The organism is Streptomyces sp. NPDC007907, from assembly GCF_042959365.1.
GTDB lineage: Bacteria > Actinomycetota > Actinomycetes > Streptomycetales > Streptomycetaceae > Streptomyces > Streptomyces indiaensis.
Window position 1 is genome coordinate 166749 of the sequence record NZ_JBIBKR010000007.1, and the last position, 228417, is coordinate 395165.

At 71.6% G+C, this 228417-nt stretch carries 201 protein-coding genes, 1 tRNA gene, 3 pseudogenes and 1 riboswitch (1 of these 206 cut by a window edge); of the genes and pseudogenes, 80 read left to right on the forward strand and 125 right to left on the reverse strand.

The window, feature by feature from the left end; all coding sequences use genetic code 11:
- Positions 1-50: 50 nt before the first annotated feature.
- From secG to uvrC, 9 genes are all read right to left on the reverse strand, one after another.
- Positions 51-287, reverse strand: coding sequence for a preprotein translocase subunit SecG (secG, locus tag ACFZDI_RS28045; RefSeq protein WP_094052663.1), 237 nt, complete (start codon positions 285-287; stop codon positions 51-53).
- A gap of 95 nt (positions 288-382) precedes the next feature.
- Positions 383-1159: a triose-phosphate isomerase gene (gene tpiA, locus ACFZDI_RS28050; RefSeq protein WP_234847351.1), complete on the reverse strand. Its 777-nt coding sequence runs from the start codon at positions 1157-1159 to the stop codon at positions 383-385.
- Between the two features lie 6 nt (positions 1160-1165).
- Positions 1166-2377 carry a phosphoglycerate kinase gene (locus ACFZDI_RS28055; protein WP_391254090.1) on the reverse strand — a complete coding sequence of 404 codons (1212 nt, stop codon included), beginning with the start codon at positions 2375-2377 and terminating at the stop codon, positions 1166-1168.
- Positions 2378-2522: 145 nt separating this feature from the next.
- Positions 2523-3530 (reverse strand): type I glyceraldehyde-3-phosphate dehydrogenase, encoded by a 1008-nt coding sequence (gap, locus tag ACFZDI_RS28060; RefSeq protein WP_184845038.1) that lies wholly within the window; start codon positions 3528-3530, stop codon positions 2523-2525.
- A 229-nt stretch (positions 3531-3759) separates the two neighbouring features.
- Positions 3760-6714, reverse strand: a complete 2955-nt coding sequence (locus tag ACFZDI_RS28065; RefSeq protein WP_391254092.1) for a M14 family zinc carboxypeptidase — start codon at positions 6712-6714, stop codon at positions 3760-3762.
- Between the two features lie 150 nt (positions 6715-6864).
- Positions 6865-7854, reverse strand: coding sequence for a DNA-binding protein WhiA (gene whiA / locus ACFZDI_RS28070; RefSeq protein ID WP_234847348.1), 990 nt, complete (start codon positions 7852-7854; stop codon positions 6865-6867).
- The gene (gene yvcK / locus ACFZDI_RS28075; protein ID WP_234847347.1) at positions 7845-8939 is read right to left on the reverse strand and encodes a uridine diphosphate-N-acetylglucosamine-binding protein YvcK; all 1095 of its coding nucleotides are present in this window, start codon (positions 8937-8939) and stop codon (positions 7845-7847) included. The genes whiA and yvcK overlap by 10 nt, the downstream gene beginning before the upstream one ends.
- Positions 8936-9895 (reverse strand): RNase adapter RapZ, encoded by a 960-nt coding sequence (rapZ, locus tag ACFZDI_RS28080; protein ID WP_391254095.1) that lies wholly within the window; start codon positions 9893-9895, stop codon positions 8936-8938. Before rapZ ends, yvcK begins: the two co-directional genes overlap by 4 nt.
- Complete coding sequence (gene uvrC / locus ACFZDI_RS28085) at positions 9892-12057, reverse strand: excinuclease ABC subunit UvrC (RefSeq protein ID WP_391254097.1); 2166 nt, start codon at positions 12055-12057, stop codon at positions 9892-9894. The genes rapZ and uvrC overlap by 4 nt, the downstream gene beginning before the upstream one ends.
- A gap of 265 nt (positions 12058-12322) precedes the next feature.
- Between uvrC and ACFZDI_RS28090 the strand changes: the two genes are divergently transcribed.
- The 4 genes from ACFZDI_RS28090 (at position 12323) to ACFZDI_RS28105 (ending at position 15881) form a co-directional block, all read left to right on the forward strand.
- On the forward strand, positions 12323-12475 hold the full coding sequence (locus ACFZDI_RS28090; protein ID WP_234847344.1) for a hypothetical protein: 153 nt from the start codon (positions 12323-12325) through the stop codon (positions 12473-12475).
- 263 nt (positions 12476-12738) lie between these two features.
- Positions 12739-13686 (forward strand): hypothetical protein, encoded by a 948-nt coding sequence (locus ACFZDI_RS28095; RefSeq protein WP_234847343.1) that lies wholly within the window; start codon positions 12739-12741, stop codon positions 13684-13686.
- Between the two features lie 249 nt (positions 13687-13935).
- Positions 13936-14979 carry a substrate-binding domain-containing protein gene (locus ACFZDI_RS28100; RefSeq protein WP_391254099.1) on the forward strand — a complete coding sequence of 348 codons (1044 nt, stop codon included), beginning with the start codon at positions 13936-13938 and terminating at the stop codon, positions 14977-14979.
- Positions 14976-15881: a PfkB family carbohydrate kinase gene (locus ACFZDI_RS28105; protein ID WP_391254100.1), complete on the forward strand. Its 906-nt coding sequence runs from the start codon at positions 14976-14978 to the stop codon at positions 15879-15881. Before ACFZDI_RS28100 ends, ACFZDI_RS28105 begins: the two co-directional genes overlap by 4 nt.
- A gap of 79 nt (positions 15882-15960) precedes the next feature.
- Here ACFZDI_RS28105 and ACFZDI_RS28110 read toward each other — a convergent pair whose 3' ends face one another.
- Positions 15961-16830: a helix-turn-helix domain-containing protein gene (locus tag ACFZDI_RS28110; protein ID WP_391254101.1), complete on the reverse strand. Its 870-nt coding sequence runs from the start codon at positions 16828-16830 to the stop codon at positions 15961-15963.
- A 101-nt stretch (positions 16831-16931) separates the two neighbouring features.
- On the opposite strand from ACFZDI_RS28110, the gene ACFZDI_RS28115 reads away from it, so the two are divergent.
- Positions 16932-17483 (forward strand): YceI family protein, encoded by a 552-nt coding sequence (locus tag ACFZDI_RS28115; RefSeq protein WP_234847339.1) that lies wholly within the window; start codon positions 16932-16934, stop codon positions 17481-17483.
- Between the two features lie 63 nt (positions 17484-17546).
- On the opposite strand, the gene uvrA is transcribed toward ACFZDI_RS28115, so the two are convergent.
- A complete protein-coding gene (gene uvrA, locus ACFZDI_RS28120; protein WP_391254104.1) occupies positions 17547-20588 on the reverse strand; it encodes an excinuclease ABC subunit UvrA in 3042 nt (1013 codons plus the stop codon).
- A gap of 222 nt (positions 20589-20810) precedes the next feature.
- On the opposite strand from uvrA, the gene ACFZDI_RS28125 reads away from it, so the two are divergent.
- On the forward strand, positions 20811-21503 hold the full coding sequence (locus ACFZDI_RS28125) for a maleylpyruvate isomerase family mycothiol-dependent enzyme (protein ID WP_391254106.1): 693 nt from the start codon (positions 20811-20813) through the stop codon (positions 21501-21503).
- Positions 21504-21513: 10 nt separating this feature from the next.
- Positions 21514-22170 (forward strand): MBL fold metallo-hydrolase, encoded by a 657-nt coding sequence (locus tag ACFZDI_RS28130; protein ID WP_361116063.1) that lies wholly within the window; start codon positions 21514-21516, stop codon positions 22168-22170.
- A 294-nt stretch (positions 22171-22464) separates the two neighbouring features.
- Here the strand turns inward: ACFZDI_RS28130 and aroQ are convergent, their stop codons facing one another.
- Positions 22465-22938, reverse strand: a complete 474-nt coding sequence (gene aroQ, locus ACFZDI_RS28135) for a type II 3-dehydroquinate dehydratase (RefSeq protein ID WP_234847335.1) — start codon at positions 22936-22938, stop codon at positions 22465-22467.
- 338 nt (positions 22939-23276) lie between these two features.
- Between aroQ and ACFZDI_RS28140 the strand changes: the two genes are divergently transcribed.
- Both ACFZDI_RS28140 and ACFZDI_RS28145 read left to right on the forward strand, forming a co-directional pair.
- Positions 23277-24323 (forward strand): LD-carboxypeptidase, encoded by a 1047-nt coding sequence (locus tag ACFZDI_RS28140; RefSeq protein WP_391254518.1) that lies wholly within the window; start codon positions 23277-23279, stop codon positions 24321-24323.
- 95 nt (positions 24324-24418) lie between these two features.
- A complete protein-coding gene (locus tag ACFZDI_RS28145; protein ID WP_391254109.1) occupies positions 24419-25693 on the forward strand; it encodes an MFS transporter in 1275 nt (424 codons plus the stop codon).
- 68 nt (positions 25694-25761) lie between these two features.
- Here ACFZDI_RS28145 and ACFZDI_RS28150 read toward each other — a convergent pair whose 3' ends face one another.
- The 7 genes from ACFZDI_RS28150 to ACFZDI_RS28180 form a co-directional block, all read right to left on the reverse strand.
- The gene (locus ACFZDI_RS28150; RefSeq protein ID WP_391254111.1) at positions 25762-26862 is read right to left on the reverse strand and encodes a calcium:proton antiporter; all 1101 of its coding nucleotides are present in this window, start codon (positions 26860-26862) and stop codon (positions 25762-25764) included.
- Between the two features lie 82 nt (positions 26863-26944).
- Positions 26945-27247 (reverse strand): hypothetical protein, encoded by a 303-nt coding sequence (locus ACFZDI_RS28155; protein WP_391254113.1) that lies wholly within the window; start codon positions 27245-27247, stop codon positions 26945-26947.
- 130 nt (positions 27248-27377) lie between these two features.
- Entirely contained in the window at positions 27378-28379 is a 1002-nt protein-coding gene (locus tag ACFZDI_RS28160) for a TerC/Alx family metal homeostasis membrane protein (protein ID WP_391254115.1), read from the reverse strand.
- Positions 28380-28601: 222 nt separating this feature from the next.
- Positions 28602-30638 (reverse strand): TerD family protein, encoded by a 2037-nt coding sequence (locus ACFZDI_RS28165; RefSeq protein WP_391254117.1) that lies wholly within the window; start codon positions 30636-30638, stop codon positions 28602-28604.
- A gap of 77 nt (positions 30639-30715) precedes the next feature.
- Positions 30716-31294, reverse strand: coding sequence for a TerD family protein (locus ACFZDI_RS28170; RefSeq protein ID WP_234849816.1), 579 nt, complete (start codon positions 31292-31294; stop codon positions 30716-30718).
- Between the two features lie 138 nt (positions 31295-31432).
- A complete protein-coding gene (uvrB, locus tag ACFZDI_RS28175; protein ID WP_391254119.1) occupies positions 31433-33577 on the reverse strand; it encodes an excinuclease ABC subunit UvrB in 2145 nt (714 codons plus the stop codon).
- 40 nt (positions 33578-33617) lie between these two features.
- A complete protein-coding gene (locus ACFZDI_RS28180) occupies positions 33618-34484 on the reverse strand; it encodes an MHYT domain-containing protein (RefSeq protein WP_391254121.1) in 867 nt (288 codons plus the stop codon).
- A 289-nt stretch (positions 34485-34773) separates the two neighbouring features.
- Between ACFZDI_RS28180 and ACFZDI_RS28185 the strand changes: the two genes are divergently transcribed.
- On the forward strand, positions 34774-35646 hold the full coding sequence (locus tag ACFZDI_RS28185; RefSeq protein WP_234849813.1) for a glycerophosphodiester phosphodiesterase family protein: 873 nt from the start codon (positions 34774-34776) through the stop codon (positions 35644-35646).
- 52 nt (positions 35647-35698) lie between these two features.
- The gene (locus tag ACFZDI_RS28190) at positions 35699-36253 is read left to right on the forward strand and encodes a methylated-DNA--[protein]-cysteine S-methyltransferase (RefSeq protein ID WP_234849812.1); all 555 of its coding nucleotides are present in this window, start codon (positions 35699-35701) and stop codon (positions 36251-36253) included.
- Positions 36254-36325: 72 nt separating this feature from the next.
- On the opposite strand, the gene ACFZDI_RS28195 is transcribed toward ACFZDI_RS28190, so the two are convergent.
- The gene (locus tag ACFZDI_RS28195; protein WP_234849811.1) at positions 36326-36754 is read right to left on the reverse strand and encodes a VOC family protein; all 429 of its coding nucleotides are present in this window, start codon (positions 36752-36754) and stop codon (positions 36326-36328) included.
- 106 nt (positions 36755-36860) lie between these two features.
- Here ACFZDI_RS28195 and ACFZDI_RS28200 point away from each other — a divergent pair, with 106 nt between their 5' ends.
- Together ACFZDI_RS28200 and ACFZDI_RS28205 are read left to right on the forward strand one after the other, a co-directional pair.
- Positions 36861-37769 carry a pseudouridine-5'-phosphate glycosidase gene (locus ACFZDI_RS28200; protein ID WP_344368356.1) on the forward strand — a complete coding sequence of 303 codons (909 nt, stop codon included), beginning with the start codon at positions 36861-36863 and terminating at the stop codon, positions 37767-37769.
- Positions 37766-38776: a PfkB family carbohydrate kinase gene (locus tag ACFZDI_RS28205; RefSeq protein ID WP_391254124.1), complete on the forward strand. Its 1011-nt coding sequence runs from the start codon at positions 37766-37768 to the stop codon at positions 38774-38776. Before ACFZDI_RS28200 ends, ACFZDI_RS28205 begins: the two co-directional genes overlap by 4 nt.
- A 43-nt stretch (positions 38777-38819) precedes the next feature.
- Here ACFZDI_RS28205 and ACFZDI_RS28210 read toward each other — a convergent pair whose 3' ends face one another.
- Entirely contained in the window at positions 38820-39611 is a 792-nt protein-coding gene (locus ACFZDI_RS28210) for a methyltransferase (RefSeq protein WP_391254126.1), read from the reverse strand.
- 317 nt (positions 39612-39928) lie between these two features.
- Here ACFZDI_RS28210 and ACFZDI_RS28215 point away from each other — a divergent pair, with 317 nt between their 5' ends.
- Entirely contained in the window at positions 39929-41056 is a 1128-nt protein-coding gene (locus ACFZDI_RS28215; RefSeq protein WP_391254128.1) for a CorA family divalent cation transporter, read from the forward strand.
- Positions 41057-41128: 72 nt separating this feature from the next.
- Here ACFZDI_RS28215 and ACFZDI_RS28220 read toward each other — a convergent pair whose 3' ends face one another.
- Together ACFZDI_RS28220 and ACFZDI_RS28225 are read right to left on the reverse strand one after the other, a co-directional pair.
- Positions 41129-41557, reverse strand: a complete 429-nt coding sequence (locus ACFZDI_RS28220; protein ID WP_234849807.1) for a CBS domain-containing protein — start codon at positions 41555-41557, stop codon at positions 41129-41131.
- Positions 41558-41697: 140 nt separating this feature from the next.
- Positions 41698-42339, reverse strand: a complete 642-nt coding sequence (locus ACFZDI_RS28225) for a uridine kinase (protein ID WP_391254130.1) — start codon at positions 42337-42339, stop codon at positions 41698-41700.
- 140 nt (positions 42340-42479) lie between these two features.
- Between ACFZDI_RS28225 and ACFZDI_RS28230 the strand changes: the two genes are divergently transcribed.
- The 3 genes from ACFZDI_RS28230 (at position 42480) to ACFZDI_RS28240 (ending at position 45496) form a co-directional block, all read left to right on the forward strand.
- Positions 42480-43178 carry a DUF2293 domain-containing protein gene (locus ACFZDI_RS28230; RefSeq protein WP_234849805.1) on the forward strand — a complete coding sequence of 233 codons (699 nt, stop codon included), beginning with the start codon at positions 42480-42482 and terminating at the stop codon, positions 43176-43178.
- A gap of 246 nt (positions 43179-43424) precedes the next feature.
- Positions 43425-43904, forward strand: coding sequence for an anthrone oxygenase family protein (locus ACFZDI_RS28235; protein ID WP_391254133.1), 480 nt, complete (start codon positions 43425-43427; stop codon positions 43902-43904).
- A 101-nt stretch (positions 43905-44005) separates the two neighbouring features.
- Positions 44006-45496, forward strand: a complete 1491-nt coding sequence (locus ACFZDI_RS28240) for a glutamate synthase subunit beta (RefSeq protein ID WP_234849803.1) — start codon at positions 44006-44008, stop codon at positions 45494-45496.
- A gap of 44 nt (positions 45497-45540) precedes the next feature.
- Here ACFZDI_RS28240 and ACFZDI_RS28245 read toward each other — a convergent pair whose 3' ends face one another.
- Complete coding sequence (locus ACFZDI_RS28245; RefSeq protein WP_391254136.1) at positions 45541-46026, reverse strand: carboxymuconolactone decarboxylase family protein; 486 nt, start codon at positions 46024-46026, stop codon at positions 45541-45543.
- A 47-nt stretch (positions 46027-46073) separates the two neighbouring features.
- Between ACFZDI_RS28245 and ACFZDI_RS28250 the strand changes: the two genes are divergently transcribed.
- The gene (locus ACFZDI_RS28250; RefSeq protein ID WP_391254138.1) at positions 46074-47486 is read left to right on the forward strand and encodes an aminotransferase class I/II-fold pyridoxal phosphate-dependent enzyme; all 1413 of its coding nucleotides are present in this window, start codon (positions 46074-46076) and stop codon (positions 47484-47486) included.
- Positions 47487-47523: 37 nt separating this feature from the next.
- On the opposite strand, the gene ACFZDI_RS28255 is transcribed toward ACFZDI_RS28250, so the two are convergent.
- The 3 genes from ACFZDI_RS28255 to ACFZDI_RS28265 all read right to left on the reverse strand — a co-directional run bounded on the left by ACFZDI_RS28255 (position 47524) and on the right by ACFZDI_RS28265 (position 49563).
- The gene (locus ACFZDI_RS28255) at positions 47524-48336 is read right to left on the reverse strand and encodes an SAM-dependent methyltransferase (RefSeq protein WP_391254140.1); all 813 of its coding nucleotides are present in this window, start codon (positions 48334-48336) and stop codon (positions 47524-47526) included.
- A 111-nt stretch (positions 48337-48447) separates the two neighbouring features.
- Positions 48448-48702 carry a DUF397 domain-containing protein gene (locus tag ACFZDI_RS28260; protein WP_234849799.1) on the reverse strand — a complete coding sequence of 85 codons (255 nt, stop codon included), beginning with the start codon at positions 48700-48702 and terminating at the stop codon, positions 48448-48450.
- Positions 48703-49563, reverse strand: a complete 861-nt coding sequence (locus ACFZDI_RS28265; RefSeq protein WP_391254142.1) for a Scr1 family TA system antitoxin-like transcriptional regulator — start codon at positions 49561-49563, stop codon at positions 48703-48705.
- Between the two features lie 217 nt (positions 49564-49780).
- On the opposite strand from ACFZDI_RS28265, the gene ACFZDI_RS28270 reads away from it, so the two are divergent.
- The 3 genes from ACFZDI_RS28270 to ACFZDI_RS28280 all read left to right on the forward strand — a co-directional run bounded on the left by ACFZDI_RS28270 (position 49781) and on the right by ACFZDI_RS28280 (position 53173).
- Positions 49781-50461, forward strand: coding sequence for an ATP-binding protein (locus ACFZDI_RS28270; protein WP_391254144.1), 681 nt, complete (start codon positions 49781-49783; stop codon positions 50459-50461).
- The gene (locus ACFZDI_RS28275; RefSeq protein ID WP_234849796.1) at positions 50458-50892 is read left to right on the forward strand and encodes a hypothetical protein; all 435 of its coding nucleotides are present in this window, start codon (positions 50458-50460) and stop codon (positions 50890-50892) included. The genes ACFZDI_RS28270 and ACFZDI_RS28275 overlap by 4 nt, the downstream gene beginning before the upstream one ends.
- 325 nt (positions 50893-51217) lie before the next feature.
- Positions 51218-53173: an ATP-binding cassette domain-containing protein gene (locus ACFZDI_RS28280; RefSeq protein WP_391254147.1), complete on the forward strand. Its 1956-nt coding sequence runs from the start codon at positions 51218-51220 to the stop codon at positions 53171-53173.
- A gap of 9 nt (positions 53174-53182) precedes the next feature.
- On the opposite strand, the gene ACFZDI_RS28285 is transcribed toward ACFZDI_RS28280, so the two are convergent.
- Positions 53183-53365: a hypothetical protein gene (locus ACFZDI_RS28285; protein ID WP_234850778.1), complete on the reverse strand. Its 183-nt coding sequence runs from the start codon at positions 53363-53365 to the stop codon at positions 53183-53185.
- A gap of 449 nt (positions 53366-53814) precedes the next feature.
- Between ACFZDI_RS28285 and ACFZDI_RS28290 the strand changes: the two genes are divergently transcribed.
- Positions 53815-54768, forward strand: a complete 954-nt coding sequence (locus ACFZDI_RS28290; RefSeq protein ID WP_391254149.1) for an endonuclease/exonuclease/phosphatase family protein — start codon at positions 53815-53817, stop codon at positions 54766-54768.
- A gap of 106 nt (positions 54769-54874) precedes the next feature.
- Here ACFZDI_RS28290 and ACFZDI_RS28295 read toward each other — a convergent pair whose 3' ends face one another.
- On the reverse strand, positions 54875-56767 hold the full coding sequence (locus ACFZDI_RS28295) for an FUSC family protein (protein ID WP_391254151.1): 1893 nt from the start codon (positions 56765-56767) through the stop codon (positions 54875-54877).
- A 361-nt stretch (positions 56768-57128) separates the two neighbouring features.
- Between ACFZDI_RS28295 and ACFZDI_RS28300 the strand changes: the two are divergent.
- A pseudogene (locus ACFZDI_RS28300) lies at positions 57129-57503 on the forward strand (expansin EXLX1 family cellulose-binding protein); the annotation flags it as partial.
- On the opposite strand, the gene ACFZDI_RS28305 reads toward ACFZDI_RS28300, so the two are convergent.
- Positions 57490-58284, reverse strand: a complete 795-nt coding sequence (locus tag ACFZDI_RS28305; RefSeq protein ID WP_391254152.1) for a nucleotidyltransferase domain-containing protein — start codon at positions 58282-58284, stop codon at positions 57490-57492. The pseudogene ACFZDI_RS28300 and the gene ACFZDI_RS28305 sit on opposite strands and share 14 nt — an antisense overlap.
- 221 nt (positions 58285-58505) lie before the next feature.
- Here ACFZDI_RS28305 and ACFZDI_RS28310 point away from each other — a divergent pair, with 221 nt between their 5' ends.
- Positions 58506-58907: a Rid family hydrolase gene (locus ACFZDI_RS28310; RefSeq protein WP_391254154.1), complete on the forward strand. Its 402-nt coding sequence runs from the start codon at positions 58506-58508 to the stop codon at positions 58905-58907.
- A 4-nt stretch (positions 58908-58911) separates the two neighbouring features.
- On the opposite strand, the pseudogene ACFZDI_RS28315 reads toward ACFZDI_RS28310, so the two are convergent.
- The 3 genes and pseudogenes from ACFZDI_RS28315 to ACFZDI_RS28325 all read right to left on the reverse strand — a co-directional run.
- Positions 58912-58995, reverse strand: a pseudogene (locus tag ACFZDI_RS28315) (Asp/Glu/hydantoin racemase); the annotation flags it as partial.
- A 36-nt stretch (positions 58996-59031) separates the two neighbouring features.
- Positions 59032-59736 carry a uracil-DNA glycosylase gene (locus ACFZDI_RS28320; RefSeq protein WP_234850573.1) on the reverse strand — a complete coding sequence of 235 codons (705 nt, stop codon included), beginning with the start codon at positions 59734-59736 and terminating at the stop codon, positions 59032-59034.
- Positions 59737-59789: 53 nt separating this feature from the next.
- Positions 59790-60632, reverse strand: a complete 843-nt coding sequence (locus tag ACFZDI_RS28325; protein WP_391254157.1) for a hypothetical protein — start codon at positions 60630-60632, stop codon at positions 59790-59792.
- 129 nt (positions 60633-60761) lie between these two features.
- On the opposite strand from ACFZDI_RS28325, the gene ACFZDI_RS28330 reads away from it, so the two are divergent.
- Positions 60762-61379, forward strand: a complete 618-nt coding sequence (locus ACFZDI_RS28330) for an RNA-binding S4 domain-containing protein (protein WP_234850575.1) — start codon at positions 60762-60764, stop codon at positions 61377-61379.
- Positions 61380-61524: 145 nt separating this feature from the next.
- Here the strand turns inward: ACFZDI_RS28330 and ACFZDI_RS28335 are convergent, their stop codons facing one another.
- Together ACFZDI_RS28335 and ACFZDI_RS28340 are read right to left on the reverse strand one after the other, a co-directional pair.
- On the reverse strand, positions 61525-61992 hold the full coding sequence (locus tag ACFZDI_RS28335) for a DoxX family protein (protein ID WP_234850576.1): 468 nt from the start codon (positions 61990-61992) through the stop codon (positions 61525-61527).
- A gap of 145 nt (positions 61993-62137) precedes the next feature.
- Positions 62138-62851 (reverse strand): methyltransferase domain-containing protein, encoded by a 714-nt coding sequence (locus ACFZDI_RS28340; RefSeq protein WP_391254160.1) that lies wholly within the window; start codon positions 62849-62851, stop codon positions 62138-62140.
- 325 nt (positions 62852-63176) lie between these two features.
- Here ACFZDI_RS28340 and ACFZDI_RS28345 point away from each other — a divergent pair.
- Positions 63177-63440, forward strand: a pseudogene (locus ACFZDI_RS28345) (DUF6343 family protein); the annotation flags it as partial.
- 161 nt (positions 63441-63601) lie between these two features.
- Here ACFZDI_RS28345 and ACFZDI_RS28350 read toward each other — a convergent pair.
- The 4 genes from ACFZDI_RS28350 to rpsA form a co-directional block, all read right to left on the reverse strand.
- Positions 63602-63982 (reverse strand): M48 family metallopeptidase, encoded by a 381-nt coding sequence (locus ACFZDI_RS28350; RefSeq protein WP_104779441.1) that lies wholly within the window; start codon positions 63980-63982, stop codon positions 63602-63604.
- Between the two features lie 50 nt (positions 63983-64032).
- Positions 64033-64653, reverse strand: a complete 621-nt coding sequence (gene coaE / locus ACFZDI_RS28355) for a dephospho-CoA kinase (protein ID WP_234850579.1) — start codon at positions 64651-64653, stop codon at positions 64033-64035.
- 263 nt (positions 64654-64916) lie between these two features.
- Positions 64917-65855, reverse strand: a complete 939-nt coding sequence (locus ACFZDI_RS28360; RefSeq protein WP_234850580.1) for a PAC2 family protein — start codon at positions 65853-65855, stop codon at positions 64917-64919.
- A 225-nt stretch (positions 65856-66080) separates the two neighbouring features.
- Positions 66081-67574, reverse strand: coding sequence for a 30S ribosomal protein S1 (rpsA, locus tag ACFZDI_RS28365; RefSeq protein ID WP_033310631.1), 1494 nt, complete (start codon positions 67572-67574; stop codon positions 66081-66083).
- 364 nt (positions 67575-67938) lie between these two features.
- Here rpsA and ACFZDI_RS28370 point away from each other — a divergent pair, with 364 nt between their 5' ends.
- Together ACFZDI_RS28370 and hrpB are read left to right on the forward strand one after the other, a co-directional pair.
- Positions 67939-68751: a methyltransferase domain-containing protein gene (locus ACFZDI_RS28370; RefSeq protein ID WP_391254521.1), complete on the forward strand. Its 813-nt coding sequence runs from the start codon at positions 67939-67941 to the stop codon at positions 68749-68751.
- A 46-nt stretch (positions 68752-68797) separates the two neighbouring features.
- The gene (hrpB, locus tag ACFZDI_RS28375; RefSeq protein WP_391254163.1) at positions 68798-71338 is read left to right on the forward strand and encodes an ATP-dependent helicase HrpB; all 2541 of its coding nucleotides are present in this window, start codon (positions 68798-68800) and stop codon (positions 71336-71338) included.
- Between the two features lie 58 nt (positions 71339-71396).
- Here hrpB and ACFZDI_RS28380 read toward each other — a convergent pair whose 3' ends face one another.
- From ACFZDI_RS28380 to ACFZDI_RS28390, 3 genes are all read right to left on the reverse strand, one after another.
- Positions 71397-72389, reverse strand: a complete 993-nt coding sequence (locus ACFZDI_RS28380; protein ID WP_391254164.1) for a porin PorA family protein — start codon at positions 72387-72389, stop codon at positions 71397-71399.
- Positions 72390-72414: 25 nt separating this feature from the next.
- The gene (locus ACFZDI_RS28385) at positions 72415-72549 is read right to left on the reverse strand and encodes an SPW_0924 family protein (protein WP_107426737.1); all 135 of its coding nucleotides are present in this window, start codon (positions 72547-72549) and stop codon (positions 72415-72417) included.
- Positions 72550-72698: 149 nt separating this feature from the next.
- Complete coding sequence (locus ACFZDI_RS28390; RefSeq protein ID WP_391254166.1) at positions 72699-74453, reverse strand: lytic murein transglycosylase; 1755 nt, start codon at positions 74451-74453, stop codon at positions 72699-72701.
- Between the two features lie 342 nt (positions 74454-74795).
- On the opposite strand from ACFZDI_RS28390, the gene ACFZDI_RS28395 reads away from it, so the two are divergent.
- Entirely contained in the window at positions 74796-75653 is an 858-nt protein-coding gene (locus tag ACFZDI_RS28395; RefSeq protein ID WP_391254168.1) for a DUF4184 family protein, read from the forward strand.
- Here the strand turns inward: ACFZDI_RS28395 and ACFZDI_RS28400 are convergent.
- Positions 75571-76281, reverse strand: a complete 711-nt coding sequence (locus ACFZDI_RS28400; protein WP_391254170.1) for a hypothetical protein — start codon at positions 76279-76281, stop codon at positions 75571-75573. The genes ACFZDI_RS28395 and ACFZDI_RS28400 overlap by 83 nt on opposite strands.
- A 365-nt stretch (positions 76282-76646) precedes the next feature.
- Entirely contained in the window at positions 76647-79373 is a 2727-nt protein-coding gene (polA, locus tag ACFZDI_RS28405; RefSeq protein WP_391254172.1) for a DNA polymerase I, read from the reverse strand.
- Positions 79374-79908: 535 nt separating this feature from the next.
- Between polA and ACFZDI_RS28410 the strand changes: the two genes are divergently transcribed.
- From ACFZDI_RS28410 to ACFZDI_RS28445, 8 genes are all read left to right on the forward strand, one after another.
- Complete coding sequence (locus ACFZDI_RS28410; RefSeq protein ID WP_391254174.1) at positions 79909-82188, forward strand: FdhF/YdeP family oxidoreductase; 2280 nt, start codon at positions 79909-79911, stop codon at positions 82186-82188.
- A 55-nt stretch (positions 82189-82243) separates the two neighbouring features.
- Positions 82244-82732, forward strand: a complete 489-nt coding sequence (locus ACFZDI_RS28415) for a hotdog fold thioesterase (RefSeq protein ID WP_361116190.1) — start codon at positions 82244-82246, stop codon at positions 82730-82732.
- Between the two features lie 121 nt (positions 82733-82853).
- Positions 82854-83726 carry a trypsin-like serine protease gene (locus tag ACFZDI_RS28420; protein ID WP_234850179.1) on the forward strand — a complete coding sequence of 291 codons (873 nt, stop codon included), beginning with the start codon at positions 82854-82856 and terminating at the stop codon, positions 83724-83726.
- A gap of 758 nt (positions 83727-84484) precedes the next feature.
- Positions 84485-85714 (forward strand): branched-chain amino acid ABC transporter substrate-binding protein, encoded by a 1230-nt coding sequence (locus ACFZDI_RS28425; RefSeq protein WP_234850189.1) that lies wholly within the window; start codon positions 84485-84487, stop codon positions 85712-85714.
- Between the two features lie 137 nt (positions 85715-85851).
- On the forward strand, positions 85852-86781 hold the full coding sequence (locus tag ACFZDI_RS28430) for a branched-chain amino acid ABC transporter permease (protein WP_234850180.1): 930 nt from the start codon (positions 85852-85854) through the stop codon (positions 86779-86781).
- A gap of 4 nt (positions 86782-86785) precedes the next feature.
- Positions 86786-88600: a branched-chain amino acid ABC transporter permease gene (locus ACFZDI_RS28435; RefSeq protein WP_391254177.1), complete on the forward strand. Its 1815-nt coding sequence runs from the start codon at positions 86786-86788 to the stop codon at positions 88598-88600.
- A 4-nt stretch (positions 88601-88604) separates the two neighbouring features.
- Positions 88605-89468, forward strand: a complete 864-nt coding sequence (locus ACFZDI_RS28440; RefSeq protein ID WP_234850182.1) for an ABC transporter ATP-binding protein — start codon at positions 88605-88607, stop codon at positions 89466-89468.
- Positions 89465-90181: an ABC transporter ATP-binding protein gene (locus tag ACFZDI_RS28445; protein ID WP_361116199.1), complete on the forward strand. Its 717-nt coding sequence runs from the start codon at positions 89465-89467 to the stop codon at positions 90179-90181. The genes ACFZDI_RS28440 and ACFZDI_RS28445 overlap by 4 nt, the downstream gene beginning before the upstream one ends.
- A gap of 73 nt (positions 90182-90254) precedes the next feature.
- Here ACFZDI_RS28445 and ACFZDI_RS28450 read toward each other — a convergent pair whose 3' ends face one another.
- Positions 90255-90911 (reverse strand): ANTAR domain-containing response regulator, encoded by a 657-nt coding sequence (locus ACFZDI_RS28450; protein WP_234850184.1) that lies wholly within the window; start codon positions 90909-90911, stop codon positions 90255-90257.
- Positions 90912-91013: 102 nt separating this feature from the next.
- Between ACFZDI_RS28450 and ACFZDI_RS28455 the strand changes: the two genes are divergently transcribed.
- Positions 91014-91088 (forward strand) — tRNA-Leu (locus ACFZDI_RS28455).
- A 107-nt stretch (positions 91089-91195) separates the two neighbouring features.
- Positions 91196-91939, forward strand: coding sequence for a helix-turn-helix domain-containing protein (locus ACFZDI_RS28460; RefSeq protein ID WP_391254180.1), 744 nt, complete (start codon positions 91196-91198; stop codon positions 91937-91939).
- A gap of 7 nt (positions 91940-91946) precedes the next feature.
- Here ACFZDI_RS28460 and pyk read toward each other — a convergent pair whose 3' ends face one another.
- Positions 91947-93383: a pyruvate kinase gene (gene pyk, locus ACFZDI_RS28465; protein WP_391254182.1), complete on the reverse strand. Its 1437-nt coding sequence runs from the start codon at positions 93381-93383 to the stop codon at positions 91947-91949.
- A gap of 164 nt (positions 93384-93547) precedes the next feature.
- On the reverse strand, positions 93548-94264 hold the full coding sequence (locus ACFZDI_RS28470) for an SIMPL domain-containing protein (protein ID WP_234850186.1): 717 nt from the start codon (positions 94262-94264) through the stop codon (positions 93548-93550).
- Between the two features lie 162 nt (positions 94265-94426).
- On the opposite strand from ACFZDI_RS28470, the gene ACFZDI_RS28475 reads away from it, so the two are divergent.
- Positions 94427-96223: a 5'-nucleotidase C-terminal domain-containing protein gene (locus ACFZDI_RS28475; protein ID WP_391254185.1), complete on the forward strand. Its 1797-nt coding sequence runs from the start codon at positions 94427-94429 to the stop codon at positions 96221-96223.
- 13 nt (positions 96224-96236) lie between these two features.
- On the opposite strand, the gene ACFZDI_RS28480 is transcribed toward ACFZDI_RS28475, so the two are convergent.
- The 6 genes from ACFZDI_RS28480 to ACFZDI_RS28505 form a co-directional block, all read right to left on the reverse strand.
- Positions 96237-97649 carry a SidA/IucD/PvdA family monooxygenase gene (locus ACFZDI_RS28480; RefSeq protein ID WP_391254187.1) on the reverse strand — a complete coding sequence of 471 codons (1413 nt, stop codon included), beginning with the start codon at positions 97647-97649 and terminating at the stop codon, positions 96237-96239.
- Positions 97646-99028, reverse strand: coding sequence for an aminotransferase class V-fold PLP-dependent enzyme (locus ACFZDI_RS28485; protein WP_391254189.1), 1383 nt, complete (start codon positions 99026-99028; stop codon positions 97646-97648). The genes ACFZDI_RS28480 and ACFZDI_RS28485 overlap by 4 nt, the downstream gene beginning before the upstream one ends.
- Before the next feature lie 572 nt (positions 99029-99600).
- Positions 99601-102093, reverse strand: coding sequence for an aminopeptidase N (gene pepN, locus ACFZDI_RS28490; RefSeq protein ID WP_391254191.1), 2493 nt, complete (start codon positions 102091-102093; stop codon positions 99601-99603).
- A 68-nt stretch (positions 102094-102161) separates the two neighbouring features.
- Positions 102162-102713 (reverse strand): two-component system response regulator, encoded by a 552-nt coding sequence (locus ACFZDI_RS28495; RefSeq protein WP_234850074.1) that lies wholly within the window; start codon positions 102711-102713, stop codon positions 102162-102164.
- 137 nt (positions 102714-102850) lie between these two features.
- Entirely contained in the window at positions 102851-103201 is a 351-nt protein-coding gene (locus ACFZDI_RS28500) for a chorismate mutase (RefSeq protein WP_234850073.1), read from the reverse strand.
- Between the two features lie 20 nt (positions 103202-103221).
- Complete coding sequence (locus ACFZDI_RS28505) at positions 103222-103698, reverse strand: GNAT family N-acetyltransferase (protein ID WP_391254193.1); 477 nt, start codon at positions 103696-103698, stop codon at positions 103222-103224.
- 141 nt (positions 103699-103839) lie between these two features.
- On the opposite strand from ACFZDI_RS28505, the gene ACFZDI_RS28510 reads away from it, so the two are divergent.
- Positions 103840-104727, forward strand: a complete 888-nt coding sequence (locus ACFZDI_RS28510; protein ID WP_234850071.1) for a hypothetical protein — start codon at positions 103840-103842, stop codon at positions 104725-104727.
- 59 nt (positions 104728-104786) lie between these two features.
- On the opposite strand, the gene ACFZDI_RS28515 is transcribed toward ACFZDI_RS28510, so the two are convergent.
- Complete coding sequence (locus ACFZDI_RS28515) at positions 104787-106442, reverse strand: cytochrome bc complex cytochrome b subunit (protein ID WP_234850070.1); 1656 nt, start codon at positions 106440-106442, stop codon at positions 104787-104789.
- A 110-nt stretch (positions 106443-106552) separates the two neighbouring features.
- Entirely contained in the window at positions 106553-107287 is a 735-nt protein-coding gene (locus ACFZDI_RS28520) for a VWA domain-containing protein (RefSeq protein WP_391254195.1), read from the reverse strand.
- Between the two features lie 121 nt (positions 107288-107408).
- Here ACFZDI_RS28520 and ACFZDI_RS28525 point away from each other — a divergent pair, with 121 nt between their 5' ends.
- The 3 genes from ACFZDI_RS28525 to ACFZDI_RS28535 are packed head-to-tail and all read left to right on the forward strand — an operon-like array spanning position 107409 to position 113364.
- On the forward strand, positions 107409-112571 hold the full coding sequence (locus tag ACFZDI_RS28525) for a caspase family protein (RefSeq protein ID WP_391254197.1): 5163 nt from the start codon (positions 107409-107411) through the stop codon (positions 112569-112571).
- Positions 112568-112912 (forward strand): hypothetical protein, encoded by a 345-nt coding sequence (locus ACFZDI_RS28530; protein WP_391254199.1) that lies wholly within the window; start codon positions 112568-112570, stop codon positions 112910-112912. The genes ACFZDI_RS28525 and ACFZDI_RS28530 overlap by 4 nt, the downstream gene beginning before the upstream one ends.
- A complete protein-coding gene (locus ACFZDI_RS28535) occupies positions 112909-113364 on the forward strand; it encodes a hypothetical protein (protein WP_391254201.1) in 456 nt (151 codons plus the stop codon). Before ACFZDI_RS28530 ends, ACFZDI_RS28535 begins: the two co-directional genes overlap by 4 nt.
- A 113-nt stretch (positions 113365-113477) precedes the next feature.
- Here ACFZDI_RS28535 and ACFZDI_RS28540 read toward each other — a convergent pair whose 3' ends face one another.
- From ACFZDI_RS28540 to ACFZDI_RS28550, 3 genes are all read right to left on the reverse strand, one after another.
- Entirely contained in the window at positions 113478-114941 is a 1464-nt protein-coding gene (locus ACFZDI_RS28540) for a glutamate synthase subunit beta (RefSeq protein WP_234850067.1), read from the reverse strand.
- Positions 114934-119532 carry a glutamate synthase large subunit gene (gene gltB, locus ACFZDI_RS28545; protein WP_234850077.1) on the reverse strand — a complete coding sequence of 1533 codons (4599 nt, stop codon included), beginning with the start codon at positions 119530-119532 and terminating at the stop codon, positions 114934-114936. Before gltB ends, ACFZDI_RS28540 begins: the two co-directional genes overlap by 8 nt.
- A 383-nt stretch (positions 119533-119915) precedes the next feature.
- On the reverse strand, positions 119916-120647 hold the full coding sequence (locus ACFZDI_RS28550) for a VIT1/CCC1 transporter family protein (RefSeq protein WP_391254203.1): 732 nt from the start codon (positions 120645-120647) through the stop codon (positions 119916-119918).
- Between the two features lie 227 nt (positions 120648-120874).
- On the opposite strand from ACFZDI_RS28550, the gene ACFZDI_RS28555 reads away from it, so the two are divergent.
- The 6 genes from ACFZDI_RS28555 to ACFZDI_RS28580 all read left to right on the forward strand — a co-directional run bounded on the left by ACFZDI_RS28555 (position 120875) and on the right by ACFZDI_RS28580 (position 127852).
- Positions 120875-121897, forward strand: coding sequence for an ADP-ribosylglycohydrolase family protein (locus ACFZDI_RS28555; RefSeq protein WP_234850065.1), 1023 nt, complete (start codon positions 120875-120877; stop codon positions 121895-121897).
- Between the two features lie 242 nt (positions 121898-122139).
- Positions 122140-123258: an ADP-ribosylglycohydrolase family protein gene (locus tag ACFZDI_RS28560; protein WP_234849221.1), complete on the forward strand. Its 1119-nt coding sequence runs from the start codon at positions 122140-122142 to the stop codon at positions 123256-123258.
- Between the two features lie 43 nt (positions 123259-123301).
- On the forward strand, positions 123302-124471 hold the full coding sequence (locus ACFZDI_RS28565; protein ID WP_391254204.1) for an ADP-ribosylglycohydrolase family protein: 1170 nt from the start codon (positions 123302-123304) through the stop codon (positions 124469-124471).
- On the forward strand, positions 124459-125820 hold the full coding sequence (locus ACFZDI_RS28570) for an ADP-ribosylglycohydrolase family protein (RefSeq protein WP_391254206.1): 1362 nt from the start codon (positions 124459-124461) through the stop codon (positions 125818-125820). Before ACFZDI_RS28565 ends, ACFZDI_RS28570 begins: the two co-directional genes overlap by 13 nt.
- Positions 125817-127028 carry a CoA transferase gene (locus tag ACFZDI_RS28575; protein ID WP_391254207.1) on the forward strand — a complete coding sequence of 404 codons (1212 nt, stop codon included), beginning with the start codon at positions 125817-125819 and terminating at the stop codon, positions 127026-127028. The genes ACFZDI_RS28570 and ACFZDI_RS28575 overlap by 4 nt, the downstream gene beginning before the upstream one ends.
- The gene (locus tag ACFZDI_RS28580; RefSeq protein ID WP_391254209.1) at positions 127025-127852 is read left to right on the forward strand and encodes an aldolase/citrate lyase family protein; all 828 of its coding nucleotides are present in this window, start codon (positions 127025-127027) and stop codon (positions 127850-127852) included. The genes ACFZDI_RS28575 and ACFZDI_RS28580 overlap by 4 nt, the downstream gene beginning before the upstream one ends.
- Before the next feature lie 241 nt (positions 127853-128093).
- Here ACFZDI_RS28580 and lgt read toward each other — a convergent pair whose 3' ends face one another.
- The 11 genes from lgt to hisI all read right to left on the reverse strand — a co-directional run bounded on the left by lgt (position 128094) and on the right by hisI (position 136818).
- Positions 128094-129086 carry a prolipoprotein diacylglyceryl transferase gene (gene lgt / locus ACFZDI_RS28585; protein ID WP_391254211.1) on the reverse strand — a complete coding sequence of 331 codons (993 nt, stop codon included), beginning with the start codon at positions 129084-129086 and terminating at the stop codon, positions 128094-128096.
- 85 nt (positions 129087-129171) lie between these two features.
- Positions 129172-129948: a thioredoxin domain-containing protein gene (locus ACFZDI_RS28590; protein ID WP_391254212.1), complete on the reverse strand. Its 777-nt coding sequence runs from the start codon at positions 129946-129948 to the stop codon at positions 129172-129174.
- Between the two features lie 85 nt (positions 129949-130033).
- Entirely contained in the window at positions 130034-130852 is an 819-nt protein-coding gene (gene trpA, locus ACFZDI_RS28595; protein ID WP_234849228.1) for a tryptophan synthase subunit alpha, read from the reverse strand.
- Positions 130849-132132, reverse strand: a complete 1284-nt coding sequence (trpB, locus tag ACFZDI_RS28600; protein WP_391254214.1) for a tryptophan synthase subunit beta — start codon at positions 132130-132132, stop codon at positions 130849-130851. The genes trpA and trpB overlap by 4 nt, the downstream gene beginning before the upstream one ends.
- Before the next feature lie 77 nt (positions 132133-132209).
- Positions 132210-132407, reverse strand: a complete 198-nt coding sequence (trpM, locus tag ACFZDI_RS28605; protein ID WP_190898040.1) for a tryptophan biosynthesis modulator TrpM — start codon at positions 132405-132407, stop codon at positions 132210-132212.
- A gap of 21 nt (positions 132408-132428) precedes the next feature.
- Positions 132429-133238 carry an indole-3-glycerol phosphate synthase TrpC gene (gene trpC, locus ACFZDI_RS28610; RefSeq protein WP_234849230.1) on the reverse strand — a complete coding sequence of 270 codons (810 nt, stop codon included), beginning with the start codon at positions 133236-133238 and terminating at the stop codon, positions 132429-132431.
- A gap of 139 nt (positions 133239-133377) precedes the next feature.
- Positions 133378-133812, reverse strand: a complete 435-nt coding sequence (locus ACFZDI_RS28615) for a DUF2752 domain-containing protein (protein WP_391254216.1) — start codon at positions 133810-133812, stop codon at positions 133378-133380.
- An 83-nt stretch (positions 133813-133895) separates the two neighbouring features.
- Positions 133896-134147 (reverse strand): HGxxPAAW family protein, encoded by a 252-nt coding sequence (locus tag ACFZDI_RS28620; RefSeq protein ID WP_234849232.1) that lies wholly within the window; start codon positions 134145-134147, stop codon positions 133896-133898.
- Between the two features lie 109 nt (positions 134148-134256).
- Positions 134257-134898 carry a TIGR02234 family membrane protein gene (locus ACFZDI_RS28625; RefSeq protein WP_391254218.1) on the reverse strand — a complete coding sequence of 214 codons (642 nt, stop codon included), beginning with the start codon at positions 134896-134898 and terminating at the stop codon, positions 134257-134259.
- 41 nt (positions 134899-134939) lie between these two features.
- Positions 134940-136421, reverse strand: a complete 1482-nt coding sequence (locus ACFZDI_RS28630) for an anthranilate synthase component I (RefSeq protein ID WP_234849236.1) — start codon at positions 136419-136421, stop codon at positions 134940-134942.
- Between the two features lie 10 nt (positions 136422-136431).
- The gene (hisI, locus tag ACFZDI_RS28635; protein WP_234849237.1) at positions 136432-136818 is read right to left on the reverse strand and encodes a phosphoribosyl-AMP cyclohydrolase; all 387 of its coding nucleotides are present in this window, start codon (positions 136816-136818) and stop codon (positions 136432-136434) included.
- A gap of 84 nt (positions 136819-136902) precedes the next feature.
- Between hisI and ACFZDI_RS28640 the strand changes: the two genes are divergently transcribed.
- Entirely contained in the window at positions 136903-137538 is a 636-nt protein-coding gene (locus tag ACFZDI_RS28640; protein ID WP_234849239.1) for a TIGR03085 family metal-binding protein, read from the forward strand.
- A 233-nt stretch (positions 137539-137771) separates the two neighbouring features.
- On the opposite strand, the gene hisF is transcribed toward ACFZDI_RS28640, so the two are convergent.
- The 8 genes from hisF to hisD are packed head-to-tail and all read right to left on the reverse strand — an operon-like array spanning position 137772 to position 143490.
- A complete protein-coding gene (hisF, locus tag ACFZDI_RS28645; RefSeq protein WP_234849241.1) occupies positions 137772-138527 on the reverse strand; it encodes an imidazole glycerol phosphate synthase subunit HisF in 756 nt (251 codons plus the stop codon).
- Between the two features lie 13 nt (positions 138528-138540).
- On the reverse strand, positions 138541-138942 hold the full coding sequence (locus ACFZDI_RS28650; protein WP_234849243.1) for a RidA family protein: 402 nt from the start codon (positions 138940-138942) through the stop codon (positions 138541-138543).
- Positions 138939-139664 (reverse strand): bifunctional 1-(5-phosphoribosyl)-5-((5-phosphoribosylamino)methylideneamino)imidazole-4-carboxamide isomerase/phosphoribosylanthranilate isomerase PriA, encoded by a 726-nt coding sequence (gene priA, locus ACFZDI_RS28655; RefSeq protein ID WP_391254222.1) that lies wholly within the window; start codon positions 139662-139664, stop codon positions 138939-138941. Before priA ends, ACFZDI_RS28650 begins: the two co-directional genes overlap by 4 nt.
- Positions 139661-140314, reverse strand: coding sequence for an imidazole glycerol phosphate synthase subunit HisH (gene hisH / locus ACFZDI_RS28660; protein ID WP_268839589.1), 654 nt, complete (start codon positions 140312-140314; stop codon positions 139661-139663). The genes priA and hisH overlap by 4 nt, the downstream gene beginning before the upstream one ends.
- Positions 140311-140475, reverse strand: a complete 165-nt coding sequence (locus tag ACFZDI_RS28665) for a hypothetical protein (protein ID WP_234849249.1) — start codon at positions 140473-140475, stop codon at positions 140311-140313. Before ACFZDI_RS28665 ends, hisH begins: the two co-directional genes overlap by 4 nt.
- Complete coding sequence (gene hisB, locus ACFZDI_RS28670) at positions 140472-141065, reverse strand: imidazoleglycerol-phosphate dehydratase HisB (RefSeq protein ID WP_053671868.1); 594 nt, start codon at positions 141063-141065, stop codon at positions 140472-140474. The genes ACFZDI_RS28665 and hisB overlap by 4 nt, the downstream gene beginning before the upstream one ends.
- On the reverse strand, positions 141062-142168 hold the full coding sequence (locus ACFZDI_RS28675) for a histidinol-phosphate transaminase (RefSeq protein WP_391254226.1): 1107 nt from the start codon (positions 142166-142168) through the stop codon (positions 141062-141064). Before ACFZDI_RS28675 ends, hisB begins: the two co-directional genes overlap by 4 nt.
- Positions 142165-143490: a histidinol dehydrogenase gene (gene hisD, locus ACFZDI_RS28680; RefSeq protein WP_391254229.1), complete on the reverse strand. Its 1326-nt coding sequence runs from the start codon at positions 143488-143490 to the stop codon at positions 142165-142167. The genes ACFZDI_RS28675 and hisD overlap by 4 nt, the downstream gene beginning before the upstream one ends.
- A gap of 178 nt (positions 143491-143668) precedes the next feature.
- On the opposite strand from hisD, the gene ACFZDI_RS28685 reads away from it, so the two are divergent.
- The 4 genes from ACFZDI_RS28685 to ybaK all read left to right on the forward strand — a co-directional run bounded on the left by ACFZDI_RS28685 (position 143669) and on the right by ybaK (position 147671).
- Complete coding sequence (locus ACFZDI_RS28685; protein ID WP_391254232.1) at positions 143669-145246, forward strand: oxidoreductase; 1578 nt, start codon at positions 143669-143671, stop codon at positions 145244-145246.
- Between the two features lie 121 nt (positions 145247-145367).
- A complete protein-coding gene (locus ACFZDI_RS28690) occupies positions 145368-146408 on the forward strand; it encodes a hypothetical protein (RefSeq protein ID WP_234849261.1) in 1041 nt (346 codons plus the stop codon).
- 11 nt (positions 146409-146419) lie between these two features.
- Positions 146420-147160, forward strand: a complete 741-nt coding sequence (locus ACFZDI_RS28695) for an LON peptidase substrate-binding domain-containing protein (RefSeq protein WP_361116290.1) — start codon at positions 146420-146422, stop codon at positions 147158-147160.
- 10 nt (positions 147161-147170) lie between these two features.
- Complete coding sequence (gene ybaK / locus ACFZDI_RS28700; RefSeq protein WP_391254235.1) at positions 147171-147671, forward strand: Cys-tRNA(Pro) deacylase; 501 nt, start codon at positions 147171-147173, stop codon at positions 147669-147671.
- Between the two features lie 137 nt (positions 147672-147808).
- Here ybaK and ACFZDI_RS28705 read toward each other — a convergent pair whose 3' ends face one another.
- From ACFZDI_RS28705 to ACFZDI_RS28720, 4 genes are all read right to left on the reverse strand, one after another.
- Complete coding sequence (locus tag ACFZDI_RS28705; protein ID WP_391254237.1) at positions 147809-148507, reverse strand: AAA family ATPase; 699 nt, start codon at positions 148505-148507, stop codon at positions 147809-147811.
- Positions 148508-148563: 56 nt separating this feature from the next.
- Positions 148564-149385, reverse strand: coding sequence for an ABC transporter permease (locus ACFZDI_RS28710; RefSeq protein WP_234849258.1), 822 nt, complete (start codon positions 149383-149385; stop codon positions 148564-148566).
- Positions 149386-149488: 103 nt separating this feature from the next.
- Positions 149489-150463 carry an ABC transporter ATP-binding protein gene (locus tag ACFZDI_RS28715; protein WP_234849259.1) on the reverse strand — a complete coding sequence of 325 codons (975 nt, stop codon included), beginning with the start codon at positions 150461-150463 and terminating at the stop codon, positions 149489-149491.
- 123 nt (positions 150464-150586) lie between these two features.
- A complete protein-coding gene (locus ACFZDI_RS28720; protein WP_361123592.1) occupies positions 150587-151798 on the reverse strand; it encodes an NYN domain-containing protein in 1212 nt (403 codons plus the stop codon).
- Between the two features lie 221 nt (positions 151799-152019).
- Here ACFZDI_RS28720 and ACFZDI_RS28725 point away from each other — a divergent pair, with 221 nt between their 5' ends.
- Positions 152020-152184: a hypothetical protein gene (locus ACFZDI_RS28725; protein ID WP_234845049.1), complete on the forward strand. Its 165-nt coding sequence runs from the start codon at positions 152020-152022 to the stop codon at positions 152182-152184.
- Positions 152185-152275: 91 nt separating this feature from the next.
- Here ACFZDI_RS28725 and dnaE read toward each other — a convergent pair whose 3' ends face one another.
- Positions 152276-155815, reverse strand: a complete 3540-nt coding sequence (gene dnaE, locus ACFZDI_RS28730) for a DNA polymerase III subunit alpha (RefSeq protein WP_234845048.1) — start codon at positions 155813-155815, stop codon at positions 152276-152278.
- Positions 155816-156031: 216 nt separating this feature from the next.
- On the opposite strand from dnaE, the gene ACFZDI_RS28735 reads away from it, so the two are divergent.
- From ACFZDI_RS28735 to ACFZDI_RS28750, 4 genes are all read left to right on the forward strand, one after another.
- Positions 156032-157360 carry a DUF2252 family protein gene (locus ACFZDI_RS28735; protein WP_391254244.1) on the forward strand — a complete coding sequence of 443 codons (1329 nt, stop codon included), beginning with the start codon at positions 156032-156034 and terminating at the stop codon, positions 157358-157360.
- 69 nt (positions 157361-157429) lie between these two features.
- Positions 157430-158122 carry a hypothetical protein gene (locus ACFZDI_RS28740; protein ID WP_391254247.1) on the forward strand — a complete coding sequence of 231 codons (693 nt, stop codon included), beginning with the start codon at positions 157430-157432 and terminating at the stop codon, positions 158120-158122.
- Positions 158123-158230: 108 nt separating this feature from the next.
- Complete coding sequence (locus tag ACFZDI_RS28745) at positions 158231-159040, forward strand: thioredoxin domain-containing protein (RefSeq protein ID WP_391254250.1); 810 nt, start codon at positions 158231-158233, stop codon at positions 159038-159040.
- A gap of 92 nt (positions 159041-159132) precedes the next feature.
- Positions 159133-160803, forward strand: coding sequence for an alkaline phosphatase (locus tag ACFZDI_RS28750; RefSeq protein WP_234845044.1), 1671 nt, complete (start codon positions 159133-159135; stop codon positions 160801-160803).
- Positions 160804-160807: 4 nt separating this feature from the next.
- On the opposite strand, the gene ACFZDI_RS28755 is transcribed toward ACFZDI_RS28750, so the two are convergent.
- The gene (locus ACFZDI_RS28755) at positions 160808-161446 is read right to left on the reverse strand and encodes a dienelactone hydrolase family protein (protein ID WP_391254253.1); all 639 of its coding nucleotides are present in this window, start codon (positions 161444-161446) and stop codon (positions 160808-160810) included.
- Between the two features lie 38 nt (positions 161447-161484).
- Between ACFZDI_RS28755 and ACFZDI_RS28760 the strand changes: the two genes are divergently transcribed.
- The gene (locus ACFZDI_RS28760; RefSeq protein ID WP_234845042.1) at positions 161485-162618 is read left to right on the forward strand and encodes a mechanosensitive ion channel family protein; all 1134 of its coding nucleotides are present in this window, start codon (positions 161485-161487) and stop codon (positions 162616-162618) included.
- Between the two features lie 64 nt (positions 162619-162682).
- Here ACFZDI_RS28760 and ACFZDI_RS28765 read toward each other — a convergent pair whose 3' ends face one another.
- The 6 genes from ACFZDI_RS28765 to ACFZDI_RS28790 form a co-directional block, all read right to left on the reverse strand.
- Positions 162683-163423 (reverse strand): SDR family oxidoreductase, encoded by a 741-nt coding sequence (locus ACFZDI_RS28765; protein ID WP_391254256.1) that lies wholly within the window; start codon positions 163421-163423, stop codon positions 162683-162685.
- Between the two features lie 175 nt (positions 163424-163598).
- Positions 163599-165185, reverse strand: coding sequence for a Na+/H+ antiporter (locus ACFZDI_RS28770; RefSeq protein ID WP_234845040.1), 1587 nt, complete (start codon positions 165183-165185; stop codon positions 163599-163601).
- A 95-nt stretch (positions 165186-165280) separates the two neighbouring features.
- Positions 165281-165748 (reverse strand): GNAT family N-acetyltransferase, encoded by a 468-nt coding sequence (locus ACFZDI_RS28775; RefSeq protein ID WP_391254260.1) that lies wholly within the window; start codon positions 165746-165748, stop codon positions 165281-165283.
- Entirely contained in the window at positions 165745-166689 is a 945-nt protein-coding gene (locus ACFZDI_RS28780) for an RluA family pseudouridine synthase (protein ID WP_391254263.1), read from the reverse strand. The genes ACFZDI_RS28775 and ACFZDI_RS28780 overlap by 4 nt, the downstream gene beginning before the upstream one ends.
- Positions 166690-166732: 43 nt before the next feature.
- Entirely contained in the window at positions 166733-167392 is a 660-nt protein-coding gene (lspA, locus tag ACFZDI_RS28785; protein ID WP_234845037.1) for a signal peptidase II, read from the reverse strand.
- Between the two features lie 89 nt (positions 167393-167481).
- Entirely contained in the window at positions 167482-168468 is a 987-nt protein-coding gene (locus ACFZDI_RS28790) for a TraR/DksA C4-type zinc finger protein (protein WP_391254266.1), read from the reverse strand.
- 611 nt (positions 168469-169079) lie between these two features.
- On the opposite strand from ACFZDI_RS28790, the gene ileS reads away from it, so the two are divergent.
- The gene (gene ileS / locus ACFZDI_RS28795; protein WP_391254269.1) at positions 169080-172223 is read left to right on the forward strand and encodes an isoleucine--tRNA ligase; all 3144 of its coding nucleotides are present in this window, start codon (positions 169080-169082) and stop codon (positions 172221-172223) included.
- 188 nt (positions 172224-172411) lie between these two features.
- Here ileS and ACFZDI_RS28800 read toward each other — a convergent pair whose 3' ends face one another.
- The 16 genes from ACFZDI_RS28800 to rsmH form a co-directional block, all read right to left on the reverse strand.
- A complete protein-coding gene (locus ACFZDI_RS28800) occupies positions 172412-173533 on the reverse strand; it encodes a DivIVA domain-containing protein (protein ID WP_234845033.1) in 1122 nt (373 codons plus the stop codon).
- A 56-nt stretch (positions 173534-173589) separates the two neighbouring features.
- The gene (locus ACFZDI_RS28805) at positions 173590-173874 is read right to left on the reverse strand and encodes a YggT family protein (RefSeq protein WP_030248691.1); all 285 of its coding nucleotides are present in this window, start codon (positions 173872-173874) and stop codon (positions 173590-173592) included.
- A gap of 59 nt (positions 173875-173933) precedes the next feature.
- Positions 173934-174575, reverse strand: a complete 642-nt coding sequence (locus ACFZDI_RS28810; protein ID WP_234845032.1) for a cell division protein SepF — start codon at positions 174573-174575, stop codon at positions 173934-173936.
- Positions 174576-174704: 129 nt separating this feature from the next.
- On the reverse strand, positions 174705-175424 hold the full coding sequence (locus tag ACFZDI_RS28815; RefSeq protein ID WP_234845029.1) for a YggS family pyridoxal phosphate-dependent enzyme: 720 nt from the start codon (positions 175422-175424) through the stop codon (positions 174705-174707).
- 6 nt (positions 175425-175430) lie between these two features.
- Positions 175431-176162: a peptidoglycan editing factor PgeF gene (gene pgeF, locus ACFZDI_RS28820; protein ID WP_391254272.1), complete on the reverse strand. Its 732-nt coding sequence runs from the start codon at positions 176160-176162 to the stop codon at positions 175431-175433.
- Between the two features lie 10 nt (positions 176163-176172).
- On the reverse strand, positions 176173-177366 hold the full coding sequence (gene ftsZ / locus ACFZDI_RS28825; RefSeq protein WP_031131993.1) for a cell division protein FtsZ: 1194 nt from the start codon (positions 177364-177366) through the stop codon (positions 176173-176175).
- A gap of 288 nt (positions 177367-177654) precedes the next feature.
- Positions 177655-178449 carry an FtsQ-type POTRA domain-containing protein gene (locus ACFZDI_RS28830; RefSeq protein ID WP_391254274.1) on the reverse strand — a complete coding sequence of 265 codons (795 nt, stop codon included), beginning with the start codon at positions 178447-178449 and terminating at the stop codon, positions 177655-177657.
- A gap of 25 nt (positions 178450-178474) precedes the next feature.
- A complete protein-coding gene (murG, locus tag ACFZDI_RS28835; protein ID WP_385662160.1) occupies positions 178475-179572 on the reverse strand; it encodes an undecaprenyldiphospho-muramoylpentapeptide beta-N-acetylglucosaminyltransferase in 1098 nt (365 codons plus the stop codon).
- A 6-nt stretch (positions 179573-179578) separates the two neighbouring features.
- A complete protein-coding gene (ftsW, locus tag ACFZDI_RS28840; protein WP_234845024.1) occupies positions 179579-180943 on the reverse strand; it encodes a putative lipid II flippase FtsW in 1365 nt (454 codons plus the stop codon).
- A gap of 135 nt (positions 180944-181078) precedes the next feature.
- On the reverse strand, positions 181079-182521 hold the full coding sequence (gene murD, locus ACFZDI_RS28845) for a UDP-N-acetylmuramoyl-L-alanine--D-glutamate ligase (protein WP_391254278.1): 1443 nt from the start codon (positions 182519-182521) through the stop codon (positions 181079-181081).
- Positions 182503-183594, reverse strand: a complete 1092-nt coding sequence (gene mraY, locus ACFZDI_RS28850) for a phospho-N-acetylmuramoyl-pentapeptide-transferase (protein ID WP_234845052.1) — start codon at positions 183592-183594, stop codon at positions 182503-182505. The genes murD and mraY overlap by 19 nt, the downstream gene beginning before the upstream one ends.
- Complete coding sequence (gene murF / locus ACFZDI_RS28855) at positions 183594-185009, reverse strand: UDP-N-acetylmuramoyl-tripeptide--D-alanyl-D-alanine ligase (protein ID WP_234845019.1); 1416 nt, start codon at positions 185007-185009, stop codon at positions 183594-183596. Before murF ends, mraY begins: the two co-directional genes overlap by 1 nt.
- Positions 185010-185037: 28 nt before the next feature.
- A complete protein-coding gene (locus ACFZDI_RS28860) occupies positions 185038-186558 on the reverse strand; it encodes a UDP-N-acetylmuramoyl-L-alanyl-D-glutamate--2,6-diaminopimelate ligase (protein ID WP_234845018.1) in 1521 nt (506 codons plus the stop codon).
- 192 nt (positions 186559-186750) lie between these two features.
- Positions 186751-188709, reverse strand: coding sequence for a penicillin-binding transpeptidase domain-containing protein (locus ACFZDI_RS28865; RefSeq protein ID WP_391254282.1), 1959 nt, complete (start codon positions 188707-188709; stop codon positions 186751-186753).
- A 5-nt stretch (positions 188710-188714) separates the two neighbouring features.
- Positions 188715-189191, reverse strand: a complete 477-nt coding sequence (locus ACFZDI_RS28870; RefSeq protein WP_234845016.1) for a hypothetical protein — start codon at positions 189189-189191, stop codon at positions 188715-188717.
- A gap of 31 nt (positions 189192-189222) precedes the next feature.
- A complete protein-coding gene (rsmH, locus tag ACFZDI_RS28875) occupies positions 189223-190179 on the reverse strand; it encodes a 16S rRNA (cytosine(1402)-N(4))-methyltransferase RsmH (RefSeq protein WP_361120100.1) in 957 nt (318 codons plus the stop codon).
- A gap of 386 nt (positions 190180-190565) precedes the next feature.
- Between rsmH and ACFZDI_RS28880 the strand changes: the two genes are divergently transcribed.
- The 4 genes from ACFZDI_RS28880 (at position 190566) to ACFZDI_RS28895 (ending at position 196234) form a co-directional block, all read left to right on the forward strand.
- Positions 190566-191117, forward strand: coding sequence for a carbonic anhydrase (locus tag ACFZDI_RS28880; protein ID WP_234845014.1), 552 nt, complete (start codon positions 190566-190568; stop codon positions 191115-191117).
- A 286-nt stretch (positions 191118-191403) separates the two neighbouring features.
- Complete coding sequence (locus ACFZDI_RS28885; protein ID WP_372486521.1) at positions 191404-192480, forward strand: AAA family ATPase; 1077 nt, start codon at positions 191404-191406, stop codon at positions 192478-192480.
- Complete coding sequence (locus ACFZDI_RS28890) at positions 192480-193841, forward strand: DUF58 domain-containing protein (RefSeq protein WP_391254286.1); 1362 nt, start codon at positions 192480-192482, stop codon at positions 193839-193841. The genes ACFZDI_RS28885 and ACFZDI_RS28890 overlap by 1 nt, the downstream gene beginning before the upstream one ends.
- Positions 193841-196234 (forward strand): transglutaminaseTgpA domain-containing protein, encoded by a 2394-nt coding sequence (locus tag ACFZDI_RS28895; RefSeq protein WP_391254289.1) that lies wholly within the window; start codon positions 193841-193843, stop codon positions 196232-196234. Before ACFZDI_RS28890 ends, ACFZDI_RS28895 begins: the two co-directional genes overlap by 1 nt.
- A gap of 167 nt (positions 196235-196401) precedes the next feature.
- Here the strand turns inward: ACFZDI_RS28895 and ACFZDI_RS28900 are convergent, their stop codons facing one another.
- The 3 genes from ACFZDI_RS28900 to ACFZDI_RS28910 all read right to left on the reverse strand — a co-directional run bounded on the left by ACFZDI_RS28900 (position 196402) and on the right by ACFZDI_RS28910 (position 198637).
- Positions 196402-196800 (reverse strand): DUF3040 domain-containing protein, encoded by a 399-nt coding sequence (locus ACFZDI_RS28900; RefSeq protein WP_234845010.1) that lies wholly within the window; start codon positions 196798-196800, stop codon positions 196402-196404.
- 278 nt (positions 196801-197078) lie between these two features.
- Complete coding sequence (locus ACFZDI_RS28905; protein ID WP_391254291.1) at positions 197079-197894, reverse strand: methyltransferase; 816 nt, start codon at positions 197892-197894, stop codon at positions 197079-197081.
- A 179-nt stretch (positions 197895-198073) separates the two neighbouring features.
- Positions 198074-198637 carry an SAV_6107 family HEPN domain-containing protein gene (locus ACFZDI_RS28910; protein ID WP_391254292.1) on the reverse strand — a complete coding sequence of 188 codons (564 nt, stop codon included), beginning with the start codon at positions 198635-198637 and terminating at the stop codon, positions 198074-198076.
- A 167-nt stretch (positions 198638-198804) separates the two neighbouring features.
- Between ACFZDI_RS28910 and ACFZDI_RS28915 the strand changes: the two genes are divergently transcribed.
- The 4 genes from ACFZDI_RS28915 to ACFZDI_RS28930 all read left to right on the forward strand — a co-directional run bounded on the left by ACFZDI_RS28915 (position 198805) and on the right by ACFZDI_RS28930 (position 204424).
- Positions 198805-199728 carry an ATP-binding cassette domain-containing protein gene (locus tag ACFZDI_RS28915; protein ID WP_391254293.1) on the forward strand — a complete coding sequence of 308 codons (924 nt, stop codon included), beginning with the start codon at positions 198805-198807 and terminating at the stop codon, positions 199726-199728.
- Positions 199700-201784 (forward strand): YhgE/Pip family protein, encoded by a 2085-nt coding sequence (locus ACFZDI_RS28920; RefSeq protein ID WP_391254295.1) that lies wholly within the window; start codon positions 199700-199702, stop codon positions 201782-201784. Before ACFZDI_RS28915 ends, ACFZDI_RS28920 begins: the two co-directional genes overlap by 29 nt.
- A gap of 47 nt (positions 201785-201831) precedes the next feature.
- Positions 201832-202461, forward strand: a complete 630-nt coding sequence (locus ACFZDI_RS28925; RefSeq protein ID WP_234845005.1) for a TetR/AcrR family transcriptional regulator — start codon at positions 201832-201834, stop codon at positions 202459-202461.
- A gap of 472 nt (positions 202462-202933) precedes the next feature.
- A complete protein-coding gene (locus ACFZDI_RS28930) occupies positions 202934-204424 on the forward strand; it encodes an FAD-dependent oxidoreductase (RefSeq protein WP_391254296.1) in 1491 nt (496 codons plus the stop codon).
- Positions 204425-204451: 27 nt separating this feature from the next.
- Here ACFZDI_RS28930 and ACFZDI_RS28935 read toward each other — a convergent pair whose 3' ends face one another.
- The 6 genes from ACFZDI_RS28935 to ACFZDI_RS28960 all read right to left on the reverse strand — a co-directional run bounded on the left by ACFZDI_RS28935 (position 204452) and on the right by ACFZDI_RS28960 (position 209501).
- Positions 204452-205381: a hypothetical protein gene (locus ACFZDI_RS28935; protein ID WP_391254299.1), complete on the reverse strand. Its 930-nt coding sequence runs from the start codon at positions 205379-205381 to the stop codon at positions 204452-204454.
- Between the two features lie 56 nt (positions 205382-205437).
- Complete coding sequence (gene metF, locus ACFZDI_RS28940) at positions 205438-206361, reverse strand: methylenetetrahydrofolate reductase [NAD(P)H] (protein WP_391254301.1); 924 nt, start codon at positions 206359-206361, stop codon at positions 205438-205440.
- Positions 206362-206459: 98 nt separating this feature from the next.
- Complete coding sequence (gene thiE / locus ACFZDI_RS28945) at positions 206460-207116, reverse strand: thiamine phosphate synthase (RefSeq protein WP_391254304.1); 657 nt, start codon at positions 207114-207116, stop codon at positions 206460-206462.
- Positions 207117-207446: 330 nt separating this feature from the next.
- Positions 207447-207812 carry an Rv2175c family DNA-binding protein gene (locus ACFZDI_RS28950; RefSeq protein ID WP_031131943.1) on the reverse strand — a complete coding sequence of 122 codons (366 nt, stop codon included), beginning with the start codon at positions 207810-207812 and terminating at the stop codon, positions 207447-207449.
- A 64-nt stretch (positions 207813-207876) separates the two neighbouring features.
- Positions 207877-209118, reverse strand: coding sequence for an FAD-dependent oxidoreductase (locus tag ACFZDI_RS28955; protein ID WP_391254307.1), 1242 nt, complete (start codon positions 209116-209118; stop codon positions 207877-207879).
- A gap of 32 nt (positions 209119-209150) precedes the next feature.
- On the reverse strand, positions 209151-209501 hold the full coding sequence (locus ACFZDI_RS28960) for a hypothetical protein (protein WP_391254310.1): 351 nt from the start codon (positions 209499-209501) through the stop codon (positions 209151-209153).
- 52 nt (positions 209502-209553) lie between these two features.
- Positions 209554-209665, forward strand: a riboswitch (TPP riboswitch).
- Between ACFZDI_RS28960 and thiO the strand changes: the two genes are divergently transcribed.
- The 5 genes from thiO (at position 209663) to ACFZDI_RS28985 (ending at position 214828) form a co-directional block, all read left to right on the forward strand.
- Positions 209663-210847, forward strand: coding sequence for a glycine oxidase ThiO (thiO, locus tag ACFZDI_RS28965; RefSeq protein WP_234750480.1), 1185 nt, complete (start codon positions 209663-209665; stop codon positions 210845-210847). (Overlaps the previous riboswitch by 3 nt.)
- Positions 210844-211044, forward strand: coding sequence for a sulfur carrier protein ThiS (thiS, locus tag ACFZDI_RS28970; RefSeq protein WP_234750478.1), 201 nt, complete (start codon positions 210844-210846; stop codon positions 211042-211044). The genes thiO and thiS overlap by 4 nt, the downstream gene beginning before the upstream one ends.
- A gap of 2 nt (positions 211045-211046) precedes the next feature.
- Positions 211047-211844: a thiazole synthase gene (locus tag ACFZDI_RS28975; protein ID WP_234750476.1), complete on the forward strand. Its 798-nt coding sequence runs from the start codon at positions 211047-211049 to the stop codon at positions 211842-211844.
- A 112-nt stretch (positions 211845-211956) separates the two neighbouring features.
- Positions 211957-213891 (forward strand): Stk1 family PASTA domain-containing Ser/Thr kinase, encoded by a 1935-nt coding sequence (gene pknB / locus ACFZDI_RS28980; protein WP_391254313.1) that lies wholly within the window; start codon positions 211957-211959, stop codon positions 213889-213891.
- A 58-nt stretch (positions 213892-213949) separates the two neighbouring features.
- Complete coding sequence (locus tag ACFZDI_RS28985) at positions 213950-214828, forward strand: deoxyribonuclease IV (protein WP_391254316.1); 879 nt, start codon at positions 213950-213952, stop codon at positions 214826-214828.
- 4 nt (positions 214829-214832) lie between these two features.
- Here ACFZDI_RS28985 and ACFZDI_RS28990 read toward each other — a convergent pair whose 3' ends face one another.
- Entirely contained in the window at positions 214833-215483 is a 651-nt protein-coding gene (locus ACFZDI_RS28990) for a sulfite oxidase-like oxidoreductase (RefSeq protein ID WP_234750471.1), read from the reverse strand.
- A 176-nt stretch (positions 215484-215659) separates the two neighbouring features.
- Here ACFZDI_RS28990 and bfr point away from each other — a divergent pair, with 176 nt between their 5' ends.
- Positions 215660-216136, forward strand: coding sequence for a bacterioferritin (gene bfr, locus ACFZDI_RS28995; protein ID WP_104779326.1), 477 nt, complete (start codon positions 215660-215662; stop codon positions 216134-216136).
- Positions 216137-216149: 13 nt separating this feature from the next.
- Here the strand turns inward: bfr and ACFZDI_RS29000 are convergent, their stop codons facing one another.
- Positions 216150-216383, reverse strand: a complete 234-nt coding sequence (locus tag ACFZDI_RS29000; protein WP_234750469.1) for a bacterioferritin-associated ferredoxin — start codon at positions 216381-216383, stop codon at positions 216150-216152.
- A gap of 148 nt (positions 216384-216531) precedes the next feature.
- Complete coding sequence (locus ACFZDI_RS29005; protein ID WP_234750467.1) at positions 216532-217884, reverse strand: class II 3-deoxy-7-phosphoheptulonate synthase; 1353 nt, start codon at positions 217882-217884, stop codon at positions 216532-216534.
- Positions 217885-217980: 96 nt separating this feature from the next.
- Here ACFZDI_RS29005 and ACFZDI_RS29010 point away from each other — a divergent pair, with 96 nt between their 5' ends.
- Both ACFZDI_RS29010 and ACFZDI_RS29015 read left to right on the forward strand, forming a co-directional pair.
- A complete protein-coding gene (locus ACFZDI_RS29010) occupies positions 217981-218037 on the forward strand; it encodes a trp operon leader peptide (protein WP_078625594.1) in 57 nt (18 codons plus the stop codon).
- A gap of 107 nt (positions 218038-218144) precedes the next feature.
- Positions 218145-220010, forward strand: a complete 1866-nt coding sequence (locus ACFZDI_RS29015) for a chorismate-binding protein (RefSeq protein WP_391254321.1) — start codon at positions 218145-218147, stop codon at positions 220008-220010.
- 65 nt (positions 220011-220075) lie between these two features.
- Here the strand turns inward: ACFZDI_RS29015 and ACFZDI_RS29020 are convergent, their stop codons facing one another.
- The 4 genes from ACFZDI_RS29020 to ACFZDI_RS29035 are packed head-to-tail and all read right to left on the reverse strand — an operon-like array spanning position 220076 to position 224028.
- Complete coding sequence (locus ACFZDI_RS29020) at positions 220076-221104, reverse strand: 6-phosphofructokinase (protein ID WP_234750463.1); 1029 nt, start codon at positions 221102-221104, stop codon at positions 220076-220078.
- A gap of 53 nt (positions 221105-221157) precedes the next feature.
- Positions 221158-221847 carry a response regulator gene (locus ACFZDI_RS29025; protein WP_391254324.1) on the reverse strand — a complete coding sequence of 230 codons (690 nt, stop codon included), beginning with the start codon at positions 221845-221847 and terminating at the stop codon, positions 221158-221160.
- Positions 221844-223073, reverse strand: a complete 1230-nt coding sequence (macS, locus tag ACFZDI_RS29030) for a MacS family sensor histidine kinase (RefSeq protein WP_391254328.1) — start codon at positions 223071-223073, stop codon at positions 221844-221846. The genes ACFZDI_RS29025 and macS overlap by 4 nt, the downstream gene beginning before the upstream one ends.
- Positions 223074-223101: 28 nt before the next feature.
- Entirely contained in the window at positions 223102-224028 is a 927-nt protein-coding gene (locus ACFZDI_RS29035; RefSeq protein WP_308287303.1) for a lysophospholipid acyltransferase family protein, read from the reverse strand.
- A 203-nt stretch (positions 224029-224231) separates the two neighbouring features.
- Between ACFZDI_RS29035 and ACFZDI_RS29040 the strand changes: the two genes are divergently transcribed.
- Positions 224232-225029 carry a carboxylesterase gene (locus ACFZDI_RS29040; RefSeq protein ID WP_234750457.1) on the forward strand — a complete coding sequence of 266 codons (798 nt, stop codon included), beginning with the start codon at positions 224232-224234 and terminating at the stop codon, positions 225027-225029.
- Positions 225022-225657 (forward strand): hypothetical protein, encoded by a 636-nt coding sequence (locus ACFZDI_RS29045; protein ID WP_234750456.1) that lies wholly within the window; start codon positions 225022-225024, stop codon positions 225655-225657. The genes ACFZDI_RS29040 and ACFZDI_RS29045 overlap by 8 nt, the downstream gene beginning before the upstream one ends.
- Here the strand turns inward: ACFZDI_RS29045 and ACFZDI_RS29050 are convergent.
- The 4 genes from ACFZDI_RS29050 to ACFZDI_RS29065 all read right to left on the reverse strand — a co-directional run.
- Complete coding sequence (locus ACFZDI_RS29050) at positions 225654-226400, reverse strand: endonuclease/exonuclease/phosphatase family protein (protein WP_391254333.1); 747 nt, start codon at positions 226398-226400, stop codon at positions 225654-225656. The genes ACFZDI_RS29045 and ACFZDI_RS29050 overlap by 4 nt on opposite strands.
- 126 nt (positions 226401-226526) lie before the next feature.
- Positions 226527-227480 carry an ROK family glucokinase gene (locus ACFZDI_RS29055; protein WP_234750454.1) on the reverse strand — a complete coding sequence of 318 codons (954 nt, stop codon included), beginning with the start codon at positions 227478-227480 and terminating at the stop codon, positions 226527-226529.
- Between the two features lie 130 nt (positions 227481-227610).
- The gene (locus ACFZDI_RS29060; protein WP_234750452.1) at positions 227611-228108 is read right to left on the reverse strand and encodes a DUF5304 domain-containing protein; all 498 of its coding nucleotides are present in this window, start codon (positions 228106-228108) and stop codon (positions 227611-227613) included.
- Positions 228109-228211: 103 nt separating this feature from the next.
- A protein-coding gene (locus tag ACFZDI_RS29065) for an ArsA family ATPase (protein ID WP_234750449.1) crosses the window boundary here: on the reverse strand, positions 228212-228417 show its final stretch. Its footprint extends 964 nt past the window's final position; 206 of the gene's 1170 nt are visible here — the last part of the coding sequence; the start codon falls outside the window, past its right edge; it ends in the stop codon at positions 228212-228214.

Consider the following 228417-nt stretch of genomic DNA (forward strand, 5'->3'; position numbering starts at 1 on the left):
GTACCGAACATGGGGCCCCACGTACGAGTTCCGTGCGGATCGCGGCTCGGTCAGTTGTTCACCTTCATCAGGATGCCGAGCACGACGATGCACGCGAACCACAGCAGACCGATCACGACGGTGATCCGGTCGAGGTTGCGCTCGGCGACCGAGGAGCCGCCGACGGAGGACTGCATGCCGCCACCGAACATGTCGGAGAGGCCGCCGCCCTTCCCCTTGTGCATCAGCACCAGCAGCATCAGCAGCAGGCTGAAGACGATCAGGGCGATCGAGAACCCCAAAACCACGGCTGGACCAACTTCCTCGGATTCGGATGGACGACGCGGGGCCCAGCACAGCGCTGGACCCCGCAAGGGTACGACGGATCGCCGCTACCGCATACTCACTGGTCGCGGAAGCGCACGATCTTGACGAACTCGTCGGCGTCCAGCGAGGCACCGCCGACCAGGGCGCCGTCGATGTCGGCCTGGGCCATGATCTCCGCGACGTTGCCCGACTTCACGGAGCCGCCGTACTGGATGCGGACCTTGTCGGCCAGCTCCTGGGAGTACAGCTCGGCGATCTTGCCGCGGATCGCCGCGCAGACCTCCTGGGCGTCCTCGGCGCCGCAGACCTTGCCGGTGCCGATGGCCCACACGGGCTCGTAGGCGATCACGACGGTTTCGGCCTGCTCGGCGGGGAGGTCCTTCAGACCGCCCTCGACCTGGGCGAGGGTGTGGGAGACGTGGTTGCCCGCCTCGCGGACCTCCAGCTCCTCGCCGACGCACAGGATCGGGGTCAGGCCGTGCTTGTACGCGGCCTTGACCTTGGCGTTCACCAGCTCGTCGGTCTCGGCGTGGTACTGGCGGCGCTCGCTGTGGCCGATGGCGACATACGTGCACTTCAGCTTGGCCAGCATGGGGCCGGAGATCTCGCCGGTGAAGGCACCGCCGTCGTGCGCCGAGATGTCCTGGGCGCCGTACTTGATCTTGAGCTTGTCGCCGTCGACCAGGGTCTGCACGGAGCGCAGGTCGGTGAAGGGGGGCAGGACGGCGACCTCGACGGCCTCGTAGTCCTTGTCGGCCAGGGCGAAGGCGAGCTTCTGGACGTGCGCGATGGCCTCGAGGTGGTTGAGGTTCATCTTCCAGTTGCCCGCCATCAGCGGCGTGCGCGTGCTCATAAAGGGTCAGTCCTCCAGTGCGGCGAGGCCGGGGAGCGTCTTGCCCTCGAGGTATTCGAGGGAGGCGCCGCCACCGGTCGAGATGTGGCCGAATGCGTTCTCGTCGAAGCCCAGGATGCGGACGGCGGCGGCGGAGTCGCCACCACCGACCACGGTGAAGGCCTTCGAGTCGAGGAGTGCCTGGGCGACGGCCTTGGTGCCCTCGGCGAAATCGGGGTGCTCGAAGACGCCCATGGGGCCGTTCCAGAAGACGGTGGCGGCGTCGGCGATCTTCGAGGCGTACAGCGTGCGGGACTCGGGGCCGATGTCCAGGCCCATCTGGCCGGACGGCATGGCGTCCGCGGCCACGGTGCTGGGGCGGCCGGGGGCCTTGGTCTTGAGGTCCGGGAACTCCGGCGCGACCACGACGTCCACCGGCAGGACCAGCTCGACGCCGTTCTTCTCGGCGCGCTCGATGTACTCCCGGACGGCCGGGAGCTGGTCTTCCTGGACCAGGGAGGTGCCGATCTCGTGGCCCTTGGCCTTCAGGAAGGTGAAGACCATGCCGCCGCCGATGAGCAGGCGGTCGGCCTTGCCGAGCAGCTGGTCGATGACGGCGAGCTTGTCGGACACCTTGGCCCCGCCCAGGACGACGGCGTAGGGCCGCTTGACGTCCTCGGTGAGCTTCTTCAGGACGCCGACCTCGGTGGCGATGAGGTATCCGGCGTAGTGCGGCAGCCGGGCCGGGAGGTCGAAGACGGAGGCGTGCTTGCGGTGCACCGCGCCGAAACCGTCACCGACGTAGACGTCCGCGAGGGCGGCGAGCTGGTCGGCGAAGGCGCCGCGCTCGGCGTCGTCCTTGCTGGTCTCACCGGCGTTGAAGCGCAGGTTCTCGACGACGGCGACCTGGCCGTCGGCCAGGCCGGCGACGGTGGCCCGGGCGGACTCGCCGACCGTGTCGGTCGCGAAGGCCACGTCCGTGCCGAGGAGTTCACCGAGGCGCGCGGCGGCCGGGGCGAGGGAGAAGGCCGGGTCCGGGGCACCCTTGGGGCGGCCCAGATGGGAGGCGACGACGACCCGGGCGCCCGCCTCGGCGAGGGCCTTGACCGTGGGCAGCACGGCGCGGATGCGGCCGTCGTCGGTGATGCGGGTGCCGTCCAGCGGCACGTTCAGGTCGGCGCGGACGAAGACCCGCTTGCCCGCCACTCCCTCGGAGAGGAGTTCGTCGATCGTCTTCATGAAAGGGGACTCCTGAAAGAGCTCGTGATCGCTCGGAAGCGCTCGTGATCTAACAGATCTGATCTGTACGTGAGTCAGGGCTCGGACAGCGCGACCGCGCGCTGCCCGAGCCCTGCTCTCACACCGTGGTGCCTGGTCTATTCGATCAGAGCTGGTTGCCGACGAAGACCGTGAGGTCCACGAGGCGGTTGGAGTAGCCCCACTCGTTGTCGTACCAGCCGATGACCTTCACGTTCTTGCCCTCCTGGACCATGGTCAGGGAGGAGTCGAAGGTGCAGGACGCCGGGGCGTTCACGATGTCGGAGGAGACGATCGGGTCCTCGGTGTACTCGAGGATGCCCTTCAGCTCGCCCTCCGCGGCCTTCTGGAAGGCGGCGTTGACCTCTTCCTTCGTGACCTCACGGGACAGCTCGAGGACCAGGTCGGTGACCGAGCCGGTCGGGACCGGGACGCGCATGGCGATGCCGTCCAGCTTGCCCTTGAGCTGCGGGAGGACCAGCGCGGTGGCCTTGGCGGCACCCGTGGTCGTCGGAATGATGTTCTCGGCGGCGGCACGCGCGCGACGCAGGTCCTTGTGCGGGAAGTCAAGGATGCGCTGGTCGTTGGTGTACGCGTGCACCGTGGTCATCAGACCCTTGACGATGCCGAAGTTCTCGTCGAGGACCTTCGCCATCGGCGCCACACAGTTGGTGGTGCAGGAGGCGTTGGAGATGACGTGGTGGTTCGCCGGGTCGTACTTGTCCTGGTTGACGCCCATCACGATGGTGACGTCCTCGTCCTTGGCCGGAGCCGAGATGAGGACCTTCTTCGCGCCGCCGGCGATGTGCTTCTCGGCGTCGGCCTTCTTCGTGAAGATGCCGGTCGACTCGATGACGATGTCGACGCCCAGCTCGCCCCACGGGATGTCGGCGGGGTTGCGCTCGGCCAGGACCTTGATGGTCTTGCCGTCGACCGTGATCGTGTCGGCGGTGTGCGTGACCTCCTGCTTGAGGCGGCCCAGGATGGTGTCGTACTTCAGCAGGTGAGCGGTGGTCGCGGTGTCACCCAGGTCGTTGACAGCCACGATCTCGATGTCTGCACCCTGCTCCAGCAGCGCGCGGAAGTAGTTACGACCGATGCGGCCGAAGCCGTTGATGCCTACGCGGATCGTCACGAACCGATCTCCTCGTTGGTACGCCGGCCATGAAGTGCCGGCGAGCTCTGTTTGGGATGTCCCCGACCGCCTACGACCCTACCTCCCGGAAGGGCTGGTGGTGACATCCAGATGCCTCATACACGGCAGGGCGGTCCGTACCCGCCAGTAGGGGTACGGACCGCCCACCGCCGCGAGCAAGATCACTCAATGTCGCTGTCTCACGGGGGTTCCCTGTCGACCAGGGAACTCACCCGTCGAGGGAAGCGAGTGCCTTCCTCATCAGCGCCGCCCGGTCGGCCGCGGCGGTGACGTGCTCCAGGCCGAAGCCCAGCAGCACGGTGTCGTCCGTGGTGACCGCGCCGTACGTCTGGAACAGGGCGCCGGTGCGGGCCCAGTCCTTGAGGACGGCCGGGCTGCCCGCGGGCGGTCCGGCCGGCTTCCAGGCGCCGAGCGAGGTCTCGAAGCCCTCGGTCTCCCGCGCCGTGCCGCCGACGACGAGCGAGGCGTCGTCGGCGAGGACGCCGCGCCCGCCGCTGCCGGGGTCGGTGACGTAGCTGATCGAGACCTCGACCGTCTTCCCGGCGTAGGCGCTCAGGTCGAAGTTCACCTGCCGCCAGCCGCCGGAGCTGCCGGTGAGGCTGTTCCACGCGCCGGTGGTGCCGGTCGCGGAGCAGCCGTCGGCCGCCACGGTCAGATAGTGCTTCAGCCAGGGGTGCTCGTTGACGTAGAAGCCGCCCTCGCACTCCGTCGGCGCGGTGGTCCTGGTGGCGCCGCCGGCCTCGGGAAGGGTCGTCCAGTCGTCGGAGCCCGCGGTGTGGACCTCGACGACGGCGTGGTCGTAGCCGGGCTCGGTGTCCCACAGGAGCTGGGTGCGCAGGGCCGGCTGCTGGGCCGCGGTGGTACCGGTGAGGTCCACGGTGCGGGTGAGGCGCTTGTAGGCGTCGTCGGTGTGGACGGCGGCGGCCATCGAGGTGCCCGCGTACGGGCCGTACGGGTTGACCGTGCCGGCGAACTGCCCGGCGCCCTTGCTGGCGAACTGCGGGAACTCGTCGGTCCGCAGTTCGTCGGAGGTGACGCTGTAGGTGCCGGCCTTGTCCAGCGGATTGCCGGGGGCGGCGCCCAGCGGTCCGGTGACGCCGCCCAGCTCGCCGGAGCCGGTGAAGCCGGTGGCCCCGGGGGTGGCGGTGCGGGTGTAGGCGCCCAGGTAGTACTGGCTGAAGTCGTCCGACAGCGCGCCGCCGCCGAGGTCGACGTCGCCGCCGGCCTGTTCACCGGCCTCGATCAGCCGGCCGCCCTCGTTGAGGAAGGCACGCAGCTGGAGCTGGGTGGCGACGCCCGGGACGCCAGCGCCCGTGTAGTGGACGACGGTGTCGAAGTGGCTCAGCACGCCGAGCGCGTCCGGCGCGCCCTGCCGGGCGACGTCCCAGACGATCGCCTTGCGGCCGCTCGCCTTGAGCGCGTCCACGTACGTCTGCGCCTGTGTGGCGGTCGCGCCCTCCTCGGCGACGACGAGGGTGTTCGCCCGGGGCCGCTCGGCGACGGTGTAGGTGAAGTGCTCGCCGGCGACCTTCCTGCCGTTCTTCGCCTCGCCGGTGAACCACACCTCGACCTTGTCGCCCGGCTCGCCGTCCTTGACCTTCGCCCGGTACTCGTCGAAGTAGAGGTTGTCCTCACCGCCGTAGGTCTCGCCGCCCTTCCACGGCTTGAGCGCCATGTCCCGGATGCGGCCGCCGTTGACGCGGTACTTGAGTTCCTTGTCGCGCACGGCCTTCCGGACGACGACGGAGACCTCCTGGTCGGCGCCGCGGGAGTAGGAGGTGGTGAACGCTGCCGGGGTGAAGTCGGCGGCGTTCAGGCCGACCGACGAGGACGGCCGGTCGGGGTGGGCGGCGGTCTCGGCGACGGAGAGCGCGAACGGGATGTTCTTGGCGAACTCCTGCTGGATCAGCTTCTCGTCGTCCGGGAAGGTGAAGACCGACTGGCAGTCGGAGGCCTTCCACTCGTCGTTCGGGTCCAGGTCCGAGGCGGTCTGGCAGGTCGACATCTCGGGGGTGAACATCGCCAGGCCGTTGACGTTCGCCGCATGGCCGTCGGCTTCACCGTTGGTGGTGTACAGCTCGGAGGACAGCTGCGGGTGGTAGCCGGGGATCGCGGAGTTGTCGGGCGTGCCGGCGAGCGCCTCGTAGACGACGTCGTCCGGGGTGTGCGTGGCCACCTGCCAGCCGACTCCGTAGAGGAGGAGTTCGGCGGCGGAGTGGTAGTTGATGCCGTACGTGAAGCCGATCCGCTTCTGGAAGGCGTCCAGGGCCTGGGTCTCCGGCTCGGAGTTCGGGCCCGCGCCGCGGTAGGTCTGGCTGGTGGGGTTGGGGGACGAACCCTCGTTGTCGTAGCCCCACTTGTAGGCGAAGTTGCGGTTGAGGTCGACGCCGTCGCCGGTGGTGATGACGCCGTCGCCGTTGACGTCCCGCAGGTTCTTGCGCCACTGGCGGTGGGCGGGGTCCGCGAAGGTGTAGTCGTAGCCGTCGGGGTTGGCCGACAGCAGGAACCACAGTTCGGTGGAGTCGACGATCTTCTTGAGGCGCCGGTCCTTCTTGTAGTTGTCCAGATAGTGGTGCATCAGACGCCGGGTCATCTCCGGCGTGATCCACTCGCGTGCGTGCTGGTTGGACATGTAGAGGACCGCGGGCTTGGAGCCGTCCTTCGTCTTCTTCGCGCCCTTGGTGAGCTTGAGCGCGAGGATGTCCTGGCCCTTGACGGTCTTGCCGATGGAGACGACCTTGGTGAGGTCCGGGTGCTCCTGGGCGGTGCGCAGGAGTTCCTCCCGCAGGCCGCCTTTGCCGCTGTACGGGCGGAACACGCCCTCGGCGGCGGCCTCGACGCGGGCCTCGGCCCGGGTGGAGAGCTCGTGCTCGGTGAGGTCGACGCCCTGCTTCTCCAGCTTCTTCGCCTGCCGGTCCGTCAGGTAGACCTCGACGGTCGCGGTGCCCTTCGCGGGGACGCGCTCACTCAGTTCGTGGCCGTCCTGGCCGGCCGCCAGCAGCAGGGGTACCTGCTTGCTGGTGACGTCGGCCCGGAAGACCTTGACTTCGTCCGGGTCGGACGGGGCCGGACTCCCCGGTTGTGCCTGGGCGATGGGTGCGAAGCTCGCTCCGCCGATCAGGAGCGCGCCGACAGCGAGGATCGATCTCGCTCTTCGTCTCATGAACCCCCCTTGCGTGGGTCCGCCACAGCAGCGAACAGATGCCAGGCTCATGACAGACCATGATCGAGTCAAGGGTACCCGGCGACACGCAAAAGCCGGTTCCGGTCACCCAAGTGGGCGCCTGAACCGGCTTTTTGACGTCGTGTGGGATCAGCCGACCAGGTTGTCGGCCAGCTCCTCGCTGAGGTTGGCCTCCGTGCCCGGGATGCCGAGGTCGGAGGCGCGCTTGTCGGCCATGGCCAGCAGGCGGCGGATCCGGCCGGCGACGGCGTCCTTGGTGAGCGGTGGGTCGGCGAGCGCGCCCAGTTCCTCCAGGGAGGCCTGCTTGTGCTCCATGCGCAGCCGGCCGGCGGCGGCGAGGTGCTCGGGCACGTCGTCGGCGAGGATCTCCAGGGCGCGCTGCACCCGGGCGCCGGCGGCGACGGCCGCACGGGCCGACCTGCGCAGGTTGGCGTCGTCGAAGTTGGCGAGCCGGTTCGCCGTGGCGCGCACCTCACGGCGCATCCGGCGTTCCTCCCAGGCCAGCACCGATTCGTGCGCGCCGAGGCGGGTCAGCAGGGCGCCGATCGCGTCGCCGTCACGGACGACGACCCGGTCCACGCCGCGCACCTCGCGGGCCTTGGCGGGAATCGACAACCGTCGGGCGGCGCCGACCAGGGCGAGCGCGGCCTCGGGACCCGGGCAGGTCACCTCCAGGGAGGAGGAGCGGCCGGGCTCGGTGAGCGAGCCGTGCGCCAGGAACGCGCCACGCCAGGCGGCCTCGGCGTCGCAGGTGGCCCCCGAGACCACCTGCGGGGGCAGGCCGCGGATCGGGCGGCCCCGCCCGTCGACCAGGCCGGTCTGGCGGGCGAGCTGGTCACCGCCCGCGACGACCCGCACCACGTACCGCGAGCCGCGTCGCAGTCCGCCCGGAGCCATCACGATCAGCTCGGAGCCGTGGCCGAAGATCTCCAGGATGTCCCGCTTGAGACGGCGGGCCGCCATCGCGGTGTCCAGCTCCGCCTCGATCACGATCCGACCGCTCACGAGGTGAAGGCCGCCGGCGAACCGCAGGATGGCGGAGACCTCCGCCTTTCTGCAGCAGGTCCGGGTGACGGGGAGCCGGGAGATCTCATCCTTCACCGCTGCCGTCATCGCCATGGGCCGATCCTTCCATGCATCCGAAAAATACGGTCGTACGCGGCGGCCAACAGCTCCGGGTCGTGCCTCGGGGTTCCGTCGGGCCTGGCCACCGGCGCCAGCTCGACCGCGGCCCCGAACCGCTTGGCGGCGTCGGTCAGGGAGTCACGGTCGGGCACGGCGGCCTCGTCGGCCAGCACCACGTCCAGGGCGAGTTTAGGGGCGTGTCGTCCCAAAACCTCCAAATGACGCTGCGGGGAGAAGCCCTCGGTTTCTCCGGGCTGCGGCGCGAGGTTCAGGGAGAGTACCCGGCGGGCCTTCGTCTGCGTGAGCGCGTCCAGCAGTTCGGGCACGAGCAGGTGCGGAATGACCGAGGAGAACCAGGAGCCGGGGCCGAGCACCACCCAGTCGGCGTCCAGGACGGCTTCGACCGCCTCGGGCACGGCCGGCGGGTCGCAGGGCACCAGGTGCACGGACTGCACCTCGCCCGGGGTGAGGGCGACGGTCGCCTGGCCGCGGACCGTGTCGACGTCCTCCGGGCGCTCCGGGTCGTGGCCCTTGACCAGGGCCTGGAGCTCCAGCGGCACGGCGGACATCGGCAGCACCCGCCCCTGGGCGCCCAGCAGCCGTCCCACCAGGTCGAGGGCCTGGACATGGTCGCCGAGCTGCTCCCACAGGGCGACGATCAGCAGGTTGCCGACCGCGTGCTCGTGCAGGTCGCCCTGGGACTGGAAGCGGTGCTGGATGACCCGGGCCCAGGTCTGACCCCAGTCGTCGTCGCCGCACAGCGCCGCCAGGGCCTTGCGCAGGTCCCCGGGCGGCAGCACGCCCAGCTCGTCGCGCAGCCGGCCGCTGGAGCCGCCGTCGTCGGCCACGGTGACGACGGCGGTGAGGTCGCCGGTGATCCGGCGCAGCGCCGCGAGCGAGGCGGACAGGCCCATGCCGCCGCCGAGGGCGACGACCTTGGGCTGGGTGCCGCGCCGGCGCGGCCTGCCGCCCCGGGCCTCGGCGGGCCGGCCGCCCTTCTGGCCGGAGGCGCCCTTGTCACCGTTGCTCTCGGGCACCACCCGGCGCAGCCGGCTCAGCCGGGGTGTACGTCGTGTCATTCGCGTCCCATGTCCCGGTGTACGACCACCGTCTCCACGCCCTCGGCGGCGAGCCGGGCGGCGAGCTTCTCCGACATGGCGACCGAGCGGTGCTTGCCGCCCGTACAGCCCACGGCGATGGTCACGTAGCGCTTGCCCTCCCGGCGGTAGCCGGTGGCGACCAGCTGCAGGAGCTCCGTGTAGCGGTCGAGGAACTCCTTGGCGCCGGGCTGGTTGAAGACGTAGCCGGAGACCTCCTCGTTGAGGCCCGTGTACGGGCGCAGCTCCGGGACCCAGTGCGGGTTCGGCAGGAAGCGGCAGTCGACGACGAGGTCGGCGTCGACCGGGAGGCCGTACTTGTAGCCGAACGACATCACCGTGGCCCGCAGCTCCGGCTCCTCCTCGCCGGCGAACTGGGCGTCCATCTTGGCGCGCAGCTCGTGGACGTTCAGGCTGGAGGTGTCGATCACCAGGTCGGCGTCGCCGCGCAGCTCGCGCAGCAGCTCGCGTTCGGCGGCGATGCCGTCGACGATGCGGCCGTCGCCCTGCAGCGGGTGCGGGCGGCGCACCGACTCGAAACGGCGGACCAGGGCCTCGTCGGAGGACTCGAGGAAGACGATCCGCCGTGTGACGTTCTTCGCCTCCAGGTCGGCGAGGGACTCGCGGAGGTTGTCGAAGAAGCGGCGCCCGCGGACGTCGACGACGACGGCGATCCTCGCCACGTTGCCCTGGGAGCGGGCACCGAGCTCCACCATGGTGGGGATCAGGGCGGGCGGCAGGTTGTCCACGACGAACCAGCCGAGGTCCTCCAGGCACTTCGCCGCCGTGGAGCGCCCGGCTCCGGACATGCCGGAGATGATCACCAGCTCGGGGATGGCCGCGTCCGGGACCGAGGCCTTGTCGTTGGGCGTGCCCGTACTCACCTGTGCTCCGTCTCCGGCTTGCTCTTGTCGCGCGTCGTGCTCGTTCACATTCATGTCTCCTGCCCCCGTCGTTCGTCCGGGGTGCCCGTTGCCACGGGTTCCCCACTGGAACCCATGGTGCCCGGTTCCTCTTCCATGATCTCTCCGGTCGCCGTGTTGACGGCGGGTGCGGCCGGGGCCGACCGGGCGAGGGCCACGGCGATCGTCTCGGCCGTCTTGCGGCCTATGCCGGGGACCTCGCAGATCTGGTCGATCGTGGCGGATCGCAGTTTCTTCAACGAACCGAAGTGCTTCAGAAGTGCCTGCTTGCGCGTGTCCCCGAGGCCGGGGACGTCGTCCAGGGGGCTGGAGCGGAAGCGCTTGGACCGCTTGGTGCGCTGGTAGGTGATCGCGAACCTGTGGGCCTCGTCACGGACGCGCTGGAGCAGGTACAGGCCCTCGCTGGTGCGGGGCAAGACCACCGGGTCGTCGTCGCCGGGCAGCCAGACCTCCTCCAACCGCTTGGCGAGGCCGCACACGGCGATGTCGTCGATGCCGAGCTCGTCCATGGCGCGCCGGGCGGCAGCGACCTGCGGGGCGCCGCCGTCGACGACGACGAGCTGGGGCGGGTAGGCGAACTTCTTGGGGCGGCCGTCGTCCTCGGTGGGACCGGTCCCGACGAGGTCGCCGTTGCCGTCGGTCATGGGAGCCACGGCGTTGTCGTCGTGGGGCACGGGAGCCGCGGCGTTCCCGCCGCCGGTCACGGGCGCCGCGGCGCCCTCGCCGTCGGTCACGGAAGGCTGGGCGCTCTCGCCGTCGGTCCACTCCCCCGTCTTCTCCTTCTCGGCGAGGTAACGCCGGAAGCGCCGGGTGATCACCTCGTGCATGGAGCGGACGTCGTCCTGCCCGGCGAAGCCCTTGATCTGGAAGCGGCGGTACTCGCTCTTGCGGGCCAGGCCGTCCTCGAAGACGACCATGGAGGCCACGACGTCGTCACCCTGGAGGTGGGAGATGTCGTAGCACTCGATCCGGAGCGGGGCGCTGTCCAGGTCGAGGGCGTCGGCGATCTCCTCCAGAGCGCGTGAGCGCGTGGTCAGGTCGGAGGCGCGCTTGGTCTTGTGCAGCACGAGCGCCTGCTGGGCGTTGCGCTGCACGGTCTCCATGAGGGCCTTCTTGTCGCCGCGCTGCGGGATGCGCAGGGAGACCCCGGAGCCGCGCCGCCCGGCGAGCCACTCCTGGACGGGCTCGACGGGGTCGGGCAGGGCGGGGACGAGGACCTCCTTGGGGACGGCGTCCCCGGTCTCCTCCCCGTACAGCTGCTGCAGGGCGTGCTCGACGAGGGCACCGGTGGTGATCTCCTCCACCTTGTCGGTGACCCAGCCGCGCTGGCCGCGCACGCGCCCGCCGCGCACGTGGAAGATCTGGACCGCCGCCTCCAGCTCGTCCTCGGCGACCGCGATCAGGTCGGCGTCGGTCGCGTCGGCGAGCACGACCGCGTTCTTCTCCATGGCCTTCTTCAGGGCGCCGATGTCGTCGCGCAGCCGGGCGGCCCGCTCGTACTCCATCTCGTCGGCCGCTTCCACCATCTGCTTCTCCAGCCGGCGGATGTACGTGCTGGTCCGGCCGGTCATGAAGTCGCAGAACTCCTCGGCCAGTTCGCGGTGTTCCTCGGCGGAGACGCGGCCGACGCAGGGGGCGGAGCACTTGCCGATGTAACCCAGGAGGCAGGGGCGGCCGGTACGGGCGGCGTTCTTGAACACGCCCGCCGAGCACGTACGCACGGGGAAGACGCGCAGCAGCAGGTCGACGGTGTCACGGATCGCCCACGCGTGCGCGTACGGCCCGAAGTAGCGCACGCCCTTCTTCTTGTGACCGCGCATCACCTGCACGCGCGGGTACTCCTCGTTCATCGTCACCGCGAGGTACGGGTAGCTCTTGTCGTCGCGGTACTTGACGTTGAACCGGGGGTCGTACTCCTTGATCCAGGAGTACTCCAGCTGGAGCGCCTCGACCTCCGTCGACACCACCGTCCACTCCACGGACGCGGCCGTGGTGACCATGGAGCGGGTGCGCGGGTGCAGGCCCGCCAGGTCCTGGAAGTAGTTCGCCAGGCGCTGGCGCAGGCTTTTCGCCTTTCCGACGTAGATCACCCGGCGGTGCTCGTCACGGAACCTGTAGACCCCCGGCGAGTCGGGGATCTCACCCGGTTTGGGGCGGTAGCTGGAGGGGTCGGCCATGTCTCACACCCTACTGGCGAGCACCGACAGTCAGGCGCCGCGGAGGGACCTGATCAGGGTCCCGGCGGCAGGCAGTTTCCAACGGCATGGGCCGCCCGGGGGTTACGGCCCACCGGGAGTGGGAATGTGGCTCACCCACGGCACACGGCGACGTCCGGTGGGCGGCGTCCGTGCCGGTGCAGGCACAGGTTGTCGGTGCGGACCGGCCGTTTCCCGGTGGGGGAGCGGGCGGGCCACGGGTCGGAGGGCTGCGCAGATGAAGCGGATGCGGATCGAGAAAACCCGGCGGACGACCCGTGCCCGCCGGTACGCGGACGACGCGTTCGCGCTGCCCGACGCCCTGGACCCGCGCGATCCCGACATCGTGCGGGCCAAGCGCCTGGCCCTGCGGGAACAGGACGGCGGCGACCGCTCCTAGGCGGCCGCTCCCAGAAGCACAGGCCGACGCGAACGCCCGGGGCGCACGCCCTGGGCGTTCGCATGTCCGGGCGGCGCCGGCCGGGAGCACGTGGGTCACTGTCCGGCATCAGGTGTTGTCGGGGCCGGGTCAACACGCTTCAATGCGGGGGAACTCGGGCCCTGAACGACGGCGTACGGATGTGAAGACCTGCCCGCGCCGGTGGGAGGGCCCCGCGCAAGCGGTCTGACCAGCCGTTGCCGACTCAGAGAAGAGGCCCCTGCATGCCGCACGCCCCACAGCACGCGGACGTCGCCACCGCGGAACTGGACTCGGTCCTGCAAGGCGGCCCCTTCCACGTCGCCCTGCGGGCCGCCATCGCCGCCCGCGGCCTGCCCCTGCAGCGCGTGCAGCACCACCTGTCCCGACACGGGGTGAAGGTCGGTGTCACCAGCCTGAGTTACTGGCAACAGGGCGCCCGGCGCCCGCAGCGCCCCGAGTCGCTGCGGGCCGTGCGCGCGCTGGAGGAGATCCTGGAGCTTCCCGAGGAGTCGCTGATCCGGCTGCTCGCCGAGAGCGGGGACAGCACGTCCGGGCTGCGGTCCGCCGCCCGCTCCTACCGCTCCCTCGTCGAGGCCTCCGGCGTCCTGGACCAGTTGCTCGCCGAGCTGGACTGCCCGCCGGACGGGGGCCTGCACTCCCTCGGCCACCACGAACGGCTCCGGATCGGGGCGCGGCGCGAACTCGCCGAGCGTGAGTCGCACCACATCGTGCGCGCCCACCGGGACGGCATCGACCGCTTCGTGGCCGTCCACCACGGGGACCGCGGTGCGGCGCCGGAGCGCATGCGGGTGCACGCCCTGGAGAACTGCCGTACCGGGCGTGTCCGTTGGCACCGCGACACCGGGGTGCTCGCGGCCGAGCTGCTCTTCGACACCCGGCTGCGGGCCGGGGACACCTTCCTGTTCCGCTACGGCGTCGAGGACGGCACGGCGGGTGTGGCCCGCGAGTACGTGCGCGGCTTCGACTGCCCCGGGGGTCAGTACGTCCTTCAGGTGTGCTTCGACCCGGCGGCCCTTCCGGTGCGGTGCCACCGCTTCGCCCAGCACTCCGCGGCGGCGCCGAGGGGCGCGTGCCAGGGCTTGGCGCTGAGCGGTCGGCACCACTCGGTGCACCTGGTCGAGCCCCGGGTACGGGCGGGGTTCCTGGGCATCGGCTGGGACTGGGAGTAGCCGCCCGGGACCGCTGCGCGGGACGTCGTACGGGGACCGCCTCTCCAGGAGCCCGGATCCGCCCTTCGGGCCCGGATCCCGGCCTTCGGGCCCGAATCTGTCCTTCGAGCCCGGATCCTGTCCTTCGGCTCCGGCTCCGGATCTGTCCTTCGGCTACCGGGAGCGGTCGGACGTAAACGATTGCGCAAGCGTTTACGTCTGCCGCTCGATGCGATACGTTCCCCGCCGGAAGCGGAGGAGGGAACGCCCATGGCGACCATGGCCGATGTCGCGCGCAGCGCCGGTGTTTCCGTGGCGACGGTCTCTCACGTGCTGAACGGGACCCGGCCGGTGCTGCCGCACACCCGCCAGGCGGTGCTGGACGCCGTGGAGGAGCTCGGCTACACCCCGAACACGCTGGCCCGTTCCCTGGTGACTTCCCGCACCCGGTCCATCGGCCTGGCGGTGTCGGCGATCAGCAATCCCTACTTCACGGAGATCCTCCAGGGCGTCGAAGCCGCCGCGCTGGAGGCCGGATACAGCCTGCTGCTCGCCGATCCGCACGACGACCCGGAGCACGAGCGCAAGGTCGTCCAGCTGCTGCACGAGCGCCGGGTCGACGGCCTGATCGTCGCGCCCTCCGCCGATCCGCGCGGGCTGCTCGCCTACCTGGGGCGGCACGACGTACCGGCCGTGTTCCTGGACCGGGTGGTGGACGCGCCCGGCAAGAACGGCGGTCCGCACGTCGACCAGGTGTGCGCCGACAACGCCGAACCGATGTCCCGGCTGGTCACCCACCTCGCCGGGCTCGGTCACCGGCGGATCGGACTCGTGGCGGGGCGGCCCGGGCTCAGCACGACGAGCGAGCGGATCACCGGGTACCGCAGTGGTCTGGCCTTCGGCGGCCTGGCGTATGACGAGCGGCTGCTGGTGCACGGCGACTCGGAGTCGGCGGGTGCCGAGCAGGCGACCGGGGCCCTGTTGTCGCTGGGGGTGCCGCCCACCGCGCTGGTCACCGGCAATAACGCCATGACCATCGGCGTGCTGCGTGCGCTGCGTGCGCACGGCCTGTCCGTGCCGGGTGACATCGCCCTGTGCTGTTTCGACGACTTCGCGTGGGCGGATCTCTTCTCGCCCCGGCTCACCGCCATCGCCCAGCCCGGCAGGGACATCGGCGCCCGCGCCGTCCACGTGCTTCTGGAGCGGCTCGCCGAACCGGGCCGGCCGGTCCGGACCGTGCGGCTGCCCTGCACCTTCGTCCACCGCACGTCGTGCGGCTGCCCGAGCCCGTCCGAGGAAGGAACCCCGTCGTGATCGTCGTCGCCGGTGAGGCACTGATCGACCTGGTACCGCAGGGCACGGGTGCCCTGGCGGCGCTGCGGCCCGCGCTCGGGGGCGGCCCGTACAACACGGCCGTGGCGCTGGGCCGTCTCGGCTCCCCCACCGCTTTCTGCTCCCGGGTGTCGTCCGACGCCTTCGGACAGGCCCTGCTGGACGGACTGAGCGCGTCCGGGGTCGACGTGTCCCCGGTGCAGCGGGGCACCGAGCCGACGACGCTGGCCGTCGCCACGGTCGGCGCGGACGGCTCGGCGGCCTACTCCTTCTACGTCGACGGGACGGCCGACCGGCTGTTCGAGGCGCCCTCCGCGCTGCCGTCCGGGACCCGGGCGGTGTCCTTCGGCACCTGTTCCCTGGTGCTGGAGCCGGGCGCGAGCGCCTACGAGGAGATGATGCGCCGGGCGTCGGCACAGGGCCTGTTCACCGCGCTGGACCCGAACATCCGGCCCGGGCTGATTCCGGACGCGGACGCCTACCGGGCGCGGTTCAAGAGCTGGCTGCCGTCGGTGTCGCTGCTGAAGTTGTCCGCGGAGGACGCGGACTGGCTCGGGGGCACGCCCGGGGAATGGCTGGCGGCGGGACCGGACGCGGTCGTGATCACGCGGGGCGGTGACGGCCTGACCGCCTTCACCGCCGACGGGGAGTACACGGTGCCGGGCGAACGCGTCGAGGTCCTGGACACCATCGGCGCGGGCGACACGGTCAACGCGGCCCTGCTGCACGGGCTTGCCGTGCGCGACGCCCTGAGCACACGGGGCCTGGCCGAACTGGGCCACGCCGGCTGGACGGAACTGCTGGCGTTCGCGGCCCGCGCGGCGGCGATCACCTGCTCACGCGCCGGGGCTGAGCCGCCGTACGCGCGCGAGCTGGAGGGCTGACAGGCCGGACGCCCCGCGACCACCGCCCGTGGAGGACCGGGCCGCCGGGGCCCTGTGCGCCTCGTACCCGGTCGGGGCTTCAGCCGGTCTCCCCCACCGCCACCGCCCGCAGCGCGCCGGGGCGGCGTCCGTTGAGGCGGTCCAGGGCGATGGCCGTCGCGTCGTCCGCGGGCAGGTGGACGACGAGGTGCTGCCCCTCGTCGGGAAGCGTGAGCGTCTCGTTCAGCAGCCGCAGGGGCCCGGCCTCCGGGTGCTCGATGTGCTGGGAGGCCGTCCGTCGGGGCGCTGCGGCCAGGTCGGCGAACCGGTCGGTGAACTCCGCACCCGCCGTCACCGTCAGCTCGTCGGCCAGCTCGGCGAGATACGGGTCCCGGAGGGGGACGCCGTGCCGGAGCCGGGCGACGAGGTCGTCGGCCACCCGGTCCCAGTCCCTGTAGGCGTCGCGGGCCCGGGCGTCGGTGAACAGGTACCGCAGCAGGTTGGGCCGCTCGTCGTCGAGGAGGCCGAGGGGGCCGACCAGCCGTTCGTAGCCGGCCGTGTGGGCGAGGACGTCGCCGATCCAGTTGACCACCAGCGCGGGAGCCGGCTCCAGCCGGTCCAGCACCGCCCGCACGGTGGGGCGCGCCGCACGGCTGAGCGGCGGGGCCGCCGCACAGATCAGCGGGTCGCCACCGCCCGCCTCCTTGGTCAGGCGACGCAGCAGCGTCCGGTCGGTGAGGGAGAGGTTCAGGGCGTCGGCCAGGGCGCCCAGCACCTGGGCGGACGGGTTGCGGTCGCGACCCTGTTCCAGCCGGGTGATGTACTCGACGCTGACGCCCGCGAGGGTGGCCAGTTCGGCACGCCGCAGGCCCGGGGTACGGCGTCGGGGGCCCGCGGGCAGACCCGCCTCGGCCGGGGTGACGGCTTCACGCCAGGTGCGCAGGAACGTGCCCAACTCGTTGTCGCTCACCCGCCGAACGTACCGGCTGTGCAGACGTGGAGGGTGGCCCCGTCACTACCAGGCTCCGGCCGGTCTCCCTCGGGGACCGGCCGGCCCTCAGGGTGGAGGGCATGACGAATGACACCGCCCTGACGCCCCTGCCGCTCGCCCCCGGTCAGTGGGCCCTCGACCCGTTCCACTCCTCCGTGAACTTCACCATTCGGCACCTGGGCATCGCCAAGGTGCGGGGGCGCTTCGAGCGGCTGGAGGCCGGACTGTTCGTCGGGGAGCGGGTCGAGGACGTGCGGATCTCCGCGACCGTCGACCTGGCCTCGATCAACACCGGCAACACCGACCGGGACGCGCACGTCCGCGCCTCAGACCTCCTGGACGTGGAGAAGCGCCCGACGATGACGTACCGCTCGACGCGGGTGTCGGGCGAGGGTGAGGACTGGACCATGGAGGGGGAGCTGACGATCGGCGAGGTGACCCGCCCGGTGATGCTCGCCGTGGAGTTCGGCGGCCTGGTCGACGTGCCCATGGACGGCAGCCGGCACGCCGGGTTCGAGGCGACGGGCGAGATCCGGCGCAGCGACTTCGGGCTGCACTTCGCTCCCGGTGTGCTCGGCGACGTGGTCAAGATCCAGCTCGACATGCAGTTCGTGGAGCCGAAGGCCGCCTGACCGCACACGGAACGCGCCGTGCCCCACAGGTCGAAGCCTGGGGCACGGCGCGTTCGGCAGGGCTCAGCCCTTGCTGGTCCGGGTCGTCTTCTTCGCGGCGGCCTTGGTGGTCTTGGTCGCCGTCTTCTTGGCGGCCGTACTGTCGACCTTCTTGGTGGCGGTCTTACGGGCCGACGCCGTCTTGGCGGCGACCGTCTTGCGAGCCGCCGTCTTGCGGGCCGTGGCCTTGCGCGGTGCCTTCACCGAGGACGCGTCGCTGACGCGGTCGGCTCCGAGGACCTCCCGCAGGAACTTGCCGGTGTGGCTGGCCGGGACCCCGGCCACCTGCTCGGGCGTGCCCTCGGCGACGACCAGGCCGCCGCCTGCGCCGCCTTCGGGGCCCATGTCCACGATCCAGTCGGCGGTCTTGATCACGTCGAGGTTGTGCTCGATGACGATCACCGTGTTGCCCTTGTCGACCAGGCCGGACAGGACCGTCAGCAGCTTGCTGATGTCCTCGAAGTGCAGACCGGTGGTCGGCTCGTCCAGGACGTAGACCGTGCGGCCGGTGGAGCGCTTCTGCAGTTCGCTGGCGAGCTTCACGCGCTGCGCCTCGCCGCCGGACAGGGTGGTCGCGGCCTGGCCGAGGCGGACGTAGCCGAGGCCGACGTCCTTGAGCGTGTTGAGGTGCCGGGCGATCGCGGGGACCGCCTCGAAGAAGGCGGTGGCCTCCTCGATCGGCATGTTCAGCACCTCGGCGATGGACTTGCCCTTGTAGTGGACCTCCAGGGTCTCCCGGTTGTACCGGGCGCCGTGGCAGACCTCGCACGGGACGTAGACGTCCGGCAGGAAGTTCATCTCGATCTTGATGGTGCCGTCGCCCGCGCAGTTCTCGCAGCGGCCGCCCTTGACGTTGAAGGAGAAGCGGCCGGGCAGGTAGCCGCGGACCTTCGCCTCGGTGGTCTCGGCGAACAGCTTGCGGATGTGGTCGAAGACGCCGGTGTACGTGGCCGGGTTGGAGCGGGGGGTGCGGCCGATGGGCGACTGGTCCACGTGGACGACCTTGTCGACGAGGTCGTCGCCGTCCACGCGCGTGTGCCGCCCGGGTACGCTCCGCGCGCCGTTCAGCTCACGGGCGAGGTGCGTGTACAGGATGTCGTTGACCAGCGTCGACTTGCCGGAGCCGGAGACGCCGGTGACGGCGGTGAACACGCCCAGGGGGAACGAGACGTCGATGTCCTGGAGGTTGTTCTCCCGGGCGCCGTGCACGGTGAGCTGCCGGGAGGGGTCCAGCGGGCGGCGGATCTCGGGCAGCGGGATGGCCTTCTTGCCGGACAGGTACTGGCCGGTCTGCGATTCGGCGTTGGCGAGGAGCTCCTTCAGGGAGCCGCTGTGCACGACCTTGCCGCCGTGCTCGCCGGCGCCGGGGCCGATGTCGACGATCCAGTCGGCGGTCTTGATGGTGTCCTCGTCGTGCTCGACGACGATGAGGGTGTTGCCCATGTCGCGCAGCCGGACGAGGGTCTCGATCAGCCGGTGGTTGTCGCGCTGGTGCAGACCGATGGACGGCTCGTCGAGGACGTAGAGGACGCCGACGAGGCCGGAGCCGATCTGGGTGGCCAGGCGGATGCGCTGGGCCTCGCCGCCGGACAGGGTGCCGGCCGCGCGGTTCAGCGAGAGGTAGTCCAGGCCGACGTCGACCAGGAACCGCAGCCGCTCGTTGACCTCCTTCAGCACGCGCTCGGCGATCTTCTTGTCGCGGGCGGTGAGCTTCAGTTCGCCCAGGAAGTCCGCGCAGTCGCTGATCGACATCGCGGCGACCTCGGCGATGGACTTGTCCATGATCGTGACCGCGAGGACGATCGGCTTCAGACGCGTGCCCTCACAGGTGGGGCAGGGCACCTCGCGCATGTAGCCCTCGAAGCGCTCGCGGCTGGAGTCGCTCTCGGCCTCGCTGTGCCGGCGCTTGACGAAGGGGACGGCGCCCTCGAAGGCCGTGGTGTACCGGCGTTCGCGGCCGTAGCGGTTGCGGTAACGGACCTCGACCTGCGTCTTGTGGCCGTGGAGCAGGGCCTTCTTGGCGCGCTGCGGCAGGCCCGCGAAGGGGATGTCCGTGCGGAAGCCCAGCGCGTCGGCGAGCGCGCCGATCAGGCGGCCGAAGTAGTCCTTGGTGTGGCCGTGCGACCACGGGTGGATGGCGCCTTCGTCGAGGCTCTTGTCCGGGTCGGGGACGATGAGCTCCGGGTCGACCTCCATGCGCGTGCCGATGCCGGTGCAGTCGGGGCAGGCGCCGAAGGGCGAGTTGAAGGAGAAGGAGCGGGGCTCGAGCTCCTCGAAGGACAGGTCGTCGTACGGGCAGTACAGGTGCTCCGAGAACATGCGCTCGCGCTCGGGGTCGTCCTCGGGGAGGTCGACGAAGTCGAGCACGACCATGCCGCCGGACAGGCCGAGGGCGGTCTCCACGGAGTCGGTGAGGCGGCGCTTGGCACCGTCCTTGACGGTGAGACGGTCGACGACCACCTCGATGGTGTGCTTCTCCTGCTTCTTCAGCGTGGGCGGGTTCGACAGCTGGATGGTCTCGCCGTCCACCCGCGCGCGGGAGTAGCCCTTGGTCTGGAGGTCGGAGAAGAGGTCGACGAACTCGCCCTTGCGCTCGCGCACCAGCGGCGACAGCACCTGGAAGCGGCTGCCCTCGGGCAGCTCCAGGACCCGGTCGACGATGGCCTGCGGCGACTGGCGCGAGATCGGGCGGCGGCACTCGGGGCAGTGCGGCTTGCCGATGCGCGCGAAGAGCAGGCGCAGGTAGTCGTAGACCTCGGTGATGGTGCCCACGGTGGAGCGCGGGTTGCGCGAGGTCGACTTCTGGTCGATGGAGACGGCCGGGGAGAGACCCTCGATGAAGTCGACGTCCGGCTTGTCCATCTGGCCCAGGAACTGCCGGGCGTAGGAGGAGAGAGACTCCACGTAGCGCCGCTGTCCCTCGGCGAAGATGGTGTCGAAGGCCAGCGAGGACTTGCCCGACCCCGACAGGCCCGTGAAGACGATGAGCGAGTCGCGCGGGAGGTCGAGCGAGACGTTCTTCAGGTTGTGCTCGCGCGCTCCACGAACGATGAGACGGTCGGCCACGCCGGTCCGCACCTTTCTTGAGAGAAGTGACAGGGGCGGGGCCCCCGTCTTTCTCAGACTAGGGGGAGCCACTGACAACGCCGGTCGGATTCACGGGTTGCCAACAAACCCCGGCTCTCCAGCATGCCCGACGCCACGTCCGACCATATAGCACGTGCTTTCGATTTACGGCACTCGTTCACCACCTTCACCCGAAGGAGTGGCGCGGCTAGGGTCAGCACCATGATTGATCACGCTCATGACCTGGCATCTGTACGTGACGCGACGGAACGGCTGCTGACCGCAGTCGGTGCACTGGACAACGCGGCTGTGACGGAGCCGTCACGGCTGCCCGGCTGGAGCCGGGGCCACGTACTGGCCCACCTCGCCCGCAACGCGGACGCCCTTGTGAACGTCCTGCGGGGCCGCCCCATGTACGCCTCCGGCGAGGCGCGGGACGCCGACATCGAGCGGGACGCCCCGCGGGCCCTCGACGTGCAGCTCGCCGACCTGCGCGAGAGCGCCGCCCGCTTCCAGCAGGCGGGGGACGCTCCGGCGGACTGGACGCGCACGGTGGAGCTGCGCAACGGGGTCACGGACTCCGCGTCCCGGGTGCCGTTCCGGCGGTGGGTCGAGGTGGAGCTGCACCACGTGGACCTGGGGATCGGCTACGAGCTGGAGGACCTGCCGGCGGACTTCACCGAACGGGAGATCGACTTCCTGGCCGACCGGTTCACCGGGCACCCCGACGTGCCGGCCACCCGCGTCACGGACGGCACGCGCGCGTGGAGCACCGGACGGAAGCCCGGGGAGCACGGGCCCGAGGTGACGGTCACGGGCACTCCGGCCGACCTGCTGGGCTGGCTCGCGGGCCGCCGCGACGGGTCCGCGCTGTCGTCGGACGGCGGACCGCTTCCGGCACTGCCGCCGCTATAGGCTGACGGACATGACGTACAGCGGAGAGGTGACGGTCGGCGGACCGGCCGATGTGCACGAGCTCAAGGACCTGATGATCACCAAGATCGCGGTGGGTCCGATGAACAACAACGCCTATCTGCTGCGCTGCCGGGCCACGGACGAGCAGTTGCTGATCGACGCCGCCAACGAGGCGGACACACTGCTCGGCATGATCGGTGGCGACGGCATCGCGTCCGTCGTCACCACCCACCGGCACGGCGATCACTGGCAGGCGCTCGCCGAGGTCGTGGCGGCCACCGGGGCCCGCACCTACGCGGGCCGGGAGGACGTCGAGGGCATCCCCGTACGGACCGACGTGCCGGTCGACGACGGGGACACCATCCTGGTCGGGCGCGTGGAGCTCACCGCGCGCCACCTGGTCGGGCACACGCCCGGCTCGATCGCCCTGGTCTACGACGACCCGCACGGGCATCCCCATGTGTTCACCGGGGACTGCCTGTTCCCCGGTGGTGTGGGCAACACTCATCAGGATCCGAAGGCGTTCGCCAGTCTCATCCACGACGTCGAGACCAAGATTTTCGACGCGCTCCCGGACGAGACCTGGGTCTACCCGGGGCACGGCAACGACACGTCCCTCGGCGCGGAGCGCCCGCATCTGCCGGAGTGGCACGCGCGCGGGTGGTGAACGGCGTGCAGGGGGCGCGGTCGGGTCCGAGTGTTCGCGGGGCGTGCTCGGCGTGACTGGTGCGCCGCGCACGCGCCCCGTGTGAATCGTTCGCGCACGCCGGTGTCGCACATGCGCTCCCCCCACGCGTCGTCGCGCAGTCAACTGGGCTCAGCCCCGCGCAGGATGACGGCTCCTGAGCGGATGGGCCGCCGGCCTGTCGTTCCCCGCCCTCGGCCGGCGGCCCCGGCGCACGCCGACGCGACGCCCGTGTAAAGGGCGTCCGCCATGACCGACGGGGCTTACCGTGACGGCTCAGGTGTCCGCCGTGCCCGTCCCTGCCAGTGCCGCCACCCGCTCCACGCCGAACACGTACCCCTGCACGCCGCAGCCCGCGATGACCCCGTCGGCGCGCAGCGAGACGTAGGAGTGGTGCCGGAACGACTCGCGCTGGTGGATGTTGGAGATGTGGACCTCCAGCACCGGCAGGCCGTCGCAGGTGTTGAGGGCGTCCAGGATGGCGACGGAGGTGTGCGAGTAGGCACCGGGGTTGATCACGATGCCGCAGTGGTTCAGTCGCGCCTCGTGGATCCAGTCGACCAGCTCGCCCTCGTGGTTGGACTGGCGGAAGTCGACCGTACCGCCGTGTGCGGCCGCCGCCTTGGCGCACAGGGCCTCGACGTCGGCGAGGGTGTCGGAACCGTAGATCTCCGGCTGGCGCTGGCCGAGCAGGTTCAGATTGGGGCCGTTGAGGATCATGATCGGGGCGTGGGCCAGGGTGCGGGGCACGGTTCCTCCGGTCCGTTCGGGGTCGTGCGGCCCGTGGCGGACCGCGCTGCTCACAGCCGGTCTATCACGGCGCGCGTACGGGTCTCGCCCCGCTGAGCACGCCGATCACGGCCCGGGGTGCACGCCGGGTCCCGCCCCCTCGGGATGCCGCTCGTGACCCCGTGCACACGCCGGCCCCGCCCGCTCGGCATGCCGCTCGCGTCCCCGTGCGCACGCCGGCCCCGCCCGCTCGGCATGCCGCTCGCGTCCCCGTGCACATGGCCGGTTTTATCTCGGTGCGCCGGGCGCACGCCGGGTCGTAGCCTCCCCGCATGACGAGCCCGACGAGCCCGACGAGCCTGACCAGCCCGGCCTATCCGCCGAAGCCGTCCCCCGGTGACCGCATCGCCGTGATCTCGCCCTCCTCCGGCCTGCCAGGACTCTTCCCGCTCCCCTACGAGCTCGGTCTGCAGCGGCTGCGCAAGGAGTTCGGGCTGGAACCGGTGGAGTACCCGGCGACCCGCACCATGGGCTCCACGCCACGGCAACGGGCCGACGACATCCACGCCGCCTTCGCCGACCCGGAAATCAAGGCGGTCATCGCGTCGATCGGAGGCGACGACCAGATCACCGTGCTGCCGTACCTGGACCGGGAGGTGATCCGGGCCAACCCGAAGCCGTTCTTCGGGATGAGCGACAACACGAACCTGCTCGCGTTCCTGCGCTCCTGCGGCGTCGTCGCGTTCCACGGCGCCAGCGTCATGTGCGAACTGGGCCGTCCCGGCGCCATGCACCCGCAGACCGCCGAGTCCCTGCACGCGGCCCTGTTCACCCCGGGACCGTACGAGCTGCGGCCCGCCGAGCGGTGGCGCGACATCGACAGGGACTGGGCGGATCCGGCGACCTTCGACGCGGAGCCGGAGACCCGGCCCGGTACCGGCTGGACCTGGGTGAACCCCGACCGGGTGGTCGAGGGCCGCAGTTGGGGCGGCTGTCTGGAGATCCTCGCCTGGCTGCTGATGGCCGACCGGGAGATCGCCCGGGACCTGTCCGCTTACGACGACGGCGTGCTGCTCCTGGAGACCTCGGAGGACATGCCGAGCGCCACGGAGGTCTTCCGCACCCTGCGCGGCATGGGCGAACGCGGGCTGCTGCAACGCTTCGCCGCCCTGCTGATGGGCCGGCCCAAGACCTGGTCCTTCGATCACCCCACCACGCCGGAGGAGGCGGCGCGTTACGCGGGCGACCAGCGCGAGGCAGTCCTGCGCGCCATGCGGACCTACGCCCCCGGCACCACGATCGTCTTCGACGTGGACTTCGGGCACACCGATCCGCAACTGGTGATCCCGTACGGCGGCACGGTGCGCGTGGACGGACCCGCCCGGCGCATCACGGTCACGTACTGAGGGCCCCCGAGACCCTCCACGCGCCCCCGTAACCGGCAGTCACGGTGGGTAGTTGACGCGGCATGCACGACGTACGCACCGTAAGGGCACCCTCCATGCCGCGCCTCGCGGCCGCCTCGCTCGCCGGTACCGCCATCGAGTTCTACGACTTCTTCGTCTACGGAACCGCGGCGGCCCTGATCCTGGGGCCGTTGTTCTTCCCGACCTTCTCTCCGATGGCCGGGACGCTGGCCGCCTTCGCCACCTTCGGCGTGGGCTTCGTGGCACGGCCGCTCGGCTCGGTCCTGTTCGGGCACATCGGGGACCGGCGCGGACGGCGCCCGGTCCTCGTCGCGTCCCTGCTGCTGACCGGGGCCTCCACGGTCGCCGTCGGCTTCGTCCCGACATACGACTCGATCGGCGTGGCCGCTCCCCTGCTCCTGCTCGTCCTGCGCTTCCTCCAGGGGCTGGGGCTCGGCGGCGAGTGGGGCGGGGCGGTGCTGCTGGCCGTGGAACACGCACCGGCCCGGCGGCGTGTGCTGTGGTCGAGCTTCCCGCAGGTCGGGCCCGCGCTGGGGTTCCTGATCGCCAACGGGGTGGTGCTGGGGCTGTCCTCGGCGCTGACCGAGGCGCAGTTCGCCGCGTGGGGGTGGCGGGTGCCGTTCTGGGCGGCGGGGGTGCTGGCCGCCGCGGGGCTGTGGCTGCGGTCGTCCCTCGCGGAGAGCCCGAGCTTCCTCGGGATCGACGACCACGCGCGCGTGCCGCTCGCCGAAGTCGTCCGCCACCACTGGCGGCTCCTGCTGCTGACCGGCGGCGGACTCGCGATCGGCTACGCGATCTTCTACGCCGTGACGACCTGGTCCCTCGCCTACGGCACGGAGCGGCTCGGGGTGAGCCGTGGCGTCATGCTGACCTGCATCATGGGCGCGGTGCTGGTGAAGGGGGCCCTCACCCCGGTGGTGGCGCTGCTCGGTGACCACTACGGCCGGCGGCCCCTGTGCCTGACCGGGTGTGCGGCCGCCGCCCTGTGGATGTTCCCGATGGTCGCGCTCCTCGCCACCGGGGCACCGCTGCCGATGTTCCTCGGGTTCCTCGGGGCGATGCTCGCCTTCACCACGATGTTCGCCGTGATCGCCGCGTATCTGCCGGAGCTGTACGAGCCGCGGGTGCGCTGCACCGGCGCCGCCGTCGGCTACAACCTGGGCGGGGTCCTCGGAGGAGCGCTCACGCCGATCGTGGCGACCGCGCTCGCCGAGCAGGGCGGGCGGGTGCCGTGGGGTGTGGCCGCGTATCTGACGGCGATCGCACTCTTCAGCCTGGGGTGCTTCGCGTTGCTGCCGGAGACGCGCCCGGTGCGGGTGGGCAGTGCTGCCGAGGCAGCGGCGGGATGAGCCGGGCGGGCAGCGCTGCCGGGTGAGCCGCATGGTGTTTTCGCTCTGGCGTGAGCGTTTGGGCGGGCCTACGGGTTGATCGCCAGCTCCAGGTATGCCGCGAACAGCACCAGGTGGACACCGCCCTGGAGCGGCGTGGCCCGGCCCGGCACCACCGTCAGCGAGGCCACCACGACGGTCAGAGCGAGCAGCACCATGTGTGTGGCGCCGAGACCGAGGACGAGCGGACCGGAGAGCCACAGGGAGGCGAGCGCCACGGCGGGGATGGTCAGGCCGATGCTGGCCATGGCCGAGCCCAGCGCGAGGTTCAGGCTGGTCTGCACACGGTCGCGGCGGGCCGAGCGCAGCGCGGCGATGGTCTCCGGGAGCAGCACGAGCAGCGCGATGATCACGCCGACGACGGCTTGGTGGAGCCCGGCCGCCTCCACCCCCGACTCGATGGTGGGCGAGACGCCCTTGGCCAGGCCGACCACGCCGACCAGGGCCAGGCCGAGCAGGGCCAGGCTGATCCTGGCGGTGGAGGCGGTCGGCGCCTCGGCGTGCTCCTCGACGGTGATGACCTCGCCGTGCCGGGTGATCGGCAGGAAGTAGTCCCGGTGCCGCACGGTCTGTGTGGTGACGAACAAGCCGTACAGGACGAGCGAGGACAGCGCCGCGAAGGTCAACTGGACGGTGGAGAACTCGGGCCCCGGCTTGCTCGTGGTGAACGTGGGCAGGACGAGGCTGAGCGTGGACAGGGTCGCGACCGTGGCGAGTGCGGCGCCGGTCCCCTCCGGGTTGAAGACGGCCGTGCCGTGCCGCAGTGAGGCGACGAGCAGGCACAGTCCGACGATGCCGTTGCAGGTGATCATCACGGCCGCGAAGACGGTGTCCCGGGCCAGGGTCGAGCTCTTGTCCCCGCCGTCGGCCATCAGGGTGACGATCAGGGCGACCTCGATGATCGTGACGGCGACGGCGAGCACGAGGGACCCGAACGGCTCACCGACGCGGTGGGCCACCACTTCGGCGTGGTGCACGGCGGCCAGGACGGCTCCCGCGAGGACCAGGGTCACCAGGGCGACGACCGCCACCGGCAGATCCCGTCCCCAGGTCAGGACCAGCAGCACGACCGCGAGCAGGGGCACCAGGGTCGTCCACCGTGCCGCGAGTCGCCTGCTCCGAGCGATCATGCAGCGATCGTCGCAGAGGTGCTCGGGCCTTGCACTCCGGTGTGCCGGGCTCTTGAGGACGCCCCGAGGCGCCGCTGAGGCGTTACTTGAGGTCCCGCTCGTCCAGGACGTCGCAGTTGGTGTAGACCCGCTCGCCCGTGCTGAGAGCGTCCAGCCGCTGTGCCATCGCGCTGGTCTCGGGGTCGTTGCTGTTACGCATGGCCTCCTCGTACGAATCGAACTCGATCAGCGCCAGGTAGCGGCCGGGCTTGTCCCGGTCCTTCAGCAGCATGCTGTGGGTGGGGCCGTTCGCACGGCCGGCGTTGCGCTGCCCCGCCTCTTCGAGCACCTGCCGCATCTCGTCCAGGCGCTCGGTCTCGAACTCGATGATCTGCACGAACTTCATGACGACTCCAGCCGCCCGCGGCGCCCCCGGGCCGGGGAACGCTTCCAGGAAACAAGCAAGCACCGGGACCGGCGGTCGGCAATTCGCCGAGCACCGATCCCGGTGATGGTTGTCCCTGCGCCCGACGTGGTCAGGCGTCGACACTGTCCTTCGGAGCGCCTCCGCTCTTGTCCTGCGCCCCCTCGGCCGCCGCCTGCTTCTTGGAGGCTCGCAGGCTGGTGATCGTGGTGACGATCAGGACGGCACAGATCACGCCCAGCGAGACCGGGATGCTGATCTCGGGGACATGCACCCCGGACTCGTGCAGCGCGTGCAGCACCAGCTTCACGCCGATGAAGCCCAGGATGATCGACAGGCCGTAGCTGAGGTGGACCAGCTTCTTCAGCAGACCGCCGATGAGGAAGTACAGCTGGCGCAGGCCCATCAGGGCGAAGGCGTTGGCCGTGAAGACGATGTACGGGTCCTGCGTCAGGCCGAAGATCGCCGGGATGGAGTCGAGGGCGAACAGGACGTCGGTGGTGCCGATGGCCAGCATCACGACCAGCATCGGGGTCATGACCCGCTTGCCGTTCTCCTCGATCCACAGCTTGGTGCCGTGGTACCGGTCCGCCACGCCGAAGCGGCGCTCGGCGGCCTTGAGGAGCTTGTTCTCCTCGAACTCCTCGTCCTTCTCCTCGGCCCGGGCCTCCTGGATGAGCTTCCAGGCGGTGTAGATGAGGAAGGCGCCGAAGATGTAGAAGACCCAGGCGAAGCTGGCGAGGATCGCCGCACCGGCGGCGATGAAGATCGCTCGCAGGACCAGGGCGATGAGGACACCGATCAGCAGGACTCGCTGCTGGTACTGCGACGGGACCGCGAACTTCGCCATGATCAGGACGAAGACGAAGAGGTTGTCGACGCTGAGCGACTTCTCGGTGATGAAGCCGGCGAAGAACTCACCGGCGGGCTGGCCACCGCCGAAGATGAGCAGACCGACGCCGAAGAGTGCGGCCAGCACGATCCAGACGATCGTCCAGATCCCGGCTTCCTTGATCGACACGTCGTGCGGCTTGCGGCCGATGAAGAAGTCGACCGCGATGAGGGCGGCGAGGCCCACGATCGTTAGGACCCATAGGGTCAAGGAAACATCCACTGCGCCTCCGGCAGTCGTAACGGCAAATGTCAGCGTCGTCGCTGCCGGAGGTCTCTTCCACCCAAGGATGGGCCGACGCCCCGGGATCTGGCCTGATCCGTATTGACGGGTACGCCGCAGCAGACAGGGAGTACTCCCCTCCGTGCCGTCAACACTACCCAATCACCAAGAACAGGTAAAGTGCTTGGCAAAAGAAAGCCCAAAACCCCAGGTCAGATAGCTTTACGTGAGCTTGGTGCGGGCGATGGCCACCTGCTGGAGCACCTGCTGGAGGATCTGGCTGCCGGGCGGCACCAGTGCCGGCTCGTACGTCCACGCATGACCGACCCACGGGTCGGCGAGGTGATCGTCGGCCACCGGCGTCAGTCGCAACAGCGAACGCCACAGCGGGTCGAGCAAAGGTCCGTACCCGGAGGACTGCTCCCGGTCGGCCACCATCATCAGGTGGACACCGAAGGCGGGGCCCTCGTCGGCGAGGTAGCGCAGCTGGTTCACGGCACGGTCGTCGAAGCCGTGCGGGAAGTCGTTGACGATCAGGAGCTGCTGGGAGGTGTCGAAGCCGGGCGGGAGGGAGTCGGCGGCGCCGCCACGGACCGCCATCTGCACCAGATCGACCCGCTGGGTGAGCCGGCCCAGCACATCCGCCACCCCCGCGGCGCCGAGCGCGGGCGGGGCCGCGAGCACACCCGTCTGCACGAGGGGCACCAACGCCTGCGCCCCCGAACCGGCCGGGTCGATGACGTGGACGGTGAACTCGCCCGCCGGATAGACGGCCAGCAGCCGGGCCGCGTGCGCGACCGCCGTCTCCATGGCGAGACGGGTCATGGTGGCGGAGTCGGTGAACGAATCGTCCAACGATCCGGCCGCCCCGCTGTCGATCCACAGGCCCCGCTCCAGCGGCAGCCGGACCAGCATCGGGATGCGGACCCGGTCGGCCTCCGGCAGGTGGAGGTCGCCCAGGCGCAGGGCCATGGGGATCTCCATCGGCACCCGGTAGCCGTGCCACACCGGGTTGTCCCAGCGGGCGTACGCCGGCGGCAGGGCCGGTTCGACGACGTCGGCCTCGGCGGCGAGCTGGGCGACGTCCCGGTCCAGGGCCTCCCGGGCCTGGGCGACGAGCTCGGCGTGCCGGGCGCGGGCCGCCTCGCGAGCGGCGTCGCCCTGCCCGCCGATCCGGCTGCGCGGGTCGGAGAGGACCTGCTCCAGCTCCTTGTCCATGCGGGACTCGGCGAAGTCGACGGCACTGCGGTAGGCGGCGGTGGAGCGGGCCAGGTCCTCGAACATGCCCCAGACCTGGTTGTAGAGCCGCTCCTCCATGGACCAGCCGGTCGCGTCGCCCGCGACGGGCCGGGCGGGCTGCCCGGGTGCGGCCGGGGGCGCGGTCGGCGGGGGCGGCGGCGGAGCGGCGTTCTGGCGGCGCGGGTGGCTGTAGTCGATCGGGCCGCCGGCCGTCGGCGCGGACGGCTGGGTCACGGCGTCGGAGTCCGGTACGGCGGCGGGATACGACGGCTGCTGGGGTGCGGGCTGCCCGGGAACACCGGACTGCCCGGGACCGCCCGGCGTCTGGCCCCCGTACGGGGACATCGGTGGGACGGGGCCGGTCTGGGGCGCGGTGCCGCCCTGGTCCGGGCCGAGGGCGGGGGCCGCCGCCTGCCGGGAGCGGTCGCCGTCCGCCGTGCGCGGTGGGGGCGCCTGCACTGAGCGGGCCACTCCCTGGGCGACCGCGTCGTTGATGCTGCCGGCGAGCTGGTGGGCCTGCGACAGTCCCTGGTCGGTGAGGAGTTCGGCGAGGCCGCCCGCGTAGCCCTGGCCGACGGCGCGCACCTTCCAGGCGCCCTGCCGGCGGTAGAGCTCGAGGGCGACGACGGCCGATTCGGCCTCCAGGCCGGTGATGGTGTAGTTGGCTATCTCCTCGCCGTCGAGGCCGGTGACCGCGACGAAGGGGGCCGCCACCGCGGCGAAACGGACCGGCCCCGTCCCGCCGACGGGCAGGGCGAGCAGCACGCTGACCCGGTGGACGGTCTCCGGCACGGCGTCGAGGTCCACCGCGAGGCGGTGGTCGGCGGCGGCCTGCCGGGAGACCTCGAGGCCCGGCTGGGTGGGAGCGCCCGGGTGGGCCACCCATTCCACGCCGTGGATCCGGCCGCTCTCGTCGCCGAGTGCCGCCGCGGCCACGAGCGGCGTGCCGGCCGAGATCCGGACCTCCAGACGGGCCTGGGAGAGCGGGTGGTTCTGCCCCCGCACCAGCTCGGCCGTCATCGCCTTCGTCCCCCTGTGTCGTTGTGTCGAGTCGGGTGCTGCTCGCCGGGCCCGCCGGTCCGGGGGCCCGGGTGCGCTCAGAGCACCGGCAGGATCGCCGGCATCAGGTCCTGGAAGGTGCGCCCGTTGGCCGGGTTGCCCAGGGCCGTCATCGTCCAGCCCTGGCCCGCGCGGTGCACCTTGGCCATGATCTGGGCCGTGTACTGGCCGCCGCCGGCGAGCGTGTAGCGGGCGAGCTCCTGGCCGTTGGTCTCGTCGACCAGGCGGCAGAACGCGTTCTGCACTTCCTGGAAGGTCTGGCCCGTGAAGGAGTTCACGGTGAAGACGATCTGGTCGATGTGGACCGGGACCCGGGCGAGGTCGACGAGGATCGCCTCGTCGTCGCCGCCCTGGCCGACACCGCCGACGAGGTTGTCCCCGGTGTGGCGCACCGAGCCGTCGTCGCTCACGAGGTGGCGGAAGAAGACGACGTCGACCGGCTGCTTGTCCGCGAACAGGACGGCGGAGGCGTCGAGGTCGATCTCTCGCGTGCGCGAGCCGAACAGGCCGCGCCGGGGAGCCGCCTGCCAGCCGAGACCCATGCGAACCGCAGTCAGGCTGCCGCCGTCGTTCTTCTGCAGACTGATGGCCTGACCCTTGGTCATGTTGACGGTCACGCGCTGATTCCCCTCTCGAAATCCCCTGTTGCCGCGTGGTCGCGGTTGACCAGAACCCTACGCAGAGGCACTGACGGTGACGTACCCCGGTCCGCACTTTGTGTCGGTCTTGCAACACTGCGCGTACGCGGCAGACCGTCAGGCCAGGCCCGCCTCCTTCATCTGGCGCAGCTCCTTCTTCATCTCGGAGACCTCGTCGCGCAGCCGGGCCGCGATCTCGAACTGGAGCTCGGCGGCGGCGGCCCGCATCCGCGCGGTCAGCTCCTCGATCTGCCCGGCCAGTTCCGCCGCGGGGCGGTCGGTCGGCACGGTCTCGGCGGGCTTGCCCTTGCCCTTGGTGGACTTGGCGCTGCCGGCCGCCTTGCCGAGGGAGGGCACCGGCGCCTTGGTGCCCCCGCCGTCCTTCTTCGCCTTGCGGTAACCCGAGCCGAGCAGCTGCTCGGTGTCGATGTCCTCGCGGGCGATCTGGGCGACGATGTCGTTGATCTTCTTGCGGAGCGGCTGGGGGTCGATGCCCCGTTCCGTGTTGTACGCGATCTGCTTCTCGCGGCGCCGGTTGGTCTCCTCGATGGCCTTCTCCATCGCCGGAGTGATCTTGTCGGCGTACATGTGGACCTGGCCGGAGACGTTGCGCGCGGCGCGGCCGATGGTCTGGATCAGGGAGGTGCCGGAGCGGAGGAAGCCCTCCTTGTCGGCGTCGAGGATCGCCACCAGGGAGACCTCGGGCAGGTCGAGGCCCTCGCGCAGGAGGTTGATGCCGACGAGCACGTCGTACTCACCGGCGCGCAGTTCCCGCAGCAGCTCCACGCGGCGCAGGGTGTCGACGTCGCTGTGCAGGTAGCGCACCTGGATGCCCAGCTCGAGGAAGTAGTCGGTGAGGTCCTCGGCCATCTTCTTGGTGAGCGTGGTGACCAGGACGCGCTCGTCCTTCTCGGTACGCTGCCGGATCTCGTGCACCAGGTCGTCGATCTGGCCCTCGGTGGGCTTGACGACGACCTCCGGGTCGACGAGGCCGGTCGGGCGGATGATCTGCTCGACGAAGCCGTCCGAGCGGGACATCTCGTAGGTGCCCGGGGTGGCCGAGAGGTAGACCGTCTGGCCGATGCGCTCCTGGAACTCCTCCCACTTCAGTGGGCGGTTGTCCAGGGCGGAGGGCAGCCGGAAGCCGTGCTCGACGAGGGTGCGCTTGCGGGAGGCGTCGCCCTCGTACATCGCGCCGATCTGCGGGACGGTGACGTGGGACTCGTCGATGACGAGGAGGAAGTCGTCCGGGAAGTAGTCCAGCAGGGTGTTGGGCGGGGAGCCGGGCGTGCGGCCGTCGAAGTGCATCGAGTAGTTCTCCACGCCGGAGCAGCTGCCGATCTGGCGCAGCATCTCGATGTCGTAGGTGGTCCGCATGCGCAGGCGCTGGGCCTCCAGCAGCTTGCCCTGTTTCTCCAGCTCGGTCAGGCGCTCGGCCAGTTCCTTCTCGATGTCGTTGACGGCCCGCTCCAGGCGCTCGGGGCCCGCGACGTAGTGGGAGGCCGGGAAGACGTAGAGCTGCTGGTCGTCGCTGATGATCTCGCCGGTGACCGGGTGCAGGGTGGACAGCGCCTCGATCTCGTCGCCGAACATCTCGATGCGGACGGCCAGCTCCTCGTAGACCGGGAAGATCTCGATGGTGTCGCCGCGGACGCGGAAGGTGCCGCGGGTGAAGGCCAGGTCGTTGCGCGTGTACTGGATGTCCACGAAGCGGCGCAGCAGCTCGTCGCGGTCGATCTCCTCGCCGACCTTGAGCGGGACCATGCGGTCCACGTACTCCTGCGGGGTGCCCAGGCCGTAGATGCAGGACACCGACGCGACCACCACGACGTCACGGCGGGTGAGCAGCGAGTTGGTCGCGGAGTGGCGCAGCCGCTCGACCTCCTCGTTGATCGAGGAGTCCTTCTCGATGTAGGTGTCCGACTGCGGGACGTACGCCTCGGGCTGGTAGTAGTCGTAGTACGAGACGAAGTACTCGACGGCGTTGTTCGGGAGCAGCTCGCGGAACTCGTTGGCCAGCTGGGCGGCCAGCGTCTTGTTCGGCGCCATGACGAGGGTGGGGCGCTGGAGCTTCTCGATCATCCACGCGGTGGTGGCGGACTTGCCGGTGCCGGTCGCGCCGAGCAGCACGACGTCCTTCTCGCCCGCCTCGATGCGCCGGGCGAGCTCGGCGATGGCCGTCGGCTGGTCGCCGTTCGGCTGGTAGGGGCTGACGACCTCGAAGGGCGCCACCGTGCGTTCGATCTTTGAAACGGGCCGCATGGGATCCACCGTACGACCCCGCACTGACAATGGGCTCTGATCAGCGGTTCTGCGGGGTGCGGGACCCCCGGTGCTCCACGGTGCGGCGGGGGCGGAACCGCAGGCGGCGGGCGGAGTGACGGACGTGGGTGTGGGCGGGGATGCCGGGCTTGGGCTCGACGGGGACGACGGTGGGCCTCCCCATGACCATCAGCGGGTCGAACAAGACCACCACCGCGGCGAGGAGCAGAAAGGCGAGCGGGCCGATCAGCATGGGCGCGAGGAGCGTCGCCGGCGAGTCCCCGGTGGCGGGTTCGCCCGTGCCGTGCAGGTGGACGCTGAGGGCGGCCATGCCGGTGTAGTGCATCCCGCTGACGGCGAGCCCCATGACGAGGCTGGCGCCCACGCTCCACAGGAAGCCCCTGACCTGGCCGGCGGCCCAGAGGGCGGCGGTGGCGGCGCCCATGGCGATGGCGACGGAGATGCCCACGGTGACGGTGTTGTACTCCAGCTTTCCGTCCAGGCTCATGCTGGCCATGCCGAGGTAGTGCATCGACGCGATGCCCAGACCGGTGATGGTGCCGCCGGTGAACAGGGCCGTACCGCGCGCACCCTTGTAGCCGACGATGAAGATCCCGATGCCCACCATGATGATCGCGACGGCGAGGCTCGCGAAGGTCGTCGCCTTGTCGTAGTGGATCGGGACGCCGCGGACCGTGAACCCCATCATGGCGACGAAGTGCATGGTCCATATGCCGGAGCCGATGGCGGCGGAGCCGAGGGCGAGCCAGCCGGGGCGCCAGGACTGGGCGACGACCATGGATCTCGTGGTGCAGCGCAGGCCCAGCGCACCGCCGAGGCAGGCCATGAAGTAGGCCACCAGGGGTGTGACCAGGCCGTAGCTGAATCCGTCGACCGTGCCTTGCATGCGCGGCTGCCCTTTCCGCCCTCGTACGTCCCGGAATTCCTGATGTGCGCCCCCTCCCAGGACCGCACGAGCGGTCAGGGTTGACGCAGAGAGTATGACTCCCACCGGAATGGTCGAACGACTTTCCGGCAAAGAAACACGGCCTTGCCGCAGTTGTGCGGTACCAGTGAGCGGAGTTGGGCGAATTCCGTTCAACGTGTGGCCATCCTGCACCCCTCTCGCGTTGACCCTCTGCTGTCACAGTTGTGCTGTCCGTGATGTCGCCGTTCGTTCGTCGCGAGGAGTACGCATGCACGCGCGCGCTGTCGCCGCCTCGACCACCGCACTCCTGGGGACCGCCGCCCTGTTGTTCCCGCTCTCCCCCGCGCGGGCCGCGGAGGGCGGCGCGTCGCCGCTGGTCATCGCGCACCGGGGTGCCTCCGCCTACGCACCCGAGAACACCCTGGCCGCCGTGGACAGAGCGGCGGAGCTGGGCATCCGCTGGGTGGAGAACGACGTACAGCGGACCAGGGACGGCAAGCTGGTCGTCATCCACGACGACAGCCTGCGGCGCACCACGAACGCCGAGGAGGTCTTCCCCGGCCGGGCCCCTTGGAAGGTGAAGGACTTCACCGCTGCGGAGATCGCCCGGCTGGACGCGGGCAGCTGGTTCGGACGGGCGTACGCGGGTGCGCGCGTGCCGACACTGGACCAGTTCGTGCACCGCCTGGACCGTCACCGTCAGAAGTTGCTCCTCGAGATCAAGAATCCGAAGCTGTACCCGGGCATCGAGCGGCAGACGCTGAAGGTCCTCAACGACGAGGGCTGGCTCGACCGGCCGCATCGGGCGGGACGGCTCATCGTGCAGAGCTTCAGCGCGGCCAGTGTGCGGACGGTGCACAGGCTGAAGCCCGGCGTGAAGACGGCCCTGCTGGGGACACCGCCGATGTCGGACCTGGTCCACTACGCCCGGTTCGCCGACCAGATCAACCCCTCCCACAGCTCGCTCTCCCCGGCGTACGTGTCCTCCGTCCAGAGCTTCGACGGGCCGCACGGCAAGCCGATGAAGGTCTTCGCGTGGACGGTCAACGACGCGAGGACGGCCCGGCGGGTCGCCGGGTACGGGGTGGACGGGATCATCACGAACAGGCCGGACCTGGTGCGGAAGGCCGTGGGAGGCTGATCCGGCGTTCCGCCCGGGCGGCGTTGTCAGTGGCGGGTCCTACTGTGGGCGCATGGACAGCCGAGAGCAGGTCGGGCCGCGGGTCGTGTGGGCGGTCGTCGAGAGCGGGATCGGGCCGTTGCTGCTGGCCGCGAGCCGGGACGGCCTGGTCAACGTCGTGTTCCACGCCACGGACGCGGTCCGGGAGCGAGCGGTCGAGCGGCTGGCGTCGCGGCTGGGCTCCGAGCCCGTCGAGGCGCCCGGCTCCCCCCTGCTGGCCGAGGCGATACGCCAGGTCGAGGCATACCTGGCGGGTGAGCGGCGCGACTTCGACCTGCCGCTGGACTGGTCGCTGATCTCCGGCTTCAACCGGGAGGTCCTGCGCGAACTGGCCTCGGGCGTGCCCTACGGCACGGTCGTCGGGTACGGCGACCTGGCCGGCCGGGTCGGCCAGCCGGGCGCCGCCCAGGCCGTGGGCATGGCGATGGGCTCCAATCCGCTGCCGGTGGTGGTGCCCTGTCACCGGGTCGTCGAGAGCGACGGCGGGATCGGCGGCTTCGGCGGCGGGCTGGAGACCAAGCGGAGGCTGCTCGCCCTGGAAGGCGTGCTTCCGGAGCCGCTCTTTTAGGCGGCGGGCCCGGTCGGTCCTAGTGCCGGGCGGCGGGCCTCGTCAGTCGCACGTGCCGGGCGGCGGGCCTGGTCAGTCGTAGTGCCGGGCCTCGAAGACGTTGCCGTCCGGGTCCCGGAAGTAGAAGCTGCGGGTGGCCTGGCCCTGGGCTCCGAACGAGCCGTGCGCGAGGTCCGACACGGGCACGGAGCGCTCCTGGAGACGGCTGAGCAGCGCGTCGAAGTCGCCGCGGGGCAGGGACAGGCAGACGTGGTTGACCGGGTGCCCGGCGCTGTCGGCGGAGCCGGGCAGCATCGTCATACGCTCGGCGTAGCTCAGCGGCATGAGGTCGAGGATGGTCTCGCCGTTGACGCGCACGGAGGGGAACGGCGCCTCACCCGCCGCGAACTCGGCGAGCCGGACCGCCTGCATGCCGACGGCCTTCTCGTAGAAGTCGGCGGCGGCGAGCGGGTCGCGCACCCAGAGGACGACGTGGTCGAGACGTGGGGTGTGATCGGTCATGTCCCCCAGGCTCGTGACGACTCCGGCGGCCCGCAAGGGTTTGGCCCGGTCCGCCGCTCGCCAGAGATGAGGGAGGACGACTGACCGACTGACAGGAGGCAGGCGCGTGGTGCTGGTGGTGTCCGAGGAAGTGCGGGAGGCGATCGACGCGGGCCGGCCCGTCGTGGCCCTGGAATCCACGATCATCGCGCACGGGCTCCCCCGGCCGCGCAACCTCCAGGTGGCCCTGGAGCTGGAGGCGGTCGTGCGGCAGGAGGGCGCGGTGCCCGCCACGATCGCCGTGCTGGACGGGCGTCCTTGCGTGGGCCTGGACAAGGAGCAGCTGGAGCGGGTCGCGAACGAGGACGGCATCCGCAAGCTCGGCCACCGTGACCTGCCGCTCGCGGTGGCGTCCGGGGCGAGCGGGGCGACCACGGTGTCGGCGACGGCCCTGCTGGCGGCGCTGGCGGGCGTGCGGGTCTTCGCGACGGGCGGGCTCGGCGGGGTGCACCGGGAGTGGACGGTGACGCAGGACGAGTCGGCCGACCTGGGACTGCTGGCGCGTACGCGCATCACGGTGGTGTGTGCCGGGGTGAAGTCGATCCTGGACGTGCCGGCGACCCTGCAGCGGCTGGAGACGCTGGGGGTCGCCGTGGCCGGGTACGGCACCGGCCGGTTCCCCGGCTTCTACCTCTCCGACTCCGGGCATCCGGTGGACTGGACGCTGGAGACGCCGGAGCAGGTGGCGGCCGTCATGCGGGGACAGGACGCCCTGGGCGGGCCGGAGTCGGCGCTGATCGTCGCCAACCCCGTCCCCGAGGAGGAGCAGCTCGATCCGGAGCTGCACGCGCGCGTGCTCGCGGACGCGCTGCACGCGTGCGAGGAGGAGGGCATCACCGGCCAGGCGGTCACGCCCTTCCTGCTCGACTACCTGGTGCGGCACACGGACGGCGCCTCCCTCAGCGCCAACCTGGCCGCGGTCCGGGGGAACGTACGCCTGGCCGCACGGATCGCGGCGGCCCGGGCCCGGGGATGACGACGGCCGGCGGCACGGGGCGGGGAGGGGGAACGGGCTCCGGGCCAACGGGCTTCGGGGCTACGGGCTCCGGGAGGACGCCCCCGGGAGGCCCGGGCGTGACAGCCGGTGCGGGATTGCTGGTCGTCGGGGACGTCATCACGGATGTCGTCGCACGGCACGCCGGGCCGCTCTCGGCCGGCACGGACACCGCTGCATCGATCCGGACGGTGGCCGGCGGTGCGGGCGCCAACGTGGCGTGCTGGGCGGCCCACCGGGGAGCGGCGGACGTGCGGCTGCTCGGACGGGTCGGGACGGATGCGGCCGCCTGGCACGAACGGGAGCTGGTAGCCCAGGGGGTGCGTCCGCAGCTCGTCGTGGACCCGTTGGTGCCGACCGGCACGGTGATCTGCATGGTCGACGGCGGCGCCTCGGCGGAGCGGACGTTCCTCACCGACGGCGGCGCGTCGGTGCGGCTCGGACCCGCCGACTGGTCGGACGCGCTGCTCGACGGCGTTTCCCGGCTGCACCTCTCGGGCTACCTGCTGTTCTCCGAGCCGAGCCGGGCCCTGGTGACGGTGGCCCTCGACGCCGCACACGCTCGTGGGGTGCCGGTGAGCATGGACCCCGCTTCGGCCGGCTTCCTCGCGGAGCTGGGCGCCGAGCGGTTCCTTGCGCTCGTCGAGGGCGTGGACGTACTGCTGCCGAGCCGGGACGAGGCGTGCCTGCTGACGGGGCGGGCGGACGCGGCCGAGGCGGCTGCCGAGCTGAGCCTGCGCGTGCCGCTGGTCGTCGCCAAGCAGGGCCACGAGGGGGCACTCGTGGCCCGCGAGGGGAAGGTGAGCGCCCGCGTTCCGGCCGTACCCGCGACCCCTCGGGACACCACGGGGGCCGGTGACGCCTTCACCGGCGCGTTCCTCGCCGCCCTGCTCGCGGGTGCCACGCCGGAGGACGCCGCGGCGGAGGGCTGCCGGGCGGGCGCGCGAGCGGTGGAGCGGGTGGGCGGCAGACCGCCCGCGCCGGACTGACCCGGTCACGTCACCTGACCCGGGTACCTCACCCCGCCGCCCGCTACTGCTTGCGCCCCCACGCCGAGATCATCGGTGCCGTCGTCAGATCGAGCACACCGGACGTGACGTTCTCCAGGTGCCGGTCGATGTCCTGGTCCGTGGCGTGGCCGGCGCTCACGAGCTGGTCGCGGATCTGGCGCATCGTGACGGACTCAAGCGCCGCGCAGGCCGGTGAGGCGAGGGGGAAATAGGCGTCGGCGTGCACTCCGGTCAGCCCGGCGTCCCGCAGCAGCCGCGGCAGGGTGCGGCCGCAGGGCAGATCGGTCCCGCGATCGGCGAGCAGTCGGCGAAAGCCCTGCCGCAGCCGGTTCGCGAGCTGCTGCTCGGGGCCGTACTCGTCGGGGCAGAGAAGGGGCTGCAAGGCGGGATCGGCGTCCTCGACGAGGAGGCGCCCGCCGGGACGCAGTGCCTTGACCATGGACCGCAGCGCCCGTTGCCGGTCGGTCACATGGACGAGGGCGAGGCGGGCGTGCACCAGGTCGAAGCCCTCACCGGGCGGTTCCTGCGCGTCGAGGTCGTGGGCCCGCACCTCGACGGGGGGCCGGGCGGCGGGGGCGAGCCGTGAGGGGTCGGTGTCGGTCGCGACGACGCGGCCGGTCGGGCCGACCTTCTTGGCCAGCCAGGACACCACGGTGGTGCCCGCGCCGACCTCCCAGCACCGCCAGCCGGATCCGATGCCGAGCGCTTCGAGGTGCCGGAACGTCGTGGGGTCGAAGAGAGCGGCGAAGGCACTGAAGTGCTCCGCCGCCTCGGTCTGCCGGTTGTCCAGGAGGTGCCCGTCGGTTCGCATCATGCACTGATCATCCCAGTTGTCCGACTTATCCGTACTCGTCGACGCTCCGGCACGTACAACCGCGTAGACGCTCCGGCACGGACAACCGCCTCGATGCTTTCGCGACGGAGAAGCGCCATACCCGGACCTGACTGAGAACCGCCCGGCCCGGGCATGCGTCGATACGGCAGAACGGAGGAGCCGAGACATCGGCGCGCGGTTCGTCCACAGCCGGGAACCAAGCGGAACGGGCCGTTTCCACAGGCTTACCCGCAGCTCACGCGGGCCTGGCAGACTGGCGCGCCAAGGCGCAGGAAGTTCCACGCAAGGAGAGCCGGATGTCCATGGCAGGGAATCTGCGGAAGGTCACGAGCCTCGGCGGGGTCGGCGGTCTTCGCAAGGTGGCCAGGCTGGCCCGGCGTCGCCCGCGTGTCGACCTGAGTCACCCGGCCCGGTCCCCGCTGGGCTCCTCCGTGGTGAACTGCGTGACGTACCGGGACGGCGTCCGCATTCCCGCGGGCGGCGATCTGGTGGACACCGTGGAGCGGGTACGCAAGCACCGGGAGGGCTTCGTCTGGCTCGGCCTTCACGAGCCCACCGACCAGGAGTTCGCGGGCATCGCCGAGCTCTTCGACCTGCACCCGCTGGCCGTCGAGGACGCGATCGAGGCCCACCAGCGCCCCAAGCTGGAGCGCTACGGCGAGACGCTCTTCGCCGTGTTCAAGACGGTCTGCTACGTCGAGCACGAGGAGCTGACGGCCACCAGCGAAGTGGTGAACACCGGCGAGATCATGGTGTTCGTCGGCGCGGACTTCGTGATCACGGTGCGACACGGCCGGCACGGCTCACTGGGCCCGCTGCGCGAGGAACTGGAGTCCGATCCCGGCCAGCTCGCCAAGGGCCCGTCGGCGGTGCTGCACGCACTCGCGGACCATGTGGTCGACGACTACCTGACGGTCACGGACTCGGTGCAGGCGGACATCGACCAGGTCGAGACGGACGTGTTCTCGCAGTCCGGCGCGCGGACCGACCCGGGGCGCATCTACCAGCTCAAGCGTGAACTGCTCGAACTTAAGCGGGCGGTGGTGCCGCTCAGCCGGCCGCTGGAGGATCTCGCCACGCGGCCGATCCGGGCGGTCGATCCGGAGATACAGGCGTACTTCCGCGACGTCTCGGACCATCTGCTGCGGGCGAAGGATCAGATCGCCGCCTTCGACGAACTGCTCAACTCGATCCTCCAGGCGCACCTCGCGCAGGTCACGGTCGCGCAGAACGAGGACATGCGGAAGATCACCGCATGGGCCGCGATCGTCGCCGTGCCGACGATGGTCTGCGGGGTCTACGGCATGAACTTCGACCACATGCCCGAGCTGCACTGGCGCTACGGCTACGGCATGGTCATCGGCGTCATATCCGCCGCGTGTCTCGCCCTGTACCGGGGGTTCCGGCGCAGCGGCTGGCTCTGAGGCGGCCGGGTCGGGTGCGGCGCCACGGGCCGCCTGCGGGGTGATCCGCGCGGCCGGCGCAAGGCGGGTCGCTCAGTGCATGGCGGTCGTGGAGTAGACGCTCTCCGCCCAGGAGGCGATCTGGTCCTTCGCCAGATGCCGGGCGAGGTCGGCTTCGCTGATCATGCCGACGAGGCGCTTGTCCCGGATCACGGGCAGCCGGCGAATCTGGTGCTCCCGCATCTCGCGGAGCACCTCGCCGACATCGGCGTCGGCGTCGATCCAGCGGGGCGTGCCCTTGGCCATCTCACCGGCGGTGACCCTGGCGGGGTCGTGCCCCATGGCGACGCAGCCGACCACGATGTCGCGGTCGGTGAGGATGCCGCAGAGCCGCTCGTTCTCGTCGCTGATGGGCAGGGCTCCGACGTTCAGCTCGCGCATGAGCTGGGCGGCGCGGTCGAGGGTCTCGTGGGCGGGGATCCATTGGGCGCCGCGGTGCATGATGTCTCCGGCGGTGGTCATGGAGTACCTCCCGGTGCCGGACGGCCGGCGCGGAGCGGGACGCACCGCGAGTCCCGGCGCCCCTCATTCTCGTCGCGCCACCGGACGCCCGCACACGCAAGCGGGGCTGCCCAAGGGCGGTACCCGGCACCGGCCATGCCTCAGCCGCCCCATGCCGGATGGCGCGGATCGTCGGCCCGCACCAGGACGTCCGCCGTCTCCGCCGGATCCGTCTCGTGCTCGTAGCGCTCGAAGGCGGCCAGGGTCCAGTGCTCGGCCTCGGGGGTGCGGCGGCGCAGGGCGCCCCGGGAGAGGAGGACGTGGACGCTCAGATCGAAGGGGAACCAGTGCCGAAGGAGGAACGGCCCGTGCATCAACAGCACGCCGCCGGGCGGGAGTTCGACGTACGGGCTGCGGGTCGCGCGGTCGGCGGCCGGGTCCCACAGGTCGGGCAGCACACGGCCGGTGCCGTCGGCTTCCAGCGGACCGAACACCTCACGCCACAGGGCGCCCGTGTCGTACCAGCCGCTGTAGTAGGCCTCGACGTCCTGGTGGCCGTACTCCAGTCGTACCGAGGCGGGGCGCAGAAAGCCCGCCGTGCCCACGACGAGCGAGGAGCGGCCGCGTATGCGCAGCGCCTCGGAGACACGGTGGGCGAGGTCCCCGGGGCGAGCGGCCGGGGCACCATCGAAGGCGATGCGCGGCCAGGGGCTGCCGTCGGCGGGCTTCAGATCGAGCAGGCGCTCGGCGAGCCGGTCGCCGAGCCGTTCCCAGGTGATCGCTTCGAGTCGCACACCGCCCATGATGCGTCAGGCCGTGGCCGGAGGTGTTCCGCTGCCTCGCTGGGAATTGTCCGGACCACCTGGCACTTGGACCACCTGGATCGTCCGGATTCATCACGTCCTGCGTACTTCGCGCCGCCGTCATGGGGAATGAACAGGTCATGGTCCCCCGCGCCTCGCTTCCGCCCCACACCGGGCTTCTCGTCTTCCAGCCCCTCAAGCGGCGGCACTGCGGCGAGTGCCGCCGCGGGCCACTGCCGCTGCTGGTCCTCGAGGACGGCGCCCCGCGCTGCCTCGACTGCGCCGACCTCGCCCATCTGGTGTTCCTGCCGAGCGGCGACACCGCGCTGACCCGCAGGTCGCGGGAGGAGAGCGCACTGTCGGCGGTGGTCGTGCGGTTCAACCGGCGCAAGAGCCGCTACGAGCGGCAGGGTGTCCTGGTCGAGGAGGCGGCGCTCGCCCGGGCCGAGCAGCGCTGCCTCGCGGACGCGGAGGCGAGACGGCGACGCCGGGTGCGGGACGCGCGGCGGCGGGCGGCGCAGGACGCCCTGTTCGCCCAGGAGTTCGCCGTGGAGATACTCCGGCTCTTCCCCGGGTGCCCGGCCGACCGGGCGCGGGCCATCGCCCTGCACGCTTCGGAGCGGGGCAGTGGACGGGTGGGCCGCAGCGCGGCGGGGCGTGCGCTGACCGAGGGCGCGGTGACCTCGGCGGTCGTGGCGTCCGTACGGCACCTGGACACGCCGTACGACCGACTGCTGATGAGCGGCGTGCCGCGGCACGAGGCGCGGCGGCGGATCGCGGCGGCGGTGGCGACGGTGCTGGGGGGATGGACGGGGGAGGGGCTCGGTTCCGCGGGGTGAGGTAACGCCCCCGAGGCGCAGTGCCGCCGCACGGCCGCCCCACCGTTCTCATGAACAGCGGGCAGCGAGGCGACGGGTGAGCGGTCGACCGGCGGAGCGTGCGGACGCGGGCTGCTTGCGCGTGGGCCCTGGACGTCCGCTTATGGCCCCGCGCCGCTCGGCCATGGTCACGGTGCCCGTACGGAATTTCACTTGTGGTGAGAAAGGGTGCCGGGCAGGATCCCGGCTCGACGGGCGGGAGAGGACATGATCGACGGACCGTACTTCGTGCTGACGGTGCTGGGGGTGCTCGGGACCGGCCTGGTGGCCGGGGTGTTCTGCGGGTTCTCGACCTTCGTCATGCGGGGCCTCGGCATGCTGCCGCCCGCACAGGGGGTCGCCGCGATGAAGGCGATCAACGTGGCCGCGGTGACTCCGCCGTTCATGGTCGTGTTCCTCGGGTCGGCCGTGCTGTGTGCGGTGATCGCCGTGGTGACGTTCGTGCTGTGGCCCGACGAGGGGACGGTGGAGCTGCTGGTGGGCAGCGCCCTGTACCTGTTCGGGTCGTTCGGGCTGACCATGGTCGCGAACGTGCCGCGCAACGACGAGCTGGCCGGGCACGATCCGAACACGCCGGAAGCGGCGGCGTACTGGCCGGTCTACCTGCGCGAATGGACGCTGTGGAACCACATCCGCACGGCCGCGTCGGCCGGGGCGGCGCTGGCGTACGTGCTGGCGCTCACCTGACCCCACGGCCTGCCCACCGACCGTGCCCCGCGCGACGGGCACCGGCCGGGAGGCGGACGTATCGTGGCGAGAAGCGACACGCGCACGCAAGGAAGACGGCCATGGCCGATCCCAAGGGTTTCATGACCACGCCGCGCCAGGACTGGCCGCGCAGGCCGGTCGAGGAACGGGCGCGGGACTGGGACGAGGTCTATGTCCCCGGGGCGCTGCTGCCGATCATCAGCAAGCAGGCCGGCCGTTGCATGGACTGCGGCATCCCCTTCTGCCACGACGCCTGCCCGCTGGGCAATCTGATCCCGGAGTGGAACGACCTGGTCTCCAGAGAGGACTGGCGGGCGGCCTCCGACCGGCTGCACGCCACGAACAACTTCCCGGAGTTCACCGGCCGCCTGTGCCCGGCCCCGTGCGAGGCGGGGTGTGTGCTGGCGATCAACCAGCCGGCCGTCACCATCAAGAACGTCGAGTGCGCGATCGCCGACCGGGCCGTGGAGGAGGGCTTCGCGCCGCCGAGGCCGCCGGAACGGCTGTCCGGCAAGACGGTCGCGGTGATCGGCTCGGGCCCGACCGGGCTGGCCGCGGCCCAGCAGCTGACGCGGGCCGGGCACACGGTCGCCGTGTATGAGAGGGACGACCGGCTCGGCGGGCTGATGCGGTACGGCATCCCCGCGTTCAAGATGGAGAAGCACCATCTGGAGCGGCGGCTGGAGCAGATGCGGGCCGAGGGGACGAAGTTCAGGACGTCGACCGCGGTGGGGCGGGACGTCGGGGCCGAGGAGCTGCGGACCCGTTACGACGCCGTGGTGCTCGCGACCGGGGCGACCGCGTGGCGTGAACTGCAGGTGCCGGGGCGGGAGCTGACGGGGATCCACCAGGCGATGGAGTATCTGCCCCTGGCCAACCGGGTGCGTGAGGGTGATCTGGAGACGTCTCCGCTGTCGGCCGCGGGGAAGCACGTGGTCATCGTCGGCGGGGGTGACACCGGTGCGGACTGTCTGGGTACGGCGGTCCGGGAGGGTGCGGCGTCCGTGACCCAGCTGGACATCTACGCGTTGCCGGATGCGGAGCGCGACGAGGACACCGAGCCCTGGCCGACGTATCCGATGCGGGTCTACCGGCTGTCCGCCGCCCATGAGGAGGCCCGGGACCTGCGGACCGCCCCGGTCGCGCACGCGGACGCGCGGCTGTTCGCGGCGTCCACGCTGCGCTTCGACGGTGACGCGCAGGGGCGGGTGCGGTCGCTGCACCTGGTCGAGGTGGACGCGCGGCGCCGCCCGGTGGAAGGCACCGGGCGGACGCTCCCCGCCGACCTCGTGCTGCTCGCCCTCGGCTTCTCCGGACCCGACCGCGAGGACGGGCTCGTGGACCAGCTGGGGCTGACCTTGGAGCCCCGCGGGACGATCGCGCGGGACTCCGGTTTCGCCACGAACGTGCCCGGGGTGTTCGCCGCGGGGGACGCGGCCCGGGGTCAGTCGCTCATCGTGTGGGCGATCGCCGAGGGCCGGGCGGTGGCGGCCGCCGTCGACCGTCATCTGACGGGCAGCTCAAGACTCCCGGCACCGATCGGCCCGTACGACCGGCCCATGGCGGTGTGACGCCCCAGCCGCCCGGCCCCCGGTGGGCCCGGCCCCCGCCGGTCTCACCGCTCGTCCGTCCCCGCCACCTTCGCCGTCGACAGTGCCACCCGGTTCCACGTGTTGATCGTGCAGATCAGAGCGATGACCTGGGCGAGTTCCCGCTCGTCGAACCGTGCGGCCGCCTGCGTGTACACGTCGTCCGGGACGCCGGCGTCGGCGACGAGGGTCAGCGCGTCCGTGAGTGCGAGGGCGGCCTGCTCCCGTTCGGTGAAGAAGTGGCGGGCCTCGCGCCACACGGCGACCATGTGCAGCCGGTCCTCGCTCTCGCCGGCCTTGCGGGCGTCTTTGGTGTGCATGTGAAGGCAGTACGCACAGTGGTTGAGGTGCGAGGAGCGGATCTGGACGAGTTCGACGAGGGCCGGGTCGAGGCCCTCGCGTGCGGCGGCGTCGAAGGCGATGAGGGCCCGGAAGGCCTTCGGGGCCGAGGTGCCGAAGTTCAGCCGGTGCGTGGCCACTTGGGTTCCGTTCGTGCTCGTGTTCGTCGTCATGTCCTACAACCTACGAGCCGGAAAGACCCGTTGTAGGGTGCATTTCCATGGTGGATTCGTGGGTCAATGCGGCGGAGCGGATCGGGTCCGACCTGCATCTGGAGCTGACCGGGCCGGGCGGTCGCCGGGCGGCGCTGATCCGGGCCCTGCGCGAGGCCGTCCGCAGCGGGCGGCTCGCTCCGGGCACCCGGCTGCCGCCGTACCGCTCGCTCGCGGCGGACCTCGGTGTCGCCCGCAACACGGTGGCGGACGCCTACGCGGAGCTCGTCGCGGAGGGCTGGCTCACCGCACGGCAGGGCTCGGGCACGCGGGTGGCGGAGCGGGCGGAGCCGTTGCGGTCGGCCGCGCGCGTGCCCGTGAAGGCACCTCCCCGCGCGCGCGGCCCCCGGCACGACCTGACGCAGGGCACCCCGGACGCCTCGGCCTTCCCGCGCACCGCCTGGCTGGCCTCCTACCGGCGGGCCCTGCAGCAGGCGCCCAACGAGGTGTTCGGGCCGGGCGACCCGGCGGGGCGGCTCGAACTGCGGGAGGCACTCACGGAGTACCTGGCACGCGCCCGGGGCGTGCGGACCGCGCCGGACCGGATCGTGATCTGCTCCGGTTTCGCGCACGCGCTGCGGCTGCTGTTCGGCGGCGGCGTCCTGCGCGGACCCCTGGCGGTGGAGGCGTACGGCCTCGGCTTCCACCGGGAGATCCTGGCCGCGGCCGGAGCACGGACCGTGCCGCTCCCCCTCGACGAACACGGCGCCCGGGTGGACCGGTTGGGGCGCGAGCGGGCGGTCCTGCTGACGCCGGCGCACCAGTTCCCGACCGGTGGTCCGCTGCACCCCGCGCGCCGGGCCGCCGTGATCGACTGGGCACGCACGCGGGGCGGGCTGGTCCTGGAGGACGACTACGACGGCGAGTTCCGCTACGACCGCAAGCCGGTCGGCGCCGTCCAGGGGCTCGACCCGGAGCACGTGATCCACATCGGCTCGGTGAGCAAGAGCCTGTCGCCGGCGGTGCGGCTGGGCTGGATGGTGCTCCCGGCGCGGTTCGTCGGCGCCGTACTGGACGCCAAGGGCGAGCGCGAGGCGTGGGCGAGCGTCCTCGACCAGCTGAGCCTGGCGGACTTCATCGGCTCGGGGGCGTACGACCGGCATGTGCGGCGGATGCGCCAGCGCTATCGCGGCCGCCGGGACCGGCTCGTCGCGGCGCTCGCCGAGCACGCGCCGCACGTCGTGGCCACCGGTGTCGCGGCCGGGCTGCACGCGGTGCTGCGGCTTCCGCCCGGCACCGAGGCGTCGGCGGTCAAGGCCGCCGCCTGGCAGGGCGTCGCCCTCGACGGTCTCGCGGCGTTCCGGCATCCGGAGACGGACATGCCGGTGGACGACGGACTGGTCGTGGGGTACGCGACCCCCTCCGAGCATGCCTACGGACCGGCCCTGGAGGCCCTGTGCGGAGCACTGCCGCCGCCGTGACCGGCCCGAAGCGGACCCCTGGAAGACCCCGGAGTGCCTAGGCCTTGCGCCCGACCGCCCCGTACCCCGGGATCACCCCGTCGTCCTGTCCGGGCACGGGCTCGCCCAGCTCGGGGTGCCAGCGGTGGGGCACCTCGACGCCGGGCTCGACGAGGTCGAGGCCGTCGAAGAAGCGGGTGAACTCCTCACGGGAGCGCAGGGCCAGCGTGACGCCCGCGGCGCGCAGCTTCGCGGTGGCCGCCTCGGACTCCTCCGGGGTGAAGTCGGCGGTCGCGTGGGTCATCACCAGGTAGCTGCCGGAGGGCAGTTCGGAGAGCAGCCGGCGGACCAGGTCGTGGGCGCCCTCCTCGTCGGAGACGAAGTGCAGCAGCGCGACGAGCGACAGGGCGACGGGGCGGCCGAAGTCCAGGATTTTCCTCGCGCCCTCCAGGATGGCGTCCGGGTCGCGCACGTCGGCCTGGAGGTACTCGGTCGCGCCCTCGTCCGCTCCGCGCAGCAGGGCCGCCGCGTGGGCCAGGACGATGGGGTCGTTGTCGCAGTAGACGACCCGGGCTCCGGGCGCGGTCTCCTGGGCGACCTGGTGGAGGTTGGGCTCGGTCGGGATGCCGGTGCCGATGTCCAGGAACTGCCGCACGCCGTTGCGGGCCAGCCAGCGCGTGGCCCGGTGCATGAACGCGCGGTTGACCCGTGCCATCACCGGCACCCGGGGATCGAGGGTGAGCATCTGCCGGCCCATCTCCTCGTCGACCGGGTAGTTGTCCTTGCCGCCGAGGTACCAGTCGTACATCCGCGCGGGATGGGGTCTGGTCGTGTCGATCTGGGCGGCCGGTGTGGGGTTCTGCCCGGTCATGAGGCACTCCGTAGGACACAGGGGGCGGTCAATTCAGCACCACTGTAGGAAAGTTGAACCAGAACAACGGCAGGTCGGGAAGTGTGCGACCGCGAGAACGGCGGCAGTTCATCAGGACAGCAGGAAGTCCGCCTGCCCCGACTTCGCCCCCTCTATGAAGGCCGTCATCTCGTCGGTCGTGTAGATCAGCGCCGGCCCGTCCGGGTCGGTGGACTGACGGAGGGCGATCCGGCCGTCGGCGAGTTTCATCGCCTCCAGGCAGTTGCCTCCGTTTCCGCCGCTCCACGGCTTGTGCCAGCCTTCGCTGCCCAAGTCACGCGCGGGCATGCCGTTGTAGACGTGTTTGCGCGGCTTGATGCGATCCATTCACAGCTCCTTGCGGAGATCCCGGAGGATCTCCTTCGTGCGATGTGCCGTAGCGGCCTGCGCCGCCATGCGGTCCATGACCTCGAGGTGGGTCGCCACTTCGGCGCGCGCGTCGAGATAGACCGCGCCGGTCAGGTACTCGCTGTAGACCATGTCCGGCAGTTCGGGCATGGCGAATCGGAACAGCACGAACGGCCCGTACGTACCCGGGTGGGGCCCGTTGGCGAACGGGGCGACCTGGAGTGTCACGTTGGGCAGCTGCGTGGCGTCGAGCAGCCTGCCGATCTGGGCGCGCATCACCTCCGGGCCACCGGCCGGGCACCGCAGCGCGGTCTCGTCCATCACGACCCACAGCCGGGGCGCGTCCTCGCGGGTGAGCAGGTCCTGGCGCTGCATACGCAGGGCGACATGGCGCTCGATGTCGTCGGGCCGGGTCTGGCCGATGGCGCCCGACCGCAGCACCGCGCGCGCGTAGTCCTCGGTCTGCAGCAGTCCGGGGACGAAATGGGGCTCGTAACTGCGGATGACACTGGCCGCGCCCTCGAGGCTCACGTACATCGAGAACCAGCCGGGCAGGACGTCATGGAAACGCTGCCACCAGCCGGGCCTGTTGGCCTCCTCGGCCAGCTGGACGAAGGCCTCGGCCTCCTCGTCGGAGATTCCGTACGCCTTGAGGAGCAGTTGCAAGTACGGGATTTTGAGTGCGACCTCGGCCATCTCCATGCGGCGGACCGTGGCGGGGGCGACGCGGAGAATGCGCGCGGCCTCCTCGCGCTTCAACCCGGCGTGCTCCCTCAGGTCCAACAGGCGGCGGCCGAGGACGACCTGACCGACCGTCGGTGCGGACCGCGGTTCACTCACGCTCCACCTCCAGGAAGAGTTCTGACGAGCCGGTCACAAAAGAACGCCGACAGCCCGGCGGCGCCATTCGAGGACCTTTTTCGAAGAGCTGATCCGAACACACGCTTCGAACGAATCTTCGACGATCTCAACTGGCGCCGCGCGAGGTGCTGTTGCGAGCAGTGTGCCATGGCCTTCCAGACCGTCACACAGCACTCTGCAATTTTCAGAGTGACACTTGCCAAGTGTTCACGGCGCGGCGATAGTGGCAAGCGTGATTCCGTCCGCGCCCTTAGGAACAGACGCCGCGCGAGCCCCTTTCAGGCTCGGCGCCGCCACGGGAGAGGTCCCCCTCGGGGCCGCTGCCGAGCGCCGGTTCCGTTTCGAGCTGGCCGCACACCCGGGTTCTCCCGCACAGGCCAGACGCCTGACGCGGGCCCGGCTGACGGGCTGGTCGGTGTGCGAGGACACGTGCGACAGCGCGGCCCTGGTGGTGTCCGAGCTGGTCACCAACGCCATCGTGCACACGGCGAGCACCCACATAGTGTGCGAGCTGCACGACGGCGCCGACCTGGTGCGGATAGCCGTGCGCGACGAAGGCTGCGCTCCCGGCCAGCCCCACGCCGCCAGCCGGACACAGCCCGAGGAGGAGCACGGGAGGGGACTGCTCCTCGTCGACGCTCTGTGCCGGTCCTGGGGTGCCCAGGAGGACGGCCCCGGACTGCTGGTCTGGGCCGAGCTGCCGCGCACGGAACTCCCGCACGATCAGGCCGATCCCAGGGACGACCTGGGCTGGGGCGCCCGCCCCAAGCGGGACCCGTCCGACGACTCCGACGACGCCGCCCACCAGGCACGCCACACGCGCGGAGCGCCGGAGGTGCCCCGTCAGGGGCGCCGCCGAGAGCGGGGACACGCGTGAGCCCCGCACCGGGAGGCCGTGTGCTGAGCCTGGACACGCTGCTGCGCGTCCGCCGCGGGCTGCGGACACCCGGCCCGGTCCTGCGGCTGCCCGTACCCGACGGCATGACGGCCCCGCTCGGGTGCGACGCCATCGCCGTCCCCGCCCGTCTCGGCCCGCCGGTCATGCCGCGGCTGCCCCGCGTGGGCTGCGTCTACGCCGACGAGACGCACTGGTGGTGGCTGGTGCCGTCCGACTCCGACCACGCCCTGGAGTGGCCCGCCCCGGCGCGCTACGTCACCGGTGCGCTCGTGCCGGACCTGCCGGAGCTTCCGGACCTGATCCACCGCCCGGACGGCAGCCTTCCGTACACCCCGCCGATCCCCCTGTACCTGGCTCTGTGCCGCGAGACGGGGACGGCACCGTCCTGGTCACGTCAGGTCAGCGCGTAGACGAAGCCGGCCTGCCCCGGCAGCCCGACCTCCGCCCGGACCGCGTGAGCACCACCGATCCCCGACACCGGCGCGCACCCGACAGCCCCGCCGGGACGCGCCCCCGCGACGCCTGATCCCGCACCCCCGCCGCATCGTGTCCCGCGGCGCACCCCGCCACCCCCGCACCACCCCGCACCCCCGCGCCACCCCGCACCTCTCCCGGCCCGGTCGTGCGCCCGCGCGCATCCGGCGCCCCGGGCTGCGCCCTGCCCGGGCCGGTGCCCGCCCCGCGATAGTGGCCGTTCGTTCAGCAGCGGGCCCGAGCGGGGGAGGTCGGTCGACCGTGGGGAAGAAGCGGACCGCGCCGGAGGTGTCCGAGTCGGAGCGGCTGCTCTTCGGCGGGCCGCTGCGCTACGACATGGGATGGAACAGCCACGCCGACGCGTTCCTGGAGCTGAACTTCCGCGCCATGCTCACCCGGCTGCCGTCCCTGCTCGCGGCCAGCCTCCGGCTCGCCCGGCAGGCGGACCGGAGCGCCGCGCGGATCGTGCTGGCCGCCGAGGCGGGCCGGGGTGTCGCGCAGGCGGTGAGCCTGCTCGCGGTGAACAGCGTGCTGGCCCGGCTGATGGGCGGCGGCCCGATCGGCGACCGTCTGCACGGAGCCGTACCCGCCCTGGTCACCGTGGCGGCCGTGATGTTCCTCGCCGCGCTGCTGCGGGCCGCGAGCACCTACGCCACCGGCCGGCTGGAGCCCAAGGTCGAACGGGTGGCCACCGAGCGGTACCTGGAGCGGGCCGCGGCCGTGGAGCTGGCCGCGATCGAGGACCACGCCTTCCACAAGCTGCTGGACACCGCGCAGTACGGCGCCGCCTCCGCACGCCGGATGATCTCCTACGGCACGCGCGTCATCAACGCGATGATCTCGCTGGTCGCAGCGGCGGGCGTGCTGACCGTGCTGCACCCCGCCCTGCTGCCGCTGCTGGTCACGATGACCCTGCCGAGCGCCTGGAGCGCGCTGACCGTCGCCCGGCGGCGTTACGAGTCCTTCCACGCCTGGGTGCAGCACGCCCGTGCGGGCCGGCTGCTCGGCAGTCTGCTGATCGAGCCCGAGGCGGCCCCCGAGATCCGGGTGCACGGGGTGGGGTCGTTCCTGCTGCGGCACTTCCGGGCGATGTCGGAGACGGCCGAGGCCGAGCAGGCCCGCCTGGCGAGGCTCGCCGCGCGCACCGGCCTGATCGCCGCGGCATGGACGGGCCTGGCCACGGTGGCGACGTACGCGACGCTGGGCGGACTGCTGCTGGCGGGCGCGATGGCCCTGTCGGTGGCGGGTACGGCCGTGATCGCGATCCGGACCGGGTCACAGAGCCTCGACACGCTCGTCGTGGAGGTCAACGCGCTGCACGAGGAGGCGCTGTTCGTCGGCGACCTGCACCGGCTGTACACCGAGGCGGACCAGTGGGCGATCCCGGCGGGCGGCGCCCCGCTGCCGGAGGAACCGCGCGAGATCCGCTTCGAGAACGTCACCTTCCGCTACCCGGGCGAGTCCACCCGACCCGCCCTCGACGACGTGACGCTCACCCTGCCGCTGGGGCGGATCGTGGCCCTGGTCGGTGAGAACGGCTCCGGCAAGACGACCCTGGTCAAGCTGCTCGCCGGGCTCTACACACCGGAGCGGGGGCGGATCCTGTGGGACGACGTGGACGCCGCGACCGCCGACCGCAACCGCCTGGCCGAACGGATCGCGATGGTGGCTCAGGACTTCAAACGGTGGCCGTTCACGGCCCGGGTGAACGTCGCCCTGGGGCGGCCCTCGGTGCCCGTGTGCGAGGACCGGCTGGCCGCGTCGGTCGCCGAGGCGGGAGCGGAGGCGGTGATCGCGGACCTGCCGCGCGGCCTGGACACCCTGCTCGCCCGCAACTTCAGCGGCGGGCACGAGCTGTCGGGCGGCCAGTGGCAGCGGCTGGGCATCGCCCGGGCGGCCTACCGCAGGGGCCGCATCCTGATCGTGGACGAGCCGACGGCGGCCCTGGACGCCCGGGCCGAGCTGGAGGTCTTCGAGCGGATCCGGGCCCTGGCCGACAGCGGACAGACGGTCGTACTGATCACGCACCGGCTGGCGTCCGTACGGCACGCGGATCTGGTGCACGTCCTGGACCAGGGCCGGCTCGTGGAGTCGGGAACGCCGGACGAGCTGCTGGCGACCGGCGGGCTCTACGCCGAGCTGTACGCGCTCCAGGCGGAGCAGTTCGCCTCGTCGCCCGCGCCGGCCGGGAAGCTGCCGGCGCCGAAGGCGGGCTGACGGCGCGCGTCAGGCCGTGGCGTCGGCCGCGTCCCCGCTGCGCACGATCACCAGGAACATGTCCGAGGCGAGATCCATGACGACCTCGGCGGGCAGGCCCTCGCTGCGCCGTGCCTGCGCGAACTCCTCCGCAGGCCAGGAGCCTCGCGGCCCACCTGCGGGAAAGCTCTCGAGCACCGTTCGCCCGTTCACCCTGCACCTCCATGTAGCGCTGTACTCGTAGAGTTAAACGCCAACCATGGGGTGAACGGCTCGCGAAGTGACGGTTCTGAGACGTACTCGACACGCGTTCACCGCTTAGTGTGACCAGCCTCTCAGCCTCTTGGCGCATGTGTTCACTTTCCGTATCAGTCATCGCACGTGTCGTGACACCGGAGGTGCTCAAGTTCCACACGCGCATCACAGCCGACGCGGGCCTACCGATCCGCTCTTGATCGTCGTGCAGGAGGACCAGACATGCGCTGATGATGAGCTCGGCGGGACAGAGTCCGCGGCAGAAGGCGTCACCACGCCGACGTACGACGGTGTCGTAGGGCTGCACGATCCGGACCGCAGATCCCGTCACGGCTCTGTCGCGGGGCGGCCCGGGCGCGCACCCTGGCCTCACCACCACGACTGTCGGCTTCTGAAGGGGGCCCGGCATGCTCCTCGGCACGTGGAACCTGGAGAACCTCTACCGGCCCGGCGGCCCGTACGGCCCGCGGGACGAGGCCGGCTACGAGGCGAAGCTCGCCGCCCTCGCCGCCGTGATCACGGAACTCGATCCGACCGTGCTCGGTGTGCAGGAGGTCGGGGACCCGGAGGCCCTGAAGGATCTGGCCGGGATGCTCGACGACGACTGGCACGTCGCCCTGTCCGAGCACCCGGACAGCCGGGGCATAAGGGTCGGGTTCCTCAGCCGTACGGCGATGACGGTGGTGGCCGACACCCGGGCGTTCCCGGCGGAGCTGCGTCCGGTCCAGGCGGACGACTCGGGGCTGACGGCGGGGCAGGCGGGGCGGGGCGTCCTGGCGGTCGAGACCGAGGGCGGTGACGGCCCGCTGTGGGTGGCCGTCTGTCATCTGAAGTCCAAGCTGCTGTCGTATCCGAACGGCCGTTTCCAGCCTCGCGACGAGGGCGAACGCGCCCGCTACGGCGCCTACGCCCTGTACCGGCGGGCCGCCGAGGCGACGGCTCTGCGCGCCCTGGCCGACGGGTTGCTGGCCCGGGACGGGCAGGGGCGGGACGTGGCGGTCCTGGGCGACCTGAACGACGAGGTGCAGGCGGCCACCACGCAGCTCCTGCTGGGCCCGCCGGGCTCGGAGATCGGCACATCGGGCTACGGCCGGCCCGACGGGGGCGACGCCACGCGGCTGTGGGACGTGGCCGCGCTCATCCCGCCCGGGCAGCGCTGGTCCCGGGTGAACTCCGGGCGGCACGAGCTGATCGACCACGTGCTGCTGAGCCATCGTCTGGTGCACCGGGCGACGGCGGCGGGCACGGGCGTGCCCGGCGAGGGGCCGCCCGGCCTGCCCTCGGTCGGCCCCGACCCGGTGGAACGGCGGGGCGAGCCCGGGTCGGACCACGCTCCCGTGTGGGTGCGGGTCGGCGGCTGAGCAGCGTGACCGTACCGGGCGAGGCGCCGCCGCGGAGGTCCGTCGATCGCGGCGCGGTCGGTGAGCGGGTGCGTGTCCGGGAGGGCGGCCACGGGCCGGAGACCCCCTAGCCGGCGAGGGCTGTCCGGTGCGGTCGCAGGCCCACCCGGGTTCCCCGTCCGGCGAGTTCGGCGAGGACGGCCGTGAGGCGCTCCTCGTGGCGGGGCCCGATCCGGCCGGTGTCGTCGAGGTGCACGGCGCAGGCGGTCGTGGTGTCGACGAGGCGTTCGAGGAGGTCGGCCACCTCGTCCGCGCCCTCGGTGTGCCGGGCGAGGGCGGGCAGTTCGTGGGCGGCGAGCGAGATGGCCGAACGGGCCTCGGCCAGGGTGCGGTAGGCCTCGCGGCGCAGGGTCCAGCGGGTGGCGCGATGGCCGGAGGGGGTACCGGAGGTCCCGATGCGCGGGGCGCCGGCCTCGTCGAGGACATGGGTGAGGTAGGCGTACGCGGCCCGGTCCGCCGCCGCGAGCCGGGCGCGCACTCCCCCGCCGCGCTGGCCCGGCATCGGCAGGTGCCCGACGACCAGCACGATCGCGCAGGCCAGCAGCGTCTCGCCGATCCGGCCCACGGAGGCCTGGGGCTCGCCGCCGACCATGACGAGCGCGAGGACGAGGACGGTGACGACGGCGGTCTGCGCGGCGAAGTGCCGCGTGGCCACGGGTATCAGCGCGCCGCTGAGGGCGACGAGCGCGATCAGTCCTTCCGGGTGGGGCAGGAGGGCGGCGAGCCCGGCGAAGAGCAGCGCCCCGAGGACGGTCCCGGCGGCGCGGTTCAGCACGCGCGAGGCGAGCGGCCCGAGGTCGGGCTTGACCAGGAAGACGGCCGTGGCGGGCAGCCAGTACCAGTGATCGTGCTGCCCGTACCACTGGCTCCGGTGCAGGGCCTGGGCGACCGCCGAGCCGGCGCCGAAGCAGAGGGCGACGCGCAGCCCGTACTCGCGTCCGGCACTGCCGAGGACGGCGCGCAGCCGGTCCCGGGCGCTGCGGGGCCGGGTGTGCAGGTCGCCGCCCCCGCCCTGGTCGAACACCTCGGCGGCGTGCAGGAGGGCGTCGTCGAGGGCACGCAGGGCGGGCGCCGAACGGGCGGGGGCGGGAAGCGGCCCGGTGTGGGTGTTGCCGCGCACGGCGGCGGCGAGCCGACGGGGGCCCTCGGAGGCCCGCTCGGCGACGGGTTGCTCGGCCCAGGCGAGGGCGGTGGCGGCCTCCGCCAGGGGCAGGGCCGCGGCGTACTGCGCGTGCAGCCGCCGCTCGGCGGAGGAGGAGGCGTACTTCCGCAGCCGGGGCCCGGCGAGGGCGTCCTGGGCGTGGTCGAGGGCGGCGGTGAGCGCGGCCCGGCGGCGGACGGCGTCCGGACCGCCGACCGCGTCGAGCAGTTCGGCGACGGCCTCGTACACCCCGGCGACGGCCGTGCGCTCCCCGTCGAACCGGAAGTCACCGGCGAGCGAGCCGGGCGTGGGCAGGACGAGGCGCAGCACGAGCAGCCACCCCGCGCCGGCGAGGAAGGCGAGTGCCCGCTCCCCTCCGGGCTCCGGCAGGGGCATCCCGGCGCCGATCGCCGCGCCGACCAGCACCTGTGTTCCGGCGGCGGAGGCGACGGGCCCGACGGCGCTCATCCCCCCGGCGACGAGCCCGACGACCGTGAGCACCACGGTGAGGACGACCGGCCCCGTCTCCTGCCCGGCGTACGTCCCGGTCACGAGCCCCGCCGCACCGCCCAGGGCGGGCACGCCGATCCTCTTGACCGAGTGGCGCCGGCTCCCGGGCCGGTCGTTGATCCCGGCGAGCATGGCGGCGATCGCGGCGACCACGCCGAGGGAGGTGAGACCTGCCTGCACGGCCACCAGCAGGAGGGGCCCGGCGGACAGGGCGCCCCGCGTCACCGCGCTCCAGGGCACCGGCCCCCGCTGGGCACGCAGGGCGTGCGCGAGCCAGGGCGGAAGCGTCGGGGTGATGCGGCGGGACACGGTGCTCCTGTCGTCTCGGCGAGGGCAGGGGTGGGCCTTCGGGCGACGGCGGCCGGGGCGAGGTGTGGCTGTCCACGGTAGGCGGGGTTCCTGGAGGACAGGTTTCCGGAACGTGTCGGGCGCCTCGGAACCGGTGTTCTTTATGTACGCAACCAGCGGTACGCCACCGGGACACGAGCCGCGGCAACCTTTTCGCACCCGGAGGCCACTGAGGGTCTTGAGCGCGCGTTCTCCCGAACCACGCACGGACCCGAAGGACTCATCCGTGGCATTCCGATCCCACCGCCGTCCCCTCAGCAGGCGGCGCACGGCCCTGGCCCTCACGGTCGCCGCGGCGGCCGTGGGTCTCCTCGTCTCCCTCGTCGACCTCAGCAAGGAGGCCTTCGCGAAGCTCGCCGGGCTCTCCGCGGGCCGGATACCGATCACCTGGAGCTTGCAGAGCCCCGGCACGTCGCAGACCCTCTCGATCCGCTACAAGACCGGCTCCAGCAGCCACTGGTGCGGCATCCAGGCACTGGGCCACCGCAATCCGCTCGCCCGGCTGGAGGTCAGGACCGGCAGCGGCTGGACCCGGCTGCCCCGTACCGAGTACAACTACTTCCTCTCCCCCGGCGGCACCGGCTGCGGCGGCTCCCTCAGGCTCACCGACATCTACGGCGAACAGCTCACCGTCGACGGCATCGCGATCCGCCCGGACAGCGTCCAGCCGACCCGCGTCCAGTTCACCCGGCGGTGACGGCGTCCACGGCCCGGGCGAGGAGTGACTCCGTGTGGGCGACGGCCCGGGCGAGCGCGTCCGGGCCGTCCGTGAGGCCGCGCAGCACCGCGTCCACCTCCCCCAGCCCCGCCCGCGCCAGCAGTCCCTTCTCGTTGGTGACCCACTCCCCGCGCGCCGCCAGCACCGCGTGCGCGGTCTGGGTCGCGGCGAGGGCGATCGCGCCCGCGACCTGGGTGACGGCGTTCTTCGGGGCGTGTCCGGCCCGGGCGTAGGCGAGGGTGGCCGCGGCCATGCCGTGCCAGTGCTCCGGGGCGCTCTCGCGCAGGGCCCGCGGATAGGCGTCCGGACGCGGCAGTTCGCCCCGCAGCACCTTGTTGATCGCGAGTTCGGCGACGAGCAGGTACGTCGGGATGCCCGCCAGGTGGAACATGAGGGGCTCGACGCGGACGCGGCCGGCGTACGCTTCCGCCACCTCGTGCTCGACGACGTCCAGATCGCGGTAGTGGACGTCCACGCGACGGCCCTCGATCGTCAGCCAGGCCCCTCCGTTGAAGACGCCGCCGCCCCACGCGCCGATCGCGCAGACCTCGCCCTCCCAGCCGACCGCGCGCAGGTCGGCCGGGTCGAAGGCGCCCCGGTAGTAGAGCGCCAGGTCCCAGTCGCTGTCGGGCCGTTCGATGCCCTGGGCCCGGGAGCCGCCGAGCGTGACGGCCTCGACGGCGGGCAGGGCGGCCAGTCGGTCGGCGGTGGCGGCGAGGAAGGTGCGGTCGGGCAGGGAGGGGTCCGGGAGGGTGGACACGGAGGGCTCCTGGTCGGGCGGTCCTCGAGCGGGCGGGCTCCGGGGCGGACGGGGCAGCGGACAGACGAGTCCTGCTGCGACGGGTGCCGGGGCGGACGCGTCCCGGGCAGCGTAGGAGGACGGCGCTGTCGCCGGGTACCGAAATACGCGTGCGGGCACGGCCGCGGGGCCCGCATGATCAGGGGGTCGCCCAGCCGCCGCCCGCAGATCGGAGACCTCACGTGATCCGCCGCGTCACCGTCCCGAGCCTCTTCCCGCCGCCCTCCTACTCCCACGCGTCCGTGGTGGAAGCCGGCACACGGCTGGCGTTCCTCGCCGGGTCCGTACCGCTGGGCCCCGACGGCGGGCTCGTCGGCCCCGGAGATCCCGTGCGGCAGGCCGAGCAGGTCATCGCCAACCTGCGGGAGCAACTGGACGCAGTCGGCAGCGATCTGGCGCATGTCGTGGCGACCGACGTGTACGTGGTGAGCGGCGAGCCGGCCGTGCTGTCCGCCGTCTGGAGCGTGGTCGAGGCGTCCGGGCTCAGTGCGGGCCCGCACTCGTCGACGCTGATCGGCGTGGCGTGCCTCGGCTACACGGGACAGTTGGTGGAGATCACGGCGACAGCGGTGATTCCCGAGTAGGCGCCGGCCCCCAGGCGGGGGTCAGTCCGGTCACGGTGGTGCCCGGGCCTGCGGCGGCCCGGGCACCTCGTACGATCTCCTCGGTCATCTCCCGCGTGGTGTTGCAGTCGGTGACGACCGTTCTTCAGCCGCCCCGGGTGGGCAGCTGTGCCGCGTGCCCGGCCGTGCGCAGTACGTCGCGCAGCATCGCGGGGGTCAGGCGACCGGTGAAGGTGTTGCGCTGGCTGACGTGGAAGCAGCCGAACAGCTCCAGTCCGTCCAGCGGGACGCGCGCCCCGTGCGCGAAGGCGGGCCGCGGCCGGGGCACGGACCAGCCGGCCTCGGCGAACGCGGGCAGCGCGGCCTGCCAGCCGAAACCGCCGAGCACGACCACGGCCCGCAGCGTCGGGCGCAGCAGCCGCAGTTCCTGCACGAGCCAGGGGCGGCAGGTGTCCCGCTCCACGGGGGTGGGCTTGTTGGCGGGCGGGGCGCAGTGCACGGGCGAGGTGACGCGCACGCCCTTCAGCTCCAGACCGTCGTGAGCGTGCACGGCGGTCGGCTGCGTGGCGAGGCCCACGTCGTACAGCGCCTCGTAGAGCACGTCGCCGGAACGGTCGCCGGTGAACATCCGTCCGGTGCGGTTGCCGCCGTGCGCCGCCGGGGCGAGTCCGACGATCAGCAGCCGGGCGTCCGCCGGCCCGAACCCGGGCACGGGCCGGCCCCAGTACGTCCAGTCCGCGAAGGCGGCCCGCTTGACCCGGGCCGTCTCCTCACGCCAGGAGACCAGCCGCGGGCAGGCCCGGCAGTCCGCGATGCGCCGGTCGAGGAGGGGGAGACCGCTGGCGTCCATCACTCCACCGTAGAGGCGACGGGCACCATTCCCCTCACCGGGGGACAGAAGACTCAGGACGTCCCGGCGTGCGAACGCGAGGCGACGGTCTGGTCCGGCGCGGACCGGGCGCCGACGCGGCGCAGCCAGAGCAGGGCCCCGGTCAGCAGCACCGCACCGCTCACCAGCCAGGGCAGCGGCCCCGGCCGCATCGCCCCGACGACGAGGCCGGTGAGCGCGCCGGCCAGTTGCAGGGCGAGGGACTGCACGGACAGGGCGGTGGCGCGGCCCGCAGCCGTGACGCGGCGGTGCAGCCGACGAAGACGACCCTGACGGCGGCTCCCAGCAGCAGGGGAACGGACAGGGGCAGCACCACACCGTGCGTCGCTTCGCTCAGCCGGGCACCGAGGTCGGGCCCCAGAGAGAAGCCAGGGCAGGGCACCGCCGAGCAGCATGCCGGCCGCGAGGGCGGCGGACGTGGCCGACCCGCCCCGGGCCAAGCCCGTGCGCAGCTCGGCGTCCGGGCCGGAGCACGCCTGGACGGTGTCGACGTACCAGGCCTCGGCGGTGCCGCTGGACAGGGCCCGGCCCACGCCCATGAACACCAGGCCCGCGGTGAGCAGCCACGCGGTGGTGCCGAGGCCGACCAGAACGGCGGCGCCCACGTTGAGCACACCGGCCACGGCCAGTACCGGACGGCGCCCCAGGACGTCGGAGAGCCCTCCCGTGGGCAGCTCCAGCGCGGCGACGGTGAGCGACTGGGCGGCGAAGAGCCCCGCGATCGTGGCCAGGGACATGCCGCGTTCGCTGAGCAGCAGGACCATCGAGGCCAGGCCGAGCCCCGACGGCAGCCACAGGAGCGCGCAGACGGTCGCGTAACGTCGGCGAGCCGTCCGCGCCCCCGGCAGCTCGGTCATGAGACGCCCTGCCGGTCCGCGTCCCCACGGTCGTGCGGGGCGAGGGGCAGACCGGGAATTTGTTTTGCAGAGTGCTTCGAGGACGCGGTTCTGCCCGGTAGGGCTCCTGGGGCGACTAAGGTCGAGGGCATGGCTTCTCGAGGAGCGGAGTACGACAGCGCGGACGGGACCGAAGGACCGGCGGAGACCGCCGAAGCCGTCGGCACCGGTGCGGGCGCGGGCGTCGACGGGAAGGGCGAGGCGGAGCCCCTGGACCCGAAGGTCGCCGCGGCCGTCGCCGCTGCCGAGGCCGCGGGTCCGCAGGCCGGTGCGACCGTCCGCGTGGACAGCTGGATCTGGTCCGTACGCCTCGTCAAGACCCGGTCCATGGGAGCCACCGCCTGCCGGGGCGGCCACGTCCGCGTGAACGGCGAGCGTGTGAAGCCCGCACATGGCGTCCGCGTCGGTGACGAGGTACGCCTGCGGCACGAAGGCCGTGAACGGGTCGTCGTCGTCACGCGGTTGATCCGCAAGCGGGTCGGCGCCCCCGTCGCCACCCAGTGCTACGTCGACAACTCCCCGCCGCCCCCGCCCCGTGAGGCCGTCGCCCCCGCCGGCATCCGCGACCGCGGAGCGGGCCGCCCCACCAAGCGCGACCGCCGCGACATGGAACGCCTGCGCGGAGTGACGGGCCCGGGCAGCGTGTCCGGCCCCGGCCCGGTCCCCGGCAGGCCCTTCGGCGGAGGCGCGGGCAAGCCGCGACCCTGAGGTGATCCAGGCGTGCACGGCGCACAGGCCATCGCGAGGGACAGGGCACCGCGCACAGCCCGCTCGCACGCGGGGTGTCGCGACAAGGGCGGAGAGGCGCCCCCACCCTGAGGCCGGCCCGGACCGTGCTCCGGCCGGAGCCGGCTCACCCCTGACGCCGCAGCAGGGTGAGCAGATCAGCGTTGCGCCCCCGCCGCGCCCACGCGATGAGGGCGAGCGGCACGATCAGAATCAACGGCGTGGCCGCGTACTGCCCGTCGAAGACGGCTATCTGCACGATGAACGCGCCCACCATCAACGCGCCCAGCGCCATCGCCGCCACCGACTGGAGCACCGGGACCAACAGGGCGATCGCCCCGGCCAGTTCGAGCGCGCCGATGGTGTACATGCCCGCGCTCCCCCAGCCGAGCCGTTCGAACGACTCGGCAGCCGACTCGTGCCCGATCAGCTTGGGCAGGGCACTCGCGATCGCGTAGAAGAGGGCGAGCAGGATCTGCAGAGCGCGCAGGGCGATCCGCGCGCGCCGCCCACGGGCAGGAGCGGACTCGGCGATGACGACGCCGGACGGAGTGGAGTCGGCGGTAGCGGCTGCGGCTGCGGTGATCTCGGACATGAAGGTCTCCTGGTGCAAGCGATCGGCCGTGGTGTCGGAGAGGTAGACCGGCCCTCGCACCGGAACTCATCGCTGCGGAGGATGTGATGCAGAAAAGTTGCCCCCGGCCCATCCCCCCGGCGTGCAGCGCAGTTGGTCTCACGCATCAACTCCCCACGGGCACCTCCCCGTCGGCGGTCTGGGTCGTCGGGATCGCGCGGACCCATATCCGATCCTCTGTCAGGTAGCGGTCGACCTTCAGGCCCGCCTCCACCAGTGCCTCCTCGAACTGTTCCTGGGTCAGGGGGCGTGAACGGAACGTCTGGGTCCAGACCGCGTCCGGGAACTCGTACTCCGCTCGCACGGAGTTCACCCCGTCGCCGACCGGCTCCGACGACGTGATCCGGACGGTGAAGCCGCTGGGATCCTTCCGCTCGCGCGGTACGTTCGCGTGGTAGTCCTCGCCCTCTCGCTGGATCAGCACACAACCGCCCTCGGCGACATGCCGCACACAGGTGCGCAACAGGCCGCGCCGCACATCGGCATCCCCCGCGTGCACCAGGAAGGACGCCAGCATCACCACGTCGAACGTCTCTCCCAGATCCAGCTCCTCGATCGGGCCGCATATGGTCCGAGCGCCGCGTACGCGCTCCAGCATCGGCGCGGATTCGTCCACCGCCGTGACCGTGAATCCGCGCTCCAGCAGGGGGTGGGTCATGCGTCCGACGCCGCTGCCGAGCTCCAGAACGCTGGCGCCGGCGGGGACCGCTGCCGCGATGATCTCCGGCTCGTCCCCGACGGGCAGTCGGGCGTAGAGCTCCACCGCGCAGCCGTCCGGGGTGATGGCCCCCGGTCCCGTCCCCTCGTACCCCTCACGCATTTTCATCTCCATGCCCGCCCAACGGACGGCGTCCGGACGCCCGTTCCCACAGCCGCAGCCTTCACCCGACCGAGTGAATGAGGCAGAAATGGCCTGGAATGGAGAGGCCTAGGGGGGCGAGGGGGCGCAGGCGCGCAGGCGCGGGTCCGGCGTCGAGGGCACGGCGACTACAGCAGGGGGCACGCCTCGGGGGCTCGTCGGGTCCCGGGCAGCGTGTCGGCGTCCGGCAAATGTGTCAGCGTCCGGCCAGCGTGCGCGGCATCCCGTCCGCCTTGGTGCTGCCTCGCTGCGAAGAGTACGTTGCAGACAGGAGTGGTGATCGACCATGCGTACAGGCAGTGAACCGCGGACCGCGCGCAGTGCCCTGCGGGCCCGCTTCTGGCTGAGCCTCTGGGGGCTGGTCTGGGCGCTCTTCGGAACGGTGGCGTTCGCCCTGGTCGGGCGGAGCGGGTGGGCGATCGCCTGCGGGGTGCTGCTGCTGATCGTCACCGTCGACCTGGTCGTGGTCCTGCGGCACATCCGGCAGGGCCCGCACTTCCAGCCGGGCCCCGACATCCCGCCCTACCGGCCACTGGACGAACATCCACGAGGCGCACCACTCCGGCGGCCGCCGGACCGGCACTCACGAGGCGCACCACCTCACCGACCACCGCCGGACGACGGCGTGTAAGGCGCACACACCAGCTCACCGGCCGGAAAGCAGACCCCCGCCGATGAGGCGCACGGGCCCGGCGTCTCCCCCATCGAATCTCAGGAATCGAAGCGCGCGGCCTTGAGGAACTCCGGGTTCGGGTCGAGCGCGGCCGCCAGACGGAAATGGCGCTTCGCCTGGTCGGGTCGGCCCTGGCGCTCATACGTACGGGCGAGCGCGAAGTGCGCGAACGCGTTGTCCGGCTCCCGCTCCAGGACGATCTGGAACTCCAGCTCCGCCGGCCTCAGCTGCGCCGCGGCGAAGAAGGCACGCGCCCGCAACAGCCGCGCGGCGGTGTTCTCCGGGTGCGTGGCGATGACGCCGTCGAGCAGCTTCACCGCGCCCCTGGGATCCCGCGCGGCGAGGAGTTGCTCGGCGGCACGGAAGTCGATGACATGCGTCTCCGGGGTACGTCCGGTCGGACCGCTGGTCTCGGGCACGGCTGAGTCCTTCCCTCACTGCACCGGTTCAACGCCCCCGCGGGCTGCCGCTATTCCGCGGAGGCCGGCCGGGACGCCTGCGACCTGCGCACCAGCTCGGCCCACACGTCCTTCACGCGCTGCTCCAGCGTCTCCAGCGGGACGTCGTTGTCGATCACGATGTCGGCGATCTCGCGGCGCTGCTCGCGCGTCGCCTGGGCAGCCATCCGCGCGCGGGCGTCCTCCTCCGTCATGCCGCGCAGGCGTACGAGCCGGTCGAGCTGGGTCTCGGGGGCCGCGTCGACGACGATCACCAGGTCGTACAGCGGCGCCAGGCCGTTCTCCGTGAGGAGCGGGACGTCGTGGATGACGACCGCGTCCTCGGCTGCGGCCTCCTCCAGCTCGCGCGAGCGTGCGCCCACCAGGGGGTGCACAATCGAGTTCAGGACGGCGAGTCTCTCCGCGTCGGCGAAGACGATGGCGCCGAGGCGGGGCCGGTCCAGGCTGCCGTCGGCGGCGAGGATCTCCTCCCCGAAGGCCTCGACGACCGAGGCGAGCCCCGGCGTCCCCGGTGCGACGACGTCCCGCGCGATGCGGTCCGCATCGATCAGCACGGCCCCGCACGCGACGAGCAGCCGTGACACCTCGCTCTTGCCGGCACCGATCCCGCCGGTCAGGCCCACCTTCAGCATGGTCCGCAGCTTAGGCCCTGCCGGTGACAGACCCCTCGCCCGGGCCGGACCACGTCACCCGACCCGCGTCAGAGCTGGAGCCCGGGCCACGTCACCCGACCAGCACCAGAGCTCGAGCCCATGCCGCCTCGCCCGTTCAGCGCCAGAGCCGGAGCCCGGGCCGCCTCACCCGGCCCGCGCCCGAGGTCGAGCCCAGGCCTCTCACCCCGCCCAGGCCACCTCGCCCGACCCGCGCTCTTCCCCGGGCCCCTGGCCGGCCCCCCTCAGCTGTCGCCTTCTCGCTCCGCCAGGAACTTCTCGAATTCCTGGCCGATCTCGTCCGCCGACGGGATGTCCACCGGCTCGGCAAGCATGTTGCCCCGCGTCTCGGCGCCCGCGACGGCGTCGTACTGGTGCTCAAGGCCGTCGATGAGCGCGGTGAGGTCCTCGTCGCCCTCGCGGATCTGCCGGTCGATCTCCGTCTGTGTGCGGTGCGCGTCCGAGCGCAGGGCGTGGGCGATGCCGGGCAGGACCAGTCCGGTGGCCGCCGTGATGGCCTCCAGGACCGTCAGGGCCGCGTCCGGGTAGGGAGAGCGGGCGATGTAGTGCGGGACGTGGGCGGCGACGCCCAGGACGTCGTGTCCGGCCTGGAGCAGGCGGTACTCGATGAGGGACTCGGCGCTGCCGGGGACCTGGGCCTCCTCGAACGGGCTGCGGTGGCCCGGGACGAGGTCGGTGCGGTTGCCGTGCGGGGTGAGGCCGACGGGCCGGGTGTGCGGGACGCCCATGGGGATGCCGTGGAAGTTCACGGAGAGCCGGACTCCGAGCCGCTCCACGATCTGCTTCACGGCGGCGGCGAAGCGCTCCCACTCCACGTCCGGCTCGGGGCCGGACAGCAGCAGGAAGGGCGCGCCGGTGGCGTCCTGCACGAGCCGCACCTCGAGAGCGGGGTCCTCGTAGTCGCTCCAGCGGTCGCGCTTGAACGTCAGCAGCGGGCGGCGGGCGCGGTAGTCGACGAGCCGGTCGTGGTCGAAGCGGGCAACGACCTGGTGGGGCAGGGAGTCGAGCACCCGGTCGACGATCTGGTCGCCGGTCTCGCCCGCGTCGATGTATCCGTCGAAGTGGTAGAGCATGACAAGTCCGGCCGACTCCTGGGCGAGCGCCATGTCGACGACCGCCAGACCCTTCGGCTCCCAGGCGTACAAATCCTGCGGATCAAGCACAGTGACCGCTCCTCCTCGTGTTCACAGTCCACAACGCCGTTGCGGGCGCGGGCATTCCCGCAGGAGGAGAACTTCGATCTTGGCAGCGGACAACGCCCTTCAGAGGGCCCGGGAACTGCGCGACGAGCCCCCGCGGCCCGCAGCCGAACGATGGCCCGAAAACACCAAGGGGCCGCACCTCGAAAGGTACGGCCCCTCGATCAGGAGCTACAGCTCAGTGGGCGTTCAGCTCTGCCCACCGGCCAGCTTCTCGCGCAGCGCGGCAAGCGCCTCGTCCGAAGCCAGCGCGCCGGAGTTGTCCGGGCCCTCGGAGGAGTACGAACCGCCACCGGACGCGGCCGGAGCGGCGGCCTCGCCACCCTCGGCAGCGGCCTTCTCGTCCGCCTCGCGGGACTTGATGACCTGCGCCTGGTGCTGCTCGAAGCGCTGCTGCGCCTCGGCGTACTGGGTCTCCCACGCCTCGCGCTGGGTCTCGTAGCCCTCGAGCCAGTCGTTGGTCTCGGGGTCGAAGCCCTCGGGGTAGATGTAGTTGCCCTGGTCGTCGTAGGACGCGGCCATGCCGTACAGCGTCGGGTCGAACTCGACCGAGGCCGGGTCGGCACCGAAGGACTCGTTGGCCTGCTTCAGCGAGAGGCTGATGCGACGGCGCTCGAGGTCGATGTCGATGACCTTGACGAAGATCTCGTCGTTGACCTGGACGACCTGCTCCGGGATCTCCACGTGGCGCTCGGCCAGCTCGGAGATGTGGACCAGACCCTCGATGCCCTCGTCCACGCGGACGAACGCACCGAACGGAACCAGCTTCGTGACCTTGCCGGGCACGACCTGGCCGATCTGGTGGGTGCGGGCGAACTGCTGCCACGGGTCTTCCTGGGTCGCCTTCAGCGACAGGGAGACACGCTCGCGGTCCATGTCGACGTCGAGGACCTCGACGGTGACTTCCTGGCCGACCTCGACAACCTCGGAGGGGTGGTCAATGTGCTTCCAGGAGAGCTCGGAGACGTGGACCAGACCGTCGACGCCACCCAGGTCCACGAAGGCACCGAAGTTGACGATCGAGGAGACGACGCCGGAACGGACCTGACCCTTCTGGAGGGTGGTGAGGAACGTCTGACGGACCTCGGACTGGGTCTGCTCCAGCCAGGCACGACGGGACAGGACCACGTTGTTGCGGTTCTTGTCCAGCTCGATGATCTTGGCCTCGAGCTCCTTGCCCACGTAGGGCTGGAGGTCGCGGACGCGGCGCATCTCGACCAGGGAGGCCGGGAGGAAGCCACGGAGGCCGATGTCGAGGATGAGACCACCCTTGACGACCTCGATGACGGTACCGGTGACGATCCCGTCCTCTTCCTTGATCTTCTCGATGGTGCCCCAGGCACGCTCGTACTGGGCGCGCTTCTTCGAGAGGATCAGGCGGCCTTCCTTGTCCTCCTTCTGGAGGACGAGGGCCTCGATCTCGTCACCGACGGCGACGACCTCGTTGGGGTCGACGTCGTGCTTGATCGAGAGCTCGCGGCTCGGGATCACACCTTCGGTCTTGTAACCGATGTCGAGCAGGACCTCGTCCCGGTCGACCTTCACGATGACGCCGTCGACGATGTCGCCGTCGTTGAAGTACTTGATCGTCTCGTCGATCGCGGCGAGGAAGGCTTCCTCGTTACCGATGTCGTTGACCGCTACCTGCGGGGTGGTGGCGGTGGTCTCGGTGCTGCTCGTCATGTGGGAAAGGGCTCCGGTACGGACATTGAAGTCGTAGGTACTGCTACGCCGGGAGCCCGTTTCGCTCTGCAGAAGCCGGACAGCCAAGGAAGCGCCACTCCACAAAACGGTGGCGCCTCGACAACCGAGGGGACATACATACAGATGCGAGCGCAGCCTGCTATGTCTGAGGTGCGCAGGCCCGCAGCGCAACTTGTAGCATACGGGGGCAGCCGGGCAGGGTCAATGCGCGAAGCCGCCCACGCGGGGCGGATCGCCGCATAACCGGCACAAGTCCTGTCGTTCGAGGCCACACAGGCCGAACGACGCCCCCTTTTGTGCCACCGCCGGGCCGGCTGGACGGAAGAGTACGACGAGGGAGCCGATCATCCAAGAGTCCGAAGCGTCCGAACCCGAGGCCACCCGGCGCGATGCCGGAGCCACGGAGAGTTCCCGCGCCAATCGTGGCTGGTGGGACCGCAACGCGGACGAGTACCAGATCGAGCACGGCACGTTCCTCGGCGACGACCGCTTCGTGTGGGGCCCCGAGGGTCTGGACGAGGTGGAGGCCGAGCTGCTCGGTCCGCCGGAGGAACTGAAGGGCCGGAACGTCCTGGAGATCGGCGCCGGCGCCGCCCAGTGCTCGCGCTGGCTGACCGCCCAGGGCGCGCGCCCGGTCGCCCTGGACATCTCGCACCGGCAGCTCCAGCACGCCCTGCGCATCGGCGGGTCCTTCCCCCTGGTGTGCGCCGACGCGGGCGCCCTCCCCTTCGCGGACGGCTCGTTCGACCTGGCCTGCTCGGCGTACGGGGCGCTGCCCTTCGTCGCCGACCCGCGTCAGGTCCTGCGCGAGGTGCGCCGGGTGCTGCGGCCGGGCGGACGGCTCGTCTTCTCCGTGACGCACCCGATCCGCTGGGCCTTCCCGGACGAGCCCGGGCCGGAGGGCCTGTCGGTGTCGGGCTCCTACTTCGACCGCACTCCCTATGTCGAGCAGGACGACGAGGGCCGGGCGGTCTACGTCGAGCACCACCGCACGCTCGGCGACCGCGTCCGGGACGTCGTCGCGTCGGGCTTCCGGCTGGTCGACCTGGTGGAGCCGGAGTGGCCCGCCTGGAACACCTCCGAGTGGGGCGGCTGGTCGCCGCTGCGCGGGAACCTGATCCCGGGTACGGCGATCTTCGTCTGCGAGCGGGACTGACGCACGCGCGCGTGGCTCCCCGTGTCTGTCGTACGACACTGAGGGCGTGATCCGTTACGACGCCCTGGAGTCCCTGCCCGTCCGCGGTGCCCTGCCCGCCCTGACCGAGGCGCTGGAGGGGCACGGCACCGCCGTCCTCGTGGCGCCGCCCGGCACCGGCAAGACGACCCTGGTGCCGCTCGCGCTGGCGGGACTTCTCGGGGAGGGGCCCGGGCGGCGCGTGCTGGTGGCCGAGCCGCGGCGGATCGCGGCCCGGGCGGCGGCCCGGCGCATGGCGTGGCTGCTGGGTGAGAAGCCCGGCGAGAGCGTCGGTCACACCGTGCGCGGGGAACGGGTCGTCGGGCGGCACACGCGCGTGGAGGTCGTCACGACCGGTGTGCTGGTGCAGCGCCTGCAACGGGACCAGGAGCTGGCCGGTGTCGACGTGGTGCTGCTCGACGAGTGTCACGAGCGGCACCTGGACGCGGACACGGCGGCGGCGTTCCTGTGGGACGTACGGCAGACGCTGCGGCCCGATCTGCGGCTGGTGGCCGCCTCGGCGACGACCGACGCGCAGGGGTGGGCGGGGCTGCTGGGCGGGGCGCCGGTGGTCGAGGCGCAGGGGACCTCGCACCCGGTGGAGACCGTATGGGCGCCTCCGGCGCGGCCCGTGCGCCCGCCGCACGGGATGCGGGTCGACCCGGCGCTGCTGACGCACGTGGCGTCCGTGGTGCGGCGTGCGCTGGCGGAGCGGGACGGGGACGTGCTGTGTTTCCTGCCGGGGGTGGGCGAGATCGCCCGGGTCGCCGGGCAGCTCGGGGGGCTCGGGGACGTCGAGGTGCTCCAGGTGCACGGGAGGGCGCCGGCGGCCGTGCAGGACGCGGTGCTGGCGCCCGGGGATCGGCGGCGGGTCGTGCTGGCCACGTCCGTCGCGGAGTCGTCGTTGACGGTGCCCGGGGTGCGGGTGGTCGTGGATGCGGGACTGGCGCGCGAGCCGCGGGTGGACCACGCGCGCGCTTTGAGCGCGCTGACGACGGTCCGGGCGTCGCAGGCCGCCGGGCGGCAGCGGGCGGGGCGGGCCGGGCGTGAGGCTCCGGGTGCGGTGTACCGCTGCTGGGCGGAGGCCGAGGACGCGCGTCTGCCGCGGTATCCGTCGCCGGAGATCAAGGTGGCCGATCTGACGGCGTTCGCACTGCAGGTGGCGTGCTGGGGGGATCCGGACGCGTCCGGGCTGGCGCTGCTGGACGGGCCGCCGGGCGGGGCCATGGCGGCGGCGCGTGAGGTCCTGGCGGCGGTGGGAGCGGTCGACTCCGCCGGGCGGGCCACGGAGCGGGGAGTCGTCCTGGGGCGGGTGGGTGTGCATCCGCGGCTGGGGCGGGCCCTGGTGGATTCCGTGCCGCTGATGGGGGCAGAGCGGGCCGCGGAGATCGTCGCCCTGTTGAGTGAGGAGGCTCCGCGGGAGTACGGCGACGATCTGGCGGGTGCGTTGCGTCGTGCTCGGCGTGGGGGTGACGCCTACGCATCGCGGTGGCGCGGTGAGGTCCGGCGGCTGCGGGCCGCCGTGGGGGAGATGTCCCATCCACCCGCCGGTACCCGGCATCCGGAGGCCGGGCCGGAGGTACTCGGGACACCCTCCGAGGATCGCCAAGCGGGCCTCGTCGCCGCTCTCGCCTTTCCCGAGCGGGTCGCCAGGGCCGATGGCGGTTCGCACCTGATGGTGTCCGGGACACGGGCGGAGGTCGGCGCGGGGAGTGCGCTGCGGGGCGCGGAGTGGGTGGCCGTCGCCGTGGCGGACCGGCCCGTCGGCAGGGGGCACGCGCGCGTGCAGGCGGGGGCGGTCGTGGACGAGGACGTGGCCCGGTTCGCCGCGGGAGCCCTGCTGGAGGAGCGGGACGAGGTGTGTTGGGACGGCGGGGACGTCGTGGCGCGGCGGGTGGAGCGGCTGGGGGCCGTGGAGCTCGCGGTGCGGGCGCTCAAGGACGCCGATCCGGGCCTGGTGCGCGCCGCGCTGCTCGACGGGCTGCGGCGGGAGGGGTTCGGGCTGCTGCGGTGGCCGGCCGAGGCCGCTGTCCTGCGGCAGCGGCTCGCGTTCCTGCGGCTGCATCTGGGTGAGCCCTGGCCGGACGTGTCCGACGAGGCGCTGCACGCGCGCGTGGAGGAGTGGCTGGAGCCGGAGCTCGGCCGGGCCAGGCGGCGGGCCGATCTGGCGCGGATCGACGCCGGGGAGGCGCTCGGCCGGCTGCTGCCCTGGGCGTCCGGTCAGGCGGGGCGGCTCGACGAACTCGCCCCGGAGCGGTTGACGGTGCCGAGCGGGTCGCGGGTCCGGATCGACTACTCCCGCCCCGAACAGCCCGTGCTGGCGGTGAAGTTGCAGGAGATGTTCGGGCTGCAGGAGTCGCCCCGGGTCGCCGGGGTGCCGCTGCTGGTGCATCTGCTGTCCCCGGCCGGGCGGCCGGCCGCCGTCACCGCCGACCTCGCCTCGTTCTGGCGGGACGGCTACAAAGGGGTGCGGGCGGAGCTGCGCGGGCGGTATCCGAAGCACCCCTGGCCCGAGGACCCCGCGGGTGCCGAGCCGACGCGGCACACCAACGCGCGGCTCAGGCGCTGACCTACGCGCGGTCCAGGCGCTGACCTACGCGCGGCTCAGGCGGTGACCGACGTCCGGCTCAGGCGCTGACCGACGACGGTTCCTCGGCCGCCGTGCGGGCCGGCCCCGAGGGGCGGCGGGCCCGGGCCTCCAGGTACAGCGCGAGGGCCAGCAGGAGGACGCCGAGGGCCAGGAAGCCCCAGGGCAAGTAGGACGTCATCAGCAGGACGAGCAGCCGCTGGGACTTCACCAGGTCGACCGTGTGCGTGAGGTAGTCCTCGCGCATCTTCACGTGGCCCGCGAAGGCGGTCACCTTGTCGCGGTCGCCGAGGAGGGTGCCGCCCCGCAGTTCCTCCTTGTGGATCTCCTCGCCGTACACGGGGGCACCGGTGAGGGGTTCGACCCAGAACTTGCGGACCGTGGTGTACCAGCGGGTCGTGCCGGTCTGCGCCACCGCCTCGGGGGTGAGGCCCTCGACGGGCAGGGTCTTGGGGATCTTCACCTTGGTCCACGGGATGGTCTGCTCGAAGTAGTAGACCTCCAGGCCGCGGAAGTCACGGGTGCCCTCGTAGGTGATGGGCGCGGTGACGCGGGCCTGGGCGTCGAAGTACTCGTAGTCCCGTTTCTCGGTCAGGAACGGCCACTTGAACTCGATGCCCCGGCGGCGCACCGGGTCGCCGTCGACCATCTCGCCGGTGGTGTGGACGGGCTCCTGGGTGTGGGCGTCGAAGATGTAGCGCTCGGGGATCTTGGAGACCATCTTGCCGTCGGGGCCGACGACGTAGGACAGGCCGTCCCAGACGACCACGTCCCGGCCCGCCGTCTCCTCGATCCGCTCGGAGGCCTCCACATCGCCCTTGAGGGTCTGGACGATGGTGACCTTGGAGACCTTCTCGGCCTTCATCGTGGCGTAGTCGAGGAGGGTGGCGTCGTTCGCCTCCAGGACCATGTCCTGGTACTGGTTCGCGGGGACCTTGGCGAGGCGCGGGAAGGCGTACCAGCGCAGCAGCGGGGACAGGGCCGCGAAGAACACGGCGAGGGCGAGCAGGACCAGGCCGGCCTTGCGGCGCATCTCGGCCTCCCTCCCGGGCGGGCGGTCAGGGGTGTGCGGGCACGGTCGTCAGCAGCGGCTTCGGCGATGTCCCGCCCGAGGGGGAGCCGAGGGCCGTCAGCGTCAGGACCACGGCGAACGCGAGGGCGAGACCGGTGGCGGCGGCGATGAGGGCGCGCATACGGAGCCTCCCCATGGGGCGCGACGGCCAGAACTGATACTCCGTCAGCTTTCTCGGCACCGTAGCAACGCGCGGCGGAGATGAGAACACGTTGCACACACAACGACGCCCCTCCTTATAAGAGGGGCGTCGTGTGTCGTACCTGAGAGCTACGCGCTCGGGCTGTCTGACGGGCTCGGCGAGGACGTCTCGGCCGCGGCCACGGTCAGTTCGACGGTGAGCGTCGCCCCACCCGCGGTGGTGATGCGGAGCAGGAACGTGCCGGTCGTGTCGTCGGCGTACAGCTTGGGCAGCTTCAGCAGGCCCTTGGCGTCCGTCTTGAGGCCCGTGAGGGTACGGACGGTCCTGCCGTCGGCGTCCTTGAAGTAGGGGCCCTTGTCGGTGGCGGTCGGGTCGTCCGCCGATTTGATCAGCGTGGCGGTGGCCGCGACGCCGTCGGCGACTGCGCCCTTGTACGTGGCCTTCACCTCGACCTGGTTCGCGAACGTGCCGCCCGGGGCGCAGGTCAGCGCGGCGTCACCGGTGCGGGCGAGGGCGTCGGCGGCGCGCTCGGTGACCGTGGCCTTGTAGTCGAGACCCGGGACGGCACGGCCCACCACGGTGGCGCGGACGGTGACGGTCCCGGTCTTCTCCCCTGCCTGCAGCGCGGGCGCCACGGCCACGCCGGAGCTGTTGGTGGCGACCGTGGCCACGTCCTCGCCACCGGTGAAGGTGGTGTCCGTGTCGCCGACGATGGTGAAGCGGACCCTGACCTTGGCGACGGCCTTGCCGGCCTCCGTCTCGGCGCGGGTGCTGATCCGCCGGTCGAACGCGTCGCCGGCCATGGCGGTGAGCTTCGCGGTGCCGGCGTCCTCCAGGTGGTCCACCGTGTCGGTGGGGGTGGGAGGTGTGCTGGGCGGCGTGGACGGCGTGGTGGGCGGCGTCGAGGGCGCCGTGCCGCCGCCGGGCCTCTGCGGTGTCCCGGGCTTCTCGGGCTTGGATCCGGGCTTCTCGGGCTTGGGCCCGGGCTTGGGCGTCGAGCCGGCCGGGGTCGTCGCGCCCGGGACGGTGGGCGTCGGGCTCGTGCCCGCGCCGTCGTCGCTGCGGTTGTCGGGCAGCGTGCCGGTGCCGTCCGGGACCTCGTGCGCGCCCTTGCGGTAGTAGTCCAGCCACCTCATGACGAGGTTCAGGTACTCCCGCGAGTTGTTGTAGCTGAGGATCGCCCGGTCCAGCTCGCTCTGCTGGGACAGGTCCCAGTTGTTGCGGCACAGGTAGTGGCCGGCGGCGAGCGCGGCGTCGTAGATGTTGTTGGGGTCCTTCTTGCCGTCGTCGTTGCCGTCGCGGCCGGCCCAGGCCCAGGTGGACGGGATGAACTGCATGGGGCCGACGGCCTGGTCGTAGGAGCTGTTGCCGTCGTACGCGCCGTCGTCGGTGTCCTTGATGAGGGCGAAGCCGTTGCCGTCGAGCTGCGGGCCCAGGATCGGCTTGAGGGTGGTGCCCTCGGCGTTGACGCGGCCGCCGCGGGCCTGCCCGGACTCCACCCGGCCGATGGCTGCGAGGAGTTGCCAGGGCAGGTTGCAGCCGGGCTTGGACTCGCGCAGCGAGGCCTCGGCCTTCTTGTAGGCGTCGAGGACGGTCGCGGGGATGCCGGATTCCGTGGCGCCCGTGCCGCCGGGCCCGGGGCCCGTGGACGGAGACGGGTTCGGGCTCTTCAGCGGCGGCAGGTCCGTGTAGTAGGGCGAGTTGCCGGTGGCACTGTCGTCGGAGGCACTCACATCGGGTGAGGGGGTGGCGTCGGCGGCGGTCTGTCTGCCGTGGTCGTTCACGCCCGGAGCCTGGGAGGCGGACAGGGCCGCGACCGCCACCGCGGCCACGGCGGTCGTCGCCGCCCCCTTGCGCAGCCTCCTGCCGAATTGCGCCGCCATAGAGTGAACCCCTCCCGTGGACGCCCGAGCGTCCGGTCTTCGTCTGCAGTGTTCGCCCTGTTGTGACGATCCAACCGCCCGAGGGGTTGCCCTCCGACGGCCACAACTCTGTTCTCTTGCGTGGTCTGCTCTTCGCCGCGGTCACGCGTTCGACGCGTTCCCCGCGCGACGACTCTGGCGACCCTACGACAACTTCTTTTGCCCGGGCACCCGTTCGTGACCGTTTTTCACCAGTTGGCCATCTGCGCCGGTGAAGCCGGCCGGCCGGGCGGCATCCCGCATACTGGGCCACTGACCGCCGGGCACCCCGCCCTGGTGCAACGACCGCCGCGAGGAGCCGAGTTGCCGTTCACCCTGAGCCATGCGGCAGCCGTACTGCCCGCCGTCCGCACCGACGGCACCGGCCGGGGTCCCCTGGTCCCCGCCGTCCTCGTGGCGGGTTCCTTCGCCCCCGACATGACCTACTACGCGGCAAGTGTCCTGTCCGCGGCGATGGAGTTCGGCGATGTCACGCACGGGTTCCCGGGTGTGTTCACGGTCGACGTGCTCATCGCCTGGGTGCTGGTGGGGTGGTGGCTGCTGATGCGTGAACCGCTCGTCGCGTTGCTGCCGCGGGCCCGGCAGGGGCGGGTGGCTGCCCTGCTGCGGTGCGGGGCGCCCCGCGCGCGGGTGCGGCCCGCGCTGGTGGCGCGGTGGTACGTGTCAGCCGTGGTCGGTGCGGCGACCCATGTGGTGTGGGACGCGTTCACCCATCTCGACCGGTGGGGGATGCGGCTGTTTCCGGTGCTGGGCCGGGAGGTGGCGGGCTCACCGCTGTACTGGTACCTGCAGTACGGCGGTTCGGCGGTGGCCGCGGTCGTGATCGCGGTGTTCGTGACGCACGCGCTGCGGCGGGCGCCCAGGATCGAGCCGGTGGGGGTTCCCGTGCTGGCGGTACGGGACCGGTGGGCGGGCGCTGCCGTGATCTGCGGCTTCGCGCTGGTGGGAGCGGTGCAGCGGGCGTCGCGGTGGTGGGCGTACTGGGGCTCCGCCGCGAAGCCGTGGGAGATCATTCCGACGGTGTGCTTCGGGGCGGGCGCGGGCCTCGTCCCGGCGCTGCTGCTCTACGCCGTGGTGGTCAGGGTGCGGCGTCCGGTTCCGGCCCCCACCGGTCCTGTCCGCGCCACCGATGCGGAGCCGAGTCGTCCGGCCGCTCGCTGACGAAGCCGTCGGTCGTCGTGATGTACACGGTGATGGTGGTGCGCGCCGGGCGGGGGCGCGGGAGCAGGGTGAGGACGAGGGCCAGGTAGTCACGGGCGAGCCGGGCCCAGGGGCGGGAGGGTTTGCCCGGGGGTTCGGGTGTGCGGCGAAGCCGGGCCGCGGCGGGGGCGGCCGGGTCGGTACGGGGTGGCGTGGCGTTGGTGCCGACGAGGCCGGTCAGAACGGCCAACACCTCGGTGCCGCCGAGGGCGGCCACGATGTCGGCTCCGAAGAGACCGGTCAGGACGGCCAAGGCGTCAGTACGGTCCAGACCTTCGAGGGCAGCCGCAGCGTCGGCCCCGGCAAGGCCGGTCAGGGCCGCCAGCGCGTCGGCAGCGGCGATGGCAGCGGGGGCCGGGCCGCCCGCCCCGGGCAGGGCCGCCGTCACGGCAGGGTCGTCGGTGCCGACGGGTCCGGTGAGCCGCCGTCCGGCGGTGGCCAGGCGCTGTCGGAGGTCCGCCGTCGCGTGGCGCAGGGCCGAGGAGAAGGTGACGGGAACGCGAACCGTGCTCGCGGCGGCCTCGAACGCCGGTAGCGGCGGCAGAGCCACGCCGGTGCCCGTGCGGCTGAGGAACGTGCGTATACCCATGCCCCGCATCCTTGCGAGCACCGTGGGCGCAGGCGTCTTCTCGGGGGCCACGCGAGTGACAGTCGGTGGGGCCGGGGCGGGGCGGGTGACCTGGCGGGCCAATGCACCGGCCGGGGCGTGACCCCTGGGCGCGGACCGGGCAGGCCAATGCACCGGCTGGGGCGAGACCCCCGGGGGCGGCCCGGGCAGGACCGCGGCGCCCCGAGGCCAAGGCGGGCAGGTGACCGGGCAGGCCAATGCACCGGCCGGCGCGAGACCCCTGGGCGCGGACCGGGCAGAACTGCGGGGTCCCTGCCGAGGCGGGACCCGGGCCGAGGGGGAACACCCCGCCCACCCGGGTCGCCGCGCCCGATCCGCCCGGCGGGCTAGTGCGCTGCCGACTCCCAGTCCGGGCCCGAGCCCACCGAGACGCCCAAGGGGACGCGGAGGTCGACGGCGTTCGCCATCTCCCTGCGGACCAGTTCCTCGGCGGCGGACCGCTCCCCGGGGGCGATCTCCAGCACGATTTCGTCGTGGACCTGGAGGAGCATGCGGGAGGCGAGCCCGGCGTCCCTCAGGGCGTCGTCGACCTTCAGCATGGCGATCTTGACGATGTCGGCCGCGGTGCCCTGGATGGGCGCGTTGAGGGCCATCCGCTCAGCGGCCTCGCGGCGCTGGCGGTTGTCGCTGTTCAGGTCGGGGAGGTAGCGGCGGCGACCGAAGAGCGTCGCCGTGTAGCCCGTCGCCCGGGCCTCGTCGACCGCCCGGCGCAGATAGTCCCGTACGCCGCCGAACCGCTCGAAGTACGCGTCCATCAGGGCGCGGGCCTCCGCCGCCTCGATGTTCAGCTGCTGGGAGAGGCCGAACGCGGACAGTCCGTAGGCCAGGCCGTACGACATGGCCTTGATCTTGCGGCGCATCTCGGCGTCCACCGCGTCCGGCTCGACGGCGAAGACCTGGGAGGCGGCCGTGGTGTGCAGGTCCTCGCCGGAGGTGAACGCCTCGATGAGGCCCTCGTCCTCGGAGAGGTGCGCCATCACCCGCAGCTCGATCTGGCTGTAGTCGGCCGTCATGAGGGACTCGAAGCCCTCGCCGACGACGAAGCCGCGGCGGATGGCACGGCCCTCGTCGGTGCGGACCGGGATGTTCTGCAGGTTGGGGTCGGTCGAGGAGAGGCGACCGGTGGCGGCGACGGTCTGGTTGAACGTGGTGTGGATGCGGCCGTCCGCGGCGATCGTCTTGATCAGGCCCTCGACGGTGACGCGCAGCTTGGCCTGCTCGCGGTGACGGAGCATGATCACCGGCAGTTCGTTGTCCGTCTGCGTGGCGAGCCAGGCGAGGGCGTCGGCGTCCGTGGTGTAGCCGGTCTTGGTGCGCTTGGTCTTGGGCAGCGCCAGCTCACCGAAGAGAACCTCCTGGAGCTGCTTGGGCGAGCCCAGGTTGAACTCGTGCCCGGCTGCCGCATGGGCCTCCTTGACCGCCTGCTGGACCGCGCCGGCGAACATCTGCTCCATGGCCTCCAGGTGGGACCGGTCGGCCGCGATGCCGTGCCGCTCCATCCGGGCGAGCAGGGCGGACGTGGGCAGCTCCATGTCGCGCAGCAGGTCGGCGGCGCCGACCTCCTCCAGGCGGCTCTCGAAGGCCTGCCCCAGGTCGAGGACGGCCCGGGCCTGGATCATCAGGGCCTCGGCCTCGGCGCCCTCGTCCGCGCCGAAGGCGAGCTGGCCGTCGGCCGCGGCGGCGGGGGTCAGCTCGCGGTGCAGGTACTCCAGGGACAGCGCGTCCAGGTCGAAGGAGCGGCGGCCCGGCTTGACCAGGTACGCGGCCAGGGCCGTGTCCATGGTGACGCCCTCGACGCTCCAGCCGTGCTCGGCGAAGACGCGCATGGCGCCCTTGGCGTTGTGGAAGATCTTGGGCCGCGCGGCGTCGGCGAGCCAGGCCGCGAAGGCCTGCTCGTCGGCCTCGTCGAGCTCGGCGGGGTCGAACCAGGCGGCGGGGCCCTCCGGCGCGGCGAGGGCGACCTCGGCGACCGAGCCGGTGCCGAGCGCCCAGGTGTCGACCGTGGCGATGCCGAGGGGCTGTGTGCCGTGCTCGGTGAGCCAGGCGGACAGCTCGCCGGTGCCGAGCACCGTGCCGTCCAGCTCCACGCCCTCGGCGCTGACCGGGGTGGTCTCGGCCTCCTCGGCGCCCGGGTCGACGGCGAAGAGCCGCTCGCGCAGCGACGGGTTTCGAATCTCCAGGGTGTCCAGGATCATCGCGACGGCCTTGCGGTCGTAGGCCGCCCGCTCCAGGTCGGTGACCCCCTTGGGCAGCTCCACCTGCCGCTCCAGCTCGGTGAGCCGGCGGTTGAGCTTGACGGACTCCAGGTGGTCGCGCAGGTTCTGGCCGGCCTTGCCCTTGACCTCCTCCACGCGCTCGACGAGCTCCGCGAACGAGCCGAACTGGTTGATCCACTTCGCGGCGGTCTTCTCACCGACGCCGGGGATGCCGGGGAGGTTGTCGGAGGGGTCGCCGCGCAGGGCCGCGAAGTCGGGGTACTGCGCGGGCGTCAATCCGTACTTCTCGAATACCTTCTCCGGGGTGAAGCGGGTCAGCTCGGAGACGCCCTTGGTCGGGTACAGCACCGTGGTGTGCTCGCTGACCAGCTGGAAGGAGTCCCGGTCGCCGGTGACGATCAGCACCTCGAAGCCCTCGGCCTCGGCCTGGGTGGCGAGCGTGGCGATGACGTCGTCGGCCTCGAAGCCGTCCACCGCGAAGCGCTGGGCGCCCATCGCGTCCAGGAGCTCGCCGATCAGCTCGACCTGGCCCTTGAACTCGTCCGGGGTCTTGGAGCGGTTCGCCTTGTACTCCGTGAACTCCTGGGACCGCCAGGTCTTGCGGGAGACGTCGAAGGCGACCGCGAAGTGCGTGGGCGCCTCGTCGCGCAGCGTGTTGGCCAGCATCGACGCGAAGCCGTAGATCGCGTTCGTCGGCTGGCCCGTCGCGGTGGTGAAGTTCTCCGCGGGCAGCGCGAAGAACGCGCGGTAGGCCAGCGAGTGCCCGTCCATGAGCATCAGTCGCGGCCGGCTGCCGCCGGAGGTCTGGTCGGTCGTCTTCGATGCTGTCTCTGCCACGCCCCCGATCCTGCCACGCCCCACTGACACTCGACTCCGCCCCCGGCGGGTGCCGGGGGCGGGCGGGCCCGGCCGACGCCACCGCCGGACCCCACGCACCCGCCGCGCACACCGGCCGCCAACACCGTCGGACCCCACGCCCGCCCTGCGCACCCGTGCCGACGCCACCGCCGGACCCCACGCACCCGCCGCGCACACCGGCCGCCAACACCGTCGGACCCCACGCCCGCCCTGCGCACCCGTGCCGACGCCACCGCCGGACCCCGCGTACCCGCCGCGCACACCGGCCGCCCACACCGTCGGACCCCACGCCCGCCCTGCGCACACCGGCCGACCCCACCGCACAGCGCACACGTGGCGCCGATCCCACGCCCCACCGGCACACCCCGGCACCGGACACGGCTCGCCCCCGCGCCGTCCCGCCCTCCCCCGCCCCGACCCGGCTCGGCCCAGCCCAGCCCAGCCGCCTTGCTGTCACCCCCGCGTGCGAGGATTCGGAGGCCTACCTGACAGCGCAGTCGAAGGGGAGTGTGCGATGGCGTCGAAGCCGCCCAAGAGCGATCCGGTCCAGGACGCGCCGCAGGTCGCCGAGCCGAAGCACGCGGCCGCGGGGCTCCCGGCGATCGGGCACACACTGCGGATCGCACAGCGGCAGATGGGCGTGAAGCGCACCGCGCTGACGCTGCTGAGCGTGAACCAGAAGGACGGCTTCGACTGCCCCGGCTGCGCCTGGCCCGAGCCGGAGCACCGGCACAAGGCGGAGTTCTGCGAGAACGGCGCGAAGGCCGTGGCCGAGGAGGCCACCCTGCGCAGGGTCACCCCCGAGTTCTTCGCCGCGCACCCGGTCGCCGACCTGGCCGGCCGCAGCGGCTACTGGCTGGGACAGCAGGGCCGGCTCACCCACCCCATGTACCTCCCCGAGGGGGGCACGCACTACGAGCCGGTCACCTGGGAGCGCGCCTTCGACATCATCGGCGAGGAGATCGCCGCGCTCTCCTCGCCCGACGAGGCCGTGTTCTACACCTCCGGCCGCACCAGCAACGAGGCCGCGTTCCTCTACCAGCTGTTCGCGCGCGAGCTCGGCACGAACAACCTGCCCGACTGCTCGAACATGTGCCACGAGTCGTCCGGTTCGGCCCTGTCGGAGACGATCGGCATCGGCAAGGGCAGCGTCCTGCTGGAGGACCTGTACCAGGCCGACCTGATCATCGTCGCCGGGCAGAACCCGGGGACGAACCACCCGCGCATGCTGTCCGCGCTGGAGAAGGCGAAGGACAACGGCGCGAGGATCATCAGCGTCAACCCGCTGCCGGAGGCGGGCCTGGAGCGTTTCAAGAACCCGCAGACCCCGCAGGGCATGGTCAAGGGCGCGGCGCTCACCGACCTGTTCCTGCAGATCCGCATCGGCGGCGACCAGGCGCTGTTCCGGCTGCTGAACAAGCTGATCCTGGAGACGGACGGGGCGGTCGACGAGGCGTTCGTCCGGGAGCACACGCACGGCTACGAGGAGTTCGCCGAGGCCGCCCGCGCCGCCGACTGGGACGAGACGCTCACGGCGACCGGCCTGGCCCGGGAGGACGTCGAGAAGGCCCTGCGGATGGTCCTGGCCTCCGAGCGCACCATCGTGTGCTGGGCAATGGGCCTCACCCAGCACAAGCACTCCGTCCCCACGATCCGGGAGGTCGTCAACTTCCTTCTGCTGCGCGGCAACATCGGCCGCCCGGGCGCCGGTGTGTGCCCGGTGCGCGGGCACTCGAACGTGCAGGGCGACCGCACCATGGGCATCTTCGAGCGGCCCGCCCCGGCGTTCCTGGACGCTCTGGAGAAGGAGTTCGGCTTCGCGCCCCCGCGCGAGCACGGCTATGACGTCGTACGCGCCATCCGCGCCCTGCGCGACGGTGAGGCGAAGGTCTTCTTCGCGATGGGCGGCAACTTCGTCTCGGCGTCCCCCGACACGGACGTCACCGAGGCGGCCATGCGGCGGGCCCGGCTGACGGTGCACGTGTCGACGAAGCTGAACCGCTCGCACACGGTCACGGGCGCGCGTGCCCTGATCCTCCCCACGCTCGGCCGCACCGAGCGCGATCTGCAGGGCGGCGGCGAGCAGTTCGTGACGGTCGAGGACTCGATGGGCATGGTGCACGCCTCCCGGGGCCGGCTGGAGCCCGCGAGCCGGCACCTGCTGTCGGAGCCGGCCATCGTCAGCCGTCTGGCCCGCCGCGTGCTCGGGGAGAACAGCCGCACGCCCTGGGAGGAGTTCGAGAAGGACTACGCGACGATCCGGGACCGTATCGCGCGTGTGGTCCCGGGCTTCCACGACTTCAACGCCCGCGTGGCCCGCCCCGGGGGCTTCGCCCTCCCGCACGCCCCGCGCGACGAGCGCCGCTTCCCCACGGCCACCGGCAAGGCCAACTTCACCGCCGCGCCCGTGGAGTATCCGCGGCTGCCCGAGGGCCGCCTGCTGTTGCAGACGCTGCGCTCGCACGACCAGTACAACACCACGATCTACGGCCTCGACGACCGCTACCGCGGCATCCGCAACGGACGCCGGGTGGTGCTGGTCCACCCCGAGGACGCCCGGGCCCTGAAGGTGGCGGACGGGTCGTACGTCGACCTGGTCGGCGAGTGGAAGGACGGCGTGGAGCGCCGGGCCCCCGGTTTCCGCGTCGTGCACTACCCGACGGCCCGGGGCTGCGCGGCCGCGTACTACCCGGAGACCAACGTCCTGGTGCCGCTGGACGCCACGGCGGACACCAGTAACACCCCGGCCAGCAAGTCCGTGGTGGTGCGTCTGGAACAATCGGCGACCGACTGAGCGTTCGCTCAGTGACAGAGCAGCCGAGTGACGAGGACGAACGGAGCCGGGCCCGATGGGTGAGCAGCAGCATGTGAAGTTCCCGCAAGAGGTCATCGACGAGTACGCCGCGCTCGGCGTGGACCTGCTGGCCCTCTTCTCCGCGGGCCACCTCGGGAACCGGATGGGTGTCCAGATCTCCGAGGCGTCGGCGGAGCGGGTCGTCGGCACCATGCCGGTGGAGGGCAACACCCAGCCCTACGGACTGCTGCACGGCGGGGCCTCCGCGGTCCTGGCCGAGACCCTGGGCTCGATCGGGTCGATGCTGCACGGCGGCAGCTCCAAGATCGCCGTGGGCGTCGACCTGAACTGCACCCACCACCGCGGGGCGCGCTCCGGGCTGGTCACCGGCGTGGCCACGCCCGTGCACCGGGGCCGCTCCACCGCCACCTACGAGATCGTCATCACGGACGAGAACGACAAGCGGGTGTGCACCGCCCGGCTGACCTGCATGCTGCGCGACGTGCGGCCGGGCGACGAGGAGCACATCCGCGCAGCGGGCTGACGGACGTAGGGAAAACCCTGGAGGGGCGGGCGCGGTCTTGCCGCGGCCGCCTCCGGGGCCTTTCACTGGCGCTCCCCCCCCCCACAGGAGAAGACCCGTCCCACCCGTAGAAGGGTTTCTCTTGACCTCCGTACGCGCCCTCACCGTGACCGCGGCGGCTTGCGCCGCCGTGCTCGCCACCGCGCTGCCGTCCTCCGCCATCAACTCCTACAACGCCACGCCCGCCCCCGAGCGCACCGAGGTCGGCGCACTCGTGGCCACCTGGGACGACGACGGCGACCCCGCGACCCCCGACCGCGTCGACTGGGTCTGCTCCGGCACCATGGTCGACGCGGACACCTTCCTGACCGCCGCGCACTGCACCTCGGACTGGCCCGACAACGTCCGCTTCCACGTCTCCCTCGACCAGGACGTGCAGTCCGGGCTCGACGCGGCGGCGAAGAAGCACCCGGGCGACCCGGCCGCGCAGGCCGCCGCGGTCGCCGTCCCCGGTACGGCGCACACGCACCCCGCCTACCCGGGGCCCGCGTCCGACACCCACGACATCGCGGTGATCCAGCTGCCGGCCGCCCAGGTCAAGGCCCGCTGGAGCTTCACCCCGGCCGCCCTGCCCACCGCGAACCAGCTCGGGAAACTCGGCCCGCAGGGCCTGAACGACACCTCCTGGGTCGTCGCCGGATACGGCACCCAGGAGGCCGTCAACGGCCCCGGCGGCCAGACCCACCCCGGCGGCGGCGTCCGGATGAAGGCACCCGTCACCTTCAACGCCCTCAACGACTCCTGGGCCCGGCTCAGCATGACCGCGCCCCAGGGCAACGGCGGCGCCTGCTACGGCGACTCGGGCGGCCCCAACTTCGCCGTGATCGACGGCCGGAGCGTCCTCGCCGCCACCACCATCACCGGCGACACGCCCTGCTACGCGACCAACGTCACCTACCGCCTGGACACCCCCGGCGCCCGCGCCTTCCTCGCGCCGTTCGTGAAGCTGCCGTAGCCCTTACCACCGCAGCACCCCGCCCCGCCGCCCCGCGCTCCCCCGCGAGACGGCGGGGCATCGCGCTTCCCCCCGCTCGGCGGCCAACTCCGACGCTGCCGACGTCAGTTGAGTGCCCGTCGACAGCAACGCGCCGGACCATCACGGCGACGTCGCACGCCCAGACCGGCAACTCAGCTGGCGGACACCACCGTTGACGTCCCCCTTCGGCCCATCGCGTCGCGCCCCTCGGGCCGGACCGGCACCGCGCCCGCCCCCTGCCGACTGCCCCGGCACACCGTCGGCACGCCCCGCCGCGACGCCGTGGAGAGCACCGTTTTCGATCACCCGGACAGTCCCCGGAAGCCGCCCGCCCCTTTTCCCGGCGTAACGCTCCGTAACGTGCGCGCAATACAACACCGCGGTTTCCTCTTCGGCCCCGCCCGCACCCCTCGACCTTTTTGATCTCTTTCGGGGCCGCATGCGGCCCGAGTAGCACACGATGTCAGCCAGGGCCAACCGGAAGTGCGGGTTCTCAGAATGCGGACCTCGGCGAAAGTCCACCAAACCCGTCGAGACGGCCCGCCGCCGAGACCGGCCATCCACGCCGTCATAACAAGAAAGTCACAAGCGAGCCCGCGCCGCTGACCCTGCCCTTACCCCGGGCTTAGAGTCACGGCCAGTCACCGCTCCATCGGGAGTTCGGTACCAGCGCGGCACTCACCCCCCGACCAGGGCGGGGCCTGCCTGTGAAAGGACTGATTGTGCGACAGCGTTCCTTGGTGATTCTTACCTCCGTTCTCACGACCGGAGCTCTGACTCTCACCGCCTGCGGTTCCCGAGACGACAGCGGTGACAAGGGCGGAGACAGCGGGAGCGGCACCACACTGACCATCGGCGTGGACGCCCCCCTCTCCGGTGAGAACTCCACCACCGGTCTCGGCATCCAGTACGGCGCCCAGATCGCCATCGACGACGCCAACAAGAACAACTGGGTCCCGGGCGTTAAATTCAAGCTCAAGGCCCTGGACGACAAGGCGCAGCCCGCCACCGGCCAGTCCAACGCGACCAGCATCGTCGGCGACAAGACCGCCGTCGGCGCCGTCGGCCCGCTGAACTCCGGCGTCGCCCAGACGATGCAGCAGGTCTTCGCCTCGGCCAACATGGTCCAGATCTCCCCGGCGAACACCAACCCCGAGCTGACCCAGGGCAAGAACTGGCAGACGGACAAGAAGCGTCCCTACAAGACGTACTTCCGTACCGCCACCACCGACGAACTGCAGGGCAGCTTCGCCGCCGGCTACGCGTACAACGGCCTCAAGAAGAAGAAGGCCTTCGTCGTCGACGACAAGCAGACCTACGGCGCCGGCCTCGCGAAGATCTTCGCCGAGCAGTTCAAGAAGTTCGGCGGCAAGGTCGTGGCCACCGACCACGTCAACACCGGCGACAAGGACTTCGGCTCGCTCGCCACGAAGATCAAGAACTCCGGTGCCGACCTGGTCTACTACGGCGGCCAGTACGACGAGTCCGCGCTGATCACCAAGCAGCTCAAGGACGCCGGCGCCAAGATCCCGCTGTTCGGCGGCGACGGCATGTTCGCCTCCACCTACATCGAGGCCGCCGGCAAGTCCTCCGAGGGTGACCTCGCCACCGCCATCGGTGTCCCCGCCGACACCCTGCCCGCGGCCAAGACGTTCATCCAGACGTACAAGGACAAGGGTTACAAGGGCGACTACGGCGCGTACGGTGCCTACGCCTACGACGCCACCACCGCCATCATCAAGGCCGTGAAGGCCGCCGCCGACGCCAACGGCGGCAAGGTGCCCACCGACATCAACGACCTGCGCTCCAAGGTCGTCGACGGTGTCCAGAAGTCCGACTTCGAAGGCCTCACCGGCAAGATCTCCTTCGACCAGTACGGCGACACCACCAACAAGCAGCTGACGGTCTACCAGGTCGAGAAGGGTGCCTGGAAGGACGTGGAGACCGGTACCGCCGATCTGAAGTAGTCGGCCCGCCACAACGCCGCACCACGGGCCGCGCGGAAGGGGACCCCGACCGCGCGGCCCGTTTCCACACCCCCACACAGCACACGACCACGCACACATCCAGTGCACACGACCACCAGCGACATGGAGGCCATGCGGTGAACACCCTGCCGCAGCAGCTGGCCAACGGGCTGCTTCTAGGCTCGATGTACGGGCTGATCGCCATCGGCTACACGATGGTGTACGGCATCGTCCAGCTCATCAACTTCGCGCACGGCGAGATCTTCATGACCGGGGCCTTCGGCGCCCTCACGGTCTACTTCTACATCCTGCCCGACGGCACCTCGATGGCCCTCGCCGTACCCCTCATGCTCCTCGGCGGCGCCCTCGTGGCCATCCTCATCGCCGTAGGGGCGGAACGGTTCGCCTACCGACCACTGCGCGGAGCACCACGCCTGGCACCGCTCATCACCGCCATCGGACTCTCCCTGGCCCTCCAGGAGGTCGTGCGCAACTTCTACCCCGGCGCCGACCGCGCCCGCGCCTTCCCCGGCCTCGACGCCACCCACGACATCGGCTCCGTCACCATCAAGGACGCCGACATCTTCCTCATCCTGGCCGCCGTCATCTGCATGGCCGCCCTCGCCTTCTTCGTGCGCCGCAGCCGCACCGGCCGCGCCATGCAGGCCACCGCGCAGGACCCCGACACCGCGCAGCTGATGGGCATCGACACCAACCGCATCATCGTGATCGCCTTCGCCATCGGCGGTTTCTTCGCGGCCGTCGCCGCCGTCGCCTACGGACTCAAGTACGGCAACGTCGACTACCGCATGGGCTTCCTGATGGGCCTCAAGGCCTTCACCGCGGCCGTCCTCGGCGGCATCGGCAACATCTACGGCGCCATGCTCGGCGGTGTCGTCCTCGGCATCGCCGAAACCCTCGCCTCCGCCTACATCGACGAGATCCCGGGCATGCAGCAGCTCGGCGGCCAGAGCTGGGCCAACGTCTGGGCCTTCTGCCTCCTCATCCTCGTGCTCCTCTTCAGGCCACAGGGCCTGCTCGGCGAGCGCGTCGCGGACAGGGCGTGATCACATGACCGAGACGACCAAGACCGAAGTGCCGGACGCCGTCCCCACCCCGACGCCCGCACTGCGCGGCCTCATCCCGCTGCCCGCCGCCGCCGCCCGCGGCCTGCTGCTCGCCGGCGGCATCGCCACCGCGGCCTCCGCTTTCCTCGCCTGGACCTGGACCGCGGAATTCCCCGGTGACCTCACCATCAACGGCTACCCCGGTGGCCTGCAGTGGCTGACCTTCACCGCCGGCCTCCTCACCGCCCTGTTCGCCCTCGCCTCCTACGGCGTCCGCGGCCTCGGCTGGCTGCTGCCCGCCCGCAACAACGCACCCCTGGTGCTCACCGCGCTCGGCGGCTTCGCCGTCACCTGGTTCACCGTCATCGCCATCAGCGCCAAGCTCGGCGGCGTCGTCAACCTCGAACCCGGTGGCTGGATCGCGGCCGTCGCCTCCCTGCTGCCCGTCATCGGCGCCTTCGCCCTCCCCCAGGAGCGCACCGGCACCGACGGCACCAAGGACGCCCTCAAGGCCTACATCGCCAAGCCCGACCACATCCCCGCCGCCCAGGCCGTCGCGCCCTGGCTCCAGCGGGCCGTCATCACCGTGGTCACGATCATCGGCCTCGGCGTCTTCACCTACGGCATCGACACCGAGTACGGCGAACTCTTCATCGGCTACCTGTTCGTCGTCACCTTCGCCATGTGGGCGCTGCACACCGCCGGCCTCATGGACCGCTTCTCGGCGCTCGTCGCCGCCAACCGCAGCTTCACCCTCGCCATGGGCTTCGCCGCGGCCATCGCCTTCCCCTTCACCCAGACCGACGACCACTACGCCAACATCGGCGTCAACATCCTGATCTTCGGGACCGTGGCCCTCGGCCTCAACATCGTCGTCGGCCTCGCCGGACTCCTCGACCTCGGATACGTCGCCTTCCTCGGCGTCGGCGCCTACACCGCCGCCCTCGTCTCCGGCTCCGAGTTCTCCACGATCTCCGGCGTCCACCTGCCGTTCTGGGCCTCCGCCCTCGCCGGCGCCGCCGCCTCCCTCGTCTTCGGCGTCCTCATCGGCGCCCCGACCCTGCGACTGCGCGGCGACTACCTCGCCATCGTCACCCTCGGCTTCGGAGAGATCTTCCGCATCGCCGTCAACAACATGGACGGCGACTCCGGACCCGACGTCACCAACGGCCCGAACGGCATCCCCTCCATCCCCGACCTGAACCTCTTCGGGTTCAACCTCGGCCAGGCCCACGACATCGGCGGATTCACCCTCGGCCGCTTCGCCAACTACTACCTCCTGATGGTCCTCATCATGGCCATCGTGGTCCTGGTCTACACGCGTGCCGCGGACTCCCGCATCGGCCGCTCCTGGATCGCCATCCGCGAGGACGAGACCGCCGCCACCGCCATGGGCATCAACGGCTTCCGCGTCAAGCTCGTCGCCTTCGCCCTCGGCGCCTCACTCGCCGGCCTCGCCGGCACCGTCAGCGCCCACGTCACCTACAGCGTCGTCCCCACGCCGTACCAGTTCGCCGGCTCCACCCCGCCCAACTCCGCGTTCCTCCTGGCCGCGGTCGTCCTCGGCGGCATGGGCACCGTGGCCGGACCGCTCCTCGGCGCGGCCCTGCTCTACCTGCTCCCCGAGAAGCTGGTCTTCCTCCAGGACAAGTCGCTCCTCGCCTTCGGCATCGCGCTCATCCTCCTGATGCGGTTCCGCCCCGAAGGCATCATCGCCAACCGCCGGCGCCAGCTCGAATTCCACGAGACCGGCCAACTCGACGTACCCAAACAGACCACGCTGACCGACGAACCGGCCGTCACCAAGGCGGGGGCGTAAGAACATGACGACACCTGTACTCGAAGCACGCGACGTCACGATGCGCTTCGGCGGCCTCACCGCCGTACGCTCCGTCGACTTCACGGTCAACGCCGGCGAGATCGTCGGACTCATCGGCCCCAACGGCGCCGGCAAGACCACCTTCTTCAACTGCCTGACCGGCCTGTACGTCCCCACCGAGGGCACCGTCTCCTACAAGGGCACCGTCCTCCCCCCGAAGCCCCACCTGGTCACCCAGGCCGGCATCGCCCGCACCTTCCAGAACATCCGCCTGTTCGCCAACATGACGGTCCTGGAGAACGTCCTCGTCGGACGCCACACCCGCACCAAGGAAGGCCTCTGGTCCGCCCTCCTGCGCGGCCCCGGCTTCAAGAAGGCCGAACGCGCCAGCGAGGAACGCGCCATGGAACTCCTGGAGTTCATCGGCCTCGCCCACAAGCGCGACCACCTCGCCCGCAACCTCCCCTACGGCGAACAGCGCAAGCTCGAGATCGCCCGCGCCATGGCCTCCGAGCCCGGCCTGCTGCTCCTCGACGAGCCCACCGCCGGCATGAACCCCCAGGAGACCAGGGCCACCGAGGAACTCGTCTTCGCCATCCGCGACAAGGGCATCGCCGTCCTCCTCATCGAGCACGACATGCGCTTCGTCTTCAACCTCTCCGACCGCGTCGCCGTCCTGGTCCAGGGCGAGAAGCTCGTCGAGGGAACCGCCGAAGTCGTCCAGGCCGACGAGCGCGTCGTCGCCGCCTACCTGGGCGAACCCTTCGAAGGCGACCCCGGCGAGGCCGAAGCCGCCGAGGTCGAGGCCGCCGAAGCCACAGCCGACGCGACCAGCACCACCAGCAGCACCAAGGGAGAAGCCCAGTGACCGCACTCCTCGAGGTCGAGGACCTCCGGGTCTCCTACGGCAAGATCGAAGCCGTCAAAGGCATCTCCTTCAGCGTGGAGGCCGGCCAGGTCGTCACCCTCATCGGCACCAACGGCGCCGGCAAGACGACCACCCTGCGCACCCTGTCGGGCCTGCTCAAGCCCACCTCCGGGAAGATCCTCTTCGACGGCAAGCCGCTCAACGGCATCGCCGCCCACAAGATCGTCGCCCTCGGGCTCGCCCATTCCCCCGAGGGCCGGCACATCTTCCCCCGCCTCACCATCGCCGAGAACCTCCAGCTCGGAGCGTTCCTCCGCAAGGACAAGGACGGCATCGAGAAGGACATCCAGCGCGCCTACGACCTCTTCCCCATCCTCGGGGAACGCCGCAAGCAGGCCGCCGGAACCCTCTCGGGCGGTGAGCAGCAGATGCTCGCCATGGGCCGCGCCCTGATGTCGCAGCCGAAGCTGCTCATGCTCGACGAGCCCTCCATGGGCCTCTCGCCGATCATGATGCAGAAGATCATGGCGACGATCTCGGAGCTGAAGTCCCAGGGCACGACGATCCTCCTCGTCGAGCAGAACGCCCAGGCGGCCCTGTCCCTGGCCGACCAGGGACACGTCATGGAGGTCGGCAACATCGTCCTGTCCGGGACGGGCCAGGACCTGCTGCACGACGAGTCGGTGCGCAAGGCGTACCTGGGCGAGGACTGAGGCCCCGCCCGTACGCCGAGAGGCCCGTTCCCCTTCTCCACCGGAAGGGGAACGGGCCTCTCGCGCCGGGCCGTCAGCCCTTGTTGGCCTTCTTCTCCTCGGCGTCCTGGATGACCGCCTCCGCGACCTGCTGCATCGACATCCGCCGGTCCATCGACGTCTTCTGGATCCACCGGAAAGCGGCCGGCTCCGACAGGCCGTACTCCGTCTGCAGGATCGACTTCGCCCGGTCCACCAGCTTGCGCGTCTCCAGCCGGAGGGTGAGGTCGGCGACCTCCTTCTCCAGCTCCCTCAGCTCCGTGAAGCGCGAGACGGCCATCTCGATCGCCGGCACGACGTCGGTCTTGCTGAACGGCTTCACGAGGTACGCCATGGCACCCGCGTCCCGGGCCCGCTCCACCAGGTCGCGCTGCGAGAACGCGGTCAGCATCAGCACCGGCGCGATGCTCTCCTCCGCGATCTTCTCGGCCGCGGAGATGCCGTCCAGCTTCGGCATCTTCACGTCCAGGATCACCAGATCGGGGCGGTGCTCACGGGCCAGCTCCACCGCCTGCTCACCGTCCCCGGCCTCGCCGACGACGGTGTACCCCTCCTCCTCCAGCATCTCTTTGAGATCGAGCCGGATCAGCGCCTCGTCCTCGGCGATGACGACCCGCGTCGTCATCGGGGGCACGTGCGACTTGTCCTCTTCAGGCACGTCAACAGGCTGGGGCGACTCGGGGGCACTCACGTGGGCTCCTTGGTAGGGGCAGGCCGGTACTGCTCCCAAGAGCGTACCTAGCTGCGGTATGGTGGTCAGGCAGTGGGTCGAGGTCAACCTTGGATTCACTGGGCCCCGGTAGCCCAATTGGCAGCAGGCAATGGATTCAAAACCCATACAGTGTCGGTTCGAGTCCGACCCGGGGCACTTTTCCTTGGATTCCAAGGTCAGCACTTCTAAGCGGATGTCCACATTCTCGTGAACATCCGCTTTTTGCTGCGTGTTGACGTGATCAGCGTTTCACAGTGGCTCCCATGTACGACGTCAGCACGCGCAAGCGAGCGCTCGCACTGGTGGCGCAGGGCCGCAGCCTGAATTCGGTGAGCCGCGAGACAGGAATCTCGCGCGCCGCCCTCCGCTCCTGGCGTCACCGGCTCGAACCGCTGCCGCGCCGGGCGCCTCCACCACCCGGGCCACCGGCCGACGGACCCGCCTACTGCTATCTGCTGGGCCTCTACCTGGGGGACGGTTACATCAGCGCTCACCCGCGTGGCGGCCACTACCTCAGGATCGCTTGCGCCGACGCCTGGCCCGGGCTCATCGAACTGTGCCGCCAGGCCATCGGGAGAGTGCGCCCCGGTGCAGGCGTCCACCTGGCACAGAAGAAGGGCTGCGTGATGGTGACCAGTTATTCGCGGAGTTGGCCGGCCCTCTTCCCCCAGCACGGCCGTGGCAGGAAGCACGAGCGGCTCCTCACCCTCGAACCGTGGCAACAGGAACTCGTCGACGCCCACCCCTGGGAGTTCATCCGCGGCCTCATCCACTCCGACGGCTGTCGCGTCACCAACTGGACGACTCGCATCGTCGCCGGTGAGCGGAAACGCTACGAATATCCCCGGTACTTCCTCACCAATCTCTCGCCCGACATCATCCGCCTGTTCACCGCGGCCCTGGACCGGGTGGGCGTCGAATGGAAGAAGGCGAACGCGCGCAACATCTCCGTCGCTCGCAAAGCCTCCGTGGCTCTCATGGACGCCCACGTCGGGGCCAAGTACTGACGGTGTGCTATTTCGGGGTGTCGGCCTCGCCGATGTGGTGGACGCGGACCATGTTCGTCGAGCCGGAGACGCCGGGCGGGGAGCCGGACGTGATGATGACCGTGTCGCCCGGGCTGCAGCGGCCGTAGCGGAGCAGGAGCTCGTCGACCTGGTCGACCATCGCGTCCGTGGAGTCGACGCAGGGTCCGAGGAAGGTCTCGACGCCCCAGGTGAGGCTGAGCTGGGAGCGGGTCGCCTGGTCGGGGGTGAAGGCCAGGAGGGGGATCGGCGAGCGGTAGCGGGAGAGGCGGCGGGCGGTGTCGCCGGACTGGGTGAAGGCGACCAGGAAGCGAGCGCCCAGGAAGTCGCCCATCTCGGCTGCCGCCCGGGCCACGGCCCCGCCCTGGGTGCGGGGCTTGTTGCGTTCGGTCAGGGGCGGGAGCCCTTTCGCCAGAATGTCCTCCTCCGCCGCCTCGACGATGCGCGCCATCGTGCGGACCGTCTCGACGGGGTGCCTGCCGACGCTCGTCTCGCCGGACAGCATCACCGCGTCGGTGCCGTCGATGACCGCGTTGGCGACGTCGGAGGCTTCGGCCCGGGTCGGGCGGGCGTTGTCGATCATCGAGTCGAGCATCTGGGTGGCGACGATGACCGGCTTGGCGTTGCGCTTGGCGAGTTTGATGGCGCGTTTCTGGACGATCGGGACCTGTTCCAGTGGCATTTCGACGCCGAGGTCTCCGCGGGCGACCATGATGCCGTCGAAGGCGGCGACGATGTCGTCGATGCTCTCGACGGCCTGCGGCTTTTCGACCTTGGCGATGACGGGGAGGCGGCGGCCTTCCTCGTCCATGATGCGGTGGACGTCCTGGATGTCGCGCCCGGAGCGGACGAAGGACAGGGCGATGACGTCGAAGCCGGTGCGCAGGGCCCAGCGCAGGTCGTCCTCGTCCTTCTTGGAGAGGGCGGGGACCGAGACGGCGACGCCGGGGAGGTTGAGGCCCTTGTGGTCGCTGATCAGGCCGCCTTCGAGGACGGTGGTGTGGACGCGGGGGCCGTCGACGGCGGTCACCTTGAGGCAGACCTTGCCGTCGTCGACGAGGATGCGTTCGCCGGTGGTGACGTCGGCGGCGAGGCCGGCGTAGGTGGTGCCGCACATGTGGCCGTCGCCTGCGACGCCGTCCTCGACGGTGATGGTGAAGGTGTCGCCGCGTTCAAGGAGTACGGGGCCTTCGGTGAAGTGGCCGAGCCTGATTTTCGGGCCTTGAAGGTCGGCGAGGAGGCCGACGCTGCGGCCGGTCTCGTCGGCCGCTTTGCGCACCCGGTGGTAGCGCTCCTCGTGTTCGGCGTGGCCGCCGTGGCTGAGGTTGAATCGGGCTACGTCCATTCCGGCGTCGACCAGGTCTTTGATCTGGTCGTACGAGTCGGTGGCGGGACCCAGGGTGCAGACGATTTTGGCTCGGCGCATGAAACGAGCCTATGAGTTACCGACTGGTAGTGAATTGGTCGGGCGTGACTACTCAACAGACATTGCGTGAAGCGTTATTGACAAGTGTTGAATTGTGCGGCGGGGTGCTCTGATGAGCACGGAAAGGAATTCGGTCGCGCTTTCGGGGATTACCCCGCCGGGGGTCACAGGCGTGGCGGGACCATGGTGAAGCGGGCGTTGATCGCGGCGTGGACGCGCTGGCGCTGGGGTTCGAGGTCGAGGGGGGCCGGGGTGTCCTCGGCGGCGCCCGCGAAGGCCGCCGAGCGCATACGGCCGGGGGCCTGGGGGTAGGCCGGCGGGGCGCTCTCGGCGCCGATGTCGGCGAGTTCGACCAGGGCGGAGAGGCTGGTGCCGAGTGCCTCGGCGTATTCACGGGCGCGCTGGACCGCTTCGTGCACTGCCTTTTTGCGGGCTTCGCGGTGGGCGGGTGAGTCGGGGCGCAGGGCCCACCAGGGGCCGTCGACGCGGGTGAGGTCGAGGTCGGCGAGGCGGGTGGTGAGTTCGCCGAGGGCGGTGAAGTCGGTGAGTTCGGCGGTGACGCGGACGCTGCCGTGGTAGGTGCGGACGCGTTCGCCGCGGCCGTGCCGGGCGAGTTCGGGCGTGATGGAGAAGGCGCCGGTCTCCAGGCGTTCGACGGCGTCGCCGTAGGACTTGACGAGGTCGAGGACTTCGGTGTTGCGGCGGGTGAGGTCGTCGAGGGCGGAGCGGCGGTCGCGGCCGCGGGCGGCGACGGTGATGCCGATGCGGGCGATCTCGGGGTCGACTTCGAGGCGGGCCTCGCCGCGGACGGCGATGCGGGGGGCCTCGGGTGTGCCGTAGGGGACGGCGGGCTGGGAGGCGTCTGGGGTGGCCGCGGTCATACGTCCCACTCTGTCATGTCTGGGCTGGTTGGCGGCGGGGGATGCGGTGGCCGAGTCATCAGATCGCAACCTGCCGGGTCTGTTGCGGCTGGTCATGGACGGGTCAGAATCTACGCGCGTTATCTACGCGCGTCGTTCACAGATTCCGCAGGGGAGCCAGACATGCCGTTGAACCGCCGGAAGTTCCTGGAGAAGTCCGCCGTGACAGGGGCGGGGGTGGCGCTGGCCGGTGCGGTCTCGGCGCCGGCTGCGCAGGCGGCCGAGGCCGGGCGGGGCGCCAAGCGGTACACGTTCACGGTGCTGGGGACGACGGACCTGCACGGCAACGTCTTCAACTGGGACTACTTCACGGACAAGGAGTTCGACGACAAGAACCACAACGACGTCGGCCTCGCGAAGGTCTCGACCCTGGTGAACCAGGTCCGTGCGGAGAAGGGCCGCCGCAACACGCTGCTGATCGACGCGGGCGACACCATTCAGGGCACGCAACTGTCGTACTACTACGCCAAGGTGGACCCGATCACCGCAGAGGGCGGGCCGGTGCACCCGATGGCGCAGGCGATGAACGCGATGGACTACGACGCGGCGGCGCTCGGCAACCACGAGTTCAACTACGGCATCCCCGTGCTGCGCAAGTTCGAGCAGCAGTGTGATTTCCCGCTGCTGGGTGCGAACGCGCTGGACGCGAAGACCCTGCGGCCGGCGTTCGCGCCGTACAGCATGCACTGCCTGCGTACGCCGCACGGGCGGGACGTGAAGGTGGCGGTGCTGGGGCTGACCAACCCGGGCATCGCGATCTGGGACAAGGCGAACGTGCAGGGCAAGATGACGTTCCCGGGTCTGGAGGAGCAGGCGGCGAAGTGGGTGCCGAAGCTGCGCTCGATGGGCGCGGACGTCGTCATCGTGTCGGCGCACAGCGGCTCGTCGGGTACGTCGTCCTACGGTGACCAGCTGCCGTACATCGAGAACGCGGCCGCCCTGGTGGCCGAGCAGGTGCCGGGCATCGACGCGATCCTGGTCGGGCACGCCCACACGGAGATCCCCGAGTACTTCGTCACCAACAAGGAGACCGGCAAGCAGGTCGTGCTGTCGGAGCCGCTCAAGTGGGGCCAGCGGCTGACGCTGTTCGACTTCGAGCTGGTCTGGGAGAAGGGCTGCTGGAAGGTCGAGAAGGTCGGTGCGAAGGTCCTCAACTCCAACACCGTGGAGGAGGACCCGAAGATCACGCAGCTGCTGGCGGACGAGCACGAGAAGGTCGTGGCGTACGTCAACCAGGTCATCGGCACGAACGCGGCGGAGATGACGTCGGCCGAGGCGCCGTACAAGGACGTGCCGATCATCGACCTGATCAACCACATCCAGGCGGACACGGTGAAGCAGGCGCTGGCGGGCACCGAGCACGCCGCGCTGCCGGTGCTGTCGCAGGCGGCGTGCTTCTCGCGCAGCGCCCGGATCCCGGCGGGCCAGGTGACGATCCGGGACGTGGCGGGACTGTACGTCTTCGAGAACACGCTGGAGGCGCGTCTGATGACGGGTGCGCAGATGAAGGCGTACCTGGAGTTCTCGGCGAACTACTACGTGCAGACCGCTGCGGACGCCCCGGTGGATCCGGCGAAGCTGACGAACGCGGGCGGCACGCCGGACTACAACTACGACGTCGTCAGCGGTCTGTCGTACGAGATCGACATCGCGAAGCCGGCCGGGTCGCGGGTGACGAACGTGCGCTTCGAGGGTCAGCCGCTCGCGGACGACGCGAAGTTCGTGTTCGCGGTGAACAACTACCGGGCCAACGGCGGCGGGAACTTCCCGCACGTCGCCGCGGCCCAGGTGCTGTGGTCGAACTCGGAGGAGATCCGCAACACGATGATCGCCTGGGTGAAGGCGAAGGGGTCGATCGACCCGGCCGCGTTCGCGGGGGTGGACTGGAAGCTCACCCGTAACGGCACGCCCGTGTTCTGAGCCGCGCGTTTCGTCACCTCCGGTCGTCGACGAGCGGGGTCAGTGCCGGTGCCTCGCGGGGCGGCGGGACGTGGGTCCGCCGGGTGAGGCCGAAGGTGGTGAAGGCGGTGCGGGCGGGGAGTGCGTAGGCCTCCCCGCCCGTCACGGAGTTGAGGATGACCGCGCTGCGCCAGGCGGCGAGGCCGAGGTCGGGGGCGCCGACGCCGTGGGTGTGGGTCTCGGCGTTCTGGACGTAGACCGTGCCGGTGACGGACGGGTCGAGGACGAGCCGGTGGTCCTCGTCGATGCGGGGGCGTTCCCGGTTGTCGCGGCGCATGTAGGGGTCGAGGCCGGCGAGGATCCGGTCGAGGGGGCGCTCGCGGTAGCCGGTGGCGAGGACGACGGCGTCGGTGGTGAGGCGGGAGCGGCTGTTCTGCAGGTCGTGCTCCAGGTGCAGTTCGACTTTGGTCGTGGCGATCCGGCCAGCGGTGCGGACGCGGACGCCGGGGGTGAGGACGGCGTCGGGCCAGCCGCCGTGCAGGGTGCGGCGGTACAGCTCGTCGTGCACGGCGGCGAGGGTGGCGGCGTCGATGCCCTTGTGCAGCTGCCACTGGCCCTCGACGAGCCGGTCGCGGGTGGATTCGGGCAGGGCGTGGAAGTAGCGGGTGTGGTCGGGGGTGAAGTGCTCCAGGCCGAGCTTGGAGTACTCCATGGGGGCGAAGGCCTCGGTGCGGCCCAGCCAGTGCAGTTTCTCGCGTCCTGCGGGCCGGTGGCGCAGCAGGTCGAGGAAGATCTCGGCGCCGGACTGTCCGAGGCCCACGACGGTGACGTGCTCGGCGGCGAGGAGCGCGGCGCGGTGGTCGAGGTAGTCGGCGGCGTGCAGGACGGGCACGCCGGGGGCGTCGACGAGGGGCTTGAGCGGGTCGGGGACGTACGGCTCGGTGCCGATGCCGAGGACGACGTCGCGGGTGTAGGTCCGGCCGAGGGCTTCCGCTTCCCCGTCGGCGTCGAGCTGGGTGTAGTCGACTTCGAAGAGGTCGCGCTCGGGGTTCCAGCGGACGGCCTCGACCTGGTGGCCGAAGTGGAGCCCGGGGAGGTTCTCACTGACCCAGCGGCAGTAGGCGTCGTACTCGGCGCGCTGGATGTGGAAGCGCTCGGCGAAGTAGAAGGGGAAGAGCCGTTCGCAGGACCTGAGGTGGTTGAGAAAGGTCCAGGGGCTGGTGGGGTCGGCGAGGGACACCAGGTCGGCGAGGAAGGGGACCTGGATGGTGGCGCCCTCGATGAGCAGGCCGGGGTGCCAGGCGAAGGCGGGGTTCTGGTCGTAGAAGACGGTGTCGAGGCCGTCGATCGGGTGGGCGAGCGCGGCGAGGGAGAGGTTGGCGGGGCCGATGCCGACGCCGACGAGGTCGCGGGGGGCGTCGGGTTCGGGGGCCGGGGCGGGGTTCATCGGGGGGTGTGTCCTTCCACGAGGGTGGCTCGGCTCGCTGCCGCGAGGTGCAGCAGGGCGGCCAGGTCGTCGGGCCCGGTGGCGGGGTTGAGGAGGGTGGCTTTGAGCCAGAGCCGGCCGTCGAGGCGGGCCCGGCCGAGGACGGCGGAGCCGTCGGTGAGCAGGGCGCGGCGCACGGCGCCGACGGTGGTGTCGGTGGCGCCGGTGGGCCGGAACAGCACCGTGCTGATGACGGGCGGGGCGTGCAGCTCGAAGTCGGGGTGCCCATCGACGAGGGCGGCGAACTGCCGGGCGTGGTCGCAGACCTGGTCGACGAGGGCGCCGAGGCCGCTGCGGCCCAGGGTCTTGAGGGTGACGGCGACTTTGAGGACGTCGGGGCGGCGGGTGGTGCGCAGGGAGCGGCCGAGCAGGTCGGGCAGTCCGGCCTCGGTGTCGTCGGGGGCGTTGAGGTAGTCGGCGTGCTGTCGCAGGGCGGCGAGGTCGCGGGTGTCCCGGACGGCGAGGAGTCCGGCGGCGACCGGCTGCCAGCCGAGTTTGTGCAGGTCGAGGGTGACGGTGTCGGCGGCGTCGAGTCCGGTGAGGCGGGTGCGGTGCCGGTCGCTGAAGAGGAGACCTCCGCCGTAGGCGGCGTCCACGTGCAGCCGGGCGCCGTGGGCGGCGCAGCGGGCGGCGATCTCGGGCAGCGGGTCGATGCGTCCGGTGTCGGTGGTGCCGGCGGTGGCGGCGACGAGCAGCGGGCCGGGCAGGCCGGTGAGGGCTTCGTCGAGGGCGTCCGGGTCGAGTGTGCCGCCGGGGGCGGGTACGACGACGGGGTCGGGCAGCCCGAGCAGCCAGGCGGCGCGGGGCAGCGAGTGGTGGGCGTTGGCCCCGTGCACGAGCCGGACGGATCCGCCGTGTCTCTCCCGGGCGAGGAGCAGGGCGAGTTGGTTGGACTCGGTGCCGCCGGTGGTGACGAGGGCGTCCGAGGCCCCTGCGTGCCGGGCGAGCGCCCGCGTGACGATCGACTCGAGTGCGGTGGCGGCCGGGGCCTGGTCCCAGGAGTCCAGGGACGGGTTGAGGGCCGAGGCGGCGAGGTCGGCGGCGGTGGCGACGGCGAGGGGCGGGCAGTGCAGGTGGGCCGCGCACAGGGGGTGGGCGGGGTCGGCGGCGCCTTCCGCGAAGGCCCGGACCAGGGTGTGCAGGGCGTGCGGGTCGCCCTGCTCGGGGAGGATCTCCCCCACCGCTTCACGCAGCCGCCTGGCGACTCCGTCGGGCCCGCCCGCCGGCAGCGGCCCGCTCCGCGCCCGGGCGCCGGTGTCCAGCGCGTCGAGGACGGTGCCGAGCATCGACCGCAGGACGTGGGGCCCTTCAGGGCCTGAGGCAAGGGGCGGCGTGCTCATGGGCTGACCTCCGAGGCGCGGGGCGATACGCCCGCACGGCTCAACGACCCGACCCGGGTGGAGGTATCTCCCACGGGGGAAACCGGCCGGACCGGCGGAGCCGACGGCGGGTGAAGCGACCGGAGCGGCGGAACCGACAGCGGGGGAAGCGACCGGAGCGGCGGAACCGACGGCGGGTGAGGCGGCTTGAGCAGCCCCGCCGGCACCGGCCGGAAAACTGACCCAAGCCCCGCCGCCATCAACCGGAAGACCGGCCCAAGCCCCGCCGCCGCCGTCGGTTGCCGGAATCGGCCGCCTGGTCCGCGAGCCGGTCGCGGCGAGGCAGGCCGGGCTGCCGGTGAGGGGCCCGGCTCGGCGGCGGCAGGGGTCGCCCGCTCGTCGAGTCCCCTACGTCGCCGGCCCCTTTGCCTCCGGGGTGCGGCCCCACCGGCACCGGTTCTCACGGTCCCGGCCCTGGCGGCCCCGGGTCGGACAGGCCCAGCTCAGGCGGAGCCGGTTCTCGCCGGTGCCGTACTCGCCAAAGCCGGTACTCGCCGCAGCCAGTCCTCGCCCGGTGCCGGTTCTCGCCGGTGCTAGTTCTTCCCGGCCCCCTGGACCCGCAGGGCCCGCGCCAGATCATCCAGTTGGTCCACCAGCTTGCGGCGCAGCGCCGGGATCGGGGCGGCGTCGCGCAGGCATTCCTCACCGAGACGGAGGGTGTCGGCGTCGACGGCGTGGGCGGGGAAGGCCCAGCGGCCCGCGGCGTCGGCGATGGCCGGACCGCGGCGGTCGGCGACGGCGACCGCGTCGGCGTAGTAGCGCGCGACGTATTCGCGCACCAGGTCGGCCTGCTCCGGCTGCCAGAAGCCGCGGGCGGTGGCGGTGAAGAGGTAGTTGGACAGCTCGTCGGAGCCGAACATGGCCTCCCAAGCGCGGGCTTTGGCGTCCGGGTCGGGCAGGGCGGCCCGGCAGCGGGCGGCTCCCTCCTGGCCGGTGGCGCTCGGGTCGCGTTCCTGTTCGGCGGTGATGGCGGCCTCGTCGGTCGCGCCGAGGGCGGCGAGCCGGGCGAGCACGCGCCAGCGCAGCTCGGGGTCGAGCTCGGGGCCGCCGGGGACGGTGCCGTCGGCGAGCCAGGCGGCGATGGTGTGGGGGTGGGCGGCCACGTCGATGCGATGGCGCACGGCGATCAGGCGCAGCCCGGGGTTGTCGCCGTCCTCGGTGCGGCGGATGAGGTCGCGGCACAGCTCGGAGAGGGTCGCGAGGGCGGCGGGCCGCTCCTCGGGGGCGAGGTAGCGGTCGGCGACGTACGTGGTGGCGAAGGCGAGCACGCCCTGGACGATGGCGAGGTCCGTCTCCAGCGGCAGGTGGGCGCGGGCGGTCTCCAGGTAGGCGTGCGGGGCGAGTTCGCCGTCGCGGACGGCGTCCCTGAGGGCGTTCCAGACGACCGCGCGGGTCAGCGGTTCGGGCAGGCCGGACAGGTCCTTGCGGACGGTTTCGAAGGACTCGGGGTCGAAGCGGACCTTGGCGTAGGTGAGGTCGCCGTCGTTGAGGAGGAGCAGGGCGGGCCGCTTGCCGATGGGGTGGGCGTCGCTCTGCGGCAGTTCGAGGTGGAGGCGTTCGCGCAGGACGAGCTGGCCGCCGTCGTCGCCGAGGTCCCGGTCGTAGAGGCCGACGGCGATGCGGTGGGGGCGGCTGCCGGCGCGGTCGACGGTGAGGGTGCAGGTGCCGTGCTCGCCGGGGGCGACGCGCGGGGTGAGGGTGTCGACGCCGGTGGTGCGCAGCCAGGCGTCGGCCCAGGCGTGGACGTCGCGGTCGGTGGCGTCGGCGAGGTTGTCGATGAAGTCGGCGAGGGTGGCGTTGGCGAACCTGTGCCGGGCGAAGTGGGTGTTGATGCCGGCGAGGAAGTCCTTCTCGCCGAGCCAGGCGACGAGTTGGCGCAGTGCGCTGGCGCCCTTGGCGTAGGAGATGCCGTCGAAGTTGAGCAGTGCGGAGGCGGTGTCGTCGACGGCCTCGGGGGCGACGGGGTGGGTGGAGGGGCGCTGGTCGGCGTCGTAGCCCCAGGACTTGCGGGTGACGCCGAAGTCCGTCCAGGTGTCGGAGAAGCGGGTGGCCTCGGTGAGGGTCTGGTAGCCCATGTACTCGGCGAAGGACTCGTTCAGCCAGATGTCGTCCCACCACTTGAGCGTGACGAGGTCGCCGAACCACATGTGGGCCATCTCGTGGGCGATGACCATCGCGCGGGTCTGGCGTTCGGTGTCGGTGACGGCCGAGCGGTAGACGAACTCGTCGCGGAAGGTGACCAGGCCCGGGTTCTCCATGGCGCCGGCGTTGAACTCGGGGACGAAGGCCTGGTCGTAGGAGTCGAACGGGTAGGGCTCGTCGAACTTCTCGTGGTAGCGGTCGAAGCAGGCGCGGGTGACGTCGAGGAGTTCGTCGGCGTCGGCGTCCAGGTAGGGGGCGAGGGAGCGGCGGCAGTGCAGGCCGAAGGGCAGGCCGCGGTGCTCGGTGCGCACGGAGTGCCAGGGGCCCGCGGCGACGGCGACCAGGTAGGTGGAGATGAGCGGCGTGGGGGCCGCCGTCCATACGCCGTCGGTCTGTTCGGTGATGCCGTTGGCGAGGACGGTCCAGTTCTGCGGGGCCTTCACCGACAGTTCGAAGACGGCCTTCAGGTCGGGCTGGTCGAAGGCGGCGAAGACCCGCTGGACGTCCTCCATGAACAGCTGGGTGTAGACGTAGGTCTCGCCGTCGGTGGGGTCGGTGAAGCGGTGCATGCCCTCACCGGTGCGGGAGTAGCGCATCGTCGCGTCCACGCGCAGTTCGTGCTCGCCGGCGGTGAGGTGCGGCAGGGCGAGCCGGTTGCCGTCCAAAGTCTCCGGGTCCAAAGGGTGCCCGTCGAGGGTGACGGAGCGCAGCTCGGCGGGCTTGAGCTCGACGAAGGTGGTGCCGTCCACGCGGGCAGCGAACCTGATCAGGGTGTGGGAGTCGAAGGTGTCGTCTCCGGCGGTCAGGTCGAGGTCGATCGTGTAGCGGTGGACGTCGAGGAGCTCTGCTCGGGTCTGCGCTTCGTCGCGCGTCAGTACGGACATGCGTGACATGCTGCCTGATGCCGTCGGGAAGGCACAGAGGCGGATCGGTACGTGCCCCATGTCCGGTTCTAGGTGCGGTCCTTTTCGAGCTCCCCGGCGTGCGCCCCCATGGGCCGTTGCGTCGGCACGCGCGCGTCGGGGTGCGGCAGTGCGGGGCGCGCGGTGTGTGCGACGGTGCCGGTGTGCTCCCCCACGAGGGCGCGCAGGCGGTGCACCTCCCGCTCCAGGGCGAGCCGGCGCCGGTGGGCGTCGTAGAGGTAGCGGACCTTGGTGCGCAGGGCCCAGGGGTCGACCGGTTTCATGACGAGGTCGGCGACGCCGAGCCGAAAGGCGGTGGTGGTCAGTTCGTGGTCGGCGCCGAAGCCGGTGAGGAGGATCACGGGGATGTGCTGGGTCTGCTCCACGCGCCGCATGTAGCGCACGACCTCCAGCCCGCTGACGCCCGGCATGCGCACGTCGAGCAGCAGCAGGCCGACCTGGCCGCGCAACACCTGTTTGAGCGCCTCGTCGCCGCTGGTGGCCCGGCTGAGCTGGTAGCCCAGCGGGGCCAGGGCGCTTTCGAGCGCGTACAGCGTGTCCTCGTGGTCGTCGACGATGAGGATCCTGGTATCCGACGGCATGGCCCGACGCCCCTCCCTCGTGGAGGTCCAGAGTAGTCCGGGACACTGACGCGCAGTGCTCGTCAGCTGACATGCTGTGTACAGCGCAGCATGCCCCGAGCGCACCGCCGTGTCACTCCCCCGGGGCGCGGGCGAAGTCAGTTGGCGCCTGGGGCGGCGCCGTTGAGCGCCTCGTCCGCGATGCGCTCGTGGTGGCGGATGACTTCGGCGACGATGAAGTTGAGGAACTTCTCGGCGAAGGCCGGGTCCAGCTTGGCGTTCTCGGCGAGGGCGCGCAGCCGGGCGATCTGGCGGGCCTCGCGTGCCGGGTCGGCGGGCGGCAGCTGGTGCTGGGCCTTGAGGTGTCCGACCTGCTGGGTGCACTTGAAGCGCTCGGCGAGCATGTGGACGACGGCCGCGTCGATGTTGTCGATGCTGTCGCGCAGCCGGGTGAGCTCTGCGCGGACGGCGGGGTCGGCGTCGGGGGAACCGGTGTTGCTGGTGGTCATGGGGCGTCAGCCTACGGGGATCATGCCGGGTCGCCGAGGGCCGTCTCATCCTTCGGCGGTGTCAGCCGTTTGTGGAAGTAGACGTCCTCGTGGCCGCCGGGGACGCCCCCGATGCGGGCCTGTTCCCGGAAGCCGAGCCTCGGGTAGAAGCCGGGCGCCTGGAAGCTGTACGTGGAGACGATCATGTCGGTGCAGCCACGTCGGACGGCCTCGTCCTGCGCCGCGCGCAGGAGCCGGCCGCCCCAGCCGCTGTGCCGCCGGTCCTCGCGCACCCACAGCAGGTCCACGGAGCACAGGGTGCCCCAGGTCCAGGCGGTGAGCCCGCCGACCAGGTCGCCGTTGTCGTCGGTGACGGAGACGGAGAGGGGTTCGGTGACGGCTCCGTCGGCGGCGGCGGTGTTGTAGGCGGTCAGTTCCTCGTCGAGCCGCTTCTCGAGGTCGTCGTCCCGGCCGCCGATCCGGAGCGATCCCGCGGGGGTGTGCTGTTCGCTGGTCACGGCCCGGAGTGTGCCGGAACGGCGCGGGCGGCGGCGGGTCGCGTGGGGACGTCGACCGGTTTTCGCCGTGCCGCGGCCCGTCCGCGGCGGGGTGTGCCCTCGTACAGTGGAACCGGGTTCAGGGGCGTCTTGGGGTGAGGCGTGGCGAACGACGGGCCGGTCGAGCACGGCTACCCGCATCTGGAGACGGTGCGGGCGGCCGTCACGGCGTTGTACAGGCGTCTTTCGTACGACACCGTCCGGACGTTCGAGACCAGCGTGCTCCCCGTCGACGTGGCGTTCTGCGACACCGACGACCTGTATCTGGGGGCGCAGCGGGTGGCGCACGAGCTGGTGCGGCACTACCGGCTGCCGGACGCCCGGCTGATCGTGAGCTTCCGGGAGATGCGGTACGCGGCGAACGTGGAGCTGACGGCCGGGCCGGAGTACTTCGTGGAGTTGAACGACCGGTTCCGTACCCACCGTCGGGACATCGGCGCGGCTCTGGCGCACGAGGTGACGCACGTGTACCTGCATCGGCTCGGCCTGTCGTTCCCGGGCGTGCGGGACAACGAGATCCTGACGGACACCGTGACGACGTACCTGGGAGCGGGCTGGCTGCTGCTGGACGCGTTCCGGGAGGACGGGGCGTCCTCGCAGAAGCTGGGGTATCTCACGCCGGAGGAGTTCGGGTACGTGCTGGCCAAGCGGGCGCTGCTCTTCGGGGAGGACCCGTCGGTGTGGTTCACCAGTGCGCAGGCGTACTCGGCGTACGTGAAGGGGAGGGAGCTGGCCCGCCGTGACGGGCAGGAGCCTCCGCTGACGGCGGCGGGGTGGGCGGGGCGGCGGCGGTACGCGCGGGACCGGCGGCACGCGCCGGCGGGTCCGCCGCAGCCGGGGGTGCGGTACGCGTTCTCCCCCGACGGGGGCGGGCGGCTGCGGGTGTCGTTCCCCTGCCCCACGTGCCACCAGCGGATCAGGGTGCCGGTGCGGGGGCGGGTCCGGGCGCGGTGTGCGCTGTGCCGGAGCGTGCTGGAGTGCGACACGTAACGTCGTGGGTGCTGGAGTGCGACACGTAGCGTCGTGGGTCGGGTGCCGGGCCGCGGCCGTCAGTGGGGGTGGTCGCCGCCGGTGATCTCCTGGTACTGCTCCACGGTCGGCTTCTCGATGCGGGCGTCGGGTCCGTACATGGCCTTCGCGAGCCGGGCGCGCAGCCGCTCGGACCGTTTGATCCTGCGGCGGACGCCCGCCGCGTCGACCTCGGGCCCGGTCTCGTGGGGCGGGAGCTGTTCGTGCTGGGTGAGGGTGAACAGCTCGGCCTGGGTGAGGGGCTCGTGGACCTCGATGTACTCGCCGGTGGGCAGCCGTTTGATGGTGCCGGTCTCCCTGCCGTGCAGCACTTTGGCGCGGTCGCGGCGCTGCAGGCCCATGCAGATCTTCTTCGTGACGATGAACGCGGCGACCGGCAGCACGAAGACGCCGATCCGCACGAACCAGGTGATCACGTTGATGGACAGGTGCAGGTGAGTGGCGACGATGTCGTTGCCGCCGCCGATCAGCAGCACCGCGTACAGGGTCAGCCAGGCCACGCCGAGGCCGGTGCGCACGGGCGCGTTGCGCGGCCGGTCCAGGATGTGGTGCTCGCGTCTGTCGCCGGTGACCCACGCCTCGAGGAAGGGGTAGAGGCCGAGGGCGAGCAGGATCAGCGGGAAGAGCGAGAAGGGGATGAACACGCCGAGGACGAGCGTGTGCCCCCAGAGGTTGATCTCCCATCCCGGCATCACCCGGATCAGGCCTTCGGAGAAGCCGAGGTACCAGTCGGGCTGGGCGCCGGTGGTGACCAGGTCCGGGCGGTAGGGGCCGAAGGCCCACACGGGGTTGATCTGGGCGACCGCGCCCATCACCGCCAGCACGCCGAAGACGAGGAAGAAGAAGCCGCCGGCCTTGGCCATGTAGACGGGCAGGAACGGCATGCCCACGACCGACCGCTCCTCGCGTCCGGGGCCCGGGAACTGGGTGTGTTTGTGGTAGAAGACCAGGATCAGATGGGCGGTGACCAGGCCCAGCATGATGCCCGGCAGCAGCAGGATGTGGACGGGGTACAGCCGCGAGATGATGTCCTCGCCCGGGAACTCCCCGCCGAACAGGAAGAACGACAGGTACGTCCCGACGATCGGGATGGACAGGATGGCGCCCTGGGCGAAGCGGATGCCGGTGCCGGACAGCAGGTCGTCGGGGAGGGAGTAGCCGGTGAGGCCGGTGATGATGCCGAGCATCAGCAGGGTCCAGCCGAAGAGCCAGTTCAGCTCGCGCGGCTTGCGGAAGGCGCCGGTGAAGAACACCCGCATCATGTGCACCAGCATGCCGGTGATGAAGACCAGCGCCGCCCAGTGGTGGATCTGCCGGATCAGCAGCCCGCCGCGCACGTCGAAGCTGATGTCCAGCGTGGACTCGAACGCCCTGCTCATGAGGACGCCGTTGAGCTCCGTGTAGGAGCCGTGGTAGGCGACCTCCTGCATGCTGGGCTCGAAGAACAGGGTGAGGTAGACGCCGGTGAGGATCAGCACGACGAAGCTGTAGAGGGTGACCTCGCCCAGCATGAAGGACCAGTGGTCCGGAAAGACCTTGCGCATGTTGGCCTTGGCCAGGGCGAAGAGCCCGAGCCGCCCGTCCGCCCAGTCGGCGAGCTTCTCGCCCTTGCCGGCGGGAGGCCTCCGCCGGGCGGAGTCCGTCCCGTACACCCGCCGTGCGCCGTCGTCGCCCATACGTCGTCGCCTCCCCGTCGGATCCTTCCCAGCGTGGCACGGCGTCGCGGCCGTGCAAACGGGGCGTGGGCCAAGGGGCGGGGTGGTTGGGCCAGGGGGGCGAGGGCCGGTCAGCGGCTGCCGGTGTCCCGGACGATCCCCTGCGCCCGGGCGGCCACCAGCCACTTCGGGAACTCGCCGACCAGCCGGTCGTACAGTTCGGCGTCCGGAACCTTCCGCGGGTCCTGCCCAGCGTGGAAGAACCCGGCGTTGTCGACGACCCGTTTGGCGGGCACGGCCAGCTCGTCCAGCTTGCGCAGGAAGTCGAACTGCTTGCTGCCCGGGTCGCCGAACCCGATGAACTGCCAGAACAGCGGCAGCCTGGCCGCCTTGCACAGATAGCGTTCCGCGGCGAGCTTGTTGATCGGCCCGCCGTCGGTCTGGAACACGACCAGGGCGGGTTCCGTGGAGCCGCTGTCGAGGTAGTGGTCGATCACGGCGTCCATCGCCAGGTGGTAGCTGGTCTTCCCCATGTGCCCGAGGCCGGCCACGATCCGCTCGATCCGCCCCTCGTGCCCGGCCAGGGCGATCTCCGTCTCGGCGTCGACGTCGGTGGAGAAGAACACGACGGGCACGCTGCCGTCGTCGTCGAGGTGCGCCGACAGCCCGAGCACCCGGTCGGCCAGCGCCTGCACGCTGCCGTCCTTGTAGTACGGCTTCATGGAGCCGGAGTAGTCGATGACGAGGTAGACCGCGGCCCTCAGCCCGTCCAGCCCGTGCTTCGCGAGGGACACCCCGGCGTTCTTGTAGAGATTCACCAGCGCGGGGGCGGTCTCCTGGACCTTGCTCAGACTGATCGCGGCCATGTGGGGGTCCCCTTACCTCCCGGCTCTCGATCACCGGGACTGGGCCAGAGAGTACGGCAAAGGGAGACTCGGAAGATGCCCGCTCTGCGATGATTGACCACTCATCACATGAGGGGGGCGCGTGGGATCGGGGCGGGCTGAGGCTGCTGTCGGGGCAGGCACGCGGCGGGCGTTGGTCGTGGGGGTCGGTCGGACACCCGCGCTGGAGAGGGACGAGCATCTCGCGCGGCGGTTTCCCCCTCTGGAGTCCGCTTCCGAGGACGTCGAACTCGTCAGCCGGGCGTTGCGTCAGTCGCACTACGAAGTGCGGCAGGAGCGCGACCCGGGCGGCTTCCAGCTGCTGGGCATACTCCAGGAGTTCTTCGACACGTGCGTCGTCGGCGACACCGCCTTCCTCTACCTGTCCTGTCACGGCACGACGGTGAGGGGGCGGGACCACATCCTGCCCGCCGACGCGCAACCGGGCCGTTCCGACCCGGCCGGGGGCCGGTCGTTGCTCGACCGCACCCTCATCCCCGCCGACCCCGAGGGGCTGCTCGACGGCCTGCCGGACGGGGTGACGACCGTCGTCTGCCTGGACACCTGCCGTGCGGAGGAACCCACCCCGAAGATCGAGCAGAGCAGGCGAACCGTGCTCTCGGCCGTCAAGGACGTGTACTGGCTGTACAGCTGCAGTCAGGGCGAGCGCTCCTACGCCGACCCCCAGGAAGGCAGCTGGTTCGGCCGGGCCCTGGCCAAGGCCCTCGCGCCGACGACTCAGCCGACCACGTTCGCCGACCTCGTCAGGTACACGGGGACGACTGTGCGCAGGAACGCTTCGGACGCGGGTGTCAGGCCGCCCACCGTCGAGCGGTACTTTCCCCACGGCCTGAACGCGGAGGGCCCCGGGCCGGTGCTGTGCGAGGGTGCGCAGGAGGCGTACCGGTGGACCACCATGATCGAGCAGTCGCTCCTGTGGCAGTACACCTCGGGCACCGGCATCGTCCACGAAAAGGTCAAGAAGCGGCTCGGCGCGCTCGTGGAGCACATCGTGGACTCCCTCTCCACCGACGGCGCGCACCACGACGACCCGTGGAGCGACCCGACCTACCCGGTGCGGGTGGTCGAACAGCTGGAGGGCCTGGTGAAGCGGGCTCGCCTGGAGGGCCGCGACCTGCTGTCTCCCGCCGAGACGGCGGCGCTGCTCGCCGCGCCCGTCGTGCAGGAGGGGGTCGTCGCGATCGCCCTCGAGGACCTGCGCAGGGTGCTGCCCGAGGGCATGGACGACAAGGGTACGGACGACCCGTCCGAAGAACACGACCGTCTGGTCCGGGGCGCCGCCCGCGATGTGGCCCGGGCGCACTCCCAGGTCCGGCGCACCGTCGCGACCCTGCGTCGCCGTGGCCTCAAGGAGCCGACCGTGGCCGCGGACCACTGGCTGCGGCACCGCTTCATCACCGATTGGGACCTTCTGTGGGAACGCACGGGCGACTACACCGCCGTGGACACGATCCTGGACCTGCTGGTGAGCGCGATCCTCGACGCGAGCGCGGACCAGTCGGCCGCACCGGTCCGGGACGCGACCAGACTCACCGTCGACGGCCAGGTGCGCCAGGTCCTCGGCCATCTCACGGTGCACCCGAGCTCCAGTCCGCGCATCAACGACGTGCGCAGTGGTGACGACTGGAACACCTATCCTCCGGTGCCCGGCAACCTGTGGCGTGCCTCGGACCTCGCCCGCCTGCTGTGGACGGCCGGCCTCCAGGCGGCCGACCCGCGCCGGATGTCGAGCGTTCTCGTCGAACACCTCGGTGCCCATGACCCTCTGGACCCCGACGACGTCGTGGCCGCCCTGTCCGCCGACTTCGGCTACGACGTGACGCCGCTGGGCGGCCCGGACGACTGCTCCTACGCCCTCACCGTCCGGTTCGCCTGCCCCCATCCGGCGCTGCACGTGGCCATAGAGGAGCTCGCCGGGCGGACGAACGCGACCGTGAGCCTGTTGCACCAGGAGTGCCAGAAGGCCCGTACGACACCACCGGCCCTGCTGCGCGGATTCCCCGAGCGAGTCACCTGTGAGCAGCTCGTCCCGCTCGACGACGGGTACAAGCAACCCCTGGAGCGCTTCCGCCTGGCCGAGGACGAGATCCGCCCTCTGCTGATGGGCACACAGCTGTACGGCGATCCGATGCTGGCCGTGCGGGAGCTCTACCAGAACGCCCTGGACGCCTGCCGCTACCGAGACATGCGCCGCCAGTACGGTGTGACGCAGGGAAGACCCGGGCACGACTGGCAGCCGAAGATCACGTTCGAGCAGGGCTGGGACGCCGAGGGCCGACCGTACATCGAGTGCACGGACAATGGTTCCGGCATGAACCGCGCCAAGCTGACGTCGATGTTCGCCCGCGCCGGCAAGCGGTACGAACAGGACCCCGAGTTCGTCCAGGAGCGCCGCAACTGGCGCCGCGCCGGACTCGGCGAGATGTCCCTCAACTCCCGCTTCGGAATCGGCGTGTTCAGTTATTTCATGCTGGCGGAGGAGGTCGTGGTCTGGACGAGCCCCGTGGACCACTACGGACGCGCCCAGCAGCTGGAACCCCTCCGCGCGGAGATCCAGTCGGGCTCGGGGCTGCTGCGCATCGGCGAGGACCCGCGTCTGGCGCTGGACGGAGGCACCCGGGTGCGGCTGTACCTGGGCGAGGACCAGGCTCAGCCGTCCTCGTTGATCAAGACTCTCGAGTCCTTCCTGTGGGTGGCGGATTTCGAGGTCGAGGCCTACGAATACGCACGACAGGACGCCACATCCCCCGTGGAGGAGTGTCGTTGGGAACCGGGCGTGCTCACGCCGCCCACTCCGAAGCCCTGGCGGGATCAAGCCGTTCAGGGAACGCGTGACATCTGGCTGGTGCAGGGGCCGGGACGATGGCTGCTGGACGGGGTGGTGATCAAGGACGCGCCGGAGGTCTTCGGCCGGATCGTCAACCTGCGTGAGCGGCACCGTCCGGAACCGAGCGTGGACCGCAACAACCTCATCTCCTGCGACTGGCGGACGGTGACCACCGAGCTCCTGGAGGCCACCGAGCGGGCCGCGCCGCAGTGGACCGCGGTCTCGCTCTCGTGGCTGTGGGAGCTCGCCACCCGGTCGCCCCAGCTGGCCGTCAAGGTGCTCGACTCCTTGAACCGCGACGTCCCAGCAGTGATCGAACCGTCGAGGACGGGCCGCCGCAAGCACCTGCCCCGGACGGTGAGCCTGTCGACCGCAGGGTGCCTGCCCGTCGACGACGACGTCTCCGCGACCGCTCCGCTCTGGCGTCCGGCCCTGACGGAGTACGAAGCCCATCTGGTGCGGAAGTGGCAGGAGACTCGGCTGTGTGTGCCGGATGCGGGGCCACCGTTCCTGCCCGACGGGTACCCGGAACCGCGCAGCCTGGACGCCGTCCTCTTCCCCAGGGCTTCGGAGCCGCGCGGGTGGGAGACCGTCCTGCACGCGGCCCGGTCCGCGGAGGTACCGGTGGCCGACACGCTGAGAGCACTGCGCCGTTACGCGATCACCGGCCTCGGCGTTCCCGCAGCCCCGGACGTCCGCGCCCTGCGCACGGTGTCGCCGTCCACGGCACTGGTCGACCTGTCCGTCGCATACGGATCCGCGTTCCGCCCGACGGGGTCCAACACCGCGCGTAGGCCAGCCCTGCACGCGCCACTGCTGTTGATCGCCGCGCGGCACCATATGCCGTTGGGCCGAGCCGTCGCTCTGCTGGAACAGCTCCGGGCCTGGCAGCCGGATCTGCCGGAGCCGCCGAGCCTCGACGAGGAGCTGCGAGCGGTGACACCCACGACGCTCGACGCGGCGCGGCTGGTGAACGAGAACCTGGACCCGGACGCACGAATGTGGCCCGGTGAGCTGAGCGTCATCGATCTCCTCACCCGAGGCGACGAGAATGTCTCTCTCACCGACTTGCTGGAACGTGTTCAGCGCTTTGCCCCGCTCGGCTTCTCGCTGCGCGCGCAGCCGTCGCAGGCGGCACTGGATCATGGCCCGCTCAAGCCTTCCGAACGCGCGCTGTTCGTCCGCCCCGGTGGGCCTGTCATGAGGGAGTCATATCGCGGCGACGACCTGTCGCTCCTCGACCTGCTGTTGCTCAGCGCCGAGCTGGGGCTGCCACCGCACGAGCTTGCGACGCGCGTGAACGCCCTCACGCCGGTGACGGGCGTCAGGGCCACGCCGCCGCCACACGACCTGCCCGACTGGATTCCGTCACGCCTGGCATTGGAGGCCGTCCGGGCGGTCCGTCGCAGCCCCCTCAAACGTCTGTCTCCCTGGGAGTTCGTCAGAGCCACCGCAGGGCCGGCGGCTCCGTCCGCATTCGAGCGTTTCGGGTCCAGGGTCGATCTTCAGGAGGCGACGGAGGCACTGCGTCTTCTCGGGAAGGCCGGTCTGCTCTCCGACGATTTCGAGGGGCAGACCGACCAGACCCTTCGCCAGCTGGAGGCCGCGAGCCATCCGCTGGTGCGGGCCTTCCCGTCCCGAGGAATCACACGGCAGCCGGAGTTCCGCCTAGAGGCACCCGCCCTCGTGCAACTCAGCGTCACCGAGCGGCGCCCCATCGGGGACGTGCTGGAGAGGCTCACCGGTGAACAACTGCACCTGCCGCTGTCTGTCTCCCAGCCCCCTCGCGAGGTTTTCGATCTGCAGGCGACCTCCGAGGACACCGGCACGCTCCTCGGCATGGGCGGGTTCGTCACCGAACTCACGATCCCGGCGCTGCTGCGCCATGCCAGGCGCACGGGACGCACGGTCGCCGCTTCCATCGAGCACCTCGGCCGTTTCACGGCCCTGGGCGCTCCCCCGGCACCGTGCGACCTCTCCGCCCCGGAAGCGGCCGCGCTGCACGACTTCGCACCGCACTTCTTCGACCTGGCCGCGTTCGAGAACGGCCTGCTCGGCCCGGGCCTTCTCGATCCGCTCGCCTTGGTCCGCACGGCAGGCCGCTTCGGCTGGCCGCTCGGCAAGGCCTACGACCGCTATACGCCCTTCGCTTGCCTCGGCTTGGACGTCACCGTCCGCAAGCCGGAGGGAGAGACGGCCGACCACATACCCGACTGGCAGGACCTGATCATCCTCACCGAGCAGCTCACCGGCCAGGCTCCCGCCCTGTGCGGCAGCGTGTCCCCGGACCACATCACGCTCTGCGCGGAGGAGACGGACCTGTCCGAGACAGAGGTCCGTGCGCGGTTGGCCCGGTACGCGGGCCTGTTCTCCCTGGAAGTCCCCACCGACGACCATCTGGAAGGCACCACCGCGTGACGCCCCCGATCGAGTACGACGCCGACGCCGTCCACCCCGCCGTCCTCACGTTCCGCTGGGTCGTGCGGAGGAACGGCGACGACGCTTCGTACGAAGCCTCCGGGACCTGCCCGGTCTGTACCTGCCCCATGACGAGAACCTGGGCCTTCGGACAGCCCCCGGTCGCCAAGGGCGGCTTCCTCGGCCGCCGTAAGGAGCCGGGGCCTGAGCCGTACTACACGATGTGCGAGTGCCGCACGCTGCACATGAGCCGTCCTGCGAGCGAGCCGCGGGGTTGTGGTGCGTTGCTGGCCATCGCTCCCCCGCCCACGCCGGGGCCGTCCGCCGGAGCGACGCCATGACCTTCACGCCCACGCCGCAGCAACTCAGGGACGCGGACCGCCGGGGCCGCGAGACGGCCTCTCCGGACCGGCAGCTGCACGCGGCGATACGGCAGGCGGAGGGCTATCGCAACTTCCTCGCCTCGCTCACCGGTCTGCTCACGGCGGTCTTCGTTCTGAAGGGCCAGGAGGACCTGAGCAAGCTGGCGGACACTCCGCGCTGGTGGGTGATCGGACTGCTGATCACCGGGTTCCTCGCCCTGATCGCCGCCTCCTGGCTGGGCGTTCTCGCCGTACACGGACGGCCCGGCGAGGAGATCCTGCTGGAGGCGGGCAGGCTGCTTCGATATGAGAAGAAGCGGACGAAGACCATCTGGCTGCTGGTGGAGTGCGCGCGTTGGCTTGCCGTGGCCGGTGTGCTGTGCGTCGCCGCCGCCGTGATCGTGACGTGGGTGGCACCCGGCTGCGCATAGGTACGTCAGCCGGAAAAGGCGACGGCGCCTGCCCAGGCGTCCGGTCGGGGACTGTGGGGCAGGCGCCGTCAGTGTTCCGTACGCCTTTGTACGGGACGTATCAGGGGCGGGTGTCAGACCATCAGCGCGCGGTCCGTGGGACGGATCGGTGCCGGCAGGTCGCTCGCGCCCGCGAGGGCACGGTCCACTCCGCGCGCCGCCGAGCGGCCCTCGGCGATGGCCCAGACGATGAGCGACTGGCCGCGGCCGGCGTCACCGGCGACGAAGACGCCCGGCACGTTGGTCTGGAAGTCGGCGTCGCGGGCGATGTTGCCGCGCTCGTCGAGCTCCAGGCCGAACTGCTCGACCAGGCCGTTCTCCCGGTCGGTGCCGGTGAAGCCCATGGCGAGGGTGACCAGCTGGGCGGGGATCTTGCGCTCGGAGCCCGGCTTCGGGGTCAGCTTGCCGTCGATGAACTCCACCTCGGTGAGGTGCAGCCACTGGACGTTGCCGTCCTCGTCGCCCTCGAAGTGGGTCGTCGAGACGGAGTAGACCCGCTCGCCGCCCTCCTCGTGCGCGGAGGTGACCTTGTACAGCATGGGGAAGGTCGGCCAGGGCTGGTTGGTGGGGTGCCGCTCCTCGCCCGGGCGGGGCATGATCTCCAGCTGCGTGACGGAGGCCGCGCCCTGGCGGTGGGCGGTGCCCACGCAGTCCGCGCCGGTGTCGCCGCCGCCGATGACCACGACGTGCTTGCCCTCGGCGGAGATGGGGGGCGCCACGAAGTCGCCCTCCTGCACCTTGTTGGCCAGCGGCAGGTACTCCATGGCCTGGTAGATGCCCTTGAGTTCACGGCCGGGCACCGGCAGGTCGCGGGCCGTGGTGGCGCCGACGGCCAGGACGACCGCGTCGTAGCGCTTCTTCAGGTCCGTGGCCTTCAGGTCGCGGCCGATCTCGATGCCCGTGCGGAAGCGGGTGCCCTCCGCGCGCATCTGCTCGATGCGGCGGTTGATGTGCCGCTTCTCCATCTTGAACTCGGGGATGCCGTAGCGGAGGAGGCCTCCGATGCGGTCCGCGCGCTCGTAGACGGCGACGGTGTGGCCGGCGCGGGTCAGCTGCTGGGCGGCGGCGAGGCCCGCCGGGCCCGAGCCGACGACGGCGACGGTCTTGCCCGAGAGGCGCTCCGGGATCTGCGGGGCGACGTCCCCGGTCTCCCACGCCTTGTCGATGATCGAGACCTCGACGTTCTTGATGGTCACCGGCGGCTGGTTGATGCCGAGCACGCACGCCGCCTCACAGGGAGCGGGGCACAGGCGGCCGGTGAACTCCGGGAAGTTGTTCGTCGCGTGCAGACGCTCCGAAGCCGCCGCCCAGTCCTCGCGGTAGGCGTAGTCGTTCCACTCGGGGATCAGGTTCCCGAGCGGACAGCCGTTGTGGCAGAACGGAATGCCGCAGTCCATGCAGCGGCTGGCCTGCTTGCTGATGATGGGCAGCAGCGAGCCGGGGACGTAGACCTCGTTCCAGTCCTTGACGCGCTCCTCGACGGGGCGGGACTTGGCGAGCTCGCGCCCGTGGTTCAGGAAGCCCTTCGGGTCAGCCATTGATCGCCGCCTCCATCATCTTCTCGTGGGTCTCGGTCTCGGAGAGACCGGCTCGCTCGGCGGCGTCCTTGGCGGCGAGCACTGCCTTGTACGTGCTGGGGATGATCCTGCTGAAGCGCTCGACGGCGGTGTCCCACTCGGCCAGGAGCTTCTCGGCGACGGTCGAGCCGGTCTCCTCCTGGTGACGGCGGACCACGTCGTGCAGCCACTGCTTGTCGGTGTCGTCCAGCGGCTCGACGGCGTCCAGGTTGCCGACGTTGACGTTGTCACGGTCCAGGTCGATCACGTACGCGATACCGCCGGACATGCCGGCCGCGAAGTTGCGGCCCGTCTCGCCGAGGACCACCGCGTGACCGCCGGTCATGTACTCGCAGCCGTGGTCGCCCACGCCCTCGGAGACGACCGTGGCGCCGGAGTTGCGGACGCAGAACCGCTCGCCGACCTTGCCGCGCAGGAACATCTCGCCGCCGGTGGCGCCGTAGCCGATGGTGTTGCCGGCGATGACGCTGTACTCGGCGAGGTGGTCGGCCGCGCGGTCGGGGCGGACGACGATCCGGCCGCCGGACAGGCCCTTGCCGACGTAGTCGTTGGCGTCGCCCTCCAGGCGGAGCGTGACACCGCTCGGCACGAATGCGCCGAACGACTGGCCGGCGGAGCCGGTGAAGGTGATGTCGATGGTGTCGTCGGGCAGGCCCGCACCGCCGAACTTCTTGGTCACCTCGTGGCCGAGCATGGTGCCGACCGTGCGGTTGATGTTGCGGATCTCCACCTGGGCGCGCACCGGCTGGGCGTCGGTGGCACCGGCTGCGGAGAGCGCGTCGGCGGCCAGCTTGATCAGCTGGTTGTCGAGCGCCTTCTCCAGGCCGTGGTCCTGCGCGATCACCTGGTGGCGGACCGCGCCCTCGGGCAGCTGGGGCACGTGGAACAGCGGCTCCAGGTTCAGGCCCTGCGCCTTCCAGTGGTCGACGGCGCGGGTCACGTCGAGGGCCTCGGCGTGGCCGACGGCCTCCTCGATGGAGCGGAAGCCCAGTTCGGCGAGGATCTCGCGGACCTCTTCGGCGATGAACTGGAAGAAGTTCACGACGTACTCGGCCTTGCCGGAGTAGCGCTCGCGCAGCACCGGGTTCTGCGTGGCGATGCCGACCGGGCAGGTGTCCAGGTGGCAGACGCGCATCATGACGCAGCCGGAGACGACGAGCGGAGCGGTCGCGAAACCGAACTCCTCGGCGCCGAGCAGCGCGGCGATGACGACGTCACGGCCGGTCTTCAGCTGGCCGTCGGTCTGGACGACGATGCGGTCGCGCAGGCCGTTGAGCAGCAGGGTCTGCTGAGTCTCGGCGAGGCCGAGCTCCCAGGGGCCGCCGGCGTGCTTCAGCGAGGTGAGCGGCGAGGCGCCCGTACCGCCGTCGTGGCCGGAGATCAGGACGACGTCCGCGTGTGCCTTGGACACACCCGCGGCGACCGTGCCGACGCCGACCTCGGAGACCAGCTTCACGTGAATCCGCGCCTGCGGGTTCGCGTTCTTCAGGTCGTGGATCAGCTGGGCGAGGTCCTCGATGGAGTAGATGTCGTGGTGCGGCGGCGGGGAGATGAGGCCCACGCCGGGCGTCGAGTGACGCGTCTTGGCGACCCACGGGTAGACCTTGTGGCCGGGCAGCTGGCCGCCCTCGCCGGGCTTGGCGCCCTGGGCCATCTTGATCTGGATGTCGTCGGAGTTGACCAGGTACTCGGAGGTCACACCGAAGCGGCCGGAGGCGACCTGCTTGATGGACGACCGGCGCGCCGGGTCGTACAGCCGCTCCGGGTCCTCGCCGCCCTCACCGGTGTTGGACTTGCCGCCCAGCTGGTTCATGGCGATGGCGAGGGTCTCGTGCGCCTCCTGGGAGATGGAGCCGTACGACATGGCGCCCGTGGAGAAGCGCTTGACGATCTCGGAGACGGGCTCGACCTCGTCGATGGAGATCGGCTGCCGGTCCGACTTGAAGCCGAACAGGCCGCGCAGCGTCATCAGCCGCTCGGACTGCTCGTTCACGCGCTCGGTGTACTTCTTGAAGATGTCGTACTTGCCGGAGCGGGTGGAGTGCTGGAGGCGGAAGACCGTCTCGGGGTCGAACAGGTGCGGCTCGCCCTCGCGGCGCCACTGGTACTCGCCGCCTATGTCCAGCGCGCGGTGCGCCGGGGCGATGCCGGAGGCCGGGTAGGCCTTGGCGTGCCGGGCGGCGACCTCCTTGGCGACGACGTCGATGCCGACACCGCCGATCTTGGTGGCCGTGCCGTTGAAGTACTTCTCGACGAAGGCCTCGTCGAGACCGACGGCCTCGAAGACCTGGGCGCCGCGGTAGGAGGCGACGGTCGAGATGCCCATCTTCGACATGACCTTCAGCACGCCCTTGCCGAGGGCGTAGATGAGGTTGCGGATGGCCTTCTCGGGCTCGATGCCGGGCAGGAAGGTGCCGGCGCGGACCAGGTCCTCGACGGACTCCATCGCCAGGTACGGGTTGACGGCGGCGGCGCCGTAGCCGATGAGCAGGGCGACGTGGTGGACCTCGCGGACGTCACCGGCCTCGACCAGCAGGCCCACCTGGGTGCGCTGCTTGGTGCGGATGAGGTGGTGGTGGACGGCCGCGGTGAGCAGCAGCGACGGGATCGGCGCGTGCTCGGCGTCGGAGTGGCGGTCCGACAGGACGATCAGGCGGGCGCCGTTGTCGATGGCGGCGTCGGCCTCGGCACAGATCTCCTCGATGCGCGCGGCCAGGGCGTCACCGCCGCCGTGCACCCGGTACAGGCCGGAGAGCGTGGCGGCCTTGAAGCCGGGCATGTCGCCGTCGGCGTTGATGTGGATGAGCTTGGCCAGCTCGTCGTTGTCGATGACCGGGAAGGGCAGCAGGACGCTGCGGCAGGAGGCCGCGTTCGGGTCGAGCAGGTTGCCCTGGGGGCCCAGCGACGAGCGCAGCGAGGTGACCAGTTCCTCGCGGATGGCGTCCAGCGGCGGGTTGGTGACCTGCGCGAACAGCTGGGTGAAGTAGTCGAAGAGCAGCCGCGGGCGGTCCGACAGGGCGGCGATCGGCGAGTCGGTTCCCATCGAACCGATCGGCTCGGCACCGGCCTTGGCCATCGGCGCGAGGATGACGCGCAGCTCCTCCTCGGTGTAGCCGAAGGTCTGCTGGCGGCGGGTGACGGAGGCGTGCGTGTGCACGATGTGCTCGCGCTCGGGCAGGTCCTCGAGCTCGATCTCGCCGGCCTCGAGCCACTCCGCGTAGGGGTTCTCGGCGGCGAGTTCGGCCTTGATCTCGTCGTCCTCGATGATGCGGTGCTCGGCGGTGTCGACGAGGAACATGCGGCCGGGCTGGAGGCGGCCCTTGCGGACGACCTTGGAGGGGTCGATGTCCAGGACGCCGACCTCGGAGCCGAGGACGACGAGGCCGTCGTCGGTGACCCAGTAGCGGCCGGGGCGCAGGCCGTTGCGGTCGAGGACCGCGCCGACCTGGGTGCCATCGGTGAAGGTGACGCAGGCCGGGCCGTCCCAGGGCTCCATCATCGTGGAGTGGTACTGGTAGAACGCGCGCCGGGCCGGGTCCATGGAGTCGTGGTTCTCCCACGCCTCCGGGATCATCATCAGCACGGAGTGCGGCAGGGAGCGGCCGCCCAGGTGCAGGAGCTCCAGGACCTCGTCGAAGGAGGCGGAGTCGGAGGCGTCGGGCGTACAGACCGGGAAGATCCGGTCGATGGCCTTGTCGTCGCCGCCGAACAGGTCGGACACGAGCTGCGACTCGCGGGCCACCATCCAGTTGCGGTTGCCCTTGACGGTGTTGATCTCACCGTTGTGCGCGACGAAGCGGTACGGGTGGGCCAGCGGCCACGACGGGAACGTGTTCGTCGAGAACCGGGAGTGCACGAGCGCGATCGCGGAGGCGAAGCGGCGGTCGGACAGGTCCGGGAAGAAGGGCTCCAGCTGACCGGTGGTCAGCATGCCCTTGTAGACGATCGTCCGGGCGGACAGCGACGGGAAGTAGACGCCGGCCTCGCGCTCGGCGCGCTTGCGCAGCACGAAGGCCTTGCGGTCGAGGGCGATGCCCTCCGAGGTGCCGTCACCGACGAAGATCTGGCGGAAGACCGGCATGGTCGACCGGGCGGTGGCGCCCAGCAGCTGGGGGGCGACGGGCACCTCGCGCCAGCCGAGGACGGTGAGGCCCTCGTCGGCGGCGATCGTCTCGATCTGCGAGACGGCGTCGGCGGTGGATTCCTCCGGCAGGAAGGCGATGCCGACGGCGTAGGAACCGGCGTCGGGCAGTTCGAATCCGGCCACGTCACGGAAGAAGGCGTCCGGGACCTGCGACAGGATGCCGGCACCGTCACCGGAGTCGGGCTCGGAGCCGGTGGCGCCGCGGTGCTCGAGGTTCCGCAGGACGGTCAGGGCCTGCTCGACCAGGGTGTGGGACGCCTCGCCGGTGAGGGTGGCGACGAAGCCGACGCCGCAGGCGTCGTGCTCGTTGCGGGGGTCGTACATACCCTGCGCAGCAGGGCGAGCATCCATGAAGGACCAGTTCTGGCCATTCGCGGAATGCTGGGACGGCTGGCGCGGCGTACGCATCGGCTCTCCCGTCGTCGTCATGTGGCATATGCAAAGTGCCGAGGGACGACGTTGGCCCTCGCGTGATCGCAAAATTTCGTGCAGGTTACATGATGGAGCGGTTCTCGGGAACCGGGATAATCCGTTCCAACATGCGGACACCGCGGGTTCGCGGCGGGGGTACCGCACCAGCAGTGGAAGCTTTGGGGGGCCGCACGAAACGATCGGGTCAGATCGCCTTCCGTCGGCCCGGGGGGCGGGACGGGCGTCTTCGCCCAGCCCGCTCAGGGGTGCGCGACAGGCGTCGTTGCCCGCAGCGCTTACGGCTCATGCCCGGTGGTCGCACACCCGAAACCAACGAGTAACGACTACTTATGCAGTCCCTTGCATAAGTCCGGGTCGCGCTATCCTACGGCCGTTCCGAACAAGGTGCCCAGGGCGTACGTCACACCGGCCGCCGCACCTCCCAGGAACAGCTGCCGCAGCCCGCTGTACCACCAGGTGCGCGCGGTCACCTTGGCCACCACCGCGCCGCACAGGAAGAGTCCCAGCAGCGCCAGCAGCACGGCCGGCCACATGCTGCTCGCCCCCAGCAGATAGGGCAGGACGGGAATCAGCGCACCCAGCGCGAAGGAACCGAAGCTCGACACCGCGGCCACGGCGGGCGAGGGCAGGTCACCGGGGTCGATCCCCAGTTCCTCCCGGGCATGGATTTCCAGCGCCTGCTCGGGATCCTTCGACAGCTGCCGGGCCACCTCGCGGGCCAGCCCCGGCTCGACGCCCCTCGACTCGTAGAGCGCGGCGAGCTCGGCCTCCTCGTCCTTCGGGTGCTTGCGCAGCTGGCGGCGCTCCACGTCCAGCTCGGCCTCGACGAGTTCACGCTGCGAGGCGACGGAGGTGTACTCGCCGGCGGCCATGGAGAAGGCGCCGGCGGCCAGGCCCGCGAGCCCGCTCAGGACGACGGTGTGCTGACTGACCGCACCGCCCGCGACACCGGTCATCAGAGCGAGGTTGGAGACGAGGCCGTCCATCGCACCGAACACCGCGGGACGCAGCCAGCCGCCGTTCACGTCCCGGTGCGTGTGGTTGTCCCGGTGCGCCTCGTGCAGCGTCGCCTCGGTCTCGATGATGGCCATGGAAAGAACCCCACTCCCCGCAGTTTCCGTGCTCTTTGGACATGTTCCAGAGTTTTACAACACCAAAACTACGCCGCGGATTCCTTCCTCGCCAGCAAGGAAAGGCTGGGCTAACCTGCGGGTTTACCCTCTGCCGCTCACTTGATCATGAGCCCGCACAGATGTCGACCGGGTGATGCTGGGGCTCGTGAGGCTCGGCCGAGTCACCGGAGTGGGACACATGCCCCATGGCATCGATCGGGCTCCGCGCACGGGCACGGGGCGCACTGCTGGGCCTGGCCGTCGGTGACGCGCTCGGGGCCCCTGCCGAGAACATGAAGCCCTCCGAGATCCGCGCGCGGTGGGGCCGGATCACCGGGTACGTCGCCGAGAGGCCGGCCGGCACGGACGACACGGAGTACGCGATCTTCTCCGGCCTGCTGCTGGCCCGGCACGGCTCCGCGCTCACCCCCGCCCATGTGGAGGCGGCCTGGCACGAGTGGATCGCCGACCGCGACGAGGGCCCCTTCCGGGGCGCCGGTTTCAGTGAACGCGGCACCCTGGAGAACCTCCGCCGCGGCCTGGCCGCCCCGATCTCCGCCCAGCACCGGCACGCCTGGAGCGACGGTCTGGCCATGCGCGCGGCGCCCTTCGGGGTGTTCGCGGCGGGCCGCCCGGCGGAGGCGGCGCGGCTGGTCGCGATCGACGGCTCGGTGAGCCACGACGGGGAGGGCATCCACGGCGGGCAGGCCGTCGCCGCGGGCGTCGCGGCGGCGATGGCGGGCGCGCCGTCGGACGCGGTGGTGGCGGCGGCCCTCGCGGTCGTCCCCGACGACTCCTGGACGGCCCGCAGTCTGCGCCGCGCGGTGACCGTCGCCCACCGCGGCGAACGCGCGGTCCGCTCCGCGGTCGTCATCGGCGGCTACCCCTGGACCGACCTGGCCCCCGAGGCGGTCGCCCTCGCCTTCGGCGCGTACGCGGCGGCCGACGGCGACTTCGAGCAGTCGGTCCTGACCGCGGTGAACATGGGCCGCGACGCGGACACGACGGCAGCGGTGGCGGGAGCGCTCGCGGGTGCGACCCGTGGCGTGTCGGCGATCCCGCGGGCCTGGGCGACCGCCATCGGCCCGGTCCTCGGCAGATGCCTCCCGGCGATGGCCGGCCATCACGTCCTGGACGTCGCGGACCTGCTGACCCCGACCCCCCGCGACCCGGAGCCGGCACCGGCGGACTACACCCTGGCGCCCGACGGAACGGAGACCCCCACATGACGACGCAAGCCCCCGCAACCGCCGACACCACCCCCCAGAACACCAGCCCCCCTCAACCGACCGCCACCCCCACCCCTCAGCAACCACCCCCACCCGCCGACGGCGAGACCGCCCCACGCAACACCAGGCCCCCTCAACCGACCGACGCCCCTACCCCCCAGGCATCATCCGCAGCCGCCGACGGCGAGACCGCCGCACGGGCGGCCAGGGCCCCTCGGGTGACGGTTACGGGCGGTGCGCGGGTGGGAGACAAGAAGGCCGAAGGCCTTCTGCTCGGACTCGCCGCCGGCGACGCCGCCGGCTGGCCCGCCGCCCGCCACAGAGCCGCCCGCATGCCCGACTGGACCCGCCGCCTCACCCGTGAACTCGACACCTTCGCCGAGCACAACGCCACCACCACCCTCCCCGTCCCCATCGCCCTCAACCAGCCCCCGGAACCCCTGCGCCTCGGCCCCTCCGACGACGCCGAGTGGGCGGCCTTCGCCGCCGAAGCCCTCCTCCGCGCCGGCGACGACACCGTCCTGAACGACCTCAGCCGCGAACGCCGCACCCGGGCCGCGATCGACCTGACCTGGAACGCCCTCGCCGCCGAAGTCGCCGCCGCGGCGGACCGCGCCCCCGAGATCGAGTCCGCCGTCCTCCCCCTGCGCGCCCGCATCTCCGTCCGCGCCGGCCTCGGCAACCTCGCCACCGGCCTGCGCCCGCCCGCCACCGGCCACGACAACCCCCACTACTTCGACGACGCCGCCTGCGTCCGCGCCTGCGTTCTGGCCCTGGCCCACCCCGGCGACCCCCGCAGCGCCGCGGACCTCGCCGAGTTCGACGCCCGCTACAGCCAGGACGGCGACGGCGTGCACGGTGCCCGCGCCATGGCGGCCGCCCTCGCCCTCGCCCTGGCCGGCGCACCCGTCGACGCCTGCGTCACGGCGGCCCTCACCGAACTCCCCGAGGAGACGGAGATCGGCCGCAACGCCCGTCACGCCCTCCGCCTGGCCGCCGCAGCGGACAGCGCGTTCGCTCTGGTCCCACCCCTGGAGCATCAGATCGTCGACCACGTCTACAGCTACGGCATCGCCGCCGCCGAGACGGTCCCGGTCGCCCTCGCCCTGGCCACCGCCGCCCGCGGCCGTATCGCGGAGGCGATCCCCGCGGCGGCCTGTCTGTCCCGCGTCGCGGACTCCGCCCCGGCCCTGGCGGGCGCCCTCACCGGCGCCCTGGGCGGCGGCGCGTCGATCCCCGAGTCCTGGCGGGAGACCTGCCGCACTCTCTCCGGCTGCGTCCTGCCCCGTCTGACCGGCACGGACCTCGTGGAACTCGCCGAACTCCTGGAAGCCGTACAACCGGCCCGCCCGGGTGGATGATGCGGCCATGCAGCCCAAAGCGCCCATGCAACCCAAAGCCGCCATGCACACCAAAGCTCACCCAAACGCCCCCTTGGACGAGCGGATCACCGGTGCCCTGGTCGGAGCCGCGGTCGGCGACGCGCTCGGCGGCCCCGTCGAGGGCTACTCGCCCGAGCAGATCCTCGAACGCCACGGCGGCCGCGTCCACGGCGTCGTCGGCCCGTGGCACGGCGACGACTGGCGCACCGCCCGCCCCCTCGCCCCGTACCACAAGGGCGACGGCCACGTCACCGACGACACCCTGATGACCCACGCCCTGGTCCGCGTCTACGCCCGGGTCCGCGACCACCTCGACGCATACGCGATCGCCGACCACCTGGTCCCGGACCTGATGACCGAGCCCCGCTGGATCCCGGAACTGGAGACCGAGGCACTCCCGCTCCAGCGGATCTTCCTGGCGGAGAAATGGCTGGTGGCGAGGATCCACTACGGCCACGCCGACCCGCGCGAGGCCGGCACCGGCAACATCGTCAACTGCGGGGCGGCGATGTACATGGCGCCCGTGGGACTGGTCAACGCGGCCGACCCACGCGCTGCCTACGCCGAGGCCCTCGACATCGCCGGCGCGCACCAGTCGTCGTACGGCCGTGAGGCGGCGGGCGTCCTGGCCGCGGCCGTGGCGGCGGCGTGCGCCCCCGGCGCCACCCCGGACTCTGTCGTGTCCGTGTGCCTCTCCCTCGGGAAGGACGGCACCCGGGCCGCGATCGAGCGGGTCTGCGAGGAGGCGTCCCGTCACACGGACTTCGAGTCGGCCCTGCGCCCGCTGCGCGAGGCGGTGGCCCCCTACGACACGGTGGGCCCCGACTATCGCTCCCCCTCGCTCGGCGCCCGCCGCCCTTCCCGTCTGCACGCGATCGAGGAACTGCCCGTCGCCCTGGGCATGCTGGTGGTGGCCCGGGGCGACTACCGGCAGGCGGTGCTCGGCGCGGTGAACTACGGCCGCGACTGCGACTCGATCGCCACGATGGCGGGCGCCCTGGCGGGTGCCCTGGGCTCACCGGTCCCGGAGGACTGGGCCAAGACGGTCGCGGAGGCGAGCCGGCTGGACCTCTGGGAGCCGGCGGCCACCCTCAGCGCCGTCGCCCGCGAGATCTTCGGCCGGGACGTGTCCCGCCGCCGCGCCCACGAGCAGGCCTTCGCGTCCCTCGGAGGCCCGGCATGCTCCGACTGACCTGGGTCCAGCCGGAGGACCTGATCGGCCACGAGATCCGCCAGGCCGTGCTGGACGGCCGCGAGCCGAAGGCGATCGCGGCGCGCTGGCGGGCGGCGGGCGGACCCGAGGCCCCGGCCGCCGCGGGCGCCTCCCCCACCCCGACGTCCCGCTACCTGCGCCGGCTGGCCTCGGACCTCCTGGACGAACTGGCCGATCTGCCGAGCCGGCTGGCGGACGACGAGCCGACCGGCCTGGAGGCGATCAGGGCCGCCTGCCCCGCATGGCCCCGGCCCGTGGGTGTCCCGGTCACGACCCCGCAGCAGCTCGAAGCGGCCTGGCTCGGCCGGGCCGCCGGCTGTCTCCTGGGCAAACCGGTCGAGAAGCTCCCCCTCGACGCCATCCGCCGACTGGCCCGGTCCACCGGCAACTGGCCCCTCACCACCTACTTCACCGCCCGGGGCGTCCCCGAGGACCTGCTGCGGCAGCACCCCTGGAACCGCCGCTCGGCAGCCACCTCCCTCGCCGAGAACATCGACGGCATGCCCGAGGACGACGACCTCGACTACCCCCTGCTCAATCTCGTCCTGCTCCAGCGGCACGGCAGGTCCTTCACCCTCACCGACCTGGCCCGGACCTGGCTCGACGAACTCCCCGCCGGACGGACGTTCACCGCTGAGCGCATCGCCTACCGCAACCTGCTGACCGGCGTGGAGCCCCCGCACACCGCCCGGCACCGCAACCCGTTCCGCGAGTGGATCGGCGCCCTGATCCGCGCCGACGTCCACGGCTGGACCCACCCCGGCGACCCGGCCGCGGCGGCCCAGCAGGCCCACCGGGACGCCACCCTCACGCACACCGCCAACGGCGTCTACGCCGCGATGTTCACGGCCGCCGTCATCGCGACGGCCGCGACCGGCGACCACGACGTCCACGCCTGCGTGCGCACCGGCCTGACCGTCGTCCCGCCCCGCTCCCGCCTCGCCCGGGCCGTCCACGAGGCCGTCGGGCTCGCACACGAACACCAGGACTTCGACACGGTCGTCGACGCCCTCCACCGCGCCCATGGCGCCACCCACCACTGGGTGCACGCCGTTCCCAACACCGCTCTGATCGCCGCCGCCCTCACCCACGCGAACGGCGACTTCACCGGTTCGATCTGCCGTGCCGTCAGCGGCGGCTGGGACACCGACTCCAACGGTGCGACGGCCGGCAGCATCGCCGGCCTGCTGGCCGGACACCCGGCGGCGCTCCACGACCGCTGGACGGCCCCCCTGAAGAACCGGCTGGCCACATCGATCGGCGACTTCAACGGCATCGGCTTCGACACCCTCGCCCACCTCACGCACCGGGAGACCCGCCGCCCATGACCGCGCCCACGACCGCGTCGACGACCGGGCCCCTCACCGGCCTGCGCGTCCTCGACCTCGCCACCCTCTTCGCCGGCCCGATGGCCGCCACCCTGCTCGGCGACTTCGGCGCCGAGGTCGTCAAGATCGAACACCCGGCGAAGCCGGACCCCTCCCGCGGCCACGGCCCGTCGAAGGACGGCGTGGGCCTGTGGTGGAAGATGCTCGGCCGCAACAAGCGGACCATGACCCTCGACCTGTCCAGGCCCGGCGGCCGCGCCACTCTCCTGCGCCTGGCCGCCCGGACCGACGTGATCATCGAGAACTTCCGCCCCGGCACCCTGGAGAAGTGGGACCTCGGCTGGCCGGAGCTGTCGGCGGCCAACCCCCGTCTGGTGCTGGCCCGCGTCACCGGCTTCGGCCAGTTCGGCCCCTACGCCCACCGGCCCGGCTTCGGCACCCTGGCCGAGGCGATGAGCGGGTTCGCCGCGATCACCGGCGAACCCGACTCGCCCCCGACCCTGCCGCCGTTCGGCCTGGCCGACTCCATCGCGGGCCTGACGACGGCGTACGCCGTGATGACGGCGCTCGCCGCCCGCGAGCGCACCGGTGAGGGCCAGGTCGTCGACCTGGCCCTGATCGAGCCGATCCTGGCCGCCCTCGGCCCCCAGCCCCTCTGGTACGACCAGCTCGGGCACGTCCAGCCCCGCACCGGCAACCGCTCCCCGAACAACGCCCCGCGCGGCGTCTACCGCACCGCGGACGCCACCTGGGTCGCCGTGTCCACCTCGGCCCAGTCGGTCGCGGAACGCGTGATGCACCTGGTCGGCCGCCCGGAACTGATCGACGAGCCCTGGTTCGCCTCGGGCGCCGGCCGCGCCGCCCACGCCGACGTCCTGGACGAGGCGGTCGGCGGCTGGATCGCCGCGCGCACCCGCGGCGACGTCCTGGCCGCCTTCGAGAAGGCCGAGGCGGCGGTGGCCCCGGTCCAGGACGTCCGCGACGTGATGGCGGACCCGCAGTACCAGGCCCTGGACACCGTCACCACCGTCGACGACCCCGAACTCGGCCCGCTGCGCATGCAGAACGTCCTGTTCCGGCTCTCCGCGACGCCCGGTGCGATCCGCTGGGCCGGCCGCCCGCACGGCGCCGACACCGAGGAGGTCCTCACCGAACTGGGTCTGACCCCGGGCGACCTCACGGCGCTGCGCGCGGAGGGCGCCCTGTGACGGCGTACCCGCTCACCTGGCTCTACGCCCCGGGCGACCGCCCGGCGGTGGTCGCGAAGGCCCTCACCGGTGGAGCCGACGTCGTGGTCGTCGACCTGGAGGACGCGGTCTCCCCGGACCGCAAGGCCTACGCCCGCGACGCCACCGCCGACCTGCTGGCGGACCCGCCGGCCGTTCCGGTCCACGTGCGCGTCAACGCCCTGGACAGTCCCTGGGGCGAACAGGACATCACGGCCCTGGCCCCGGCACCCGGGCTGTCGGGGCTGCGCCTGTCCAAGATCACCTCGCCCGCCGATGTCACCCGCGCCGCCCGCCGAGCCGCCCGTGCCGGCCTGTACGCCCTCCTGGAGACGGCCCTGGCCGTGGAGCAGGCGTACGCCATCGCAGGCGCCCACCCGAACCTGCGCGGCATCGCGCTCGGCGAGGTCGATCTGCGAGCCGACCTCGGCGTTCGCGACGACACGGGCCTCGACTGGTCCCGCTCCCGCGTGGTCGTGGCGGCCCGGGCCGCCGGCCTGCCTCCCCCGCCCCAGTCCATCCACCCGGACATCCGCGACCTGGACGGACTGGCCACGTCCTGCGCGCACGGCCGTGCCCTGGGGTTCCTCGGCCGTGCCGCGATCCACCCCCGCCAGCTCCCGGTGATCGAACGCGCCTACCTGCCCACCGACGCGGAGATCGAACAGGCGGAGACGGTCCTCAAGGCGGCTGCCGCCGAGCAGGGCGCACAGGCCCTCCCGGACGGCCGCTTCATCGACGCGGCGGTGGTGACGGCCGCCCGGCGCACGTTGTCACTGGCACGCCGCCGCCCCCGCACCCACTGACACCACCCGGCGGCACGTCACCGTCGACACGCCGCGGCTACCCCACACGCTGCCACCACCGTCCGCTCCCTCGGCCGAACGCCCGCCGCCAGGCGGCCGCTCCCCCACCCACTGCCACCGCCGTTCACACCACCGTCGACACCCCGCCGCCGGCTCGCCCCCTCACACATGCCCCCTGACCTGCGAAGAGCGCCCGGGAATCTCTCCCGGGCGCTCTCCGAGCGTCATGTGCGGACAGGCGTCAGGTCTTCTTCCCCGACCTGGCCTCGTCCCCGGCGGCGTCCGCCTCCGCCTCCGCCGTCGCGTCCGATCCCACCTTGTCCGCGGCCTCGTCGTCCTTGCCGGCGGCCTCGGCCCGGTCGGCCTTGTTCGCCGCGTCGTCCGGCTCGGCACCGTCGGCCGCACCGCCGGAGGCATCCGCCCCCGGCTCCACGATCTCCTCCCGCCCGGGCCGCTTCTTCGCCGACACCACCAGGTACGTCACGGCGAGCAGGAACACGAAGATCGCGGTCCAGACGTTCAGGCGCAGACCCAGGATGTGGTGGGCGTCGTCGACGCGCATGTACTCGATCCACGCCCGGCCCGTGCAGTACGCGGCGACGTACAGGGCGAACGCCCGGCCGTGCCCGAGCCGGAAGCGGCGGTCCGCCCAGATGACCAGGAACGCCACACCGATGCACCACAGCGACTCGTACAGGAAGGTGGGGTGGTACGTGCCCGGCACGCGCCCGTCGGAGGAAGAGGTGATCTCCAGGGCCCACGGCAGGTCGGTGGGCTTGCCGTACAGCTCCTGGTTGAACCAGTTGCCCCAGCGGCCGATCGCCTGGGCGAAGGCGATGCCCGGCGCGACGGCGTCGGCGTAGGCGGGCAACGGGATGCCACGGCGGCGGCAGCCGATCCAGGCGCCGAGCGCGCCCAGCGCGATCGCGCCCCAGATGCCGAGGCCGCCCTCCCAGATCTTGAAGGCGTCCACCCAGTCGCGGCCCTCGCTGAAGTACAGCTCGTAGTCCGTGATCACGTGGTAGAGCCGACCGCCGACCAGGCCGAACGGTACGGCCCAGACAGCGATGTCGGCCACCGTGCCGGCCCGGCCGCCCCGGGCGATCCACCGCTTGTTGCCGAGCCAGACGGCAACGAAGACGCCGATGATGATGCAGAACGCGTAGCCGCGCAGCGGAATGGGGCCGAGGTACAGCACCCCGCGCGACGGGCTGGGAATGAAGGCAAGTTCCATGGCAAGGTCGACGCTACCGTGCCGCACCGGGCCCGCGACGGGCAGCCCGGCTACGGGTCCATAACGGGGTCGTGGAAATTTTCCCTCACCCCTGGTTCGCCTCCTGCACCATCTGCTTCAGCTTGGCCGGGGTCATCGTCCGGTCCTGGTAGATGTTCCTGCCGTCGAACAGCACGGTGGGCGTGCCCGAGAAGTCGCCCTTGTCGAAGGCCTGGTGGGACTTGGCGACCCAGCCGTTGTGCGTGCCCTTCTCGACGCAGGTGCGGAAGGCGGGGGTGTCCAGGCCGTCGACCTTGCCGGCCAGCTCGATCAGCTTGGCGTTGTCCGCGTAGGCGTCGTCGACCTCGGGGGGCTGGTTGTCGAAGAGCACGTCGTGGTACGCGGGGAACTTCCCGGCGTCCTGGGCGCAGGCCGCCGCGTTGGCCGCGTTGCGGGAGCCGGTGCCGCGCATGTTGCCGTCGATGAGGGTGACCAGGTGGTACTCGACCTTGAGCTCGCCGGCGTCCGTCAGCTCCTGGATCACCGGCCGGTACACCGTCTCGAAGGACTTGCAGGCGGGGCAGCGGAAGTCCTCCCACACCGTGAGCGTGGACTTGGCGCTGTCCTTGCCGACCGGGATGGCGAGGCTGTCCTGGCCCTGGGCTCCGGAGGGCGCGACGACCGGGCCCGAGGACTCGCTGCCGTCGTCCTTCCCGGCGTTGGCCGCCACGATGCCGATCACCGCCGCGAGTCCCAGGACGGCGACGACGGCACCGCCGACGATCAGCGCGCGTCGGCGCTTGTCCGCGGACCTCTGCTTCTCGCGCTCGACCGCCAGCTTCTCCCGGGCGGTGCGCTTCCCCTCACGGTTCTTCTCGCTCACACCCCGGAAACGAACCGGGGAGGCGCACCGCGCCTCCCCGGCCCCAGGTCCACCCGTACGAGGGATCTGTTGACTTCCCGGCTGGTTACGCCTGCCGGCGCACGCCCTTGGCGAGGTCGCCGGCGAGTGCCCGCACGGCCTCCACACCGGCGGCCTCGTCCGGCGCGTCCAGCATCGCCTTGACGAAGGCCGAGCCGACGATCACGCCGTCGGCGAAGCCCGCGACCTCGGCGGCCTGGGCGGGGTTGGAGACGCCGAGCCCGACGCAGACGGGCAGGCCGGTGCCGGTGGCACGGGTGCGTTCCACCAGGTCCTGGGCCTGGTTGCTGACGCTGGCGCGGGTGCCGGTGACGCCCATGAGGGAGGCGGCGTAGACGAAGCCGCTGCCCGCCGCGGTGATCTGCGCGAGCCGCTCGTCCTTGCTGCTGGGCGCGACGACGAAGACGGTGGCGAGACCGTGCTTCTCGGCGTGCTCCCGCCACAGCGCCGACTCCTGCACGGGCAGGTCGGGCAGGATGCACCCGGCGCCGCCCGCCTCGGCGAGCTCGGCGGTGAACCGCTCGACGCCGTAGCGGTCGATGGGGTTCCAGTACGTCATGACGAGGATCGGCTTGCCGGTGGCGGCGTGGGCCTCGCGGACCGTGCGCATCACGTCGGCGATCTTCACGCCGCCGCGCAGCGCGATGTCGTCGGCGGTCTGGATGACGGGGCCGTCGAGGACGGGGTCGCTGTGCGGCAGGCCCACCTCGACGACGTCGGCGCCGCCGTCGATGACGGCCTTGATGGCCTCGATGCCGCCGTCCACGGTCGGGAACCCGGCCGGGAGGTAGGCGATGAGGGCCGAGCGCCCTTCGGACCGGGCCGCGGCGAGGGTGTCGCTCAACAGCTGGATGTTGCCGCTCACTTGGCGTCCCCCTCGATCTCGGCGGTGCCGGCTGCGTCCTCGGCGACCTGGGCGTCGGTGTCGTACAGGCCGAAGTAGCGCGCGGCGGTGTCCATGTCCTTGTCGCCGCGGCCGGACAGGTTGACCACGATCAGTCCGTCCTTGCCGAGTTCCTTGCCGACGTCCAGGGCCCCGGCGAGGGCGTGGGCGCTCTCGATGGCCGGGATGATGCCCTCGGTGCGCGACAGCAGGCGCAGGGCCTGCATGGCCGCGTCGTCGGTGACCGCGCGGTACTCGCCGCGGCCGGAGTCCTTCAGGTAGGAGTGCTCGGGGCCGATGCCGGGGTAGTCGAGACCGGCCGAGATCGAGTACGGCTCGGTGATCTGGCCCTCGTCGTCCTGGAGGACGTAGGAGCGCGAGCCGTGCAGGATGCCGGGCTCGCCGGCGGTCAGGGTCGCCGCGTGTTCGCCGGTGTCGACGCCGTGGCCGGCCGGTTCGCAGCCGATGAGGCGGACGTCCGTGTCGGGGATGAACGCGTGGAAGAGGCCGATGGCGTTGGAGCCGCCGCCGACGCAGGCGATGGCCGCGTCGGGCAGGCGCCCGGCGCGCTCCAGGAGCTGGCGGCGGGCCTCGACGCCGATGACGCGGTGGAAGTCGCGGACCATGGCGGGGAAGGGGTGCGGTCCGGCGACGGTGCCGAAGAGGTAGTGGGTGCGGTCGACGTTGGCGACCCAGTCGCGGAACGCCTCGTTGATGGCGTCCTTGAGGGTGCGCGATCCCGACTTCACGGCGATGACCTCGGCGCCGAGCATGCGCATGCGGGCGACGTTGAGGGCCTGGCGCTGGGTGTCGATCTCGCCCATGTAGATCGTGCAGTCGAGGCCGAACAGCGCGCAGGCGGTGGCCGTGGCCACGCCGTGCTGTCCGGCGCCCGTCTCGGCGATGACGCGGGTCTTGCCCATGCGCTTGGTGAGCAGGGCCTGGCCGAGCACGTTGTTGATCTTGTGGGAGCCGGTGTGGTTCAGGTCTTCACGCTTCAGGAAGACCCGTGCGCCACCGGCGTGTTCGGCGAACCTCGGTACCTCGGTGAGGGAGCTGGGGCGGCCGGTGTAGTGGACCAGGAGGTCGTCGAGTTCGCGGGCGAACTCGGGGTCGTGCTTGGCCTTGTCGTACTCGACGGCGACCTCGTCGACGGCGGCGACGAGGGCCTCGGGGATGAACTTGCCGCCGAAGGCCCCGAAGTAGCCTTCGGGGTTGGGCGTTTGACCCTCCGGGTCGGGGATGAAGAACTGGCTGGGCATGCGAATACCTCACGGTGAGTGTGTGTGGAATGCACTAATCGCCGTGGGAGCGGGGATCTGTTGTCGGCCGCAGGCCGTCAGTGGCTTGTCGCGCAGTTCCCCGCGCCCCTTGAGGGGCGCTGCCATCGCATGCCGTTGACCTGCCCGGGTTCGTCACCGATGACGTAGCGCACGCGGCGGCCGTGGATCCGGCGGGCCGGTGCGCGGCAGCCGCGGGGGCGGCAGCCGCGCGCGAGGCGGGCGTACCGGTCCACGGTCGTCATGGTGGGAGTCATCGGGGCAAGCCTAGCGGGAGATCAGCTCCGGCCGTGCCGGAGTGCGGGGTGCTCGCCGGCCGCCACCAGGTCCGAGACCGCCGTTCTGGGGTCCTTGCCGGTGACGAGGGACTCGCCGACCAGCACCGCGTCGGCGCCGGCGTTGGCGTAGGCGATGAGGTCGTGCGGGCCGCGAACGCCGGACTCGGCGATCTTGATGATGTGGTCGGGGATCTCCGGTGCCACCCGTTCGAAGGTGCCGCGGTCGACCTCGAGGGTCTTCAGGTTGCGCGCGTTGACGCCGATCACGCGGGCACCGGCGTCGACCGCGCGCTCGACCTCGTCCTCGTCGTGCACCTCGACGAGCGGGGTGAGCCCGATGGACTCGGCGCGCTCGATGAGGGACTCCAGGGCGGGCTGGTCGAGGGCGGCGACGATCAGCAGCACGACGTCGGCGCCGTAGGCGCGGGCCTCCCACAGCTGGTACGACGTGACGACGAAGTCCTTGCGCAGGACCGGGATGTCCACGCGGGCGCGGACCGCCTCCAGGTCGGCGAGCGAACCGCCGAACCGGCGCTCCTCGGTGAGGACGGAGATGACGGCCGCGCCGCCCGCCTCGTAGTCCGCGGCGAGACCGGCCGGGTCGGCGATCGCGGCCAGCGCGCCCTTGGAGGGGCTGGAGCGCTTGACCTCGCAGATGACCTTGACGCCGTCGCCGCGCAGGGCGGCCGCGCCGTCCTTCGCCGCGGGAGCCTTCGCCGCCCGCTCCTTGAGCTCGTCGAGGCTGACGCGTGCCTGCCGCTCCGCGAGGTCGGCACGGACTCCGTCGATGATCTCGTCGAGCACACTCACGCGAGCGGCCCCCTTCCAGACTCTTGACAGTTCCAGCGACCGATCGGAAACCGATGGTCATAGCGATGGTATCCGCAGCGGGGCGTAGGCCTCGCATCCGGTTGACGCCGGTCCCACTACCTGGACATCCGCCCGACGATCAAGGATGGAGCCAGCCACCGAACGGCAGGTTCCGGACAACCGAGAAGACCAGCAGCAACGCCCCGAGGCCCCACACCAGGCCCGGCCGGGGGTCGATCCGCAGGGGGCGTCCGCGGACCGCGTGCACCACCCAAACAGTCCACAGCACGGCGAAGCCCAGGTAGCCCAGGGTGGCGAGCGCGTTGGCGTGCAGCGCGGTGAGGACGTCCCCGTGGACGAAGGCGTGCGCGCTGCGCAGTCCGCCGCAGCCGGGGCAGTAGAGGCCGGTGTAGCGCAGCAGCGGGCAGACGGGGTAGTGGCCGGGCTGGTTCGGGTCCACGGTGCCCACGTAGGCGAAGGCGGCGCCGACGGCCGCGAGCACCCCGGCGGGGACGGCCAGACGGCTCGGGACGCTCCGCGTCACCCTGTGGCTCTCGGCGTTCACGCCAGGCATTGTGCCCCGCACGCGCGGGAGGGGCGGTCCCGGCACCCCGGTGCCGGCCGCCCCTCCCGCGACGACGCGGTGGTCCGCGGGGGTCAGCCCTCGGCGCGGGCCGGCGCGCGCTCGCCGGTCATCTGGTGCGGCTGGTGCAGGTCCTTGGGCTGGCCCAGACCCATCATCCGCATGATGCCGCCGACGACACCGCCGAGCAGCACGACCACCATGCCCGCCCAGAAGCCCGCCGGCTGGTCCATCACCATGAACGCGCCCGCGACGCAGAAACCGATGAAGGCGATCGTGACACCGGTCCAGGCGGCCGGGGTGTGACCGTGGCTGCTGCCCGCCATTGCTTGCTCCTCGTTGCTGTGTGCGTGTCTGAGCAGGACGCTCGGGCCCATTGTCCCGCACGGGCGCCCGGGAGGTGACCCGGGGTGTCCCCCGGCTCACTCGTGCGCCTCAGGCGCCGGTCGGGTCCTCGCCGCGGTCGAGTGCCTTCCAGAGGTCCTCGGGCCGGTCGGGGTCGACGGCGGGGGCCCGGCGGCGCGGCTGGGGCGCACCGGACCGCTCGTAGCGGCCGGACATGCCGGGCCACAGCCGGCCGAACCGCAGGGCCAGCAGCCCGGCCAGGAGGATCAGGACGCCGCCGACGACCGCGATGTACGGCCAGGCGGTGTGGCTGAGGGCGTCGACGGAGGCCGAGGTGTCGCCGGAGGCCTGCGCGGCCTGCTCGTCGAGCGCGGCGCTGTCGGAGGCGCCGAGCAGGGCCGCGACGACGATGCCGGCGCCGGAGAGCGCCAGCAGCGCGGCCACGACCAGGCGTCCGGCGCGGCGGACCGCGAACACGGCGACGAGCGCGGCGAGGCCCACGATGGCGAGCGCCGCGGGAACACCCGTGACGTCGCTGCCCTTGGCGGTCAGGGGGAAGGCGCCGCCGGCCACCGTCGCGGTGCCCTGCGACCATTGCTGCCGGGTGGCGAGCAGCGCCACGGCGGCGCCGAGTGCGCCGCTCAGCAGCGCGACGGCGAGGCTCAGGCGGCCGGCCCGGGCGGATCCGGGGGCTTGGGAACGGGGGTGCGGTACAGCAGTCACGTACCCCACTATCGCCTGAACCCCGGGCGAACCGTCACCCGGGGTTCATCTCAGGCCTTTCCCAGCCGGTTCGCCGTGTGGACGGCCCGCAGCACCGCGGCCGCCTTGTTGCGGCACTCGGTGTCCTCGGCGACCGGGTCGGAGTCGGCGACGATGCCGGCGCCTGCCTGTACATACGCGGTGCCGTCGCGCAGGAGGGCCGTGCGGATGGCGATGGCCGTGTCCGAGTCGCCGGCGAAGTCGAGGTAGCCGACGCAGCCGCCGTAGAGGCCGCGGCGGGACGGTTCGAGTTCGTCGATGATCTGCATGGCGCGGGGCTTCGGAGCGCCGGAGAGGGTGCCGGCCGGGAAGCAGGCGGTGAGCACGTCGAACGCCGTCCGTCCGGCGGCCACGCGGCCGGTCACGGTCGAGACGATGTGCATGACGTGCGAGTACCGCTCGACGGACATGAAGTCGACGACCTCGACCGAGCCGGGCTCGCAGACCCGCCCCAGGTCGTTGCGCCCCAGGTCGACGAGCATGAGGTGCTCGGCACGCTCTTTGGGGTCGGCGAGCAGCTCCTCGGCGAGGGCCTGGTCCTCTTGTGGGGTGGCGCCGCGCCAGCGGGTGCCGGCGATGGGGTGCACCATGGCCCGGCCGTCCTCGACTTTGACCAGGGCCTCCGGGGACGAGCCGACGACGTCGAACCCGTCGAAGCGGAAGAGGTACATGTACGGGGACGGGTTGGTGGCCCGCAGGACCCGGTAGACGTCCAGCGCGCTCGCGGTGCACGGGGTCTCGAACCGCTGGGAGGGGACCACCTGGAAGGCCTCGCCGGCCCGGATGCGCTCCTTGATGTCCTCGACGGCCACCTGGAAGTCGGGGCCGCCCCACAGCGCGGTGTACTCCGGCAGCTCGGAGGGCGGCAGAACGGCCGGGGGCTGGGCGACCGGGCGGGAGAGGTCGGCCTCCATGGCGTCGAGGCGGGCGACGGCGTCGGCGTGGGCCTCGTCGACGCCCGTCTCCAGGTCGTTGTGGTTGATCGCGTTGGCGATCAGCAGGACCGAGCCCTCCCAGTGGTCCATGACGGCCAGGTCGCTGGTGAGGAGCATGGTCAGCTCGGGCAGCTTCAGGTCGTCGCGCTCGCCGGGGCCGATCTTCTCCAGACGGCGGACGATGTCGTAGCCGAGGTAGCCGACCATGCCGCCGGTGAAGGGCGGCATGCCCTCCCGGTGGGGTGTGTGCAGGGCCTCGATGGTGGCGCGCAGGGCGGCGAGCGGGTCGCCGTCCGTGGGGACGCCGACGGGCGGGGCGCCGAGCCAGTGGGCCTGCCCGTCGCGTGCGGTCAGGGTCGCGGCGGACCGTACGCCCACGAAGGAGTACCGGGACCACGAGCGGCCGTTCTCCGCGGACTCCAGCAGGAAGGTGCCGGGCCGCTCGGCGGCGAGCTTGCGGTAGAGCGCGACCGGGGTGTCACCGTCGGCGAGGAGCTTGCGGGTGACGGGGATGACCCGCCGGTCGGTGGCGAGCTTGCGGAACGTCTCGAGGTCCATGGCCGCGACCTTACTGATCCCGGGCGGGGCGGCCGGTGCCGCCGTCCTTGAGGAGCACGTCCTCGTCGAAACAGGTGCGCGCGCCGGTGTGGCAGGCGGCGCCGACCTGGTCGACCGTGACGAGCACGGTGTCGGCGTCGCAGTCCAGGGCGACGGACTTCACCCACTGGAAGTGGCCGGAGGTGTCGCCCTTGACCCAGTACTCCCGGCGGCTGCGCGACCAGTACGTGCACCGGCCGGTGGTGAGGGTGCGGTGCAGCGCCTCGTCGTCCATCCAGCCGAGCATGAGCACCTCTTTGGTGTCGTACTGCTGGGCGATGGCTGGCAGGAGGCCGTCGGGGCTGCGCTTGAGGCGCGCGGCGATCTCCGGGTCGAGAGGGCTGGGCGTGCTGGTCATGGTGACCATTGTGCCGGGCGTCACCGACAGGGCTGCTGGAGTGTCCACTGGGCGGACCACCGGCCCGGTCGTAGGCTGGGCCGCATGTCGACCCATGCCAAGCGTGAACGACTTCTCCTCGCCGACCTGTTGGAGACCGCGGGCCCGGAAGCGCCCACCCTGTGCGAGGGCTGGACGACGCGGGACCTCGCCGCGCACGTGGTGGTGCGCGAGCGCCGCCCGGACGCCGCCGGCGGGATGCTGATCAAGCAGCTCGCGTCCCGCCTGGACAAGGTGATGGCGGAGTACGCCGACAAGCCGTACGAGGAGCTGATCCAGCTGATCCGTACGGGTCCCCCGCGCTTCTCGCCCTTCTCCCTCAAGCCGGTCGACGAGGCGTCGAACATCATCGAGTTCTACGTCCACACCGAGGACGTGCGCCGAGCCCAGCCCGACTGGTCGCCGCGCGATCTCGACCCGGTCTTCCAGGACGCCCTGTGGTCCCGCCTGGAGCGCACCGCGCGTCTGATGGGCCGCGGCGTCCCGACGGGCCTGGTCCTGCGCCGCCCCGACGGCCAGACGGCGGTCGCCCACCGCGGCACCCCGGTGGTGACCGTCACCGGTGAGCCGTCCGAACTGGTCCTGTTCTCCTACGGCCGCCAGAGCGCGGCCAAGGTCGACCTGGACGGCGACGAGAACGCGATCGCAAAACTCCACGAGAGCAAGCAGCTCGGGATCTGAGCAGTACGGATTCCGGGCCGCTCGGAATCTGAGCAGTCCGGGAGCCGGGCCGCTCGGAATCTGAGCAGTCCGGGAGCCGGGCCGCTCGGAGTCTGGGCGGCTCGGAATCTGGGCAGCTCGGGAGCCGGCCGCTCGAATCCTGGCCGCTCGGGATCCGAGCGGCTCGGGATCCGGGCCGACATGCCGGAGCCCCGGTCGCAGCGCGCGGCCGGGGCTCTCGGGGGACGGGGGCGTCACCGCACCGGGTGGCCCGCCTCCCGCAGCGTCTCCTTGACCTGCCCGATCCGCAGGTCCCCGAAGTGGAACACCGACGCGGCCAGGACCGCGTCCGCGCCGGCCTCGACGGCCGGGGGGAAGTCGGTCAGCCTGCCGGCGCCGCCCGAGGCGATGACGGGGACCGTGACGTGCTTGCGGACGGCCCGGATCATCTCCAGGTCGTAGCCGTCCTTGGTGCCGTCCGCGTCCATCGAGTTGAGCAGGATCTCCCCCGCGCCAAGTTCCGCGGCCCGGTGGGCCCATTCGACGGCGTCGATGCCGGCGGAGCGGCGGCCGCCGTGGGTGGTCACCTCGAAGGAGCCCGAGTCGGTGCGGCGGGCGTCCACCGACAGGACCAGGACCTGGCGGCCGAAGCGTTCGGCGATCTCGCGGATCAGCTCCGGGCGGGCGATGGCGGCGGTGTTGACACCGACCTTGTCCGCGCCGGCCCGCAGCAGCTTGTCCACGTCCTCGGCGGTGCGGACCCCGCCGCCGACCGTGAGCGGGATGAACACCTGCTCGGCCGTGCGGCGCACCACGTCGTAGGTGGTCTCGCGGTTGCCCGACGACGCGGTGATGTCCAGGAACGTCAGCTCGTCGGCGCCCTCGGCGTCGTACACCTTGGCCATCTCGACGGGGTCGCCCGCGTCACGCAGGTTCTGGAAGTTGACGCCCTTGACGACCCGGCCGTTGTCCACGTCCAGGCAGGGGATGACTCGGACCGCCAGGGTCATGAATCGTGCTCCTCTAGTGTTCCTCGGAAGGGGTCCCTCTGAATGCTTCCACTTCCACCGACACCAGGACCCGGGAGTCGATGAAGCCCTGCACGATCAGCAGGGTCGTGACCGGGCGCACGGAGTCGAACAGTTCCTTGTGGGCCCGGCCCACCGCGTCGACGTCCCGGGCGTGGGCCAGGTACACCCGGGTGCGGATCACGGACTCGGGTGCGAGCCCCAGTTCGGCGATCGCCTCCAGGGCGGTGGTGAAGGCCACCTTGGCCTGCTCGTACGGGTCGCCCTCGCCGTAGAGCACGTCGCCCTTGAAGGCGGTCGTGCCCGCTACCAGGACACGGTCGCCCGCCTCGACGGCGCGTGCAAAGCCGACGGACTCTTCCCAGGGACTTCCGCTCTGCACACGCCGCACGGTCATGACGACACAGCCTCCAAGGCCTCTTCCAGGGTGAACGCCTTCGCGTACAGCGCCTTCCCTACGATCGAGCCTTCGACACCGAGCGGGACCAGGTCGGCGATCGCGCGGAGGTCGTCCAGCGAGGACACGCCGCCGGAGGCCACGACCGGGCGGTCGGTGGCGGCGCAGACGTTCCTCAGCAGCTCCAGGTTCGGGCCCTGGAGGGTGCCGTCCTTGGCGATGTCGGTGACGACGTACCGCGCGCAGCCCTCCTTGTTGAGGCGCTCCAGCGTCTCGTAGAGGTCGCCGCCGTCGCGGGTCCAGCCGCGGCCGCGCAGGGTGGTGCCGCGGACGTCCAGGCCGACCGCGATCTTGTCACCGTGCTCGGCGATGACCTTGGCGACCCACTCCGGCGTCTCCAGGGCGGCCGTGCCGAGGTTGACGCGGGTGCAGCCGGTGGCGAGGGCGGCGGCGAGGGTGTCGTCGTCGCGGATGCCGCCGGACAGCTCCACCTTGAGGTCCATGGCCCGGGTGACCTCGGCGATGAGTTCGCGGTTGTCGCCGGTGCCGAACGCGGCGTCCAGGTCGACCAGGTGCAGCCACTCGGCACCGGAGCGCTGCCAGGCGAGGGCGGCCTCCAGCGGGGAGCCGTAGGAGGTCTCCGTACCGGACTCGCCGTGCACCAGGCGCACGGCCTGGCCGTCCCGGACGTCGACGGCGGGGAGGAGTTCGAGCTTGCTCACAGTGTTCCGATCCAGTTGGTGAGGAGCTGGGCTCCGGCGTCGCCGGACTTCTCGGGGTGGAACTGCGTGGCCCACAGGGCGCCGTTCTCGACGGCCGCGACGAACGGCTTGCCGTGCGTGGACCAGGTGACCTTGGGGGCCTCGATCGCCGGGTTGTGCGTCTCCAGCGACCAGTCGTGGACGGCGTAGGAGTGCACGAAGTAGAAGCGGGCGTCCGGGTCGAGGCCGGCGAACAGCTGCGAACCGGGCGCCGCCTCCACGGTGTTCCAGCCCATGTGGGGCACGACGTCGGCCTGGAGCGGCTCGACCGAGCCGGGCCACTCGTCGAGGCCCTCGCTCTCCACGCCGTGCTCGATGCCGCGCGCGAAGAGGATCTGCATGCCGACGCAGATGCCCATGACGGGGCGGCCGCCGGAGAGCCTGCGGTCGACGATCCAGTCGCCGCGTGCCTCGCGCAGGCCCGTCATGCAGGAGGCGAAGGCGCCGACGCCGGGCACCAGCAGGCCGTCGGCGTTCATGGCCTTGTCGTAGTCACGGGTGATCTCGACGTCGGCCCCGGCGCGGGCGAGGGCGCGCTCGGCGGAACGGACGTTGCCGAAGCCGTAGTCGAAGACGACGACCTTCTTCTGCTGGTGCGGGGAGCCGCTCAATTCCACACCTCCAGCCGCACGACACCGGCCGTCAGGCACATCGCGGCGCCGATCGACAGCAGCACGATCAGGCCCTTGGGCATCTTCTGCTTGACGAAGGAGTAGATCCCGCCGACGAGGAACAGGCCGACGACGATGAGCAGGGTCGAGGTGCCGTTCACAGGGCGCCCTTCGTGGAGGGGAGGATGCCGGCCGCGCGCGGGTCGCGCTCGGACGCGTAGCGCAGGGCCCGGGCGAGCGCCTTGAACTGGCACTCCACGATGTGGTGCGCGTTGCGCCCGTAGGGCACGTGCACGTGCAGCGCGATCTGCGCCTGGGCCACGAAGGACTCCAGGATGTGCCGGGTCATGGTGGTGTCGTACTCGCCGATCATCGGCGCCATCTTCTCGGGCTCGGTGTGCACGAGGTAGGGGCGGCCGGACAGGTCGACGGTGACCTGGGCGAGGGACTCGTCCAGCGGGACCGTGCAGTTGCCGAAGCGGTAGATGCCCACCTTGTCGCCGAGGGCCTGCTTGAAGGCGGCACCGAGGGCGAGGGCGGTGTCCTCGATGGTGTGGTGCGAGTCGATGTGCAGGTCGCCCTCGGTCTTCACGGTGAGGTCGAACAGACCGTGCCGGCCGAGCTGGTCGAGCATGTGGTCGTAGAAGCCGACGCCGGTCTTGATGTCGGTCTTGCCGGTGCCGTCGAGGTCGATCTCGACGAGGACCGAGGTCTCCTTGGTCACCCGCTCTATGCGGCCTACGCGGCTCATGCGCTCTGCTCCTTCTTCACTTCACGTACCGCGTCGAGGAACGCGTCGTTCTCTTCGGGGGTTCCGGCGGTGACCCGGAGCCAGCCGGGCACGCCGTTGTCCCGGACCAGGACGCCCCGGTCGAGGATCTTCCGCCAGGTCTCGTGGGAGTCCTCGAAGCGGCCGAACTGCACGAAGTTCGCGTCGGAGGCGGTCACCTCGTAGCCGAGGGCGAGCAGTTCGGTGACCAGGCGGTCCCGTTCGGCCTTGAGCTGCTCGACGTAGCCCAGCAGCGTGGCGGTGTGTTCCAGGGCGGCCAGGGCGGTCGCCTGGGTGACGGCCGACAGGTGGTAGGGCAGCCGGACCAGCTGGACGGCGTCGACGACGGCCGGGTGCGCCGCGAGGTAGCCCAGGCGCAGGCCCGCCGCGCCGAACGCCTTCGACATCGTGCGGGAGACGACGAGGTTCGGGCGGCCCTCCAGCAGGGGCAGCAGCGAGTCGCCGTGACTGAACTCGATGTAGGCCTCGTCGACCACGACCATCGAGGGCTTCGCCGCCTGGGCGGCCTCGTACAGCGCGAGGACCGTCTCGGGCGGGACGGCGGTGCCGGTGGGGTTGTTGGGGGTGGTGATGAAGACGACGTCCGGCTGGTTCTCGGCGATCGCCTTCTCGGCGGCGGCGAGGTCGATCGTGAAGTCGTCGTTGCGGGGGCCGGAGATCCAGCCCGTGCCGGTACCGCGCGCGATGAGACCGTGCATCGAGTACGACGGCTCGAAGCCGATGGCGGTGCGGCCCGGTCCGCCGAAGGTCTGCAGCAGCTGCTGCAGGACCTCGTTGGAGCCGTTGGCCGCCCAGACGTTGGCCGGGCCGACCTCGTGGCCGGAGGTGTCGGTGAGGTACTCCGCCAGCCGCGTGCGCAGCTCGACCGCGTCCCGGTCCGGGTAGCGGTTGAGGTTGCGGGCGGCCTCACGGACCCGCTCGGCGATCCGCTCGACCAGCGGCTCGGGCAGCGGGTAGGGGTTCTCGTTGGTGTTCAGCCGTACGGGGACGTCCAGCTGGGGCGCGCCGTAGGGGGACTTGCCGCGCAGCTCGTCCCGTACGGGGAGATCGTCGATGCCTGTCACTTGCCCTGCGGAACCTTCCAGTCGAACCTCGCCTTGACCGCCGCTCCGTGTGCCGGCAGGTCCTCCGCCTCCGCCAGCGTCACCACGTGGTGGGCAACGTCGGCCAGCGCGTCCCGCGTGTAGTCGACGATGTGGATGCCACGCAGGAAGGACTGGACGGACAGGCCCGAGGAGTGGCAGGCGCAGCCGCCGGTGGGCAGGACGTGGTTGGAGCCGGCCGCGTAGTCGCCCAGCGACACGGGCGCCCAGGGGCCGATGAAGATCGCGCCGGCGTTGCGGACCCGGCCGGCGACGGCGGCGGCGTCGGCGGTCTGGATCTCCAGGTGCTCGGCGCCGTACGCGTCGACGACCTTCAGGCCCTCCTCGACGCCGTCGACCAGGACGATCGCGGACTGCCTGCCCGACAGGGCGGGGACGATCCGGTCCTCGACGTGCTTGGTTGCGGCGACCTGCGGCTCCAGTTCCTTCTCGACCGCATCGGCGAGTTCGACCGAGTCGGTGACCAGGACGGCGGCGGCCAGCGGGTCGTGCTCGGCCTGGCTGATCAGGTCGGAGGCGACGTGGACCGGGTCGGCCGTGTCGTCGGCGAGGACCGCGATCTCGGTCGGGCCGGCCTCGGCGTCGATGCCGATCCTGCCGGTGAAGTAGCGCTTGGCGGCGGCGACCCAGATGTTGCCGGGGCCGGTGACCATGTTCGCGGGCGCGCAGGACTCGGTGCCGTAGGCGAACATCGCGACGGCCGTGGCACCGCCGGCCGCGTACACCTCGTCGATGCCGAGCAGGGCGCAGGCGGCGAGGATGGTCGGGTGCGGCAGGCCGCCGAAGTCGGCCTGGGCGGGCGAGGCGAGCGCGACGGATCCGACGCCGGCCTCCTGCGCGGGCACCACGTTCATGATCACGGAGGACGGGTACACCGATCGGCCGCCGGGCGCGTACAGCCCGACGCGGTCGACCGGCACCCACTTCTCGGTCACGGTGCCGCCGGGCACCACCTGGGTGGTGTGCGTCTCGCGGCGCTGCGCGCGGTGGACGGTCCGGGCGCGGCGGATGGACTCCTCCAGGGCCGCGCGCACGGCCGGGTCGAGCTCCTCCAGGGCACGGGTGAGCGCGGCCGCGGGGACGCGCACCTGGTCGAGCCTGACCCCGTCGAACCGCTCGGCGGCGTCGATCAGCGCCGCGTCGCCCCGATGATGCACGTCCTCGCAGATCGGACGCACCTTCTCGAGGGCGGCCGCAACGTCGAAGTCGGCTCGGGGCAGCAGGTCGCGCAGGGCGGGACCCTCGACGAGGGCGTCGCCGCGCAGATCGATTCGGGAGATCACGTGCTCAATTCTCTCAGACCCGGGTGAGGCGTCGTTCGCGCGTATCAATGGCTGATACAGAACGCCCCAGGACACCGGAGGATCACCCTCACGTGGTGTGTTGGGCGTGTCACCCAGCGGGCATGAACAGGTGTACGAGGAAGTGACTGACGAGTACCCGGGGAGGAAGGGAAGAGCTGTGACCGAGGGGGCCGGCGTGCGTGCCGGGGAGCTGCCCGACGACCTGACCGCGGCCGAGGCCGGTATGTGGCAGGCCTTCCGCAACGGCACCGTGTACGACCTGACCAGCGGCGACGCCGTGGTGGACGATCCGCACGGCGGCCACCCGTGGGGTGCGGAGCGGACCGTTCGGGCCCGGATCGTGTGCTGGTTGCTGCTCGACGGCCCACCCGCCCTGGCCGGCCGTGTGTCGTCGCTGAAGCTGATGGGCGTGCAGGTCAGCGGCTCGCTGGACCTCGCAGGGGGCACGGTGGTGCCGTACGTCGAGATGCGCCGGTGCCGTTTCGAGCAGGACGTGCTGCTGCCGGAGGCCCGCTTCACGACGCTGCGGATGGTGGACTGCTCGGTGCCCCGGCTGGAAGCGGCCCGGGTGCACACCGAGGGTGACCTGCATCTGCCGCGCTGCCGCTTCCACCACGGCATCCGGCTCACGGACGCGCAGATCGGCACCGACCTGATGCTCAACCAGGCGGTCGTGCACAGGGACCACAGCGGCCGCTCGATCGCCGCGGACGGCATGACCGTCGGCCAGGACTTACAGGCGGAGCTGCTGGAGTCGCACGGCGAGCTGAGCCTGCGCGCCGCCACCGTCGGCGTCTCCCTGAGCCTGCGCGGGGCGCGGCTGTCCAACCCCTACGAGCGGCTCGCGCTGAACGCCCCGCAGCTGACCGTCGAGCGCAGTCTGTACCTCACTCCGGCGGGGATCGGCGCCCAGGCGATGAGCGGGATGACCCCGGCGCAGGGGACGCGGATCCAGCGCTTCGCGTGCGTGGGCGGGGTCCGTCTGGACGACGGCCGCTTCGGGGACGCCGTGGACTTCGAACGGGCACGGTTCACGCTCACGGACGACCAGGAGCTGTCGCTGCGCCGGGTGCAGACGCCGGAGCTGCGGTTCCTCGGGGAGCAGCCGGTGCGCGGGCGGGTGGTGCTGTCCGGGGCGAAGGTCGTCAACCTGATGGACCGCTCGGACGCCTGGCCGGGCCCGGGGCGGCTGCACATGGGCGGCTTCGCCTACGAGAACCTGGTGCCGCGCGGGCCGTTTCCGCTGGCCGAGCGGCTGGACTGGGTGGCGGCGGCGACCGCCGAGTACAACCCGGAGCCGTACGAGCGCCTCGCGGCCGTGCTGCGGGCGGGCGGTGAGGACGAGGACGCCCGGGAGGTGCTGCTCGCCAAGCAGCGCCGGCACCGGGAGAGCCTGCCGATGGCGGCCAAGCTGTGGGGCTACGCGCAGGACTGGACGGTCGCCTACGGTTACCGGCCGGGCCGGGCGGCGGTGTGGATGGCGGTGCTGTGGGCGGCGGGGTCGCTGGCCTTCGCGCAGGCGGGCCATCCGCCGATGAAGCGGGGCGAGCATCCGGAGTGGAGCCCCACGCTGTTCACCCTCGATCTGCTGCTGCCGGTCATCGACCTGGGCCAGACGGGTTTCTGGCAGCTCCGGGGGGCCTGGCAGTGGCTGGCGACGGCGATGATCCTTCTGGGCTGGGTCCTGGCCACGACGGTGGCGGCGGGGGCCACGCGGCTTCTGCGGCGCAACTGATGGGGCTGGTGTGACCACCGTTGTCGAACTGTCGCGGTTTTACGCTCTCTTGACCATCGGATGTACAACTTTCCGTAGGTTCCATGAACGGTCTGGCGCCGCCATGACCAGCCGACTTTCAATGGTCGGCACCATGGCAATGCAGCTCCCGTTCATCCGCGCGACCCGGATGGCAAGGACCGTCTCCCACCTCGCCGGCAGGCCGTACGCCGACGACGAGGTGCTGCTCGACGCACCCGACGCCCGGCTGAGCCCGGCGCTGGTCGCCGCCGCCCGCGGCGAACACGGTCCGGCCGCCACGCTGCTCCTGGCCACCCGCGCGGCCTCCGAGTGGGAGCGGCGCGACCGGTACGTGACCCGGCTGGCCGCCTTCGCCCGGTCGCGGCCCGAGTGGCTGGACGCCTGGCTCGCGACCGCCCCGCAGGACCCCGACGCGCTGCTGGTCGGGGCCCAGCTGGCGGTGGACCGCGCCTGGCGGTCTCCGGCCCGGGCCGAGCTGCTGCGTGAGGTGAGCCCGCTGATCACGGCCGCCGCCCGGGGCGACCAGCGGGACCCGGTGCCCTGGCGGCTCGCGCTCGACCACGCCCGGGGCGCACAGGCCGGGCACACGTACTTCGAGGAGCTGTGGGCGGCGGCCGTACGCCGCGCCCCGCACCACTACGGCTGCCATGTGGCGGCCTTGCGCTATCTGGCCACCTTCTGGCACGGCTCGCACCACGAGTGCTTCGACTTCGCCGACCGGGCCGCCCAGGACGCTCCCGCGGGTGCGCTCGTCCAGGCCCTGCCGCTGCGGGCGGCCTTCGGCTACCTCACCGATCGCTGCGGGCCCGAGGTGCCGCGTGAGCGGCTGGACGCGGCCGCCGACCGGGCGATCGCGCTGTCCCCGATGCTGCCGGCCGCCGACCCCTGGCCGGCCCGGATGCGGAACCTGCTGATCTTCGTGCTGGTCCTGCTGGAGCGCCGGCACGACGCCGCGGAGCAGCTGCATCTGAACGGCCCGTACGCCACCTCCTTCCCCTGGGACCAGGTGTCGGACGACCCGCTCGGACACTTCCTGCGGGTCCGCGAGGACGTCCTGGCCGGGGTGGCCGGAGCGGCCGGGGACCCGTCCGGGCATCCACGGAGTGAACGGGGCGGACGAGTCCGTCCCGGCGACCATTAGGCTTTTGCGTCGTGACCACCGTCCGCCTCCCCCTCTTCCCCCTGAACTCGGTGCTGTTCCCGGGGCTCGTGCTGCCGCTCAACGTCTTCGAGGAGCGGTATCGCGCGATGATGCGCGAGCTGCTGAAGACACCCGAGGACGAGCCGCGGCGCTTCGCCGTCGTGGCGATCCGCGACGGCCACGAGGTGGCCCCGAGCGCGCCCGGCATGCCCGACCCGACGGCCCTGCCCGAGCGGGGGCCGGCGGCGGGCTTCGGCGCGGACCCGGCCACGGCGTTCCACAAGGTCGGCTGCATCGCGGACGCGGCGACGATCCGGGAGCGCGCCGACGGCTCCTTCGAGGTGCTGGCGACCGGCACGACCCGGGTGAAACTGCTGTCGGTGGAGGCGTCCGGGCCGTTCCTGACGGCCGAGCTGGAGCCGCTGGAGGAGGAACCGGGCGACGAGGCCGCGCCCTTGGCGGAGGGGGTGCTGCGCTCGTTCCGGCAGTACCAGAAACGGCTGGCCGGGGCGCGGGAGCGGTCCCTGACGACGGGGGCCGACCTGCCGGACGAGCCGGGCGTGGTGTCGTACCTGGTGGCGGCCGCCATGATGCTGGACACCCCGACCAAGCAGCGCCTGCTCCAGTCCCCGGACACGGCGTCCCGCCTGCGCGACGAACTGAAACTCCTTCGCTCCGAGACGGCGATCATCCGTAGTCTGCCGTCGTTGCCGGCGTCGGAGCTGACGCGCGGCCCGATGAGCCTCAACTGAGCGGATCGGCATGGCGAAGAAGGCGAAGAAGCAGCAACAGCCGGGCGGTACGCCCGCGACGGTGGCCCTCACGGCGGCGGGCGCGAGCTACACGGTCCATTCCTACGACCACGACCCCGCGCACCCCTCCTACGGCGAGGAGGCGGCCGAGGCCATGGGCGTCTCCCCCGACCGCGTCTTCAAGACCCTGGTCGCGGACGTAGACGGCACCCTGACCGTCGCGGTGGTCCCGGTGGCGGGCCAGCTGGACCTGAAGGCCCTGGCGGCGGCCGTGGGCGGCAAGCGCGCGGCGATGGCCGACCCGGCCCTGGCGGAACGCACGACGGGCTACGTCCGCGGCGGCATCTCACCCCTGGGCCAGCGCAAGAAGCTGCCCACGGTCCTCGACGCCTCGGCCTCGTCCCACCCGACGATCTGCGTCTCGGCGGGCAGAAGGGGCCTGGAGGTCGAACTCGCGCCGGACGACCTGCGGAAACTGACCGAGGCGCTCCTGGCCCCCATCGGCCGGTAGCGGCAGCCGACCCCACGCTCACCGGCCGCCGGCGGCAAGCCGGTCCGCCCGCCGACCGTCGACGGCGGGCGGACGGTGCGTCCAGTGCCGCGGCAGGCGACGTTCGCGCGACGGGGCGAACGTTGCCCGCTGCGGCACTAGCGGTCGTGCGCGGCGGGCGGTTGGGGGTACGGGCCGGACGGAAACTCCGGTTCGGGGTCCCGGGGTCCGAACAGGGCCATGAGCCCGAGGTGGAGCACCAGCGCGGCCAGCGGCCACGCCAGGAGCGCCCCCTTCGCGCCCAGCTTCAGCGGCGCGTCGAAGGTCACGCCCCGTCCGACCTCCCGCGCGTGCGCGATCACGTCGTCGGCGGGTCCGAGCCACACCCCGATCCGCCAGGCGAGCAGCGACCCGAGCAGTCCGCCGAGGGCCAGCCCCACCACCAGCGGCACACCCCCGCGCCGCCGCAGCAGGAAGACGACCAGCGCGCTGACGGCTCCGAAGGCCAGCCCCAGCAGCGCGAACGTGCCGTCGACACCGATGGCCTGCTCGCCCTCGGTGTCCTTGAGGTAGACGACCCAGTTCCTCTCCACCACGTCGCCGACCAGCGGCACGTGCGGCGCGAGCCACCACCACAGCACGCCGAGCAGTGCCCCGCCGAGCGCCACGGCCACCGCGACCACGGCGGCTTCCCGCAGTTCCGTCTTCATCCCGGGGCCGTCCTGTCCGTACCAGCCGTGCCCGGCGTACTCGGCGTGCTGGGACCCGGGAGCCGCAGGCCCGCCGTCCGGCGGCTGCCACGCGTCCTGTGCGGAGTGTCCATGCGGTGGCGGAGGCGGAGTCAGTGGTGCGGTCACCCTGCCATCGTGCCAGGCCCGCCTGTGCGCCGCGTCACCGGACGACCGCTCCCCGCTCAACGGACGGCCGCCCGGCGGTACGCCCAGGTCGCCACGGCCAGCGAGATGACGCCCACGGCCCCGCACACGGCGAGGTCCCCGAGCACGAAGGCCCAGTCGGGATGCGGCCCGAACGTACGCGCGAAGGCCTCCACGCCGTACGTCGACGGCAGCAGGTCCCGCGCGAAGCGCACGACCTCCGGCATCCGGTCCGCCGGCAGCACGCCCAGCAGCAACGCCGCCGACATGCCCAGCTGCCCGAGCAGCGTGGCCAGTTCCGGCCGGGGCGCGAGCAGGCCCAGCGCAGCGCCCAGCCCGGCGAGCGCGGCGCCCGCGAGCGGGATCACGGCCATCAGGACCCACAGGTGTGCCATCGGCAGCCCGAACAGCACGCAGCCGAACACCGCGGTCACCACCGTCCCGGGCACGGTGAACGACGCGTACGCCCCCGCCGCGCCCAGCACCACCGCCGCCGGCGGCACCGGCAGCGTCGCGTAGTGGTCGAGCCCGCCACTGGCCCGCAGCTGCCCGAAGTACTGCGCGAGCAGGTTCAGCGCGACGAAGGCGACCACCAGGACCGACGACCCGGCGACGACGGCCTGCGCCTCCGCTCCGTCGTCCACGACCCCGCGCATCAGGATCATGATCCCGACCGACTGGAAGGTCGCCACGAACAACAGCGGGATCCGCGCCACCCTCGCCCGGGACAGCTGGGCCCGGTACACGGCCGCCAGAGACGGCCAGAGCCGCGCCCTGGGCCCGAGCTCGGCCGCGCCCGCGGCGGGCTCCTCAGCCGCCAGGGCACTGCCCGGCAGGACATCGGCGGGTACGACACTCACGTCGCGCTGCTCCCCTTCGCTCGGGTCCACTGCGGCAGTCGCCTGTTCGGTACGGATACGGCGGCCGGTGTACTCACGGCCCGCCCTCCCGGCACGGTGGTGCTCACACCTTCACCAGCCCCTGCTGCACGGCACCGCCGAGGGCGAGGTACACGTCCTCCAGGCTCGGCGTGGCCAGGGTGAAGTCGTCCAGGGCGGCGAAGGCGGCCCCGCCGGTGACGGTCGCGACGACGGCCCGGGCCTCCTCGGGTCCGAGCCGCAGCGTCCAGCGGCGGCCCGACTCCACGACCCGGTCCCGCAGCGCGGCCACCTCGGGCACGTGCAGCGGAGCCGCGTCCCGCCACACCAGGTCGACGCGCACCTCGCCGGCGACCTGCTCCTTGAGCCCGGCGGGGGTGTCACACGCGATCACCCGCCCCCGGTCGAGGACGGCCACCCGGTCCAGCACGGTCTCGGCCTCGATGACGTTGTGCGTGACGAGCAGCACGGTCGTCCCGTGTTCGGCCCTGCGCCGGTCGACCGCGGACCACACGGCCCGCCGCGCCACCGGGTCCATGCCGGTGGTCGGCTCGTCGAGGACGAGCAGCGGCCGCTCCCCCACCAGGGCCGCGGCGAAGCACGCCAGGCGCCGCTGGCCCCCGGAGAGCTTCTTCAACGGCCGGCCGGCGAGCGGCGCGAGTCCCAGCTCGTCGAGGACGGCGTCCCGCTCGGCCCGGGCCTGCCGCACGTCCAGGCCGCGCAGCCGCCCGGTGGTCTCGGCGGCCAGCGACACGGTCAGCTCGTCGAGGGCGGTCGACTCCTGCCCGAGGTAGGCGAGGATGCGCGCCGCCCGCTCGGGGTGGCGCACGATGTCGTGGCCCAGGATCTCCACGCTGCCCCGGTCGGGCCGCATGAGCCCGGTGAGCTGGCGCACGAGGGTGGACTTGCCGGCGCCGTTCGGACCGAGCAGGCCGAAGATCTCGCCGCGGCGGACGTCCAGCGTCACGTCGTCCGTGGCCCGGACCTCGGGTGTTCCGGGGGTGCCGCGCCGGCCCCGGACCGCCGGATAGGTCTTGGTCAGCCCGCGCACCGCGCACACGACGTCACCATCGTGCCGAAATGCCTGTGCCGCGCGCGTACTCACAAGGGACGAGACTACGGGGTCGGCGGCCTTGGTCCGCCCTCGGGTCGGTCCGTACCGGGAAATCCGCCGGCAGGGAACTCAGGCGTCGACGGGCGGGTGCTCCACTCCCGTGCGCACGCTGATCTCCCGCCAGAAGCCGGCCCGGATGGCGTAACGGTCCCGCTCGTCGATCTGGTCGTCCTTGTGCGCGAGCAGGCCGAAGCGGGCCGCGTAGCGCAGCAGCTCGCCGTCGACGCGGTGCGGGATGCGCGGGTACATCCCGGACAGCTTCTGCAGGTGGCTCTGGTCGCCCAGGCGCTCGACCCAGCGCCGGGCGAAGACCTGTCCCACCTCGAAGGGGTCACCGCCGACGGTGGTGATGTCCTCCTCGCGATCGGCCCAGCGCTGCTCCGCCGTGGTCAGCTGGGCGAGCGTCGGCATCGAGGCGGCCTCGGGGGGCTCGGCCGCGGGCCGGTCGACCCAGCCCTTGTCGGAGGACCACCGGAGGGTGGCGGAGGCGGGGGGCTGGGCGGGCTGGGTGCCGGGGGCGCGCAGGGCGGCCAGGTCTTTGGGCGTGGGGACCCCTTTGGCGGCGGGCACCCGCTCCTCGGTGCCGTTCTGCCCGGGGGCGGCCTCCTGGTGCCGGGGCTGCGGGGCGGGCCGGTCGGTCGCGGCGCCGAGGGCGGATTCGGGCAGCGGCGCGGAGAGGATGGCGGCGATCTCGGGCCGGGGCGCGGGCTGCGGTGCGCACACCCCGGTGTGGTCCTTGGCGCGGACGGCCTTGGTGATCCACGTACGGTCCAGGACGCGCCGCTCGTCGGCTTCGGCGACCAGGTCCTCGGACTGGTTGTAGTCGCCGTCGGCGGCCTGGACGGCCCACAGGTGGACGGCGACGCCGTGCTCCTTGGCGGCCATCATGCCGGGCAGCAGATCGCCGTCGCCGGTGACGAGGACGACGTCGGAGCAGGCGCGGTTGCGGGCCAGTTCGGTGAGTTCGGCGTGCATCGCGGCGTCCACGCCCTTCTGCGCCCAGCGGCCGTCGCTGCGGGTGAGGGCGCCGAGCCGGACGGTGACCCGGGGCATCACGCGCAGTCTGCGGTGCTCGGGCTGCGGGACGCGGTCGGGGGCGCCGTCGAACCAGTAGATGCGCAGCAGCGGCTGCTGGGTGTCGGATTCGGCGCGCTCACGCAGCCCCTGGATGAGGGCGGTGTGGTCGACTGTGATGCGGGACCGTGAGGGCTCCCCGGCGAGGAGACTCGCCGCGGCTCCCAGCAGATACCCAGCGTCCACCAGGACGATGCAGCGGTCCACGCGACTCACCCTCTTCCCAGGAGGTTTGCTTCGGGCTTGCTTCGAGTCTGCCCGACGGCGCGGAGGTTAACGGCCCGAACTCGATCTTCGGCGTGGCGTTTCGGCGCCGCCCGCCGCGATCATCCCTGTCACGCACGGTAATTGTCCGACATGCGATCGTTGTCGGGCTGTGTGAATCTGGTCCCGGCCCTGGCCCCTAGTCCCCCACAGGAGGCATCACCATGGCCAAGAACAAGAACCGTGACCGTAAGCAGCAGCGTCCGACCGAGCGTGGCCAGCGGGCCGACCGCAGCCCCGCCTCGCAGACCGAGCCCCAGCCCGAGGTCGAGACGACCCCCGGCGAGATGGCGTCGGCCAAGCGAAAGCGCAGCTTCGGCCACAACTGACGCCTGTGTGACGGGGTGTTGAGCCCACGCACATGCACGAGGGGCGTACCCGGGCCCGGGTACGCCCCTCAAGCGCATCGAGAGCCCCGCCTCACCCGGCCAGGCAGGACGGTCCGAGCAGCACCTTCAGGTCGCCGAACAGCGCCGGGTCCGGCTTCACCCGGTGCCGGTCCAGCCGCAGCACGGTCGTCTTGGTGGGCCCCTGGAGCTTGATCCGGACCTCGCTGTCGCCCTTGTGGTGGCTGAGGACCTCGCCGAGGCGGCTGACCAGCGGCGGGGTGACCCGGGTGGCCGGGATGGTGAGGACCACGGGCGCGTTGGTGCCCGCGTTGGACAGGTCCGGGATCATCAGCTCCATCGCGACGAGCCGCGGGATGTCCTCGCGCTTGTCGAGGCGGCCCTTGACGAACACCACGGCGTCCTCGACGAGTTGTGTCGAGACGAGCTGGTAGGTCGCGGGGAAGAACATGCACTCGATCGAGCCGGCGAGGTCCTCGACGGTGGCGATGGCCCAGGCGTTGCCCTGCTTGGTCATCTTGCGCTGGAGGCCGGAGATGATGCCGCCGATGGTGACCACCGAGCCGTCGGAGTAGTCACCGCCGGTCAGCTGGGAGATGCCCGCGTCGGCCTTGTCGGACAGGATGTGCTCCAGACCGAACAGCGGGTGGTCGGAGACGTACAGACCGAGCATCTCCCGCTCCTGGGCGAGCAGATAGGTCTTGTCCCACTCGTCGGGGGAGAACTCCACGTCGAGCCCGAAGCCCGGCTCGCTGGTCTCTGCCTCGCCCATGCCGCCGAAGAGGTCGAACTGCCCCTCGGCCTCCTTGCGCTTGACCGCGACCACGTTGTCGATCATCGGCTCGTAGTGCGCGGTGAGGCCCTTGCGGGTGTGACCCATGGCGTCGAAGGCGCCGGCCTTGATCAGCGACTCGGTGGTGCGCTTGTTGCAGACCACCGCCTCCACCTTGTCGAGGTAGTCCGGGAAGGAGACGTACTTCCCCTTGGAGGTGCGGCACCTGATGATCGACTCGACCACGTTGGTGCCGACGTTGCGCACGGCGGAGAGGCCGAAGAGGATCACGTCGTCGCCCTGCGCCGCGAAGTTGGACATCGACTCGTTGACGTCCGGCGGGAGCACCTTGATCCCCATGCGGCGGCACTCGTTGAGGTAGACGGCCGACTTGTCCTTGTCGTCCTTCACGGAGGTGAGCAGCGCGGCCATGTACTCGGCGGGGTGGTTCGCCTTGAGGTACGCCGTCCAGTACGAGACGAGTCCGTACGCGGCGGAGTGCGCCTTGTTGAAGGCGTAGCCGGCGAAGGGGACCAGCACGTCCCACAGGGCCTGGATGGCCTCGTCGCTGAAGCCCTTCTTGCGGGCGCCCTCCTGGAAGAGGACGAAGTTCTTCGCCAGCTCCTCGGGCTTCTTCTTGCCCATCACGCGGCGGAGGATGTCGGCCTCGCCGAGCGAGTAACCGGCGATGATCTGGGCGGCCTTCTGCACCTGCTCCTGGTAGACGATCAGGCCGTAGGTGACGTCCAGGACCTCCTTGAGGGGCTCCTCCAGCTCGGGGTGGATGGGCGTGATCTCCTGCTGCCCGTTCTTGCGCAGCGCGTAGTTGGTGTGGGAGTTCATGCCCATGGGGCCCGGACGGTACAGGGCCGACACGGCGGAGATGTCTTCGAAGTTGTCCGGCTTCATCAGCCGGAGCAGGGAGCGCATCGGGCCGCCGTCGAACTGGAAGACGCCGAGGGTGTCGCCGCGCTGGAGCAGTTCGAAGGTCGTGGGGTCGTCGAGCGGGAGGCTCAGGAGATCGATGTCGATCCCCTTGTTGGACTTCACCATCTTGACGGCGTCGTCCATGATCGTCAGGTTGCGCAGGCCCAGGAAGTCCATCTTGAGCAGGCCGAGCGACTCGCAGCTCGGGTAGTCCCACTGGGTGATGGTGACCTTGTCCGTGTGCCGGACCCAGACGGGCACGTGGTCGGTGATGGTCTCGCTGGACATGATCACACCGGCGGCGTGCACGCCCATCTGCCGGACCAGGCCCTCGACGCCCTTGGCGGTGTCGATGACCTTCTTCACGTCCGGCTCGTTCTCGTACATCGCCCGGACCTCGCCCGCCTCCGAGTAGCGGGGGTGCTCGGGGTTGGTGATGCCGTCCAGGTTGATGCCCTTGCCGAGGACGTCGGCGGGCATGGCCTTGGTGATGCGGTCGCCCATCGCGTACGGGTAGCCCAGCACGCGCGCGGAGTCCTTGATCGCGTTCTTGGCCTTGATGGTGCCGTACGTACCGATCATGGCGACCTTGTCGGCGCCGTACTTCTCCGTCACGTACCGGATCACCTCGACGCGCCGGCGCTCGTCGAAGTCGATGTCGACATCGGGCATGGAGATGCGCTCGGGGTTGAGGAACCGCTCGAAGATCAGGCCGTGCGGGATGGGGTCGAGGTCGGTGATGCCGAGGGCGTAGGCGACGATCGAGCCGGCCGCGGAGCCTCGTCCGGGGCCGACGGCGATGCCCTGCTTCTTGGCCCACATGATGAAGTCGGCGACCACGAGGAAGTAGCCCGGGAAGCCCATCGAGATGATGGTGTCCATCTCGTACTCGACCTGCTTCATGCGGTCGTCCGGGATGCCGTCCGGGAAGCGGCGGTGCATGCCGCGCAGGGTCTCCTCGCGGAACCAGCTGACCTCGGTGTAACCCTCCGGGATGTCGAACTTGGGCATGAGGTCGCGCTTCTCGAACATGCCCGTGGTGTCGACCATCTCGGCGATCAGGCGGGTGTTGGCGCAGCCCTCCTGCCAGGCGTCCGAGGAGTCGATGGCGTACATCTCGTCCGTGGACTTCAGGTAGTAGCCGGTGCCGTCGAACTTGAAGCGGTCCGGGTCGGAGAGGTTCTTGCCGGTCTGGATGCACAGCAGGGCGTCGTGGGCGGTCGCCTCGTGCGCGTAGGTGTAGTGCGAGTCGTTGGTGACCAGCGGGGGGATGCCGAGCTTCTTGCCGATCTCCAGGAGGCCGTCGCGGACCCGGTGCTCGATGTCGATGCCGTGGTCCATCAGCTCCAGGAAGTAGCGGTCCTTGCCGAAGATGTCCTGGTAGTCGGCCGCTGCCTTCAGGGCCTCGTCGAAGTGCCCGAGGCGCAGCCGGGTCTGGACCTCGCCGGAGGGGCAGCCGGTGGAGGCGACGATCCCCTCGGACCACTGGGAGATGGTCTCCTTGTCCATCCGGGGCCACTTCTGCAGCCAGCCCTCGGCGTACGCGTCGGAGGACAGCCGGAAGAGGTTGTGCAGACCCGTGCTGTTCACGGCCCACATCGTCTTGTGGGTGTAACCGCCGGAACCGGAGACGTCGTCCCGCTTCTGGTGCGGCTGGCCCCACTGGATCTTGCGCTTGTTGCGGCGGGACTCGGGGGCGACATAGGCCTCGATCCCGATGATCGGGGTGACCCCGGCCTTCTGCGCGGAGTGGAAGAAGTCGTACGCCCCGTGGAGGTTGCCGTGGTCGGACATGGCGATGTGCGTCATGCCCATCTCGTTGCACGCGTTGAACATGTCCTTCAGCCGCGCGGCACCGTCCAGCAGCGAATACTGGGTGTGGACGTGCAGGTGCGTGAACGGCGGCTTTGACACGGCTGCGGCCTCCAGGGAGAACAGGGGTCGGACGGTCCCGGCAGGCTGCGGACAGTCTGGGGGACAGCGTCGAAGTCTATGCCTCGGCACTGACACCCGGAGGCCTGACCCGCGTACCTTCTGGCAAGGGCCGCGGGCACTCCCGCGGGCCGCCGCACGTTAGGCATCGGGGCGGACCAGCCGCCCCGACAGGCACGGACCAGGAGGCACCCAGCGATGTCGTTCCCGCAGCTCGACGAGGAGCACCGCGGTGAGGAGATCCTCGCCGTCTTCGACACCGCCTTCGGCGAGCTCCTGGCCGCCGACCCGGCCGCGTTCCGCGTGAAGTTCCGGAAGATGGCGGCCTCGGCCTTCGCCTTCTACCGGGGGACGGCGTGCCTCTTCTACCACGACCAGGAGCGCGAGGGCATTCTCCCGGGCCCCTACCTGGACGAGCGCACGTCCCGCGTGTGGATCCACGGCGACCTGCACGCGGAGAACTTCGGCACGTACATGGACGCCAACGGCCGTCTGATCTTCAACGTCAACGACTTCGACGAGGCCTACGTCGGCCCCTTCACCTGGGACCTGAAGCGCTTCGCCGCCTCCATCGCGCTGATCGGCTACGCGAAGGCGCTCGGCGACGACCAGATCAGCGAGCTGGTGCGGGTGTACGCGAACGCGTACCGGCGGCGGATCCACGCCCTGGCGACGGGCGCGAAGAGCGACGAGGTGCCGCCGTTCACGCTGGACACGGCGCAGGGCCCGCTGCTGGACGCGCTGCGTGTCGCCCGCTCGCTGACCCGCTTCGGCCTGCTGGAGTCGATGACGGAGATCCGCGACTTCGAGCGCCGCTTCGCTTCGGGGGGCGGCTCGGTCGAGCTGGACGCGGCCACCCGCTACAAGGTCCTCGCCGCCTTCGACGGCTACCTGGAGACGCTGCCGGACAGCTCCCTGGCCCGCCCGGACTCCTACCGCGTGAAGGACGTGGTCGGCCGGCGCGGCATCGGCATCGGCTCGGCGGGGCTGCCGTCGTACAACATCCTGCTGGAGGGGCACAGCGACGCCCTGGAGAACGATGTCGTGATCTACATCAAGCAGGCCCAGACCCCGGCGGTCTCCCGGCACATCACGGACCGGGCGATCCGCGACTACTTCCAGCACGAGGGGCACCGCACGGTCATCTCCCAGCGGGCCCTCCAGGCGCACGCCGACCCGTGGCTGGGCTGGACCGAGCTGGACGGCGCGGGCCAGCTGGTCGCGGAGGTCTCGCCGTACGCGGTCGACCTGGACTGGGGCGACATCGACGACCCGGAGGAGATCGCGCAGGTGGTGGCCGACCTCGGCCGGGCGACGGCCGCGATGCACGCGGCGGCGGACGACCAGTCCGGCGAGTCCCTGGTGCCCTTCTCCACGGAGCGGTCCATCGACGCGGCGATCGCGGCCGACGAGGAGGGCTTCGCGCCGCTGCTGGTCGACTTCGCGCACGCCTACGGCGCCCGCGCCCGTGCCGATCACCAGACCTTCGTGGACCTGTTCCGCAACGGACGGATCCCGGGCCTGTGACGGCGAGGCCCCTCACAGGCATCCTTTAGGGGTCCCTTACCGGCCCACGTGACACACTCTCCTATCGCTATGGACATATCCGGGATCCCGCTCAGAGCCGTACGCGCGGCGCTGTTCACGGCCGTGGTCGTGACGCTCAGCACGGCGTCGCACGTGCTGCTGTCCGGGGCCCCGCTGCCGGTGAGCACGGTGGCCGCGGTCGCCGCCGCCGTGTTCGTGATCGCGTTCGCCCTGGCGGGCCGCGAGCGCTCCTTCGGGCGGATCGCGGCCCTGCTGATCCCGCTGGAACTGGCCGCCGACACGGTGTTCACCACGGGCCAGCACGCCTGTTACGGCCGGGCGGGCGGCCCGGTCGCCGGTCCCCTGCGCTCGGTCGGCCTGGACGTCCTGTGCGGCGGGGAGGTCGGCACACCCCTGGCCCGGATGGCGGGGGCCACCGGCAGCGACCGGCTCGCGGTCGCGGTCGCCCATGCCGACCCGGCGACGGCCTGGCTGCTGCTCGGCGCGCACATCGGCGTCGGGCTCGTGGCCGCTGTCTGGCTGCGCCGCGGTGAGCGGGCCCTGGCCCAGCTGCTGCGGGCGGTGACGGCCACCACGTTCCGGCCGCTGCTGCTGGCGGTCGCCGCGGTCGCGGTGGAGCGGGCCCCGGCCGGGCGGCACCTGCCGGGGCGAGCCGCGGACCGCACGCCCACCGCCCGCGAGCGGATCCTCGCGTACTCCCTGGGACGGCGTGGACCGCCGTGCTCCCCCGCCTTCGCGTAAGGCACTCCGCGCCGCAGCAACCTCCCTCTGCGGCACTTCCGAGCACCGGCAGTCCCCCTACCTATCCCGCACACCGAGGTGTGCGCGTTCCCCACGGAGAACATCACCATGAGCAAGCGCAACAGCCAGTCGGCGAAGACGGCGGCCCGTGAGCGGCTGCGCATCGAGCGCGAGCGCGAGGCCAAGCGCGCGAAGACCAAGCGCCAGGTCATCGTCGCCTGCTCCATCGTCGGCGTCCTGGCGATAGCCGGCGGCATCGGCTACGCGGTCGTCCAGGCCAACAAGCCCACCCACTGGGAGGCGGTGAAGGACGAGAAGGTCGTCACCCCCGCCAACACCACAGGCACCGACGGGACCACGGTCGTCATCGGCAAGGACTCGGCCAAGAAGACCCTGAAGATCTACGAGGACCCGCGCTGCCCCGTCTGCGCCCAGTTCGAGCAGACCGTCGGTCCGACCGTGAAGAAGGACATCGACGACGGCAAGTTCAAGATGCAGTTCGTCGGCGCCACCTTCATCGACAACAAGGACAGCGGCGAGGGCTCCAAGAACGCGCTCAGCGCCCTGGGCGCCGCGCTGAACGTGAGCGACCAGGCGTTCCTCGACTACAAGGCCGCGCTCTACTCGGCGAAGTACCACCCGGACGAGACGACCGACAAGTTCAAGGACGACAGCTACCTCATCAAGGTCGCGGACACCGTCCCCGAGCTCAAGGGCAACAAGAAGTTCCAGGACGCAGTCGAGAAGGGCACCTACGACGCCTGGGCGATGGCCATGTCGAAGACCTTCGACAGCAACAAGGAAGGCGTCCAGGGCACCCCGGCCTTCGTCATGGACGGCAAGCAGCTGAACGGCGGCAGCCCGCTGATGACCGTGGCCGACTTCAACAAGGTCGTGGGCGAGGCCCTCAAGAAGTGACGGCAGGTCAGGGACCGGTCACCACATGAAGAGCGGGCGAACTTCCGGAGTTCGCCCGCTCTGGCGCATACCGACCAGTAACCTGATCGGTCGTGACCAGTCGATACAGATCATCGAAGACGTCAGAGGGCCTCAACTCCCTCACCCCGCGCCGCCGTACGGTCGTCAAGGCCGCGGCGGCGACCGCTGTCCTGGCCGGGCCGCTGGCGGCGACCCTGCCGGCGCGTGCCGTCGACCAGGCACCCGCCTTCCTGCACGGCGTGGCCTCCGGCGACCCGCTGCCGGACGGCATCCTGCTGTGGACCCGCATCACCCCGGTGCCCGAGGCGATACCCGGTTCGGGAGTCGGCCCGGACACCGAGGTGAGCTGGGTCGTCGCCCGGGACAAGGCGTTCACCACCGTCGTCGCCAAGGGCTCCACCACCGCCACGGCGGCCTCCGACCACACCGTCAAGGCCGATGTCCGCGGCCTGGAGCCCGGCACCGACTACTGGTTCCGCTTCTCCGCCGGCGGCACCGACTCCCCCGCCGCGCGCACCCGCACCGCCCCGGCCCACGACGCCGCCGTCCCGGGCCTGCGCTTCGGCGTGGTCTCCTGCGCCAACTGGGAGGCCGGCTACTTCTCCCCGTACCGGCACCTCGCGGCCCGCGGTGACCTGGACGCCTGGCTGCACCTCGGCGACTACATCTACGAGTACGGCACCGGCGAGTACGGCACCCGCGGCAAGGTCGTCCGCCCGCACGCCCCGGCCCACGAGATCGTCACCCTCGCCGACTACCGCACCCGGCACGCCCGTTACAAGACCGACCCGGACCTCCAGGCGCTGCACCACACGGCACCGGTCGTGGCGATCTGGGACGACCACGAGTTCGCCAACGACACCTGGTCCGGCGGCGCGGAGAACCACACCGAGGGCGCGGAGGGCGCCTGGTCCGCCCGCCAGGCCGCCGCCAAGCAGGCCTACTTCGAGTGGATGCCGGTGCGCCCGGCGATCGCGGGCACCACCTACCGCCGGCTGCGCTTCGGCAAGCTGGCCGACCTCTCGCTGCTGGACCTGCGCTCGTTCCGCTCCCAGCAGGTCAAGGTCGGCAACGGCGAGGTCGACGACCCGGACCGCACGCTCACCGGCCGCGCCCAGCTCGACTGGCTCAAGGCCGGGCTGAAGTCCTCCGACACCACCTGGCGGCTGGTCGGCAACTCGGTGATGATCTCGCCGTTCGCCATCGGCTCGCTCTCCGCCGACCTGCTGAAGCCGCTCGCCAAACTGCTGGGCCTGCCGCAGGAGGGCCTCGCCCTCAATACCGACCAGTGGGACGGCTACACCGACGACCGCCGCGAGATCCTGGCGCACCTGCGGACGAACGCGATCCGCAACACCGTCTTCCTCACCGGCGACATCCACATGGCGTGGGCCAACGACGTGCCGGTGGACGCCGGTACCTATCCGCTGTCGCCGTCGGCGGCCACGGAGTTCGTCGTCACGTCGGTCACCTCGGACAACCTCGACGACATCGTGAAGGTCCCCGAGGGCACGGTCTCCGCGGTCGCCTCCCCCGTCATCCGCGCGGCCAACCGGCACGTCCACTGGGTCGACACCGACCGGCACGGCTTCGGTGTCCTGGACATCACGGCCGAGCGCGCGCAGATGGACTACTACGTCATCTCCGACCGCGCGAAGCGGGACGCGACCGCCAAGTGGTCGCGCTCGTACCGCACCCTCAGCGGCACCCAGAAGCTGGAGCGCGTCCAGAACCCGGTGTGACCGCCTACAGGGTCTCGAGGAAGCCGAGTGCCACCCGCCAGGTGGCCTCGGCGGCCTCCTCGTCGTAGTCGGGCAGGTCGGGGTCGGTGTAGAGGTGGCCGGCCCCGGCGTACCGGTACACCTCGACGTCGGCTCCCGTGCGGCCCATCTGGAGGTACCAGGCGCTGAGCCAGTCGTCCGTCTCGAAGGGGTCCGGCTCCGCCACGTGCAGCTGGACCGGCAGGTCCTCCGCGGTGACGTCGGGCGCGATGTCGGACGTGCCGTGCAGAAGGAGCAGGCCGCGCGCCTTGTCGTCGCCGAGGGCGAGGGTCTGCGCGATAGAGGCGCCGAGCGAGAACCCGGCGTACACCAGCCCGCGCTCGGAGTACGGCGCGGCGGCCAGCACGGCCCGCTTCAGCAGCTCCTCCTTGCCGATCTTCTCCTTGTGCTCCATGCCCTCCTCGACCGCTTCGAAGGTGCGCCCCTCGAAGAGGTCGGGTGTCCACACCTCGTGTCCGGCCGCTCGCAGTCGGTCAGCGGCGTGGAGCACCGCGGGCCGCAGCCCGAAGGTCGAGTGAAAGAGCATGATGTTCATGAGGCCATGGTGCCAGCCGGGTGTGACGACCCGGGATCGCGGCGCTACCCACGCCGCAGCGGAAGTCACATGTTCATGCCCCCCGGTGGCCGGTTAGGTTCGGTGGCATGGAGAACCTGCTACGACCGCTGATCGTGGTCGGTGGCTCGGTCGTGCTCACGCTGGTGATCGGCTGGGCGACCGACTTCCTGCTGCGCAAGGCCGACGAACGACACCACGAGACCCCGCTGTGGGGCCTGCTCCGCCGTGGCCGCATCCCCTACATGCTGGTCCTCTTCGCGGCCCTGTTGAGAGGGTCGTACGACGAGGCTCAGTTGCTGGAGGCCCGCCGTGAGGGCATCGGCCAGACGTTGACGCTGGTGCTGATCGGATCGACCGCCTGGCTGGTGATCCGTATCGCGGCGGCGATCGTCGAGACGTCCTACAGCCGCTACGCCCACTCCCGCGCCCACCGCGATCCGGCCAGGGTCCGCCGGGTGCGCACCCAGGTGACGCTGATCATGCGAGTGGTGTCCGCTGTCGTCGGCGTGGTGGCCGCGGCGAGCATGCTGCTGACCTTCCCGGCCTTCAAGGCGGCCGGTGCGTCGCTGCTGGCCTCGGCCGGAATCCTCGGCATCGTCGCCGGTGTCGCCGCCCAGTCCACCCTGAGCAACATGTTCGCCGGGTTCCAGATCGCCTTCGGCGACATGGTCCGCATCGGGGACACGGTGGTGGTGGACGGCGAGTGGGGCACGGTCGAGGAGATCACGCTGACGTTCCTGACCGTCCACACCTGGGACGAGCGACGCATCACCATGCCGGTGTCGTACTTCACGTCCAAGCCGTTCGAGAACTGGTCGCGCGGCACCCCGCAGATGACGGGGATCGTCTTCTGGCACGTCGACCACTCGGCGCCGGTGGAGGCGATGCGCGACAAGCTCCGCGACATCCTGCGCGAGTGCCCGGCCTGGGACGGCCGCGCCTACAACCTGTCCGTCACGGACACCACCCCGAACACCATGCAGGTGCGGGCCCTGGTGACGGCCAAGGACGCGGACGACATCTGGACGGTGCGGGTCACGATCCGCGAGGAGATGATCAGCTGGCTGACCCGCGAGCACCCCTACGCGCTGCCCCGGGTCAACACGGCGGACGCGGTGCTCCCGCCGTCTCCCGGCAGCAACGGCCACCGTCCGTCCCCCGAGGCCGTACCGGCCCAGCGCCGCTACCACGGCAACGGCTCGGGGCGGCCTGAGCGCTGACCACCACCCGGAATCCAGGAGGGGCTCCCCGCGGGCGCGGGGAGCCCCTCCTCGTGTCCGCGGGTCAGTGGCCGCGCTCGGCGCCGCCGTTGACCTGGATGATCTGCGAGGTGATGTGCCCGGCGCCCGGCGAGGCCAGCCAGTGCAGGGTCTCGGCGACGTCCCCGGGAGTCCCGGCCCGTCCGTTCGACGTCTCGCCGACGAGCCGGGCCCGGCGCTCCTCGGCCATCGCGTCACCGAAGAACCCGGTGTCCTCGATGTAGCCGGGCGCGACCACGTTCACCGTGATGCCACGCGGCCCCAGTTCGCGGGCCAGGTCGTGGGCATAGGGGTGCAGCCCGGCCTTGGCCGCCGCGTACGCCCCGCTTCCGGATCCCCGGTAGGCGGCGATGGAGCTGAGGAACAGCACCCGGCCGCCGGGCTCGGCGAGCCGCGGCTTGAGCGCCTCGGTGAGCAGGACCGCGGTCAGGGTGTTGAGCCGGAAGTTCACGGTCCAGGTGTGTGCGACGGCCGCGAGGGGATCGCCCTGCGGAGGCTCCGGTTCGAGCAGCCCGCTGCCACCGGCGCTGTGCACGAGCACGTCCACCGCTCCCAGCTCGCGCTCCACGAAGGCGGCGACACCGCGCACGTCCTCCGGCTCGGCGAGATCGGCCGCGCAGGTCAGCGCGCCGGGCACCTCGGCCTTCTCCAGCCCCTCGGCCCGCCGCCCGAGCAGCAGCACCCGGTCCCCGTCGGCGGCGAACACCCGGGCCGCCGCGAGCCCAATTCCCGTACCTCCACCACTGATTACTACGTTCCGTGCCATACGAACGACCCTACGCCGCCCCGGCGGCCCACGGTCAAACCGACAGCCGCGGCCGCCCGCGGTGGAACCGGCAGCCCCCGTCGCCCGCCGTCGAACCGACGGCCCGGCCGCCGCCGTAAAGAAGCCGGCAGCCCGGCCGCCGCCGAAAGCAAGCCGGCAGCGACTGCCGTCGGGCTCAGCGCAGGCTGCGCACGTCGAGGTGCCGCAGGACCCGGTCCACCACCTCGGGATCGGCGCCCGGCTCACTGCGCGCCGCCAGCACCTCGTGCCGCGCCGCACTCAGCATCTCCTGCTGGATCCGCCGCACCCGTTTCACCCGCCGGGCCCCTTCCCGGTACGCCTCCCGGCGTTCGTCCTCCGCGAGTTCGGGACTGATCCGCACGCCGATCTCGTAGGCCCGCCGCAGCATCTGCTCGGACAGTTCCTCCGGCAGCTCCTCGCCCTCCTCGATCTCCCGCAGCCGCTGCTTCGCCGCCTTGGCCGCGCGGACGGCCAGCGCCTTCGCGAACTCCTTCTCCTTGTCCTCGTCGGCCTTCACCCCGAGCAGCCGCACCAGCCGCGGCAACGTCAGGCCCTGCAGCACCAGCGTCGCCATGATCACCCCGAACGCGATGAAGATGATCTCGTCCCGGCTGGGGAACGGCGCCCCGGAGTCGGTCTTCAGCGGGATCGCCAGCACCAGGGCGACCGAGGCCACCCCGCGCATCCCCGACCACCACATCACCACGGTCTCGCGCCAGCTCACCGGGATGTCCTCGTCGTAGTCCCGCCGCGCGTGCAGCCGCTTGGTCAGCCAGGTCGCCGGCAGCAGCCACAGCAGCCGTACGAGCACGACGACGGCCACCACCACCGCCGCCCACCAGAGCAGTTCGCCCCACCGCCCGGAGGCCGTGCGGATGGCGTTGTGCAGCTCCAGGCCGACCAGCCCGAAGGCGACGCCGGTGACGAGCGTGTCGACGATGTTCCAGAATGTGTGCCCGGCCAGCCGTGTCATGACGTCGTCGGCGTCGGAGCCGTACTCCGCGAGGAACAGGGCGGTGGTGAGCACGGCCAGCACACCGGACCCCTGCAGTTCCTCGGCCATGACGTACGAGGCGTACGGCACCAGCAGGGTCAGCCCGATCTGCAGGGTCGGGTCGCCGAGCACCTCCATCAGCTTGTTGGCGCCCCAGCCCAGCGCGAGACCCACGGCCACCGCCACCACGGCCGAGAGCACCAGGTCGAGCCCGGCCTTCCACGGGGAGAACGTCCCGCTGACGGCCGCGGCGATCGCCACGTGGTAGAGGACGATGGCCGTCACGTCGTTGAACAGCCCTTCGCCCTCCAGGATGGAGACCAGCCGGCGTGGCAGCCCCAGCTGTCCGGCCACGGCGGTCGCCGCGACCGGGTCCGGCGGCGCCACCAGCGCGCCCAGCGCGAACGCGGCCGCGAGCGGCAGCCCCGGCACGACCGAGTCGGCCACGGCGGCCACGCACGCCATGGTGACGAACACCAGCGCCACGGCGAGCAGGAAGATCGGCCGCCGGTTCGCCGTGAACTGCCGCCAGGACGTGCGCCGTACTGCGGCGTACAGCAGGGGCGGCAGGAGCAGCGGGAGGATCAGGTCCGGCGGGATCTCGACGTTGGGGACGAACGGGAGCAGCGCGAGGACTATCCCGAGGAGCGTCATCAGCACCGGCGCCGGGAATCCGAACCGGTCCCCCGCGGGGACACTGACCACGGCCCCGAGCATCAGCACGAACAGCAGGGCCAACTGATCCACGGTCAGCGCTCCGGAAGGTCAGATGTTCACACGACTGACCTCAAGACTGCCACGCAACTCCCGGGACAAACCGTTTCGGCCCACCCCAGGGGGGTCTAAAGCGAACGCCGCATCCCCTGGTGCGGAACGCCAGCCTCCATGTACTCGGGCCCGTACGGCTCGTAACCGAGCCGCTCGTAGAAGCCCCGCGCGTGCGACTGTGCGTGCAGGTCCACGGCCGTGAGGCCCCGCGCGAGCGCCGCGTCCTCGATGGCCCGTACCAGGGCGGCCCCGACGCCGAGTCCGCGCGCGGAGCCCGTGACGGCGAGCCGGCCGAGGGAGCCCACGGAAGGGCCGGCGCCGGTTCGCGCCACGGCCGCCTCCCCGTGCAGCAGCCGCCCTGCCCCGAGGGGCAGACCGTCCTCCCGGATCGCCAGCACATGAACCGCGCCGGCGTCGTGCTCGTCGTACTCCACGTCCTCCGGCACGCCCTGTTCGACGACGAAGACCTCCTTGCGCACCGCGAAGCACGCCTCCCGGTCGGCCGGGTCCTCGGCGACCCGCACCACGTACCGGGTGCTCACGCGTACGTCTCCTCGCGGACCTGGTCGAGGGCCTTCTGCAGGTCCTCGGGGTAGTCGCAGGAGAACTCCACCCACTGCCCGTCCCCGGGGTGCTCGAAGCCCAGCCGCACCGCGTGCAGCCACTGCCGGGTCAGGCCGAGGCGCTTGGCGAGCGTCGGGTCGGCTCCGTAGGTGAGGTCGCCGACGCAGGGGTGCCGGTGCGCGGCCATGTGGACGCGGATCTGGTGCGTGCGGCCGGTCTCCAGCTTCACGTCGAGCAGGGAGGCAGCGCGGAACGCCTCGATGAGGTCGTAGTGCGTGACGGACGGCTTGCCCTCGGCGGTGACGGCCCACTTGTAGTCGTGCTGGGGGTGCCGGCCGATGGGCGCGTCGATGGTGCCGCTGGTGGGGTCGGGGTGGCCCTGGACGAGCGTGTGGTAGCGCTTGTCGACCGTGCGCTCCTTGAACTGGCGCTTGAGCGAGGTGTAGGCGCGCTCCGACTTGGCGACCACCATGAGGCCCGAGGTGCCCACGTCGAGCCGGTGCACGATGCCCTGGCGCTCGGCTGCGCCGGAGGTGGAGATCCGGTACCCGGCGGCGGCCAGGCCCCCGATGACGGTCGGCCCGCTCCAGCCCGGGGACGGGTGCGCGGCCACGCCGACGGGCTTGACGATCACGACCAGGTCATCGTCGTCGTGCACGATCTCCATGCCCTCGACCGGCTCGGCCACCACCTGCACCGGGGCGGGCGCCTGCGGCATCTCGACCTCCAGCCAGGCGCCGCCGTGCACGCGCTCCGACTTGCCGACCACCGACCCGTCGACCGTGACCTTCCCCGCGGCGGCGAGTTCGGCCGCCTTGGTGCGGGAGAAGCCGAACATGCGGGAGATGGCGGCGTCGACGCGCTCGCCCTCCAGGCCGTCGGGCACGGGCAGGGTACGGATCTCGGGAAGCGTGCTCACCCGTCGAGTATGCCGGACGGCCGTGACGGGGCCGTACGCGCGCTCAGTCCTTGTGGACGGTCCCGTCCGGGTCGAGGCCCCGGAAGGACAGCAGCACGATCAGGATGCCGCCGCACACGATCGCCGAGTCGGCCAGGTTGAAGACGGCGAAGTGCTTGGGCGCGATGAAGTCCACGACCGCGCCCTCGAAGACGCCCGGCGCCCGGAAGATCCGGTCGGTGAGGTTGCCGAGCGCACCGCCGAGCAGCAGGCCGAGCGCGATCGCCCAGGGCAGGCTGTAGAGCTTGCGGGCGAGGCGGGCGATCACGACGATCACCGCCGCCGCGATCATGGTGAAGATCACCGTGAAGGCCTCGCCGAAGCCGAAGGCCGCGCCCGCGTTGCGGATCGCCTCGAACTTCAGCCAGTCCCCGATGATCTCGATGGGCGGGTGGTGCTCCAGCTTCTCGACCACGATCAGCTTGCTGACCAGGTCGAGGACGTAGGCGAAGGCGGCGACGGCGAACAGCACCGCGATCCGGCGCCTGCCACGGGGCCGCCCGGCGGTGGCGTCGGGCTCGCCGGCACCGGGCGCTCCCGCCGGGGCCGCCGGGCCGGTGCCGGGCTCCCCGGCCGGGGTGCCCTCGGCGTCGCGCCGCTCCTTGCCGCTCCCGGCCGCGTCCGGTGTGTCCGGCGTACCGATGATGCGCTCCGCCTCTGCCACGTGAGTCCCTCAACCTAGGTGCCTGACTGAGGACGAGGGTACGGCACGGCCTGCGCGTCCCACGTGTTCCGGAGGCATTCGGCGGCCGGTCAGTACCGGCGCTCCTGCTTCTGCTTGCACTCCACGCAGAGCGTGGCCCGGGGGAAGGCCTGCATGCGGGCCTTGCCGATGGGGTTGCCGCAGTTCTCGCACAGGCCGTAGGTGCCCGCGTGCAGGCGGCCCAGGGCCCGCTCGGTCTGGAGGAGCATCTCGCGCGCGTTGGCGGCCAAGGCCAGCTCGTGCTCGCGGGTGATGTTCTTGGTGCCGGTGTCCGCCTGGTCGTCGCCCGCGCCGTCCCCGGAGTCCCGCATCAGGCCCGCGAGGGACCGCTCCGACGACGTGATCTCCTCACGCAGCCGGGTCTCCTCGGAGGTCAGCTCGGACCGGGCCTCCTCGACCTCCTCCGCCGTCCAGGGGTCCTCACCGGGACGTACCGCGAGCTCGCCGGGCTCCGCCGCGGCGACCCGTGCCTTCGGAACGGCGGTCTTCGCCGCCGTGGCCGGGCCAGGAGTCTTCTTCGCACCCACCGTCGTCGCTCCCGTCTGCTGCGCGGCCTCGGCCGCACCCGCCTTCTTGGCCGTGCTGGTCGCGGCCGTGTCCTGTGTGCCCGCGCCGGTCCGGGCAGCGCCCTTCCCGGCCGCGCTCTTCGTGGTGGTGCTCCTGCCTCCGGCGCCCTTCCCAGCCGGGGCCCTCTTCGCAGCGGCCTTCTTCCCGGCCGTCTTCGTCGCTGCCGCCGTCTTCTTCCCCGCCACCGTCTTCTTCCCCGCCGCGGTTTTCTTCGCCGCGGTCTCCGTCGCTGCCGCGGTCTTCTTCGCCGCCGTCTTCTTCCCCGCCGCCCGCCCGGTGGGCTCCCGCTCCGCCGATGCCGTCGCCGTGGCCTTCCCGGCCGCCGCGGTTCCGGCCGGTGCCGCCTCGGCCGCATGCCCAGCCGAAGCCTGCGCGGACTTCTTCCCGTCCACGTCCTTCGCAGCGCCGCCGGAGGCCTTCGCGGACCTGCCGGACGCCGGCTGCTGTACGGCGGTCTTCTTCGCCACCATGGCCGCGGCCCCTTCACATATTGTGATCTTGCTCGCGCATCGTGCTGGGACGATAAATCGACTCGAGTCCCGCGGCAACGGGGCACACCGCCTGATTCGCCCGCCTCGCGCACGCCGCGCGGCGAACCTGCATCCGTTGTGCCCAGCTCCCCGCCCGGTAATCCGCCGAGCCGGACGTCCCAGGATCCGAACACCTATACCGTGCTATTCGGGTTATGAAACCCATATCACCCCCAAGCGGCCCCCACCCCCGACGGCCGCGAAATCCGGTCGGCCGCCGCCCGCGCGGCGCCGTACACTGGGCGGAGCGAAAAGCGTGGATGGGGACGAGTAGCGGCGTATGCAGCCCAGAGCGACCCGGGGACGGTGGAAGCCCGGGGGCGAGCGCGACGTGAAGATCACCCCGGAGCCGCCGGAAGAAAGCCGGAGCCAGTGAGCGACGGCCGGTAGACCCGGCATCGCGACCCCAATGAGGGGGCTCGCCGGCGCACACCCCGTGCCGGAGGGCCAAGGAGGGTGGTACCGCGGGAGCGCGCCGAAGGCGGCGCAGGCAGACGTAGCTCTCGTCCCTCCGGACGGAAGGCAGCAAGTCCGCCGGAGGAAGCCCGCTGATGACATCGCCGACGTACCGCCAGGTACCCGCCCAGGTCGACCTGCCCGCCCTCGAGCACGCCGTGCTCGACTTCTGGCGCGAGCAGAAGATCTTCGCCAAGAGCCTGGAGCAGTCCGAGGGCCGCCCCGAGTGGGTGTTCTACGAGGGCCCGCCCACCGCCAACGGCATGCCCGGCGCCCACCACATCGAGGCGCGCGTCTTCAAGGACGTCTTCCCCCGTTTCCGCACCATGCGCGGCTACCACGTCGCCCGCAAGGCCGGCTGGGACTGCCACGGCCTCCCGGTCGAGCTCGCCGTCGAGAAGGAGCTCGGCTTCTCCGGCAAGCAGGACATCGAGGCGTACGGCATCGCGGAGTTCAACGAGAAGTGCCGCGAGTCGGTGACCCGGCACACGGACGCCTTCGAGGCGCTCACGACCCGCATGGGCTACTGGACCGACCTCCAGGACCCGTACCGCACGATGGACCCCGAGTACATCGAGTCGGTCTGGTGGTCGCTGAAGGAGATCTTCGGCAAGGGCCTGCTGGTCCAGGACCACCGCGTCGCACCCTGGTGCCCCCGCTGCGGCACGGGCCTGTCCGACCACGAGCTGGCGCAGGGCTACGAGACGGTCGTCGACCCCTCGGTCTTCGTCCGCTTCCCGCTCACCTCCGGCCCGCTCGCCGGCGAGGCCGCGCTCCTGGTGTGGACGACGACCCCGTGGACCCTGGTGTCCAACACCGCCGTCGCCGCCCACCCCGAGGTCACCTACGTCGTCGCGACCAACGGCGAGGAGAAGCTCGTCGTCGCCGAGCCGCTCCTCGCCAAGGCCCTCGGCGAGGGCTGGGAGGCCACCGGGCAGACCTTCACGGGCGCCGAGATGGAGCGCTGGACGTACCAGCGCCCGTTCGAGCTGGTGGAATTCCCGGCCGAGGCCCACTTCGTCGTCAACGCCGAGTACGTCACCACCGAGGACGGCACCGGTCTGGTCCACCAGTCCCCCGCCTTCGGTGAGGACGACCTCAAGGTCTGCCGCTCCTACGGCCTGCCCGTCGTGAACCCGGTCCGCCCGGACGGCACCTTCGAGGAGGACGTCCCGCTCGTGGGCGGCGTCTTCTTCAAGAAGGCCGACGAGAAGCTCACCGAGGACCTCGACAGCCGCGGCCTGCTCTTCAAGCACATCCCGTACGAGCACAGCTACCCGCACTGCTGGCGCTGCCACACCGCGCTGCTCTACTACGCGCAGCCCTCCTGGTACATCCGCACCACGGCGCTCAAGGACCGCCTCCTCGCGGAGAACGAGGGCACCAACTGGTACCCGGAGACGGTCAAGCACGGCCGGTACGGCGACTGGCTGAACAACAACATCGACTGGGCGCTGTCCCGCAACCGCTACTGGGGCACCCCGCTGCCCATCTGGCGCTGCGAGGACGACCACCTCACCTGCGTCGGCTCCCTCGCGGAGCTGACCGAGCTGACCGGCACCGACCAGTCCGGCCTGGACCCGCACCGCCCGTTCATCGACGAGGTCACCTTCGCCTGCCCGCAGGGCGGTTGCGGGAAGACCGCCACGCGCGTGCCCGAGGTGATCGACGCCTGGTACGACTCGGGCTCGATGCCGTTCGCGCAGTGGGGCTACCCGTACAAGAACAAGGAGCTGTTCGAGGCCCGCTACCCGGCGCAGTTCATCTGCGAGGCCATCGACCAGACCCGCGGCTGGTTCTACACACTGATGGCCGTCGGCACCCTGGTCTTCGACAAGTCCTCGTACGAGAACGTGGTCTGTCTGGGGCACATCCTCGCCGAGGACGGCCGCAAGATGTCCAAGCACCTGGGCAACACCCTGGAGCCGATCCCGCTCATGGACCGGCACGGCGCCGACGCGGTCCGCTGGTTCATGGCGGCCGGCGGCTCCCCCTGGGCGGCCCGCCGCGTGGGCCACGGCACGATCCAGGAGGTCGTCCGCAAGACGCTCCTGACGTACTGGAACACGGTCGCCTTCCAGGCGCTCTACGCTCGTACGTCGAACTGGGCCCCGTCCGGGGCCGACCCTGCCCCGGCCGACCGCCCGGTCCTGGACCGCTGGCTGCTGTCGGAGCTGCACGCGCTCACCGACCAGGTCACCCAGGCGCTGGACGCCTACGACACCCAGCGCGCCGGCAAGCTGCTCTCCGCGTTCGTCGACGACCTGTCCAACTGGTACGTGCGCCGCTCCCGCCGTCGCTTCTGGCAGGGCGACAAGGCGGCCCTGCGCACCCTGCACGAGGTCGTCGAGACGGTCACGCAGTTGATGGCCCCGCTGACCCCGTTCATCACCGAGCGGGTCTGGCAGGACCTGATCGTCCCCGTCACCCCGGGCGCCCCCGAGTCGGTCCACCTGTCGTCCTGGCCGAAGGCGGACCTCGGTGCCATCGACCCGGAGCTGTCGAAGCAGATGGTGCTGGTGCGCCGCCTGGTGGAGCTGGGCCGTGCCACGCGCGCGGAGTCGGGCGTCAAGACGCGTCAGCCGCTGTCCCGCGCGCTGATCGCGGCGACCGGTTTCGGCGCCCTGGACTCCGAACTGCGCACGCAGATCACGGAGGAGCTGAACGTCGAGTCCCTGGCGACGCTCAGCGAGGTCGGCGGCAGCCTGGTCGACACCACGGCGAAGGCCAACTTCCGCGCGCTGGGCAAGCGGTTCGGCAAGCGGGTGCAGGACGTGGCCAAGGCCGTGGCGAACGCGGACGCGGCCGCCCTGTCCCTGGCCCTGCGCGAGGGCACGGCGTCGGTGGAGGTCGACGGCGAGACCGTCACGCTGGCCCCCGACGAGGTCATCATCACGGAGACCCCCCGCGAGGGCTGGTCGGTGGCCTCCGACGCGGGCGCCACGGTCGCCCTGGACCTGGAGATCACCGAGGAGCTGCGCCGGGCGGGCCTGGCCCGTGACGCGATCCGCCTGATCCAGGAGGCCCGCAAGAACAGCGGTCTCGACGTCGCCGACCGCATCGCGCTGCGCTGGACGGCCACGGACCGGGCGACGGTCGAGGCCCTGACCGACCACGCCGGCCTGATCGCCGACGAGGTGCTCGGCAGCGACTTCGCCCAGGGCGAGGCGGACGACACCTACGGCGAGCCCTTCACCGACGAGGGCCTGTCCCTGACGTTCCGCCTGCGCAAGGTGTAACCGAGGGCCGGACAGTCCGAAGGCCCGGTCCCGCCAAAGATCTTGGCGGGACCGGGCCTTCGGCGTTGCGTACGCACGAACACACGTGGCACGGCACACAGCGCGAAAGGGCGAGGCCCCGGGTTCCCACCCGGGGCCTCGCCCTGAACGCTGCCGACGTCTATGCCGTACTACTGGCCATCAGGCCGTCAGTTGTCATCCTCGTCGATCAGGAAGCCCCGCATCGGCGAGGGCGCCTGACCCATCGGGGACGGGCCCTGCGGCCGCACCGGAGCCATCGGCTGGGTCATCGCCGGCGACATCTGCTGCTGACCGCCGTAGGACGGACCGGACGGCGACGGGGCGCCGCCCATCGTCTGGTTGCCACCGCCGTAGGACGGGGCGCTCGCGCCGGCCGGGGCCATGGAAGGCGCCGGGGACGGCGGGAGGGACGCGGTCGCCGGGGTGCGCGGCGGGGCCAGCGAGTCGTCGGCCTGGGTCTCCAGCTGGCGCAGCTGCGACTCCAGGTACGACTTCAGGCGCGTGCGGTACTCGCGCTCGAAGCCGCGCAGGTCCTCGACCTTGCGCTCCAGCGTGGCGCGGGCGGACTCCAGGGAGCCCATCGCGACGCGGTGCTTCTCCTGCGCGTCCCGCTCCAGGGCGTCGGCCTTGGCACGGGCGTCACGCTCCAGACCCTCGGCACGCGAACGCGCCTCGCCGACGATCTTGTTGGCCTCGGAACGGGCCTCCGCGATCGCCTGGTCGGCGGTCTGCTGGGCCAGCGAGAGGACACGGGCGGCGCTGTCGCCACCGGGGCCTCCCTGACCGGGGCCGCCCATCGGACCGCCCATCGGGCCGGGGCCGCCCATGGGGCCGCCCATCTGCTGCTGCATCGGGGGCTGGCCCATCGGACCCGGACCCTGACCCATCGGGCCGGGACCCTGGGGTCCACCCTGACCGCCGGGACCGGCGGGCAGCTGCGGGGCACCGCTCGGCAGCTGGGGCGGACCACCCATGGGGCCACCCATCTGCTGCTGCGGCGGGCCCGATATGCCGGCGGGGACAGGACCGCCGGGACCGCGCATGCCCTGCTGCTGTTGCTGCTGATCCTGCTGCGGCTCCGGAGGCTTGCGCATGTTCTGCTGGTTCTGCGCAGCAGCGCGCGTGGCCGCGGCCAGTTTGGCGCGCAGGTCCTCGTTCTCCCGGAGCAGGCGGGTCAGTTCGGCTTCGACCTCGTCGAGGAAGGCATCGACCTCGTCCTCGTCATAGCCTTCTCGGAGGCGGACGGTCGTGAACTGCTTGTTCCGCACGTCCTCGGGGGTCAACGGCATCTCTTCACCTCAACGTAGTCGTCGGCATTCGGCAAGACGGTAGGTCACATCGCTCATCACAGCCGGCTCACGATCGAGATCAGGATGTAGACGATGATCATCAGTACGAAGAAGGACAGGTCTAGCGCCACGCCCCCGAGACGCAGCGGCGGAATGACCCGCCGCAGAAGCTTGAGCGGTGGATCGGTGACAGTGTAGGTGGCCTCCAGAACGACCACCATCGCCTTGCCGGGTTGCCATGAGCGGGCGAACTGGAAGACATAGTCCATGACCAGTCGGAAGATGAGCACGATGAGGAAGCACATCAGCGCGATGTAGACGACATCCAAAACCACGCTCATGACCTCTTGCGTCCCTCTCCCCTGTGCCCTGCTCGGTACTGCTGTTCCGGTGGTGCGTCTCAGCTCTGGTTGAAGAACCCGCCCTCTGCGATGCGGGCCTTGTCCTCCGCCGTGACATCGACGTTAGCAGGCGACAACAGGAACACCTTCTGCGTCACCCGCTCGATACTGCCGTGAAGACCAAACACCAAACCGGCCGCAAAGTCGACAAGTCGCTTCGCATCTGTGTCGTCCATCTCAGTCAGATTCATGATCACCGGGGTGCCTTCACGGAAGTGTTCCCCGATGGTACGGGCCTCGTTGTAGGTCCGCGGGTGAAGCGTGGTGATCCGGTAAGGCTCTCGTTCGGACACGACCTTGGGCATGATCACCGGTGCGTTCTTCTCCAAATTTGCGCGTTCTTGTGTGATGGATGCCACGGGCGCGATGCGCGCCGGGCGGCTGGATTCCGCGGGGAGCGAAGCGGAGCGGGGGGCCGGTTCGCGAGGCACGGAGGGTTGTACGACTCGTACCTCTTCGTCCCTTTGGGGCTGATGTGAGACGTGCGGCTGGTGGGACGGCTCGTGCCGTCGGTGGTCCCGCTCGGGCTCCGGGTCCAGTTCGGGTTCGAAGTCGTCGTCGGGGTCGAATCCGCGGCCGTCGTACCCATCGTCCTCCACGAGGCCGAGGTAGACCGCCATCTTGCGCATCGCGCCGGCCATGCTCTGAGTCCTCCGCTCTGTGGTGGATCGGCTGACGACTGCCAAGTGCCCGCGATCCACGTGGTCCTTGAATCCGCCTATCGGCGGCAATGACCATATTTTCTGCTGTGGTCCGACTTCTTGGCGACGTTACCCGAGCCTGGGGCGGACTCCGAGTACCGCGCTGCCGACGCGCACATGTGTCGCTCCGGCCGTCACGGCCTGTTCGAGGTCCGTACTCATCCCTGCCGAGACCATGGTGGCAGCCCCGTGAGTCCGGCGCAGGTCGGTCGACAAAACCATCACCCGCTCGAAGGCGGCCAATTCGCGTCCCGCGTACTCGCCGGTGAGCGGCGCGACGGTCATCAGTCCGTCGAGCCGCAGTCCCGGCGCCCCGGCCACGAGGTCGGCCAGCTCCGCGATTCCGTCGGGCGCGACGCCGCCGCGCTCACCACGGGCGCTCTCACCAGCGTCGAGCGCGACCTGGAGGAGGCATCCCAGTTCGCGTCCGGCCCGGACCGCCTCCTTCGACAAAGCTGTGACGAGCTTGGAACGATCGACGGACTGCACGAAATCCGCGTAACCGACCACCGAACGCACCTTGTTGGTCTGGAGTTGACCCACGAAGTGCCAGGTGAGGGGCAAATCCGAGCAGGCCTCGGCCTTGGGGGCCGCGTCCTGGTCGCGGTTCTCGGCGACGTGCCTGACGCCGAGTTCCGCGAGGATCCGCACGTCGCTCGCGGGGTAGGTCTTGGTGACCACGATCAGGGTCACCTCGTCGCGTGCCCGCCCCGCGGCCGCGCACGCATCGGCGATACGCCGTTCCACTTTCGCCAGGTTCGCGGCGAGTTCGTCCTTACGGTCCGTCATGTCCTGTCAGTCCAGCCACACATAACCCGCGAGCCGACCGGTGATGCGGTCGCGGCGGTACGAGAAGTGATCGCGCGACTCCAGCGTGCACACCGGCGACTGCTGCCGGTCGCGCACCCCGAGCCGTTCCAGCTGGGCGTGCACTCCGGCGCTCACGTCGACCGCCGGTGTGCCCCAGCTCGTCTCGGCGTACGCCGCCGGCTCGACGGCGGACACCTCGGCGCGCATCGCCTCGGGCACTTCGTAGCACCGGCCGCAGACAGTGGGCCCGGTGCGGGCGACGATCCGGGAGGGCTCGGCGCCCAGTTCCGCCATCGCGCGCACCGCGGCCGGGACGACCCCGGCGATCATGCCGGGCCGGCCCGCGTGGGCCGCGGCGGCGATGCCGGCGACGGGGTCGGCGAGCAGCACCGGTACGCAGTCGGCGGTGAGCACGGCGAGGGCGAGCCCCCGGCGCGTGGTGACGATGGCGTCGACCGACGGGACCGGGGCCGACGATCCCCACGGCCCGTCCACCACCGCCACGTCCGCCCCGTGCACCTGGTTCATCCAGACGACCCGGTCCGTTTCGAGACCGAGGGACTTGGCGGCCAGGTCCCGGTTGGTGCGCACGGCCTCGGGATCGTCGCCGACCGCTCCGCCGAGGTTGAGCTCCTCATACGGAGCGGCGCTCACCCCGCCCCACCGGTCGGTGAAGCCGAAGTGCGCGCCGCTCGCGCTTTCGCGCTGTCCTATCACGATTGAAGGATCACTTGAGGAAGTCCGGTACGTCCAGTTCCTCGGCCGCACTGTCCGAGTAGGTGCGCGGCGCCGGCGGGACCGGCGGGGCGACCGGGATGTCCTTGACCGGCTCCGGAGCGGGCTCCGGGTCCTCCTTCGGGGTCACGCTGCCGAGCGAACCGAAGGACGGGCGGCTCTCGGTCTGCCGGACCGGGGCCGGCTCCTCGCGCTTGGCCGAGGACGAGCCGAGGACGTTGTCCCGCTTGGCGGGCGGCTGGCCGCCGTCGAAGCCGGCCGCGATCACGGTGACCCGTACCTCGTCGCCGAGGGCGTCGTCGATCACCGCGCCGAAGATGATGTTGGCCTCGGGGTGGGCGGCCTCGCTGACCAGCTGGGCGGCCTCGTTGATCTCGAACAGGCCGAGGTCGGAGCCGCCGGAGATGGAGAGCAGGACACCGCGGGCGCCGTCGATGGACGCCTCGAGGAGCGGCGAGGAGATCGCCATCTCGGCGGCGGCCACCGCGCGGTCGTCGCCGCGGGCGGAGCCGATGCCCATCAGGGCCGAGCCGGCCTCGGACATGACCGACTTGACGTCGGCGAAGTCGAGGTTGATGAGGCCCGGGGTGGTGATGAGGTCGGTGATGCCCTGGACACCCGAGAGCAGGACCTGGTCGGCCGACTTGAAGGCGTCGAGCACCGAGACCTGGCGGTCCGAGATGGACAGCAGCCGGTCGTTCGGGATGACGATGAGGGTGTCGACCTCTTCGCGGAGTTCGGCGATGCCGTCCTCGGCCTGGTTCGCGCGGCGCCGCCCCTCGAAGGTGAACGGGCGCGTGACCACACCGATGGTGAGGGCGCCGAGCGAGCGCGCGATGTTGGCCACGACGGGCGCGCCGCCGGTGCCGGTGCCGCCGCCTTCTCCGGCTGTCACGAAGACCATGTCGGCCCCCTTGAGGACCTCCTCGATCTCCTCGCGGTGGTCCTCGGCGGCCTTGCGGCCGACGGCCGGGTTGGCTCCGGCGCCGAGTCCGCGGGTGAGTTCCCGGCCGACGTCGAGCTTGACGTCGGCGTCGCTCATCAACAGGGCTTGCGCGTCGGTGTTGATGGCGATGAACTCGACGCCCTTGAGACCGACCTCGATCATCCGGTTGATGGCATTGACACCACCGCCGCCGACACCGATGACTTTGATGACTGCGAGGTAGTTCTGCGGTGCTGCCACGTCGAAGGCCTCTCGCCTCGAGTTACGTGTCGCCGAATCACCGTGACGCTCTGCGCCCCGCGACCCGACGACTGATGCCGAATGGGACGGTCCGTATCGCCGACCCGAACCCTAACCCTGAAGTTTAGGGTTACCAGTGTGTCCGTTCCTTGGAGTCTTCTGAACAGGACACTAAGTCGACAAGTGGCGCACGTTCAACGAACACGCCGAACCTCCCGTTTTTCTTTTCACCCTATGTGATCAGCCGTAGCGCTGCCCAACCAGGGTGCTGGCCTGCGCTGATGTGCGTCAACTCCCCGATGACGCCGGGGCGGTGGGCACACTCACGTCGAAGTACCCCGCATCGGGCGTTGCTTTCATCAGGGCGGTGAGAGTACGGGCCTTCGCGGCGCCCTTCTCACTGCTCCCCCAGGCGACCGTACGGCCGCCCCTCAACTCCAGCGAGATGTCGTCAAAGGAACGGACCTCGACGGTGCGTGTCTCGCGGGCGACGGCGGCCGGAACCTTTCGGGCGACGCCGACGGCCTCGCGCACCAGCCGGGCCTCGCCGAAGCGGCGCAGGCTCGCGGCGGCGGAGCCGGACCGGGAGAGCGTCAATTCCAGCGCGGGGACGCCTTTCGGGGCCTTGGAAACCGTGGCGAAGCGGACACCGTCATCGTCCACTTCGACGAACTTTCCGCCCTTTTGGACAATCAGAACCGGAGTCCGCTCAACCACTTTCAGGTCGATTCCGTGGGGCCAGGAACGGACCACGTCAACCGCGTCAATTCGGGGCAATTTCCGGCGCAGCCGTGCCTCGATCGCATCGGTGTCGACGGAAATCAGCGGCTCCCCGAGCGGAACGTCGGCCGCCGCCTCGACCTGAGCCGGTGTCAGGACCCGGGTGCCGGAGACCGAGACCTGCTCGGCACGCAGCCAGCCGGAGCCGTAGAACAGCCAGACCGTCGGGATGCCGAGGAAGACCAGGGCGAGGCCCAGGAGGACGAGTGCGCGCAGCCGGGCGCGCCGCGACCGCAGACGGGGCGGCGGGCCGGACGACTCCTGCTGGCGTTCACCGCGTTCGGCGGTGGTCGATCCGGCCACGCTCCCTGCCTTCCGTCATACAGTCCTATCGGTGTGCACGACTGGCGGCGATCGCCTCGTACACCATGCCGACGAGCAGGTCGTCGGCGTCCCGGCGGCCGAACTCGGCGGCGGCGCGGGACATCTGGTACAGCCGGTGCGGGTCGGCGAGCACGGGCAGGACGTTGTGCTGGACCCACTCGGGCGTCAGTTCCGCGTCGTCCACCAGCAGTCCGCCGCCGGCCTTGACCACCGGCTGGGCGTTGAGCCGCTGTTCGCCGTTGCCGATGGGCAGCGGGACATAGGCGGCCGGGAGCCCGACGGCGGAGAGTTCGGCGACGGTCATCGCGCCCGCACGGCAGAGCATCATGTCGGCCGCGGCGTACGCGAGGTCCATCCGGTCCAGGTAACTTACCGGCACATAGGGGGGCATTCCCGGCATCTGGTGGACCTGCGGCAGTTCGTTCTTCGGGCCGACCGCGTGCAGGATCTGGATTCCCGCCTGCTGAAGCCAGGGCGCGACCTGCTGGACGACCTCGTTCAGGCGCCGGGCGCCCTGGGAGCCGCCGGTGACCAGCAACGTGGGCAGGTTCGGGTCGAGGCCGAACGCGGCCCGGGCCTCGGGGCGTACGGCGGCCCGGTCCAGGGTCGCGATGGAGCGGCGCAGTGGGATGCCGATGTAGCGGGCGCCCCGCAGCTTGCTGTCGGGCGTGGAGACGGCGACCTGGCTGGCGTACCGCGAGCCGATCTTGTTGGCCAGGCCCGGGCGGGCGTTGGCCTCGTGGATCACGATCGGCACGCCAAGGCGCTTGGCCGCCAGGTAGCCGGGCAGGGCGACGTAGCCGCCGAAGCCGACCACGGCGTCCGCCTTGGTGCGCTCCAGGATCTGCTCGGTCGCCTTGATGGTGCCGCGCAGCCGGCCCGGGACGGTGATCAGCTCGGGGGTGGGCTTGCGCGGCAGCGGAACGGCGGGGATCAGCGCGAGTTCGTACCCGCGCTCGGGTACGAGCCGGGTCTCGAGGCCGCGCTCCGTGCCCAGGGCCGTGATGCCCACGCTCGGGTCCTGCCTGCGCAGGGCGTCCGCGAGGGCGAGCGCGGGCTCGATGTGGCCCGCGGTTCCTCCGCCGGCGAGTACGACATGCACCGAAATTCACCGCTCTCCGGACGAGCGTGCCGCCGAGGCACGCCGTCGCATCGTGTTCCATCTCCGGGGACTCCGGCCGGAACCGGCGCCCCCCGCCCCCCGCTTTCTACCAAAGCGGGGTTGCCGCATCGCAAGCGCCATCCGCGCAGCGGGGTCCTGACGCGCGAAGGCGATCAGCAGCCCGATGGCGAACATGGTCGGCAGCAGGGCGGATCCCCCGTAGGAGAACAGCGGGAGGGGGACGCCGGCGATCGGCAGCAGACCGAGCACCGCACCGATGTTGATCACGGCCTGGGCCGTGATCCAGGTGGTCACGCCTCCCGCGGCATACCTGACGAAGGGGTCCTCCGTGCGTCCGGCCACGCGGATACCCGCATAGCCTAGAGCCGCGAAGAGGGCGAGTACCGACAGCGTCCCCGCCAGGCCCAGTTCCTCACCGGTGACGGCGAAGATGAAGTCGGTGTGGGCTTCGGGGAGTTGGCCCCATTTCTCCACACTCGCACCCAGCCCGGAACCGAAGATTCCGCCCGAGGCGAGGGCGTAGATCCCGTGCACGGCCTGCCAGCAGTCGACGGGCCCCGACTGGGGTTCGGTGGCGCCCAGGCACTGCAGGCGGGCCATGCGGTTGGGGCTGGTCTTGATGAGGATCAGGCCGAGCACGGCGGCGATCGACAGCACCCCGGCGAACAGCCGGGTGGGCGCCCCGGCCAGCCAGAGCAGGCCGAACAGGATGGCCGTGAGGATGATCGCGGTGCCCATGTCGCCGCCGATCATGATCAGGCCGAGCAGCATGAAGGCGGCCGGGACCAGCGGCACCAGCATGTGCTTCCACTGGTTCAGCAGCTTCCTGTCCTGCTTGCGGGCCAGCAGGTCGGCGCCCCACAGCACCAGGGCGAGCTTGCCGAACTCGCTGGGCTGGATCTGGAAGGAGCCGCCCAGGGAGATCCAGTTCTGGTTGCCGTTGACCGAGACCCCTATCCCCGGGACCTGCACGAGGGCCATGAGGAAGACGGCGGCGGCGAGGATGGGGTAGGCGAGCGCCCGGTGCAGTCGCACCGGCATCCGCGAGGCCGCGAAGAGCAGTCCGGTGCCGATGCCCGCCGCGAGCAACTGCTTGCGGAAGAAGTACGAACCCGGCAGCGACATCTGCAGCGCGGTGATCTGGGAGGCCGAGTAGACCATCACCAGGCCCAGCACGGTGATCAGCAGACTGCCGCCGAGGATCAGGTAGTAGGCGGTCAGCGGCCGGTCCCAGCCCTTGCGTGCGCGGCTGTAGAGGCCGAGGACGCCGTCAGCACGTGCGGGCCGGGGCGCGGCGGGGCGCCTGGGGGCGCGTGGGGTCGGCGGCCGTCCGGTGCGGCTGGTGGGCATCGGCGCTCACCCTGCCGTGCCGGAGGGGGACGTCGCGCGGTGCGCGCCCCCAGGCCGCTCGGGCACCAGCCACATCCCTGTCACGCGTCCCTCCCAGGTACGCCCGGCACCGCCGCCGGGCGAGGCGGACCCGGGTCAGCCGTCGGCGGAGCCGAGTTCACGGACGGCGTCCGCGAAGGCGTCCCCGCGCTTGTTGTAATTGGCGAACATGTCCATCGAGGCACAGGCCGGAGCCAGCAGCACCGTGTCACCCGGCTGAGCGAGTTTCCGCGCCTCCTGGACCGCCGCGCGCATCGCCCCAGTGTCGGTCCGGTCGAGGTCGACGACCGGTACCTGCGGGGCGTGTCGCGCCAGGGCTTCCCAAATGAGGGCGCGGTCCGCGCCGATCAGCACGGCGCCCCGCAGCCGCTTCGCCGACTTGGCGACCAGTTCGTCGAAGGTCGCACCCTTCGCGAGGCCGCCCGCGATCCACACGATCGGGTCGTAGGCCGCCAACGAGGCTTCCGCCGCATGCGTGTTGGTGGCCTTGGAGTCGTCGACGTACGCGACGCCGTCCACGTCCGCGACGTGGGCGATGCGGTGCGCGTCCGGGGTGAAGGCCCGCAGGCCGTCCCGTACGGCCCTGGCGGGCACGCCGTAGGCGCGGGCGAGGGCCGCAGCCGCGAGGGCGTTGGCGATGTTGTGCGGGGCCGGCGGGTTGACGTCGGCGACCTCGGCGAGTTCCTGGGCGTTCTTGTGCCGGTTCTCGACGAAGGCGCGGTCGACCAGGATGCCCTCGACGACGCCGAGTTGGGAGGGCCCGGGCGTGCCCAGCGTGAAGCCGATGGCCCGGCAGCCCTCCTCGACGTCGGCCTCGCGGACCAGGTCCTCGGTGGCCTTGTCGGCCACGTTGTAGACACAGGCGACGCGGTTGCCCTCGTAGATGCGGCCCTTGTCGGCGGCGTACGCCTTCATGGAGCCGTGCCAGTCGAGGTGGTCCGGGGCGAGGTTGAGCACCGCGGCCGAGTGGGCGCGCAGGGAGGGCGCCCAGTGCAGCTGGTAGCTGGACAGCTCCACGGCGAGCACGTCGTACTGTTCCTCGCCGAGCACCGCGTCCAGCAGGGAGACGCCGATGTTGCCGACGGCGGCCGTGCGCAGGCCCGCCGCCTTCAGGATCGACGCCAGCATCTGGACGGTGGTGGTCTTGCCGTTGGTGCCGGTGACGGCGAGCCAGTCGGCGGCGTCGGGGCCGCGCAGGCGCCAGGCCAGTTCGACGTCGCCCCAGACCGGGACGCCCGCCCGCTCCGCCGCCGCGAACAGCGGCTTGTCCGGCTGCCAGCCGGGCGCGGTGACGATCAGCTCGGTGCCCTCCGGCAGCGTCTCGCCGTCACCGAGACGCACGGAGACGCCAAGCGCCTCCAGGTCGGCCGCCTGCGCCCGCGCACGCTCGTCGGCACCGTCGTTGACGACCGTGACGATCGCGCCCAGGCCGTGCAGCACCTTGGCGGCCGGGACGCCCGAGACGCCGAGTCCCGCCACGGTGACGTGCGTGCCCTGGAAGTCGAAGGGCTCCGAGGTGGTCACTTGTCCGCTGCCCATCCTGCGTAGAAGAGGCCGAGTCCGACGATGACACAAATGCCCTGGATGATCCAGAAGCGGACCACGACGAGCACTTCGGACCAGCCCTTGAGTTCGAAGTGGTGCTGGAGCGGTGCCATCCGGAAGACGCGCTTCCCGGTGAGGCGGAACGAGCCGACCTGGATCACCACGGACATGGTGATCAGGACGAAGAGGCCGCCGAGGATGGCCATCAGCAGTTCGGTGCGCGAGCAGATCGCGAGGCCGGCGAGCACACCGCCGAGGGCGAGCGAACCGGTGTCGCCCATGAAGATCTTGGCCGGCGAGGTGTTCCACCACAGGAAGCCGAGGCAGGCGCCCATCAGCGCGGAGGCGACCACCGCGAGGTCGAGGGGGTCGCGCACCTCGTAGCAGGCGCCCGGGTTGGTCAGTGTCTGCGCGTTGGCGCAGGACTCCTGGAACTGCCAGACACCGATGAAGGTGTAGGCGCCGAAGACGAGCACCGAGGCGCCGGTGGCCAGACCGTCCAGACCGTCGGTCAGGTTCACGCCGTTCGACATGGCGAGGATCATGAACAGCGCCCAGACCACGAACAGCACGGGGCCGATCGTCCAGCCGAAGTCCGTGATGAACGACAGCTTGGTGGAGGCCGGGGTGTTGCCGCGGTTGTCCGCGAACTGCAGCGACAGCACCGCGAAGCTGACGCCGACGATCAGCTGGCCGGCCATCTTCGCCTTGGCGCGCAGGCCGAGGGAACGCCGTTTGACGATCTTGATGTAGTCGTCGAGGAAGCCGACCAGGCCCATGCCGACCATCAGGCCGAGCACCAGCAGGCCCGAGAAAGTCGGGGCCGCGTCGACGTCCGGGTCCAGATAGCCCGTGATCACCTTGGCCAGGAAGTACGCGGCGACCGTGGCCAGGATGAAGGCGATACCGCCCATGGTCGGCGTACCGCGCTTGCTGGCGTGCTCGCGCGGGCCGTCGTCGCGGATGTACTGGCCGTAGCCCTTGCGGGCGAGCAGCTTGATCAGCAGCGGGGTGCCGACCAGGGTCAGGAAGAGGCCAATGACTCCTGCGAACAGGATCTGCTTCATCATCGGGCGGAAACCTCACCCTCGGCACCGGTCTCGATGAGCGCCTGCGCCACGCTCTCCAGGCCGACCGAACGGGACGCCTTCACGAGCACGACGTCCCCCGGGCGCAGCTCGCTGCGCAACAGGTCGACCGCCGCCTGTGCGTCGGACACGTGCACCGACTCCTCACCCCACGAACCCTCGTTATATGCGCCCAGTTGCAGCCAGGCGGCTTCCCTGCCACCGACCGCGACGAGCTTGCTGACGTTGAGCCGGACGGCGAGCCGTCCGACCGCGTCGTGCTCGGCGAGAGCCTCGTCCCCGAGCTCGGCCATCTTGCCGAGCACCGCCCACGTGCGACGCCCCTTTCCGATGGCCACGAGCGCGCGCAGCGCGGCCTTCATCGACTCGGGGTTCGCGTTGTAGGCGTCGTTGACGACCGTCACGCCGTCCGGGCGCTCGGTGACCTCCATCCGCCAGCGGGAGAGGGAGCCCGCCTCGGAGAGCGCGACGGCGATCTCGTCAGCGGACATGCCCAACTCGTGGGCGACGGCGGCCGCGGCGAGCGCGTTCGACACGTGGTGCTCACCGTACAGGCGCATGGTCACATCGCTTGCACCGGAGGGTGTGTGAAGCCTGAACGAGGGCTGTCCGGTGTCCGTGAGTCGCACGTTCTCGGCGCGAACGTCCGCTTCGCCGGACTCTCCGAAAAAGAGCACCTTCGCCTTCGTACGGGAGGCCATGGCCCGTACGTAGGGGTCGTCCGCGTTGAGGATCGCGGTGCCGCCGTCGGCCTCGGACGGCAGGGCCTCGACGAGTTCGCCCTTGGCCTGGGCGATCTGCTCGCGGCCGCCGAACTCGCCGATGTGGGCGCTGCCGACGTTGAGGACGAGACCGACCTTCGGGGGCGTCAGGCCGGTGAGGTAGCGGATGTGCCCGATGCCGCGGGCGCCCATCTCCAGGACGAGGAACCGCGTCTCCTCGGTGGCGCTGAGCGCGGTCAGCGGCAGCCCGATCTCGTTGTTGAGCGAGCCGGGCGTGAACACCGTCGGTGCCTTGCGCTGCAGCACCTGCGCGATGAGGTCCTTGGTGCTGGTCTTGCCCGCCGAGCCGGTGAGGGCGACGAGCGTGGCGCCGAGGCGGGCCACGACGTGCCGGGCGAGGGCGCCGAGGGCGGTCTGGACGTCGTCCACGACGATCGCGGGGACGCCGACGGGCCGGGTGCCGAGCACGGCCACCGCTCCGGCCTCGACGACCCCGGCCGCGAAGTCGTGGCCGTCCACGCGTTCGCCGGCGAAGGCCACGAACAGACTGCCCGGCCCCGCCTCTCGGGAGTCCCGGACCACCGGGCCGGTGACCTGGACGGACGGATCCGGTATGTCGTGCGTCTGCCCGCCGACGACTTCTGCGATCTCGGCGAGGGAGAGGGCGATCACAAGTTCATCCCCTGGGTCTTCTGGATTTTCATCCCTGGGTCTTCCGGATGGCTTCGCGCAGCACCTGGCGGTCGTCGAAGGGACGGACCACACCGGCGATGTCCTGGCCCTGCTCGTGGCCCTTGCCCGCGACCAGCACGGTGTCGCCGGGCTCGGCACGGGCGACGGCGGCGGCGATCGCGGCGGCCCGGTCCTCGAAGACCTGCACCTCGCCGCGCTCGTGCGCGGGCACGGACGCCGCGCCCCGGAGCATCGTGGCGAGGATCGCGAGGGGGTCCTCACCGCGGGGGTTGTCGGAGGTCAGCACGGCGGTGTCGGCCAGCCGCGCCGCGGCGGCGCCCATGGGCTCGCGCTTGGTCCGGTCCCGGTCGCCGCCGCAGCCGAGGACGATGTGCAGCCTGCCCTCGGTGACCTTGCGCAGGGCGCGCAGCACGGACTCGACCGCGTCCGTCTTGTGGGCGTAGTCGACGACCGCGAGGTAGGGCTGCCCGGCGTCCACGCGCTCCAGGCGGCCCGGCACGCCCGGCACGGCGGCGACGCCGTCGGCGGCGGCCTGCGGGTCGAGCCCGGCGACGGCGAGGGCGACGATCGCGGCGAGGGTGTTGGCCACGTTGAACGGGCCGGGCAGCGGCGACTTGGCGGCGATCCGCTCACCCTTGGGGCCGATGACGGTGAACGTCGAGTCCAGCCGGCCGACCCGGACGTCCTCGGCGCGCCAGTCGGCGTCGGGGTGGCCCTCGGCGGAGTAGGTGACGACCGGGACGGTGGCCTCCTTGGCCAGCCTGCGCCCGTACTCGTCGTCGACGTTGACCACGCCGAGTTTGCCCCGTTTCGGGGTGAAGAGCTGCGCCTTCGCCTGGAAGTAGTCCTCCATGCCGGAGTGGAACTCCATGTGCTCCGGGCTGAGGTTGGTGAAGACGCCGATGTCGAAGACGCAGCCGTCGACCCGGCCGAGGACCAGGGCGTGGCTGGAGACCTCCATGGCGACCGCGTCCACACCGCGTTCGCGCATGACGGCGAAAAGGGCCTGGAGGTCGGTGGCTTCGGGGGTGGTGCGCTCGGACTTGATGCGCTCGTCGCCGATGCGCATCTCGACCGTGCCGATCAGGCCGGTGGACCGCACCGTCCTCAGGCCGCCCTCGACGAGGTAGGCGGTGGTGGTCTTGCCGGAGGTGCCGGTGATGCCGATCTGGAGCAGGTCACGGCCGGGGTGGCCGTAGATCGTGGCGGCCAGCTCGCCCATCTGCGCGCGCGGGTCGTCGACGACCAGGACCGGCAGCCCGGACGCGGCGGCGCGCTCGGCGCCGGTCGGGTCGGTCAGCACGGCGGCGGCACCGAGACCCGCGGCCTGGTTGACGAAGTCGGCACCGTGCAGCCGGGCCCCCGGGAGGGCGGCGTACAGGTCGCCGGGGCGTACGGCGCGCGAGTCATGGGTGATGCCCGTGACCTCGGCGGCGCTCTCCGGCAGGGAAGCGCCCAGCTGATCGGCGAGTTCCGCGAGGGGTGTGGCGGAGACGTGCACCGGCCTGGGCGGCCCGGGGTATGTCACGGGATGGCCCTTCTGGGTGATTTGGGACTGATCAGCGTGTGGCACGGCGGTGAGCGTACCGGGCGCACCCGCCTCCGGGCGAAGCGAGGGGCGGGTGCTGCTCTGGTTGCCGGGCTCGGGGGTGATCGTAGTCACGGAGGCGGTCCTGGTGGGTCGGTGGGGCTGAGTGCTGATCAGGGCGGTCGGCCCTGGTCACTGCTGGAAGGAGACGGGCAGTTTCGCGGCCTTGGCGCCGGTCGGGGGGACCTGGAGGGACTTCAGGGCGAACTCCATGACCTTCTTGTAGACGGGGCCGCAGATCTGCCCGCCGAAGTAGCTGCCCCGGGTGGCGTTCTGGATGGCGCAGTAGACGGTGACGCGGGGCTTGTCGGCGGGCGCGAATCCGGCGAACGACGACGTGTAGCCGTGGTACTTGCCGGTGGCCGGATCCACGCGGTTGGCGGTACCGGTCTTGCCCGCGACGCGGTAGCCGGGGATGCGCGCCTTGGTGCCGGTGCCCTCCTCGTCGTCCACGACGGACTCCAGCATCCGGGCGAGGGTCTTCGCCGTCCGGTCGCTGACGACCCGGGTCTTCTCGGGCTTCGGGGCGGGTGTGAACCGGCCGTCGGGGCCCTTGGTGCCGCGCACGAGGGTGGGTTCGATCCGCACGCCGCCGTTGGCGATGGTCGAGTACACGGAGGCCGCCTGCATGGCGTTGATGGAGACGCCCTGGCCGAAAGGGATCGTGTACTGCTGCGAGGTCGACCACTTGCCGGGCGGGGCCAGGATGCCCTTGGTCTCGCCGGGGAAGCCGAGCCCGGTGTAGCCGCCGAGGCCGAACTTGCGCAGGTAGTCGTAGAGGACCTTGTTGGCCTGGGCCTGGGTCTTGCCGAGCTGTCCGGTGGCGAGGATGGTGCCGATGTTGCTGGACTTGGCGAGCACGCCGTTGAGCGTGAGGTACCAGGTCGGGTGGTCGATGTCGTCCTTGAACAGCCGGTCGCCGCGGTGCAGCCGGTTGGGTACGACCACGTGGGTGCCGGGGGTGGCGACGTTCTGCTGGAGCACGGCGGCCATCGACATGACCTTGGCGGTGGAGCCGGGCTCGAAGGCGTCCTGGAGGGCGGCGTTGCCGAGGGCGGCCGGGTCGGCGTCGGACAGGTCGTTCGGGTCGAAGCCGGGCGAGTTCGCCATGGCCAGGACCTGCCCGGTGCGGGTGTCCTGGACGATGACGTAGCCGCGGTCGGCGGCCGACTCCTTCACCTGCTCGCTGATGGCGTTCTGGGCGGCCCACTGGATGTCGCGGTCGATGGTGAGCTCGACGTCGCTGCCGGGGACGGCGGGTGTCTCGGTGGAGCCCGCGGTGGGCACCAGGCGGCCGCCGGACTGGGCGTAACGGATCTTGCCGTCCTTGCCGGCGAGCTGCTTGTCCAGCTGCAGCTCGATGCCGCCGCCGGGCTTGCCCTCGCCGTTGACCCAGCCCAGTATCCCGGCGGCGAGGTCGCCGGCCGGGTACACGCGCTTGCTGGTGGCCACGGAGAAGACGCCCGAGAGCACGTTGGGCGTGGACTTGTCCGTCTCCGCCTTCTTGGCGAGCGCCGACTTGAGGTCCTTGATCTGCTTCCAGACCTGCGGGGTCTGGCGGGAGGCCAGTTTGACGTAGCGCAGGGCCGTGTTCTTCGGCCGCAGCTTTTCGACCAGGTCCTCCTGCTCCTGGCCGAGGATCGGCGCGAGGAGCGCGGCTGCCTGCTCGGGTCCGTCCCCGATCTTCAGCATCTTCGGGGCGAACATGGTGGGGTCGGCGGTGATGTCGTAGGCGTCCTCGCTGGTCGCGAGGGCCACCCCGGAGCGGTCGGTGATCTCGCCCCGGTCGGCGGCCAGCACCTGCCCGACGTACCGGTTCTGCTCGGCCTTGGCGGCGTAGGTGCTCGCGTCGACGGCCTGCACCTGGAACAGCCGCACGACGAAGGCGGTCAGCACCAGGGTCAGCGCGAGTCCGACCAGCCGCAGACGGGGGCGGGGGCTGCCGAGCCGCAGCGGCTTGGGCGCCGCCGGGCGGGCCTGCCCCGGGCGCCGGGCCGGACGGGCGCCGGGGGCGGGACGGCGCCGGGCGTCCGGCCGGGCGGGCCTGGCGGGGCCGGGCACATGGCGACGCGGCGGTTGCCTGTCGGACACTTCCGTCACCTGCCGGGGGTCGGGGCGAGGCCGTCGGTCAGGGCCTCGGGGGCGAGGCCGTCGGTCAAGGCCTCGGGGGCGAGGACCAGAGGGGTGTGCGCTGCGGGCCGCCGGACACCGGGAGCGGCACTGGGGACGCCCTTGACGGTGCCGTCGGGGTCGAGGAAGGCGGGGTCGCCGCCGGGCACCATGCCGAGCTCGCGGGCGCGGCGCTGCAGGGCGTCGGGGGCGGAGTAGGCGTCGATGTCCCGCTGGAGGGCCTGCTCCTCGTCGGTGAGGTTCTTGGTCCCGCGCTGGAGGTCGTCGAGTTTGAACGCGCCCTCGCTGAGCGCCGAGTTCAGCACCAGGAGCGCGAGGAGGCCGCCGCCGAGGAGGAGGACGACCAGGAGGACGAAGGGCGTGCGGGCCGCCTGCCCGGGGCCGGTCGGGAGGAGCCGCGCGAGTCGGGCCGCCCTCCCCTTCAGTTCGGGTTTGCCGCTCACGCACGCTCCCTCGGTCCGGCCTGCACACGCCTCACTCGACGTCCTCCCTGATGCGCTCGGCCCCACGCAGCCGGGCCGGTGCCGCTCGCCGGTTCTCGGCGATCTCCTCTTCGGTGGGGAGTTCGGCACCACGGGTCAGCAGCTTGAGCCGCGGCTGGTAGCGCTCGGGGACGACGGGCAGCCCGGGCGGCGCCGTGGTGGCGGCGCCCGCCGCGAAGACCTGCTTGACCAGCCGGTCCTCCAGCGAGTGGTACGACAGCACGGCGATCCGCCCGCCCACGTCGAGCGCCTTCACAGCGGCGGGGATCGCCCGCTCCAGGACGGAGAGTTCGCCGTTGACCTCGATGCGCAGGGCCTGGAAGGTGCGCTTGGCCGGGTTGCCGCCGGTGCGCTTGGCGGCCTGCGGAAGCGCGTCCCGGATCAGTTCGACGAGCCGTGCGCTGTTGCTGAACGGCTCCTTCTCCCGCTCGCGCACGATCGCGCCGACGATCCGCTTGGCCTGCTTCTCCTCGCCATAGGCCCGCAGGATGCGCACGAGTTCGCCCGGCGGGTAGGTGTTGAGGACCTCGGCGGCGCTGACGCCGGTCGTCTGGTCCATCCGCATGTCGAGAGGGGCGTCCTGGGCGTAGGCGAATCCCCGGTCGGCCTCGTCGAGTTGCATGGAGGAGACGCCCAGGTCGAACAGGATGCCCTGCACGCGCGCGATGCCGAGCCGGTGCAGCACCTCGGGGAGTTCGTCGTAGACGGCGTGGACGAGGGTGGCGCGCTCGCCGTAGGGCGCGAGGCGCTCGCCGGACAGGCGCAGGGCCTCCTTGTCGCGGTCGAGGGCGACGAGCCGGGTGCCGGGGAACCTCGCCAGGAGCGCCTCGCTGTGACCGCCGAGGCCGAGGGTGCAGTCGACGACCACGGCGTCCGGGCCCTCGAGCGCGGGTGCCAGCAGGTCCAGGCACCGCTGGAGCATCACCGGGACGTGTCGACTCTCGCTCAAGGGGCCCTCTCAGATCCGGCGTGGCCGTCCGCACCGCCGGGTCCCCGCCCGCTCGTGAAGGGGAGGCCTGCCGGCGCCGGAAGCGTCAGCCGACCGGGAGCGGGAGGAGGCCGAGCCGTACGTACGCGCCGCGCACGCGGGGAGATCTCCGGTCGTGGCCGGGGTCTCCGAAGAAATTCAGTCCAGCGGGGAGAGTCTCGCCTCCCGCTTCGCGTCACTTTAGTCCACCGTGTCGCCCGGTCAATCAACCGGCCTGCGCGTCGCCGCCGTTCGCGCGGAGCCCCGGACACGCCCGGTGTGGGGTACCTCACAGACCGCGCTCGACGGCATTCTTTGTTCACTTCCACAGGAGGCCGCGACGGGGTGTGACCAGTAACGTCATAGCTATGACGACTTCTGCATCGGTTCCCACAGGTTCGGAGAGCGCCATAATGGGCGACGGCACGGTCACCGACCGCCTCGTCGAGGCCAACGCCCGGTACGCCGAAGCCTTCACCGACCCGGGCATGGACGCCCGGCCGGTGCTGCACGTCGCGGTCGTGGCCTGCATGGACGCCCGTCTCGACCTGCACGCGGCGCTCGGCCTCGAACTGGGCGACTGCCACACCATCCGCAACGCCGGCGGCGTGGTCACCGACGACGTGATCCGCTCCCTCACCATCAGCCAGCGCAAGCTGGGCACCCGCAGCGTGGTGCTCATCCACCACACCGGCTGCGGCCTGGAGAGCCTCACCGAGGACTTCCGCAACGAACTGGAGGCCGAGGTCGGCCAGCGCCCGGCTTGGGCCGTGGAGTCCTTCCGAGACGTGGACCAGGACGTGCGGCAGTCGATGCAGCGCGTGCGCACCTCGCCGTTCGTGCCGCACACCGACGACGTGCGCGGATTCGTGTTCGACGTGAAGACCGGCCTGCTGCGCGAGGTCGACCCGGCCTCCTGACCTGCGCGGCGGGATGCGCCCACCCCGGCCCGCCACCCGCCGCGGCTGTCTGAATCCTGTCAGTCACACGTTCGAATGGCCGTAACACCGACATATCGCGGCCAGTTGTCCACAGTCGAGTGACACGAATCGGTAACGGCAGCAAGAATGCGGGAGTGGCGTCACGCGGAACTTTTCACGCGTGGTGTCCGTGGTTCGGGGTGGGCCGGCCCGCGTCATGCGGCGTCGGCCCGGGAAAATGGGGTATTCCGTGCTTCCCAGCACGGGAAAGGCCGAGGAGCGCCGGGTGACGACCTATGACGATCGAGCGAGCCATGGGGGTCCCCCCGCCCGAGATTTCTCGCGGGTGGGAGATGACCTGACCGCCGTCGTGGAGCGCGTGCGGGAGTCGGTGGAAGGCGTGATCGAGGGCAAGCCCGAGGTCGTACGGCTCTCGCTGACCGTCCTGCTCGCCGAGGGACATCTGCTGATCGAGGACGTTCCGGGTGTCGGCAAGACGATGCTGGCCAAGGCGCTGGCGCGGTCCATCGACTGCTCGGTGCGGCGCATCCAGTTCACGCCCGACCTGCTGCCGTCGGACATCACCGGTGTGTCCATCTGGGACCAGCAGCGCCGTGACTTCGAGTTCAAGCCGGGCGCGATCTTCGCGCAGGTGGTGATCGGCGACGAGATCAACCGCGCCTCGCCCAAGACGCAGTCCGCGCTCCTGGAGTCGATGGAGGAGCGCCAGGTCACCAGTGACGGCAACACCTACGAGCTGCCCAGCCCCTTCATGGTGGTGGCGACGCAGAACCCGGTCGAGATGGAGGGCACCTACCCGCTCCCGGAGGCCCAGCGCGACCGCTTCATGGCCCGGGTCTCGGTCGGCTATCCGAGCGCGGAGGCCGAGCTGAAGATGCTGGACGTGCACGGCGGCGTCTCGCCGCTGGAGGACCTCCAGCCCGTGGCCCACGCGCACGAGATCCTCAAGCTCATCGAGGCGGTGCGCGCGGTGCACGTCGCCGAGCCGGTCCGGCGCTACGCCGTCGACCTGGTCGGCGCCACGCGCACCCACCCCGACCTCAGACTCGGCGCCTCGCCGCGCGCGACGCTGCACCTGCTGCGCGCGGCGAAGGCGTCCGCGGCCTTGAGCGGCCGGGAGTACGCGCTGCCCGACGACGTGCAGGCCCTCGCCGTCGCCGTCCTGGCCCACCGTCTGCTGCCCACCGCCCAGGCCCAGCTCAACCGGCGCACCGCCGAGCAGGTCGTCGAGGAGATCCTGCAGCGCACCCCGGTGCCGTCCGGCCCGCAGCAGCAGAGCGGCTTCGGCGGCCTGGGCCGCACGGCGCCGGCGTATCCCCAGCAGCCGCCGCGGAGGCTGTGATGACCACCGCGGGGGCGGGGCAGGCGGAGGCCGACCGGGGTGACAAGGGCGGCATCCGCACCGCCCTGGCCGGTCTGACCACCCGCGGACGCTCCTTCCTGGCCGCCGGCGTCGCGGCCGCGATCTGCTCCTACGTGCTCGGCCAGAGCGACCTGCTGCGCGTGGGTCTGCTGCTGGCGGTGCTGCCGCTGGTGTGCGCCGCCGTGCTGTACCGCACGCGCTACCGGGTCGCGGGCAGCCGCCGGCTCTCCCCCGCGCGCGTGCCCGCCGGCAGCGAGGCCCGGGTCCATCTGCGCATGGACAACGTCTCGCGGCTGCCCACGGGCCTGCTGATGCTCCAGGACCGGGTGCCCTACGTGCTCGGTCCCCGGCCCCGCTTCGTGCTCGACCGGGTGGAGGCGGGCGGACGGCGCGAGGTGTCCTACCGGGTGCGCTCCGACCTGCGCGGACGCTACCCGCTTGGCCCGCTGCAGCTGCGCCTGACCGACCCGTTCGGCATGTGCGAGCTGACCCGGGCCTTCTCGACGTACGACACCCTCACGGTCATCCCACGCGTGGAGTCGCTGGCGCCGGTGCGGCTCAGCGGCGAGGCGAAGGGGTACGGCGACGGGCGGCAGCGATCGCTCGCGCTGGCCGGCGACGACGACGTCATCCCGCGCGGCTACCGCCACGGCGACGACCTGCGGCGGGTGCACTGGCGCTCCACCGCCCGCTACGGCGAGCTGATGGTGCGCCGCGAGGAGCAGCCGCAGCGCGCCCGGTGCACGGTGCTGCTGGACACCCGCGGCATCGCCTACCAGGGCGCGGGGCCCGACTCGCCCTTCGAGTGGGCCGTGTCGGGCGCCGCCTCGGTGCTGGTGCACATGATCGAACGGGGCTACTCGGTGCGGCTGCTGACCGACACCGGCGACGTGGTGCCCGGCGAGGGCGCCGACGGCTTCGCGGGCGCGAGCCAGGAGTCGGCGGACGCGGCCGGGCTGATGATGGACACCCTCGCGGTGATCGACCACTCCGACGGCGCGGGCCTGTCCCGCGCCTACGACGTGCTGCGCGGTGGGAACGAGGGGCTGCTGGTGGCCTTCCTCGGCGACCTGGACGAGGACCAGGCCGCCGTGCTGGGCCGGATGCGGCAGCGCAGCCCGGGGGCGGTCGCCTTTGTGCTGGACAGCGACACCTGGATGCGGGAACCGAGCGGTGTGGCCGGCCCGTCGGACAGGAGCGGAGAGCGGCTGCGGATGCTGCGCGAGGCGGGCTGGACGGCCCTGCGCGTGCCGCGGGGGGCCGCCATGGACGAGCTGTGGCGGCTGGCCGACCGGGAGCGCAGGGGTGTGGCCGCCGCGAGCGGCGGGGAGGGACCGTGATGAGCGGGCGGGGACGACTGACCCTGGGCGCCTGGGCGGCCACGCTGATGGCCGCGTGCGCCCTGCTGCCCCTGGTCAGACCGGCCACCTGGATCGTGCAGGCGGCTTTCCTGCTGGCGCTGCAGTCGGGCGTGGGAGCCGCCGCCCGCCGGGTGCCGCTGGCCCGGCCGCTGACGGTGGCGGCACAGGCCGTGGTGACCGTGGCCCTGCTGACCTTCGTGTTCGCCCGTGAGCAGGCCCTGGCCGGGGTGATTCCCGGGCCGCAGGCCTTCGACCGGTTCGCGCTGCTGCTCCGGCAGGGCGGCGACGACATCGCCCGGTACGCCATCCCGGCCCCCCTGGAGTCCGACGGCATCCGGCTGATGCTGCTGGCCGGGGTCCTGGTCATCGGGCTGCTGGTGGACACCCTCGCGGTGACCTTCCGCAGCGCCGCTCCGGCCGGACTGCCCCTGCTCGCCCTGTACTCGGTGGCGGCGGGGCTGTCGGACGGGGGCTCGGACTGGCTGTGGTTCCTGGTGGCGGCGGCCGGTTATCTGATGCTGCTGCTGGCCGAGGGGCGGGACCGGCTCTCGCAGTGGGGGCGGGTCTTCAGCGGCGCCCAGCGCACGGCGGGCGGGGAGTCGAGCGGCGTGGTCGCCCCGGTCCGCACCGGCCGGCGCATCGGCGTGGTGGCGCTGGGCATCGCCCTGGTGGTGCCGCTCGCCCTGCCCACGATGAACGGCGGCCTGCTGGACTCGGTGGGGGCGGGCGCGGGCGGCGGATCCGGCGGCGGGGGCACGATCTCCGCGGTGAACCCGCTGGTCTCCCTGCGGGACAGCCTCAACGCGGACGAGGACCAGCAGGTGCTGTCCGTGCGGACCAAGGCGCCGGACGTCTCGGACCTGTATCTGCGGATCGTGTCCCTGGACGACTTCGACGGCACCACGTGGAAGCCGTCCCGGCGGTCCATCACCGCCGTCCCCGACAGCACCTTCCCGGACCCGGTCGGCCTCAGCCCGGACGTCAAGCGCACGGAATTCGACACCGCGATCACGGCGGCCGGCTGGTACGCCCAGGACTGGCTGCCCATGCCGTACCCGCCGAGCGGTGTGCGCATCAGCGGCAACTGGCGCTACGAGCCGCAGGGCATGACGCTGGTCGGCGATCACGGGCAGAACACGCGGGGCCTGACGTACCAGGTCACGAGCCTGGACGTGCGTCCGACGGCGAAGCAGCTCGCCGCGGCCGCACCGGCGCCGGCCGACATCGAGCGCGAGTTCACCAAGCTCCCCGACTCGCTGCCGTCGGTGGTCTCCCGCACCGCCCGCAAGGTCACCGCGGGCGCGGCCAACCCGTACGACCAGGCGGTCAGGCTCCAGGACTGGTTCGCCGTGTCCGGCGGCTTCCAGTACGACACGCAGGTTCAGGTGGGCAGCGGCTCGCAGGCGATCGCCCGCTTCCTGAAGGACAAGCAGGGCTTCTGCGTGCACTTCTCCTTCACGATGGCCGCGATGGCCCGCTCACTGGGCATACCGGCCCGGGTGGCGGTGGGCTTCGCCCCCGGATCCCCGCAGGCGGACGGCTCGGTGTCGGTGGGACTACGGGACGCGCACGCCTGGCCCGAGCTGTACTTCGAGGGCGTGGGGTGGACCCGCTTCGAGCCGACTCCGAACCGCGGCTCCACACCGGCGTACACCCGGCCCGACAACCCGGGCAGTTCGCTCCCGGACGACGCCCGTCCCTCCCAGTCGGCGTCCACCGCGCCGTCCGCGGCGCCCTCGGCGAGCGAGACCTGCACGCCGGAGCAGAAGAAGCTGGACGGCGGCTGCGCGAGTGAGTCGCCGCAGGCGGCGCTGCCCACGGACGACGACGGGCCCCGGTGGTACGCGTACCTGGTGTGGGCCCTGGCCGGCCTCGCCGTCCTGGCGCTTCCGCTGGCCCCGATGCTGTGGCGGCTGCGGACCCGCGCGGCCCGGCTCGGGGCACACGGCCGGGGCGAGGCGGACACGGCGCCGCACACCTTGGCCGTCTGGCAGGAGCTGACCGACACCGCGTGGGACTTCGGCATCGCGCCGGACGACTCGCAGACACCGCGCAAGGCGGCGGCCCGCATGGTCCGTCTCGGCGATCTCGACGCGACGGCCACGGCCTCGGTGCACCGGGTGGCGAACGCGGTGGAGCAGGTCCTGTACGCCCCGCACCCCCGGCCGGTGGCCGGCCTCACGGAGGACGTCCGTCGGGCCACGGCGGGCCTCGGCGCGGCAGCCGGCCGTCCGGCCAGGCTCCGCGCGCTCCTCGCTCCCCGCTCGACCGCGCGTGTGGTGTGGGCGCTGTCGGCCTGGTGGGCGAGGGTCCCGGAGCGCGCTGCGGCACTGCGTCCGACCTGGGGGAAGACGTCGGGCCAGCAGGGCTGAGGCCGCGGCAGGGCCGGGGACCGGGCAGGGTCAGGGACCGGGCGGTGCCGAACCACGGAAGGGCAAACGTGAGGGGGTGACCACCGCGTCGGTGGTCACCCCCTGACCTGCGTGTTCATCGGGGACCTGCGTGTTCAATCGGCATGGCGGGGCTGCGCGAGGGGTGGCTAATGCCCGCCCTGCTCGTCGCGGCGCTTCTGCCAGCGCTGCTCGATGCGGTCCATGACGGAGCGGCGCTGCCGGCTCTGTCGACGGGCGTGGGGGCCGGCGGCACCGGCCGCCTGCTCACCCGGCTTGGGGGCCTTGCGCCAGCCGGTCACGGCGAGCACCGCACAGCCCAGCATGACGAGGAAGCCCACGACGCTGAGCCAGACCTGCTTGGCGACCATTCCGGCCATGAGGAGCGCGATACCTACGAGGAAGCCCGCGACCGCCTGGTAGACCCGTCGCCGGGTGTACGTACGCAGCCCGCTTCCCTCAAGCGCTGTCGCGAACTTGGGATCTTCGGCGTACAGCGCTCGCTCCATTTGCTCGAGCATGCGCTGCTCGTGCTCCGAGAGCGGCACGGAGTCCTCCTCATCGTGCAGTCGCCGGGGCGACCCGGGGGGTCCCTTCAGGATAGGCAGGGAATCGCCCCCGTGAAACCCGCCCCTCTGCGCCAATTGACCAACCGGAACCCGCCATGGGCGTCCCGGCTCGCTGAGGCTTCATTCCCCGGCGGCCGATCCGTCATGCCGGAACGGTCTCCCTCGATCATACGGCGCGCCGCCCCCATTCGGGGGGCCTGTGGCGTACTCCATGCGCAGCCAAGGCGCTGATCAGCGGTGGTGCCTCACGGGCGGGCTCACGCCCCGGCGGCCTCATCGGCCTCGCCGGCCCCATGGGTCTCACTGGTCCCAGGGGCCCCGCCGGTCTCGCCCAGCACGTGCAGCTGGGTGGCGACGGAGTGGAACGCGGGGAGCTCGGCCGCGGCCTCCTCCAGCTTCAGCAGCGCTTCCAGGGCTCCGGGCTCGGTGTCCACGAGGACGCCGGGTACGAGGTCGGCGAAGACCCGCACGCCGTGCACGGCACCGACGTGCAGGCCCGCGCCCTCGACCAGATCGGTGAGCTGCTCGGCGGTGAAACGGCGCGGTACGGGGTCACCCGTGCCCCATCGTCCGTTCGGGTCGTCGAGCGCCTGGAGGGCCTCCTTGAAGTGCCCTGCGAGGGCACGGGCCAGGACGGCACCGCCCAGCCCGGCGGCGAGCAGGCTGAGGACGCCCTCGGGGCGCAGGGCCGCGACCACGTTGCGGACACCCTCGGCCGGGTCGTCCACGTACTCCAGGACGCCGTGGCAGAGCACCGCGTCGTAGCCACCGCGCTCGGCCACGTCGAAGAGGCCGTGGGCGTCGCCCTGGACGCCCTTGACGCGGTCGGCGACACCGGCCTCGGCGGCGCGGCGCTCCAGGGCGAACAGGGCGTTGGGGCTGGGGTCGACGACGGTGACCCGGTGGCCGAGGCGGGCGACGGGCACGGCGAAGTTGCCGCTGCCGCCTCCGGTGTCGAGGACGTCCAGCGACTCCCGGCCCGTGGCCTTGACCCGGCGGTCCAGGGCGTCCTGGAGGACCTCCCAGACCACGGCGGTACGGAGTGAGGCGCGGGGGCGCATCGGGTCCGACACGTCAGTTGACTCCTCGGCGCGGCACCGCCTCTTGCACGGCGGCGCGAACGGGGCGTCTCCCCCGGCCCCGGCCACGGGGAGGGAAGACTTCAGGCGTCCCCCACCCTATTGCCTCGGTGGCGGCGTCCGGATGCCCCGGTCCCGGGACGTCACGCGGGTCGGGCGGGCCCGGGCCGCGGTCAGCCGGCGTCCGGCATGCCGCTTCCCGCGCCGGGGTCCTCCGGCTGGTCCTGGTCCGGGCGGGGCTGCGGGAGGACCGGCTGCAGGACCAGCATCCGCTCGACGAGGCGCAGGAACATCGCCACGTCGCGTATGAGGTCGTCGGCGTCCCGGCCGGTGGCCGCGCCCTGGATGCCGGCCTCGGCCCGGGCACGGCGCCGGGCACCGGCTGCGAACATCGCGCTCCACTCGGTCAGTTCGGGGGCGATCTCGGGGAGCACTTCCCAGGCGCTCCGGATCCTGGCCCGGGCCCGTGGCGAGGTCTCCGGGCGCCCCCGGGCGGCGAGCACCGCGGCGGCGGTGCGCAGGGCGGCGAGGTGGGCCGTCGCGTAGCGCTCGTTCGGAGTGTCCAGGGTGGTGGCCTCGTCGAGGCTTGCGCGCGCCTGGGCGAGCAGGTCGAGGGCGGCGGGCGGGGCGGTGGCCCGGCGGAGCACGGGGTGCACGTCGCTCGCAGGGCCGGTCAGTGAGGGGGCAGGGCCGGTGGCGCGGCGCCGACGGGCGGCTGCTGCGTGGTAGCTGGCCATGACGAACCTCCTGTCGTCAGTTGACGGCACGTCACGTCACGGAGTGCCGTATGTGACCCATCGTGAGGTATGGCACTGACAATCCGTTCTGACCTGCCGTTTTGCTTCGCTCGTGGGTTCGGAGTAGTTTTTGCACTGACCAGTCAGTTCAAATTCAGGGGAAGCGCGTGGGGGAACAGGCAGGAGGGGTGCGGATCGCCGCCGACGGCCTCGGGATCAAGGGGCCACGGGGGTGGGCGGTCCGCGGGATCTCCGTCGACGCCGAGCCGGGGGCGCTCGTCGCGGTGGTGGGCCCGTCGGGGACAGGCCGGACGTGCCTGCTGCTCGCGCTGACGGGCCGGATGAAGGTCTCGGAGGGCACGGCCGTCGTGGGGGACGCGCGGCTGCCCAAGCACATGGCGGCCGTGCGCGGCATCAGCGCGCTGGCGCACGTCCCGGGGGTCACCGACCTCGACCCGGCGCTGACCGTGGGCGAGCACCTGCGCGAGCGGGCACTGCTCCAGCGGCGGTTCGGCGCCTCGCTGCGCGCGCTGCTGCGCCCCCGCGGCGAGCGGGCGGCCGAGGCCCGGCGGCGCGTGGACGCCGCGCTCGAAGCCGCCGGGCTCGACCTGGAGGCCCTGCCGAAGGGGCCGCGCACGGCGGTACGGGACCTGGAGCGCCTGGAGGCGCTGCGGCTGTCGATCGCCCTCGCCCTGATCGGCGAGCCGCGCCTGCTCGGCGTCGACGACGCCGACCTCAAGCTGTCGGACGGTGAACGGGAGGAGGTCCACGCGCTGCTCAGGTCCCTGGCCGACGCCGGGACGACGGTCGTGGCGGTGTGCGCCGAGGCCCCCGAGGGCGCGGTGCGGATCTCCACCGCACAGAGCGCCGAAGAGCGGGAAGCCGAGGTCGACGGGTCCGGCCGGGCGGACACGGCACCCCAGGAGGCCGCACCCGAAGAGGCCCGCCGGGCGGACGAGCCCGAGCAGGCGGACCGGACAGACGCAGACCGGGCGGACGAGCCCGAGCAGGCAGACCTGGCGGACGAGGCCGACGAGGCCGGTCAGGGAGAGGAGAAGGCCAATGCGGTCGCCGAAACTCGCCGCTCTTGAGCTGCGCCGCTTCGGGCGGGGGAAGCTGCCGCGCGCCGCGCTGGTCGCGCTGCTGGTGCTGCCGCTGCTGTACGGCGCGCTGTACCTGTGGTCGTTCTGGGACCCCTACGGCCGTCTGGACCGGATCCCGGTCGCGCTCGTGAACGACGACAAGGGGGCGACCGCAGACGGCAGGAAGATCACGGCGGGCGACGACATCACCAAGGGCCTGCGCGACAGCAAGACCTTCGACTGGCGGGAGGTGAGCGCCGCCGAGGCCCGCAGGGGCGTCGAGGACGGCAGCTACTACCTGTCGCTCACCCTGCCCGCGGACTTCAGCGAGCGGATCGCCTCCAGCTCGGGGAAGACCCCCGAGACCGGCGCCCTCCAGGTGCGCACGAACGACGCGAACAACTACATCGTCGGACAGATCTCCCGGACGGTCTTCAGCGAGGTGCGGCGGGCGGCGTCCACGAAGACGTCCCGGTCCTTCCTGGACAAGATCTTCGTGTCGTTCTCCGACATCCACGGCAAGACCGTGAAGGCGGCGAAGGGGGCCGACCGGCTCAACGGCGGCATCGACAAGGCCGAGAAGGGCTCCAAGAGCCTCGCCGACGGCCTGAAGAACGCCAAGGGCGGCAGCGGCAAGCTCGCCACCGGCCTGAAGAAGCTCCACACCGGCGCGGGCGACCTGGAGGACGGTTCGAAGCGGGTCGCCGAGGGCACGCAGAAGCTCGCCGACCGGGTCAACGGCACCGCCGACAAGGTCGGCCCGTTCCTCAAGGGCAACGAGAAGACCATCGGCGACACCGCCCAGCTGGTCGCCGACTCGTCCGGGGTGATCCGCAAGCACCTGGACACCCTGGTGGAGACGGCCCCGACCGCCGCCAAGGACGCCCGCGCGGCCTCCGGCAAGCTGAACGACGTCTACGCCCGGCGCTGCGACGATCCGGTCCTGCCGGACACGGCCTGCTCCGATCTGAAGACGGCCAAGGACGCGGCCGCCGACGTGACCACCATCGCCGACGACCTCAACACGCTGATCGCGGACCAGGACGGCGACCTCGACAAGCTCGACAAGAACCTCGCCACCCTCCAGAAGCAGTCCCAGGCGCTGGCGAACCGCGCACCGCACCTCTCCGAGGACCTCAACGACGCCGTCAAGAAGATCAACGCGCTGAACGACGGTGCGGCCGAGGTCGCCGCAGGCGCCAAGAAGCTGCACAAGGGGATCGGCACGGCCAAGACCGGTGCCGTCGGCCTGGACAAGGGCCTGGGCAAGCTGAAGACGGGCGCGGACGACCTCAACGGCGGGATCTACAAGCTCGTCGACGGCTCCGGGAAACTCGCCGGCGGACTGCACGACGGGGCGGAGAAGATCCCCGACTACGACGAGCAGGACCGCGACCGACGCACCGAGGTCATGGCCGACCCCGTGCGGCTCGCCTCCCAGGACCTGCACAAGGCGCCCAACTACGGCACCGGCTTCGCCCCGTACTTCATCCCGCTCTCCCTGTGGGTGGGTGCGATGGTGGCCTACATGCTGATCGCGCCGATGAACCGGCGGGCGCTCGCCGCGGGCGCGCCGGCGTGGCGGATCGCGCTGGCGGGCTGGCTGCCGGTGGTGGCGATCGGGGTGCTTCAGACGGTGGCGCTGATGTCGGTGCTGCACTGGGCGGTCGGCCTGCAGATGGCCCGGGCGGCCGGGACGGTGGGCTTCCTGTTCCTGGTGACGGCGTGCTTCGCGGCGATCGTGCAGTGGCTGAACGCACGCTTCGGGGCGGCGGGCCGGATCCTCGTCCTCGCGCTGCTGATGCTCCAGCTGACCTCGGCGGGCGGTACGTACCCCGTCCAGACCAGTCCCGGGTTCTTCAACGCGCTCCACCCGTTCCTTCCGATGAGTTACGTCGTCGAGGCCCTGAGGCGGCTCATCACCGGCGGTGGACTCGAACCGGTGGGGCAGGCGTGCGTGGTGCTGACGGCCTTCACCGCCGGCGCCCTCGCGCTGACCGCCGTGGCGGCCCGCCGGCGCCAGGTGTGGACACTGGACCGGCTGCACCCGGAGCTGAGCCTGTGAGCCCCACCGTCGCTTCCACCGGAAGGGTTCCTGTGACAATCGGGGCCATGGAAAGCAGCAGTGCCGCGTCGGGCGGCAGCACGCGCCGCGAGGCCACCCGGCAGAAACTCTACGAGGCGGCCGTCACGCTCATCGCCGAGCAGGGGTTCTCCGCCACGACCGTGGACGAGATCGCCGAGCGTGCCGGGGTCGCGAAGGGCACGGTCTATTACAACTTCGCGAGCAAGTCCGTCCTCTTCGAGGAACTGCTGCGGCACGGAGTGGGTCTGCTGACCGCCTCCCTGCGCGAGGCGGCCGAGCGGACCGCGGCCGAGGGCGGCAACAAGGTGGACGCCCTGGACGCGATGATCCGCGCCGGGCTGGTCTTCATCGACCGCTACCCGGCCTTCACGCAGCTGTACGTGGCCGAGCTGTGGCGCACCAACCGGACCTGGCAGTCCACGTTGATGGTGGTCCGGCAGCAGGCCGTCGCGGTCGTGGAGGACGTACTGCGCGACGGTGTGGCGGCCGGGGAGTTCAGCGAGGAGATCGACATCTCGCTGACGGCGTCCGCGCTGGTCGGCATGGTGCTGGTGGCCGCTCTGGACTGGAAGTCCTTCCAGGCGGAGCGCTCCCTGGACGACGTCCACGCGGCGCTGTCCCGGCTCCTCCAGGGGCGGGTCAGCGGCTGCCGCTGAGCGGCCCCGCTCCGCACAGGTGAAAGCGCCGGTCCGGTGTGGCCGCGTCCCCCGCGGGCCACCCCGAACCGGCGCCTTTCCCACTCCCCCGTTCTCCTTCTCCTGCTCCCCCGTGCGTCCCCCGCAGGACCCCCGTGCGGTCGTCCCCCGGTTTTTCCCGGTTGCCCGGTTCTCCCCCGTGTCTCGCTCCCGCCGACACCGTCGGCGGAAGGAGCGGATCGCGGGCCGGCTCCGTTCCGGCGCCCCGTGTCGCCGGTGCCGGAGCCGTGCCCCTCTCCGTGCCTCCACTCTCTCGTCCGCGCAGGTCGGCCCCCATCCGCGCGCGTACTCAACTCCCCGGCTAGGTACGCGTACTCAGGGCTGCGCACGCAGGCCCACGGCGCCCGTCGCCGCCTGGTCACGACGACGTCCGCGCCCGTACTCGGCAGACCGGGGGCCGGGGCTGTCGGTGGGGGCCGATAAAGTCGCCGGCATGGCACGGATTGCGGTGATCGGCGCCGGGATGGGCGCGCTGGCGGCTGCCGCCCGGCTGGCCGTCGCGGGCCACCGGGTGGCGGTGTACGAGCGGACGGACACCTACGGCGGAGCCCTGCGCCGCTTCGAGCGCGACGGGTTCTCCTTCGACACGGGCCCCGCCCTGCTGCCGCTGCCCGCCGTCTACCGCGACCTCTTCGTGAAGACCGGCAAGGAGCCGCTGGAGTCCTGCGTCGAGCTGGTCCAGGTCGACCCCTCCGCCCGGCACGTGTTCGCGGACGGCACCGAGGTGTCGCTGCCGAACGCCTCCCGCGCGGGTGTCGTCGCCGCCCTGGACGAGGGGCTCGGCGCGGGCGCGGGGCAGCGCTGGGGCGACTTCCTGGTCCGGGCCCGCGAGGCCTGGGACCGGACCCGCCGGCCGCTGCTGGAGGAGCCGCTGTGGCCGAACTGGCAGGTGCTGGCCGAGCGCGAGCCCTACCCGTCGGTGCCCCACAAGCGGCTGCTGCGCACCCGCCGGGCCGGCACCCTCGCCGAGATCGGCGCGTGGGAACTGCGCGATCCCCGGCTCACGGCTCTTCTGGAGAGTCACGCCCTCGGTTACGGCCTGGATCCCCGGGTCACCCCGGCGAGCGCGGCCGTGCTGCCGTACATGGAGCACGCTTTCGGCACCTGGTACGTGCGCGGCGGGCTGCGGGAGCTGGCGCGGGCCGTCCATGAGCGGTGTCTGGCCCGGAAGGTCGAGTTTCACTTCGGTGCCGACGTCACCGGTGTGCTGGAGAAGGACGGCCGGGCGTCGGGGGTGGAGTGCGCCGACGGGTCGGTGGCGGAGGCGGACTTCGTGGTCGCCGGACTCGCGCCCGGAGCACTGGCCCGGCTGACGGCGGGCACCGTCGTACGGGGGGACGGCGATGTGCCGCCGCAGCCGGCCGCGGCCTCCCGGCTGACGGTCCTGCTGGCCCTGCGCGGCGCCCGCCCCGAGGGCACGGCGCACCGCACGGTGGTGCACGCCCCGGACCGCGAGGCGGAGTTGGAGGCCCTGTTCGGCACGGCGGCCGGGGCCTCCCGCCCCACGGTGACGGTCCTGCGGCCGGACGACCCGCGCACCGCTCCGGCGGACCACGAGGCGGTCACTCTCACGACGGTGGTGCCCGCGCGTCCGGGCCGGTCCCACGACGACCCCGCCGACCACATGATCACCGTCGCCGAACGTGCCGTACCCGGTCTGCGCGACCGGCTCCTCTGGAGCGAGGTGAGCACGCCGGACGACATCGCGGACGCGACGGGCGCGGAGGGTGGAGCGGTCCCGGTGCCGGCCCTGGCGGCGGGCGGCGGACGGCTGCTGCACCCGGCCAACAGCACACGGGTGCCGGGCCTGTACGCCGTGGGCGGCTGGGCTCACCCCGGCGGCGGACTGCCGCACGCGGGGATGTCGGGCGCACTGGTGGCGGGGCTGATCGTGGAGGGGCCGGAGTTCCGCGGCTCGCAGTGAGCGTCCCGTCGCGGCGGGGCGAGATCCTCAGAAACGGTACTGCTCGTCGAAGCCGTTCCCCTGCGGCTGCTGCCCGCCCCCCTGGTAGGGGTACGGCTGCTCGGGCGGCAGTTCCTGCCCGTACTCGTCGGTGTTGCGCTGCTGCGGGACCCACACCCCGCCGGGCGGGGACTCGCCGCCGTAGGTGCCGACGTACTGGTCCTGGCCGTACGTCTGCTGACCGTAGTACTGCTGGTCGCCGTAGGTGCCGTCGTACGCGCCCTGGCCGTAGTTCGAGGAGCCGATGTACGGGTCCGAGTAGGCGGCGTACTGCTGCTGGCCGGCGGCGTCGTAGGCCTGTTGCTGGCCGTAGCCGGAGTAGTCGTAGGCGTACTGGTCGGCGGTCTGGGCGGCGTACTGGTCGTGGGGCTGCTGTCCCGCGGTCTGGTACCCGGTCTCGTAGACGCCGTAGGAGCCGCTGTCCTCGGGCATGGGCTGGGGCTCGTAGACGGCGGTGGTCTCGGCGGACGTGGGCTGGGCGGCGCGGGCGGGGGTGAAGACGTCGTCCCCGTCGTAGTCGTCGCCCGGGCCGTGGGGGGCGGGGTCGCGGCGGTAGGCGGCCGCCCCGTCGTCGTAGCCGTCCTCGGCCTCGAGGCCGGACACCTCCAGGGTCGGCTCCTGGCGGCCGCGCTCACCGCGGCGGCGCTTGCTGCCACCCAGAGCGGGCGCGTTCATCGCCCAGCCGGCCGCGAAGCCGCTGCGGAACGACAGGGTGACGTACGTCTGCCCGACCGCGAAGGCGGCCGCACCCAGTCCGATCACGACGACCGACGGGATCAGGACACCGACGACGACGCCGAGGAACCCGGCGAAGGCCAGCAGGCGCCAGCGCAGCCGCGCCTTGTACTGCAGCAGCACCTCACCCAGCAGCCACAGCGCGACGATGCCGAACGCGATGTAGAGGACCGTCCAGCCCATGTACGCCCCTCTCCCAGTGGCCGCTACGCAGTGTGTCGTATACCGGCGCGAACGGTCTAGGCCTGCGCTTGGTGGTGCAGGCCCAGGTTCTCGTAGATCTCCAGTGTCGCGGTGGAGTTGTTCAGCGTGATGAAGTGCAAGCCGGGCACGCCCTCGTCGAGCAGCCGCGCACAGAACTCCGTGGCGAATTCGATCCCAATGGAGCGTACAGCGGCCGGATCGTCTTTTGCTGCGAGGATCCGCTCTTTCAGGGCAGGCGGGAACGCGGCGTTGGTGAGGGACCCGATCCGTTCCAGGGTCTTCACGCTCGCGATCGGCATGACCTCGGGAATGATCGGGGTCTCGCAGCCGGCCGCCGAGACCCGGTCGCGCAGCCGGAGGTAGTCCTCGGGCTGGAAGAACATCTGCGTGATGGCGTAGTCCGCGCCCGCCCGGCACTTGTCGACGAAGTGGCGGACGTCGGTGTCCCAGTCGCAGGAGCGCGGGTGCATCGCCGGGAAGGCGGCGACGCCCACGCAGAAGTCGCCGGAGGCCTTGATCAGTTCGACGAGCTCGGCGGCGTAGGCGAGGCCCCGCGGATGCGGCACCCACTCGCCCATCGGGTCGCCGGGCGGGTCACCGCGCAGGGCGAGCATGTTGCGGATCCCGGCGTCGGCGTACTGGCCGATGATGTTGCGCAGGTCGGCCACCGAGTGGTCGACCGCGGTGAGGTGGGCGATCGGGGTGAGGGTGGTGTCGGAGGCGATCGCCTCGGTCGCCTTGACCGTGCCCGCGCGGGTGGAACCGCCCGCGCCGTAGGTCACGGAGACGAAGTCGGGCGCCACCGCCTCGACCCGGCGCAGCGCGTTCCACAGGTTCCGCTCGCCCTTCGGGGTCTTGGGGGCGTAGAACTCGAACGAGTACGTCGTCTTGCCGGCTGCGAGCATGTCGCGGACGGTGCGCGCGTGGTCCGACCTGATGGATGCGGTGCCGAGGGCCATACCGGCAGGTTAGCCAGGGGCCGTCGGTCCCCCAACCGCAGGCCGACATTTGCCCGGATTGTCCGCTTGTTGTCCATCCCTTGGACAAACCGCCGTAACTACGCCTCCCGCAGCCGCTTGGCGAACTCGGCCGCCGCGGCCCCCGGGTCGTCGGCCTCGGTGATCGCCCGTACGACGACGACGCGCCGGGCGCCGGCCCGAAGGACCTGGTCGAGGTTTGACAGGTCGATGCCGCCGATGGCGAACCAGGGGCGGTCGGTGCCGAGGCCGGCCGTGTACCGGACGAGGTCCAGGCCGGGCGCGTGACGGCCCGGCTTGGTCGGCGTCGGCCAGCACGGGCCGGTGCAGAAGTAGTCCACGCCCTGCTGGACGGCGGCCGCGGCGGCCTCGGACTCGGCGTGGGTGGAGCGGCCGATCAGGATGTCGTCGCCGAGGAGGGCACGGGCCGCGGGGACGGGGAGGTCGCCCTGGCCGAGGTGCAGCACGTCGGAGCCGGCGGCGTGGGCGACGTCCGCCCGGTCGTTGACCGCGAGGAGCTTGCCGTGCCGGGCACAGGCCTCGGCGAGGACGGCCAGGTGCTCCAGTTCCTCACCGGCCTCCATGCCCTTGTCCCGCAGCTGCACGATGTCGACCCCGCCGGCCAGCACGGCGTCGAGGAAGTCCGGCAGGTCGCCCTGCCGCTTGCGCGCGTCGGTGCAGAGGTAGACCCGGGCGTCGGCGAGCTGGGCCCGTGCGGTGGCGGCGGTGCCGGTCATACGTGTCCCCTGGGTGTCGTGGCGTACGGGTGTCCGCGCCGGACGTCGTGGCGTACGGGTGTCCGCGTGGGCGGCGTGCGGCGCGGGAGTGCCCCGGTCCGCGCGAACGCCTCGGGCACCTTACGCCTGCCCCGGGCCCGGCACCGGTGCGCAACGGCCCCCACCGGGGAGTCCGCAGCCCGGCCGCGAGCCACCGCCGGGCGATGCGCGGCCCGCGCGGGCACGAGCCACCCCCGGGCCGTGACCGCCGGGCCACGGCCCCAGGTCGGGCGGTTGTTCAGGTCCGGCTCCGCGGGCGCGGTGCCGGACGGTTGTCCGGTCGCGGCCGGGTCAGACCGCGAGCGCCTGGGCGCGGCGCTTCACCTCCGTGCCGCGATTCTCGCTGAGCGCCTGCGCGGGGGTGCCGGGCAGGCTGGGGTCCGGCGTGAAGAGCCACTCCAGCATCTCTTCGTCCGTGAAGCCGTCGTCCCGCAGCAGTGTCAGGGTCCCGGACAGGCCCTTGACGACCTTGTCCCCGTCGATGAAGGCGGCGGGGACGTGCAGCGCGCGGTTCTCACCTCGGCGTACGGCAATGAGCTGGCCGTCCTTGACCAGCTGCCGCACACGCGTCACCTCGACGCCGAACTGTTCGGCGATGTCGGGGAGGGTGAGCCAGGCGGGGACGAGAGCATCGATCTTTGCGTCAATCTCGGTCACGGAAACCAGCCTGCCATTTGCCACTGACAGTCGGAAGCCGGGCGGTCCACCCGGGCGCGGCCCGCTACACCGTCGCCGCCTTCATGGGCCGGGCCGGATCCGCCAGCAGCACCGGATTCATCACCGTGCCCGACTCGATCAGACGGCGGCCCTGCGCGAGGTCCCGCGGCCGGCCCACCGCCAGCAGCGCGACCAGCCGCTCACCCCGCAGCCAGCACACCGTCCAGGCCGGACCGGAGGGGTCGCCCCGCCACAGGGTCGTGTCCGCGGCCGCGTGATGCCCGGCGTACTGGACGAACCGCCCGAACTGCTCGGACCAGAAGTACGGCACCGGGTCGTACACCGCCGGCGGCTCCCCGGTGGCCCCGCCGACGATGTTCACGGCGACCGTGCGCGGCCCCTGGAGCGCGTTGTCCCAGTGGTGGATCAGCAGGCGCTCGCCGTAGCGCCCGGAGGGGAAGGAGGCGCAGTCGCCGACCGCGTACACGTCCGGCACGGTCGTGCGCAGGTGCTCGTCGGCGACGATCTCGCCGTGGGTGCCCAGCGCGACGCCGGAGCCGGTCAGCCAGGCCGTGGCGGGGCGGGCGCCGATGCCGACGACGACCGCGCCCGCGGGCAGCCGCGAGCCGTCGTCGAGGACGACGACACCGGGTTCGACGCGCTGCACGCGCGCGTGCGTGCGCAGGTCCGCCCCCGCGTCGGCGTACCAGCCGGACATCGGGGCGGCGACCTCCGCGGGCAGCGCCCCGGCGAGCGGGCGTTCCGCGGCCTCCACGACGGTCACCGCGCAGCCCGCCTCGCGGGCGGCCGTGGCGAACTCCGCGCCGATCCAGCCCGCGCCGACGACCACGATGTCGTGCTGGCGGGCCAGTACGGGCCGCAGCCGCTCGGCGTCGTCCAGGGTGCGCAGCAGATGCACGCCCGGCACGCCCTCGGTGCCGGGCAGCCGGACGGGTTCCGCGCCGGTCGCGACGACCAGGACGTCGTACGGCACGGGCCCGTCCTCGGTGTCCAGCTCGTGGTCGGCGGGGCGCAGGCCCAGCACCTCGCAGCCGAGCCGCAGTTCGATGCCGAGGGCTTCGAAGTCGACGTCGAAGGCGGAGCCCTCGGACTTGCCGAGCAGGACGGCCTTGGACAACGGGGGCCGGTCGTAGGGCTGGTGGGGCTCGGCGCCGATGAGGATCACGTCACCGGTGAAGCCCTGCTCGCGCAGCGCGACGGCGGTCTGCACCCCGGCCATGCCCGCACCCGCCACGACGACGCGCCGCGGCGCGGACGAACCTGGTTCCTGCGTCTGCTCGCTCACCTGATCACCATAGACACCTGACGTTTTGTCAGTCAGTGCTCATGCGCCGTGACCTGCTCCACAACGCTCGTGCCGTTGCCCCGCTGGGACTCCCACTCCCAGGTCTCCTCCAGCCGCACCCGCCCGTCGGGCAGCTCCACGACCGAGGAGACGCAGTGCCCGGAGGACGTGGTGCCGTCCTGCTTGAGCTGGACGTACCGGAAGTCCAGCCGGTCACCTTCCCGGGTACCCACGAGGTGCCCGCGTACGACGTCGCCGCCGGTGTACTCGGCCCAGATCTCGCCCCGCCGCTCGTGGTACGTGAACCGGGTGCGGGTGCCCACCTGGCCCGGGGCCTGGTCGGCGACCGGGGCGAGGACGAGACCGTCGAGGGATCGGGCCATGGGACGAGGCTCCCTTACTGCGGGACAGGGCATCGGGCTAGGGTGGCCAACGTAAAGCACTCGCGGGAGCCCGGACGCACCGGGCTGAGAGGGAGGCTGGCGGCCTCCGACCGTACGAACCTGATCCGGGTCATGCCGGCGAAGGGAGGGGCTGGACGCCCATGTCGCCTACGTCCACATCCACGTCCGCGTCGTCAGACGTCCTGGTCATCGGGGGCGGGATCATCGGCCTGGTCACGGCCTGGCGGGCCGCGCAACGCGGGCTCGCCACGGCCGTCGTGGACCCCGAGCCGGGCGGCGGAGCCGCAGAGGTGGCCGCCGGGATGCTGGCCGCCGTCACGGAACTGCACTACGGCGAGCAGACCCTGCTCGGCCTGAACCTCGCCTCCGCCCGCCGCTACCCGGACTTCGCCGCCGAGCTCACCGAGCTGACCGGCCGTGACCTCGGCTACCGCCGCTGCGGCACGCTCGCCGTGGCGCTGGACGCTGACGACCGGGCCCACCTGCGCGAACTGCACGCCCTGCAGCAGCAGTCGGGGCTGGAGTCGCAGTGGCTGTCGGGGCGCGAGTGCCGGCGCCTGGAGCCGATGCTCGCGCCGGGGGTGCGCGGGGGGCTGCGGGTCGACGGCGATCACCAGATCGACCCCCGGCGGCTGGCCGGGGCGCTGGTCGCCGCGTGCGAGCGGACCGGCGTGGTCTTCCACCGCACGTGGGCGGAGCGGCTGGCCGTCGTCCGGGACCGGGCCGCGGGCGCCGTCCTGGCCGACGGGACCGAGGCGGCCGCCGGGCAGGTGGTGCTCGCCGGGGGCAGCCTGAGCGGGCGGCTCGCGGGCGTCCCGGAGGACGTGCTGCCCCCCGTGCGGCCGGTGAAGGGGCAGGTCCTGCGGCTGACCATGCCGCGGCGGCACGGGCCGTTCCTGAGCCGGACCGTGCGCGCCGTCGTGCGCGGCAGCCACGTCTACCTGGTGCCTCGGGCGAGCGGCGAGCTGGTCGTCGGGGCGACCAGCGAGGAGCTGGGCTGGGACACCACCGTGACCGCGGGTGGTGTGTACGAGCTGCTGCGGGACGCGCACGAGCTGGTCCCGGGCATCACCGAGCTGCCGCTCACCGAGACCCGGGCCGGTCTTCGGCCCGGCTCCCCCGACAACGCGCCCCTGCTCGGCCCGACCGGTCTGGACGGCCTGCTGCTGGCCACCGGCCACTACCGCAACGGCGTCCTGCTCACACCCGTGACCGGCGACGCCCTGGCCCACGTCCTGGTTACGGGCGAACTCCCCGAGGAGGCCCGGCCCTTCACCCCGAAGCGCTTCAGTCCCGCCACTGCACTCACGGAGCAGCCCGCATGAACATCTCCGTCAACGGCGAGCCCCGGGACGTCGGGCCCGGCACGGCCCTCGACACCGTCGTGAGGTCGCTCACCGCCTCGCCCTCCGGTGTGGCCGCCGCCCTCAACGAGACCGTCGTCCCCCGCGCCCAATGGCCCGTCACGCCCCTCTCCGAGGGAGACCGCGTGGAAGTCCTCACCGCCGTCCAGGGAGGCTGACCATGGCCGACGATCCGTTCATCCTCGGTGGTACGTCCTTCACGTCCCGTCTGATCATGGGCACCGGCGGGGCGCCCAGCCTCGACGTGCTGGAGCGGTCGCTGGCCGCGTCCGGTACAGAGCTGACGACGGTCGCGATGCGCCGGGTGAACGCCTCGGTGCACGGCTCGGTGCTGTCCGTCCTGGACAGGCTCGGCATCCGGGTCCTGCCCAACACGGCGGGCTGCTTCACCGCCGGCGAGGCCGTCCTCACGGCCCGTCTCGCGCGCGAGGCCCTCGGCACCGACCTGGTCAAGCTGGAGGTCATCGCCGACGAGCGCACGCTGCTGCCGGACCCCATCGAGACGCTGGAGGCGGCCGAGACCCTGGTCGACGACGGGTTCACGGTGCTGCCGTACACCAACGACGACCCCGTGCTGGCGCGGAAGCTGGAGGACGTGGGCTGCGCGGCGATCATGCCGCTCGGCTCCCCGATCGGCTCCGGGCTCGGCATCCGCAACCCGCACAACTTCCAGCTGATCGTGGAGCACGCGCGCGTGCCGGTGATCCTGGACGCGGGCGCCGGGACGGCCTCGGACGCGGCGCTGGCCATGGAGCTGGGCTGCGCGGGTGTGATGCTCGCCTCGGCGGTGACACGGGCGCAGGAACCCGTGCTGATGGCCGACGCCATGCGGCACGCGGTGGAGGCGGGGCGGCTGGCGTACCGGGCGGGGCGGATCCCCCGGCGGCACTTCGCCGAGGCGTCGTCGCCGGCGGAGGGCATGGCCGTGCTGGACCCGGAGCGGCCCGCCTTCCGGTAGGGCCCGCGGGACACGTCACACGGCCGGGGGCACGTCACAGGTCGGCTGCAGTCCTGCCCCGGAATCCGCCGGGGGGACGGGGCTGTCGGCCATGGCTCGTAGACTCCCCTGCGTGGACACGACCCTTCAGGACCCCTTGGTCGGGCAGGTGCTCGACGGCCGGTATCGCATCGACGCGCGGATCGCGGTCGGCGGGATGGCCACGGTCTACCGGGCCGTGGACACCCGGCTCGACCGGGTCCTCGCGCTCAAGGTGATGCACCCCTCGCTCGCGGTCGACGCCTCGTTCGTCGAGCGGTTCATCCGCGAGGCGAAGTCCGTGGCCCGGCTGGCCCATCCGAACGTGGTGCAGGTCTTCGACCAGGGCACCGACGGCTCGTACGTGTACCTGGCGATGGAGTACGTCGCGGGCTGCACCCTGCGGGACGTGCTGCGCGAGCGCGGTGCCCTGCAGCCGCGGGCCGCCCTGGACATCCTGGAGCCGGTGCTGGCCGCCCTGGGCGCCGCGCACCGCGCCGGTTTCGTGCACCGCGACATGAAGCCCGAGAACGTGCTGATCGGGGACGACGGCCGGGTCAAGGTCGCCGACTTCGGCCTGGTCCGGGCCGTCGACACGGTGACGAACACCACCGGCACCGTGCTCGGCACGGTCTCGTACCTCGCCCCGGAGCAGATAGAGGACGGCACCGCCGACCCCCGCGTCGACGTGTACGCGTGCGGCGTGATGCTGTACGAGATGCTGACCGGCGACAAGCCGCACGATGGGGACTCCCCCGCCGTGATCCTCTACAAGCACCTGCACGAGGACGTGCCCCCGCCGTCGGTGGCCGTGCCCGGCATGGCCTACGAGCTGGACGCGATGGTGGCCTCGGCGACGGCCCGCACCCCGGCGGTGCGCCCGCACGACGCGGTGGCGCTGCTCGCGCAGGTCCGGGACGGACGCGGCCGGCTGGACGACGACCAGCTGGACGCGGTGCCGCCCCAGGCGCTCGCGGTGGACCACGACAACGGCGACGACCGCACGACCGTGATCCCGCGCGCCCTGACCACGCCGCGCCCGCTGCCGGCCGTCGAGGACGACGCGGCGGCCGGGGAATCCCTCGACCGGACCAGCCGCTTCGCGTCCCCGCCGCCTCCCCCGCCGGCCCGGCGCCGCCCGGGGTCCCGGCGCGGCCCGGCGACGATCGTCGTCGCCGTGCTGCTCGTGCTCGGCCTGGGCGTCGGCGTCTGGTACATCAACTCCGGCCAGTTCACCGAGGTCCCGCCGCTGCTGGCGAAGACCCAGGACCAGGCCGAGGACCGGCTGCGGGACGCCGGCCTCGAACTCGGCAAGGTGGAGCACGCCTACAGCGACACCGTCGAGCGCGGCCGGATCATCAGCAGCGACCCGAAGGCCGGTGCGCGCATCCGGGGCAACGACGCGGTGGGCATCACCGTCTCCGACGGCCCCGAGACCGTGCGGGTGCCCGCCCTGGCGGGCCGGAAGCTGGGCGAGGCGCGGGACCTGCTGAAGGACGACGGGCTGGAGCCGGGCATGGTGACCCGGCAGTTCAGCGAGGACGTGCCGCGCGGCTCGGTGGTCTCCGCCCGCCCGGCCGACGGCACGAAGGTGCGCGCGGGCACGGCCGTCGAGCTGGTCGTCAGCAAGGGCGCCCCCATCGACATCCCCGACGTCACCGGCTCCGACGAGGCGGACGCGCGGTCCGAGCTGACGGAGGCGGGCCTCAAGGTGAAGATCGCCACCGAGCAGGTCAACTCCTCCGAGTACGACAAGGGCCAGGTGGTCCGGCAGACACCCGCGTCCGGCACCGCGGCGGAGGGCGACACGGTGACGCTGACGCTGTCGAAGGGTCCCGAGATGATCGAGGTCCCGGACGTGGTCGGTGACAACGTCGACGACGCCAGGCAGGCGCTGGAGGACGCCGGGTTCGAGGTCGACGAGGACCGCGGCCTGCTCGGCATCTTCGGCGACGAGGTCAAGAGCCAGTCCGTCGAGGGCGGTGAGACCGCACCCAAGGGCTCCACGATCACCATCGAGATCAGGTGAGGCCGGCGGGCGGAGGCCCGTGGCAGGGGCAGAGCGGGACGCATGACACCCTGAACGGGTGAACAGTCAGCTGTCCGGCCCCTCCCGCAACCCGGTGGGCGGCCACGTCCCCGTGGCCGGTGGGCTCCACTCCGTCGGTCTGTCGTACGCCCGTGATCTGGAGGCGGAGGCCGTCCAGGTCTTCGTCGCCAACCCGCGCGGCTGGGCCACACCGACCGGTAACCCGAAGCAGGACGAGGCGTTCCGCACGGCGTGCGCGGACGGGTCGATCCCGGCGTACGTGCACGCCCCCTATCTGATCAACTTCGGTTCGCACACCGAGGCGACCGTGGAGCGGTCGGTTCAGTCGCTGCGGCACTCCCTGCGGCGCGGGCGGGAGATCGGGGCGCTGGGCGTGGTCGTGCACACCGGCAGCGCGACCGGCGGCCGGGAGCGGTCGGTGGCGCTCCAGCAGGTACGGGAGCACCTGCTGCCGCTGCTGGACGAGCTGACCCATGAAGACGACCCGCTCCTGCTGCTGGAGTCGACGGCCGGCCAGGGTGCCTCCCTGTGCTCGCGGACGTGGGACTTCGGCCCGTACTTCGAGGCGCTGGACGCCCATCCGATGCTCGGGGTGTGCCTGGACACCTGCCACATCTACGCCGCCGGGCACGACCTGACCGGCCCGGGCGGTATGCACCGGACGCTGGATCTGCTGGTGGACACCGTCGGTGAGGGCCGGCTGAAGCTGATCCACGCCAACGACTCCAAGGACGTGGTGGGCGCGCACAAGGACCGGCACGAGAACATCGGTGTCGGCCACATCGGCGAGGATCCGTTCCGGGCGCTGATGACGCACCCCGCGACCGAGGGCGTGCCGCTGATCATCGAGACGCCGGGCGGCAAGCAGGGGCACGCGGCCGACGTGGAGCGGCTGAAGAAGCTGCGCGACGGCTGACGCCTCAGAGCCCGGGGCCGTCCCCGGGCTCCTCCTGGTAGGAGTAGCGCTGTTCCCGCCAGGGGTCGCCGATGTTGTGGTAGCCGCGCTCCTCCCAGAAGCCGCGCCGGTCGGCGGTCATGTACTCCACGCCGCGGACCCACTTGGGGCCCTTCCAGGCGTAGAGGTGGGGCACGATCAGGCGCAGCGGGAAGCCGTGCTCGGCGGTGAGCAGTTCGCCGTCCTTGTGGGTGGCGAACAGGACGCGCTCGTCGGCGAAGTCGGACAGCCGGAGGTTGGAGCTGAATCCGTACTCGGCCCACACCATCACATGGGTGACATCGTCCGCGGGCGGGGCGAGGTCCAGGAGCGTGCGCGCGGGGATGCCGCCCCACTCGGCGCCCAGCATGCTGAACTTCGTGACGCAGTGCAGATCGGCCACGACGGTGGTGTGCGGCAGGGCCGTGAACTCCTCGTGGCTCCAGCAGTGCTTGCCGCCGTCGGCGGTGGCGCCGAAGACGCGGAACTCCCAGCGCTCGGGCCGGAACTTGGGCACGGGCCCGTAGTGCGTGACCGGCCAGCCGCGTTGCAACCGCTGTCCCGGGGGGAGCTCCGGCTGCGTCGCTCCTGCTGGATCGCGCCCTTCTCCCGATTCGTGTTCCAGCGGCTGACCCATGACTCCATCCTGACAGACCCCGGGTGGTGCCCCTGACCGAGGCCGCCCCGGCGCGGGACAAATTGGACTAAGCATGCCCTTACTTACTAAGTAGACACTTACTGGACGATCTTCTCCGCCAGTGGAATCATGCGGCGCAACCTGCCAGTTCCCCCCGCGCGGAAGGAGCCTCTGCGATGCAGGGCGACCCCGAGGTCCTCGAATTCCTCAACGAGCAGTTGACCGGCGAGCTGACGGCGATCAACCAGTACTGGCTGCACTACCGGATCCAGGACAACAACGGCTGGACCAAACTCGCCAAGTACACGCGTGAAGAGTCCATCGACGAGATGAAGCACGCGGACAAGATCACCGAGCGCATCCTGATGCTGGACGGTCTGCCCAACTACCAGCGGCTGTTCCACGTACGGGTGGGCCAGACGGTCACCGAGATGTTCCAGGCGGACCGGCAGGTCGAGGTCGAGGCGATCGACCGGCTCAGGCGCGGCATCGAGGTGATGCGCAGCAAGGGCGACGTCACCTCCGCGAACCTCTTCGAGTCCATCCTCGAGGACGAGGAACACCACATCGACTACCTGGACACGCAGCTGGAGCTGATCGACAAGCTCGGTGAGGCGCTGTACATCGCGCAGCAGATCGAGCAGCCGAGCTAGGACCGGGCCCGCATCAGGCGGCGTCGTCCAGTTCGGCGAGGACCGGCTCGCCGCGGTCGGCCAGATCGCGGCGCGGGCAGGAGCCCCTGCCGAGGATCGCCTGGATGCGGCGCACACAGGAGCCGCAGTCGGTACCCGCCTTGCAGGCGGAGGCGATCTGGCGAGGCGTGCAGGCGCCGCCGTCCGCGTGCTGCTTGACCTGCTGCTCGGTGATGCCGAAGCAACTGCACACGTACACGCGGTTCACCTCCCGACGGGGTCGTTCGCTGGCGCCGTCCCCGTTGATCGGTGAGGCTAACCTAACCTTACCCGTCGGGTCCGGAGCACAAAAGTGGAGTGGGGCGCGGATCGTGTGATCCGCGCCCCAGTCCGCGCCCCGGTAACAGGCGGACCCGTTACTGGTCCCTGTACATCTCCGCCACGAGGAACGCCAGGTCGAGCGACTGGCTGCGGTTGAGCCGCGGGTCGCAGGCCGTCTCGTAGCGCTGGTGCAGGTCGTCGACGAAGATCTCGTCACCGCCGCCCACGCACTCCGTGACGTCGTCGCCGGTCAGCTCCACGTGGATGCCGCCCGGGTGGGTGCCGAGGGCCTTGTGGACCTCGAAGAAGCCCTTGACCTCGTCGAGCACGTCGTCGAAGCGGCGGGTCTTGTGCCCGGAGGCCGCCTCGAAGGTGTTGCCGTGCATCGGGTCCGTCACCCAGGCCACGGTCGCTCCCGAGGCGGTGACCTTCTCCACCAGCTCGGGGAGCTTGTCGCGGACCTTGTCGGCGCCCATGCGGACGATGAAGGTCAGCCGGCCCGGCTCACGCTCGGGGTCGAGGCGCTCGATGTACTGCAGCGCGTCCTCGGCCGTCGTCGTCGGACCCAGCTTGATGCCGATCGGGTTGCGGATCTTCGAGGCGAACTCGATGTGCGCGTGGTCCAGCTGCCGGGTGCGCTCACCGATCCACACCATGTGCGCGGAGACGTCGTACAGCTGCCCGGTGCGCGAGTCGACCCTGGTCAGCGCGGACTCGTAGTCGAGCAGCAGCGCCTCGTGGGAGGCGTAGAACTCGACCGTCTTGAACTCCTCCGGGTCGGTCCCGCAGGCGTGCATGAAGTTCAGCGCGTTGTCGATCTCGCGGGCCAGCTGCTCGTAGCGCTGCCCCGACGGGGACGACTTCACGAAGTCCTGGTTCCAGGCGTGCACCTGACGCAGGTCGGCGTAACCGCCGGTGGTGAAGGCGCGCACCAGGTTCAGCGTGGAGGCGGACGCGTGGTACATCCGCTTCAGCCGCTCGGGGTCCGGGACGCGGGCTTCTTCGGTGAAGTCGAAGCCGTTGACGGAGTCGCCGCGGTAGGTCGGCAGCGTCACGCCGTCGCGGGTCTCGGTCGGCTTGGAGCGCGGCTTGGAGTACTGGCCGGCGATGCGGCCGACCTTGACCACCGGCACGGACGCGGCGTACGTCAGCACGGCGCCCATCTGCAGCAGCGTCTTGAGCTTGTTGCGGATGTGGTCGGCGGACACCGCGTCGAAGGCCTCGGCGCAGTCGCCGCCCTGGAGGAGGAACGCCTCTCCCTTGGCGACGGCCGCCATCCGGGCGCGCAGCTGATCGCACTCGCCCGCGAAGACGAGCGGCGGATACGACTCGAGGTCCGCAACGACTGCGCGCAGAGCCTCGGGGTCGGGGTACTCGGGCTGCTGCGCCGCGGGCAGGTCTCGCCAGGTGTTGCCAGCACTCGCGCTGGTCTTAGCGTTCACGGTCACGCCACCAACATTACGGGGTCGTGTCGGGCCTCCTGACCCGTGCCCAGCCAGTGAGACACCCCGGACACTCCGCGGGCATGGGGTAGGGTGCGTCGCATGTTCGCGCATTCGACCCAGACCTGGTGGTGGACCGCTCATCCGGCGGCCCGCTGACTGCGCGTACTCAAGACTTCGCGAAGGCCGCCCGAGGGGCGGCCTTCGGTGTTTCCCGGGGTCCGTTCCTCTCTCTCACCGAGACTCACCGAGATGGAGCACGGACCATGAACCTGCTCGGCTTGCCGGACGACTCCCGTCCGTTCGCCCTGCTGCGCCGCCGCACCCCGGGTCACGACCACGATCAGGTCGAGGTCCTGATCGGCCCGGTCGCCTCCTACGACCGGCTGGCCGACCTCCCCGACCACAGCCTGGCGCTGGTGCCCTTCCGGCAGATCCGCGAGCGCGGCTTCGACGTCCGCGACGACGGCACGCCCCTGCTGGCACTCACACCCCAGGAGTCGTACGGCGTCCCGCTGGCTGACGCCCTGGAGCAGCTCCCGGCGCACGACGTGCGCGTCGAGGGCGGCGGCTTCGACGTCGCCGACGAGGAGTACGCGCGGATCGTCGGGCGTGTGCTGAGGGAGGAGATCGGGCAGGGCGCGGGCGCCAACTTCGTGATCCGCCGGACGTACCAGGGGGAGATCCCCGGCTTCGGCCGGGCCGACGCGCTGGCGCTGTTCCGGCGGCTGCTGGAGGGCGAGCGCGGGGCGTACTGGACGTTCGTCGTGCACACCGGAGACCGCACGCTGGTCGGGGCCAGCCCCGAGGTGCACGTGCGGATGTCCGGCGGCACGGTCGTCATGAACCCGATCAGCGGCACCTACCGCTACCCCGCCGGGGGACCGACGCCCGGGCACCTGCTGGAGTTCCTCGCCGATGGCAAGGAGATCGAGGAGCTGTCGATGGTCGTCGACGAGGAACTCAAGATGATGTGCACCGTCGGCGACATGGGCGGAGTGGTCGTCGGCCCCCGGCTGAAGGAGATGGCGCACCTCGCGCACACCGAGTACGAGCTGCGCGGCAGGTCCACGCTGGACGTGCGGGAGGTGCTGAAGGAGACCATGTTCGCGGCGACCGTCACCGGCTCACCGGTGCAGAACGCCTGCCGGGTGATCGAACGGCACGAGAGCGGGGGGCGCGGGTACTACGCGGGGGCCCTGGCGCTGATCGGCCGGGACGCGGGCGGGCTCCAGACCCTGGACTCCCCCATCCTGATCCGCACCGCCGACGTCGACGCGGACGGGCGGCTTCGGGTGCCGGTCGGCGCGACCCTGGTGCGCGGCTCCGACCCGGCGGGCGAGGTGGCCGAGACCCACGCCAAGGCGGCGGGTGTGCTGGCGGCGCTGGGGGTGGGGCCGTCCCGGCCGCGTGCGGAGCGGACCCCGCCGCGCCTCGCCGACGACCCGCGGGTGCGGGCGGCCCTGGACGGACGCCGGGCCTCGCTCGCGCCCTTCTGGCTGCGGATGCAGGAGCGCTCTCCGCAACCGGCGGGACACGCCCTGGTCGTGGACGGCGAGGACACCTTTACGGCGATGCTCGCGCACCTGCTGCGGGCCGGCGGACTGGCGGTGAGCGTACGGCGGTACGACGAGCCGGGGCTGCGGGAGGCGGTGCGCGGGCACGAGGGTCCGGTGGTGCTGGGACCCGGGCCGGGAGACCCGTCCGACCTGGCGGATCCGAAGATGCGGTTCCTGCGTTCCCTCACCGCCGACGTGATCAGGGGCGAACGGCAGGGCGTGCTGGGCGTCTGTCTGGGGCACGAGCTGATCGCGGCCGAGCTGGGCCTGGACATCGTCCGCAAGGACGTGCCGTACCAGGGGGCGCAGACGGAGATCGAGCTGTTCGGGCGGCGGGAGACCGTCGGGTTCTACAACAGCTTCGCGGCGCGCTGCGACGACGAGGCGGCGGGCGAGCTTGCGGCGCACGGGGTCGAGGTCGCGCGCGCCGCGAACGGCGAGGTGCACGCGCTGCGCGGCCCGCGCATCGCCGGGGTCCAGTTCCACCCGGAGTCGGTGCTGACGCTGAACGGGTCCGCGATCGTGCGGGAGCTGGTGGGGCGGCTGCGGGGGACGAACGCGCCGTCGGTGTAGTCGCGGGACGGCCGGGGCCGCAAGGCCCCGGCCGGCACCGGATGCCCGGCGGTCGGCCGGAGAACTCAGCCGAAGAACACCCCGACCTCCTCGTACAGCGCGGGGTCGACCGTCTTCAGGCGGGCGGTGGCGTCGGCGATGGGGACCCGGACGATGTCCGTGCCGCGCAGGGCGACCATGCGGCCGAAGTCCCGGTCGTGGACGCAGTCGATGGCGTGCAGACCGAAGCGGGTGGCGAGCCAGCGGTCGAAGGCGCTGGGGGTGCCGCCGCGCTGGACGTGCCCCAGGACGGTCGTGCGGGCCTCGTTGCCCGTGCGCTTCTCGATCTCCTTGGCGAGCCACTCCCCGACCCCGGACAGCCGGACGTGCCCGAAGGAGTCCAGGGACTGGTCCTTGAGGACCATGTCGCCGTCCTTGGGCATCGCCCCCTCGGCGACCACGACGATCGGCGCGTACGACGCCCGGAAACGCGAGGTCACCCAGGCGCACACCTGCTCGACGTCGAAGCGCTGCTCGGGGATGAGGATGACGTTGGCGCCGCCGGCCAGGCCCGAGTGGAGGGCGATCCAGCCGGCGTGCCGGCCCATCACCTCGACGACCAGGACCCGCATGTGGGACTCGGCGGTGGTGTGCAGCCGGTCGATGGCCTCGGTGGCGATGCCGACGGCGGTGTCGAAGCCGAAGGTGTAGTCGGTGGCGGACAGGTCGTTGTCGATGGTCTTGGGCACGCCCACGCAGGGCACGCCGTGCTCGTCGGACAGGCGGGCGGCCACGCCCAGGGTGTCCTCGCCGCCGATGGCGATGAGCGCCTCCACCTCCAGCCCGGCCAGGGTCTCCTTGATCCGGCGGATGCCGTTCTCCGCCTTCAGCGGATTGGTCCGAGAGGAGCCGAGGATCGTGCCGCCGCGGGGCAGGATGCCGCGTACGGCGGGGATGTCGAGCCGGACGGTGTCGCCCTCCATGACTCCCCTCCAGCCGTCCCGGAAGCCGGTGAAGTCGTAGCCGTACTCCTGCACGCCCTTGCGGACGACGGCCCGGATGACGGCGTTGAGGCCGGGGCAGTCGCCGCCACCGGTCAGCACTCCGACGCGCATGGAACAGTCCCTTCGCCACAGGTACCTGACGAAGGGTCAGTGTGACGTGCGCCTCACTCGTCGTCGAGGCCACGCTCTATGGCGTACCTGACGAGTTCCACCCGGTTGTGCAGCTGGAGCTTGCCGAGGGTGTTCTGGACGTGGTTCTGCACCGTGCGGTGGGAGATGACCAGGCGTTCGGCGATCTGCTTGTAGCTGAGGCCCTTGGCGACCAGACGGAGCACCTCGGTCTCGCGGTCGGTGAGCCGGGGCGCCTTGGGTTCGTCGGTGTCGGGGGCCGGGCCGGGTTCGGAGGCCAGACGGCGGTACTCGCCGAGGACCAGTCCGGCGAGGCCGGGGGTGAAGACCGGGTCGCCGACGGCCGTGCGGCGGACCGCGTCCTGCAGTTCGCCGGTGGAGGCGGACTTCAGCAGGTAGCCGGTCGCCCCGGACTTCACGGCCTCCAGGACGTCGGCGTGCTCGCCGCTCGCGGACAGCACGAGCACCCGCAGGGCGGGGTTCGCGGCGACGACCTCCTTGCAGACCTGCACGCCGGGCTTGGCGGGCAGGTTCAGGTCGAGCACGAGGACGTCGGGGGCGGCGGCCTTGGCGCGGCGTACGGCCTGGTCGCCGTCGCCCGCGGTGGCGACCACCTCGAAACCCGACTCGGCCAGGTCGCGGGCGACCGCGTCGCGCCACATGGGGTGGTCGTCGACGACCATGACCTTGATCGGGTCCTGCCGGTCTGAGCTGGTCTCCGTCATCGCTGCTCCGCCTTCCCCCGTGTGCTCGTCACGTCCTTCGGTACCTTCAGCTCGACCTCCGTGCCCTGGCCCGGCACCGAGATCAGCTCCGCGCTGCCGCCGAGGTCGCGCAGCCGGCCGCGGATCGACAGGGCGACGCCGAGCCGCCCCTCGCCCTCGGCCTGGTCCAGCCGCCCCTCCGGGATGCCGGGTCCGTCGTCCCGTACGGTGACGATCACCTCGTCGGGCTCGTCCTCGACCAGGATCCACGCCCGCGCGTCCCGACCGGCGTGCCGGCGGACGTTGTCGAGGGCGGCCCCGACGGCGGCGGCCACCTCCCGGGCCGCGACCGGCGGCAGCGGCACGGGCGCGCCGGGCTCGGCGAGGCTGACCAGGGCACCGGCGTACGGCGCGAGCAGGGCGCGCAGGTCGACGGGGCCGCCCGGCTCCGGTTCCTCCTCGTCGACGGCCCGGACGACCGCACCCTCGGCGGCGTCCTCCGAGACCCGGGAGACGGGGACGAGGCCGCCGGAGACCAGGGTGCGCAGCGCGACCTCCTGCTCGCCGGCCATCCGGCCCAGCTCGGCCGCCTCTCCGCCGATCACGGCCCCGCGGCGCTGCACCATCGCCAGCACCTGGAGCACGCTGTCGTGGATGTCCCGGGCGAGGCGCTCCCGCTCCCGGGTGGCGGCCTCGATCTCCAGGGCACGGGCGAGGGTGCGCTCGGAGGCGCGGGCCACCTCCACGACGTAGCCGATGGCGACGGAGGCGATGCAGACCAGGATGACGTTGTGGACGGTGTCGCGGGCCGGGCTGCCGCGCTCGACCAGGTTGGCGACGGCCACGAGTCCGGAGGCCAGGGCCGCCCAGCGCCAGCCCCCCTTGATGGCGAAGGCGAGGACTGCGCCGGCGGTCCAGATCGACGGCAGGGTCGGGCCGCCCGACTGGACCCGCTCGTGGGCGTCGGCGACCGGGGTGAGCAGGATGCCGGTGAGGGCGATCGTCAGGTCGGCGGCGAGGAAATGCCGGGTGCAGCGGGCCGCGTTCGCCACCCGCGGCAGGGTGGCCAGGGTCCAGCCGCACAGCACGGCGAAGTAGGCGACGGCGATCCAGGGGCGGGCGAACTCCTCGAAGGCGGTGGCGAACAGGCCGACCGCGTACAGCATCGTGAGCACCCGGTAGGCGCTGAGCGCACGCCACAGCGGCTGCTCGACCGACATTCTCATGACCCGCTCGCGCTTGGCCATCTCCCCCGCCCCCCGACCCGAGTCCCGGCTAGGGCTCGGTCCGCCGCCGCTCCGTCTGCTGTTCCGCCTGCTCTTGCTGCTCGGTGTCCTGCTGCACGGCCTGCTTGTTCTCGGCCTGCTTGTTCTCGGCCTCGGGCTTTTCGGCCTCGGGCTTCTCGGCCTCTGACTTCTCCGTCTGATTCTTCTCGACCTCGTGCCGGAGGGCCTTTTCCTTCTCGGCCTGTTCCTTCTCCGCGCGGGCGAGGGCGGCCTTCGCCGCCTTCTCGGCCTCCTTCTCCGCCTTGGCCGCTTCCGTCAGCTGCCGCTTCATGGCCGTCGCGTACATGTCGACGTACTCCTGGCCGGACAGCTTCATGATCTCGTACATGACCTCGTCGGTCACCGCGCGCAGCACGAACCGGTCGTGCTCCATGCCCTGGTAGCGGCTGAAGTCCAGCGGCTTGCCGATCCGGATGCCGGGCCGCATCAGCTTCGGCATGACCTTCCCGGGCGGCTGGATCTTCTCCGTGTCGATCATGGCGACGGGGATGACGGGCGCACCGGTCGCGAGCGCGACACGCGCCAGGCCACCGGGCTTGCCCCGGTAGAGCCGTCCGTCGGGCGAGCGCGTGCCCTCCGGGTAGATCCCGAACAGCTCACCGCGCTCCAGCACCTCTACGCCGCTCCTGATGGCGGCCTCACCCGCGCCGCGCGCACCGGAGCGGTCCACGGGGAGCTGCCCGACGCCCTTGAAGAAGGCGGCCGTGAGCCGTCCCTTCACACCGGGCGTGGTGAAGTACTCGGCCTTCGCGATGAACGTGACCTTGCGGTCCAGGACCGCGGGCAGGAAGAACGAGTCCGAGAAGGACAGGTGGTTGCTCGCCAGGATCGCGGGGCCCTGGTCGGGAACGTTCTCCAGGCCTTCCACCCAGGGCCTGAAGGCGACCTTCAGCGGTCCCCCAACAGCGACCTTCATCGCGCCGTACAACAACCGAGTGCCTCCTGTATGTGTCGAACAGACCTTAACCCGGAGCGCCGTCAAAGGCGCCGACGGCCCTGGTCGGTGTCAGTGCGGTCGCGTACGGTGAAGGTCCCGCGGACGACGTGCGACCCCTTCCATGACGTTCCGTGACATTCCGTGATCGTGCCAGTCCCTTCTCACCGACCAGGAGGCCGAACGTGCCGGTCCTCGCCGGAGCCGAGCCGTTTCACCACGAGGGCGGAGAGGTCGCCGTCCTCCTCTGCCACGGCTTCACCGGATCCCCGCAGTCGCTGCGCCCCTGGGCGGAGCACCTCGCCGACCACGGCCTGACCGTCTCCCTGCCGCTGCTCCCCGGGCACGGCACGCGCTGGGAGGACCTGCGGATCACCGGCTGGCAGGACTGGTACGCGGAGGTGGACCGCGAGCTGCGCCTGCTGTGCGAGCGCCGCGAGACGGTCTTCGTGGCCGGTCTGTCCATGGGCGGCGCGCTGGCCCTGCGGCTGGCCGCGAAGCACGGCGACGCCGTGCGCGGTGTCGTGGTGGTCAACCCCGCGAACAAGGTGCACGGCCTGGCCGCGCACGCCCTGCCGGTCGTGCGCCACCTCGTCCCGGCGACGAAGGGCATCGCCAGCGACATCGCCAAGCCGGACGGCAAGGAGCTCGGCTACGACCGGGTGCCGCTGCACGCGGCGCACTCGCTGCGGCAGTTCTTCCGCATGGTCGACGGTGAGCTGCCGCAGGTCACCCAGCCGGTGGTGCTGCTGCACAGCCCGCAGGACCACGTCGTGCCGCCCGCCGACAGCGCCCGGATCCTCAGCCGCATCTCGTCGACGGACGTGAAGGAGGTCATCCTGGAACAGAGCTACCACGTCGCCACGTTGGACCATGACGCGGACCTGATCCACGAGGAGAGCCTCGCGTTCATCCGCCGCATCGCGTCCGGCCTCGGCAAGGAGCCCGGGCTCGGCAAGGAAGGGACGACCGCAGGTGGCTGAGCACGACTCCGACCGCGAGGGCCGGGAGCCGGACGAGAAGGGCGTCCCCTTCGACGAGGAGGCCGCCTGGGCGGCGATCGTCGCCGGGTACGGCGAGGAGCCGCCGGACCCGCCGGGTGCCAAGCCGTTCAAGTCCATCGAGGACCTGGCCCTGCCGGCGAGCGGGCCCAACGAGGCCGTGCTGGACGGCGACCGGGGCGACACGGCCGTGAAGTCGGGGGACGCGGTGAAGCCGGCCGAGCCGGAGCAGGCCGAGGAGGCCGGGTCGGGGGACGAGCCGGTGAAGCCCCTGGGCGGTTCGGTCTCCTTCGCCCCCGGCATCGGCCCGCGTGACTACACCACGCCCGAGCCCGCCGAGGACGACTTCGACGAGGACGACGAAGGTCACTTCGTGCCCCCGGAGCCGCCCCCGCTGCCCACCGCCGACCCCACCGCCAAGTTCGCCTGGCTCGGTGTGCTCGGCGGGCCGGTGCTGCTCCTGCTGGCCGTGCTGCTCGGCTGGGACATGACCTGGTGGCTGGCCACGCTGGGGATCGGCGGGTTCCTCGGCGGGTTCGCGACGCTGGTGATGCGCATGCGGACGGACGACGAGGAGAACGACGACCCCGGGCGGGGCGCGGTCGTCTAGGACGCCGGGACTCTGAGGGCGGCCAGGACCGGAAGGTGGTCCGTGGCCGCCCTCAGGTCTGCGTCGGACACCCCCGGATGATCGGACGGCACACCGCAGCCCAGCACTTCGATGCCCTTGGTCGCGAAGATCGCGTCGATGCGCTGGTAGGGGTCGGCGGGGGTCCAGGTGTTCTCGCCACCCCAGGGGGCCGCGGCCCGGCAGTCGGTCAGGCCGGCCGTAAGCCGGCGGAAGGCCGGACCGTCGGGGCGTTCGTTGAGGTCACCGCCGGCGACCATGTGCTCCACACCCATGCCGGCGAGCCGGTCCAGCAGCATGCCGGACTGTTCGAGACGCTCCTCCTTCTGCAGGGAGAGATGGCAGCTGAGGACGCCGAGGCGGGTGCCGGCGATGCGGACGACAGCGGTGGCGAAGCCGCGGCGGTGCAGGCCGGGAGTGGGGGGCAGGAGGACGTCCTCCGTGCGTTCGACGCCCACCCTGAGGGAGCTGAGAATCGCCGGTCCCGTGGTGGTCGCGCCGCCGGTGACGACGACCAGGTCGGACGCGAGGGCCAGGCGGGCGAGTTTCTTGCGCCAGCGGAAGAAGCGGGGGGCTTCCTGGATGAGGACGAGGTCGGGCGCGCACGCCTTGATGACGCGGGCCAGGGCGTCGATGTCGTCGCGCAGGGAGCGGATGTTGTAGCTGAGGACCCTGATGACTGCGGAACCGTCGGGTTCTGTACGCGAGTTGGGGAGCAGCGACATGTGATCAATTTACGCCCAAAGGGGCGGGGCGCGGGGATCGCGCGAGTGCCGGTTGTTCGTGGCTTGTCGCGCAGTTCCCCGTGCCCCGAAGCGCGTCCCCTGAGGGCGTCCGCAGGAACAGGTCGTCTACATGATCGGGTCGGGTTCCCTCGCCAGGTCCGCCGCGCCCACCAGGCCGGCCTTGTTGCCGAGTTCCGCCGCGCGGACCTCGGCCACCGGGCGCCAGTTGCCGCCCACCAGCCAGCGCTTGTAGGACTTGCGGATCGGGCCCAGGACCAGTTCGCCCTCGTCGGAGAGGCCGCCGCCGACGATGAAGGCGGACGGGTCGAAGAGGGAGGCGAGGTCGGCGAGGCCCGCGCCGACCCACCGGGCCAGTTCGCGGTAGGAGTCGACGGCCACCCGGTCGCCCTGGCGGGCGGCCATGGAGATGTGCTTGCCCTCGATGCCGTCGGGCGTGCCGTTGCCGAGGCCGAGCAGGATCTCGGCGTTCTCGGGGGTGGCGTTGGCGCGCTGCTTGGCGTACCGGACGAGGGCGCGGCCGGAGGCGTACTGCTCCCAGCAGCCCTGCGAGCCGCAGCCGCACAGCAGGCCGTCCGGCACCATGCGGATGTGGCCGAACTCGGCGGCGACGCCGAAGTGCCCTCGGCGCAGCTTGTTGCCGATGATGATGCCGCCGCCGAGGCCGGTGCCGAGGGTGATGCAGATGACGTTGCGGTGGCCCTTGCCGGCACCGAACTTGTACTCGCCCCACGCCGCGGCGTTCGCGTCGTTCTCCACGACCACCGGGAGGCCCACGCGGGCCTCGACCTTCTCCTTGAGCGGCTCGTTGCGCCAGTGGATGTTGGGCGCGAAGTAGACCTCGGAGCGCTGCCGGTTCACGTAGCCGGCGGCACCGATGCCCACGCCGACGATGTCGTGTCCGACGCGTGCGCCGTCCACCGCCGAAGCGATGGCGTCCACGATGCCCTCAGCCGTGCCCGGGGTCGGCACCTTGTGGGTCGAGAGGATGTTGCCGTCCTCATCGACCACGCCGGCCGCGATCTTCGTGCCGCCGATGTCGACGCCGATGGTGAGTCCCATGAATCCCTCAGTTTCGGTCGAGCCCCGCTACGGCCAACGGTACCCGAGGCGTGCCGCCGGGTTCGCTGTCGTCCGCACGGTGGGCACCCCGGGCGGCCGCTCCGGGGCCGTCGCCCGGCCGGGTCGGGGCTCAGTCCAGGTCGATGCGCTCCCCGGGGCCGGCGTCGTCGCCGCCGTCCCGGCGTTCACCGTCGCGGGGGTCGTTCCGGTCGTCGCGGCCGGTCCAGCGCCGTTCCTGGGCCTGGACTGCGGAGCGGTAGGCGGCGAGCAGCTCGTTCCCGGCGGCGGCCAGATGGTCGAAGACGTCCGGATTGCGCTCGATGACCGGTTCCACGGCGTCCTTGGCCTGCTGCACGACCTGTCGCACGACCTGCTGAGCCGCGGGGCCCGCGACCGCGCCGAGCAGCGGGGACTGGCCACCGGACAGCTTCTCGGCGACGGCGTCCACGAGTTTCTTCAACTCCTCCGCGGCGGAGCCGGGGGGCGTGCCGTACGTGGCGCGGCGGCGTTCCTTCTCCGCCTGGAGGTCCTCGGCGCAGGCGGTCGCCCAGGCGTCGGCGTCGGTCACCCGCACGTCGTCCGCGGCCTCGTCGCGGGCGGCGCCGGACGGGGGGAGATCTTCGCTCATGACGGGCTCCTGACTACGGTTCGTCCCTACGACGTTACCCGAACGGCCGTACCGGGTTCACGGGCCCGGACCGGCCGTGTTCCCCTCTTTTCCGCCCCCCTGCTCAGCGGTCCTGCGGCCACAGCTTCGGGTCGGGCGCGAACCGGATCCGCAGTGCGCCCTCGCGCAGGGCGGCCCCGTCGACCGTGCAGCGGCGCAGCGCGGAGGGCAGCGGGACGACCCGGCGGAAGGCGCCCGCCGTGACGACGAGTTCGTCCCCGCGCCGGACGAGGTCGAGTTCCTCGCGTATGGCGCCGGGCAAAGGGATCT

Coding starts and splice junctions, on each gene's coding strand:
- tpiA (WP_234847351.1), bottom strand. CDS start 1,159: ATGAGCACGCGCACGCCGCTGATGGCGGGCAACTGGAAGATGAACCTC.
- ACFZDI_RS28055 (WP_391254090.1), bottom strand. CDS start 2,377: ATGAAGACGATCGACGAACTCCTCTCCGAGGGAGTGGCGGGCAAGCGG.
- ACFZDI_RS28065 (WP_391254092.1), bottom strand. CDS start 6,714: ATGAGACGAAGAGCGAGATCGATCCTCGCTGTCGGCGCGCTCCTGATC.
- whiA (WP_234847348.1), bottom strand. CDS start 7,854: ATGGCGATGACGGCAGCGGTGAAGGATGAGATCTCCCGGCTCCCCGTC.
- yvcK (WP_234847347.1), bottom strand. CDS start 8,939: ATGACACGACGTACACCCCGGCTGAGCCGGCTGCGCCGGGTGGTGCCC.
- rapZ (WP_391254095.1), bottom strand. CDS start 9,895: ATGAATGTGAACGAGCACGACGCGCGACAAGAGCAAGCCGGAGACGGA.
- uvrC (WP_391254097.1), bottom strand. CDS start 12,057: ATGGCCGACCCCTCCAGCTACCGCCCCAAACCGGGTGAGATCCCCGAC.
- ACFZDI_RS28090 (WP_234847344.1), top strand. CDS start 12,323: ATGCGGATCGAGAAAACCCGGCGGACGACCCGTGCCCGCCGGTACGCG.
- ACFZDI_RS28095 (WP_234847343.1), top strand. CDS start 12,739: ATGCCGCACGCCCCACAGCACGCGGACGTCGCCACCGCGGAACTGGAC.
- ACFZDI_RS28100 (WP_391254099.1), top strand. CDS start 13,936: ATGGCGACCATGGCCGATGTCGCGCGCAGCGCCGGTGTTTCCGTGGCG.
- ACFZDI_RS28115 (WP_234847339.1), top strand. CDS start 16,932: ATGACGAATGACACCGCCCTGACGCCCCTGCCGCTCGCCCCCGGTCAG.
- ACFZDI_RS28125 (WP_391254106.1), top strand. CDS start 20,811: ATGATTGATCACGCTCATGACCTGGCATCTGTACGTGACGCGACGGAA.
- ACFZDI_RS28130 (WP_361116063.1), top strand. CDS start 21,514: ATGACGTACAGCGGAGAGGTGACGGTCGGCGGACCGGCCGATGTGCAC.
- ACFZDI_RS28145 (WP_391254109.1), top strand. CDS start 24,419: ATGCCGCGCCTCGCGGCCGCCTCGCTCGCCGGTACCGCCATCGAGTTC.
- ACFZDI_RS28150 (WP_391254111.1), bottom strand. CDS start 26,862: ATGATCGCTCGGAGCAGGCGACTCGCGGCACGGTGGACGACCCTGGTG.
- ACFZDI_RS28155 (WP_391254113.1), bottom strand. CDS start 27,247: ATGAAGTTCGTGCAGATCATCGAGTTCGAGACCGAGCGCCTGGACGAG.
- ACFZDI_RS28165 (WP_391254117.1), bottom strand. CDS start 30,638: ATGACGGCCGAGCTGGTGCGGGGGCAGAACCACCCGCTCTCCCAGGCC.
- uvrB (WP_391254119.1), bottom strand. CDS start 33,577: ATGCGGCCCGTTTCAAAGATCGAACGCACGGTGGCGCCCTTCGAGGTC.
- ACFZDI_RS28180 (WP_391254121.1), bottom strand. CDS start 34,484: ATGCAAGGCACGGTCGACGGATTCAGCTACGGCCTGGTCACACCCCTG.
- ACFZDI_RS28185 (WP_234849813.1), top strand. CDS start 34,774: ATGCACGCGCGCGCTGTCGCCGCCTCGACCACCGCACTCCTGGGGACC.
- ACFZDI_RS28190 (WP_234849812.1), top strand. CDS start 35,699: ATGGACAGCCGAGAGCAGGTCGGGCCGCGGGTCGTGTGGGCGGTCGTC.
- ACFZDI_RS28195 (WP_234849811.1), bottom strand. CDS start 36,754: ATGACCGATCACACCCCACGTCTCGACCACGTCGTCCTCTGGGTGCGC.
- ACFZDI_RS28205 (WP_391254124.1), top strand. CDS start 37,766: ATGACGACGGCCGGCGGCACGGGGCGGGGAGGGGGAACGGGCTCCGGG.
- ACFZDI_RS28210 (WP_391254126.1), bottom strand. CDS start 39,611: ATGATGCGAACCGACGGGCACCTCCTGGACAACCGGCAGACCGAGGCG.
- ACFZDI_RS28215 (WP_391254128.1), top strand. CDS start 39,929: ATGTCCATGGCAGGGAATCTGCGGAAGGTCACGAGCCTCGGCGGGGTC.
- ACFZDI_RS28220 (WP_234849807.1), bottom strand. CDS start 41,557: ATGACCACCGCCGGAGACATCATGCACCGCGGCGCCCAATGGATCCCC.
- ACFZDI_RS28225 (WP_391254130.1), bottom strand. CDS start 42,339: ATGGGCGGTGTGCGACTCGAAGCGATCACCTGGGAACGGCTCGGCGAC.
- ACFZDI_RS28230 (WP_234849805.1), top strand. CDS start 42,480: ATGGTCCCCCGCGCCTCGCTTCCGCCCCACACCGGGCTTCTCGTCTTC.
- ACFZDI_RS28235 (WP_391254133.1), top strand. CDS start 43,425: ATGATCGACGGACCGTACTTCGTGCTGACGGTGCTGGGGGTGCTCGGG.
- ACFZDI_RS28240 (WP_234849803.1), top strand. CDS start 44,006: ATGGCCGATCCCAAGGGTTTCATGACCACGCCGCGCCAGGACTGGCCG.
- ACFZDI_RS28245 (WP_391254136.1), bottom strand. CDS start 46,026: ATGACGACGAACACGAGCACGAACGGAACCCAAGTGGCCACGCACCGG.
- ACFZDI_RS28250 (WP_391254138.1), top strand. CDS start 46,074: ATGGTGGATTCGTGGGTCAATGCGGCGGAGCGGATCGGGTCCGACCTG.
- ACFZDI_RS28255 (WP_391254140.1), bottom strand. CDS start 48,336: ATGACCGGGCAGAACCCCACACCGGCCGCCCAGATCGACACGACCAGA.
- ACFZDI_RS28260 (WP_234849799.1), bottom strand. CDS start 48,702: ATGGATCGCATCAAGCCGCGCAAACACGTCTACAACGGCATGCCCGCG.
- ACFZDI_RS28290 (WP_391254149.1), top strand. CDS start 53,815: ATGCTCCTCGGCACGTGGAACCTGGAGAACCTCTACCGGCCCGGCGGC.
- ACFZDI_RS28320 (WP_234850573.1), bottom strand. CDS start 59,736: ATGGACGCCAGCGGTCTCCCCCTCCTCGACCGGCGCATCGCGGACTGC.
- ACFZDI_RS28325 (WP_391254157.1), bottom strand. CDS start 60,632: ATGACCGAGCTGCCGGGGGCGCGGACGGCTCGCCGACGTTACGCGACC.
- ACFZDI_RS28330 (WP_234850575.1), top strand. CDS start 60,762: ATGGCTTCTCGAGGAGCGGAGTACGACAGCGCGGACGGGACCGAAGGA.
- ACFZDI_RS28335 (WP_234850576.1), bottom strand. CDS start 61,992: ATGTCCGAGATCACCGCAGCCGCAGCCGCTACCGCCGACTCCACTCCG.
- ACFZDI_RS28340 (WP_391254160.1), bottom strand. CDS start 62,851: ATGCGTGAGGGGTACGAGGGGACGGGACCGGGGGCCATCACCCCGGAC.
- coaE (WP_234850579.1), bottom strand. CDS start 64,653: ATGCTGAAGGTGGGCCTGACCGGCGGGATCGGTGCCGGCAAGAGCGAG.
- rpsA (WP_033310631.1), bottom strand. CDS start 67,574: ATGACGAGCAGCACCGAGACCACCGCCACCACCCCGCAGGTAGCGGTC.
- ACFZDI_RS28380 (WP_391254164.1), bottom strand. CDS start 72,389: ATGCGCCGCAAGGCCGGCCTGGTCCTGCTCGCCCTCGCCGTGTTCTTC.
- ACFZDI_RS28385 (WP_107426737.1), bottom strand. CDS start 72,549: ATGCGCGCCCTCATCGCCGCCGCCACCGGTCTCGCCCTCGCGTTCGCC.
- ACFZDI_RS28390 (WP_391254166.1), bottom strand. CDS start 74,453: ATGGCGGCGCAATTCGGCAGGAGGCTGCGCAAGGGGGCGGCGACGACC.
- ACFZDI_RS28400 (WP_391254170.1), bottom strand. CDS start 76,281: ATGGGTATACGCACGTTCCTCAGCCGCACGGGCACCGGCGTGGCTCTG.
- ACFZDI_RS28410 (WP_391254174.1), top strand. CDS start 79,909: ATGGCGTCGAAGCCGCCCAAGAGCGATCCGGTCCAGGACGCGCCGCAG.
- ACFZDI_RS28415 (WP_361116190.1), top strand. CDS start 82,244: ATGGGTGAGCAGCAGCATGTGAAGTTCCCGCAAGAGGTCATCGACGAG.
- ACFZDI_RS28435 (WP_391254177.1), top strand. CDS start 86,786: ATGACCGAGACGACCAAGACCGAAGTGCCGGACGCCGTCCCCACCCCG.
- ACFZDI_RS28440 (WP_234850182.1), top strand. CDS start 88,605: ATGACGACACCTGTACTCGAAGCACGCGACGTCACGATGCGCTTCGGC.
- ACFZDI_RS28460 (WP_391254180.1), top strand. CDS start 91,196: ATGTACGACGTCAGCACGCGCAAGCGAGCGCTCGCACTGGTGGCGCAG.
- pyk (WP_391254182.1), bottom strand. CDS start 93,383: ATGCGCCGAGCCAAAATCGTCTGCACCCTGGGTCCCGCCACCGACTCG.
- ACFZDI_RS28470 (WP_234850186.1), bottom strand. CDS start 94,264: ATGACCGCGGCCACCCCAGACGCCTCCCAGCCCGCCGTCCCCTACGGC.
- ACFZDI_RS28475 (WP_391254185.1), top strand. CDS start 94,427: ATGCCGTTGAACCGCCGGAAGTTCCTGGAGAAGTCCGCCGTGACAGGG.
- ACFZDI_RS28480 (WP_391254187.1), bottom strand. CDS start 97,649: ATGAACCCCGCCCCGGCCCCCGAACCCGACGCCCCCCGCGACCTCGTC.
- ACFZDI_RS28485 (WP_391254189.1), bottom strand. CDS start 99,028: ATGAGCACGCCGCCCCTTGCCTCAGGCCCTGAAGGGCCCCACGTCCTG.
- pepN (WP_391254191.1), bottom strand. CDS start 102,093: ATGTCCGTACTGACGCGCGACGAAGCGCAGACCCGAGCAGAGCTCCTC.
- ACFZDI_RS28495 (WP_234850074.1), bottom strand. CDS start 102,713: ATGCCGTCGGATACCAGGATCCTCATCGTCGACGACCACGAGGACACG.
- ACFZDI_RS28500 (WP_234850073.1), bottom strand. CDS start 103,201: ATGACCACCAGCAACACCGGTTCCCCCGACGCCGACCCCGCCGTCCGC.
- ACFZDI_RS28515 (WP_234850070.1), bottom strand. CDS start 106,442: ATGGGCGACGACGGCGCACGGCGGGTGTACGGGACGGACTCCGCCCGG.
- ACFZDI_RS28520 (WP_391254195.1), bottom strand. CDS start 107,287: ATGGCCGCGATCAGTCTGAGCAAGGTCCAGGAGACCGCCCCCGCGCTG.
- ACFZDI_RS28535 (WP_391254201.1), top strand. CDS start 112,909: ATGACCTTCACGCCCACGCCGCAGCAACTCAGGGACGCGGACCGCCGG.
- ACFZDI_RS28540 (WP_234850067.1), bottom strand. CDS start 114,941: ATGGCTGACCCGAAGGGCTTCCTGAACCACGGGCGCGAGCTCGCCAAG.
- gltB (WP_234850077.1), bottom strand. CDS start 119,532: ATGCGTACGCCGCGCCAGCCGTCCCAGCATTCCGCGAATGGCCAGAAC.
- ACFZDI_RS28550 (WP_391254203.1), bottom strand. CDS start 120,647: ATGGCCATCATCGAGACCGAGGCGACGCTGCACGAGGCGCACCGGGAC.
- ACFZDI_RS28555 (WP_234850065.1), top strand. CDS start 120,875: ATGGCATCGATCGGGCTCCGCGCACGGGCACGGGGCGCACTGCTGGGC.
- ACFZDI_RS28565 (WP_391254204.1), top strand. CDS start 123,302: ATGCACACCAAAGCTCACCCAAACGCCCCCTTGGACGAGCGGATCACC.
- ACFZDI_RS28570 (WP_391254206.1), top strand. CDS start 124,459: ATGCTCCGACTGACCTGGGTCCAGCCGGAGGACCTGATCGGCCACGAG.
- ACFZDI_RS28575 (WP_391254207.1), top strand. CDS start 125,817: ATGACCGCGCCCACGACCGCGTCGACGACCGGGCCCCTCACCGGCCTG.
- lgt (WP_391254211.1), bottom strand. CDS start 129,086: ATGGAACTTGCCTTCATTCCCAGCCCGTCGCGCGGGGTGCTGTACCTC.
- trpB (WP_391254214.1), bottom strand. CDS start 132,132: ATGCCCAGCCAGTTCTTCATCCCCGACCCGGAGGGTCAAACGCCCAAC.
- trpM (WP_190898040.1), bottom strand. CDS start 132,407: ATGACTCCCACCATGACGACCGTGGACCGGTACGCCCGCCTCGCGCGC.
- ACFZDI_RS28615 (WP_391254216.1), bottom strand. CDS start 133,812: ATGCCTGGCGTGAACGCCGAGAGCCACAGGGTGACGCGGAGCGTCCCG.
- ACFZDI_RS28620 (WP_234849232.1), bottom strand. CDS start 134,147: ATGGCGGGCAGCAGCCACGGTCACACCCCGGCCGCCTGGACCGGTGTC.
- ACFZDI_RS28630 (WP_234849236.1), bottom strand. CDS start 136,421: ATGGACCTCGAGACGTTCCGCAAGCTCGCCACCGACCGGCGGGTCATC.
- hisI (WP_234849237.1), bottom strand. CDS start 136,818: ATGACCAGCACGCCCAGCCCTCTCGACCCGGAGATCGCCGCGCGCCTC.
- ACFZDI_RS28640 (WP_234849239.1), top strand. CDS start 136,903: ATGTCGACCCATGCCAAGCGTGAACGACTTCTCCTCGCCGACCTGTTG.
- hisF (WP_234849241.1), bottom strand. CDS start 138,527: ATGACCCTGGCGGTCCGAGTCATCCCCTGCCTGGACGTGGACAACGGC.
- ACFZDI_RS28650 (WP_234849243.1), bottom strand. CDS start 138,942: ATGACCGTGCGGCGTGTGCAGAGCGGAAGTCCCTGGGAAGAGTCCGTC.
- hisB (WP_053671868.1), bottom strand. CDS start 141,065: ATGAGCCGCGTAGGCCGCATAGAGCGGGTGACCAAGGAGACCTCGGTC.
- ACFZDI_RS28690 (WP_234849261.1), top strand. CDS start 145,368: ATGGTCGGCACCATGGCAATGCAGCTCCCGTTCATCCGCGCGACCCGG.
- ybaK (WP_391254235.1), top strand. CDS start 147,171: ATGGCGAAGAAGGCGAAGAAGCAGCAACAGCCGGGCGGTACGCCCGCG.
- ACFZDI_RS28725 (WP_234845049.1), top strand. CDS start 152,020: ATGGCCAAGAACAAGAACCGTGACCGTAAGCAGCAGCGTCCGACCGAG.
- ACFZDI_RS28735 (WP_391254244.1), top strand. CDS start 156,032: ATGTCGTTCCCGCAGCTCGACGAGGAGCACCGCGGTGAGGAGATCCTC.
- ACFZDI_RS28740 (WP_391254247.1), top strand. CDS start 157,430: ATGGACATATCCGGGATCCCGCTCAGAGCCGTACGCGCGGCGCTGTTC.
- ACFZDI_RS28745 (WP_391254250.1), top strand. CDS start 158,231: ATGAGCAAGCGCAACAGCCAGTCGGCGAAGACGGCGGCCCGTGAGCGG.
- ACFZDI_RS28760 (WP_234845042.1), top strand. CDS start 161,485: ATGGAGAACCTGCTACGACCGCTGATCGTGGTCGGTGGCTCGGTCGTG.
- ACFZDI_RS28765 (WP_391254256.1), bottom strand. CDS start 163,423: ATGGCACGGAACGTAGTAATCAGTGGTGGAGGTACGGGAATTGGGCTC.
- ACFZDI_RS28790 (WP_391254266.1), bottom strand. CDS start 168,468: ATGGTGGCGAAGAAGACCGCCGTACAGCAGCCGGCGTCCGGCAGGTCC.
- ileS (WP_391254269.1), top strand. CDS start 169,080: ATGACATCGCCGACGTACCGCCAGGTACCCGCCCAGGTCGACCTGCCC.
- ACFZDI_RS28800 (WP_234845033.1), bottom strand. CDS start 173,533: ATGCCGTTGACCCCCGAGGACGTGCGGAACAAGCAGTTCACGACCGTC.
- ACFZDI_RS28805 (WP_030248691.1), bottom strand. CDS start 173,874: ATGAGCGTGGTTTTGGATGTCGTCTACATCGCGCTGATGTGCTTCCTC.
- ACFZDI_RS28810 (WP_234845032.1), bottom strand. CDS start 174,575: ATGGCCGGCGCGATGCGCAAGATGGCGGTCTACCTCGGCCTCGTGGAG.
- ACFZDI_RS28815 (WP_234845029.1), bottom strand. CDS start 175,424: ATGACGGACCGTAAGGACGAACTCGCCGCGAACCTGGCGAAAGTGGAA.
- ftsW (WP_234845024.1), bottom strand. CDS start 180,943: ATGCCCACCAGCCGCACCGGACGGCCGCCGACCCCACGCGCCCCCAGG.
- murD (WP_391254278.1), bottom strand. CDS start 182,521: ATGGGCAGCGGACAAGTGACCACCTCGGAGCCCTTCGACTTCCAGGGC.
- mraY (WP_234845052.1), bottom strand. CDS start 183,594: ATGAAGCAGATCCTGTTCGCAGGAGTCATTGGCCTCTTCCTGACCCTG.
- ACFZDI_RS28880 (WP_234845014.1), top strand. CDS start 190,566: ATGACGACTTCTGCATCGGTTCCCACAGGTTCGGAGAGCGCCATAATG.
- ACFZDI_RS28890 (WP_391254286.1), top strand. CDS start 192,480: ATGACCACCGCGGGGGCGGGGCAGGCGGAGGCCGACCGGGGTGACAAG.
- ACFZDI_RS28895 (WP_391254289.1), top strand. CDS start 193,841: ATGAGCGGGCGGGGACGACTGACCCTGGGCGCCTGGGCGGCCACGCTG.
- ACFZDI_RS28910 (WP_391254292.1), bottom strand. CDS start 198,637: ATGGCCAGCTACCACGCAGCAGCCGCCCGTCGGCGCCGCGCCACCGGC.
- ACFZDI_RS28920 (WP_391254295.1), top strand. CDS start 199,700: ATGCGGTCGCCGAAACTCGCCGCTCTTGAGCTGCGCCGCTTCGGGCGG.
- ACFZDI_RS28925 (WP_234845005.1), top strand. CDS start 201,832: ATGGAAAGCAGCAGTGCCGCGTCGGGCGGCAGCACGCGCCGCGAGGCC.
- ACFZDI_RS28930 (WP_391254296.1), top strand. CDS start 202,934: ATGGCACGGATTGCGGTGATCGGCGCCGGGATGGGCGCGCTGGCGGCT.
- ACFZDI_RS28935 (WP_391254299.1), bottom strand. CDS start 205,381: ATGGGCTGGACGGTCCTCTACATCGCGTTCGGCATCGTCGCGCTGTGG.
- metF (WP_391254301.1), bottom strand. CDS start 206,361: ATGGCCCTCGGCACCGCATCCATCAGGTCGGACCACGCGCGCACCGTC.
- thiE (WP_391254304.1), bottom strand. CDS start 207,116: ATGACCGGCACCGCCGCCACCGCACGGGCCCAGCTCGCCGACGCCCGG.
- ACFZDI_RS28960 (WP_391254310.1), bottom strand. CDS start 209,501: ATGGCCCGATCCCTCGACGGTCTCGTCCTCGCCCCGGTCGCCGACCAG.
- thiO (WP_234750480.1), top strand. CDS start 209,663: ATGTCGCCTACGTCCACATCCACGTCCGCGTCGTCAGACGTCCTGGTC.
- thiS (WP_234750478.1), top strand. CDS start 210,844: ATGAACATCTCCGTCAACGGCGAGCCCCGGGACGTCGGGCCCGGCACG.
- ACFZDI_RS28975 (WP_234750476.1), top strand. CDS start 211,047: ATGGCCGACGATCCGTTCATCCTCGGTGGTACGTCCTTCACGTCCCGT.
- ACFZDI_RS28990 (WP_234750471.1), bottom strand. CDS start 215,483: ATGGGTCAGCCGCTGGAACACGAATCGGGAGAAGGGCGCGATCCAGCA.
- bfr (WP_104779326.1), top strand. CDS start 215,660: ATGCAGGGCGACCCCGAGGTCCTCGAATTCCTCAACGAGCAGTTGACC.
- ACFZDI_RS29015 (WP_391254321.1), top strand. CDS start 218,145: ATGAACCTGCTCGGCTTGCCGGACGACTCCCGTCCGTTCGCCCTGCTG.
- ACFZDI_RS29020 (WP_234750463.1), bottom strand. CDS start 221,104: ATGCGCGTCGGAGTGCTGACCGGTGGCGGCGACTGCCCCGGCCTCAAC.
- ACFZDI_RS29025 (WP_391254324.1), bottom strand. CDS start 221,847: ATGACGGAGACCAGCTCAGACCGGCAGGACCCGATCAAGGTCATGGTC.
- macS (WP_391254328.1), bottom strand. CDS start 223,073: ATGGCCAAGCGCGAGCGGGTCATGAGAATGTCGGTCGAGCAGCCGCTG.
- ACFZDI_RS29035 (WP_308287303.1), bottom strand. CDS start 224,028: ATGAAGGTCGCTGTTGGGGGACCGCTGAAGGTCGCCTTCAGGCCCTGG.
- ACFZDI_RS29050 (WP_391254333.1), bottom strand. CDS start 226,400: ATGTCGCTGCTCCCCAACTCGCGTACAGAACCCGACGGTTCCGCAGTC.
- ACFZDI_RS29055 (WP_234750454.1), bottom strand. CDS start 227,480: ATGGGACTCACCATCGGCGTCGACATCGGCGGCACGAAGATCGCGGCC.
- ACFZDI_RS29060 (WP_234750452.1), bottom strand. CDS start 228,108: ATGAGCGAAGATCTCCCCCCGTCCGGCGCCGCCCGCGACGAGGCCGCG.